The organism is Bradyrhizobium sp. B124 (assembly GCF_038967635.1).
Taxonomy (GTDB): Bacteria; Pseudomonadota; Alphaproteobacteria; order Rhizobiales; family Xanthobacteraceae; genus Bradyrhizobium.
In genome coordinates, this window is sequence record NZ_CP152413.1 from 7,648,182 (window position 1) to 7,878,867 (window position 230,686).

At 58.3% G+C, this 230,686-nt stretch carries 156 protein-coding genes, 23 pseudogenes and 1 riboswitch (2 of these 180 only partly in view); of the genes and pseudogenes, 120 read left to right on the plus strand and 59 right to left on the minus strand.

Features of this window, described 5'->3' with window-relative positions:
• From AAFG13_RS36285 to AAFG13_RS36305, 5 genes and pseudogenes are all read right to left on the minus strand, one after another.
• Positions 1–5,601, minus strand: partial view of an AAA domain-containing protein gene (locus AAFG13_RS36285; protein WP_342709838.1) — the 5' portion only. It extends 654 nt beyond the left edge of the window; only the first 5,601 of its 6,255 coding nucleotides appear in the window; the start codon lies at positions 5,599–5,601; its stop codon lies off the left edge, out of view.
• A gap of 11 nt (positions 5,602–5,612) precedes the next feature.
• Positions 5,613–6,266: a 4Fe-4S single cluster domain-containing protein gene (locus AAFG13_RS36290; protein WP_342709839.1), complete on the minus strand. Its 654-nt coding sequence runs from the start codon at positions 6,264–6,266 to the stop codon at positions 5,613–5,615.
• Positions 6,263–8,050, minus strand: a complete 1,788-nt coding sequence (locus AAFG13_RS36295) for an AAA family ATPase (RefSeq protein ID WP_342709840.1) — start codon at positions 8,048–8,050, stop codon at positions 6,263–6,265. Before AAFG13_RS36295 ends, AAFG13_RS36290 begins: the two co-directional genes overlap by 4 nt.
• Positions 8,051–8,584: 534 nt before the next feature.
• The gene (locus tag AAFG13_RS36300; protein ID WP_342709841.1) at positions 8,585–8,890 is read right to left on the minus strand and encodes a hypothetical protein; all 306 of its coding nucleotides are present in this window, start codon (positions 8,888–8,890) and stop codon (positions 8,585–8,587) included.
• 30 nt (positions 8,891–8,920) lie between these two features.
• Positions 8,921–9,189: pseudogene (locus AAFG13_RS36305) on the minus strand (IS3 family transposase); the annotation flags it as partial.
• A gap of 20 nt (positions 9,190–9,209) precedes the next feature.
• On the opposite strand from AAFG13_RS36305, the pseudogene AAFG13_RS36310 reads away from it, so the two are divergent.
• The 4 genes and pseudogenes from AAFG13_RS36310 to AAFG13_RS36325 all read left to right on the plus strand — a co-directional run.
• Positions 9,210–9,998 (plus strand): annotated as a pseudogene (locus AAFG13_RS36310) (ISNCY family transposase); the annotation flags it as partial.
• A gap of 1,219 nt (positions 9,999–11,217) precedes the next feature.
• On the plus strand, positions 11,218–12,750 hold the full coding sequence (locus tag AAFG13_RS36315) for a porin (protein ID WP_342709843.1): 1,533 nt from the start codon (positions 11,218–11,220) through the stop codon (positions 12,748–12,750).
• 493 nt (positions 12,751–13,243) lie between these two features.
• Positions 13,244–13,999: an SDR family oxidoreductase gene (locus tag AAFG13_RS36320; protein ID WP_342709844.1), complete on the plus strand. Its 756-nt coding sequence runs from the start codon at positions 13,244–13,246 to the stop codon at positions 13,997–13,999.
• Between the two features lie 186 nt (positions 14,000–14,185).
• The gene (locus tag AAFG13_RS36325; RefSeq protein WP_342709845.1) at positions 14,186–15,862 is read left to right on the plus strand and encodes an MFS transporter; all 1,677 of its coding nucleotides are present in this window, start codon (positions 14,186–14,188) and stop codon (positions 15,860–15,862) included.
• 127 nt (positions 15,863–15,989) lie between these two features.
• On the opposite strand, the gene AAFG13_RS36330 is transcribed toward AAFG13_RS36325, so the two are convergent.
• Positions 15,990–16,742, minus strand: coding sequence for a Crp/Fnr family transcriptional regulator (locus AAFG13_RS36330; RefSeq protein ID WP_342709846.1), 753 nt, complete (start codon positions 16,740–16,742; stop codon positions 15,990–15,992).
• Positions 16,743–17,091: 349 nt separating this feature from the next.
• Here AAFG13_RS36330 and AAFG13_RS36335 point away from each other — a divergent pair, with 349 nt between their 5' ends.
• The 13 genes from AAFG13_RS36335 to glyA all read left to right on the plus strand — a co-directional run bounded on the left by AAFG13_RS36335 (position 17,092) and on the right by glyA (position 29,988).
• Complete coding sequence (locus AAFG13_RS36335; RefSeq protein ID WP_342709847.1) at positions 17,092–17,838, plus strand: GntR family transcriptional regulator; 747 nt, start codon at positions 17,092–17,094, stop codon at positions 17,836–17,838.
• The gene (locus tag AAFG13_RS36340; protein WP_342709848.1) at positions 17,835–18,956 is read left to right on the plus strand and encodes an aromatic ring-hydroxylating dioxygenase subunit alpha; all 1,122 of its coding nucleotides are present in this window, start codon (positions 17,835–17,837) and stop codon (positions 18,954–18,956) included. The genes AAFG13_RS36335 and AAFG13_RS36340 overlap by 4 nt, the downstream gene beginning before the upstream one ends.
• A 98-nt stretch (positions 18,957–19,054) precedes the next feature.
• Positions 19,055–20,068 (plus strand): D-2-hydroxyacid dehydrogenase, encoded by a 1,014-nt coding sequence (locus AAFG13_RS36345; protein WP_342709849.1) that lies wholly within the window; start codon positions 19,055–19,057, stop codon positions 20,066–20,068.
• Between the two features lie 339 nt (positions 20,069–20,407).
• Entirely contained in the window at positions 20,408–21,505 is a 1,098-nt protein-coding gene (locus tag AAFG13_RS36350) for an L-2-amino-thiazoline-4-carboxylic acid hydrolase (protein ID WP_342709850.1), read from the plus strand.
• 35 nt (positions 21,506–21,540) lie between these two features.
• Positions 21,541–21,900: a hypothetical protein gene (locus AAFG13_RS36355; protein ID WP_342709851.1), complete on the plus strand. Its 360-nt coding sequence runs from the start codon at positions 21,541–21,543 to the stop codon at positions 21,898–21,900.
• Complete coding sequence (locus tag AAFG13_RS36360) at positions 21,897–22,856, plus strand: PDR/VanB family oxidoreductase (protein WP_342709852.1); 960 nt, start codon at positions 21,897–21,899, stop codon at positions 22,854–22,856. Before AAFG13_RS36355 ends, AAFG13_RS36360 begins: the two co-directional genes overlap by 4 nt.
• A gap of 51 nt (positions 22,857–22,907) precedes the next feature.
• Positions 22,908–23,762: a transporter substrate-binding domain-containing protein gene (locus tag AAFG13_RS36365; RefSeq protein ID WP_342709853.1), complete on the plus strand. Its 855-nt coding sequence runs from the start codon at positions 22,908–22,910 to the stop codon at positions 23,760–23,762.
• A gap of 12 nt (positions 23,763–23,774) precedes the next feature.
• The gene (locus AAFG13_RS36370) at positions 23,775–24,494 is read left to right on the plus strand and encodes an amino acid ABC transporter permease (RefSeq protein ID WP_342709854.1); all 720 of its coding nucleotides are present in this window, start codon (positions 23,775–23,777) and stop codon (positions 24,492–24,494) included.
• The gene (locus tag AAFG13_RS36375; RefSeq protein ID WP_342709855.1) at positions 24,491–25,138 is read left to right on the plus strand and encodes an ABC transporter permease subunit; all 648 of its coding nucleotides are present in this window, start codon (positions 24,491–24,493) and stop codon (positions 25,136–25,138) included. Before AAFG13_RS36370 ends, AAFG13_RS36375 begins: the two co-directional genes overlap by 4 nt.
• A 67-nt stretch (positions 25,139–25,205) precedes the next feature.
• Positions 25,206–26,012 (plus strand): amino acid ABC transporter ATP-binding protein, encoded by an 807-nt coding sequence (locus tag AAFG13_RS36380; protein WP_342709856.1) that lies wholly within the window; start codon positions 25,206–25,208, stop codon positions 26,010–26,012.
• Positions 26,013–26,104: 92 nt separating this feature from the next.
• The gene (locus AAFG13_RS36385) at positions 26,105–27,226 is read left to right on the plus strand and encodes a M20 family metallopeptidase (protein WP_342709857.1); all 1,122 of its coding nucleotides are present in this window, start codon (positions 26,105–26,107) and stop codon (positions 27,224–27,226) included.
• A gap of 70 nt (positions 27,227–27,296) precedes the next feature.
• The gene (locus AAFG13_RS36390) at positions 27,297–28,676 is read left to right on the plus strand and encodes an L-serine ammonia-lyase (protein ID WP_342709858.1); all 1,380 of its coding nucleotides are present in this window, start codon (positions 27,297–27,299) and stop codon (positions 28,674–28,676) included.
• Positions 28,677–28,689: 13 nt separating this feature from the next.
• Positions 28,690–29,988, plus strand: a complete 1,299-nt coding sequence (gene glyA, locus AAFG13_RS36395) for a serine hydroxymethyltransferase (RefSeq protein ID WP_342709859.1) — start codon at positions 28,690–28,692, stop codon at positions 29,986–29,988.
• 684 nt (positions 29,989–30,672) lie between these two features.
• Here glyA and AAFG13_RS36400 read toward each other — a convergent pair.
• Complete coding sequence (locus AAFG13_RS36400) at positions 30,673–31,095, minus strand: type II toxin-antitoxin system VapC family toxin (protein ID WP_342709860.1); 423 nt, start codon at positions 31,093–31,095, stop codon at positions 30,673–30,675.
• On the minus strand, positions 31,092–31,346 hold the full coding sequence (locus AAFG13_RS36405) for a plasmid stabilization protein (protein ID WP_342709861.1): 255 nt from the start codon (positions 31,344–31,346) through the stop codon (positions 31,092–31,094). Before AAFG13_RS36405 ends, AAFG13_RS36400 begins: the two co-directional genes overlap by 4 nt.
• A 360-nt stretch (positions 31,347–31,706) precedes the next feature.
• Here AAFG13_RS36405 and AAFG13_RS36410 point away from each other — a divergent pair, with 360 nt between their 5' ends.
• The 5 genes from AAFG13_RS36410 (at position 31,707) to glnT (ending at position 36,717) form a co-directional block, all read left to right on the plus strand.
• Positions 31,707–32,330: an XRE family transcriptional regulator gene (locus tag AAFG13_RS36410; RefSeq protein WP_342709863.1), complete on the plus strand. Its 624-nt coding sequence runs from the start codon at positions 31,707–31,709 to the stop codon at positions 32,328–32,330.
• A gap of 83 nt (positions 32,331–32,413) precedes the next feature.
• Entirely contained in the window at positions 32,414–33,310 is an 897-nt protein-coding gene (locus tag AAFG13_RS36415; protein WP_342713468.1) for a glutamine amidotransferase family protein, read from the plus strand.
• A gap of 5 nt (positions 33,311–33,315) precedes the next feature.
• Complete coding sequence (locus AAFG13_RS36420) at positions 33,316–34,014, plus strand: protein glxC (protein ID WP_342713469.1); 699 nt, start codon at positions 33,316–33,318, stop codon at positions 34,012–34,014.
• Positions 34,015–34,025: 11 nt separating this feature from the next.
• Positions 34,026–35,354: an FMN-binding glutamate synthase family protein gene (locus AAFG13_RS36425; RefSeq protein WP_342709864.1), complete on the plus strand. Its 1,329-nt coding sequence runs from the start codon at positions 34,026–34,028 to the stop codon at positions 35,352–35,354.
• Positions 35,355–35,388: 34 nt separating this feature from the next.
• Positions 35,389–36,717 (plus strand): type III glutamate--ammonia ligase, encoded by a 1,329-nt coding sequence (gene glnT, locus AAFG13_RS36430; protein ID WP_342713470.1) that lies wholly within the window; start codon positions 35,389–35,391, stop codon positions 36,715–36,717.
• Between the two features lie 290 nt (positions 36,718–37,007).
• Here the strand turns inward: glnT and AAFG13_RS36435 are convergent, their stop codons facing one another.
• Positions 37,008–37,520, minus strand: coding sequence for an Lrp/AsnC family transcriptional regulator (locus AAFG13_RS36435; protein ID WP_342713471.1), 513 nt, complete (start codon positions 37,518–37,520; stop codon positions 37,008–37,010).
• 137 nt (positions 37,521–37,657) lie between these two features.
• Here AAFG13_RS36435 and mdeB point away from each other — a divergent pair, with 137 nt between their 5' ends.
• From mdeB to AAFG13_RS36455, 4 genes are all read left to right on the plus strand, one after another.
• Positions 37,658–40,351, plus strand: coding sequence for an alpha-ketoglutarate dehydrogenase (mdeB, locus tag AAFG13_RS36440; RefSeq protein WP_342709865.1), 2,694 nt, complete (start codon positions 37,658–37,660; stop codon positions 40,349–40,351).
• Positions 40,352–40,364: 13 nt separating this feature from the next.
• Complete coding sequence (locus tag AAFG13_RS36445; protein ID WP_342709866.1) at positions 40,365–41,630, plus strand: 2-oxo acid dehydrogenase subunit E2; 1,266 nt, start codon at positions 40,365–40,367, stop codon at positions 41,628–41,630.
• Positions 41,631–41,639: 9 nt separating this feature from the next.
• On the plus strand, positions 41,640–43,367 hold the full coding sequence (gene lpdA / locus AAFG13_RS36450) for a dihydrolipoyl dehydrogenase (protein WP_342709867.1): 1,728 nt from the start codon (positions 41,640–41,642) through the stop codon (positions 43,365–43,367).
• A gap of 677 nt (positions 43,368–44,044) precedes the next feature.
• Positions 44,045–44,536 (plus strand): Lrp/AsnC family transcriptional regulator, encoded by a 492-nt coding sequence (locus AAFG13_RS36455; RefSeq protein ID WP_342713473.1) that lies wholly within the window; start codon positions 44,045–44,047, stop codon positions 44,534–44,536.
• 312 nt (positions 44,537–44,848) lie between these two features.
• Here the strand turns inward: AAFG13_RS36455 and AAFG13_RS36460 are convergent, their stop codons facing one another.
• Together AAFG13_RS36460 and AAFG13_RS36465 are read right to left on the minus strand one after the other, a co-directional pair.
• Positions 44,849–45,547: a Crp/Fnr family transcriptional regulator gene (locus tag AAFG13_RS36460; protein WP_342709868.1), complete on the minus strand. Its 699-nt coding sequence runs from the start codon at positions 45,545–45,547 to the stop codon at positions 44,849–44,851.
• A gap of 279 nt (positions 45,548–45,826) precedes the next feature.
• Positions 45,827–47,002 (minus strand): Xaa-Pro peptidase family protein, encoded by a 1,176-nt coding sequence (locus tag AAFG13_RS36465; protein WP_342709869.1) that lies wholly within the window; start codon positions 47,000–47,002, stop codon positions 45,827–45,829.
• Between the two features lie 126 nt (positions 47,003–47,128).
• Here AAFG13_RS36465 and ehuB (AAFG13_RS36470) point away from each other — a divergent pair, with 126 nt between their 5' ends.
• Positions 47,129–47,995, plus strand: a complete 867-nt coding sequence (gene ehuB, locus AAFG13_RS36470) for an ectoine/hydroxyectoine ABC transporter substrate-binding protein EhuB (RefSeq protein ID WP_342709870.1) — start codon at positions 47,129–47,131, stop codon at positions 47,993–47,995.
• A gap of 375 nt (positions 47,996–48,370) precedes the next feature.
• Here the strand turns inward: ehuB (AAFG13_RS36470) and AAFG13_RS36475 are convergent, their stop codons facing one another.
• Positions 48,371–49,321, minus strand: a complete 951-nt coding sequence (locus AAFG13_RS36475; protein ID WP_342709871.1) for a GlxA family transcriptional regulator — start codon at positions 49,319–49,321, stop codon at positions 48,371–48,373.
• 88 nt (positions 49,322–49,409) lie between these two features.
• On the opposite strand from AAFG13_RS36475, the gene AAFG13_RS36480 reads away from it, so the two are divergent.
• From AAFG13_RS36480 to AAFG13_RS36530, 11 genes are all read left to right on the plus strand, one after another.
• Positions 49,410–50,660, plus strand: a complete 1,251-nt coding sequence (locus AAFG13_RS36480; protein ID WP_342709872.1) for a sarcosine oxidase subunit beta family protein — start codon at positions 49,410–49,412, stop codon at positions 50,658–50,660.
• Between the two features lie 24 nt (positions 50,661–50,684).
• On the plus strand, positions 50,685–50,957 hold the full coding sequence (locus AAFG13_RS36485) for a sarcosine oxidase subunit delta (RefSeq protein ID WP_342709873.1): 273 nt from the start codon (positions 50,685–50,687) through the stop codon (positions 50,955–50,957).
• A complete protein-coding gene (locus tag AAFG13_RS36490) occupies positions 50,954–53,923 on the plus strand; it encodes a sarcosine oxidase subunit alpha family protein (RefSeq protein WP_342709874.1) in 2,970 nt (989 codons plus the stop codon). The genes AAFG13_RS36485 and AAFG13_RS36490 overlap by 4 nt, the downstream gene beginning before the upstream one ends.
• Before the next feature lie 4 nt (positions 53,924–53,927).
• A complete protein-coding gene (locus tag AAFG13_RS36495; RefSeq protein ID WP_342709875.1) occupies positions 53,928–54,461 on the plus strand; it encodes a sarcosine oxidase subunit gamma family protein in 534 nt (177 codons plus the stop codon).
• A gap of 66 nt (positions 54,462–54,527) precedes the next feature.
• Positions 54,528–55,415 carry a formyltetrahydrofolate deformylase gene (gene purU / locus AAFG13_RS36500; protein WP_342713474.1) on the plus strand — a complete coding sequence of 296 codons (888 nt, stop codon included), beginning with the start codon at positions 54,528–54,530 and terminating at the stop codon, positions 55,413–55,415.
• A gap of 331 nt (positions 55,416–55,746) precedes the next feature.
• Complete coding sequence (locus AAFG13_RS36505) at positions 55,747–56,928, plus strand: cytochrome P450 (protein ID WP_342709876.1); 1,182 nt, start codon at positions 55,747–55,749, stop codon at positions 56,926–56,928.
• Between the two features lie 12 nt (positions 56,929–56,940).
• A complete protein-coding gene (locus tag AAFG13_RS36510; protein WP_342709877.1) occupies positions 56,941–57,258 on the plus strand; it encodes a 2Fe-2S iron-sulfur cluster-binding protein in 318 nt (105 codons plus the stop codon).
• 107 nt (positions 57,259–57,365) lie between these two features.
• Positions 57,366–58,592: an FAD-dependent oxidoreductase gene (locus AAFG13_RS36515; RefSeq protein ID WP_342709878.1), complete on the plus strand. Its 1,227-nt coding sequence runs from the start codon at positions 57,366–57,368 to the stop codon at positions 58,590–58,592.
• Between the two features lie 235 nt (positions 58,593–58,827).
• Positions 58,828–59,859: a 2-hydroxyacid dehydrogenase gene (locus AAFG13_RS36520; protein ID WP_342709879.1), complete on the plus strand. Its 1,032-nt coding sequence runs from the start codon at positions 58,828–58,830 to the stop codon at positions 59,857–59,859.
• Between the two features lie 345 nt (positions 59,860–60,204).
• Positions 60,205–61,074, plus strand: coding sequence for an ectoine/hydroxyectoine ABC transporter substrate-binding protein EhuB (gene ehuB, locus AAFG13_RS36525; protein WP_342709880.1), 870 nt, complete (start codon positions 60,205–60,207; stop codon positions 61,072–61,074).
• A 37-nt stretch (positions 61,075–61,111) separates the two neighbouring features.
• Positions 61,112–62,344: a M20 family metallopeptidase gene (locus AAFG13_RS36530; protein WP_342709881.1), complete on the plus strand. Its 1,233-nt coding sequence runs from the start codon at positions 61,112–61,114 to the stop codon at positions 62,342–62,344.
• Positions 62,345–62,403: 59 nt separating this feature from the next.
• Here the strand turns inward: AAFG13_RS36530 and AAFG13_RS36535 are convergent, their stop codons facing one another.
• Positions 62,404–63,243 carry a GntR family transcriptional regulator gene (locus AAFG13_RS36535; protein WP_342709882.1) on the minus strand — a complete coding sequence of 280 codons (840 nt, stop codon included), beginning with the start codon at positions 63,241–63,243 and terminating at the stop codon, positions 62,404–62,406.
• A gap of 687 nt (positions 63,244–63,930) precedes the next feature.
• Between AAFG13_RS36535 and AAFG13_RS36540 the strand changes: the two genes are divergently transcribed.
• From AAFG13_RS36540 to AAFG13_RS36565, 6 genes are all read left to right on the plus strand, one after another.
• Positions 63,931–64,584, plus strand: coding sequence for an amino acid ABC transporter permease (locus AAFG13_RS36540; RefSeq protein WP_342709883.1), 654 nt, complete (start codon positions 63,931–63,933; stop codon positions 64,582–64,584).
• On the plus strand, positions 64,581–65,243 hold the full coding sequence (locus AAFG13_RS36545; RefSeq protein WP_342709884.1) for an amino acid ABC transporter permease: 663 nt from the start codon (positions 64,581–64,583) through the stop codon (positions 65,241–65,243). The genes AAFG13_RS36540 and AAFG13_RS36545 overlap by 4 nt, the downstream gene beginning before the upstream one ends.
• Positions 65,244–65,318: 75 nt before the next feature.
• Positions 65,319–66,062, plus strand: coding sequence for an amino acid ABC transporter ATP-binding protein (locus tag AAFG13_RS36550; protein WP_342709885.1), 744 nt, complete (start codon positions 65,319–65,321; stop codon positions 66,060–66,062).
• An 873-nt stretch (positions 66,063–66,935) separates the two neighbouring features.
• Positions 66,936–67,826: an ectoine/hydroxyectoine ABC transporter substrate-binding protein EhuB gene (gene ehuB, locus AAFG13_RS36555; protein WP_342709886.1), complete on the plus strand. Its 891-nt coding sequence runs from the start codon at positions 66,936–66,938 to the stop codon at positions 67,824–67,826.
• A 16-nt stretch (positions 67,827–67,842) separates the two neighbouring features.
• Positions 67,843–69,099 (plus strand): Xaa-Pro peptidase family protein, encoded by a 1,257-nt coding sequence (locus AAFG13_RS36560; protein ID WP_342713475.1) that lies wholly within the window; start codon positions 67,843–67,845, stop codon positions 69,097–69,099.
• A 255-nt stretch (positions 69,100–69,354) separates the two neighbouring features.
• Positions 69,355–70,071: a hypothetical protein gene (locus AAFG13_RS36565; RefSeq protein ID WP_342709887.1), complete on the plus strand. Its 717-nt coding sequence runs from the start codon at positions 69,355–69,357 to the stop codon at positions 70,069–70,071.
• Positions 70,072–70,705: 634 nt separating this feature from the next.
• On the opposite strand, the gene AAFG13_RS36570 is transcribed toward AAFG13_RS36565, so the two are convergent.
• Positions 70,706–71,482 (minus strand): amino acid ABC transporter ATP-binding protein, encoded by a 777-nt coding sequence (locus AAFG13_RS36570; protein WP_342709888.1) that lies wholly within the window; start codon positions 71,480–71,482, stop codon positions 70,706–70,708.
• A 12-nt stretch (positions 71,483–71,494) separates the two neighbouring features.
• Complete coding sequence (locus tag AAFG13_RS36575; RefSeq protein WP_342709889.1) at positions 71,495–72,736, minus strand: pyridoxal-phosphate dependent enzyme; 1,242 nt, start codon at positions 72,734–72,736, stop codon at positions 71,495–71,497.
• A gap of 389 nt (positions 72,737–73,125) precedes the next feature.
• Positions 73,126–73,225, plus strand: a riboswitch (glycine riboswitch).
• A 133-nt stretch (positions 73,226–73,358) separates the two neighbouring features.
• Between AAFG13_RS36575 and AAFG13_RS36580 the strand changes: the two genes are divergently transcribed.
• Positions 73,359–74,615, plus strand: a complete 1,257-nt coding sequence (locus AAFG13_RS36580) for a D-amino acid dehydrogenase (RefSeq protein ID WP_342709890.1) — start codon at positions 73,359–73,361, stop codon at positions 74,613–74,615.
• Positions 74,616–74,789: 174 nt separating this feature from the next.
• On the opposite strand, the gene AAFG13_RS36585 is transcribed toward AAFG13_RS36580, so the two are convergent.
• Positions 74,790–76,226, minus strand: a complete 1,437-nt coding sequence (locus AAFG13_RS36585; protein ID WP_342709891.1) for a short-chain fatty acyl-CoA regulator family protein — start codon at positions 76,224–76,226, stop codon at positions 74,790–74,792.
• Between the two features lie 115 nt (positions 76,227–76,341).
• Between AAFG13_RS36585 and AAFG13_RS36590 the strand changes: the two genes are divergently transcribed.
• The 3 genes from AAFG13_RS36590 to prpB are packed head-to-tail and all read left to right on the plus strand — an operon-like array spanning position 76,342 to position 80,007.
• On the plus strand, positions 76,342–77,904 hold the full coding sequence (locus AAFG13_RS36590) for an MmgE/PrpD family protein (protein ID WP_342709892.1): 1,563 nt from the start codon (positions 76,342–76,344) through the stop codon (positions 77,902–77,904).
• Positions 77,901–79,085: a 2-methylcitrate synthase gene (gene prpC / locus AAFG13_RS36595; RefSeq protein WP_342709893.1), complete on the plus strand. Its 1,185-nt coding sequence runs from the start codon at positions 77,901–77,903 to the stop codon at positions 79,083–79,085. The genes AAFG13_RS36590 and prpC overlap by 4 nt, the downstream gene beginning before the upstream one ends.
• A gap of 10 nt (positions 79,086–79,095) precedes the next feature.
• On the plus strand, positions 79,096–80,007 hold the full coding sequence (gene prpB, locus AAFG13_RS36600; RefSeq protein ID WP_342709894.1) for a methylisocitrate lyase: 912 nt from the start codon (positions 79,096–79,098) through the stop codon (positions 80,005–80,007).
• A 955-nt stretch (positions 80,008–80,962) separates the two neighbouring features.
• Here the strand turns inward: prpB and AAFG13_RS36605 are convergent.
• Positions 80,963–81,691, minus strand: a complete 729-nt coding sequence (locus AAFG13_RS36605) for a GntR family transcriptional regulator (RefSeq protein ID WP_342709895.1) — start codon at positions 81,689–81,691, stop codon at positions 80,963–80,965.
• Between the two features lie 701 nt (positions 81,692–82,392).
• On the opposite strand from AAFG13_RS36605, the pseudogene AAFG13_RS36610 reads away from it, so the two are divergent.
• Positions 82,393–82,831, plus strand: a pseudogene (locus AAFG13_RS36610) (ketosteroid isomerase).
• A gap of 224 nt (positions 82,832–83,055) precedes the next feature.
• Here AAFG13_RS36610 and AAFG13_RS36615 read toward each other — a convergent pair.
• Complete coding sequence (locus AAFG13_RS36615; RefSeq protein ID WP_342709896.1) at positions 83,056–83,661, minus strand: SH3 domain-containing protein; 606 nt, start codon at positions 83,659–83,661, stop codon at positions 83,056–83,058.
• Positions 83,662–83,749: 88 nt separating this feature from the next.
• On the minus strand, positions 83,750–84,709 hold the full coding sequence (locus AAFG13_RS36620; RefSeq protein WP_342709897.1) for a hypothetical protein: 960 nt from the start codon (positions 84,707–84,709) through the stop codon (positions 83,750–83,752).
• A gap of 1,264 nt (positions 84,710–85,973) precedes the next feature.
• Between AAFG13_RS36620 and AAFG13_RS36625 the strand changes: the two genes are divergently transcribed.
• Positions 85,974–86,870 (plus strand): S1/P1 nuclease, encoded by an 897-nt coding sequence (locus AAFG13_RS36625; protein WP_342709898.1) that lies wholly within the window; start codon positions 85,974–85,976, stop codon positions 86,868–86,870.
• Between the two features lie 642 nt (positions 86,871–87,512).
• Here the strand turns inward: AAFG13_RS36625 and AAFG13_RS36630 are convergent.
• From AAFG13_RS36630 to AAFG13_RS36665, 8 genes are all read right to left on the minus strand, one after another.
• On the minus strand, positions 87,513–89,870 hold the full coding sequence (locus AAFG13_RS36630) for a S8 family peptidase (protein WP_342709899.1): 2,358 nt from the start codon (positions 89,868–89,870) through the stop codon (positions 87,513–87,515).
• A 91-nt stretch (positions 89,871–89,961) separates the two neighbouring features.
• On the minus strand, positions 89,962–91,029 hold the full coding sequence (locus tag AAFG13_RS36635; protein ID WP_342709900.1) for an ATP-binding protein: 1,068 nt from the start codon (positions 91,027–91,029) through the stop codon (positions 89,962–89,964).
• Between the two features lie 922 nt (positions 91,030–91,951).
• Entirely contained in the window at positions 91,952–92,824 is an 873-nt protein-coding gene (locus AAFG13_RS36640) for a ThiF family adenylyltransferase (RefSeq protein WP_342709901.1), read from the minus strand.
• Positions 92,817–93,335, minus strand: coding sequence for a hypothetical protein (locus AAFG13_RS36645; protein ID WP_342709902.1), 519 nt, complete (start codon positions 93,333–93,335; stop codon positions 92,817–92,819). Before AAFG13_RS36645 ends, AAFG13_RS36640 begins: the two co-directional genes overlap by 8 nt.
• Positions 93,332–93,739 carry a hypothetical protein gene (locus AAFG13_RS36650; protein WP_342709903.1) on the minus strand — a complete coding sequence of 136 codons (408 nt, stop codon included), beginning with the start codon at positions 93,737–93,739 and terminating at the stop codon, positions 93,332–93,334. Before AAFG13_RS36650 ends, AAFG13_RS36645 begins: the two co-directional genes overlap by 4 nt.
• Positions 93,739–93,987, minus strand: coding sequence for a hypothetical protein (locus tag AAFG13_RS36655; RefSeq protein WP_342709904.1), 249 nt, complete (start codon positions 93,985–93,987; stop codon positions 93,739–93,741). Before AAFG13_RS36655 ends, AAFG13_RS36650 begins: the two co-directional genes overlap by 1 nt.
• A gap of 99 nt (positions 93,988–94,086) precedes the next feature.
• Positions 94,087–94,785, minus strand: coding sequence for a hypothetical protein (locus tag AAFG13_RS36660; RefSeq protein WP_342709906.1), 699 nt, complete (start codon positions 94,783–94,785; stop codon positions 94,087–94,089).
• The gene (locus AAFG13_RS36665) at positions 94,782–95,150 is read right to left on the minus strand and encodes a helix-turn-helix transcriptional regulator (protein WP_342709907.1); all 369 of its coding nucleotides are present in this window, start codon (positions 95,148–95,150) and stop codon (positions 94,782–94,784) included. Before AAFG13_RS36665 ends, AAFG13_RS36660 begins: the two co-directional genes overlap by 4 nt.
• Before the next feature lie 269 nt (positions 95,151–95,419).
• On the opposite strand from AAFG13_RS36665, the gene AAFG13_RS36670 reads away from it, so the two are divergent.
• Positions 95,420–95,662 (plus strand): ArdC-like ssDNA-binding domain-containing protein, encoded by a 243-nt coding sequence (locus AAFG13_RS36670; RefSeq protein ID WP_342709908.1) that lies wholly within the window; start codon positions 95,420–95,422, stop codon positions 95,660–95,662.
• Between the two features lie 950 nt (positions 95,663–96,612).
• Positions 96,613–96,816, plus strand: coding sequence for a hypothetical protein (locus tag AAFG13_RS36675; RefSeq protein ID WP_342709909.1), 204 nt, complete (start codon positions 96,613–96,615; stop codon positions 96,814–96,816).
• A 118-nt stretch (positions 96,817–96,934) separates the two neighbouring features.
• Here the strand turns inward: AAFG13_RS36675 and AAFG13_RS36680 are convergent, their stop codons facing one another.
• Entirely contained in the window at positions 96,935–97,354 is a 420-nt protein-coding gene (locus tag AAFG13_RS36680) for a hypothetical protein (protein ID WP_342709910.1), read from the minus strand.
• Positions 97,355–99,074: 1,720 nt separating this feature from the next.
• Here AAFG13_RS36680 and AAFG13_RS36685 point away from each other — a divergent pair.
• On the plus strand, positions 99,075–100,106 hold the full coding sequence (locus tag AAFG13_RS36685) for a DUF3800 domain-containing protein (protein WP_342709911.1): 1,032 nt from the start codon (positions 99,075–99,077) through the stop codon (positions 100,104–100,106).
• A 960-nt stretch (positions 100,107–101,066) separates the two neighbouring features.
• On the opposite strand, the pseudogene AAFG13_RS36690 reads toward AAFG13_RS36685, so the two are convergent.
• Positions 101,067–101,993, minus strand: a pseudogene (locus tag AAFG13_RS36690) (DUF2235 domain-containing protein); the annotation flags it as partial.
• A gap of 1,208 nt (positions 101,994–103,201) precedes the next feature.
• Between AAFG13_RS36690 and AAFG13_RS36695 the strand changes: the two are divergent.
• The 9 genes from AAFG13_RS36695 (at position 103,202) to AAFG13_RS36735 (ending at position 117,343) form a co-directional block, all read left to right on the plus strand.
• Positions 103,202–104,020, plus strand: coding sequence for a hypothetical protein (locus AAFG13_RS36695; RefSeq protein ID WP_342709912.1), 819 nt, complete (start codon positions 103,202–103,204; stop codon positions 104,018–104,020).
• 12 nt (positions 104,021–104,032) lie between these two features.
• The gene (locus AAFG13_RS36700) at positions 104,033–104,383 is read left to right on the plus strand and encodes a hypothetical protein (protein WP_342709913.1); all 351 of its coding nucleotides are present in this window, start codon (positions 104,033–104,035) and stop codon (positions 104,381–104,383) included.
• A gap of 1,267 nt (positions 104,384–105,650) precedes the next feature.
• Positions 105,651–107,678: a PQQ-dependent sugar dehydrogenase gene (locus AAFG13_RS36705; RefSeq protein ID WP_342713476.1), complete on the plus strand. Its 2,028-nt coding sequence runs from the start codon at positions 105,651–105,653 to the stop codon at positions 107,676–107,678.
• Positions 107,635–108,597, plus strand: a complete 963-nt coding sequence (locus tag AAFG13_RS36710; RefSeq protein WP_342709914.1) for an SMP-30/gluconolactonase/LRE family protein — start codon at positions 107,635–107,637, stop codon at positions 108,595–108,597. The genes AAFG13_RS36705 and AAFG13_RS36710 overlap by 44 nt, the downstream gene beginning before the upstream one ends.
• A 746-nt stretch (positions 108,598–109,343) precedes the next feature.
• Positions 109,344–111,728 carry a DUF2235 domain-containing protein gene (locus AAFG13_RS36715; RefSeq protein ID WP_342709915.1) on the plus strand — a complete coding sequence of 795 codons (2,385 nt, stop codon included), beginning with the start codon at positions 109,344–109,346 and terminating at the stop codon, positions 111,726–111,728.
• Between the two features lie 169 nt (positions 111,729–111,897).
• On the plus strand, positions 111,898–112,761 hold the full coding sequence (locus AAFG13_RS36720) for a hypothetical protein (protein WP_342709916.1): 864 nt from the start codon (positions 111,898–111,900) through the stop codon (positions 112,759–112,761).
• A gap of 34 nt (positions 112,762–112,795) precedes the next feature.
• The gene (locus AAFG13_RS36725; RefSeq protein WP_342709917.1) at positions 112,796–115,693 is read left to right on the plus strand and encodes a CHAT domain-containing protein; all 2,898 of its coding nucleotides are present in this window, start codon (positions 112,796–112,798) and stop codon (positions 115,691–115,693) included.
• A 310-nt stretch (positions 115,694–116,003) separates the two neighbouring features.
• Entirely contained in the window at positions 116,004–116,420 is a 417-nt protein-coding gene (locus AAFG13_RS36730) for a DUF6088 family protein (protein WP_342709918.1), read from the plus strand.
• A gap of 134 nt (positions 116,421–116,554) precedes the next feature.
• Positions 116,555–117,343, plus strand: coding sequence for a nucleotidyl transferase AbiEii/AbiGii toxin family protein (locus AAFG13_RS36735; RefSeq protein WP_342709919.1), 789 nt, complete (start codon positions 116,555–116,557; stop codon positions 117,341–117,343).
• 378 nt (positions 117,344–117,721) lie between these two features.
• Here the strand turns inward: AAFG13_RS36735 and AAFG13_RS36740 are convergent, their stop codons facing one another.
• The gene (locus AAFG13_RS36740; RefSeq protein ID WP_342709920.1) at positions 117,722–118,117 is read right to left on the minus strand and encodes a hypothetical protein; all 396 of its coding nucleotides are present in this window, start codon (positions 118,115–118,117) and stop codon (positions 117,722–117,724) included.
• A gap of 441 nt (positions 118,118–118,558) precedes the next feature.
• Positions 118,559–119,284, minus strand: a complete 726-nt coding sequence (locus AAFG13_RS36745) for a DUF3616 domain-containing protein (RefSeq protein WP_342709921.1) — start codon at positions 119,282–119,284, stop codon at positions 118,559–118,561.
• 214 nt (positions 119,285–119,498) lie between these two features.
• Here AAFG13_RS36745 and AAFG13_RS36750 point away from each other — a divergent pair, with 214 nt between their 5' ends.
• The 3 genes from AAFG13_RS36750 to AAFG13_RS36760 all read left to right on the plus strand — a co-directional run bounded on the left by AAFG13_RS36750 (position 119,499) and on the right by AAFG13_RS36760 (position 122,700).
• Positions 119,499–120,416, plus strand: a complete 918-nt coding sequence (locus AAFG13_RS36750; protein WP_342709922.1) for a S1/P1 nuclease — start codon at positions 119,499–119,501, stop codon at positions 120,414–120,416.
• Positions 120,417–120,681: 265 nt separating this feature from the next.
• Positions 120,682–121,329 (plus strand): hypothetical protein, encoded by a 648-nt coding sequence (locus AAFG13_RS36755; protein WP_342709923.1) that lies wholly within the window; start codon positions 120,682–120,684, stop codon positions 121,327–121,329.
• Between the two features lie 492 nt (positions 121,330–121,821).
• Positions 121,822–122,700, plus strand: coding sequence for a hypothetical protein (locus AAFG13_RS36760; protein WP_342709924.1), 879 nt, complete (start codon positions 121,822–121,824; stop codon positions 122,698–122,700).
• Positions 122,701–122,978: 278 nt separating this feature from the next.
• On the opposite strand, the gene AAFG13_RS36765 is transcribed toward AAFG13_RS36760, so the two are convergent.
• A complete protein-coding gene (locus AAFG13_RS36765; RefSeq protein ID WP_342709925.1) occupies positions 122,979–123,167 on the minus strand; it encodes a hypothetical protein in 189 nt (62 codons plus the stop codon).
• Positions 123,168–123,466: 299 nt separating this feature from the next.
• Here AAFG13_RS36765 and AAFG13_RS36770 point away from each other — a divergent pair, with 299 nt between their 5' ends.
• Complete coding sequence (locus AAFG13_RS36770) at positions 123,467–124,687, plus strand: cytochrome P450 (RefSeq protein WP_342709926.1); 1,221 nt, start codon at positions 123,467–123,469, stop codon at positions 124,685–124,687.
• Positions 124,688–124,853: 166 nt separating this feature from the next.
• On the opposite strand, the gene AAFG13_RS36775 is transcribed toward AAFG13_RS36770, so the two are convergent.
• From AAFG13_RS36775 to AAFG13_RS36790, 4 genes are all read right to left on the minus strand, one after another.
• Positions 124,854–125,600, minus strand: a complete 747-nt coding sequence (locus tag AAFG13_RS36775; RefSeq protein WP_342709927.1) for a GntR family transcriptional regulator — start codon at positions 125,598–125,600, stop codon at positions 124,854–124,856.
• Positions 125,601–126,043: 443 nt separating this feature from the next.
• Entirely contained in the window at positions 126,044–126,565 is a 522-nt protein-coding gene (locus tag AAFG13_RS36780) for a GNAT family N-acetyltransferase (protein WP_342709928.1), read from the minus strand.
• A 21-nt stretch (positions 126,566–126,586) separates the two neighbouring features.
• Positions 126,587–127,660, minus strand: a complete 1,074-nt coding sequence (locus AAFG13_RS36785) for a cysteine synthase family protein (protein WP_342709929.1) — start codon at positions 127,658–127,660, stop codon at positions 126,587–126,589.
• A 10-nt stretch (positions 127,661–127,670) separates the two neighbouring features.
• Positions 127,671–128,672: a GHMP kinase gene (locus tag AAFG13_RS36790; RefSeq protein ID WP_342709930.1), complete on the minus strand. Its 1,002-nt coding sequence runs from the start codon at positions 128,670–128,672 to the stop codon at positions 127,671–127,673.
• A 277-nt stretch (positions 128,673–128,949) separates the two neighbouring features.
• Here AAFG13_RS36790 and AAFG13_RS36795 point away from each other — a divergent pair, with 277 nt between their 5' ends.
• Positions 128,950–129,081 carry a hypothetical protein gene (locus AAFG13_RS36795; RefSeq protein WP_342709931.1) on the plus strand — a complete coding sequence of 44 codons (132 nt, stop codon included), beginning with the start codon at positions 128,950–128,952 and terminating at the stop codon, positions 129,079–129,081.
• 162 nt (positions 129,082–129,243) lie between these two features.
• On the opposite strand, the gene AAFG13_RS36800 is transcribed toward AAFG13_RS36795, so the two are convergent.
• On the minus strand, positions 129,244–130,338 hold the full coding sequence (locus AAFG13_RS36800) for a pyridoxal-phosphate dependent enzyme (protein ID WP_342709932.1): 1,095 nt from the start codon (positions 130,336–130,338) through the stop codon (positions 129,244–129,246).
• Positions 130,339–132,114: 1,776 nt separating this feature from the next.
• Between AAFG13_RS36800 and AAFG13_RS36805 the strand changes: the two genes are divergently transcribed.
• Together AAFG13_RS36805 and AAFG13_RS36810 are read left to right on the plus strand one after the other, a co-directional pair.
• Positions 132,115–132,897 carry a class I SAM-dependent methyltransferase gene (locus AAFG13_RS36805; protein ID WP_342709933.1) on the plus strand — a complete coding sequence of 261 codons (783 nt, stop codon included), beginning with the start codon at positions 132,115–132,117 and terminating at the stop codon, positions 132,895–132,897.
• A gap of 196 nt (positions 132,898–133,093) precedes the next feature.
• Positions 133,094–134,476 (plus strand): LLM class flavin-dependent oxidoreductase, encoded by a 1,383-nt coding sequence (locus tag AAFG13_RS36810; RefSeq protein WP_342709934.1) that lies wholly within the window; start codon positions 133,094–133,096, stop codon positions 134,474–134,476.
• Between the two features lie 372 nt (positions 134,477–134,848).
• On the opposite strand, the gene AAFG13_RS36815 is transcribed toward AAFG13_RS36810, so the two are convergent.
• Complete coding sequence (locus tag AAFG13_RS36815; RefSeq protein ID WP_342713478.1) at positions 134,849–135,412, minus strand: nitroreductase family protein; 564 nt, start codon at positions 135,410–135,412, stop codon at positions 134,849–134,851.
• A gap of 455 nt (positions 135,413–135,867) precedes the next feature.
• A pseudogene (locus tag AAFG13_RS36820) lies at positions 135,868–136,112 on the minus strand (IS110 family transposase); the annotation flags it as partial.
• 559 nt (positions 136,113–136,671) lie between these two features.
• Between AAFG13_RS36820 and AAFG13_RS36825 the strand changes: the two are divergent.
• The 6 genes from AAFG13_RS36825 (at position 136,672) to AAFG13_RS36850 (ending at position 149,178) form a co-directional block, all read left to right on the plus strand.
• Positions 136,672–137,499 carry a Crp/Fnr family transcriptional regulator gene (locus AAFG13_RS36825; protein WP_342709935.1) on the plus strand — a complete coding sequence of 276 codons (828 nt, stop codon included), beginning with the start codon at positions 136,672–136,674 and terminating at the stop codon, positions 137,497–137,499.
• 2,131 nt (positions 137,500–139,630) lie between these two features.
• Complete coding sequence (locus AAFG13_RS36830) at positions 139,631–142,696, plus strand: TrlF family AAA-like ATPase (protein ID WP_342713479.1); 3,066 nt, start codon at positions 139,631–139,633, stop codon at positions 142,694–142,696.
• Positions 142,697–143,360: 664 nt separating this feature from the next.
• Positions 143,361–144,683 (plus strand): metallophosphoesterase, encoded by a 1,323-nt coding sequence (locus tag AAFG13_RS36835; protein ID WP_342709936.1) that lies wholly within the window; start codon positions 143,361–143,363, stop codon positions 144,681–144,683.
• A gap of 339 nt (positions 144,684–145,022) precedes the next feature.
• Positions 145,023–146,690 (plus strand): hypothetical protein, encoded by a 1,668-nt coding sequence (locus tag AAFG13_RS36840; protein WP_342709937.1) that lies wholly within the window; start codon positions 145,023–145,025, stop codon positions 146,688–146,690.
• Between the two features lie 94 nt (positions 146,691–146,784).
• On the plus strand, positions 146,785–147,783 hold the full coding sequence (locus AAFG13_RS36845) for a hypothetical protein (RefSeq protein ID WP_342709938.1): 999 nt from the start codon (positions 146,785–146,787) through the stop codon (positions 147,781–147,783).
• A 534-nt stretch (positions 147,784–148,317) separates the two neighbouring features.
• The gene (locus AAFG13_RS36850) at positions 148,318–149,178 is read left to right on the plus strand and encodes a MaoC/PaaZ C-terminal domain-containing protein (protein ID WP_342709939.1); all 861 of its coding nucleotides are present in this window, start codon (positions 148,318–148,320) and stop codon (positions 149,176–149,178) included.
• Between the two features lie 83 nt (positions 149,179–149,261).
• Here AAFG13_RS36850 and AAFG13_RS36855 read toward each other — a convergent pair whose 3' ends face one another.
• Entirely contained in the window at positions 149,262–149,783 is a 522-nt protein-coding gene (locus AAFG13_RS36855) for an AraC family transcriptional regulator (protein ID WP_342709940.1), read from the minus strand.
• Positions 149,784–150,868: 1,085 nt separating this feature from the next.
• Positions 150,869–152,122: an aminotransferase class I/II-fold pyridoxal phosphate-dependent enzyme gene (locus AAFG13_RS36860; RefSeq protein ID WP_342709941.1), complete on the minus strand. Its 1,254-nt coding sequence runs from the start codon at positions 152,120–152,122 to the stop codon at positions 150,869–150,871.
• A gap of 1,268 nt (positions 152,123–153,390) precedes the next feature.
• On the opposite strand from AAFG13_RS36860, the gene AAFG13_RS36865 reads away from it, so the two are divergent.
• The 3 genes and pseudogenes from AAFG13_RS36865 to AAFG13_RS36875 all read left to right on the plus strand — a co-directional run bounded on the left by AAFG13_RS36865 (position 153,391) and on the right by AAFG13_RS36875 (position 156,007).
• The gene (locus AAFG13_RS36865; RefSeq protein WP_342709942.1) at positions 153,391–154,164 is read left to right on the plus strand and encodes an SDR family oxidoreductase; all 774 of its coding nucleotides are present in this window, start codon (positions 153,391–153,393) and stop codon (positions 154,162–154,164) included.
• 731 nt (positions 154,165–154,895) lie between these two features.
• Positions 154,896–155,671, plus strand: a pseudogene (locus AAFG13_RS36870) (IS5 family transposase).
• A 63-nt stretch (positions 155,672–155,734) separates the two neighbouring features.
• Positions 155,735–156,007, plus strand: coding sequence for a DUF3551 domain-containing protein (locus AAFG13_RS36875; RefSeq protein WP_342709943.1), 273 nt, complete (start codon positions 155,735–155,737; stop codon positions 156,005–156,007).
• Positions 156,008–156,522: 515 nt separating this feature from the next.
• Here the strand turns inward: AAFG13_RS36875 and AAFG13_RS36880 are convergent.
• Positions 156,523–156,657, minus strand: a pseudogene (locus tag AAFG13_RS36880) (IS701 family transposase); the annotation flags it as partial.
• A gap of 1,105 nt (positions 156,658–157,762) precedes the next feature.
• Between AAFG13_RS36880 and AAFG13_RS36885 the strand changes: the two are divergent.
• From AAFG13_RS36885 to AAFG13_RS36915, 7 genes are all read left to right on the plus strand, one after another.
• Complete coding sequence (locus AAFG13_RS36885) at positions 157,763–159,415, plus strand: class I adenylate-forming enzyme family protein (RefSeq protein ID WP_342709944.1); 1,653 nt, start codon at positions 157,763–157,765, stop codon at positions 159,413–159,415.
• A 668-nt stretch (positions 159,416–160,083) separates the two neighbouring features.
• Positions 160,084–160,965 carry a 3-keto-5-aminohexanoate cleavage protein gene (locus tag AAFG13_RS36890; RefSeq protein ID WP_342709945.1) on the plus strand — a complete coding sequence of 294 codons (882 nt, stop codon included), beginning with the start codon at positions 160,084–160,086 and terminating at the stop codon, positions 160,963–160,965.
• 1,675 nt (positions 160,966–162,640) lie between these two features.
• Positions 162,641–164,071: an aldehyde dehydrogenase family protein gene (locus AAFG13_RS36895; RefSeq protein ID WP_342709946.1), complete on the plus strand. Its 1,431-nt coding sequence runs from the start codon at positions 162,641–162,643 to the stop codon at positions 164,069–164,071.
• Positions 164,072–164,117: 46 nt separating this feature from the next.
• Positions 164,118–165,371, plus strand: coding sequence for a methylaspartate ammonia-lyase (locus tag AAFG13_RS36900; RefSeq protein ID WP_342709947.1), 1,254 nt, complete (start codon positions 164,118–164,120; stop codon positions 165,369–165,371).
• 1,475 nt (positions 165,372–166,846) lie between these two features.
• Positions 166,847–167,689, plus strand: a complete 843-nt coding sequence (locus AAFG13_RS36905; RefSeq protein WP_342709948.1) for a hypothetical protein — start codon at positions 166,847–166,849, stop codon at positions 167,687–167,689.
• A gap of 1,234 nt (positions 167,690–168,923) precedes the next feature.
• Positions 168,924–169,823, plus strand: coding sequence for a LysR family transcriptional regulator (locus AAFG13_RS36910; protein ID WP_342709949.1), 900 nt, complete (start codon positions 168,924–168,926; stop codon positions 169,821–169,823).
• A gap of 135 nt (positions 169,824–169,958) precedes the next feature.
• Positions 169,959–171,119: a Xaa-Pro peptidase family protein gene (locus AAFG13_RS36915; RefSeq protein WP_342709950.1), complete on the plus strand. Its 1,161-nt coding sequence runs from the start codon at positions 169,959–169,961 to the stop codon at positions 171,117–171,119.
• Positions 171,120–171,429: 310 nt separating this feature from the next.
• Here the strand turns inward: AAFG13_RS36915 and AAFG13_RS36920 are convergent, their stop codons facing one another.
• Positions 171,430–172,395: an IS481 family transposase gene (locus AAFG13_RS36920; RefSeq protein WP_342709951.1), complete on the minus strand. Its 966-nt coding sequence runs from the start codon at positions 172,393–172,395 to the stop codon at positions 171,430–171,432.
• 1,023 nt (positions 172,396–173,418) lie between these two features.
• Here AAFG13_RS36920 and AAFG13_RS36925 point away from each other — a divergent pair.
• Both AAFG13_RS36925 and AAFG13_RS36930 read left to right on the plus strand, forming a co-directional pair.
• On the plus strand, positions 173,419–174,450 hold the full coding sequence (locus tag AAFG13_RS36925) for an aspartate-semialdehyde dehydrogenase (protein WP_342709952.1): 1,032 nt from the start codon (positions 173,419–173,421) through the stop codon (positions 174,448–174,450).
• Entirely contained in the window at positions 174,447–175,586 is a 1,140-nt protein-coding gene (locus AAFG13_RS36930; RefSeq protein WP_342709953.1) for a uridylate kinase, read from the plus strand. Before AAFG13_RS36925 ends, AAFG13_RS36930 begins: the two co-directional genes overlap by 4 nt.
• A 471-nt stretch (positions 175,587–176,057) precedes the next feature.
• Here AAFG13_RS36930 and AAFG13_RS36935 read toward each other — a convergent pair.
• Positions 176,058–176,174: pseudogene (locus AAFG13_RS36935) on the minus strand (transposase domain-containing protein); the annotation flags it as partial.
• Positions 176,175–176,264: 90 nt separating this feature from the next.
• On the opposite strand from AAFG13_RS36935, the pseudogene AAFG13_RS36940 reads away from it, so the two are divergent.
• The 6 genes and pseudogenes from AAFG13_RS36940 to ectB all read left to right on the plus strand — a co-directional run.
• A pseudogene (locus AAFG13_RS36940) lies at positions 176,265–176,483 on the plus strand (transposase); the annotation flags it as partial.
• Positions 176,484–176,588: 105 nt separating this feature from the next.
• Positions 176,589–177,182 (plus strand): annotated as a pseudogene (locus AAFG13_RS36945) (IS110 family transposase); the annotation flags it as partial.
• A 110-nt stretch (positions 177,183–177,292) separates the two neighbouring features.
• Positions 177,293–177,640, plus strand: coding sequence for a transposase (locus AAFG13_RS36950; RefSeq protein WP_038388960.1), 348 nt, complete (start codon positions 177,293–177,295; stop codon positions 177,638–177,640).
• Entirely contained in the window at positions 177,637–177,981 is a 345-nt protein-coding gene (gene tnpB, locus AAFG13_RS36955; protein ID WP_342709954.1) for an IS66 family insertion sequence element accessory protein TnpB, read from the plus strand. The genes AAFG13_RS36950 and tnpB (AAFG13_RS36955) overlap by 4 nt, the downstream gene beginning before the upstream one ends.
• A gap of 74 nt (positions 177,982–178,055) precedes the next feature.
• A pseudogene (locus AAFG13_RS36960) lies at positions 178,056–178,699 on the plus strand (IS66 family transposase zinc-finger binding domain-containing protein); the annotation flags it as partial.
• Between the two features lie 1,391 nt (positions 178,700–180,090).
• Positions 180,091–181,359 carry a diaminobutyrate--2-oxoglutarate transaminase gene (gene ectB, locus AAFG13_RS36965; RefSeq protein WP_342713480.1) on the plus strand — a complete coding sequence of 423 codons (1,269 nt, stop codon included), beginning with the start codon at positions 180,091–180,093 and terminating at the stop codon, positions 181,357–181,359.
• Between the two features lie 180 nt (positions 181,360–181,539).
• Here ectB and AAFG13_RS36970 read toward each other — a convergent pair whose 3' ends face one another.
• Positions 181,540–181,740, minus strand: a complete 201-nt coding sequence (locus AAFG13_RS36970) for a transposase (RefSeq protein WP_342713581.1) — start codon at positions 181,738–181,740, stop codon at positions 181,540–181,542.
• A 74-nt stretch (positions 181,741–181,814) separates the two neighbouring features.
• Between AAFG13_RS36970 and AAFG13_RS36975 the strand changes: the two genes are divergently transcribed.
• The 4 genes from AAFG13_RS36975 to AAFG13_RS36990 are packed head-to-tail and all read left to right on the plus strand — an operon-like array spanning position 181,815 to position 184,859.
• The gene (locus tag AAFG13_RS36975; protein ID WP_141343522.1) at positions 181,815–182,276 is read left to right on the plus strand and encodes a transposase; all 462 of its coding nucleotides are present in this window, start codon (positions 181,815–181,817) and stop codon (positions 182,274–182,276) included.
• Positions 182,273–182,626: an IS66 family insertion sequence element accessory protein TnpB gene (tnpB, locus tag AAFG13_RS36980; RefSeq protein WP_069279868.1), complete on the plus strand. Its 354-nt coding sequence runs from the start codon at positions 182,273–182,275 to the stop codon at positions 182,624–182,626. The genes AAFG13_RS36975 and tnpB (AAFG13_RS36980) overlap by 4 nt, the downstream gene beginning before the upstream one ends.
• 50 nt (positions 182,627–182,676) lie before the next feature.
• Positions 182,677–184,239, plus strand: coding sequence for an IS66 family transposase (locus AAFG13_RS36985; RefSeq protein WP_342709955.1), 1,563 nt, complete (start codon positions 182,677–182,679; stop codon positions 184,237–184,239).
• Positions 184,240–184,268: 29 nt separating this feature from the next.
• Entirely contained in the window at positions 184,269–184,859 is a 591-nt protein-coding gene (locus AAFG13_RS36990) for a UPF0149 family protein (protein WP_342709956.1), read from the plus strand.
• A 68-nt stretch (positions 184,860–184,927) separates the two neighbouring features.
• Here AAFG13_RS36990 and AAFG13_RS36995 read toward each other — a convergent pair.
• The 3 genes and pseudogenes from AAFG13_RS36995 to AAFG13_RS37005 form a co-directional block, all read right to left on the minus strand.
• Positions 184,928–185,431 (minus strand): annotated as a pseudogene (locus tag AAFG13_RS36995) (transposase); the annotation flags it as partial.
• A gap of 288 nt (positions 185,432–185,719) precedes the next feature.
• Complete coding sequence (locus tag AAFG13_RS37000) at positions 185,720–186,088, minus strand: aminotransferase class I/II-fold pyridoxal phosphate-dependent enzyme (RefSeq protein WP_342709957.1); 369 nt, start codon at positions 186,086–186,088, stop codon at positions 185,720–185,722.
• Positions 186,089–186,997: 909 nt separating this feature from the next.
• Complete coding sequence (locus AAFG13_RS37005; protein WP_342709958.1) at positions 186,998–188,206, minus strand: aminotransferase class I/II-fold pyridoxal phosphate-dependent enzyme; 1,209 nt, start codon at positions 188,204–188,206, stop codon at positions 186,998–187,000.
• Between the two features lie 894 nt (positions 188,207–189,100).
• On the opposite strand from AAFG13_RS37005, the gene AAFG13_RS37010 reads away from it, so the two are divergent.
• Positions 189,101–191,515 carry a CoA transferase gene (locus AAFG13_RS37010; protein ID WP_342709959.1) on the plus strand — a complete coding sequence of 805 codons (2,415 nt, stop codon included), beginning with the start codon at positions 189,101–189,103 and terminating at the stop codon, positions 191,513–191,515.
• Positions 191,516–192,441: 926 nt separating this feature from the next.
• On the opposite strand, the pseudogene AAFG13_RS37015 reads toward AAFG13_RS37010, so the two are convergent.
• The 3 genes and pseudogenes from AAFG13_RS37015 to AAFG13_RS37025 form a co-directional block, all read right to left on the minus strand.
• Positions 192,442–193,928, minus strand: a pseudogene (locus AAFG13_RS37015) (MFS transporter); the annotation flags it as partial.
• Positions 193,925–194,890 (minus strand): IS481 family transposase, encoded by a 966-nt coding sequence (locus AAFG13_RS37020; protein ID WP_342709960.1) that lies wholly within the window; start codon positions 194,888–194,890, stop codon positions 193,925–193,927. The gene AAFG13_RS37020 and the pseudogene AAFG13_RS37015, both read right to left, overlap by 4 nt.
• A 161-nt stretch (positions 194,891–195,051) precedes the next feature.
• Positions 195,052–195,612, minus strand: a pseudogene (locus tag AAFG13_RS37025) (transposase); the annotation flags it as partial.
• A 519-nt stretch (positions 195,613–196,131) separates the two neighbouring features.
• Between AAFG13_RS37025 and AAFG13_RS37030 the strand changes: the two are divergent.
• The 7 genes from AAFG13_RS37030 (at position 196,132) to AAFG13_RS37060 (ending at position 204,437) form a co-directional block, all read left to right on the plus strand.
• A complete protein-coding gene (locus AAFG13_RS37030) occupies positions 196,132–197,214 on the plus strand; it encodes an extracellular solute-binding protein (protein WP_342709961.1) in 1,083 nt (360 codons plus the stop codon).
• Complete coding sequence (locus AAFG13_RS37035) at positions 197,172–198,116, plus strand: ABC transporter permease (protein WP_342709962.1); 945 nt, start codon at positions 197,172–197,174, stop codon at positions 198,114–198,116. Before AAFG13_RS37030 ends, AAFG13_RS37035 begins: the two co-directional genes overlap by 43 nt.
• Before the next feature lie 7 nt (positions 198,117–198,123).
• Positions 198,124–198,951 (plus strand): ABC transporter permease subunit, encoded by an 828-nt coding sequence (locus AAFG13_RS37040; protein ID WP_342709963.1) that lies wholly within the window; start codon positions 198,124–198,126, stop codon positions 198,949–198,951.
• A 4-nt stretch (positions 198,952–198,955) separates the two neighbouring features.
• Positions 198,956–200,059: an ABC transporter ATP-binding protein gene (locus AAFG13_RS37045; RefSeq protein ID WP_342709964.1), complete on the plus strand. Its 1,104-nt coding sequence runs from the start codon at positions 198,956–198,958 to the stop codon at positions 200,057–200,059.
• 1,014 nt (positions 200,060–201,073) lie between these two features.
• Positions 201,074–201,958, plus strand: coding sequence for a 3-keto-5-aminohexanoate cleavage protein (locus AAFG13_RS37050; protein ID WP_342709965.1), 885 nt, complete (start codon positions 201,074–201,076; stop codon positions 201,956–201,958).
• 12 nt (positions 201,959–201,970) lie between these two features.
• Complete coding sequence (locus AAFG13_RS37055) at positions 201,971–202,750, plus strand: SDR family oxidoreductase (RefSeq protein ID WP_342709966.1); 780 nt, start codon at positions 201,971–201,973, stop codon at positions 202,748–202,750.
• Between the two features lie 187 nt (positions 202,751–202,937).
• Complete coding sequence (locus AAFG13_RS37060) at positions 202,938–204,437, plus strand: 3-hydroxyacyl-CoA dehydrogenase NAD-binding domain-containing protein (RefSeq protein WP_342709967.1); 1,500 nt, start codon at positions 202,938–202,940, stop codon at positions 204,435–204,437.
• Between the two features lie 431 nt (positions 204,438–204,868).
• Here AAFG13_RS37060 and AAFG13_RS37065 read toward each other — a convergent pair.
• A pseudogene (locus AAFG13_RS37065) lies at positions 204,869–205,334 on the minus strand (Lrp/AsnC family transcriptional regulator).
• Between the two features lie 379 nt (positions 205,335–205,713).
• Here AAFG13_RS37065 and AAFG13_RS37070 point away from each other — a divergent pair.
• The 3 genes and pseudogenes from AAFG13_RS37070 (at position 205,714) to AAFG13_RS37080 (ending at position 209,921) form a co-directional block, all read left to right on the plus strand.
• Positions 205,714–206,823, plus strand: a complete 1,110-nt coding sequence (locus AAFG13_RS37070) for a DUF2817 domain-containing protein (protein WP_342709968.1) — start codon at positions 205,714–205,716, stop codon at positions 206,821–206,823.
• 171 nt (positions 206,824–206,994) lie between these two features.
• Positions 206,995–207,829, plus strand: a pseudogene (locus AAFG13_RS37075) (CaiB/BaiF CoA-transferase family protein).
• A 712-nt stretch (positions 207,830–208,541) separates the two neighbouring features.
• Positions 208,542–209,921, plus strand: coding sequence for an aminotransferase (locus AAFG13_RS37080; RefSeq protein ID WP_342709969.1), 1,380 nt, complete (start codon positions 208,542–208,544; stop codon positions 209,919–209,921).
• 238 nt (positions 209,922–210,159) lie between these two features.
• On the opposite strand, the gene AAFG13_RS37085 is transcribed toward AAFG13_RS37080, so the two are convergent.
• From AAFG13_RS37085 to AAFG13_RS37095, 3 genes are all read right to left on the minus strand, one after another.
• A complete protein-coding gene (locus AAFG13_RS37085; protein WP_342713481.1) occupies positions 210,160–210,636 on the minus strand; it encodes an Lrp/AsnC family transcriptional regulator in 477 nt (158 codons plus the stop codon).
• 162 nt (positions 210,637–210,798) lie between these two features.
• Complete coding sequence (locus AAFG13_RS37090; protein WP_342709970.1) at positions 210,799–212,043, minus strand: methylaspartate ammonia-lyase; 1,245 nt, start codon at positions 212,041–212,043, stop codon at positions 210,799–210,801.
• A gap of 50 nt (positions 212,044–212,093) precedes the next feature.
• The gene (locus AAFG13_RS37095; protein ID WP_342709971.1) at positions 212,094–213,533 is read right to left on the minus strand and encodes an aldehyde dehydrogenase family protein; all 1,440 of its coding nucleotides are present in this window, start codon (positions 213,531–213,533) and stop codon (positions 212,094–212,096) included.
• 302 nt (positions 213,534–213,835) lie between these two features.
• Between AAFG13_RS37095 and AAFG13_RS37100 the strand changes: the two genes are divergently transcribed.
• The 5 genes and pseudogenes from AAFG13_RS37100 to AAFG13_RS37120 all read left to right on the plus strand — a co-directional run bounded on the left by AAFG13_RS37100 (position 213,836) and on the right by AAFG13_RS37120 (position 219,689).
• Complete coding sequence (locus tag AAFG13_RS37100; RefSeq protein WP_342709972.1) at positions 213,836–214,741, plus strand: LysR family transcriptional regulator; 906 nt, start codon at positions 213,836–213,838, stop codon at positions 214,739–214,741.
• Between the two features lie 298 nt (positions 214,742–215,039).
• Positions 215,040–216,200, plus strand: a complete 1,161-nt coding sequence (locus AAFG13_RS37105) for a Xaa-Pro peptidase family protein (RefSeq protein WP_342709973.1) — start codon at positions 215,040–215,042, stop codon at positions 216,198–216,200.
• A gap of 505 nt (positions 216,201–216,705) precedes the next feature.
• Positions 216,706–218,140 (plus strand): annotated as a pseudogene (locus AAFG13_RS37110) (IS701 family transposase).
• Positions 218,141–218,222: 82 nt separating this feature from the next.
• Positions 218,223–219,314 (plus strand): annotated as a pseudogene (locus tag AAFG13_RS37115) (IS5 family transposase).
• Positions 219,314–219,689 (plus strand): annotated as a pseudogene (locus AAFG13_RS37120) (hypothetical protein). The pseudogenes AAFG13_RS37115 and AAFG13_RS37120 overlap by 1 nt, the downstream one beginning before the upstream one ends.
• 121 nt (positions 219,690–219,810) lie before the next feature.
• On the opposite strand, the gene AAFG13_RS37125 reads toward AAFG13_RS37120, so the two are convergent.
• The 3 genes and pseudogenes from AAFG13_RS37125 to AAFG13_RS37135 form a co-directional block, all read right to left on the minus strand.
• Positions 219,811–221,115: an IS701 family transposase gene (locus tag AAFG13_RS37125; protein WP_342709974.1), complete on the minus strand. Its 1,305-nt coding sequence runs from the start codon at positions 221,113–221,115 to the stop codon at positions 219,811–219,813.
• 84 nt (positions 221,116–221,199) lie between these two features.
• Positions 221,200–221,882: pseudogene (locus AAFG13_RS37130) on the minus strand (hypothetical protein).
• A 412-nt stretch (positions 221,883–222,294) separates the two neighbouring features.
• Positions 222,295–222,399 (minus strand): annotated as a pseudogene (locus AAFG13_RS37135) (IS630 family transposase); the annotation flags it as partial.
• Between the two features lie 888 nt (positions 222,400–223,287).
• Here AAFG13_RS37135 and AAFG13_RS37140 point away from each other — a divergent pair.
• The 4 genes from AAFG13_RS37140 to AAFG13_RS37155 all read left to right on the plus strand — a co-directional run bounded on the left by AAFG13_RS37140 (position 223,288) and on the right by AAFG13_RS37155 (position 227,735).
• Complete coding sequence (locus AAFG13_RS37140) at positions 223,288–224,379, plus strand: ABC transporter ATP-binding protein (protein WP_342713482.1); 1,092 nt, start codon at positions 223,288–223,290, stop codon at positions 224,377–224,379.
• Between the two features lie 128 nt (positions 224,380–224,507).
• Positions 224,508–225,575, plus strand: coding sequence for an ABC transporter substrate-binding protein (locus AAFG13_RS37145; RefSeq protein WP_342709975.1), 1,068 nt, complete (start codon positions 224,508–224,510; stop codon positions 225,573–225,575).
• Between the two features lie 73 nt (positions 225,576–225,648).
• On the plus strand, positions 225,649–226,899 hold the full coding sequence (locus AAFG13_RS37150) for an ABC transporter permease (protein WP_342709976.1): 1,251 nt from the start codon (positions 225,649–225,651) through the stop codon (positions 226,897–226,899).
• Between the two features lie 5 nt (positions 226,900–226,904).
• Positions 226,905–227,735 carry an ABC transporter permease gene (locus AAFG13_RS37155; protein WP_342709977.1) on the plus strand — a complete coding sequence of 277 codons (831 nt, stop codon included), beginning with the start codon at positions 226,905–226,907 and terminating at the stop codon, positions 227,733–227,735.
• A 221-nt stretch (positions 227,736–227,956) separates the two neighbouring features.
• On the opposite strand, the pseudogene AAFG13_RS37160 reads toward AAFG13_RS37155, so the two are convergent.
• A pseudogene (locus tag AAFG13_RS37160) lies at positions 227,957–228,328 on the minus strand (hypothetical protein); the annotation flags it as partial.
• Between AAFG13_RS37160 and AAFG13_RS37165 the strand changes: the two are divergent.
• The 3 genes and pseudogenes from AAFG13_RS37165 to AAFG13_RS37175 form a co-directional block, all read left to right on the plus strand.
• Positions 228,275–229,061: pseudogene (locus AAFG13_RS37165) on the plus strand (IS110 family transposase); the annotation flags it as partial. The pseudogenes AAFG13_RS37160 and AAFG13_RS37165 sit on opposite strands and share 54 nt — an antisense overlap.
• Before the next feature lie 440 nt (positions 229,062–229,501).
• Positions 229,502–229,732: a hypothetical protein gene (locus AAFG13_RS37170; protein ID WP_342709978.1), complete on the plus strand. Its 231-nt coding sequence runs from the start codon at positions 229,502–229,504 to the stop codon at positions 229,730–229,732.
• 612 nt (positions 229,733–230,344) lie between these two features.
• Positions 230,345–230,686, plus strand: the beginning of a protein-coding gene (locus tag AAFG13_RS37175) for a CmcJ/NvfI family oxidoreductase (protein ID WP_342709979.1). 522 nt of this gene lie beyond the right edge of the window; the window shows 342 of its 864 coding nt (coding positions 1–342); it begins with the start codon at positions 230,345–230,347; the stop codon falls past the right edge of the window.

Sequence of the window (230,686 nt, forward strand, 5' to 3'; positions counted from 1 at the left end):
AACGATGATGTCACGCTCATCGCCTTGCACGTTCTCCACGTTCTTGACGAAAAAGCCCATGTCCTCGCCATGCTCGATACGTTCGCGCTCGCGCATCAATGCCTCGCGGAATACTGCGTCGTTTTCGGCGCGGTCTTCCAAAGCATCTTCGATGGCGTCGGCCTGCTTGCGATTGAACGTGACGACACCGACCGACGGCGGCGATGAATCCTCCCAAAGCCCGGATAGGTATTCAACGACATCGCTGGCTTCCTTTTGGTTCGTCTGGCCCTTGTACGTGCCGTCTGAGCGCACCACTTCGATGGGCTTGAGCCGGCGGATTGTCTCTTCGGGATGACGAACGGGGACGCTAAGAGTGTTGGCGTAGAACGATGCGTTCGAGAACGAAATCAGTTCCCGATACTTCGAACGATAGTGCACCTGCAGAGTACGGGTACGAAGTACGGAGCGGGCGAGCTGGAGGAGGTCGGGACAGTCCTTGATCTCTCTCCGATTCCACGTCTCGGCAAAGGCCTCGCGTTCCTCCTCACTCGCTCCTTCTTCTGGTTCTTCACCGTCGAATATCGCCGCTTCATCGTTCTCGACCTTGCTTGCGAAGAAGGAGGTGGGCGGCATCTGCTTTTCGTCGCCGCTAACGACGACGAGAGAGCTTCGGAACAGCGAGGGCAAGGCGTATTCAACCGGCATCTGCGAGGCCTCGTCGAAGATGACGATATCGAAGAGGCCGGCGCGAGGTTGCAGCACACGGCTGGCGACGTCTGGTGTCATGAGCCAGACCGGGCGGAGCGCGAACAGACCGAGCGGAGCTGCGCGATCGATGAATTCGCGCAATCTTAGCGCTCTCGGGCCACGCAGCTTCGTGATCGCGTCCCACTCGGTCGTCGGGCGCACTTTTGCAGCGTCAATACCTTGGACGAGAAGATCCCTGTTGTACTGCCGGATCTGCGCGTCGGCTTCCGCGAGCGATTTGACCTTCGCCTCCAGCTCGTCGCCATCGAACAATACGTCAGGATTCGCGCCCTCCATACCGGCCTTCCATGAAAGACGGGCCTCGCGCCCTATGGAGGCGCGAATACAGGGATCGAGGTCTTCAGAAGCCAATTTCGACAGCTCGGACTCCCTGGACCTGAGAGTTGCGAAGATGGCTCGCTCCTTGGCCCCCAGGCGGGAAGATCGAAGCCGAAATTCCTGGTAGTTGCTCAGCATCGGCAGAGCCTGCACGATCTCGGCGACGGCGCTGGCGTTGGAACGCCCATTCTCGATCGCCGAGCGTCTTGATCCGAGCCACAGCTCGTCGAAGTAGGTCCTGAGCTGGTCCAAGGCGGCGCGGCTCTCGTCTCGCGTGTCATGCCTTCTGAGCGCCAGATCCGCCCGCTCAAAGAACAAGCCGAGTTCTTCGCTGGTTCCGGCCGAGAGCGCTCTATCGAGCTCGGGCCGGGTCGGGCACCGATCGATAAGCGAATTGTGGCCGCCTAGACCATTGAGGAACGAACCAAGCCTCTCGGCGAAATCGGCGAGCTTGCCGGGCGACAGATCCAGATTGGGGGCCCGGCCGAAGAGGATCATGAAATATTGCTCGAGTTCGCGCCTTGGCTGGCGCATGGCCAATTCGAGCTCGACCGCATAATACAACGCGCTGATGGCGCTGGCGTCTTGTGGGAGCTGCAACGACGCAAGGAGCTCGCGTACACGACGCGTTCGGAGCCAATGTAGCGGGTTGATCCATTGCAGGACACTTGCCGGCAAGCGAACCTGGCCCGCGAGCTCCCCGGCGGAGCAGAGCTCGTCCTCGTTGAAGGCGATGAGCCTCGAGCAAAAGTTCGGCTTGTAGGATGGGCCGTCAAGCGATGAAAGGATTTCCTTGATCTGTAAAAGGCTACCGAGAATGCGTGCCGCTTCCGATGCCCCACCCTCGACGTTTCGAAACAGCGGCCGCAATCGAGCGAGATTTGCGCACACCGAATCGCTGATCGAGCGGAGCTCGTCTGTTTCGGCGAGCCACGACTGGAATTCCGCCGCATCTGATATTTTCAGACAGTTCGATGTTTCGGCATCGGTCTCCTCCCGCCGGGTATCAGCGTGCAAGAATGCCTGCAGATGCGAGGCGATGGCCGTCGCGGTTCCTCGATCGGGATTGAATGGCTTCAGGGCGGATAGGGGATTGTCTTCGAATTTCGACGACAGCCAGAATTTAGCGAGCGGGCCGCAGTTCTCCTCGATCGTCGCCAGGTCCGCGGGATGTAGATCTGACAGCAAAGGGCGCAGTTCAGGAGCGTCGACGGGTTTTGGGCTGCCTTCTTCGATCTCGAGCAGTTCGCCGAGCAGCGTTCGATAGGACAACCCGGTCCGATCGTCCACCGAATGAAGCGCAATCTGGCGGCGGTCCAGCTCCGTCTCGAGCGTCTCGATGCGCGCCGCCAGGCGCTCGCGCTCTCGCTTCCAGGCCGGAGACCTTCCCGGGGACAAGCTGTGCAAGGCCTGCACCTGCGAACGGATCGCGCCGACGATCGGCTCGCGGTCGCGATTGGCGTCGGTGATCATGACGAAGCGATCCGTCAGGTGTTCCTTGTCCAGGCGCTTGCGCACCACCTCGAGAGCGGCTTGCTTCTGGCAGATCACGAGGAGCGATTTTCCCGTGCCAATCGCGTCCGCGACCATGTTGACGATGGTCTGGCTCTTGCCAGTTCCGGGAGGTCCTTCGATGACCAGCCCCGGGGCTTGGCGCGCTTCGAGGACGGCGGCCTCCTGCGAAGGGTCGCTGTCGGCGGTGAAATACCGGTCGGCCTCTTTCACCAGGGGCGATGCAGAAGGCGCCGCCTGCTGTTCGCTCAAGCGCAGGGCGGCCTCGAGTGCGGTGGCGGTCGGCGGTAAGCCGCGAAGCGTCTCGAGATCCTTCATGACGGCCTGGCCCATGAACGCCAGATGGAAGAGCACGGCGGCTGGCACCAGCTGACGTTCTTGGGCGCCGACGTTGACGTCCTTTCCGGGAAGGGCCGTCAATTCGTTGCCGGCCGGCGTGGCCAATCGGCTGAAGGCATCCATTACCGCCTGGACGGACAGGCTTGCATGGGTAAGGAGCTCGTTGGCAGCTTCTTGCCAACGCCTCGCCTCGGGGATGCCGACCATTCCTTCGAGAGCCGGATTGACGAGAACGTGCTCGATGTCGGTATCGGGATTTCTCTCGCGTCCATAGCCTAAAGTGACATGACCGCGGTTTCCGACCTCGGGATTGACGCGCACCGGCCACAGCAGCACCGGCGCGATCCGCGGTCTCGCGTTCGGCCGGTGATCGCGCATGATCAGGAACGGAAATCCCATAAACAGGCCATCGATGCCGGTATCGCGCTTGTAGAGCAGCGCGTGGGAGTGCAACGATCGCAACCTTCGCTCAAGGCCGTCATCATCGGCGAACGCGGCCGGATCGAGATTCACAGTCCGGTTCGTGCGACCAAGCAGTTGATCGAGAATATCAGTCGCCGGCACTCTGGACGTATCGAGCTCGGTGAGGTCGATCCTGGCCGATTTGCCGATCAGCATCCGCGTCAGCGGGCCGCGCAAGACGCCGCCCGAAATCCGCTTGGCGAAGAAGTCGAGGATCGTCGACACATAGCCCTGCTTTGGAAGTGGTCTCCAGGTGTCTTCGTCCACACAGAGAAGGGCGAGCGCGCGCCCAAGCGGCATCCGTCTATCCAGGCGAAACTGATCCGCCCACTCGTCAACTTGCTTGATGCCGCATCTGGCAAAGTTTTGAATGCGCTCGTCGATCGCCTGATAGATCTCGCGACGCGGCCGGCAAAGGAGTTCTGTCGCCTTCTCGGCCGAAAAGCTGCCGAGCCCCGCCGTGGACGCTTCCTTTTCTGCTTCTTCGATGACCTCCGAAGCAGAACGGAACTGGTTCGACGTCGCGCTGAGCAGGATAAGAAGATCTTCTTCGGCCGAGATGCGGCGCTCGGTGAGCGTGGCGACGCCGGCATGGTCGGTATCGGGGAAAAGCTTTCGCCGCTCTTCCCAAAGCGCCGCCAGGCGGGCCATAGAGGTCGACAGAAGGTGGACGCGCAGAGCGTCCTCGTCGACCGCGATTTCGAGTTGGGCCAGTCGCTTTCGAACCGTGTCCGAGCGGACCTTCAGACGCCAAAGCCAATCGTCCGGATCAATCTTCCGGAGCAGGTCGGGTGCCGGGCCGGTGATCAGACCGTAACCATCGCTCGGGTGGTCGAGTAGCCAACCCGGCGTGACGATGTTGCCCCTGACGATCAGGGGCATCGAAGGATTGAGCGTCTTCAAGGAGATGGAGAGCTTCAAATCCTCCTGAAGATCTTCGGTCCGCAGGATTTGCCGAAGAGTGGCCGCGACCGCCGCTTCGGAAGCCCAACTTGCAACGGCGCCCCTGAGGATGAGGGCCTTGGCCTGGTCCCAGTTCCCAGCTTCAGCCGCCGCCAATGCGAACATGTTCGCGGATCGGTATTGCTTTCCACCGAGCGAAATCGAGGTCCGCCCCTGTGTGTCGCCGGCTGGCTCGGCTGCTGGAGCCGATACACTCTCTCCGCGCAGCCACGCCTGAACGTCCTTCCACTGCCAGCGCTGACGCCGGTCACGCGCCAGCAGGCCGCGCAGCAAGGTGTTGATCCGGCCATCCAGATGTTCGGGGAGGTGTATGCCATTGGTGAGAATGTGGATCAGAAAGGCCTGCTCATTGGTGCCTTGGAAGCAGGCGCCTTGGGTGATCTTCTCCAGCAGGATCATCCCCATGCTCCACCAGTCGGAAGCCGGGGCGACGCCGCCGGCTATCGCCTCGGGCGCCATATAGCGGGTGGTTTCCAGCGGAGACACGATATCGAGGTCGAATTCGGACAGCCGCGCCGATCCGAAGCCCCCGATGACAAGGTCAAGTGGCTCTCTTGATCGCACGAAGATGACCGAAGGGCGCAGATCGCGGTGTCGCAATCCGGCTTCGGTGAGCGCGTGAACGGCCTGGGCGAGCTCGCCGACCAAGTTAGCTATCGCCGCCGGATCGGCAGGATCGAGGGCAAAATCCGCCAGAGTGCCGCCCTTAAATTCCTCCGCGACCTCATAGGCGCGGTCTTGCCAGCGGCCGGTTGCGAAGAATTCCGGGACGTGATCTCGAGGGAGCTTTAGGAGCAAATCGTAGATCGCTTGATCCGGCTCCGAGCCAACAGCGTAAAGCGTGAGTATTCCACGTTGTCCGTCGGAAGCGCGCATGGCGGCGAAGCGCTCGCGGACCGCGCTGGAGGAGGCGATCCGTTTCCGCAGATGCCAACCGTCCACGATCGTTTCGGTCTCTGGCGGAGGCTCCGGCTCCGGCGTTGGTTCGGCCGGTGAGGGCGGCTCATCGCGTTCGATGGTCGGCTCGCCGCAGATACCGCAGATCAGGTCGCCGGGAGAGCCCTGATGACCGTTTCGGCAAGTCGGGACGCTCGAAGGAGCATTGACATGTGGATTCGGCTTCGGTCTCGCCGCGCCGGGCGCCGTTATATCGACCGTCGACAGGTCCCAGCCGCAGGTTTGGCCATTCCAGGCGCCTTCGCAAAAGATCTCGGTGACGGGCCGTTCGGTATTGCAGTTCGGGCAAAGTCTGATCATCAGTCAAATTCTTAAAGAGATGGGAAACGGGTGTCTTCCGAAGTTCCAAGCGTCGATCCGCCGCCTTCGAGAATATGTCGCAGCCGTCTGAAGTCGCCGCGCGCGGGAATGCCGGCAAGCCAGACGTCTCCGTTGTCGTCGAACATGACGTCGAAGCTGCGGTCTCTTTCGTCCATCCGCCGCTCGAAGCTCGCGAACCGAGCGCGGCCCAAAGGCGTCATGAGGTGCAGTTCCTGGTTGTCGCTGCCACGAAGCGCGAGGGTTTGCGTCTCATCGATATCGAACGGCCCGCAGACGATCGCGTCGATTACAGATGGCGAAGTCGCGAGCGCTTCGCAGATGGCGGTCCATGGGTAGCCGGTAAACACGAGGATGTCCGCATCCGTTCGAGCTCGAAGCCGTACCAAAAGATCGAACAAGGCCTCGCGCTGGTCGAAAGGCTCTCCACCCGAAATCGTGATGCCGTCCGCCGTCGAAAGCCAAGGCGCAACCGTCTGGACGACTTCGTCTACGGCGGTCGTTCCGCGTCCCTGCACCCATGTATCCATGGAGATGCATCCTGGACAACGGATCGAACAGCCTTGAAACCAGATTCCGATCCTCCGGCCGGGTCCCAAGGTGGTGATCGGGAAATGGATGCGCGATAGATTGACCATCGTGCTCATGAAGGCTGCTCGCTCACGAGATCGATCGTGGTCGATGGCCCGGGTCGAACCTCTTCGATCCGGTATCTGCGTCCGGCTTGCGCTCCGCGATCGAACAGATCCCGTGATAGCGGGTTGATGAGGTGAGATTCGACCTGGTTGCGGATGCCTCGGCCGCCGTTGGAAAGATCATTTAGGCACAGGCCGCGAAGCACCTCGCGCGCAGCCGCGGTCAAACTCACGTCATAGCCCAGCGAGTTGACCTCCCTGAGCAGATTGTCGACCATTGAATCGAATATCTCGTTTGCGACCTCGGGGCGGATGAAGTCGAAAACGATCACGTTCTCTCCGATGCGGTTCAATATCTCGGGCCGGTTGAGGACTTGCTTGAAGTGCCTTTCGATCTCGCTTCGGACCTTGCTGCGTACGGCATCAAAAGTCTCTTCGGGCGTGACGTTGGCAATTCTCTCGCCGGACGGCCCCGGTACGTAGATGCCTAAATTCGACGTGAAGACAATGAAGGCTTCGGAGAAATAGACACGATCGCCTCGTCCGGAGGTGAGGACGCCGTCGTCGAGAACCTGCAGGAATTTGTCAAGAATCCTCGGATGAGCCTTCTCGATCTCATCGAACAGGACGACGCTGAACGGTTTCTCACGAATAGCGTTCGTCAGCTCGCCTCCGACGTCGTATCCGATATAGCCTGGAGGTGCGCCGATCAGCCGCTGATCGGAATGCTCCGCGCTGAACTCGGACATGTCGAAGCGGATATAGGCAGATTCATCGCCGAACAGCAGGCTCGTGATCGTTTTCGCAAGTTCCGTCTTGCCAACGCCGGTTGGGCCAGCCAGGAAAACCACGCCTCTTGGTCGGCCGCCCCGCGGCGATTGTCCGATCCCGGTCACCGCCCGCTTGACGATATCAAGCATATGCGTGACGGCGTGAGACTGTCCCTTGACGCGTCGTTTGACGAATTCTTCACCGGAGCTGATCTTGTCGCGGCTGATCTTGCGCCAGGGATCCTCGGTCACGCCGACTTTGAAGCGCCGGACGGCGTCGCCAATCCGATCGAACTGGACGCCTTCGCTGCGGGCAAGCTGCGCGACCGCGCTCACGTCCAGCAACAGAAGGCCTTCCGTCTCGTCCACGAACGCTTGCGTACACTTACCCAATGCCGATTGTTCCGCGTTCTGGGCACCCGGCAGACCCCGGACGAGGGAGCGGATCATGGTTCTTCTGGCAAGATGATCCGGTCGTCCGATCGGGATGTGTCTGACTTTCGGGTTTCCGATCAGGAACCAATCGGGCAGATCACCCTCCTTGTCGACGATCCAAACCACCGTATTGAAGAAGGGCAGCCGCTTGTCGCCCGCCGGACGGGCACGCGCCGCATGCGAGAGGATCAGCGCACGGGAGAAAAGCTGGTGCTCGGCAGGTGACAATGCCTCGTTTCGCGCGACCAGTCTGGAGGCGAAGTCGACGATGAGGACGGAGGGCTGCCCATCAGTTGCGACGTGACGTTCAAGCGTCGTCGACAGGAGGTCGATGCCGCCTGCCGCCGTGCCGCCCGTCGCTATCAGACCCAATCGCGTGAGGTAGCTTCCGTCCGCCGGCTCGATCTCCCGAAATCCATTCAGAAGATCGAACCATGCGATCTGCGCATAACCAGCTGCCTTTAAAACGTCCGGCAGGACCCTGGATAGCGGCGCTGCGGTCACCTCGCCTGGAACGACCTCATGCATCTGGAGGTCGCGGGTGTTGCCCGAGAGCACGAATTGGCTACGCAAAGGCAGAAAGCGCAGCAAATCGCGGAGCCATCTGGCTCTTTCCACCGAACTATCGTGCACCGAGAAGGCCCCCTTCGTACCCGCATCACGCGACTATAAGCTATCTCACTCGCCAACTTCGAGAGTATTTCCCAAGAGCTCATAGGGAAATGGGATAAGGCGACGGCAAGAACTGGAAGGGCGATCAATCGAGATCAGAAGGCGCATGCAGAACATCGGGGCACTATTCATCCCAGCGATCAGCGCGACCGAACGTTTCAACGTCGTATGGGATGCAATCGCAATCTCTCGAGACCGCCTTTCGGAGGCGGCGAATTCTGCACGCAATTCGCACCTGTTGAAAAAGAAAACTAGGTCCCGCTCTCCTCAACGTCCACGTCGGCAGGGACGAACAGAGGCGCCGCCCATTGTGCTGCGATGGGCTGTTCAACGACGAATTGTGCCCAGCGGTGCGCGTGCGCATCAAGTTCGAGACGGCGGGCCAACTCACACTGCTGCATCCCAAAACTGCAGATCTCCAGCTGGCGCCTTGGAGAGGCATCCATGCCAATATCAACTCTGACTTTCCGCGCTGCGATTCAGTTCACGATTTGTGCGATCCTTGACCCGAGCGGAGACCAGCAATTCGAACTCGGCCGCGTGCAGCGCGCCGACCAGCGCCGTCTGGCCATCGCCTCGGCGTGCTAGAGTTTGCTTTCCGGACCGTCCATCGGCCGCTGGTTCGAGCGCGGGCGGTGCCAACTTTTCGTCGACAAGGAAACCATAATTCCTCGCCGAAAGACCTGCGGCGAGAGCAATCTCCCGTGAGGTGAAAACATCGTCACCTCCGCAGATGCGCAGCCCGCTTTCGATAGGCAAAATAATGAGTCACGTAACCCGCGCCGTGCGCGAGAACCGTGGTCCCAGCGCCGGCGAGAAGCGGGAGAAGGTATCGACGATCGTAAGCACGCGAAGCTTGTGTCCGCTCGCCAACTGGTCATGGACGAAGTCCATCGACCAGGTCTCATTGGATCGTGTGGCCGGCCTGCGATCATCGCGCAGCTTGGCCTTGACCCGGCGCTTGGGCGTTTTGTTGCGTAATTGCAGACCCAACTCGCGAAGATGCGTCGCATCTTGTTCTGGCCATGGCGCCAGCCTTCACGACGAAGCAGGACGTGAGCGCTCCTGCGCACCGTGTGAACTTCGGCGACAGCTGCCGTTTTTGCTCTAGGGCATCGATACCGATAATGATTCCGTGTCCATAAACGAGACGCTGAAAGCGTATTGTGAGCTGGCGAACATTGTGTTCACGCGTTACCGACCCTACCGCAAGAACGACCAGGCGTTTGTCGAACAGAAGAACGGAGCCGTGGTCCGACGCATGGTTGGTTATCGGCGGTTTGAGGGGCTCGAGGCGGCTGCGTTGCTCGCAGAACTCTATCGCTCAGTGCGCCTGTTCGTGAACTTCTTCCAGCCGTCGTTCAAGGTGATCGGAAAACAGCGCGATGGCGCACCCGTCCGTAAATCTTATAGTGCGCCGACGACGCCGCATCAGCGGCTGGCAGCCGACCGACGCACCCCCGATGCGGTTCGGGACCGGCTGCAGGAAATCTGCGTCAGCTTGGACCCGGTCGCGTTGCTGCGCGACATCGGGGCCGCGCAGCAAGGTCTGGCCGACCTCGCCGATGTGAAGCCGGCGGGTGGTTCGATTGCTGCTGCGGCCCGACTTGGAAAGAGGGCGCATCTCGACCGACGGACCGGCCGATCCTCAAAGCGAAGCGAGATCGCCGTCGCCCTGATTCGCTCGTTCAGGCGCCCCCCGCAGCCGCAGGAGTGGTTCAAGGCCGAGCCGTGGCGAACCGGCGCCGAGTTCCTGACAAGGCTACAGGCGGAATATGCGGGCGCTTACCCGGATAAGCTGCTGCGAACGCTTCAGCGCCGCCTCAAATCCAGGCGTAGCGAGCAGGCAAGCGCGCTGCTATTTTGATCGGCGGATCATGCGGAGCGGTTCGACGAGGCACAGGTTGCGCGATGACAGCGGCCGCTCCCGGTACGGGGGGCCTGTCGTTGCGCAACCCCGGCCAGCTCTCCACGACTGGCCTCGCCGTACCGACCCTCCGTCTTCTCGGGAGCAAGATAGATGAGGCAACGATCGCGTCTTCGGGAACATTCCTCCATGAGGCAATACGGCTTCCCAGCCAGATTGTCGCGCTATAAACCGAGCACTTGAGACTGTCGAGAATGTTGAGCGCCCAAGACATAGCGGCGATCTGGCTGCTTGTCTTTTATGCCAAAAAAAGCCGTTTGGCTCTGCGTCTTCGTCGGATCGTCTTTTTAGTCGGCAGCAGGTCATCTCCGGGAGGACGCACATCATAGCTTCGCCCAAAACAGTCACTCAGTTGAAACTGCCAAAGCATATTGTCGACGCTAAGACGGAGCTGGTGACCGCCAGGACTGGTTCAGGCGGAATCCTGCAGCGCGGCCCATGCGGCGTCCGCTCGAAGGCGGCGTGAACTTGGATAGAGCTTTTGCGAGGAGCAGGAGAAATTGCTCTTTGGTCTGCTACTAGCATGCAGGTAGGCTTGCAACTGCCGATGCTCGGGATCACGCGCAACGTCGATTTTGGATTCGGTGGCTTCGCCTGCCTCGAGACTTCGATCACCGCACGGGCACCTAGACTCGTTGGCACGATGGGCGAAATCCGTCGACCGCCCCTCAAGGACCCGTCGAGCTTGCGTACTGTCAGCCGTAGTCCAACTCCCGCATCGCTTCCCGGCCGGACCTGAGAAACCGAAGCTCGCAACGTAAGGCGCTTCCTCTAGACTAGTCGCCAAGGACGCAATCAGTCGGCGCGAGGCGCCGCTCCGCCGGGCACTCCGGATAGCCTCTGAAAGAAGGCCCTTCTCGATCGGTTTGGCCAGATGCGTAATTTGGTACGAAACGTACCGTTGTGACGCTAATGTAACACTACGGTCGAGCGCCTTTGCGCGGTGGTCCGTTTCGCACCGAGTTTGTTCCACCTTTCTCGGGGCAATCTGGCAACCTACTTGCGCGAGCGGCGGAGTCGTCCGCGCTGCAACGTCGCTGGATCATATCAGTGATCTTTCTACGGGGCCCCGCAAGTCGAGAATGGTTGGGGGCGGGAGGTGTCTGGTCGCTCTGAGGAGTGATCAGCCACTTCGGGGGGAGCATTTTGGAGGACTATTATGAGGGTTATGAAGAGCCTTTTGCTCAGTTCGGCCGTGGGCCTGATCTCCTTTGCGGCGCAGGCCGCAGATCTGCCGATCAAAGCAAAGGCGATCGAGTACGTTAAGGTCTGTTCGCTGTATGGGCCGGGATTTTACTACATCCCGGGCACGGACACGTGCATCAAACTCGGTGGTTATACGCGTGCCTGGGCCGACTTCAACTCGAACAGTCTCGGTCTCAATCCCGATTCTGGTGCGGGTGGTGCCGCGAACCGCTTCACCAACTACTATACGTACCGTGCCCGCGAACTCGTCAACATTGATACGCGCACCGCATCGGAGTACGGCACCGTTCGTACCTTTTTCACTGGCGTGTTTCAATGGACGTCGGGGACTTATAGCGGGCTAGGAAATGGCTCGACTGTCTACCAATCGATCGGCGGTGTTACGGCGCCTAACAATGCTAACCCGGGAGCTGTTGCTGGTGGTACGGTGGGCGTCTGGAACGCCTTTATTCAGTTTGCTGGCTTTACCTTCGGTAAGGTGGCTTCGCAGTTCGCTACGCCTTGGATGGAATATCCAGGCAACTTCAGCGAATTGCCTGGCAGCACCGGCTTCGACCAAGTTAACCAGGTGGCCTACACTGCCAACTTCGGTCAGGGCGTCACGTTCTCTGTCTCGGCTGAAGATCAGGTCCAGCATAGCACAACCAATATCTGGAATGTGAGCGCGGCGAGCGCTGCCGGCCTCGCGACCGGTACTTACGGTGGCAACGACATCGCCGGTACCGTCGCTCCCGACTTCGTCGCGGCGCTTCGTGTCGACCAATCCTGGGGTCTTTTCCAGGCGTCGGTTGCGGCCCATGACAATCACGCCGCCTATTACGGGGCAACCGAGCTGACAGGTCATCCGGACGACAAATGGGGTTGGGCTGCTCAGCTCGGATTGTCCATCAAAAACATCCCGACCGGTCCTGGCGACTCGATCAACTTGACTGCGGTCTACGCCAACGGTGCAAGCCGTTATGTCTTCAACCCCTATATGTTCAGCACCTACGCAAGGTACAGCGGGACCAACGTGCCGGGCGCGTACCAGAGCCTCGGAATTGGCGGAATTTCTGACTCGGTGTTCATCGCGGGCTCGGGCCAGGAGTTGACGACGACGTTCGGCGGCAACGGCGCTTATAACCACAACTGGAACGCATATTGGGCCAGCAGTGTGTTCGGTGGCATTGGCGCGGTGCGTTATAATGGCAATGCGAAGAGCTACATCTGCGGTGCGTTCGTTGCGACTCTCTCGCTTTCGAGCGGGCTTGCCGGCTGTAATCCCGACTTCAACTATGCCGTTGTCGGTACAAAAACCACCTGGACGCCGGTCAAGAACCTGACCTTCGGAGCGGAAGTCACCTACGGCTTGCTGGACCAGAAGTACGCCGGCGGAAGCACGGTGGTCCTGCCGCTGCAATCGGGTATCGGCAAACCGGCGGGGGTGTATGAGCTGAAGGATCAGGGCAGCTTTGCGCTCCAGCTCTGGGCCCAGCATAACTTCTGAGACTTAGTCAAACCAGCAACCAGGAGGTGGGTCTCTCCTCAGTTGACCTCCTGTAGGGCCGCCGGCATGCCCGCCGGCGGCCTACGAGCTGTCGAGCTCCTCCACGCTGTCTTGCGGAGCTTTCGGACAGCATAGGACTGACATGTCGTTCGCCCATCTGTGCCACGAGCATTACGTGAACGTCGCGAGCATCAGAATTGAAACACCGAGCGCGGCAGGCGGAAGCAGCGACTCTGCCTCTTTGACAATGCTGCAGGAAATGCTTCGCCTTATGCAGATGAACCGGTCGCGCCTTCCCTCGATCGGCCGCACACGATCAGCCGTGTATGAAGCATGATCAGCGTTAGATCAAAGCAACCGGATCAAATCAGTGGTTCGAACCTGGTGGATCTGATTCCGTTGGTGTGCTTGTGCTGGGCGCACCTGGGAATGGTATGTTGCCGCAATTGTTTTCATCGAAAAACGAAGACAAAGACCAAAGCGGAGAGAAGCTATGACTGAAACAGTCAAGATCGCAGTGGTGACCGGCGCAGGGACCGGCGTTGGACGTGCGGCGTCGCTAGCTTTGATGGGCGCGGGCTTTACCGTCGTGCTCGTCGGTCGCCGCCCGGAGATGCTGGAGGAAACCCAAAAGCTCGGCCAGCATATTGGTAAAAGTCTGGTCGTGACGGCTGACATGGCCAGTCCGGACGCGATCGCGGCCCTGTTTGAGAGAGTGAAGCAAACCTATGGCCGGCTCGACATGCTGTTCAACAATGCCGGCGTGGGCGCGCCGCCGGTGAATCTTGAGGATCTGCCACTTTCGCAGTGGCAGGCCGCGGTCAATACCAATCTCACCGGTCCTTTCCTGTGCACCCAGCACGCCTTCCGCATCATGAAGGACCAGAAGCCCCGCGGGGGGCGCATCATCAATAACGGCTCGATCTCCGCGCACGCGCCGCGGCCGTTTTCCTCGGCCTATACTGCAACCAAGCACGCCATCACCGGTCTGACCAAGGCCTCCAACCTGGATGGCCGTATGTATGACATCGCGGTTGGGCAAATCGATATCGGCAATGCCGCAACCACGATGACCGATCCTATGCGCGATGGCATATTACAGCCCGACGGCCGCAAGGTCTCCGAGCCGCGCATGGATACGAAGCTGGTTGGAGACGCCGTGGCCTATATGGCGACGCTGCCTTTGGAAGCTAACGTGCTGTTCATGACGGTGATGGCAACGAAGATGCCGTTCGTGGGACGCGGTTAGTCGAGAGACCGGTATCGGCGAGAAGGTCGCTCGAGGGGCGACGAGGGGGCGCTCGGAGATTCGGCGACGAGATCGTCAAGGCATGTCGAGACGCAAAGCTGGTCATCCGCGACAAAACATCTGTTTGAATAGCATCGACTCTGTCCGAATATTAAGCAGGAGCAAGACGGCGAGGCAGGAGCCGATATGACTAAACCGCGGGCCTTTAGCGCTGAGGGGATCACCGCGCCGTTACGTTTTCCGGTCTTCCGGCGCATCTGGCTGGCAAGCCTGTTATCGAACCTCGGCACTCTGATTCAGGGGATTGGTGCCGCATGGGCCATGACCCAAATGACGTCGTCAGCCGGCATGGTCGCGCTGGTGCAGACTGCCCTGATGCTCCCCGTCATGCTGATTTCGATGCCGGCCGGTGCGATCGCCGACATGTACGACCGACGCGCCGTTGCGCTGATCGCACTCGGTGTAGCGCTTGCTGGGGCCACGACATTGACGACACTTGCCTGGGCGGGTCTCGTCACGCCAACCCTGTTGCTGGCATTATGCTTTGTCGTCGGTAGTGGTACGGCTCTAATGGGACCCGCTTGGCAGTCCTCGGTCGCGGAGCAGGCGCCATTGGAAACGTTGCCGGCGGCAATAGCGCTCAATGGCATCAGCTACAACATTGCGCGCAGCGTTGGACCCGCCGTCGGCGGTATTGTGGTTGCGTACGCCGGTGCCGCGGCGGCGTTTGCGCTGAATGCGCTCCTCTGTTTGCCGCTGATGGTCGCGCTGTTCCTGTGGAAACGCATCGCTCAACCATCGCGTCTGCCGCCCGAAAGGCTGGGGCGCGCCATCGTTTCCGGCGTGCGGTACATTGCCAATTCACCACCGATCAAGATCGTGCTGGCCCGTGCCATGGTGACCGGGGTCATCAGCAGCGCGGTCATCGCGCTGATGCCGCTGGTCGTGCGCGATCTCCTGCAGGGAGGAGCACAGACCTACGGCATGCTTCTTGGTGTCTTTGGGCTCGGAGCGATTCTCGGAGCGCTTGGTTTCGCGCAGATCCGCAAATGCATGACCGGTGAGGCGGCAATCCGTGCTTGCGGGCTCGCGATGGGCGGCGCGATTGCTGCGGTAGCGCTGAGCCGTCAGCCGGTGTTGACCGCCGTCGCGCTGGTCCTCGCGGGAGCCATGTGGACGATGGCGTGGACGCTCTTTAGCATTGGCGTACAACTCTCGGCACCTCGCTGGGTTGCCGGCCGTTCGATCGCAGCCTACCAGGCAGCGAGTTCAGGTGGAATCGCTATCGGCAGTTGGGGCTGGGGCAATCTGACCGATGTCGCCGGTGTAGAAATAACGCTGCTGGTTGCGGCGGCCTTGATGTTCGTCTCACCGCTTCTTGGGCTCTGGCTGCGTATGCCGCCCGTCGGAGCGCGAGGCGAGGAGTCCGAGATATTGGATGATCCCAAAATACGGCTGCCTCTGACCGGACGCAGCGGACCCTTGGTTGTCGAAGTCGAATATCGCGTGGCGCAGGAGCAGGCACGGGCTTTTCATAACATCATGCAAGATGTGCAGCTGTTCCGGAAACGCAACGGCGCTTACGGCTGGTCGATCGCGCGCGACATTGCCGATCCCGAGGTATGGATCGAGCGATATCATTGCCCGACCTGGCTCGACTATTTGCGCCAGCGCAACCGGTCCACGCAGTCGGAGCGCGCGATGGAGAAGCGGGCGATCGATTTCCACATCGGTTCCGATCCTGTGCGCGTCCGCCGCATGCTCGAGCGGCCATTTGGTTCGGTGCCTTGGGAAGGCGACACGCCCGGCCGTGCCACGGAAGACGTGGTGTCGATCGCCTCAAGCGCAGGCGGAGGCCAATAGGAGTTCCTCGGCGGATGTGAGCGAGATTAGCGATCAAGAAACACCTATCGCGAGCTGCGATCGCCAAAGCCCATATTATAGCTCTTGGAGGCTCGACTGATCGCCGCGGAAATGAGTGCAACCGGCATCACAAGGGCTGGGGATGTCGCTGACCTGCTGGCGCCACTGCCGGAATTGCCACATCCGTTGACGCATAAGCATTGGAAATAAGCTTGTAGCAACAACACGCCCACTGCTCGAGGTGCTTGCGTTCATCGATCTGCAGGATGCCGCGTGCCTTGCGAATCAAACCTTTGTCCTCGAAGCGGTTTAGCGTCTCCGTTACCCCCGCGCGGCGTAATCCCAGGAGTGAGGAAAGGTAGTCATGGGTGGTTGGCAGGAGATGAGAGGCGCTCGCATCACTTGCCAAACAGAGCCAGGATGCAATCCGTTTGTCGCGGTCGTGCCGAACGCCGCACAATGCCATCTGAGCACAATGCAGGCTCAGCGCTTGCACATAGCGGGAGAGCTGCTCGCGGATTTCGGCGCGTTCATTCATAAGCTTGCGCAAATCGTCGACATGAATTCTGTGCGCGCTTCCGGGAAATAGCACGACGGCTTGATGGGTCGAGCAATGACCTCCGAGCAAGAATGAAGCGCCAACCGCGCCGCGAAACCCGATCAGCGCAGTTTCAAGCATGCTCCCCTCTGCGACAATTCTCAGGGAGACAAGGCCCGACTCGATGAAATAGACGTATTCGAGGGGCTTCTTTGGCTCGTGCAGAACCTGACGTTCTCGCAACAGGATAGGCTCAAGAAACGGCCCCATAGCAGCGAGATCCTCAAGAGAGACGCTCGCCAAAATCGTGTTCTTGACAGATGTCCGCGTGTGGGGGCGCACGTTTCGTTCCTGATTGTTCTTCCCGACTGATGCAACTGAATGGTGGGGCTAGATCCCTCAGTTGTATCCGGTGCGAGATGCTGCTCCGCGCAGTGCTTCAATGGGCTTTGCGAACACGAATTTGGTTTTCAACGCGGACCCCGCCATCCCGGCTGCTGGCCTGATCGAGGCGCAGCCCAGTGGCGAGCGACGACTTGGTCCAGACTGGCCAATCCTCGCGAGTGGTTCCCCCTTGATTTGTGTCTACTTATTGGTATTGACAAATTAGTATCTACAGATTAGCACTTACATATAAGTATACACAAGAGCCTCGCCGGTCTCCGTCGAGGGTCGGGTTGGAAACACAAGCATGATGGCTCGGTATGTCGCTGTGGCCGACGAGTTGAGGGCCCAGATCGAGGGTCTGGGCTTCAATTCGCTGTTGCCCAGCGAGGATCAGCTTGCTCGGCGCTTCAATGTCAGCAGGGTCACCGTCCGACGCGCTCTTGCGGTGTTGGAGACCAGTGGGCTCGTGGACCGGCAGCGCGGCCGGGGGACCATCGTCAACCCACCCAGGGTGGTGCGTTCACTGATGCCCTTGTTGCCGATCGAGCAGGATTTTGCGCGGCGAGGGATCAAGATGCGCTCCGAGGTCTTGTCGGTGGAGCGCAGTGCCGATGCTCCCGGTCACGTCCTGGAAAAGCTGCGGCGCACGCGTTCGGATGCAATCTCGGTCGTCACCTTGCTTCGCAGTGTCGAGGACAGGGTGATCTCGTTTGATCGTCGCTACGTCCCGGATTCAATCATCGATGACGTTGACCTGAGCAAGATCGGTACTGTGCCGGCCGGAATATTGTTCGGCCGCTGCGCAAAGCTGCCAATCACCGAGCACAAGATGGAGCTGGAGTTTGCGCCGGCTTCGCTCGATGAAGCGAAGATCCTGGGGGTGACCCCCGGCACGATGATCGTGGTCAGCACCGGTACTGACTATTTGCAAAATGGTGAGTCGTGGGCCTTCACGGCGATGCATTACCGCATCGACCGCGTCAAATTCTCGTATGCCTCCCGCTACTCGCCCGGTGAGTTGGGTCCCCAGATGGAAAGGGAAGAGCCATGAATAGCACGCAGGCAACCTTGCTGGCCAACACGCAAGCCGATTTCGAACGGGCGTCAACGATGCCGGGCTTCTGCTACACGTCCCCCGAGTGGTACGAGCGGGAAGTCGAGAGCATTTTCACCAAGGAGTGGATTTGCGTCGGGCGCGAAGAGCAGATTCCTAATGCTGGTGATTATTTCCGCTTCGACATTGTCGGCGAGCCGCTCGTTATCGTGCGGGACGGCAAGGGTGTCGTCCGTGCGCATAGCGCAGTCTGCCGGCACCGTGGCGCCATTCTTGCGCAAGGCAAGGGTAAGTGCCGTGCTTTCATCTGCCCGTATCATAGCTGGACCTACGCTCTTTCCGGCGAGCTGGTTTCGGTGCCCGGCTCGCCTGATCCAATGGATCACGCAGCCGGTTTTGATCCGAAGAACTATGGCTTGGTTTCGCATCGCACAGAGCTTTGGGAAGGCTTCATCTTCGTCAACTTCGACCGTAACGCCAGGCCGTTGATCGAGTGGCTCGGCGACCTGCCGGATTTGGTCAAGAACTACAAGCTTGCGAGCATGCGGCTAACACACAGCCACGTGAAGACCATCGAGTGTAATTGGAAGGTCTATTTTGAGAACTCGATGGAGAATTATCATGTTGCCACCGTGCATACGAAACATCTCGCGGGCAAAACGACTGTATCGGAATTTCCAAAGACAACCGGGCCTTATTTCCCCCTCTTTGTCCCTGCGGGCATTACCGCCTTCTCGGACTTGCCCGTGATCGAGACCCTGTCGGAGCGCGAGGCAAGTGGCACCTTTCATTTGCTGGTTCAGCCCAATCTGCAATTGATCCTGACCTCGACCTATCTCTACTACCGCCAATATCTGCCTCAGGGGCCCAATAAGCTCGCGCTCGTGCACAATTGGTGTTTCCCGGAGACCACGACCAAGCGACCGGGTTTCGCGGAGGTGGCGGCAAGCTATTACGACCGGTATGAGGCCGTGCTGCAGGAAGACATGGATGTGGCGCCTCTTGTGCAGCAAGGGCAGCGATCTCGCTTTTGCGTGCCGGGCCGTTATGCCGATGAGGAAATCCTCATCCATCGCTTCGCCAACTACGTCATCGGCAAGGTCACGGCAAAGTAGCGAACGAGACCGAAGCGGTCCGCGAGATTTCAATCTCGATGCACGAACAGATCCCGGTCCAAGCGGCCGACGAACAGCATATCTGGGAGTAACCTTTGATGAATAACAACGCATCGCGTCGTCTGGTCGTGAACATCGCAAACATCACGGCTGTGCCGCAAATCTATTGCGTTACTCCGGACCGCTTGAGTGCCGCTCTGAAAAAGCACGAGGGCGTGACCGATCTGGCCGAATTTCGCATCGGCACAGACTATGACGATATCGATGACATCGTCGAGAGTGCCGACATTCTATTTACGTCGCTGATGGGGCTGACGTTCCCGCTCAAGCGCCTTTCGGCCGCCTCGAAGCTTAAATATGTCCATTACATCGGTTCGGGCATCGATCACTTGCTGCCGCTTGATTGGATGCCGGCCGGAGCGGTGATGACCAAGAGTCTGGGCGCCCATATGCCGGTGGCCGCTGAATACGGTCTCACGACGCTGCTCATGCTCAACAACAAGATGCCCTGGTACGTCACAAATCAGCGCAACCATAATTGGGAACGGAAATTCATTTCGACCGTGCAGGGCAAGACTGTTGCCGTCATCGGCGTCGGGGCCATCGGGGGCGCTGTCGCAGGTTTGGCCAAGAAGCTCGGCTTCAAGGTCCTCGGAGTTCGCCGCTCCGGCGAGCCGCACGAGAACGTGGACGAGATGTTCGGACCGGACGCGCTGCACAAGGTGCTGGCGCGCGCCGACTTCGTATTCCTCAGCGCAGCCCTGACCGATACGACCCATAAGCTGATCGGTCGGAAAGAGTTCGACATCATGAAGCCGGGCGCCGGATTTTCCTCTATTTCGCGCGGCCAGGTGCTCGACTGGGATGCGCTTCGTACCAAGCTGTCGGACGGCCATTTGAGCGGTGCGATCGTCAACGGATATGAGGCCGAGCCGGTCCCATCGGATTCCCCGCTCTGGGATACGCCCAACCTGCTGTTGACGCCGCATATCGGTACCCAGGACGACAATAATTACATCGTCCGGTGTCTCGATATTCTTTGCAACAATATCAAGCGATATGTCGCTGGACAGCCGCTGCTTCACCAGGTGCAGCCGGATCGTGGGTACTAAGGTGGCATGCCCTTGGGCAGCGCTCGCCTATTGTTCGCCGGGAGCGCTGATCTCTGTGTCCGTGTTGACGCTGCGCCGGAACGTGCTTGTCCACAGGCGACCATCTAGGCGTCTCGTGGGTCGTCTGCGCTAGCGCGGTTGAGAAGGAAGGCTGCGTGCCGGTGCTCTCTTGAGGAGTAGCCGGCCGAGGCTTCGAAGAACTGCAGGGCGCGATCAGCAAAGTTGTGCGCGAGCGCGCGAGGCGGGCGGTTCGCATAGTTGCGATCTGAGGACAGGAATCTTTACGGGCGCCACGGGTCTGCTGTGGCCATACGCACTTAGGCTTCAAGGACGAGCAAGATGGGACTCGAAGAAGATGTAACCAGCCGCGACGGACTTCTCGCGTCTCTTCGGGACGTGACCGAGAAGCAGTTCATGCTGGTGCGCAATTTGGTGGGGCCGGTGGAGGCCGCTCTCGGCCAAGCCGGCCTTGAGGTCATCGACCGTGGCTTTCGACAGTTCGGTGAGTGGCGGGCGGAGAACCTGCGCATAGCGCCCTCCGCGATCGCAGGAAATCAGAATGCCCGCGCACTGCTGCAGAACTGGGACAGCGGCGATCTTGTCTTGGGAACGCTGGATGCGTCGACCGAGATCGTGGGGGGGCCACTGAAGGCGAGCGTCACCATGCCGTCCATGCTCGGGTCAGAGCAGTTTACCGGTCTCGGCAAGGCAGACCTGCTGCGTCGCTACTGGGCTGAAACAATGTCCGGAATGGCGGCCGGATTTAGCGAAGGCTGTACGATCAGAAGTGATGCTCCGGATATCTTCGGTCCCTGGACGATCACGGTCGATTTCCTGGCATCACATGCGAAAGGACGGGTCCGGAGCGATATCGGGATCGACACGGAAATTCTGTCCGACCCCGAGCGTGCGCTGCCCTTGATCCGTCGCAGCTCGCGCAACGCGGGCGCACTCTACATGTTCGTTGCTCGCGAGGTCATCCGTGCCTACGACGCGGCCGGTGAACAGCTTGTTCGAGAGGGTGTCCGCGGCTTCGGGCGCGAACGCGGATTGGCGCTTCGCGAAAAGCACCTTCGGGAAGGCCGCGAACTCAATATGAAGACGCTGATGCTTGATTGGGACGGCCCGCTTGTCTCGACCTGGGTCTTCAAGGACGAGGGCTATCTGTCAGAGGGAACCTGGCACCAGGATTGCGTCTATTGTCCGTATGCCGACGTGTGGTCTCAGTTTGGAAACGAAGGTTTGGACTTGGGATATCTGTACGACGTTGAGCTGCACACGACGTTGTACCAAACCTATCACCCGCAGACTCTGGTCCGTTGGGAGTCGCTCAAGACGAGGGGCGATCATGTGTGCAGATTTCGCTTCTCAATTCCGGACCTTGTCGGCCCCGAGGATCCGCAATTCAGCATGAAAAAGCGCGCCGCAGGCGACTAGATCCTGCGATTTGCGTGGAGGAAAGGATTTCGTCGGTGGAGCTCACAGTCAGAGTAACGCAACGCAAGGCCCGCGGCGAAGCGGAGAAGAGATGGTCTGGCGTCCGAGAGGCTGGTCTCGCCGCCCGCGAACGGAACGGTGATCTCGCGTCGATGCTTCCTTTCGAGGATTCGCTGGCACGGCGCCTCAACGTCGACAGCATCGCGGTCCGCGGGCGCGCGGGCGACCGGAAAGTGGACGCCGAAATATCCTGCCGCGGGCGAGCCGCTGCTCATCAGGCCCGATTGACGGGCCGAGCATTCAGGATGACCGCCGTTCACATGGATTTGGTGAATGATTTGGATCGTTTCGACCTCGTTGAACAATTGGGCGGAACGGAAGGCATGCTGTCATGACGGCTGAACCCAATGGACTTTTGCAGGTTCGAGTTGCGGACGTGCGGACCGAGGCGGAGAGGGTTCGGTCCTATGTCCTGGAAGGCACGGAGGATGGGTTGCCGGGATTCTCGCCGGGCGCGCACATCGATGTTCATCTGCCTTCTGGATTGGTCAGACAATATTCCCTGATTGGCGGGGCTGAAGCACCCAACTCATATCACATCGCGGTGTTGCGCGAGCTCAATGGGCGCGGCGGATCCATCGAGTTTCACGACCAAATCGAATGCGGATCAGTACTTCAGATCTCGCAGCCCCGAAATAACTTTCCGCTCGCCGCGTCCGCCAGGAGACACGTGCTGATCGCCGGTGGGATCGGAATTACTCCGATCCTCTCGATGGTGCGTGCACTGATCGAGCAAGGCGCAGACTGGCACTTGCACTACTGCATCAAGGACGCAACGAGCGGAGCGTTCCTGGAACTGCTCGCCGATCCGTCTTTTGCGCCGCGCACGACCCTCCACCTCGACGGAGGAGATCCGAGCCGCGGAATGCCGGTCGAGCGCGTTGCAGAGATCGAGAAGAGCGATGGCGTGCACATTTATTGCTGTGGTCCCTCCGGGCTCATGAAGCGGGTGGAAGGCGCGGTTCAGAATTGGCCCAAGGAGTATGTTCATTTTGAGAGCTTCACCGCCGCTGTAACGACTGGCGACGACAAGCCCTTTGAGGTCGAGATCGCCAGCACGGGCGAGGTCATTGCCGTGGCGGCGAATGAGACGATTCTCGCTGCGTTGCGCCGGCACGGTCTGGATCCGCCGTTCCTGTGTACGCAGGGCGTGTGCGGCACCTGTGTCGTGGATCTGCTGGAGGGCGTTGCCGATCACCGCGACTCGGTCCTGTTCGAAACCGAGCAATCAACAAAAATCGTCACGTGCTGCTCTCGGGCGGTCACGGCACGGCTAAAGCTCGGACTGTAGGAACCGCCTGCAAAGAACTTTGAGGAAACGTTAACGAGGAAGGGGAATGTCATGTGTGAGATACAGAACCGTTTGCTGCTCGCCGCCGGGCTCGCGCTCACTTTCGTTTGGAGTCCCGCCTTCGCTGAAACCGATAACGCGCTGCTGGCGTCGATCCGCAAGGCTGGCGACGTCAAGGTCGCAATGGCCTCACAGCCCCCCTACATGTTGATTTCACCGAACGGCGAGGCGCAGGGCACCGTTTTGGAAGTCGAGAACATGATTCTCAAGGAGCTGGGCTTGCCGATGATCAAGCCTCAGCTCACCGCGTGGAGCGCCATGATTCCCGCGCTTCAGGGCCGTCAGGTGGACTTCGTTGCCGATCTTGCGCCAACCGAAGAACGCTGCAAAGCGGTCTTGTTCACCGCGCCCATCTATGTCTATCGCGTCGCGCTGTATGTGCGATCAGGCAACCCAAAGCGCCTGACCGGCATCGCTCATCTTGCTCAAAGTCCCGACATCAAGGTCGCGATGATCGATGGTTCAGCTCAAGGAGCCTACGCGCTCAAAAACGGTGTGAAGCCAGAGCAGGTCGTGCGTGTGCCTGACGTCCAGGCTGGCGTTGCAACAGTCCTCAATGGACGGGCGGACGCGTACGTAGAAAGCACGACCGCGGTCAATCACCCGGAGAAAATGGGCCTCGACCTGGTCGTGGACGAACAGGCGCCCGTATCCGGGGCTTCGGCAGCCTTCCGCAAGGAAGACGTAAGCTTCCGCGATGCGTTCGATGAGAAAAGGATGGCAATGGTCAAGAGCGGCGTCATTCAAAAGCTCTACGACAAGTACGGACTGTCAGGCGGCGATGCACAAGCTCAGATGCTCGCCAAGGTGAGTAAAGCCAGCGATCTCGTTCCAAGCTGCCAGTAGGCTGCGTCCGCCATGAGTGAGGTTTTGGAGTACTGGCCTGCATTCCTGCAGGGATTATGGGTGACCACGTGGATCGCGCTGATCACGATCCTGGGCGGCGCAGTCGGCGCTGTTCTCCTGGGTGCGTTGAGGCTGTCCAAAACGGCCGCGATCCGAGCAGCCGCGATGCTCTTTACAGAGCTCATTCGCGGACCTTCGGCGATCGTGCTGTTGTTTTGGGTCTTCTACGCGCTTCCGCTCATTCCAGGGATGCCGCGCTTTGGACCCCAAACAGCTGCGATACTGGTGTTGACGCTCGACGGAGCTGTGTACGGTGCCGAAATCGTACGCGCCGGCATCGAGACTGTGCATCGCGGGCAGTTCGATGCATGCCATGCGCTGGGCCTAAGCAAATTCAACAGTTTCACCAGGGTCGTCTTTCCGCAGGCCCTCTCGCAGATCGTGCCGGCGTTCGGTAGCCTGGCAAGGGACATGGTCAAATGGACTGCAATCGTCAGCTTTGTCGGCGTGCAAGATATCCTCTATGTGGCGAACTACGTCCGAGGCCAGACCTTCAAGACGGCAATCGTGTTTGCTTTGCTTGCCGCAACCTATTGGATCCTGTGCCTTATATGCGCTACCGCGTTTCGCTTGCTTGAGCGGGCGCTGCCGCTGAACCGCGCGTTGCGAGCCGCGCAAGCCCCAGCGCGAGTTGTGCCCGACCTGGACGCCCTCGAAGGAGCAGCCTCGTGACATGGGATTGGCACTACGTACAGCAGATCCTGCCGAACCTCATGATCGGCATCTGGTATACCATTCTGGTGACCATCGCGAGTTCGGCGATTGCACTGATCGGCGGTCTGTTGCTCGCAATTCTGGAGAGTGTGAGTACCACGCTCGGCAGGACATTCGTGCGCTTCTGGCTGGAGTTCTTCCGAGGCGTGCCAGTCCTGGTTCTGCTCTATTTCAGTTTCTATGTCCTGCCGGAAGTCGGGATCACGATGCCGGCGCTGCCCATCGGCATCGGCGTGTTAGGGATCGTCTACGCTGCGTTCTGCTCCGAGGTGTATCGAGGCAGCTTGATCACGATCCCGAGCGAACTGCGCGATGCGTGCGTGGCGCTGAATTTGAGCCGCTTTGCCATGTGGCAGCGCGTCCTGATCCCGTTGATGGTGCGGCGGTCAATTCCCGCTCTGCTCAATTACGTGCTCAGCCTGTTCCGGCTCACAGCCTGGCTGTTCGCAATAGGTGTTCCTGTCCTCATGTTTCAAGCTGATGTCGTGGCAGAACAAAGCTACCGATACCTTGAGCCCTACACCCTGACGGGACTCATCTATGTGGCCATGAATTTGCCGTTCCTCTACATCCTCTACCGATTCAAGGTCCGCCATGCATAATATAACCCAATTCAGCCCATCGGGACCGCTCGCAAGCCAGGACTCTGCCGCAGCGTCGAGCAAGACAATGGCTCAATCGAAGGCTCAATCATCAATGAGTAACGCGGAACAGTTCCCGTGGGCCATCGAGTTCGACAAGGTTTGCAAATCATTTGGGACTCACCGGGTGCTGGTGGATCTCGATTTGAAAGTGCGGCCAGGCGAGAAAGTCACACTGATTGGTCCGAGTGGATCAGGCAAGACCACTGTGCTTCGCCTCGCCATGACGCTCGGAAAGCCAACGAGCGGCGACATCAGGATTCTTGGAGAAAGCATACTCTTTGATAAGCATGGCAAAGCACTCTCAAGCGCCCAGGAAGCGCGTATCCGGCGTCGATGCGGGATGGTTTTCCAGCAGTTCAATCTTTTCCCACATCTGACTGTATTGCAGAATCTCATTCTGGCCCCAACGACCGTCCTCGGCCACTCCAAAGAACAGGCAGAGCAGAGTGCGCTCGAATATCTTCAGAAGGTGGGGTTGGCAGACAAGGTACGATCTTATCCCGCCCAACTTTCCGGAGGTCAGCAGCAACGCATCGCGATTGCACGAGCGCTGATCTTGAAACCCGAGATACTTCTTCTGGATGAAATTACCTCAGCGCTGGACCCGGAATTGGCCGGAGAAGTTCTCGACGTCGTGCGCGGCGTCGCCCATGAATCGAATGTTTCGATCCTCATCGTCACGCATGAGATGCGCTTCGCCCGCGAGGTCTCCGATCGCATTATAGTCTTCGATCGCGGTCGTATCATAGAGCAGGGGCCGCCCAACAAGATCTTCAGCAATCCCGAGTCCGACCGCACGCGCGCGTTCCTGCATTCCGTGCTGGATCACTGAACGGGAAGTACGCATAGGACCGCCGTGATCACGGCGCGCTCGGCGATCTCGCGGGCGTAACGATTGCGCCCAATTGGGCGAGGAGTTGAACCATGGCACTGTGTAGCGTCGCGCTCGCGAGGAAGCTGATCCAGTTCCGCTCGCAGAATCCGCCGGGTGAGGAAAAGGCTTGCATCGAGTTCCTGGTGGATATGCTGTCGCGCGCGGGTCTTGAGGTCGAGACTCACGACTTCGTCCCGGGGCGGCCGTCGATCGTCGCGCGATCACGCGGCGATGCCGGCCTCGCCCCGTTGGTGTTTACGGGACACGTCGACGTCGTTCCGCTCGGAGACAAGCCGTGGACAGTGCCGCCTTTCGAGGCAGAAATTCGCGAAGGCAAGCTCTTTGGACGCGGAGCGAGCGACATGAAGGGGGGTGTTGCGGCGTTCGTCGCCGCGACACTTGCCGAGACCGAAGGCAAATTGCCGCTCAAGCGTGGCATTACCCTGGTGATCACAGCCGGTGAGGAGACCGGCTGCGAGGGGGCATTCCACCTCGCGAAAAGCGGCGTCCTGGGGTCCGCGGAGCTCTTGATCGTCGCCGAACCGACGTCGAATTTGCCGATCATCGCCCACAAGGGTTCGCTGCGCGTGCGGATCACCGCCAAGGGCAAGACCGCTCATTCCTCGATGCCGGAACTGGGTGAGAACGCGATATACAAGATCGCTGAATGGATACGCCGCATCGAGACCCACAAACTTCCGATCGAACCGCACCCGCTGCTGGGCCGTGTCACGAATTCGGTGACCACTGCGTTCGGCGGCGAAAACATCAATTCCGTTCCCGACGCGGCCGGCTTCACGGTGGATTTTCGCACCATTCCCGCTTACGAGCACGCGACGCTGGTGGCTGACATTGTGCGCCTGTGCGGAGACGAGGCGACGATCGAGGTCATCACGGACTTCAAGGGGTTTGCAACCGATCCAGACGATCCCTCCATTCAGCCGCTGATGCAGATTCTCGAATCCCGATTGCAGACGGTGCCACAGCCCGCCGGTGCTCCCTATTTCACCGATGCCTCCGCGCTCGTGCCCGGCTTCAACAACGTCGCGACGGTTGTGATAGGGCCGGGCGAAGCCGCGCAATGTCATCAGACGGACGAGTTCTGCTACGTCCAGAAAATAGAGGATGCGTTCGAGATATACTCGTCATTGATCCGCCGATTGTGCAAGTGATTGGCGCGCCGGCGCTGGCGCGGCGTGCTTCATATGGAAATCGAAATATTTGCGCGTGTGAGGGGATCCTTTGATCAGCGTCTTTGACATCTTCAAGATCGGAATCGGTCCATCGTCGTCCCACACGGTCGGTCCGATGAGGGCTGCGCACGACTTCGTGCAGTCGCTCTCGCGCAGCCCATGCCTCGGCAGCGTTCGAAGATTGCAGGTCCGTCTCCTCGGGTCTCTAGCCTGGACCGGGAGAGGGCATGGAACGGACAAGGCCGTCGTGCTGGGACTGCTGGGTCAGCTGCCGAGTTCGGTCGATCCCGCACAGATCGATCGCATGCTTGCCGAAGTACGCAACAGCAAGTCGATCCCGATTTGCGAGGGGCACCGGGCGTCGTTCGATCCGGATCTCGATATCGTCTTTGACGTCGCTCTCGAGGCCAAACATCACCCCAACACCCTGCTGTTCTGCGCGCTCGACAGCGATGGCGAACAGGTCGTTGGGGAGGCCTGGTGTTCGATCGGCGGTGGGTTTGTCTGCAGGGAAGACGAGATCGCGCAAGCCTCGTCATCTCAGCCATCCGGACCCACCGCGCCATTCGACTTCAGAAGTGGCGAGGAACTGCTCAGATTCGGCCGCGAACGCGAGCTCAGCATTGCCGAGACGGTGATGGCGAACGAATGCCTTATTCGCTCCCGAGAGGAGATCGAGGATTATCTCGATCTGATCACCGCCGCGATGATGGGCTGTATCGACCGGGGATTGAGCATGGAAGGAGAGCTTCCAGGCGGGCTGAAGGTCAAGCGCCGGGCGAAATCGATCTTCGATCAGCTTGAGGCGTCAGCCAGATCGAACATGCGCAGTCCGCATGAAGTCATGGATTGGGTCAGCCTGTACGCGATCGCCGTCAACGAAGAGAACGCGGCCGGCGGACGCGTCGTCACTGCTCCGACCAACGGCGCGGCGGGAGTGGTACCTGCGACGCTCCGCTACTATCGCGACCACTGCCCGGGAAGTTCGGCGGACGGCATGCGGACGTTTCTGCTCACCGCGGCTGCGATTGGTGCTCTCTTCAAGATGAACGCCTCGATTTCGGGCGCGGAGGTCGGTTGCCAGGGGGAGGTCGGTGTTGCGTGTTCGATGGCCGCGGCTGGTCTCGCCGCGGTGCTCGGAGGAGACAACGCGCAAATCGAAAATGCGGCCGAGATCGGTATGGAACACCATCTAGGCATGACCTGCGATCCGGTGGGGGGATTGGTTCAGGTCCCCTGCATCGAACGCAATGCCTTCGGAGCGGTCAGTGCAGTCAACGCCGCATCCTTGGCTCTGAGAGGAGACGGAAAGCATATCGTGTCGCTCGACGTCGTGATCCGGACCATGCGCGATACAGGGCGCGATATGCAGTCAAAATACAAAGAGACGTCATTGGGCGGATTGGCGGTCAATCTTCCCGAGTGCTGAAGGAAAGCCATTCATGAATGCGATTGTTAACCGGAAGTTCTTTTCAAGTCCTCTCAGCGATACCGATCCTGAGGTTGCGTCGATCGTGCGCGGCGAGCTTGCCCGGCAGCAGCACGAAATTGAGCTGATCGCCTCTGAAAACATCGTCTCCCGCGCGGTGCTCGAAGCCCAGGGATCGGTGCTGACCAATAAGTACGCCGAAGGATATCCCGGGAAGCGATACTATGCCGGTTGCGCGCGCGTCGATGAAGCAGAGCAACTGGCGATCGATCGAGCAAAGAAACTGTTCGGCTGTGCTCACGCCAACGTGCAGCCCAACTCCGGCTCTCAGGCCAATCAGGGGGTCTTCTTCGCATTCATGAAGCCAGGCGACACATTCATGGGTCTGAATTTGGCCGCCGGCGGTCATCTGACGCACGGCTCCCCGGTCAACATGTCGGGAAAGTGGTTCAACGTCGTGCCATATTCCGTGAAAAGAGACGATCAAACAATCGACATGGACGAGGTCGAGGCCTTGGCCAACCAGCATCGTCCGAAGCTCATCGTTGCGGGCGGATCAGCCTATTCCAGGTTCTGGGATTTCGAACGGTTTCGCTCCATCGCTGACAGCGTCGGCGCTTATTTGATGGTGGATATGGCGCATTTTGCTGGATTGGTTGCAGGCGGTGTCCATCCTTCACCATTCCCGCACGCGCACGTGGTGACCACGACCACGCACAAGACTCTCCGGGGACCGCGCGGAGGCATGATCCTGACCAATGACGACGAGCTTGCCAAGAAGATCAACTCATCGATCTTCCCCGGGATCCAGGGTGGTCCCCTGATGCATGTCATCGTCGCAAAAGCGGTGGCGTTCGGGGAAGCGCTTCGACCGGAATTTAAGGAATATTCCCAATCGGTGGTCAGCAATGCGAAGACACTGGCCGAAACGCTTGCTTCCAGAGGGTTTGCGATCGTCTCCGGCCGAACCGACAATCATCTCTTGCTCGTCGACCTCCGCACCAAACGTCTAACCGGCAAAGCAGCTGAAGCAGCTCTCGTCGGCGCAAACATCATCTGCAACAAGAACGGCGTTCCCTTTGACACCGAGAAACCGTTCATTACGTCCGGAATCCGCTTGGGATCCCAGGCAGCGACAACCCGCGGCTTCGGACGGTTCGAATTCGAGGCGATCGGGGAAATGATTGCGGATCTGTTGGAGGCCTTCACGAAAGGAGATGAGCTCGCGTTTGAGAAGGCTCAATCCAGCGTCAAGCAACGGGTGCGCTCGCTGACCGCAGCATTTCCCATCTACGACAACGGACACCTCTAGCTGGCGGGTCGCGCTTCAGACCCTGGCGGTCTTATCGAACGATTGTGTGGGCGATCGACGGCGCCGGTATCAGCGGCGCCGCGACTCTCGCTCCGGTCAGTTCGGGGGGAAGGCGCTCCGCCATATATTTGGAGATCCTGATCGACCTTCCGGCGGAGGGCGTCGCGCGCGCTCTTACTTTTCGGTCCACATATCCGGCGCTTCCTTCAATGACTGCCTGAGCATCGCCTTGCGGAAAGCCAACCCGGCCGTATTCTTCTCACCCGAGACTAGGCCCCGCGCAATCGCGCAAGCACAATCGGAATAAAGGTGCACGGCGTGCCCTGGGTCCGCGATCGGCTTGTAACGGGCGGCCACATCGCCCTTTTGCCGATCTCCACGCAGGCCTGTTAAAGCTCGACAGCGATCCGCTTGTGTTCGTACCGAGGACCGGGCTCGCGAACGTCTCGCGCGGCTTGCCAAACTGCTCGGTGCCCAGCGATGCAGCGTGCTACCGAGCGGCAAAACCTAAGGCCGGATGTCCGCCTCTTCCGGTGAGGTGGCTCGCCCTACGCGTTCGAGGATTACTCGGGCGTACCGAACCGATCCTCATCAGAGGACGAACCGTGGCAGATGATAGGGAAGCATTTGTCGCAATTCCTCGCGGTTTCTGCCGTTACGGTGACGCGCCCGCTCGGCACCCTATCAGCTGGCCACGGTCCAAGGATCGATCATCGTCAGACCGGCGGCATTGAAGGCACTCGTGTCGCGCGATGCCACGGCAAACCCGTGCGCCGCGGCGATCGCGGCGATATAGCCATCGGGCGTGGGGAAAGCTCTTCCGGCCGCGCGCGCCTTGACGGCGAGATCAGCATAGCGCCGCGCCGCGGCGGTATCGAAGGGCAGAATGCGGGCCGCGAACAGGTCCAGCACGCCGTCGAGCGTAGCTGCCAGCCTGTCCTTGCGCTTGCCGCGCGGCAGCGCGCCGATGCCGAACAACAGTTCGGCGATGGTGACGCTGGAGAGAAACAGCGTCTCGGCCGCCTGGGCGTCGAGCCAGTCACGGAGCGATGGATGCGGTTCGGGCTTCATCGCCTCGGAGACCACATTGGTATCGAGTAGGATCATTCGAAGCGCATCGGCTCAGCGGCGCGCTCGTCGCGGCCATGTTCAAGTGCCTCGACATCGGCATTGGTGAGGCCGATCTTCCGGCTCATCTCCGAAAGGGCGGTGCCGAGCTGTAGCCGGCCCTCGGGACGCACGGCGGCCTCCAGAATGGCGCGCATTTCCGCTTCCGCGCTGCGATTGTGCTGCGCCGCGCGGACTTTCAGGGCGCGATGCGCCTCCTCGGAAAGGTTGCGGATGGTGACAGCGGCCATGATGGCGTCCTCCGGAGACTGACTGCAATGATATCAAATTAAAATATCTGATAGCAACCGTCAAGAGTGATTGCGGCGCTCACGCGCCGCCGAACTTCCGGACCAGATGCAGCACAGAGCATTCGAGCGAAGCCATCGAAGATCATCGCTCCGCAGGATTGAGCGAGCGACGGACTGCGCTGCGCTCGGATCAGCGGCGCCACCCCTGTCTGTCCGCCAAGGGGCCGGGGGAGTGCGAACGCGCAGAACCACTGTCGCAGCGACCGGAAGCTGAGCGTCTGACGAGCAATTCAGACAATTGAATCATGGACATGGCGAGGGCGCATGCCTATTTAGGCGTGAGCAATCGGCGGGTGCACTTTGTCTGAAGATGATTTTACAACCGGGTCCGGCGCGCCGGCCGCTTCGGAACGAAGACTGGAGCGCGCTCTGGGGCGCCAGATCAAGCAGATCCGCAGGTCTCAGGATCTGTCCGTTGCCGACCTTGCGAAGACGGCCGGCATTTCGGTTGGCATGCTCTCGAAAATCGAAAACGGTCAAATCTCGCCGTCGCTGGCGACGATTGCCTCTCTTGCCGGCGCAGTCAACGTGCCGATCAGTTCGTTGTTCGCCGCGTCCGAAGAGAGGGGGGACTGTTCGTACGTGGCCGCGAGAAAAGGCCTCATCATCGAACGACGCGGCAGCAAGTCGGGGCATGTCTACGAACTGCTCGGACATGCGTTGCGCGGCGACATCGTCATGGAGCCATACTTCATCACGCTGCGAGAAGGCGCGCAGACGTTCACCGGGTTCCAGCACGCAGGTATTGAGTTCATCTACATGCTGAGCGGTAAGGTCGGATACAGGCACGGAGATCAGGTTTACGAACTCAGCCCTGGCGACTCCCTGATGTTCGACTCCCGGACTGCTCACGGACCCGACCAACTCATTGAAGTTCCTATGACATATCTGTCGATCATCGTGTATACGCGGGAATCGGGTTAGTTTCCTGACACGAAAGTTTTTTTCTTGACAGAAAAGTGACCCGGCCCTATCACTTCGTTGGATTGACCAGCGAGGTGGTAATCATGTGCGGCATCGTCGGCTTGTTCTTAAAGGATAAGAAGCTCGAGCCGGATCTCGGAGCGCTATTGTCTGGAATGCTTGGGACCATGTGCGTCCGCGGGCCCGACAGCGCCGGATTTGCCGTCTACTCCACCGGCCCGCAGACCGGCATCAAGATCACCTTCAGCCACGTCAATCCGCAGAGCGCTCAATCCGCCATCAAGGACATCGAGGCGCATCTCGAATATGACCTGCGGCCGGTCCGCCGCTTCAATCACACCACCATCACGGTACGGACATCAGACGAGGGCTTCGCGCGCTCCACCCTGAGGAGCGCGGCCGGCCTGAGTGTCGTCAGCGCCGGCCGCAGGATGGAGGTGTTCAAGGACGTCGGCTGGCCTTCGGACGTTGCGAACTCCTTTGGTCTTCCCCGTATGACCGGCTCGCACGGCATCGGTCACACCCGCATGGCGACCGAGTCTGCGGTCACCACCCGAGGGGCTCACCCGTTCTCGACCGGGGTCGACGAATGTCTCGTGCACAACGGCTCACTGTCGAACCACGCGGGCCTTCGTCGCAGGCTTGAGCATGAAGGGCTGAAATTCGAAACGGATAATGATTCCGAGGTTGCCGCGGGTTACCTGACTTGGCGGATGAGCAAGGGAGAAACGTTGGGCCAAGCATTGAAGGCGGGTCTGTCAGATCTCGACGGCTTCTACACGTTTGTCGTCGGAACCGAATCCGGCTTCGGTGTCATCCGCGATCCAATTGCTTGCAAGCCGGCGATCCTGGCCGAGACCGACCAATACGTGGCTTTCGGATCGGAGTATCGCGCCTTGGCGGCGTTGCCCGGCATTGCGAACGCGAAGTTGTGGGAGCCCGAGCCCGCCACAGTTTACTTCTGGGAGCATGCGGCGTGAACCTGATGGTCAGCGACAACGTCTTCGATTTGGAGCGCATCAAGCTCCGTGATCTTAATTCGGCCCTGCATGGAGCATCTGAAGCAGATGCCGCCAAGCGCTGGGTCGTCAAGAATCCGAATGGAGCGCACGCGGTCGCCGCCGGGATCCGCGTTCCTATGACGGTCCAGATTGACGGCCATGTCGGCTACTATTGTGCCGGCATGAATCAGCAGGCGACCGTAATCGTCAACGGCAACGCCGGCGTCGGTGTCGCCGAGAACATGATGTCCGGAATGGTCCACGTCCATGGCGATGCAAGCCAAGCCGCGGGCGCCACCGGGCGGGGCGGTAAGCTCATCATCGATGGCAATGCTGCGGCGCGATGTGGCATTTCCATGAAGGGGATCGATATCCTCGTCAAGGGCAGCATCGGCCACATGAGCGCCTTCATGGGGCAGGCGGGAGACCTGATCGTCCTCGGTAACGCGGGAGAATATCTCGGAGATTCCCTGTATGAGGCGCGCCTGTTCGTCCAGGGATCGGTCGCCAGCCTCGGAGCGGATTGCATCGAGAAGCCGATGCAGGACGAGCACAAGTCGGCGCTGCACGAGAAGCTGAAGCAATTGGGCGTTGCCGGTGAGGTCGATGTTTCGAGCTTCAAGCGGTACGGCTCCGCGCGCCGGCTGTACAATTTCCACGTCGACAATGCCGGCGCGTATTGAGGGGCACCGATATGACCATGCATACCAAGGCGGCTCCGCAAACGCTCCCGCGGTTCTCGAGCACTTTCTCCCCTCATGTGCTCGCCGAGATCAGGCGAGCTGCCGCAACCGGCATCTACGACATTCGCGGCGGGGGCACCAAGCGAGCGCTGCCGCATTTTGACGATCTGCTTTTTCTCGGCGCGTCGATTTCGCGTTATCCCCTCGAAGGCTACCGGGAGAAGTGCGGGACCGACGTGACGTTGGGCTCGCGCTTCGCCAAGAAGCCCATTACCCTGAAGACGCCGGTGACGATTGCCGGGATGAGCTTCGGCGCTCTGTCAGGACCGGCCAAGGAGGCGTTGGGTCGAGGTGCCTCCGCGATCGGAACGTCGACCACGACCGGTGACGGAGGAATGACGGCGGAAGAGCGTGAACATTCGTCGCTCCTTGTGTACCAGTATCTTCCTTCACGTTACGGAATGAATCCCGACGATCTCCGCAAGGCGGATGCGATCGAAGTCGTCATCGGGCAGGGTGCCAAGCCGGGTGGCGGCGGCATGCTGCTAGGACAGAAAATCTCCGATCGCGTCGCTGCGATGAGAACCCTCCCAAAAGGAATCGATCAGCGCTCGGCGTGCCGTCACCCGGATTGGACCGGGCCCGACGATCTGGAGATCAAGATCGAGGAACTGCGCGAGATCACCGATTGGGAAAAGCCGATCTATGTGAAAGTCGGGGCATCCCGTCCCTACTATGACACGTCGCTCGCTGTGAAGGCCGGTGCAGACGTCGTGGTTCTCGATGGCATGCAGGGCGGCACGGCCGCCACCCAGGACGTATTCATCGAGAATGTCGGGCTTCCGATCCTGGGTTCCATTCGGCCGGCCGTGCAGGCGCTGCAGGATCTCGGCTTCCATCGCAAGGTTCAACTGATCGTCTCGGGTGGCGTCCGCACCGGAGCGGACGTCGCCAAGGCTCTCGCTCTTGGCGCCGATGCTGTCGCAATTGGCACCGCGGCACTGGTCGCTCTGGGCGACAACGATCCATCGCTCGAGAGCGAATATCAGGCGCTCGGCACCACCGCCGGCGCATATGACGATTGGCATGAAGGCAAGGATCCCGCCGGCATCACGACCCAGGATCCCGTTTTGACGGCCCGCCTCGACCCGGTGAAGGCGGGACGCCGATTGGCCAACTATCTCTCCGTGCTGACGCTCGAGGCGCAGACGATCGCGCGGGCCTGTGGCAAGAGCCATTTGCACAACCTCGAACCGGAAGATCTCGTCGCGCTAACCGTTGAGGCGGCGGCGATGGCCCGCGTGCCCCTTGCAGGGACGAACTGGATACCCGGCCTGTAACGCAACGGAGTCGAGGGGGAAACACATGAACAAGATGACATCGCCAGCATCTGGATCGTCGCGGGCAGCCGATCTGTCGGAAATCGCCAGGGAGCGAGGAATAAAGTATTTCCTCGTCTCCTACGTCGATCTGTTCGGGGGCCTTCGTGCCAAGCTGGTTCCTGCTCCGGCGATCTCGGGCATGGTGGCCGCCGGCGCCGGCTTCGCCGGATTTGCGACCTGGCTGGACATGTCACCCGCGGACGCCGACATGTTCGCAATTCCGGATCCCCACAGCTTGATCCAGCTTCCCTGGAATCCGGAGGTGGGCTGGCTTGCATCGGATCTCTATATGGGAGGCGAGCCAGTGGCTCAGGGCCCCCGCAATATCCTGAAATCCGTGATCCGCGCGGCGGCGAAGCAGGATTTCCAGGTCAAGACCGGAGTGGAATGCGAATATTTCCTGATCACGCCCTCGGGCGAAACCATCAGCGATCTTGCGGATAACGCGTCCAAGCCGTGCTACGACCAATCGGCGTTGATGCGGCAGTTTCCCGTGATCCGCGAAATATGCGACGCGATGCTGACCCTGGGGTGGGGCGCATACCAGAACGATCACGAGGACGCCAACGGTCAGTTCGAGATGAACTGGCATTACGATGACGCTCTCGTAACGGCAGATCGCCATGTGTTCTTCAAGTACATGGTTCGGACGCTGGCTGAAAAGCACGGCTTGCGCGCAACCTTCATGCCCAAGCCCTTTATCGATCTCACGGGCTCCGGTTGTCACATGCATGTCTCTCTCTGGAAGGGAGAAGACAACGTATTTGCCGATGGCGGCGACGAGCTTGGTCTGTCGAGTTTGGGCTACGCATTCATCGGTGGGGTCATCCACAATGCGGATGCGTTGTGCGCCATTACCAATCCGACGGTCAATTCGTACAAGAGGATCAATGCCCCGCGGACCGTCTCCGGCGCCACCTGGGCACCCAACACCATCACATATGCGGGAAACAACCGCACGCACATGATCCGCGTGCCCGATGCCGGGCGGTTCGAATTTCGTCTGGCGGACGGTGCCGCCAATCCATACCTTCTTCCCGCTTGCGTGATGGCGGCCGGACTGGACGGCATCGAGAACAAGCGCAATCCCGGCAAGCGTCTCGACATCAACATGTATACCGAGGGCGCGTCCGTGAAGGATGCAAAGCGCCTTCCGCTCAATCTTCTCGACGCGTTGCGGGCGCTCGAAGAATCGCAAGTCCTGCGCGATCGGCTCGGCAATTCCTTCGTCGACGCATTTTTAAAGCTCAAGCACGAAGAATGGTGCAGCTTCACGCGCCACCTGACCAAGTGGGAGCGCGATCACACCTTGGACATCTGATCATCGATTTCCGGTCCCTCCCGGAAAGCGCCTCGGACTATTACTTTGGCGCAAGCTCCGCCCGGCATCCTCAAGGTGCCGGGCTTTTTCATTTCGCGGGGGCGTTCCAGCCACAGAGCAATTCGGAACGTGTTACGAACTCGTCTTGTCGAGGGCCGTCGCTCGACACTGATGTCGCAGGATCCGACCGACGCCTTGAGCTCGCAGCGGGCATATTGAGTGCCGATCACGTGAAACGCAGACCCTCCATCTCTTCGCCTTGCGCGGAGTAAAAAGCGCACGGCTGGCGGTCATCGTGGCTTTCGCGCCCCTGATTTGCCAGGCTTGAGATTCACCAGCGTCTCGATCGGGAGTTCGGTGTTGTATTTGACCTGCTTGAGCGCGAAGCTCGATCGGATATTCGCGACGCCAGAGGTCTTGGCTAGCTTCTCGACGATGAATTGCTGCAGGGCAACCACGTCTCGCACCACAACGCGCACCAAATAGTCCGAGTCGCCGGACATCAGGTAGCATTCCATCACCTCCGGCAAGTTCGCCATGGATTTCTCGAAGGCCTGAAGTTTTGGCTCCGTTTGTTTCTCGAGCGCCACATGAATGAAGACACTGAGAGCGGAGCCGAAACGCACCGGATCGAGTAGCGCAACACGACGCAAGATGACGCCGGACGCCTCGAGTTGCTTGACACGCGCCAGGCAGGGAGACGGCGAAAGGCCGACCCGTGCCGCCAGCTCTACATTCGACAGGCTGGCGTCACGCTGCAAGTGCTTGAGTATTTTGAGGTCGATCGCGTCCAGTTCTTGAATCGGCATGACGTGCTGAATGGGTCTATGGAAGCAGCATAACTAGCTGTTTAAAGGCTGTTTCGCAAGGTCTTCGGTATGACCTGCTCTTGCATGGAGTGCTAGGAGAGCTTTCGTATTCACGAGAGTGGCAGACCTCCATGATTCACGATGTCGAGAAGATTCGCCAGGCCGTGGCGTCCGCGGCCGTCGACGCCGACCCTTCGGAAACGGCAGACTGGTTGGCCTCCCTGGCGACGCTGTACCGCAATGGCGGTGCCGAGCGGGCTCGCTTTGTCCTTTCGGCACTGGACACGCGGGCAAAGGAGCTCGGCGTCATCTCGGCGGCGCCACCCTTCTCTCCTTATCGCAATTCCATCCCGCTGGAATCGCAACCGCCATATCCAGGCGACATCGACATCGAAACGCGCATCACGGCCATCATACGCTGGAACGCGTTGGCCATGGTCGTCCGCGCCAACAAGGCCTATGGCGAGCTTGGCGGGCACATCGCGAGCTACGCCTCGGCGGCTGAAATCTTCGAGCTCGGCTTCAATCACTTTTTTCGTGCCTCAAACGGCGGATCAGGCGGAGACATCGTCTACTTTCAACCGCACTCATCGCCAGGCGTCTACGCGCGCGCGTTTCTGGAAGGTCGCCTGACGGAGCAGCACCTCAAGCATTATCGCCAGGAGCTGACCGGCAGTGGACTATCCTCCTATCCCCACCCATGGCTGATGCCAGATTTCTGGCAGGTGCCGACCGGCTCGATGGGCATCGGGCCGATCAGTGCCGTCTACCAGGCCCGCTTCATGAGGTATCTCCAGAACAGGGGCCTGGCTGAAACGGAGAACCGCCATGTCTGGGGCGTGTTCGGCGACGGAGAGATGGACGAGCCGGAATCGATCGCGGGGCTTTCGATTGCCGCGCGCGAGGGTCTGGACAACCTCACCTTCATCATCAACTGCAACCTTCAGCGCCTCGATGGGCCGGTTCGCGGCAACGGTCAGGTCATCCAGGAGCTGGAGATGCTGTTTCGCGGCGCCGGCTGGGGCGTGATCAAGGTCCTGTGGGGATCGGAATGGGATCATATCTTCGCCCGCGACACCGAACACGCGCTGCTTCGCCGCTTTGCCGCAACCGTCGATGGCAAGTATCAGACCCTGGGCGCAAAGGACGGCGCGTACAATCTGGCGAACTTCTTTGACGAAGATCCGGAAGTGCGAGCATTGGTCTCTCACATGTCGGACGGAGAGGTCGACGCGCTTCGGCGAGGCGGTCACGACTTCCGCAAACTGTTTTCTGCCTTTGCCGCTGCCAAGGCCACAAAAGGCAGGCCCACGGTCATTCTCGCGAAGACCAAAAAGGGCTTCGGCATGGGAGGTGCCGGCGAGTCGCGCATGACCTCCCACCAGGCGAAGAAACTGGATGTCGATGCACTCTATGCCTTCCGGGATCGGTTCTCTCTTCCATTGAGCGATGAACAGGTCGAGCGCCTTGAGTTCTATCGGCCGGAAGAGAACAGCGCCGAGCTGAAGTATCTGCGGCAACGCCGCGAGGCGCTCGGCGGATTTCTTCCGTCCAGGAAACGAACAGCACCGTCGGTCCGCGTCCCCGAACTCGAGAGCTACGCCGAGTTTGCTCTGAAAAGCGACGGCAAGGAAATGTCGACCACGATGGCCGTGGTGCGGCTGTTTTCCAATCTGCTCAAGGATAAGCAGGTCGGCCCGCGGGTCGTGCCCATTGTCGCGGACGAAGCGCGAACGTTCGGAATGGCAAACCTGTTCAGACAGGTTGGGATCTATTCGCCGGTCGGGCAGCTGTACGAACCGGAAGATGCCGGTTCGATGCTCTACTACAAGGAAGCAGTCGACGGCCAACTGCTCGAAGAGGGGATCACCGAAGCGGGGGCGATTTCGTCCTGGACCGCCGCGGCCACCTCGTACAGCGTGCACGGTTTGAAGCTGCTACCGTTCTATATCTACTATTCGATGTTCGGATTTCAGCGTGTTGGCGACCTCATTTGGGCCGCGGCTGATCAGCGTTCGCGGGGCTTTTTGATCGGCGCCACCGCGGGACGCACCACTCTCGGCGGCGAAGGGCTCCAGCATCAGGACGGATCCAGTCACGTCGTGGCGGCGACCGTTCCCAACTGTAGAGCGTACGATCCGGCGTTCTCCTACGAAGTCGCAGTGATCCTCGACCACGGCATGCGGGCCATGCTCGAGGAGGACCGTGATGAATTCTACTACTTGACGGTCATGAACGAGAACTATTCGCAGCCGTCGATGCCGCAGGGCATCGAGGCGGATATCGTCAAGGGCCTGTACCGTTTTGCGCACAGCGCGAAGAAGGCAGACCTGCCGAGCGTACGATTGGTGGGCTCTGGCGCGATCCTGCCTGAGGTGATCCAGGCCGGCAAGATGCTGGAGAGCGAGTGGGGCATTGCCTGCGAGTTCTGGTCCGCCACCAGTTTCTCCGAGCTTGCGCGCGATGCGCGCGAAGTCGAAAGACGAAATCGCCTCAATCCGTTGACGGAACCGGTTGCGAGCCACGTGGCCACGTGCCTGCCGGGCCAGGTGCCCGTCATCGCAGCATCCGACTATGTGCGCGCATATCCCCAGCTCATTGCGCCCTATATTGAAGCTCCCTTCACCGTTTTGGGCACCGACGGGTTTGGCCGCAGTGACACGCGCGCGGCGCTCAGAGCGTTTTTCGAGGTCGATCGCCATCAAGTGGTGGTTGCCGCCCTATCTGCTCTGGCGCGTTCCGGCGTGATCGACAGGCAGCAGGTCGCGGACGCGATTTCGCGTTATGGCGTAGCGGTTGGCGCTCCTTCGCCGTGGTCCGTCTGAGGAGGAGCTCACCATGACGAGACAGGTGGATGTCGTTCTGCCGGACATCGGCGACTATAAAGATGTGCCGGTCATCGAGATCAACGTAAAGGTCGGCGATTCCGTTTCGATCGACACGCCGTTGCTCTCAATCGAATCAGACAAGGCCACGATGGAAGTGCCATCTCCGTTCGCGGGCGTGATACGGGAGCTGAAGGTGGCGGTCGGCAGTCGGGTTTCGCAAGGCAGCCCACTCATGCTGCTCGACCAGCAGGCCTCCTCGGCCAATCCTCCCGCTGAGCCTGCCACGATCGAGCCAATTCCGGCCGCTGCTGCGCCAACCCCGGCTCCCAAACCCGCGGAGAAGAGCCGGCTTGAGCCGGCAGCGTCCAATGCGGACGCTATGGCGCATGCCACGCCGTCGGTCAGGGCGTTCGCGCGCGAGCTGGGTGTGGATCTCGGGAAGGTGACGCCGAGCGGCGCAAAAGGACGGATCCTGCGGCAGGACGTTGCCGCATATGTCAAGCGGGGGCTCGGTTCAGCTGCGTCTCCGCAGCTGATGGCAGGCGGTGGTGGGCTTGCCGAATGGCCCAAGGTGGACTTCGCAAAGTTCGGTCCGGTCGAGCGTGCTGCGCTATCGAGAATTCAGAAGATCGCCGGCGCGAACCTGTCGCGGAACTGGCATGTCATTCCTCATGTCACGAACTTCGACAAGGCCGACGTGACAGATGCTGAGGCATTCCGTCAGAGCGTGAACGACGGGGGAGGACAGGGTGCCAAGCTCACCATGGTCTCTCTTCTTATCAAGGCTTCCGCGCTCGCGCTCAAGGCATTCCCGCGATTCAATTCATCGCTGGACGGTGAAGAGCTCGTTCTGAAAAAGTATGTTCACATCGGATTCGCCGTCGACACGCCGAACGGCCTCATGGTGCCGGTTATCAGGGATTGCGACAGAAAGGGGCTCTTCGAGATCGCAGCGGAGATGCGCGCATTGGCCGACAAGGCAGTCTCGGGAACCCTTCCCATAGGAGACATGCAGGGCGGCTGTTTCTCGGTATCTTCGCTGGGCGGTGTCGGCGGCTGCGGATTTACACCGATTATCAATGCCCCTGAAGTGGCAATCCTTGGCGCGGGACGATCGGCGACCGAGGCAATCTGGGACGGGAACGCTTTCAAGCCGAGGCTGATCCTGCCCATCAGTCTGTCCTGGGATCATCGGGTCGTCGATGGTGTTGCAGCAGCGAAATTCTTAAGCTTCGTCGCCGCTGCCATCAGTGACCTGCGTCGGTTTGCGCTCTGAGGATCAGTCATGACCCAAATATCCGAGATTCGCGTGCCCGATATCGGTGACTTCAAGGATGTCGCGGTCATTGAAGTGCTGATCAAAACAGGTCAGATCATTGTCGAGGACGAGGCTCTCCTGACCGTCGAATCCGAGAAGGCGACCATGGAGATCCCGTCGCCCTCGGCCGGCAGGATCGAGTCTGTCACGGTCAAGGTTGGCGACAAAGTTTCGCAGGGAACTGTGATCGCCAAGATCGTGGGCTCAAAGCCTGCGTCTGCGGAGGATCGAGTGGCGGTGCAGTTGAAGTCGCACGACCCCCAGCTTGCTGCCGAGTTCGACCTCGTGGTGGTCGGGGCAGGGCCGGGCGGCTACTCAGCGGCGTTCCGTGCCGCTGATCTCGGAATGAAAGTTGCCCTGATTGAACGTTACGATGTCCTCGGCGGCGTTTGTCTGAACGTTGGCTGTATCCCTTCGAAGGCGCTGCTCCACGTTGCCGGCGTGAAAGAGGAGGCCCAGCGGATCGCTTCAAGCGGCATCCGATTTGATCCCCCCGTCATCGACCTTGATGCACTCAGATCCTTCAAAAGCGCTACGGTAAAACGTCTGACGGATGGGTTGAGCCAGATGGCGAAGGCACGAAAAGTCGAGATCGTGCACGGATCGGCCAAATTCGAATCGCCGATCCGCTTAAGCGTCACATCGGGCGGCGGCGAGACCCGGGCCGTTGGATTCAAGACATGTGTGATTGCGGCGGGATCCTCGGCCGTCCGATTACCCATGATGCCGAAGGATCCGCGCATCGTCGATTCCACGGGCGCTCTTCAGCTAAGAGAAGTGCCTCGCCGGATGCTGGTGATCGGCGGTGGGATCATCGGCCTTGAGATGGCCACGGTGTACAGCGCGCTCGGCGCTCGTGTCGATGTCGTCGAGCGTCTGCCCGAGCTGTTGTCCGGCGTCGATCCTGATGCGGTTGCGATCTGGCGCAAGAGAAATGCTCATCGCTTTGATCACGTCTGGCTGGGTGCCTCGGTGGAAAGCGCCGAGATCGTCAATGATGAAGTCGTCGTCACGATAAAAGGTGGGGTCCTGGAGAGGCATTCTTACGACCTCGTGCTTCAATCGGCAGGACGAACGCCCAACAGTGATGCACTTGGACTGTCTTCCATCGGACTTGAGCCTGATCAGCGCGGCTTCTTGGCGGTAGACAAGCAAATGCGAACATCCGTCCCAAACATCTTCGCGATAGGCGATATCGTGGGGGGACCGATGCTGGCTCACAAGGCTGTGCACGAGGGGCATGTTGCGGCCGAAGCCGCGGCCGGTCAGAAGAGCTATTTCGATGCCAGCGTTATCCCCAGCGTGGCCTATACCGATCCGGAAATTGCATGGGTGGGCCTGTCGGAAAAAGATGCCATGGCCGCGCAACGGAGCGTGAAATCCGTCAAGTTTCCCTGGGCCGCTTCAGGTCGCGCGATCGCGTCTGGCGTGCCGTACGGGATGACGAAGCTTGTCTTCGATACCGAGACTCATCGCGTGGTCGGGGGAGTAATCGTTGGGCCGCATGCCGGGGATATGATCGGGGAGATATGCCTGGCGATTGAGCTGGGAGCCGATGCGGTCGATATTGGCAGGACGATTCATCCGCATCCAACCTTGGGTGAGACGATAGGTATGGCCGCAGAACTGTTCGAAGGGGTATGTACCGATGTTCTTCCGATCGCCAGACCTGGGGGAAGAGCACTGACCGCCTGACGGAGGGCTCATGGCACCGTTTTCAACCCAATTCGCGTTCAGTCAGATCATCCGATATCTGGCTTGGGTCCTGTGCACCCGATGTGCCGACTTATCTCTTCCTCTGTTCAGCCGACCAGTCGTCCGGTTGAACTCGTCGGTCGTTCCGGTTCTTGGCGGATGACAAGATTTTGCGCATACAGCCTCGTGGAAAACGGTCGCAAGGTTGAAATCACACTGGCAGGAGACGTTGCTGGTTTACCTGCGACGCCGCGATCGACCGTTGCGCCATCGGCTCGTGTCGACGAGGCAGCCAGCCTTTGGCCGCAAGAGGGAAATCAGAACCCTACGTGAGTTTGCCAAAGCGCGATGAGCTGAAGTGGAATCGATCCAGGGTTGACGAAGAAATGGCAAGTGACGAATAGCGAGTTCGACGCTGCGATGGGCCGGGGCAGTTCGCCCAACCGGAATTTCCACCGGAGGAGCTCGATCAAAGCGCTGGCGCGCTTCGGTCAAAATGCACCATGAGAGGTGTTCCTCTGTCCAATGATTCCTTGGGCCTTCGAACAATTGCGAACATTGTCGGCCAAGCCGCGCATTCGTGTTCATGAGAGAGGAGGTGGGCAATGACAGGTGCTAACGGAATCACATCGTATGCCTGGACCAGGGAAGCACGCTCTGTTGGCCGCAGCGCAGCCATGGAACTCGACAAAATCGATGCTCGTCTTCTTGACCTCATGCAACGCAATAATCGCTTGAGCAGCGAAGAACTCGCCGCGAAGGTCGGCTTGTCTGCATCTGGAGTTCAGCGTCGATTGAAGCGCTTGCGATCGGAAGGCATCATAGAGGCAGATGTTTCGATCATCTCTCCAAAGGCGATCGGACGGAGCGTGACCGTATTGGTTCTCGTTTATCTTGAGCGCGCTCGGGCTGACATCGTCGATCGCTTCAAGAGAGCAATCTGCAGGATGCCAGAGGTGATGAGCGGATTCCATGTGACCGGCCGCGCCGACTTCGCCCTGCTTGTCACAGCAAATGATTTGGAAGAATATGAGATGTTTACCCGGCGTCTTGTACGCCAAAATCCGGACATCAAGCGCTTGGAAACGATGGTTGTCCTGGACCGAGCCAAAGCAGGATTCACGGTTCCACTGGCTTCAATCGCATGCTGGTCACCAATGTTGACGTGACACGTCGGACCCTGGTCTTGTACCAACTAAAGCGAGATGAGTTTGGATTGAACGGATTTGCCACAGTCCGCGGCCGTAATCGTTCGGACAGTATTTGAGGATTGCCCCGTTGGTTCCCTCCTTGACGTCGATCAGGATGGCGCGTTGCGACTTTTGCCTTTGGGTCGTTACCTGAGTCCAAACATCTTTGAAAGAGGCTCCCGAATTTGGGGCCTCTTTCGCCGTTTAAGGTCCCCATAACTTTGCCCTGCAGGCCCCTTCGATGAAGGGCTGTCTTGCAATCTGAGCAAATCGGAACCTTGCGCGAATTTGCTAATCCGCTGGTGCCGCTATCGGAATGCTGGCATCGGGCGAGGCATAAGCATTGGAGATGAGCTTATAGCAGCAACACGCCCTTTGCCCGAGGTGCTTGCGGTCGTCGATCTGCAGGACGCCGCGTGACTTGCGAATCAAGCCTTTATCCTCGAAGCGGTTTAGTGTCTCCGTTACCCCGGCGCGGCGCAATCCCAGGACTGACGAAAGGTAGTCATGGGTGGTTGGCAGGACATGAGAGTCGATCGCATCGCTCGCCAGGCAGAGCCAGGATGCAAGCCGCTTTTCCAGGTTATGCCGAACGCCGCACAAAGCCATCTGAGCACAATGCAAGCTCAGCGCTTGCACATAGCGAGAGAGATGCTCCTGGATTTCCGGGCGTTCATTCATCGCCTTGCGCAAATCGTCAACGCGAATTCTGTGCGCGATTCCGGGAAACAGCACGACCGATTGATGGGTCGAGCAATGCCCACCGAGCAAGAATGAAGCCCCGACCGCACCGCGGTATCCGATCAGTGCCGTTTCAAGCATGCTCCCCTCAGCAATAATTCTTAAGGAAACAAGGCCCGATTCAATGAAATAGACGTATTCGAGGGGCTTTTTCGGTTCGTGGAGAACCAGACGTTCTCGCAGCATGACCGGCTCAAGGAACGGCCCAACCGCGGCAAGATCCTGAAGAGAGATCCTCGCCAGAATCATGTTCTTGACGGATGTCCGTGTATTAGGGCGCACGTAGCGCGTAGTGTGTACCCGCTCCACCTTCCGCTCCAGACATTCGAGGTCTTGAACATCGGCACCGTCTTCGCCGAAACGTCTCCAGTTTATAATCGTCTTTGTCCACGAACATGTACCGTCCCAAGGACCGGCTGGCCGCAAGGTAGCCTTCGCTCGTCGGCGCGAAGGCTGCCTCTAGACATTCGTATCGGCGACAGAGCACCACCTCCAGTGTCCGCTCGTCCGCGATCCGGCTCTGCAGGTCTAGGGCACCAACTCGGTTTGCACGCTGCCCTTATGCACCTTCAGCGTCGGAAGCGTCTCGGGCGCAGCTAGGGTCAGCATTTCGACCCCCGACTCGCGTACCACAGCAACCTCCTCGAGCTGGAAGACGCCGAGCTGGGTCTCATATTTGGGCTCTATGTGAATGATCATCCCGGGTCTGATCACCTCCTTGGAGGCCGCCATGATTGAGGGCGGTTCAGTGAGATCGATACCCGAGCCGTGTCCAATCCGAGATGCCGCGGCTGCCGGGGCCCCAAATGGCGTTAAGGAGGCGAGCCTCTCGCAATTTCTATACACATCGCCTCCCGTCATCCCGGGCCGGATGGAATGCAGAATGTCGAGCGTGAGCTTTCGAATAGTCCTGTAGGCTTCCTGTTCTTCACCCGTGACCGTGCCGGCCTTGGCGATGCGATTGACGTCAGACATGTAGCCCTCGCGGACACATCCGATATCGACCCAGATGTAATCGTTTTCCGTCAGCTGTCTCGTCGTGGGTCTAAGGCTATAAGCCATGTCTGCTCGGCCGAAGCGGACCGGCAGCCACGGCACGCTCTCCGCGCCTTGAGCAAGCATCTCGCGCTTCAGGGACGTGGCGAACTGCTCCTCTGTGTCTCCAATCCGAAGCGTCTCAAGACACGTAAAGAACGCATCAGTGGCGACTTTCATTGCCCGCCGCTTCAGCTCGATTTCATATTCCGATTTGATCATGCGCACGGTCCAGATCGTGTCCGATCCGTCGATGATCTCGATGTCTTGCCGACGCGCGTGCCACATCTCGGGGAGTGTCAGCGATCCGCGCCCGAAATGGTCGTTGCCATAATCGAGGCCAATCACTCCCGAAACGGGAAGTCTGGGCGCGACACTGTCCATCAGCTTTGCGAGGCCCGCCTCGATGAACCCGGTGTAAAATTCGACGCGCAGGTTCGCCGGCATGCCGACAGACTGATTAAGTGTCCGCGCCTCGGCTGTGCTCGCAATGATGAGTGGTGCATTGTCGTCCGCAAAGATTACCGCAAAAAACGGACGCGATTTGGAGGCCCAGAACAACGACCTGTAGCCGGTGAAATATTCGAAGTTGGACTGATCCGTCAAAACGAAAGCGTCGATCGACAGGCGCGCCATTTCACCGCGCAGCTTTTCAATTCGCCGTCCCACTTCGTGCGCCTGTAAACTCGCTATCATTGCTGACCTTTCTGACCCGGTGCTCGAACACCTCGGCTGCGTTGACCAGACGGTATACCAGGTATAGCGTAGTCGTCAACAAAAGAGGCGGAGGCGGATATGGGCTTGTTGACATCATTTGGTTTGCGCTCCTGGGGCGCGGTCGCGCTTGGGGTGGTTACGGTGAGCTCGGTACATGCGGAAACCGCATACCAGCAGGCTCTCCGCACCGGTTCGGCGCGCGTGGCGGTCTATAACCAGGTGCCCTGGGGAGTAACCGACGAGAAGGGGGAGTTTCACGGGTTCGCCGTCGATGTGCTTCGGACAGCGCTCGGGCGGATGGGCATAGGGAAACTCGAGGCTGTCAGCACAGAGTTTTCTGCCCTGATCCCCGCACTCCAGGCACACCGGGCCGACGCCGTGACTGCCGGGCTGTTCGTCACCCCCGAGCGCTGCCGGCTTGTGGCATTCGGTGATCCCGACATCAAAATGACGGATGCTCTGCTGGTGAAGACCGGCAATCCCAAGAACTTGCACAGCTATGAGGATGTCGCCAAGAACTCGGCTGCGACAATTGCAACGGCTCGCGGCTTTAGTACGGCCGCGGATGCATTGGCTGCCGGGGTGCCCAAGGACCGGCAGATCCTGTTTCCCGATAATCAGGCCGCGATCTCGGCGCTGATCGCCGGCCGGGTTGATGCGGTGTCGGCGACGGCGGCCTCTATTGCGGCTCTCTATGATGATCTCAAAACCAGGGGCATTGAGCGCGCTGTCCCCTTTGTCGCCAAGCGGGACGCTTCGGGCCAACCGCATTTCAACTACGCAGCCGTCGCATTCCGCCAGGAGGATGCCGACTTTCGTGATGCCTATAATGTGCAGTTGAAGGCGATGAAGACAGACGGCGCACTCCTGAAGATACTGCAGAAATATGGATTCTCGGAAGCCGAGATGCCTGACGCGATGTCTTCGGACGTGTGCGGCAGATGATGGCAATCCTGATCCTTGCGGACCGTGAATTAACGGCATCTCCTGGCAACTTCCGTTTGGTTGCTCTGATGAGGTGATGCTCGCGATCGGTGCGGATCTTCATCGCGCCGATCGCAGATGCCGCCTGGACTGCCGAACGAGACGAACTTCCTTCGCAACCTCGACACATTCCGGTCCGGAGTCGAGAATATCATCGACATGCCGGAGCGAACGCTCAACATTCACTTCGGTTTCCTTTGGCAGAATAACGATTCGCTTTCAAAGCGGCGAGGGAGAATGAGTTTTCCGGGTTGACGACGAACGAAGTCACGCAAATCGAAGAATTTGTCGTAACTGCTTCGGCACTGCTGGGTAAGGCTTGATCGCGACGGCCAATTATCGGCGCTCTTTTTTTGGAGTCTTACCGAACAGGGTTGCATAGGTGCGTGAAAAGTGTGATGCGCTGGAGAAGCCAGTGGCGAATGCGATCTCGGACACGGACAGCGGGCTCTGCTGCAGCAATCGTCGGGCGTGTGCCAGCCGCAAGTTTCGATAGACCTCTAGGTATCCTGCATTGAGATGTTGGGAGAAAAGGCGGTCCAGGTGGCGCTGGCTGACGCCCGCATAGATGGCCATCTGCGAGCGATCGAGCGGCTGCTCGATCGCAGCCTCCATCTTCTCCAGTATGTTCAGCAGGACGGGATGATTGACCCCGAAACGCTCCGCGGCCGAGGCGCGTTGCGGTGCGGCCGGCTCGGCTACTTGGGTGTGAAGATACCAATCGCTGACGCGTCGGGCAAAATCTGCGCCCATCCGGTCGGCGATGAGGGCATGCATCATGTCCAATGGCGCCACGCCGCCCCCGCAGGTGATACGGTTTCCGTCGAGCACGAAGCGAGCCTGCCTTGGAGCAAGATGAGGGAAGGCCTCGATCAGCGCCGCCGCGTGCTCCCAGTGGATGGTAAAATCCCGCCCGTCGAGGAGTCCCGCTGCCGCCAGGATGTAAGGTCCGCCTGAAATTCCTCCTAGCCGGACGCCGCTTCGCGACAGCTGACGAAGAGCCGCGTAAAGCGCTGCGGATCCCAAGCTCGAGGGATTTCCACCTGCGCATACGAAAATCGTGTGCAGCAACGATTGATCGAGACGCTGGCAAGGGACGACGGCGCCCGATGAACTCGCGACCGCGGCTCCATCCAGGGATAGCGGCCTGACATCATAGAGAAACTGGCCGGCAAGCAGGTTGGCGGCGCGCAACGGCTCGGTTGCAGAAGCATAGGACATCAGCGCGAAGTCGGGCAGCAACAGGAAGCCCATGGTTTGCGTCAATCTGCCGGCTAGCTCGCTCATGGCTGCTGCGTGTCTTATTATGGCTCTCCTGTGAAATTTCTATGCAAAAATAGCCGCTATACAAGGCCGAATATCGTGGAACAGACCAATGCGCTATTCAGCTTTCTCCATTTTCCTGAACGGCCTTCGCGGCAATGCGGCATGGAGGCCTGCCTGGCGCGAGCCGACGCCCAAACCGCACTATGACGTGGTCATCGTCGGCGGTGGCGGGCATGGCCTTGCCACCGCCTATTATCTCGCCAAGGAATTCGGGATCCGCAACGTCGCTGTTTTGGAGAAGAGCTACATCGGTTCGGGCAATGTTGGTCGCAACACGACGATCATTCGCTCGAACTACCTGCTGCCCGGCAACAATCCGTTCTACGAGCTTTCCATGAAACTGTGGGAAGGGCTGGAGCAGGCCTTCAACTTCAACGCCATGGTCTCGCAGCGTGGCGTGCTGAATCTCTTCCATTCCGATGCCCAGCGCGACGCCTACACGCGGCGTGGCAATGCCATGCGGCTGCACGGGGTCGATGCCGACCTGCTGGACCGGACGCAGGTCAGGCAGATGCTTCCCTTCCTCAGCTTCGACGACGCTCGCTTCCCGATTCAGGGCGGCCTCATCCAGCGGCGCGGCGGCACGGTGCGCCATGACGGCGTGGCGTGGGGCTATGCCCGCGGCGCCGACTCCATGGGTGTCGACATCATCCAGCAATGCGAAGTGACTGCCATCCGTCGCGAAAGGGGCAGGGTGACCGGCGTCGAGACGACCAGGGGGGCGATCGGCTGCGGCAAACTGGCCGTCGCCGTGGCCGGCAATTCTTCTCAGGTGGCCGCGATGGCCGACATCAAGCTGCCGATCGAAAGTCACGTGCTGCAGGCCTTCGTCTCGGAAGGTCTGAAGCCGTTCATCGACTGCGTCGTCACTTTCGGCGCCGGCCATTTCTATGTCTCGCAATCCGACAAGGGCGGCCTCGTCTTCGGCGGCGACATCGACGGTTACAATTCATATGCGCAGCGCGGCAATCTCGCCAGCGTCGAACACGTCATCGAGGCCGGCAAGGCGATGATCCCGGCGCTGTCGCGGGTCCGCGTGCTGCGTTCATGGGGCGGCATCATGGACATGAGCATGGACGGCACGCCGATCATCGACCGTACCCATATCGACAATCTGTACCTCAATGCCGGCTGGTGCTACGGCGGCTTCAAGGCGACGCCCGCTTCCGGCTTCTGCTTCGCCCATCTCATCGCCAGGAACGAACCGCACGCCGTCACGCGCGACATGCGTCTCGACCGGTTCGAGCGGGGTTATCTGGTCGACGAGAAGGGCCAGGGCGCCCAACCGAATCTGCACTGATTTCGGGAAAGCAAGGACACCGAAATGGCAAGCCTCATCCCCTGCCCACATTGCGGACAAAGGCCAAGGGAAGAATTTACCGTGAAGGGGGCAGCGCTCGCCCGTCCTGCTGCGGACGCCGCTTGGGAGTTGTGGTTTGACTATGTCTATCTGCGTGACAATCCACGGGGCCGTTTCGACGAACATTGGCACCACACCTCCGGCTGCCGCCGCTGGCTGGTGGTGACGCGCGATACGGCAACCCATGAGATCGAAGGCGTGCGTGACGCCGCCGCTCGCACGGAGACGGCGAAATGACGTCCTATCGTCTCGAGAAGGGCGGCCTGATCGACCGCTCGAAGCCGCTTTCATTCACTTTCGACGGCAAGCGCATGACCGGCCTCGAAGGCGACAGCCTTGCCTCGGCCCTGCTTGCCAACGGCCAGATGCTGATGGGCCGTTCCTTCAAGTATCACCGGCCGCGCGGCGTGCTGTCGGCCGGCGCCTCCGAACCCAATGCGCTGATGACCATTGGCCAAGGCGGGCGCACTGAGCCCAATAGTCGCGCCACCATGCAGGAACTTTACGAGGGCCTTGTCGCGCGGAGTCAGAACCGCTGGCCCTCGCTTAACCTTGACATCGGTTCGCTAAATAGTCTGCTGTCGCCCTTCCTGTCCGCCGGCTTCTACTACAAGACCTTCATGTGGCCGGCAGGCCTTTGGGAAAAGCTCTACGAGCCCTTGATCCGCCGGGCTGCAGGGCTAGGCAAGGCAACTTACGAGGCCGATCCTGACCGCTACGAAAAGCGCTGGGCGCACTGCGACCTGCTGATCGTCGGCGGCGGCGCTACCGGCCTTGCCGCGGCACTGACTGCGGGCCGCGCCGGCGCTCGCGTCATTCTCGTCGACGAGAATGCGGTGATTGGCGGCGGCCTTTTGTCCGAAACCGCGACGGTCGGCGGCGTGTCCGCGGTCGGATTCGTCGGCCAGGCGGTTGCCGAACTCTCAAGCTTGCCCAATGTGCAGCTTTTTTCGCGCACGACAGCCTTCGGCTGGTACGACGGCAACGTCTTTGGCGCGATCGAGCGGGTCCAGAAGCACGTTCCCGAGCCGCGCGCTGAAGTACCAGTCGAGCGGCTGTGGCGCATTGTGGCAAAGCAGGCCATTCTCGCCACGGGCGCCGAGGAACGCCCGCTGGTGTTCGGCGGCAACGACATTCCCGGAGTGATGATGGCAGGCGCAATGCGCGCCTATCTCAACCGCTATGGCGTTGCACCGGGCAAATCGGTCGCGGTCGTCACCACCAACGACAGCGGTTACGCATTGGCCCGCGATCTCGAAAAGGCTGGCGTGCGGCTTGCCGCCATCATCGACAGCCGGCGCTGGGGCGCCGCAGCAGGCGTCTATGACGGTCCGGCCCGCATCATCAACGGCGGTTTCGTACCCGACGCCGACGGCGGCAGGGCGCTCTCCTGCATCACAATCGTCCAGAACGGCCGCAAGCAAAAGCTCGCCGTCGATGCGCTCGCGATGTCGGGCGGCTTCAGCCCGGTCATCCATCTCGCCTACCATCGTGGCAGCAGGCCAACATGGTCGGATACCGAAGCCGCTTTCGTGGCGGCCGAGGATCACAACGGGCTTTCGCTGGCCGGCGCCGCTGTCAAGTCAAGCGATCTCGGCGGCTGCCTTCAGGCCGGAGCCAGGAAGGCCGCAGCGCTGCTGGGCAAGCTCGACATCAAGGCAGAGCCTGCCGCCTTCGGCGCGGTCGAAGGCGACATTGTCGCAGCGCCCACAAAGCCGGTCTGGATCATTCCCGGCATCAAGGGCAAGGCCTTCGTCGATTTCCAGAACGACGTTCATCATAGGGATATCGGCCTTGCGGTCCGCGAAGGCTATGGTCACGTGGAGCTCGCCAAGCGCTACACGACCAACGGGATGGCGACCGACCAGGGCAAGCTCTCCAACGTCAATGCGATTGGCCTGCTCGCCGAGGCGCGCGGCGTATCTCCCGCCGAGGTCGGCACCACCACCTTCCGCCCGTTCTATAGCCCTGTCTCCTTCGGGGCGCTCGCCGGCACCTCCCACGGCAAGCATTTCCAGCCGGTGCGCAAGTCCCCGCTGCATGACTGGGCCGTCAAGAATGGGGCGAGTTTCGTGGAGACGGGTCTGTGGTACCGTTCCGCCTGGTTCCCGCTTGCCGGGGAAAAGACCTGGCGCGAAAGCGTGGACCGTGAAGCCAAGAACGTACGCAGCAATGCCGGCCTTTGCGACGTCTCCATGCTCGGCAAGATCGAGATCACCGGCAAGGATGCTGCGGAATTCCTCGATCGGGTCTATTGCAACGCCTTCAGGAAATTGCCCGTCGGCAAGGCCCGTTACGGCCTGATGCTGCGCGAAGATGGCTTCATCTACGACGACGGCACCACCAGCCGCCTTGAGGACGACCGCTTCTTCATGACGACCACGACCGCCTACGCGGCAGGCGTCATGAACCACCTCGAATTCTGCGCACAAGCGCTGTGGCCCGAGCTTGACGTGCGGCTTGCCTCGGCCACTGACCAGTGGGCGCAGATGGCTGTCGCGGGACCGAAATCGCGCCTCATCCTGCAGCAGATCGCTGACCAGGATATCTCTAACGAAGCATTTCCCTTTCTCGCCGCCAGGGAGGTCTCGCTGTTCGGCGGCAAGCTGTCTGGCCGGCTGTTCCGCATTTCCTTCTCCGGCGAGCTTGCCTACGAACTGGCCGTTCCCGCCGGCTACGGCGAGGCCGCGGCCGATGCCTTGATGGCCGCGGGCAAGGCGCACGGGATCTGCGCCTACGGGGTCGAGACGCTCTCGGTGCTGCGGATCGAGAAGGGCCACGTCACGCATAACGAGATCAACGGTACGGTCGTGCCGGCCGATCTCGGCTTCGGCAAGATGGTGTCGGCCACCAAGGTGGACTTCATCGGCAAACGGATGCTCGAACGCGAGGGGCTCAACGACCCGAACCGGCACCAACTGGTGGGCATCGTGCCGCTCGATTCCGGCAAATCCTTCCGCAGCGGCGCCCATATCCTCGAAAAGGGTGCGCCGGCGACGCTCGACAACGACCAGGGCTATATAAGTTCCAGCTGCTACTCACCGCATGTCGGATCGACCATTGGCCTCGCACTCGTCAAGCGCGGCTCCTCACGCCATGGTGAGGAGGTGCAGGTCTGGAACGCGCTTCAGAACGAATTCACTGCCGGACGTCTCTGCCAGCCGGTCTTCGTCGATCCCGCCAACGAAAAGCTGAAAGGCTGAGCAGATGTCCGCATTCGCGATTGAACACCGCGCAGCGCTCGCCGGCAAAACCGCCCTGATATCGACTGGCCTGACCCTCAAGGCGCTTCCCGAAGGCCATGTGCTGCATCTTTTCTCCGCGAGCGCAGCTGGCGATGTTTCGAGCACGATTTCCGCTGTGCTCCGATGCGATGCGCTTGGCAAAAGGAGCGTGTCGCCCGGCCAGTGGTTCGTCGTCGGCGACGTGGCGTTGTCGCCGAAAGCTCTTGCCGACATCGCGCAAAAGGTGGAGCCGCATGCCGAGGTCGTCGACCAGAGCCACGGCCGCGTTCGAATAGCCATCGCCGGCGCGAAAGCGATGTCGGTGTTGGCCAAGGGGACCGCCGTGGACCTCGCCTTGAACGTCTTTCCGGTTGGCCATGCGACGACGGCGCTGATCGGTCACATCGCCGCCCACATCACCCGCGTCTCGGACGATGGATTCGAGTTGATGGTGCTGCGGGGATTTGCGGAAAGCCTGTGGGATGAGCTCGTCGAGCTCAGTGCGGAATTTCGCTGATTTGGATTCGAAGCACAAGCAGTGTGCCGCTGGCGCGGCCAGCCTGCGTGGTTTTGTGGGGGGATTATGACGAGCAACCTTGTCCTGACGGTGAAGTGCAGGTCGGCGCGGGGAATAGTCGCCGCGATTTCGACCTACCTGGCGGAAAATGGTTGCAACATCGTCGATAGCTCGCAGTTCAACGATCGCGATACCGACATGTTCTTCATGCGGATCAGCTTCATCTCCGAACAAGGCGTTGAGCGCGCGGCGCTGGTGGAAGGTTTTAAGCCGATTTCCGACAGTTTCGGCATGGACTGGGAGATCTTCGATACGTCGAAGCGCATGAAGGTCCTCTTGATGGTTTCCCGCTTTGGCCACTGTCTCAATGATCTGCTCTACCGCTGGAAGATCGGTGCACTACCGATCGACATCGTCGGCGTCGTCTCGAACCACTTCGACTACCAGAAGCTCGTCGTCAACAACGACATCCCCTTCCACCACATCAAGGTGACGAAGGAAAACAAGCCGCAGGCGGAGGCACAGTTGTCGGAAATCGTCGAGAGCACTGACGCCGAGCTTGTCGTGCTGGCCCGCTACATGCAGGTGCTGTCGGACCAGCTGTGTGCAAGGATGTCAGGCAAGATCATCAACATCCACCATTCCTTCCTGCCGAGCTTCAAGGGTGCAAACCCGTACAAGCAGGCCTATGAGCGTGGCGTGAAGCTGATCGGTGCGACGGCGCATTACGTCACCGCCGACCTCGACGAAGGGCCAATCATCGAGCAGGATACCGCGCGCATCACTCACGCGCAGTCGGCGGAGGATTACGTTTCGATCGGCCGCGATGTGGAAAGCCAGGTTCTGGCCCGCGCCATCCATGCCCATATCGACCACCGCACTTTCGTCAACGGGGAGCGAACCGTCGTCTTTCCGGCAAGCCCCGGCAGCTATGCATCCGAAAGGATAGGCTGAGGACTGCGTCGACCTTGTCGTGAGCGTAGTCGAACCGGCCGCAATGGCTACCGAGGCACGAGTGGGTCCCTGGTGCTGGCGGGCACGCGAGGCCTGGTCGTTCGAGCCGCCGGGGATGTGCGAGTGGATTGATGTACCTGCACCGTCCATCGTGAGCGGCGGCGGGGTCCTCTCGCGATCCTTAGATCCTCTCATCGGCCAACCGTCGGCACAAGCGGCGGCCTCGTTGACATGAGGGTATACCGGGTATAATATGCCTGATTAATAGGCCGCCGTCCGAGGGAACCCCATGAGTGCTGCTCCGATTCCTCCGTCTTCTGCAGAGTGGTCCATGCTGTCGCTCGCAAACAGGGATCCATTTCCGAGTTACGAGGCGCTGCGCAAGAGAGGGGAAATCATCTGGGATCCGGGAATGAAGTGCTGGCTCGTGCTGAGCTATGACCTTTGCAAGGTCATTGAGTCGGACGAGAAGACTTTTCGGATCATGTATGCTGATGCGTCTCCTTTGACGCTCGAGATCAAGGGCGGTGAAGCGGGCCTGTCGGCTCTGGTCGGAGAGAGGCATCCCCGTATGCGTCGGGTTTACCTGAAGCTTCTCGGCGACAAGCTTATGCCGCAATACCGCGACCAGCACGTTCTTCCGGTGATCAACGACGCCATCGACCGCTTCATTGATAAGGGAAGTGCAGAGCTCGTCTCTCAATTTTCCGAAAAGATCCCGGAGCGGGTGATGGCATCGCTTTTCGGGCTGCCCTGGAGAGATGATACGCTCATTGCCAATATCTCCAGATGGCATAAGGACGTCACAGCCTGGATTGGCATGAAGAACTCCGGAGACGAGTTGACGCGCAAGGCGAAGCTTGCGTCCGATGAGCTCAATAAACTGCTCCTGCCTTGCATCCTCGAGCGAAAGGACAATCGTGGCGACGATTTTATCAGCTGGATCTGGTCGCGCGCCTCCGACGACTATGGCGAGGTCGGCGTGGCCGAGGTGTTGGCGATCGTGAGGGATGCGGCTATCGGGGCCGGTGAGACGACCACCGATGCCATCGCCAATTCAATCTATCTGTTCTTGTCCGATCCCGCCATGCGCGAAGCGGTGAAGAATGACCAGGTGGCAGCTCTGAATGCCTTTGTCGAGGAGGTCCTGCGGCTGTTGGGAGCGGTCCAGTGGCGCTACCGGATCGCCAATCAGGACATCTCGCTTGGCGGCGTGACGATCAAGAAGGATGATTCTGTCCTTCTGTTGCATGCGGCTGCCAATCGCGATCCGGCACATTATGCCTGCCCGCACATGATCGATCTGAAGCGAAGGCCGCTCACGGATCACTTGGCATTCGGTGTTGGTCCCCGCGTTTGCGCGGGAATGCATCTTGCGCGGCTTCTGGTGCGAGAGAGCTTGAAAGCGCTTATCGCGCGTCTTCCGGATCTGCGTCTCGATCCAGCAAAGGAGACTCCGCGGTTCGCGGACTTCTCTCATCGCTCATTTGCCCCCTTGCATGTGCTGTTTTAGGAACGTCTCACCATGAAGGTACTGGTCTACGACCAAAAGGGATCGTTGTTCGAGCTCGAGGCCCCGGCTGAAAAAACGCTTATGCAGGCGATCCGGGATGCGGGATTGAATATCACCGCTCAATGTGGCGGGTGCGCCTCCTGTGCGACTTGTCACGTCTATGTCGATGAAGCCTGGTGCACCAGGCTCAAGCCCGTCGGGGAAACCGAGGACGCCATGCTGGATGTAGCCGAAGCACGACAAGAGAACTCGCGGCTGTCTTGCCAAGTCGAGCTCTCGAAGGAGCTTGACGGCCTGATCGTAACACTCGCGCCTGGCGCCGAATTTTGACAGATGACGGTGCCAGGTCGGCCGGCGCCCGGAGGCATTATTGGACGGTCCGACGGGATCGGTGCTTCCTCAGCCGGAACATCATTGCGTAAATTTCGACGTCTCTGATGCGGCAAAGATTGCTCATAATCGGCGGATCGTACGCGGCGTGCGAGCTTGCAGCGCATGCGCGCGAAAATGGGTACGGCGAAGACATCCTCATAGTGAGTGAGGAGGCCGACCTCCCTTACCATCGCCCACCGCTCTCAAAGACCTACCTCAAAGATCAAACAGCTAGAGCGGAGCCGCTCAAGGCGGAAGCTTTCTATACCTCGAAGAAGATCGATTTGAAGTTCGGGGCGAAGGTCGTCGGCTTTGAGTCAAGGGCGAACGTGGCTGTCCTATCTGGTGGCAACCGCATCGCCTTCAACGCGCTCGCCCTCGCAGTCGGTGCGCGTGCGCGAGCGCTGTCATGCCAAGGGGCAGATCTTGGAAATGTGTTTTACCTGCGGTCGGTTGCTGATGCCAGTTTGCTTCGAGCTGCGGTGGCGGAGGCAGAGAACATTGTAATCGTCGGCGCCGGGTTTATCGGTCTGGAAGTGGCTTCAGCCTTGGTGCAGCAGCAAAAGCGTGTCACGGTCATAGAAGCCGGGAGCCGGGTGCTCGGCCGCGTCGTCGCGCCGGAACTGTCCCAGTTCTTTTCGTCGGCGCATACGGCTCGTGGCGTTAAACTGCAGACGTCCTGCACTGTTCAGTCGCTGATTGGCGACGACGGCGTCGTCCGGAAGGTGGTGCTCGACGACGGTGGATTGGTTGATGCGGACATTGTCATCGTCGGGATCGGATCGGTTCCGAGCGTTGAACTGGCAAGCCAGCTTGGGCTTCCGAGCGACAACGGTATTGTTGTCGACTCTCAGTCACGTACCAGCCGAGAGAACGTATTTGCAGCTGGCGACTGCGCGCTGTTTTGCGGGCCATTCAATTCAGGCGGGCTACGACTGGAATCCGTGCAAAACGCGATCGATCAGTCGCGGGTGGCGGGGGCCGTCATTGCGGGAATTCACAAGGCATACGCATCTTTGCCCTGGTTTTGGTCGGACCAATACGAGCTGAAGCTTCAGATCGCGGGACTTCCGTTTGGGGCCACCGAGCGCGTTGTGCGACCTGGGACGGCCTCCGACATTTCTGTGCTCCACTTCCGTGGCGACGTTTGCATCTGCGTGGAAAGTGTGAACCGGCCGCGCGAGCACATGTCCGCGCGCCGCCTCCTGGCCGGGGGTGAAATCATGAAGCGCGATTTGCTGGATGTTGATTTCGATATCGCCGCGCTCTTGAAGCGCCGCGGCCAGCGGTGACACGGCGATGGCAGCCAATCAACGCTGCGCGGCCATCGATGGGATGGGCGCCAAGTCATGATCGACGGCCCTATCAAGTCCGCTGTGGCGGGCCCGCATCGTTGCCAATGATCGAGCGAAAGCTGACGGACAGGATCCAAGCAGGCAAGATCACGACGATCCTCCGCAGGCGATGAACCAATCGCCCCTCTGATGCACGCGGATACTTGGACGATCCAATCAGGAGAAGTCACCGATGAAAATTCTCTGCTTGTGGCATGCGAGCGACGATGAGATCGAGAATATCAAACGGGCCATGCCGAAAGACACGAAAGTCGTGGCGCCGAAAGGTGAGTACTTTTCGCGTTACGAAAGCACATACGCAGAACTGGAGGCGGATGCTCGTGATGCTGACGTGCTTATCGGCTTTTCCGTGCCGGAGGGCGTGCTTGAGATTGCCGAAAAACTTAAGCTGCTCTGTTGGCTGCACGCCGGCGTTGACGATCTGGCCCAATTTGGCTTGCTCGCGCGACTAAAGCAGCGCGGTGTAAAGGTCACAAACATCGCTGGATCGAATGCTCTTGCCGTAGCAGAGCAGGCCATGATGTTTATCCTGGCTCTCGCAAAGCAGACCCTGCGCAAGCATCATGCAGGTCGCGAATGCCGCAGACTTTACCCGCTATGGGCAGACGATAATAGATCGGCCATGCTGAGCGGTCGTACGTTGGGTGTGATTGGCGCGGGAAGTATCGGGGGGCGTGTTGCCAGGTTCGCAAAGGGTTTCGATATGCGGGTCCTTGGGGTTCGCCGCAACAAGGCCGAACCGGCCGAATTCGTGGACTCGATGCATGGAATGGATGAGCTGCATTATGTGCTCGGTGAAAGCGATTACGTCGTCATTGCGGCTCCTCTTACCAAGGAGACCAATCAGTTGATCGGAAAGCGAGAGCTTGAGGCTATGAAGCCTTCTGCTTATCTGGTCAATGTATCTCGCGCCAACATCATTCAGGAAAAGCCGCTTTATGATGCGCTGACAACCGCCCGTCTGCGTGGCTATGCGGCAGACGTCTGGTGGATCTATGAATACGTCAGAGCTTACCCACGGTCCCTCTCGTATCCATCGCGCTTGGGCATCGAAAAGCTGCCGAACGTTCTCGTGTCCATGGCCGAAGCGCACAATGCGGACGACGTCCTGCAACGCTGTCTCGAGTGGGGCACTCAGAGCCTGGTGGAGTTTGCGAACGGAAAGTCTCTCACGCACGAGGTTCAGTTCGATTTGGGCTATTAGACTCCTCGTTACTCCCGATTGAAGGTCATCAATACGGCTCTGCAATCGACAGCCCCGTGATCGGTCATCGCGGGCCATAGCAGCTCAAAATGTCTACGCGCTCACGTGTTGGATGATGGCCGCGGCGGCTGGACCTACTGACATCTCATCGCAGCGCGCACACCCGGCTACCTGCTTTTATAGCGCAATTCGGCAGCCGGTCGGGTTCGATGGTCGTGCAAAGCAGGACCGGCCGGCGAAAAAACGTGCGGCGGCCCGTAAAAACCGCGCCGGGAGCCATTGCCGGAGGCGGTATACCGGGTATAATACCGTCGGTACTAGAATTCAATATGGGAGGAGGCGGACATGCGACCGGTCCAATTTTTCAAGTCGTCATCGGTATTTATCGCGCTCTTGTTCGGAATGCTCACGGTTCCTGCGGCGAATGCCGAGTCGATGTATCAGCAGGCTCTCCGCACCGGATCTGTCCGAGTCGCGGTTTATAATCAGGCTCCCTGGGGTGTAACCGACGAGAAGGGCGAATTTCACGGCTTGGCAGTCGATGTCGTTCGCACAGCGCTTGAGCGGCTTGGCATAAAAAAGCTCGACGCCGTGAGCACGGAATTCGCCGCCCTGATCCCTGGCCTCCAGGCGCACCGGATCGACGTCGTCAGTGCCGCGTTGGCCATCACTCCCGAGCGCTGCCAGCTGGTCGCGTTCGGCGATCCGGCCGCAAAGATGGCCGATGCCTTGCTGGTGAAGGCCGGCAATCCCAAGAACCTCCACAGCTACGAGGATGTCGCAAAGAACCCGGATGCAACGATTGGAACGGGACGCGGCTTTAACACTGCGACGGATGCCTTGGCGGCGGGCGTGCCGAAGGACCGCCAGGTCCTGTATCCAGACAATCAGGCTGCGATCTCGGCGCTGATCGCCGGACGAATTGATGCGGTTTCGGCGACGTTCGGCTCCATTGTTGCTCTGCTTGACGACCTCAAGAACAAGGGCGTGGAGCGTGCTGTCCCCTTCAATGGCAAGCGGGATGCCTCCGGTAATCCACATTTCAGCTACGTGGCTCCCGCGTTCCGAAAGGACGATGCCGATTTTCGCGACGCCTATAACGCGCAGCTGAAATCGATGCAGGCTGACGGCACGCTGCTCAAGATCCTGCAGAAGTACGGGTTTTCAGGAACCGAGCTGCCCGATGCCACTGCTTCTGCCGTGTGTGCCAGATGAGCGTGGTCCCGCCATTCGACGGCCAATGACTTTATTGATGCTGCACAGCATGGAGGCCCAGTTGTCCCTCGTCTCATACAGATCGTATCTGAATAAAGAAGCATTTATAACAGATGACGATTTCAATTGGGCTCTCAAATGCCGGCGCGCGTTGCACCGGATCCCTGAGCTTGGCTTCGATCTGCCGCGTACGCGCGCCTTCGTTGCGCAAGCTTTGGCCAGCCTCGAATGCACCATCGACGAACGCCCCTACGGCCAGTCGGGGCTGGTTGCATCGATTGAAGGAGCCAAGCCTGGTCCTACGATCATGCTTCGCGCCGACATGGATGCGCTTCCCATTGAGGAAATCGCGGGGCGGGAAGGGCGCTCAACCATTTCCGGCAACAGCCACGCCTGTGGGCATGACGGCCATATGGCCATCGCGCTCACCGTGGCCCGCATTCTTGCCCGGCACAAGGCGTCGATGGCCGGTCGACTTGTGCTTTGCTTCCAGCCCTCGGAAGAGCCTGGCGGAGGCGCTTTGGCAATGATTCGCGATGGGGTGCTTGAGCACTACCAGCCGACTCAATGCTACGGCCTGCACTTATGGAGCGAACTTCGGACCGGCCAGCTCGCAGTTACCTCAAAGGCGCTTTTTGCGTCTTGCGACAAACTATCCTGGACCATCAAGGGCACAGGTGGGCATGGTGCGATACCACATCTCGCGCATGATACGGTCGGCGCTCTCGCGCAATTGATCCAGGCAAACTACCATCTCGTGGCGCGCGAGGTTGACGCCCAGGAGGCTGCGGTCATCAGTATAGGCCAGCTGCGAGCCGGCTCCGCACACAATGTTATTCCGGAGGCGATCTCTGCGGGTGGGACGCTGCGGACCCAGTCCCCAGCAAGCCGTAGCTTCATACTGGAGCGACTGAACGAGATTGCGGAAGCAACCGGCCGGCAGTTCAAAGTCTCGATATCGATCGAGGCCACCGGCGCCATTCCGGCCTGCATCAGCGATCAGAATGCCGTTGCGAACGTGAGAAAGGCGGCGGCAGCCTCGCTCAGCCGCATCTGTGACCCGAACGTCCCCTACTGCACGTTGGCAGGCGAGGACATGGCCGAATTCTTGCTGCGGGTTCCAGGGTGCTATTTCCTTGTGGGGTGCGGTAACGCGGATCGCGGTATCACCGCGCCGCACCATACTGCGGAATTCAACATCGATGAGGATGCTCTTGCAATTGGCGCCAGTGTCCTTGCCTTAACTGTTCTCAACGCCATGAGAACATGAGCTCCGGTCGCCAATCACCGCTGCCGCTGCCGGAGTTTGAACCTGTTTCTCGTTTCAGGTCATGTGTGGATTGACTCCGACAGATCCAGCGAGCAGACGACACGATCGAAAGGCGACGTGGCGATCCCATAAACACGCATCGGTTTTGCGCCGGCCGCGAAGTGATAACACCTGCGCAGAGTGGGGTAACCGTCGGGGATGCCTAACGTGGCTTGAGCATCCGCGTTTGCCGGCGCGGCGTCGATCAAAATTCGGTTTGAGACAATGGGCATTTTGCGCTCACGTACGATCTCGTAAATGAACCGCGACCCAAGTGCTTCTACGAACTCTTCGTCGACCGGCTGGGAGATGAAGGCGCGATCGAAAATGAGAGGAATCTCATCGATAAACACCATCTTCTCGACACGCAGGTAGATCTGAGCCGGAGGTTTGAAGGGCAGAAGTGCCGGCTCGTGTATCTCGCTTTTTGAGACCGAAAGAAGCTTGATTCGCAAGGACCGGCTGGAGCGCAACGCATCTTCTTTGCTGCCAAACAGCTTCAGTGCAGCGCTCATGTCGTGCACAAAACGCTCCTGCTCACGCACGAAAGTGCCGAGCCCCGCAACTGAGCGGACCAGCCCGGCCATTTTCAGATCTCGCAGTGCTCGCTTGAGTGTAATTGCGCTGACGCCGAACTCTTCGGCCAGGGCGGGCACCGAAGGAAGCGCAAGATCCTTGCCGTAGAACCCGGAGCGAATGCGCTCTTGCAACGTGATGCGAACCATCTCGTGCAGTGGACGCGAGCTGTGCTGAAAGTTGGAAGGTTGCGAGACACTGGATACTGCCGCAAGGTTGCTTCTTTTTACCTGGGCCGACCTGGATCTGCGTAACTTTGCTTTCACGTTGGCTGTATTGACCAACTTTGATCTCCCTGGCTTGGTCACCTTGCAAGCAGTACTACATCTGCCGATTGTGCGTCGAACGGTTTTCCGCTTATGCGCACAGTAGCATTGAACGTCGAGACTTTGAAAGCTGGGCGCGCGGCCGGCCAGCGCCTCCTGCTTTGCCATCTTGCAGCGCTGACGGAGCGAGCAAGCCGGCGCTTTGAGCCTGCTGTCAAACCGGGATAGCGGGCCATCCCAACGAAAGTCGGGGTGGGGCGTGGCTCGCCTGGCATGTCTGAACTTGACGGTCACGCCAACTTGATATACTGGGTATATCTTAAGCGAAGTGCTAGGGAGGCAATGCGGTCGACGAAGGTGGAGCTTTGCGCCGCCGCGCACTAACATGTTCGAGGTGAGAGGCAGGCCGACGTCGGCTGCGATGGGTTCGTTCTGGAGGCCTGAGCCCAGGTCCGGGGCGCACCTCCCTTGGTGGCCAGTTCCGCGCGCCAATGCCGCTTTGGCGGATAGATTGCAGCTTAGCCGTTCGCCTTGCGACCGAAGGCGTCGAAATATGCAATTTGCCGCGTCGAACAGGAAGAAACCATCAATGAAGCGACGCGCTGAGCCAACACGGTGTTTGCAATTTCCAGGTGCAATCCTTCCGCCCCGCGGCTCAGGATTCCGAGCGCAGATCATTCACCGTCGGTTAAGTCGGTAAGGCCAATGAGCTTTCTTCATATCCTGTCAGAGATATCTTCCGGCTTCGGTATCACTGCGATCGTGACCTTGCTCGGCCTGCTGTATGCGATACCGTTTGCGCTCGTCGCCGGCGTGTTACAACACTTCTCGACGGGCATCTCTCGCTGGATCGTTACTGCCATTATAGAGTTCTGGCGCAGTTCGTCGGCGATTGTGCTGCTGTATGCCTTTTACTATTCACTCCCAGCCTTTGGAATCTATCTGTCCGGCATCGCAGTCGCCTCCTTGGTGCTTGGGTTGAATATCGGCGGCTATGGCAGCCAGTCGGTTCGCGCAGCGCTTCAGGCTCTCGACAAGGGGCAATGCGAAGCAGGACTGGCGCTGGGCCTCAGTCGCTCGGCAGTCCTAGGTCTGATTGAATTGCCACAGGCAATTACGGTGATGATGCCGACGTTCATCAACTTGGCTATCCAGCTGATCAAAGGTACCTCGCTCGTTTCGCTGCTCACGCTGACCGATATGACGTTCCGAGCAAAGGAAATCTCTCAGTTGAGCTATAATCCGGTGCCGATATACTCGGCTCTCCTCCTTGCGTATCTGATCGTCTGCTATCCGGTGACAGTCCTCGGGCGGCGTTTGGAAAAGTCGCTTGGCAAAGGACGTGCGGGGGGCTCATGAACTTCGATTTTGGCTTCGCGCTGAAAATTCTGCCACGCATTCTGGAGGGGCTGGGCAACACGCTCGTCGTTTCGGTACTTAGTTTTGTTTGCGCTGCAATGCTGGGTTTTTTATGGGAGATGCTTCGACGCTCTCACCCATTCGTGCGTCCGATCGTCCAGTTTGTTATCGATGCCATTCGATCCACACCCGTGCTGGCTCAACTTTACTTCGCATTTTACGTCCTTCCGTACTACGGCATCACGTTGCCGTCGATGTTCGTCGGCGTGTTCGGTCTCGGATTCTACTACTCCGGCTATATGTCGGAAGTGTTCAAAGCCGGAATAGACGCCGTGCCGCGAGGGCAAGGTGAGGCTGCCGAAAGCCTTGGTCTTAGTTGGCTCGATACCTTGGTATTCGTGATCGCGCCGCAGATGCTGCGCAACGTTGCCGCGCCCCTCGGCGCCTATTCCGTCTCGGTGCTCAAGGCAACGCCATACCTGGCCGTAATCGCCGTCCCTGAGCTGCTTAGCAGCGCGTTTGACGTGGCGTCGGACACATACCGCTATGCCGAACCGATGTTCGTCGTCGGAATCCTTTTCCTTGGCTTGGCATCGGTTGCGGTCGCTCTTGTCGGGCGACTGGAGCGGCGGCTCGGGGTCGTTGCTCCACCCCACTAAGCCTGTGACGAGTATCCAGAGGACCAAATGGCGCCTGACATAGCACGGTTGGACAGTACTGCTGATCAGCCTGGAATGGCAGTCCAGTCTCCAGCAGTTGTGACCGAGGGCGTCTGCAAGTGGTATGGCAATTTCCAGGCCCTAAGTGACGTCAGCCTTTCCGTTGCCGCGGGCGAGCGGATTGTGGTGTGCGGTCCATCAGGGTCGGGAAAATCCACGTTCATCCGATGTATCAATCAGCTTGAAAAACATCAGAAGGGCAGAATTGTCGTCAACGGCGTGGAGCTCGTGCCGGGCATGAGGGGGTTGGCCGAAGTGCGTCGCGAAATCGGGATGGTCTTCCAGCAGTTCAACCTTTTTCCGCATCTGACCGTGCTCGACAACTGCACCTTGGCTCTGATCCGCGTGCGGAGGATGTCGCGCGACGAAGCCGAGGCAGTCGCAATGGAAAACCTTCGGCGCGTATGCATACCACAGCACGCGAAGAAGTACCCGGCTCAACTATCAGGCGGACAGAAGCAGCGCGTCGCGATCGCACGAGCGCTTTGCATGAAGCCGAAAGTCATGCTGTTCGACGAGCCGACGTCAGCTCTCGATCCTGAGATGACCAAGGAGGTTCTCGACGTGATGACAGCGCTTGCCAATGAAGGCATGACGATGATCTGCGTCACACATGAGATGGGCTTCGCGCGCGAGGTTGCCGACCAGGTCGTCTTCATGGATGGAGGTAGAATTCTCGAGCAGGCTGCTCCGGCAAGGTTTTTTGCCAACCCGGCGCATGATCGGACGCGTAAGTTTCTCTGTGAACTATTGCGATAGTTCACGCTAGGAAGCATCTGGGCGCTATCGGAGTAGGAGAGAAGGCGGGTCGTCCGGGAGAGGTCTACCGGTTGGACCACAAGCACGCGCGCCCGGCAAGCAGCATCGCCGTCAGCGTGATCACACCGTCTCGGTAAGAATAATTCACCGGCCGTCGCTCACAGAGAATCACAAATGCAGGATCTGTCCGATCTGCCGATCGTGTGATCGATTTCAAAACCTTGCGATCAGGCCGCCTCCTGCGGCAGCCACGTGTATTGGGGCATCCGCCAATCAATTCCCTCCGGCGAGGCTTAGGGCGTTACAACAAGTGCGGCTACCAAAATAGGATGACGATGATGAGGTAGCCAGCGCTCCGAAGAACTGGAAATCGTGAGTCCTCCCGCTTTGTAGCCGAGCTAATCCGTCGCAGTCAGGTTGGCCGTATTCTGTTGACGGAACGCGTGGCGCCCGCCAGCTGCTCGGCCTTAACCGGGTCTCAGATGCCGCAGGCGTGAATGCTGCCGGTAGGAAGGCTGCTGTCGCTCGCCTCGTACACCGTGACCGGCAGCAGGGGACAGTCGCCGCCGTGGGGGCCGCAGGAAAGCAAAGCGTCGTCTTCATCACGTGTTGATCGCTCACGATCGGCGGTTACGCGCGGTCGTCGTACACGATGAACTCTCGATCGTGCGGCACAGTCGGTATGTGGCGCGGTCAGCATGTATGCCAAGGTCAGCGCCAACCGCCATTTCGCATTGACACTCAGATACGGCCTAGCCATACTAGGTATACATGCTCTTACAGCTTGCCGGAAATCCGAACGCTTGGGGAGCTTCGTTGCTCTCGAAACAAGAAGTGCCTTAGCGACAGCTACTGGAACGGAGGGCGTTACCAATGCAGAGGCTCATCGGACTGTTTCTGACCGCTTTCAGAAGAGGGGTATGCGCGGCTGTCGCGTTGTCTTGGGCTTTCGCGGCATCAGGAGCCTCCGCGGAGAGTTTGAAAGATCAGGTAGCCACCGAAGGGCGTATCACCATCGGCATCCATAATGTCTGGCCATGGGGCATCGTTAACGATCACGGAAGTGCCTCCGGCATACACCCCGACGTCCTCAAAGCAGTCACCGAACAGCTCGGCGTCAAAAAGGTCGAGTTCGTCGTGATGGATTTCGGCGCACTTATTCCGAGCCTGCAAGCGAGAAGAATCGATGCCGTGGCTTCAGGCATGAACATTACGCCGCCACGATGCCAGCAGGTGACATTCTCCGACCCCTTCATGATTTCTGGGGATGCTGTACTCGTAAGGAAAGGGAATCCACTCAATATACACAGCTATCAAGACATTGCGCAAAACTCGAGGATAAGAGTGGGGGACATGCGAGGTGCGTCGACTACTCCCAATGCACTCGCTGCGGGCGTATCCAAAGATCAGATTCAGCTGTTCCCAGACGCTTCAGCGGAAGTGGCGGCGCTACTTTCTGGCCGCCTGGACGCGCTCCTCTTCGCCACCGGATCCGCTCTTGGCATTTTGCGCGACCCCAACGTTAAAGGTATTGAACGCGCAATGCCCTTCCAAGGGCTGGTGCAAAACGGCAAAGAGCAGGTCGCCTACGCTGGCATCGCTTTTCGAAAGGAGGATTCGGATTTCGTGGCTCTATTCAATAAAGCGCTGGCACAGAAAAAGGCCGACGGTACCGTTGCAGGAATTCTCGCCCAATACGGTTTCTCAAGCCTGAAGGATAATGTCCCGAATGGGATCACCGCAATGACGGTATGTGGCGATTGATACGCTTGTCAGCGACATGGAAAAGGCTTCTCGCATGAAGAACGTATTCAAAGATGACCGCAAGCGGGCGTATCTAAATCCAGAAGGGGCGGACCGTGCGCTTGTAAGTCCCATCTCGGATGACGTGCTAGACCGCGCGAGACGCTATCGCATCGCAAGAACGCGGCAACACATGCAAGAGGATAACCTCGGAGCGGTTCTCCTCTACGATCCGGTCAATCTACGGTATGTGTTTGACTCGTCGAACATGGCCATCTGGTGTATGCATAATCCGACGCGCTATGGACTCGTTATTGCCGGCGGTCCGGCAATTCTATTCGACAGAGAGAAGCACCTTTTCAAAGGTCTCCCCGGTATCGACGAGGTGAGGCTCAATCAATCCTGGACGTATTTCGTCTCGGCGGAGCATCAAGCCGAACACGTCGAGGCTTGGGCAGATCAGATCGTCTCATTGCTTTCAGACCATAAGTCCAACATGCGCGTTGGCGTGGATCATCTTGATCCTCGTGGCACCTGGGCGCTTCAGAAACGTGGCGTTACGATTTCCGACGCGCAACGCACGATCGAGAGAGCTAGGTCGATCAAATCGAGCGACGAACTCACGCTAATGCGCTGGACGATTCGCGTCTGCGAGGCAGGGATGGCTCGCATGTATGAGGAGTCTATTCCGGGCAAAACGGAGCGAGAAATCTGGGCGCAGTTACATTTCGAGAACGCGCGATCGGGTGGAGAATGGCTAGAAACAAAACTTCTGAGCTCGGGGGCAAAAACTAACCCTTGGTGGACAGAATGCTCGGACCGTGTTGTCTCGGAGGGGGAAATGATCGCCTTCGATACAGACATGATCGGTCCATACGGCTACATAGCGGATTTATCGCGTTCCTGGACTTGCGGACATACGCGCATGAATCCTACACAGCGCCGCATATACTGCGCTGCTGTCGAGCAAATTGAACACAACATGGCCCTCATTCGGCCCGGCGTGGAGTTTAGGGAATTCAATGAGAAATCGTGGCACGTTCCCGAACGCTATCTGCCATACCGCTATTCAGTGGCGCTCCACGGATCGGGAATGGCGGATGAATGGCCGCTGGTACCGCTTCACGCTGACTGGGGGATTGGCCGGGAGGGCATGTTTGAAGAGAACATGGTCGTCAATGTGGAAAGTCTAATTGCGGAAGAAGGGTCTGAAAGCGTAAAGTTAGAGACGCAAGTAGTTGTGACAAAACACGGCGCAGAGCGGCTCGACTCATTCCCGTGGGAAATTATCTAGGCGCGGACCTTTAAAAGGGGCGTCTTTCAAACACGATTGAGGTTTTCTATTCCGACGGACTCCGGAGAGGCCGCGCTCTGCAAACGTTACCCCAGTTCGAGGACTTCACGCTGTCGATCAAGTCAGCTGATGTAGCCACCCGTAAGGATACCAGACTCCAGCATGTCCCAACAGCCAGCGCCGTCGGAAAGCAGGATTTGGAGCGATGTTCCGTACGATCTCGATCGAGGCTTTGGGTCGAGAGCGCACATCGGAATGGTTGTCATTTCAAATGACCAGTCGCTCTCGCACGAAGCGCGGGCGATGCTGAACATTCCAGGAGTGGCGCTATACGAAAGCCGCGTGCCAGCGTCGCGCGAGCGCAACCAGGCCGTGACTCTCGATGGAATGAAGAAGCAGGCTGAGAGCATCGACGAGTCACTTCGCCAGATCAACACAATGCGTTCGTCCGACGTCGTCGCGCTGGGATGCACTTCTGCTGCAATGGCGATTGGGCCCACGGAGCTGGAGCTTCGTATTCATAAGGTGCATCCGGGGGCATGTGTAACGAACCCTTTTACGGCCATCCTCTCGGCTCTTCGGGCACTTCGCTCGGTGCGCGTGGGCTATGTGTCGCCATATCCCCGCGAATTGGCTGAGCAGATGATCGGCGAGATCGAAGCCGCGGGCTTCCGCGTGCCAAAAGCCAGTACGTTTCACAATGCGGATGGCTTTATTGCCGATGACGCGCCCTTCATTTCCCCAGCCAGCATTTCCAATGCGGTTCGAAAAATCGCTGATGAAGCCGAGGTTGACACAATTGTGGTAGCCTGCACGCAGATGCGCGCTGCAGCCATTATCGATGAGCTCGAGCGTGTCACGGGAAAATCAATCATCTCGTCTAATCAGGCTCTGTGTTGGCATGCCCTGCGATTGGCGAAATGCCAAGATATTATACCCGGGTGGGGCCGCCTGCTTGAAACCGTGGCGTGATCGCACCGGATTTCGCAAGGGGCTGTCGGCCGGTGTCCGCACCGCAAAGAGCCGGGACAGAGCGCCGGGGGAAGAAGAAGCATTCGCGCGGGAGACCCAGGTGCTCTCCCGTTGCCCTGTTCACCGCATCAGGCATAAGCTTCCAAACAACTAGGTCGTGGGAGGAGCGCTTCTGGCCATCTGAACGTTTTGCCGAACTCTGGAACGCAAAAAGGCCTGTCGTTCGGTATAGAACGTGCAAAATTCCTTAGCCAACAACGTTCAAAGAACGGCTTGCGAGAGGAAAAAGCTGGCGACGCGGTTGAAAGTCCGCGCCGGAGGTTGCTGCTTTCCTGGATCATCTTCGATGGAATCCAAAAGGGCCGACACCGAGAAAACTGATCACGCGGCATCGTTTCTTGCGGAGATCTTCGAGGGAAGGCGGCCGCAAGTTTTCTCTGAGGAGCGGTCTACCGTTGAGATCGTGTTCGCCAGTTTGACGCACGAAGCGCGCGCCGGCAGCGGCGGACAAGTCCCCCAAGATTGCTTCGGCCTCTACCGCGTCGTGTGCGCCGATATGATCCGCCAAGATCGCGACGTGTTTAGCGGACACGAATACATCACTTGCACACGCCGCGCGGCCGAACCGATGTGCTCAGTGCAGGAGTTGGCCCAGGAAAAGCTTCGTGCGCTCCTGCTGGGGATTCCTGAAGAACTCGTCCGGGGCGTTCACTTCAACGATTTGACCGCCATCCATGAAGATCACACGATCGGCGACCTGGCGGGCGAAGCCCATCTCGTGGGTCACGCAGAGCATGGTCATTCCTTCGTTGGCAAGGCCGACCATGGTGTCGAGCACTTCCTTTACCATTTCGGGGTCGAGCGCAGAGGTCGGCTCGTCGAACAGCATGATCTTCGGGTTCATGCAGAGGGCGCGTGCGATGGCGACCCGCTGCTGTTGTCCGCCGGAGAGCTGGCCCGGATACTTGTGGGCTTGCTCCGGAATCTTCACGGTGCGCAAGTAGTTCATCGCGATCTCTTCCGCATCCTTCCTGGGAATCCGTTTCGCCCAGACCGGCGCGAGCGTGCAATTTTGCAGGATCGTAAGGTGTGGAAACAGATTGAAGTGTTGAAATACCATGCCGACCTCGCGGCGGATCTCATGGATCTTCTTGAGGTCGCCGGTAAGCTCCGTGCCGTTGACGATAATCTGCCCCTTCTGATGCACCTCGAGCCTGTTGATGCAACGGATCATAGTGGACTTGCCCGAGCCAGATGGCCCACAGATGACGATTTTCTCGCCTCGGCGAACGTCCAGGTTGATGTCGCGCAGCACGTGAAATTCGCCGTACCACTTGTTGACACCACTCAAATTGACAGCAGCCTGCGTCACAGGGGGCTCGCGAATATCATCTTTTGTCTGCGTCAGCATCGGCGGAGCCCGCTATTGTGCATTTGGACCAGGATCATAGGAGTAGACGTCCTTCAAATAGGAGCGGGCCTCATCCATCGTCGAGCAAACCCGCTGAACGGTCTGCCAGTCAATAGGGTCCTTCGTTCCGCTTGATGTGCCAATGACCACCACATCTTTGTTCCTGAAGCTCAGGGAGATGAAGTCGACAGCAGCCAGCGCGGCCGAGCTGGAAAGCTCCTGCCAAAGACCCATGCGGGCGTACTTGGCTTGGGCGTTCAATGCTTCCTCATCAGTGACCCGCAATGCTGCGCCCTTGGACTTCGAAATTGCCCAGACACCCCGGTAGCTGCTCACGGTGCAGGCAATCGAAGCCAACCTGCTGTCCGCAGCGGGGACGGCCGCCATCGGCAGCCCGTTTTCCAGCGCAGTTGCCAGCGGAGCCAGTCCCGCAGGCTCGGCCGAGAATGCTTGGGGCAAATCACCCGCAAGGCCGAGCTCGACCAGCTCTTGAAACCCCTTCACGATCCCGAACAGCAACTCGGCGTAACCTGTCGGAACGACTACGGCTGCCGGCGCTCGCCCGAGCTGATCAAACAGCTCATATGCGATCGTCTTGTACCCTTCGGGCCCGAAAGAATGACCGGTATGGTAGCGTGTCGAATTGCTGGTTGGATGAAAGCCAAGCTCGGATACAAACTTGCCGAGTATCTCGAATTTGCAGTCTGCCCTGACCGGAACTGCATATGCCCCGTAAGCATTCAACGCAGCGAAATAGCTCTTACTGAATCGCTCCGGGACGAGTATGATGCAGGAGAGACCTGCCTTGGCTGCATAAGCCGCGGTTGAGATGCCATGGTTGCCAGTCGATGCAGCAACGATGCCGCGCGCGCCACAAATTTTGGCGGCGCTCACCACACACAGGTTCAGCCTGTCCTTATGACTGAAGGTCGGATTTCTACTCTCGTCCTTAAGGTAAACGTTGGCCTGACCGGCCTGGCCCGGAATTTCGATCAGAGGCGTTCCTCCCTCGCCAAGACTTAGCTCGTCGAGAACGGGAGGCAGCAAACTACGCCAGCGAAGCATTCCTCGGCCGGGCTCCGCCGAAAGGAAGCTTCGGTCTAGGCGAAAGTATTCAAACCCGATCTCCAGCGGATACTGATAGGAGGCGTCTGCGCTCTCGACGCCCCGCACCTTGGGCGGGAATAGCGGAAACGTGCTCCGATCGGGTCCCATTGAGACCTGAGCATTAGCGAGAGATTTTTCCAGGGCCATTGCCTCAACGTCGCTCCCGTTCACTGGTCGCCCGAAACGAGCGATGTTTCTGTTGTAGACATACTAGGTATACCTTAGTGAGCAGCGAACGACAAGCTGACATGTTGCGCTGGTTGTGAGCACGCAGTGAGCGCGGGCACCGGTCTGGTGCTCGGGGGGCGCCTGGGAATGCCTCTTGCGCGAACAGCCGGAAGGCTGATTGTCTTCTCTTCAGCTCGCCACATACACGCAGTTTTGCCGGATCTATTCCAGCGCCGCGTGCCCGCTGGCATAACTCCGCCTTCCGCAAGAACGCCAACGGAGGGGTCAACGCCGATGGTGTAGTACCAGCGCACAGCGAACGGATCTTTGCAAACATATTGACATACCGGGTATACTTTAATAGTTTGAGGTCCAACGCGGGAGAGATCGCGGCCGGCTTCTGGCCGACGCGACGCCGACGGAGCAACGGCCCCGGAAACTCTCAGGCAAAAGAACCGCTAAAACTTCGACTCTGAAAAGCAGGGCAACAGTCCTGCGCCGATGGTGAAAGTCGCCGTACGGATAAACGGCTGCGATGAAGCTCTCAGGCCAATGACAGAGGGGGTGCCAGATGACCCGCGCATCGCGGGCAGGAGCACCTATGACCGATTCTCACTGTGGCCGTATTGCCGTCATCGGCGCGGGGGTCACCGGAGTAACCACAGCCTATAATTTGCTCAAGCGGGGGTGCAAGGTAACGATCTTCGACCGGCAGCCTTATGCGGCGATGGAAACGTCCTTCGCCAATGGTGGCCAGCTTTCAGCCTCGAACGCCGAGGTTTGGAATAGTTGGGCGACAGTGCTCAAGGGTATCAAGTGGATGTTCACGCCCGGCGCGCCGCTTCTGGTCAACCCAAAGCCGTCGTGGCACAAGCTCTCCTGGATGACCCAGTTCGTCGCCTCGATCCCAAAATACGAAGAGAATACTGTTACAACGGTGCGATTAGCGATCGAGTCGCGCGACCACCTGAGGCGGATGGCCCGAGACGAGGACATCGACTTCGATTGCGAGAACCGTGGCATCTTGCACCTCTATCACAGCAAGGCGGAATTCGAAGCCGCTGCACGGGTTTCGGCGTTACTCGCCAAGGGAGGGCTCGAGCGGCATGCAGTGACACCTGAAGAGATCCGTTCGATAGAGCCGGCTCTGCGGGGGACATTCTATGGCGGTTTCTACACCGCTTCCGATTTCACGGGCGACATCCACAAGTTTACAACTGGTCTGGCCCGTGCCTGTGCTCGCCTCGGCGCGACCTTGAACTTCTCCACCGATGTGCTGTCGGTCGTGTTGGACGAAGGCAAGGGCGTGCGAGTGAATTGGAGATCGACCGAAAGCCAGGACCCTGATACCCAGGTGACGCGGTTCGACAGCATCGTTGTTTGCGGCGGGGTCGGCTCTCGCCGTATCGCCGCCAATCTTGGTGATCGGGTAAATGTCTATCCCGTGAAGGGATATTCAATCACCGTGCACCTTCCCGAGGGCTCGGATCAGCGGGCTGCGCCGTGGACAAGTCTGCTGGATGACCGCGCAAAGATCGTGACCAGCCGCCTTGGCTCCGCGCGCTTCCGCGTCGCCGGCACCGCGGAGTTCAACGGCATCAACAAGGATATAAGGGCGGCGCGCATTGAGCCATTGATTGAATGGTGCCGCACGCACTTCCCTGGCATGAGCACCCGAAACGTTGTGCCTTGGGCAGGCCTGCGGCCGATGATGCCGGACATGCTCCCGCACGTCATGAGAGGCCGCGATCCGCGCGTGTTTTACAACACCGGCCATGGACATCTTGGCTGGACGCTTTCGGCCGTGACAGCTGTTGCTGTTGCTGCTCTGGTCACAGCGCGGGGCAACGCCGGTTAGGGCTGCCGGCATTGCTGACGCGGCCCCGCTGCAAGGCGCAGTCGGTCGCCAAGGAGACCCTGATGAGCCGCAATGGTCCCGAATGGTCGGGAGGCCGCTGCAATCTCAATGCCAAGCCTCGGCGCGCCAGCTCATCTCTAGTGCTGGCTCGCCAATGGGGTCGCCAGCCGAGGTTTAACGTTGACGCATCCTCGTCTCGATCCGATACGGCACCACCCCCCGCTCGGCCGTGCCGACGTCCAGAGGCCGGCCAATCGGTGGCAGAGCGCGATGGCGGCAATCGGTGCGCTCGCACGCGCGGCAGCCCGGCCCGATCGGATCGGCAGCCTCGATGTCTTCCAGGTCGAGCCCTTTCGAGTAGACGACCTGGTTGGCATACGCGATCTCACAACCCAATCCGACCGCGACCGCGCGCGGGCGGCTTAGATAAGAGCCGCCGGACAGGCTCACCGTGCGTGCGAGGCACAGGTAGGTTGTCGCATCGGCCGTGGCAGCGAGTTGAACCAGAATGCGGCCGGGTTGAGAGAATGACTGATGCACGTTCCACAATGGGCAGGGGCCACCGAAGCGGGCGAATTGAAAGCGAGTTGCGCTGCTTCGCTTCAACACATTGCCTGCGATATCGATTTTCAGGAAGTAGAACGGGATTCCCGGTGAAGTTCTGCGCTGCAATGTGCTCAGTCGATGACACACCTGCTCGAAACTGGTTCCGAAACGTCTTTGCAGCCGCTCAATGTCGTATCGCGCCTCGCGCGCGTTGCTGAGAAAGGTCTCGTACGGCATCACCAGTGCGCCAGCAAAGTAGTTGGCGAGGGCGACGCGAGCAAGTGCGGCTGCCTCTTCGTTGCTCAGGCCGGCCTGTCGAACCTGGCGATCGATCGTATCTCGCTGCTCCAGCAATCCGATTACGTGTGCGACCCAGAACAAGCGACTTTCTGATGGTGCGTCCTTGGACAGAAACAGCGTTCGTGCATTGCGATCCAGCCTCCAGATCATTCCGCTGTCGAGTGCTTCCGGTGCGTGCTCGATCCTGATCCGGTAGGCATCACGCAGATACTTGAGAAGATCGTCCCCGTGGTTCTCCGGTCGGAAATGCTTCGCAGCGGCCAGTCTTTCCGCGGCACGATCCAGCACATCGAAGTGATTCCGCTTCGACTGCACCCAGTCGCGGACTTCGTCGTAGGGAAACCGGCTCGCGGCGCCGCCTCCCTCCTGTGCAATACTCGTCTGAAGTGCACGGTGTTCCTCCTCCAAGGCGAGATACGATCGGTAGAGATGGAGAAACCGACGGGCGACCTCGGGGGCAACGCGAACGGCCGCGCTCGATTCGTCGGCGGAAACCGCTGTTCCGAACAACGGATCGCTTGCGCTTTCGCGCAGCTCGCCCGCCATGCGCAGATCCTCGTCATCCGCGAAGTAGCCCGTTTCGAGATTGAACAACTGGGTCAGCGCCAGCAGCAGTCGTCGCGTAATCGGCCTTTGGTCCGCTTCGATCTGGCTGAGATAACCCGGTGAGATGCTGATTGCCTGGGCCAAGGCCGCTTGCGTCATGCCACGCTGCTCCCGCAGGCGCCGCAGCCGGTCCCCCGCGAAGATCTTGAGCTGCTTCATGGGTTTGCAGAATTTACAAAATGAGCGCGATGATCAGCTAGAACGTGCATGTTTGCCACTCCTCGACAGAAGCGCCGTTTGCTAAATTTGCATAAATTCAGCCGAGGTGCAAAGTATGAAGCAGCACGACGTTCATGTTCACCCTTCGCGCGCCAGCCTGCCGAGGACCGGTCAACTGGCCTGGAAGATCGCCGAAGTGGCAGCCGATCACGTTGCGGTGGAGCGCGCGGTCGTGGAAATGATCGGAAACCGGATTATCGACAATGCTGCGGTCGCGGCTGCATCGTTAAAGCGACGGCCAGTCGTGAGCGCGCGAGCGCAAGCTGTGGCGCATCGCTACGCGCCCGGTGCGACATTGTATGGGTTCTCCCCCGAGCATCGCGTTTCACCGGAATGGGCTGCCTGGGCTAATGGTGTGGCGGTTCGGGAACTCGACTTCCATGACACGTTCCTGGCCGCAGACTATTCTCATCCGGGCGACAACATTCCGCCGATTCTTGCAGTTGCGCAGCACTGCGGTCGCTCCGGCGCCGATCTCATTCGAGGCATCGCTGCCGCTTACGAGATCCACGTGGATCTCGTGAAGGGTATCTGTCTCCACGAACACAAAATCGATCACATTGCCCATCTCGGACCATCCGCGGCAGCCGGCATTGGCGCATTGCTCAACCTTTCACCTGAGACGATCTATCAAGCTGTCCAGCAGGCGCTTCATGTCACGACGACGACGAGGCAGTCCCGCAAGGGGGAGATATCGAGCTGGAAGGCGTACGCGCCGGCCTTCGCTGGCAAAATGGCGGTGGAGGCGGTGGACCGGGCGCTGCGTGGAGAAGGCGCGCCGTCCCCTGCATGGGAGGGGGAGGATGGTTTCATCGCTTGGCTGCTTGGCGGTCCACAGGCGAATTATCGCGTTCCTTTGCCGGAGCGCGGCGAGCCAAAACGAGCAATTCTCGACACCTATACGAAGGAGCACTCGGCCGAATATCAGAGCCAGGCGCTCATAGACCTCGCGCGTCGAATGGCACCGGCGATCGGCGACTTGGATCGTGTGCGAGAAATTGTCATTCACACCAGTCATCACACGCACTACGTGATCGGGACGGGGGCCAACGATCCACAGAAGACGGACCCGCATGCAAGCCGCGAGACACTTGATCATTCGATCATGTACATCTTCGCAGTCGCCCTCGAAGACCGCGCCTGGCATCACGAGAAATCATATGCGTCCGAACGGGCGGGCCGTCCAGAGACCGTCGCTCTTTGGCACAAGATCAAGACGGTCGAAGATCCCGAATGGACCCGCCGCTACCACAGCCATGACCCGCGGGAGAAGGCGTTCGGTGGGCGGGTGGTCGTCACCTTGGACAACGGTCGGGTGATCGAGGACGAACTCGCCGTGGCTGATGCTCATCCGCTCGGCGCCCGCCCCTTCGGCCGCTCCGACTACATTGGCAAATTCCGTACGCTCGCCGACGGCATCGTAAGTCCAACCGAGCAGACACGCTTCCTCGAGGCCGTCGACCGTGTGGAACAGCTCAGGGCCGGTGAACTCGAGTCCCTCAACTTCGTGGTTGATGCGAGCTTCCTGGGTAAATCGGAGGCCGCCGGCGTGTTTGATTGGAAAAGTGGTGGTCGCCAGGGCGCAGTAGGGATGCCCGTCTCAAGGAGATCGATATGACAGAGCTTACCTCAACACCCGAGCCGCGCGCGCCCAAGAAATCTGTGACGCTGTCGGGCATCATCGCAGGGAATACCGCGTTGTGCACCGTCGGGCGCAAAGGAGACGATCTGCATTATCGCGGCTACAGTATCGTCGATATTGCCGAAAACTGCGAGTTTGAGGAGATCGCCTATCTCCTTGTCCATGGTGTGCTCCCCTCGGTCCAAGAGCTCGCTGCCTATAAGGCCAGATTGAAATCCTTGCGCGGGCTTCCAATGGCGGTCCGATTGACACTCGAAGCGCTGCCTGCCTCGGCTCATCCAATGGATGTGATGCGATGCGGTGTCTCGGCGCTTGGCTGCGTCCTGCCCGAAGCTGCCGATCACGGAGTGGCTGCCGCATGCGATGTCGCCGATCGGCTTCTGGCTTCGCTGGGTTCAATGTTACTGTATTGGTATCATTACGCACACAACGGTCGTCGCATCGAAGTGCAGACCGATGACGATACGATCGGAGGGCATTTCCTGCGTCTGCTTCACGGCGTTCCGGCGCGGGGCAGTCACATCCGTGCAATGCACACATCCCTCATCCTTTACGCCGAGCATGAGTTCAACGCGTCCACATTTACCGCGCGTTCCATCGCGGGCACCGGCGCGGACATGCACTCCGCTATTGCAGGTGCGATCGGCGCGCTGCGCGGTCCCAAGCATGGCGGGGCCAACGAGGTTTCGTTCGACATTCAGAAGCGATATGGCGATCCCGACGAGGCAGAGCGTGACATTCGGCGTCGGGTGGAAGCCAAGGAGGTTATCATCGGCTTCGGACATCCGGTTTATACGATTGCCGATCCTCGCAACGAAGTCATCAAGCGGGTTGCGCGCCAGCTCAGCGAACAGGCGGGCTCAAGCCGAATGTTCGATATTGCCGAAAGGATCGAGGGCGTATTGGCCCAACGCAAGAGAATGTTCGCCAATCTTGATTGGTACAGCGCGGTTTCCTACCACCTGCTTGGCGTGCCGACCGCAATGTTCACTCCGATTTTTGTCATCGCACGCACGTCAGGCTGGGCCGCTCATGTCATCGAGCAGCGCGCAGACAACAAGATCATAAGGCCCTCTGCCAACTATATTGGACCGGAAAATCGCGCCTTCGTACCGATCCAGCAGAGGGATAGGTCCTCTGCGCCATGCGCGGCGTGAGGAGAGTGTCATGCCCTATTTGATCGCTGCTGATGTACCGCAGTCCTCCGCCGGGCAGCGCTTCCGTTCGCTGGTGCAGAGCGGCGGGATAGTCCAGCTTCCAGGAACGCACAATGGAATGGCGGCCCTTCAGGCAAAAGCGGCAGGTTTCAAGGGCCTGTACCTTTCGGGGGCGGCGATGAGCGCGTCCATGGGGCTGCCGGACCTCGGCATTATCACCGTGGATGACGTCGCATTCTTCATTCGCCAAATTGCGCGCGCGAGCGGGCTGCCCGTCGTCGTGGATGGGGACACCGGCTATGGAGAGGTGCTGAATGTCATGCACATGGTGCGCTGCTTTGAAGATGCAGGTGCAGGCGCGGTGCACATCGAGGACCAGATCCTTCCCAAGAAGTGCGGTCATTTGAATGACAAGAGACTCGCAAACGCTCGTGATATGGCAGCAAAGGTCGCCGCCGCCGCACGCGCACGACGCGATCTTTATTTGATCGCGCGCACGGACGCCGCCGCGAGCGAGGGCCTGGATGGAGCTGTCGCGCGAGCCAAGTTATATGTCGAAGCCGGCGCCGATGCGATCTTCCCAGAGGCGCTAACCAGCGGCGAGATGTTCAGGGAATTCGCACGGCGCATGGGAGAGGTGCCGCTACTCGCGAATATGACCGAGTTCGGGCGAACGCCGTTCTTCACCGCCTCCGAGTTTCAGGACATGGGCTATCGCATGGTGATATGGCCGGTTTCGTCATTGCGTATTGCGAACAAGGCTCAGGCTAATTTGTTTGCCGCCCTGAAAAGAGACGGCGGCGCTCACAACCTCGTCTCAGAGATGCAGACACGCGCCGAACTGTATGAGCTGATCGGGTTGAAGGAGTACGAGTCGCTGGATGCATCAATCGTGCAAACCATTGTTCCGGAAGCAAGTTGATCATCTTGCATGGCTGGAGGGCAATGTCGACGCCGTCCCATCAAATGCGCACGCAATGAAGAAGAGCGCCTGTGCGTGCGATCCGCCAGAAGCCGCGTGCAGATTTGGTTGTCGTCGAGCATATTGTTGGCGCCATAAGACGCCGCAAAGCTAAACAGTGGAGCCTTAAGGCGCCATGCTTCCGCGTAGCGAACTCAGGACCGCGCCACCGGCCGCGGTCCGCGAAGCCATAAAGCGTCTGGAAAACAAACCTCCGGACCGCGCGCCTGCGTCGGAACCTGAGCCATGCTGACCTTGCGGCTAGGCTGGGTGTTGACTGTCGTGTGATGCCGATGCCGAGCGCGGGAAGCTGAGCACAAGCGCCGGCGTGTATGTCGGCCTGCTGTGGGCGATGAACCCTACTTTCGTCGCTTGCCGACGTTGCCAACCCGAAGAACGGTGAGGAGGGGCACTGGCAAGTGAAGTGCCTCCGAAGCTACGCTTGAACGTTCAGAGTCAAAAAGCGAGACTGCAGCCCTTAAATGCCCCGCGTGACCAGTCGCTACAGTCGCCGCGACAGCATTGGACTGAACAGACTGCGGGAAGTCGTAATTCAAAAAAAGAGCCGCCGGCATTGAAAGCCAGCGGCTCAAGGTCAGGGAGAACGCCGCTGATCGCCGGCTAGCAAGCTCAGCATAAAGCGGCCTCCGCCAGTATAACCAATCGTAAGGAACAGATCTTTGGCGATGCTATCCGCCCTGGAGGGAAACCTGGTTTTTCATCCACATCGTGTCGTCGGTACGTCAGTTTTGTACATAACGAACAAGCACAGTTGCCAGCCGAGCCTACAGTTGATCTTCTTCGCTCGCTTGCTACAACCAACGTATTGTTGCGCCAATGAAGCGTCAGAGCTCCGCAAGCTCATCCAAGTTCGACTTGTGAAATTGGCGCGTAGGCGAGACGTTGCATGCACCATTCACTCCGTCTTGGGACGGGTTCCCGACGGGATGTTTATGGAGCAGGCAAGTCGGTCGAATGGAGATTGCACCACACCGAAAACGGTGATGCTAGGTTTGGCTGTCTCGACTTTGTAGAAGCGGCGTAACATCGGATACCCGTTTGGAACCGAAAACAATTCCGCAGCTTGTCCGGCAGCGGGGGCCGCATCGACGAGATGAGACGTATTGACAATATCAATCCCGTGTCGCCGTAGCGCATCAGCTATCAGCCGTTCACCGAACTCATCTACAATGTCGCCTGAGACATCCGATGAAAGATAAGTCGCATCGTACATGACGGTCACTTCATCGGCGAAGAATATCATTTTCCTGACGCAGAGCATTGCCTTCGCCGGCGGATTGAAGATCTCCATCGTCGGCTCGGATATTTTTTCCCTTGTAATCGATAGCAGACGGATGCTGGCTTCACCCCAAGTCGATATCCCAGCGTCCAGCGCTAGAACGAATCTTCTTTTCCGCTTAACAAACGTGCCCTTGCCTGCGACCGCCACCAACTCTCCCGAGACACGCAAATCCCGCAATGCTCGCTTGATGGTAATCGGGCTGACGCCGAATTCCTCGCAAAGCGCGGCTGTTGATGGAATCGATTCTCCCGGCGGATAGGTGCCGATCGTAATGCGCTTGAGGAGTTCCTCACGGACGCGCTCGTGCAAGACTGATGAAGTCCCCAGTTGCAGATTGTTCAAAGCTCTTCTCTTCTGTTCGAACCAGAACTGAACCCCAGTCGACACCAGTTGCACGTTAATAGCGCACAAACTGCCCATTTTGCAGCCTGTTTGACTATACAGTATACCTGGTATATGTCCAAAGCATTGGTGTCCTGGATCCTTTCACCGCTCGCCGAGTGCAATCCGGATCAAACTTGGAATTTATGATCTGCACGCGCGAGCTGCGCTGTCGCGTCAGCTTGGTTCACGGCCTGGCCTTTGCTTCCCAAACCGGCAGATCAAAGGGTGATTCTGATGCGACGGTGACCTGCATACCGGCAAACCGCGCCTTGCCACACTTCAATCGGAAACTTGCGAACCATAGCTCAGCAGCAATTGCGCGTTTCGCACGCGACGCGAGCGCATTTGTTGAAACGCGCGGTCCCCCTCGGAAGCTTTTGATTGTTCGCGGGGGTGCTTTGCTCAGCTCCAAGCTAGGCGTTACCGGCGATTTGGTGATGACGTTAGAGATCGTGACGCGCTCGTTGACGCGGACTCGCTGGAGCCGTGCTGTTGTGAGGCGATCGTGGATCTAGGCAGCCCAGCTGGATAGATTTGTCCGAAGCGTACAAGATTCACCGAAAAGGATTGTGACCTGGCAGCGAGACTACAAGAGCCACAGAATGTTAGGGGCCTGTATAACGAACGAGTCTTGCACGCTGACCTCGGGAATGAGTCAAATGACGGAGCATTGCTACTGGCGTTTTTCGCGTACGTTGCTGCGCGCGATGAACGACCGACACGTTCAGGATGTTGAGGCTTTCATTGACGATAACGTCGATTGGGCAATTTATGGTCAGTCGATATGTTTCCGTTTCTCGGTACGCGTCATGGCAAGAAAGCCGTGCTCGATGTGATCCATGAATTCGCACCTCCGGGTCCGTCGCTTTGATCGCGAGATGACCACCTTCGGTGCGCCTTTGTCTGGCGCCGCGAAATGCCGATACGCCGATTGCGTGTCGCGCAGCGCAATTCACCTACTTCAAGGACGGTCGACTCGTTAAAATGCACGTCCTCCTCGACACCTTCGATCTGGTCGAGCAAGCGCTCGGGCGCCCAGTTCGTCTTCTCAGAAAAATTGGCGGATGGTCCGATCACCAATCGCCTGCAACCAGCTGAAACACGGCCAATGGGTAGCGGACTTGCAATTGTTCGGCGGCGTCACCGCCAATGTCGGTCGGAAGCGTCTTCAAAGAGCATTGTCGAGACGATAGAGGGCGTAAGTCATGAAATGGGTAAATCTCGACGAAGCGTCCTTTGTCTGCGGCGCAACCAAATCGCATTTGAGGTGCTAGTCGAGCACCCCCGAACGTTCCCCCGCTATTCCACGGGCCAAGAAGTGATTACCTGGCGGGGCGCACTCGAAGAAGGCTGCGGCTAATCCAACCGACGATTGGCATCTCGTTGCCATAGTCGTAGACCTCAACCCTCACCCAGTCGCGCTTCGTTTCTAGCACCCTTACCAACTGATCCGGATAAACGATCCTCATCGTGCGCTCGTTTCCGTTCGGGCCAGATCTGAGTAAGGTTCGGCCGTGGAGATATCGAATGGAGCGATCCGCTTCGACTTCCTTTTTTGTGCGCTCCTGGTGGACCCGCAAGAGGGCAGCGATATCCTCTGATGTAGCGCCTTCCCGAGCAGATTTCGCGCTCTCCCGTGAAACAGCCAAACTTTCCCTGGAGATTTCAAGACTCTTTAGTGCGATCGGTATTCCCACCAACGCAATTACGCAACTCAGCACGCCGATCAAGTTTGCAATGCCTTGGCCCTTCAAGGAGTTTAAGGCCCCGGAAGCGCGAACGCTTTCGTCCACGCGCGCAAGCACTTCCGCCACGAGTTCATCTGATGGTTCGTCTGCGTCGAACGCGCGTATGCCGTCCAAAACTGCACTGAATACCGGCGCGTCGTTTCTGCCGCCTTGGTCATATCGCGCGAGCACATCGGCCACCGCGCCTCGACCCGCCAACCCGTCGACGCCCGCTGTCGCTGTCGCGTAGAACCCGGGTCGCAAAAGATTTATCGCTTCTGTGGCATTCTCAAGCCCGCCTACTTGACCGGCGCCTATCGACGATGCAGCAGCGAGGGTTGCGGCCGAAAGGCCAAGGTCGAACAATCGGTTCAGGTTTCGAGGCCACGCAGCGAAGTCCGGCGGCAGACTGAGAGAGGGACCTCTCGCGAACTCTGAGAGTTGCCGAAGCTGATTGACGACTGAAGCGGGGTCTCGCATGCGCAGACAGTCCGTCGCGGATGCTGGAATATGCTTTATTAACGGCGGCGAACTCGCGTGCAAAATTTGAGAGGTCTACTCCGCGAATTTGCTCGAGGGCGGCTTGAACGGCCGAGCCATGATTCTTTAGCTGATGATACGCAGCCTGAATCGCCGGACCCTTGCGCTGCAACTCTTCCCACGCGCCCTGAATGGTTGAGCCGTGCTCCTTTAGCTGATCGAACGCAGCTTGAATCGCCGGTCCCTGGCGTTGCCATTCTTGCCAGGCGCTTGCCCCATGAAGCGGGTCAAGGTTACTGCTGATCGCGGAAACCGCGCTGCCTGGCGGCTGGAATCCGCTAGCTCGTATAGCGGCCTTTTCCACTGCGTTCTTTACTTGATCTCGTCGAGCCGCTCGGTTAGCGCCACGCAAGCGCAGGTAGTTGAGCAGTCGGTCACTGCCGCCATTGTCGAATTCGGGTGTCGTTTCGGCTTCAGCACTCGTTCCCGCGAGGTTCAGTATGGCGACCGCAATTGTGTCCAATTCGGTATCTGTCAGGCAGCCGACGGCCTCAGCGCTCGGCCCTTCACCAGTTGCCAATCTGGTGAAATCGGTCAAGAGCATCCGAACAAAAGCTCTTCCGTCGGCCCAAGGCCTGCTTTGGTCCTCGCTATCAAACCAATCGTAGAATGCGGCTGTTCGAGCACTGACGAGAATCGGTCCGAGAGATGGGGCATGTACCTGGTAGGGCGCGTCGAACTGACTGAGGTCCATCTGGTTCACTGCCAAGTTGGTCGATCAATAAAGTATTGTACGATAGCCTGAAGGTCGTGTTCCAAGTCCGTCTGGCGCAGGTGCTGTGGATCGCGTTATTTTCGGCGGCTAGGTGCCGCTTCGAAGCGGCACCACTTTCTATCGGAGGGTTTTAGCGAGAATTGCCGTGATCGCAGCTTCTACTTTATCGGCAGTCAGTTCGCTCAGCTTCATTTTTGCCACAGTTCCCGATCGTCCGCCTCGGTCAGGGCGTGACCGCCGGGCACGCCATTCCCACGGTGTGGATGCCGGGCCGACGGGCCGATTTCGACATGTCGGGAAGATAAGTATCCCGAGCCGGTTTGACGAATCGAACTGGCGATGCTTCGATTGAAGCTGCCTATTCGTGCTACCGCCGAATCAGGCGACGACGGCCCCGGTACCGGCCCCCCACGGCCTCCAGAGGTGCTGGGGCCTTCGTTTTCTTGCCCCATAGAGTGAAGTCACTTCCAGCTTGCGAGATCTTGTGCTGCGCGCATTGTCTCCGGCATCCTCTGGGTTGAAACCAAGTCGGGGATATCGCCGTAGAAAGCATCGCGTCGTGCTGATATGAAACGCTTACCGCCGCCAGCTGAGGGGCCCCTTTCCGGATGTCACAAAGCTGTAAAGTAGCTTTGCCATACGCTTTGGTGTAGCTGCCGCCTACTTCGGTTAAGAGGCATTTCAAGTGGCTAAGGGGCCGTCGATTGGTGCGACCGGCGGCCCCACTACTTCAGGACCCGCGAGAACTCCGGCTGCACCGTTAGGCGGTATGCAATGAACTTGTCGCCGCTGAAGCGTTCAAGTGGGGTATCGCAAACAGGGCAGCGATATTCACCCTTGGTCCCGGGCTTAGATATCAGTTCGATGCGCCGGAATCCGGCACCGCAGCTAGGGCACGTCACGTCGCTTTTCCGCATCAGATCACCCCGGCAGAACTCCTCGGAGGTGGTGCCGCGCGGAATGCACTGGCCCCGATGCGGCGCTCTTCCCCGAAGACCTTGAGTTTGAGATTCTACAACCGAATTGAAGATTTCAAATAGGAGTACGGCCCACCGAGATTGTTCGTTTCGTACATTATGCCTGGTTATCTGCGCTCGAAATGACCTGATCGACCAGCCCATCCGGCAGGGTGCTGATTGACATTCACGCAATCTCTGCGAGAGTTAGACTGCTTCATCAAAATCTGTGAGTGCCTCTTAGGGTCTGTGAGCATTTCCAATCTTCATTGGTTCTACCAACAATTTTGAGGGAGTTAGTTATGATGCGAGTGACGACGAGGTTGGCGATCCTCGCCTGGGGTGCAGTTTTCAGCTGTTCGAACATAAGCGGCGCGCTCGCTTGGGGCGACGAAGGCCATGAGGTGGTAGCTCTGGTGGCGCAGTCCTTTCTCGATGGGGATGTGCGCAAACGCGTGAATGCCCTTCTGGCCGCCGATACCGATCCGCTCACCGCCCATGACATTGCGTCGGCAGCAACATGGGCGGACAAGTACCGGGATGCGAATGTGAACAATTCACGCGAGCGGACGCGGCAGTGGCACTTTGTCGATATTGAGATCACCGCTCCGAATTTCGACGAAGCCTGTTTCAATCATCCGCCCGTGCCGAATAGCACGCCCGCTTCTGATGGAACGGAGACCGATTGCGTGGTCGACAAGATTCAGCAGTTTGCGGCGGAGCTCGCCAATCCCGCGACAGATATCGAGGAGCAGGTCGCCGCGCTCAAATTCTTGCTTCACTTCGTCGGCGACGTGCACCAGCCGCTGCACAGCTCTGACGACCACGATCGCGGCGGCAACGCCAAGCGGGTTTCGGCAACCGGACTTAGCGCCGGCAATCTTCACCATTTCTGGGACACCGAGTTTGTAGACCAGCTGGGCCCCGATTCTCGAACCATCGCCTCCGATCTCATCGGCCACATCACGAAGGAACAGCAAACGCTGTGGCAAGCGGGAAAACCTGATGACTGGGCCAAGGAAGCATCTGCTCTGTCAAAGGATGACGCGTATGGCCAGCTTCCGGCTCCTAACGCGCATGGAAGCTTTCGGTTGACAGAGGACTACGTGACGACGGCAACAAATGACGTTGCAATTCAGCTGAGCAGGGCGGGCGTACGGTTGGCGATGATCCTGAACCAGGCACTGCGAAAACCATAGAAGCGCCTACCGATGGGCGACCACTTGCGTGAACAGCCGACCTAAGTGATGACCTTGTCCAGGAAATCTTTCTAGCTTGTGCCCAGTGTCCTGAATCCCGCATCCCGATTGGGGTTTATCCAGAGCTGCGCTCCGCGCCCGATCGTACGAGGATGGGCGGTCGTCACTAAAATTGCCGGGCACGATTTCCGGGCGGGTCATGCGCATTGAGTTCTGCTGCATCGCAGTCAGTGACCTGCTGCTGCTACATCACCATGTCGTCGATGAGCCCGAAGCGGCGCGGACAAAGATTAGGCGAGCTAATCGCGTAGGCACTTCACCTCGAGGTCCGTAGTCGGTCGTTGATTGCATCGCCTAGGTCAGAGGATGGCTGCGCCGCCCCTTGGAACGCGAGTATGCGAGCGGTCCCTGCTTCACACGCAAGCCGATCGGTGGCCTTGTGCGCGTCCGCCGCACGCTCACGCCTTGGCCCGGACGCCTCCTTAGATGCTTTCTCGCGATCTGCTGCTCATGGCGTCATGAGCTTGGTGCGTGCCGGCTGGCAAAATCGTCAATTCGTTGAGGATTGAGTACGCAGCTGACTACCGTACCACCGGGTGTGCAGTTTCCGAACGTGTCATCGAAACATCCGCCCGTTGTGGCTCAGCGGGTTCGCGGACGAACGCGAACGGGCGGAGTAATTCTGGCTCGGGCTTGGCTGTAGACTTCAGCGACGCTCGCCATGGTCACGGTAATGGCGAGGCCGAATGGAACCAACTCGTCAATCGCGGCACCGCGATCAGGCTCACGCTGAACAACAAACTCGACTGCAGAATTTCCGACTAAGGCGGGCGCTTTGTTCCCCTCCCATCTTCGAGACATTATGGTGCCGCGACTTGCCTGATTGGTATCGGGCTGTGATTTCGCAGGTAATACCCGAAATTGGTTGATATCTTCGGACGTAGATAACGACAGCCTCACAGAACGATATGATTGCCTTCCGGGCTGTACAGGGGTGAACCAAGCAAGGGTCGCGCTTACAGAGTGCGGAAGAGCCTGTCCGCTCATGCAAGCTGGCAACGGAACGACGATGGAGCGCCGGGTCTCTGGGGCAAGCGATCCGACAGCCCAGAACGTCGCTCTATCGGAAGCGCAATAAATGGCATCGTCCGAGTTTACGATACCATAGCCTAAGAACCGGCGGATATTATCTCGCTGTCGAACATGCTGCTTAGGATTGGATGGGCCAAGCACGCTTTTTATGAGGTCTGCACTATCCATTGGCCAGGCTGCAGTATGAACGAGCAAGGCTTTGAGGATGACTGCCCGTTGATGATGAGATAGCGCAAGAAATTGTTCGCCGTATTCTGTTTCCAGTGCGTCATGAATTCGGTGTGCGGTTCGAGAAGCCAGCGCTGCGGCAGCACTTGTGCCGCTGGTATAATGCTCCATGCTAGCGGCCCCGGCTCGCGGCGGTGCTGCCACTTTGAGGCCATGTGGTCGAGCCGGTCCTGCCGGTCGGACACTTAGTCCTGCTCCACTAGCTACCATGGTCAAATGCTCACGAGAGCCCGGCATCAGAATGTCAGGCTTAACGCTGTTCGCGAACCCCGGACCTAAGCTGCTAGATGGATTGGCAGTTACCATCGGGTGGTACGGGTCGACGCGGCCTCGTGCGGCCCGGCGTTGCGCGTCGCTAACGGCATCGATGTTCGCTGCGCCAACGGTGATTCCATTGACCGTTTCGGAAGGTGAGAGTAGCCGCCGCGATGCAACGAACTGAGATAGCGCCTCAAGGGTGAGTTTTGCGCGATCGGGCTGTGACGTGGCTTCGTAATTGGCCATCGTGGCAATCGAAGCGATATCGAACTGCTGCGTATGGTTGCCGGCGCTCACGCAGAATAAAATCCCGTAGCTGTGCGACAGTCTGTCGATAAGTCGCGCCCATGGCGAAAGGCGGCCCTGAAATGGCTTTCGTACATTTCCGAGCGAGAGGTTCACTATCAGGACGGACGGAGCAGTTGGGTCGACGTCTCGACGCATTGCCGTTACGGCCTGATAGATCAAATCAACGACTAGCCGATCCTGAGGAAACTGATCGGCTTCACCGAGCACCGGCACGCAATGAACACGGCGTCCCAAGGGTGTTTCAACGACGTTCCGGTCGCCATGCACAACTAGCGAAGACATTGCTGTGCCATGAGTTCTTTCTTCCACGACCGCAAGCGGTTCAAGATTGAACTGGTCGTCGACACTCAGTCGGCCGCGAAGCAGCGGATGCTCTGAGACAGGAACCCCGTCCAAGATAGCTAGGATTGGCTCTCCGTTACCAGGTGGCGGCGGAATGCTGGCTGCTTGTTCGACAGCGTCATCTACTTGGACTGGCAGCGCGACGCTCTGTGGCCGAATATGCATCACCGCATCCAGGCCACTCATTCCGGTTGGAGAGCGCTCCGCAATCTGTCGGATCGCCGCCACTGGTAGACGCGCAAGAATCGCATGATAAGCGATGTCGGGGATGCGGCACCTTGAAACAAGGACACCGCCTGCCGCAGCAATCTCGCCGAGTACAGCCCGTTCAGTGCTTGCGGCCAACTCTTCTGACGCGCGGAAAACCAACTCAATCTCGATGACGAGAGATTGATCATCTCTCATCAATTCGATCTCATCGGCTAGAATTTCGCGATCGCCCTCTTGGACACGATCGCTCGGTCCCCAAACTCTGATTTCTCGAAGGGTTGCAAAAACATCGCGCCACGGAGCAAATCCGGTTCCAAGCTCCTGTCCAGTGGTCCATCGCTTCCAAAGAGAGAGGATGTTGTGTAACGCCGCTGTATCAGGCACGAGCAGATACGCTTCCGGAGACTTGTCTTTTTCGTCGCCCTCAAGCTCTTCTTCGTCAATCAGTTCGAGGCCAGGCACCCTTCGAATTGCGGTCGCAAAGTTTGCGATGGCGCCTCGAACCTCGAATACCAATAGTCGTTCCGGTGCTAACGCGGATGGATCGGTACGCAGTGTCAATCCAGATGGGTCTCTGGCTAATACCTGCTCCAGCCGCCGAAAATGGCGACCGAACGCAGCGTTCTGAGCGGTCGGAGAATAGTGGGCGGGCCTAGGGATGTTCTGTTGTCTGCCTGTCGGCCTTGCTTCCTGGTTGCCCGGCTGTAGCCGCAGCAGCGGCTTCGTTGGATCGCCCACCATAAATGTTCTCTGGCTTTACCCGTGATGACCAATTTTCGAATTCGGAAGAAAGCGCAGAGTTTATCGAGACCTCCCCCAAACCCAAGATTTGCCGGCGCCTGACATTCTGGAGGAAGTCCAGAACCTCGGCGTATGAGGTCGCTTCAATTTTTTGCGCGAGTTCGTTTGCTGTCAGCATTGGCTGCTCCGGCCAGCCGGCAACGACGCGTTCAATAAAGCGAGCGATTTCCGCTATTTGCGGCGCTGGGAATGAGAGTTTCAACTGAAAGCGACGCCAGACGGCCCGATCAAGCAATTCAGCATGATTGGTTGCCGCGATCGTAACGACGTAGCTTGGAAGCTTATCAATCTGCATCAACAAGAACGAAACGACGCGCTTGATTTCCCCGGTCTCATGATCATCCCCGCGTTCTTTGCCAATCGCATCGAACTCATCGAAAAATAGGACGCATGGTTGAGTGCGCGCGTAGTCGAAGAGCGCGCGAAGGCGCGCGTTCGTTTCGCCCAAATAGCTCCCGACCAGTGCGTCGTAGCGAACGACAAAGAACGGTAAGGCGAGGCCTTCAGCAATCGCTTCCGCAAAGGAGGTCTTGCCGTTTCCGGGGGGGCCAGATAGCAGAATTCGATGCCGCGGCTCGTATCCATTGGCTCGAAGTACGTCCGCACGAACGTGTTCTTCGATCAATTGAAGTCCTTCGGCTCTCGCCGGAAGCGGCAATACCAAGTCGCCAATGGTAATGCGCGCCGTGACTTCCAAAATCGTATCGCGGCCGCTTGCGTGAGCGGATCGCTGAGATGTGACCAAACTTGGTGGCGTGACCGCGACCGCCTGCAACGCCCGTTCGAGCCTGTCCGCGACCGCGTGATGGCTCTTGGCGCGTTCATCGGCCACAAGCGCTTCCACCGTTGAGCGCAGCATGGGCCTGTCACCGGCGGCGCCGGCTCGCACAAGTGAGATGAGAAGGTCGCTCTTGGCCATAATCGACAACCTATACGGATATTCTCGTGTCGCGACACTGCTACGAAAGGCGCTTCCCTGTGAACAACACGGCGCCGACCAGCGTTCCGATTAAGTTGGTTCGGCCGCAAAGCACCCCTGATCATCTTAAACCCGGATTAAGATATTGAAAATGGCCGGAAAAAATGCCCCCGACCACCCGTTTTCCGCTGTCTAGGATCAAAAGCTTGAGGCGGGCGGGGCGCCCGGCTACCCCGGCCCTCGGTTCGGAACCTCATTGTCAAAGCTAAGCGGCACTTCCTGCTTGATTTGAGGGGCGCAGCGGCAACGCAATTAGGGGTTCTGGTTTGGAATGAAGGACCGCCGCCGGTGGGCAGGCCGGGCCTCATTCGGAAGCCGAGGTTGAACAAATGCCAGGCCGGACAGGCGTCCTGGTCTTTCACGCTTGGGCTCTGGCGGCCCTGACAAAGGGACTAAAAAGGAAAAACAGTCGGTCCTTTAGGATCAGGGGTTGATCGACGGGCCCCATTTGACCAGCAGCCAGAAGCACCTGCCGGCGCCCTGGCTGACTTTCGGCAGTCAGGCTCAGGCAGCGATCCGGACAATCCGAAACCGGGGAGCCTTTTCCGGGGTGTAAGCTATCAAAACGGCCCAGCGCTACCAGTCCAGCGCAAGTCCTTGATTTCCCGGACCTGGCGAATCGAAGTTTCGACACGAGCCATGTCTTTAAGGGCGCTCAATCAATTGGGATCAACTGCGGCCGCCGTAAGGCGCAGAGGCTCTTTTTCGTATTCAGCGGACCCAAGGTCGCGCACGCGGTGCTCAGTAGCTGCAGCCGACATTGAGATGACCACCGCGGAGGTTGGATCCCGGAGCCGTCTCCGGCATTCCGAATCCGGTTACGATTTCGCGCAGGTTGCGGGCAATCGAGCCCTCGGTCTAACTAGTGTTTCCGTTGGCGCAGGTGCGGCATCCTCAGAAAGCGCTCGACGTCGGCATCGTCCGGCTTGCCCCGGATGCTATGGCAATAGTAGCAATCCGGCTTCGGCTTCCCGGTCGTCAGTTTGGGAACGTGGCCGTAATAGTTGATCAGTCGCTGCGGCGGCCTCATGCCCGTGACCGCGCACATGAACTCGCCAGCCGCCAGGGCCGCGACGACTCCGTTGATCGGGGAAACCGAAGGGCCCGCTTCCCGCAGAGCATCCTGAGGAATCCCGTAGATTGCGGCTCGACCCGCCTTCTCCGATTCAGTGCTTAGGTAATCCTGGACGTCCCGCGCCTCGAGGGCGTCAAGACAGTGCAGGCAGCCTCCGCCGTCCCAAGCGACGCATATGCGCCCGCCGTACACGCCGGGCTCCGGCACGTCCGAAGCGAGATCAACATAAGGTTTGGCATAGGCCGCGCACAGCTCGTTGAGAATCGAGCGGGGCCCGTCTTCATCGAAGCAGCCGAATACCCAATCTGCCTGCTTCACCGCCGCGAATGCTTCTTCGCTCACGAGGCTCGCTTGCACAGGCGTCACGGCGACCCTCGGGTCGATCTCGCGCACGAGGCGCGCTGCAATCGTTACCTTCGGGCTACCGGGGACTGGATCATCATGCTTTGCTCCCACAAAGCGGTTGCGATTCGTTTCGTCCAGCTCTTCGTCGTCGACGGGCGTCATGCTTCCGATGCCGAGCAGGGCAAGGTGCTGGACTAAGGGGCTGCCAAGCCCGCCAACGCCGATGATCGTCACATTCGTCTTACGGAGCTTGCGCTGACCTTCCTCGCCGAAGAGCCGGATATTGCGGTCGTAGCGCTTAGGCAGTTCACTCACCCCAGCCTCCCAACGAAAAATTAGTGGGCCGCAAGATGCGATCCCCCGCCAGAATTCCATCCAACGGGCGCGGGACATTTGGGCCATCGAGCCACAGCAGGGCATCGAATCCCGATGCGGCGACCACAACGGCGAGATAGGGCCGCTTCTTAAGACGCCACCACATGTGCGGGACGGTTTCCTTGAGGCCTAGACGATCGGCATAGGAAAAGCCTGCTGGCCAGGGACCGGGATGGGAATGAAGCTCAATAAGCGAAGCATCCAGATCATGCGCTCTCTTGATCAGGGCCGCGCGCGTCGCGTCGGTCATTTCCAGATAGTCGTCCTTCTGGACGACGAAATCGCCGGGACCGAGCTTTTTCATTTCCGCGACCTCGAAGACCATTTGCGCGTCGCCTTGGCGGGCGCGGGCAAACAGGAAGGCCGCCTGCTCCTGCTCGTTGTCCTGCGGGAGAAGATGGGCCAAGAGCTCATCGTGCATGCCGCCTTGTACCTCCAGGAATGCTTTCATGCCCCCTCCTTAAAACGCACCACGAAGCTGCGGACCCAGGCAAGCAGGTTCGATCCCTTGCCGACCTCACCGCTTGCGGCCCAATTGTCGACCGACCAGGAAAAATGCAGCCACTCCCCGGAGAAGGGCGGCGCGGCGGGCGGCGCTCCGGTGTTGTTCGGCGCGGTCCCGTCGAAGTTCAGTCCGGCGGGCGTGAGAAATCCATAGGGAGCGTCGCCGGGATAATTGCCTTTGACCAAGAAGCAAACGGGCAACTCGCCGATCGCCGTATCGCCGATACGCCACCCATCAGGCAGCGCATAATGGGGAATCCTGAACCAGTCTTCCCCATTTGCCTCGGCATGCTCGGCGCCGGAAAAGTGGCGAAGGAGCAATGCCAGTTCGTCCTTGATGCGGGCACGCATCAGCCGCGCTTCCAGCGGTGCTTTTTGCCGAAACCGTGACCCGGCTTGATCTCGATCACCTCGTTCGGCGCGAGCGTGCGCTCCACGTTGTGCTGATCGACTTCGATCACGCCCTGCGAGATGTCCCAGCCGCCCAGTTCGGCAATCTGCTCGGTCGTGATCGTGTCCTGGTCCCAGGGGAAGTCGTCCCCCTCGATGTTCAGGATGTATTTTGGCTTCTCGCCCGCCTTCGCTTCTGTCTGACTCATCGTTCCGTTCTCCATGTTCATTTCCGGCTGAGAGCTCGATAACGGATCGGGACTGTCCGCCAACGTTAGCTTATATAGCTAACACATTCGGCAAAAAAATCAAAGTGTCTGCTGGGCGCTTTTGCCACCCGGGAACATGTCGCTGAGCCGGATGCGAGCGACGGCCGGATTTACATCAAAAATTTCAGCCATTTCACGGGCGGCGCGCTCCCGTTGATCTTCCTTCAGCGCGGGGAGGCCGAGACCCCCGACCTGTTCGCAAAACGGGGCGGCGGCCTTCATCACGAGGCCGCCGGGCATCAGAAGCCCGCCGATCGCACGATTCGCCTGGAATTCCCACCAGCGCCCGTCATAGCGCGCTTTATGCGGCGTGCCGTGGACGTCGCGGCACAGAATCTCGGGCCTGTCATGGCCGTCATCGAACAGCTTGCCCGGCTTTTCCCCGAGAGCGAACAGATGGGTGTGGAGGAGGCCGTGTCCGGCTTCGTGGGCGAGGGTGGTGCGGATGCGCCGCTCTGAAACACTGCCGCCCTCGTCGTCCAGCGCCGTCGTGATGACGATCGCGGTGACGCCGGCGGCGCCAAACGCGGTGTAGCCAAGCACGCCGTCCGGAAGCGCTTCGTAATGCGGAGAGACCTTGAAGTGTTTTTCGACGAACCGGTCGATTCGGATCGCTTCAGGGGAGTCGGGCATCAACCCGGCGGCCTTCAGCGCATTGCCACAAATGCGGTCGATTTCGGACGGCTTGTAAAAAGGCTGGCTCGTAAAAGGGCCGCGATTTGTCCGGTAGGTCCTCACTTCTTCGATCCCCCCTTCGGAGCCGACTTGCCGTCTTTGACGAAGCGGAGAATTTCCTCAGGAGTCGGTTTCTTTTCAAGGAGGGTCCTAAACGCAAAGGCGTAGCTTGGGTCCCGCTCCGTCATGCGCTTAAGTTCATCGAGCGGAGCGCGCGGGTCGTGCTGCCTCAATTCGGCAGCGTCCAGCTTCAGTAGCTTCGCCATCTGCTCCAGCATCGGGTCGGACGGAAAGCGCCGCCCGTGCTCGACATCGGAGATGAACGGGGGCGAACAGTCGAGTTTTTTTGCGAATTCGCGAAGGGAGAGATCGAACTCTTCCCGACGCTCACGGATCTTTTGGCCAAGTGTTTTCACGGCTGTAAGCATACTCAGCGAACGCTCCAGCCGTCAAGGAATGTCGGGAATGCCCGGCCGCAAGCGACCTCCTCACGCAAGGCCGGCAGGACAACTTGCAGCTGTTTTCTTTTTCGTTTGTTTTTGGGGCCTACGGCCTCCCTGCCGTCAAGGCTAAGCCCCGCGGGCGGAAAAACGACGGCCGTGTCGTCGCTGCGCGCCAGCCCCCACTCGTTGGCGCGGGCCTCGTCCGGTTGCATCGCAACCGCTTTTGAGACTAGGAGAAAAGCGAATGAAAGTAGATGTTTAAGCGCATCGCCAGCCGCATCGTGGCTGAACTCGAGCAGGGTGTCAGGCCTTGGCCCAAGCCGTGGAATGCAGAGCACGCACAGGACGAATCACGCGGCCCCTGCGGTTTAACGGCCCCGCCGTGGCACATCGCCGCTATGCGCAATCGTGACCTTATCTCAGGCACCTTCTTGGCACTGACCGCGGTCGGCCTCGTTCTTCTCTGTTCGAGCTTGCTCGCCTTCGCCTTTACCTAAAGCGGGTACGCTGTGCTGTCTTTAGACCGATGTGGAAGGCATCTGCAGCTGCGCGCGTCAAGCCGCAATTGCGGATGCCTCACGCAGATAGCGCTTGCCGCAGTTGTTGCGTCCCTGGTCCGCCACCCTTGAGCCAACCTCCGGCCAAACTGGGTGCCACGGGGAAGGCAGCGCTTTGCTAGGCCGATGCGCAGGATAGGCCTGCGAAGTCACCCCTTGTAGCCCCCTTGAGGCTCGGGCTTGGCGGACGGAACGGAAAAAGCTCCGTTCATGAACGGCGTATTGTGTCCCGAGTACAGGCCAGGTGTAAGGAACATCCGGGCTTGCAGCTCCTGTGTCCCGAGACCGAATACGACGGGCCGACCCCCGCGGCCTTCGAACTATGTCGGCGGCAAGGTAACTTGCGCACCGGGACGATGCATCCGCGGACGAGCGGAGCGTTGTCCCTTTAGAAGAATTGCACCTACCGCAACCCGGCCCTCGTGCCGGGTTTTTTCATGTCCGGATGTAGGGGCCCGCTACAAGCCAGCGAGTCCCCCGAAGCCCTCAAATTCAGATCGAGGCCCCGGTCGCATGACCGGCGCGTCTTCGAACGTGCGCGTTTGCGTCTCTCCCTTCTCACCGATGAAAGGACTAAAACGCGTGAACGGTTACATCTGGATTGATGCCTACAATCGCATTCGGGACGGTAAATTCAGGAGGTGTGCGGGCATTGGTGACGCTTGCCGCGCTCCGCGGATCAACGGCAGCGAAAGCAGCCTGACCGATGGGCCGGCACGAACGAGAGGCCGCCGCTACCGGGTTGAGATCGGTGCGGCGGCTCTTTTACGTTCGGGCGTGATACGCAACCCGCGCCGACACTCTCGCGGCAACAGATGAACAAGCCGTTAGCCCGTAGGATCACGGAACGCTCTTCCATACATGCCGCGCGTTGGCTAGCATCCACAACCATGGCGACAGAGTTGGAACGGATAGCAGCACAGCCGGCGATCCTGCCGCGCCTTCGTCGCGTGCAGGCTTGGCGCCGGGCTCGGCTCCAGCGCCTACTAGCTGATCCTGAAATCGATCACAGCAAGCGCATCAAGGCCGCGCAGCACTACACCGCGGTCGCCATGCGCGCGGACGCCATTCTGCGAGGCCTGATCGAGCGCTAGCGTTTTCGGGTTGTGTCAGCTACCGATGTCACTGCTGCTGAGGGCGCCCGGTGACGCTATGAAGAAGTATCCTCGTGCCGAATAGCGAAAGCTTTTGAGCCGCTAATCTTGGAAGCGCCTACGCGTCTTCGTACTCGTTGGCACGTTGGCCGAAGCGCGGGATCTCCATGCCCGCCGTCCTGCACAGGCCGACCAAGGCTCTCATGTCACCTCTGACCGCTCGTGTCGCGTGTTCAATTTCCTTCAAGAAGCACTCGCTCTCATAGTCGAAGTCGGTGATATATCTCTGTGCTGCGCGAACAAGTTCTTGAACGCTGTATCCAGCCCAGCCTTCGAAGAAGGTGCGCGCGTACCCGATCCGGCGCACGGCCTCACGTTCGCTCTCGGTGAAGGTGTAACTCGCTTCTCGTTGCAACAGCTTGCGAAGCCAGCGGCGCTGGTCTTCATATCCGCGCCAACCATCCGCCTCAGCAAGTATTGTCTCAATTTCCTCGCGAAGCTGTGTAGCCTCACGCAGTGCTTTCGTTGTGTGCTTCATCTGCGCCTCTTGTGACAGGGGACGCGACGCAACTCGAACTATGGGAATGCCAGTGAATTTATGTGATTCTCAGAGAGCGGCGAAGCTCGCGCTCGTCGAAAACGTGTGCACCGAGAAGCAACTGGGGATGCAAGCGGTGTTTCGACTAATCGGCGAAGTTTTCCACAAAACTACGGTCTGGCATTTCCTGAAACAATTTCGGTTTTTCTATTTTTCGGAGTTCTGGGCTTTTGTCTCGGCGAGGGCGCAGACGCTAGGGCGCCAGACTTTTCGCCGAACCCCCTCGATCCGGGCCCTAACCCGTAAGTCATTTCCAACGACTAATTCAGTACGAAACGTACGGCAGTTCTTTTTGCGAGCCGACCTGGCAGAGCTGCGCAGGTTCAACAGGCGCAGTCCCCGTTGTAATCTCGTTACAGACTGCTCTCAACTAAGAGATGCTTTGACTGATAATACACTTTAAAAAAAGAGTGAGTCTTTGCGGACGCATTTCCGAAAACACTTTGGCACCGATGATTATTGTTGAGGTGGATTGAGGACAATTCAAAATGGTCGATCCCAAAACCGCTGCCCTCTTGCGGGTGGTTCTCGATGAGGTGTGCGAAACGGTGTCGCACTACGAAACCGCTGCCCGAACGCGCGTAGCTTCCAAGCTACTTGAGGCGGCGGCCAACGGAGAGACCTCGATCGATGTTCTGAGGGCAGTTGGTCGAGCGGCCTTGAGCGGTGCGCCTCGACAGGGCAGGAGCCCCGGTACGTAGGGAATGGGTAGAACCTTGGCACTTATCAAATCGCGCACGATCGCTGCGGACGAGGCGGCAACCTGAGACATCAGCGCTCACCGATTTACCAACGCGCGCGTCAAATTGCCGGCGGAGTCGCTCGACGCGAGTGGCGTGAACGACGGCGCCGCTCGGAATGAGTACGGGCGAACGGTGGGGGAATGCGCAAGGGCGCTCGGATCACTCTTGCCGAGTTTGCAGATCGCCGTCGTATTTTCTCGCCCGCTACGGGGGCGCCAAGATGCGGCTTCGTTGAGGAGCGATGTTGCGGCGCAATGCGGCTTCTAACGCGAAGAGAAAGCCGGCTCGATTCCAAGAGGAATTTCGCATCTTCACGTCTTTGTGATGCATTGCGGTGTAATATTACCTAGAACGGCGGGAAACGATGTGCAGATACCACCTGCACGGGTTGAAATTTTCCGCGGAGGAGTACTTAACACGAGTTGAGCGTTATCGCCCGACGCGGTTGGCAGGCTTAGGTCTGCAGCCAATTCAAAGCCCGCGCGTTGCGCGGGCTTTGTATTTTGGTACGCCGCCAGTCGGCAACCAGCAATTCAGCAAGTTTCCCAGAACTGATATAATCTATAGTTGTGTGTCCTTGACACCTGCACGCATGTAGCTACATTGCCGCGCGTTGGGCGTTACCGCCCGACCAGGCTGGCAGACTTCGGTCTGCGGCCAATTCAAAGCCCGCGCATTGCGCGGGCTTTGTATTTTCCAGGAAGTCTCTCTGGCATCTTTACCGCTTTCCACAAGCCTGACTAATCTAGGGTTGTGATGGCTTGACACCTGCACTTCTAAGAATAATTTGGAGTGGTTGAGCGTTATCGCCCGACGCGGCTGGCAGACTTCGGTCTGCGGCCAATTCGAAGCCCGCGCACTGCGCGGGCTTTGTACTATGTGCTGCTTGTTCTGATCCGCTTTGATTGAGATGCTAGATGTATTTTTGTTTCGTTGATGAGTTTGGAGACTTCTCTGCGTCGTTTGACGATAAGGGCAAGGAGCAGAGTTCTCATGAGAGTTGGCGCCCGGTTTGCGGTTATGGCGGGATTATTATCCCAGCTGGGCACTACCTGAAATTTTGCGAGCATTTTTCCCGACTGAGAATGATCGGAGTCAAGAATATTGCTTTCGCCAAGCACATCGCGACGGAAGGCTCGATCTCTTTCGAAGAGTTCAACCGAATTTTTTCCGAGGATCGTTTCCGTCTCTATTCCAAGGCGGACGAGGTTGGAGGTACCGATTTCTTCTCGGGCTCCTATCTGAATTCATCGCGGCGTTCCTCGCGACGGCGGCGGTCCGTATTGCGGCGTGCGTCGATATTTCTGTCATTGATTGAGCAATTTGACGGCGAGATTTTCTTTGCAGGTGTTGATAAGGCGGGTTATTTCGCGCGACCGCGCAACAGAAAACGTCCGCGGTCGCTGCATGTCAATCTGGTCCCGAACGTGCTTCAAATCGCGCATCAGGAAGCCTCGGCGCGAAGATCGCAGATCAAGCTCATCTTCGATCATCATCATGAAGACGACGACAACACCAACCGTGTGAGAGCTCGGAGCACTGGTCAACAGATCCACGCCATTGCTGCTTTGCAGACCAGGCAGGAATACTCACAAGAGGTTATCGTGAGGAACAGGTTCTATGACTATCTCAAGGAGCCAATGTTCTTCGTTCATAGCCATTGGTCACTGGGGATTCAGGCTGCGGATTGGGTCTGTTCACTGCTGGGTAAAGTGAAGAGTTTCGAAAAGGATCCCATGCGCTTCAGCTCCTACACAAAGATAGGAGAGAAGCTCGGGCCTCGAATTGAAGCTTTGAAGTCGCGGCACAGCATGATCGCGCACTCCAATGCGGTGATCACGAGACTGCCGCGGCAGCTACAGCTTGACCTTGGCGGGGCCCCCGAGATCAATGGACAGCCCCTTCCAACTCAAGGAAATCTTGAGGCGCCGCTTAACGACCAAAGATAAAGCAGCCAGAACGAACGCTCCGGCCAGAGCCATCATCGCCAATTCCATGATCCCCTCCATAGGTGCTTGAGCACAACGGGGATCAGAGCGGTCACGCACTCCTAGTGCAGCGATCTGCTGATGTCAATAGTTGACGAAAGAAGCGACTTGGAATCGAAGTGGCGACAGTCTAGCGGAATTCAGTGAGCGGTACGAGAACCCTCCGCGATCACAATCTGGCGTGGCTTCACGGTTGGTCCCGGGCTCAGAGCTCGCGCGACGCGGCGTTGATTTGGCCTACATCGGTGACGATGAGCCTCGAGACTCAGGTGAGCGACGGCTCGAGTGCGATCGGCGAGACGTTCAATGACGTTTGTGAGAACGACAACGGCACTGACGTCGCGAGCGCGATCTATATACGCATTGGAGGATCTGCGCCGGTTAGAGAGATCGCATTTTGAAGGTCGCTCACAGCTGCCTTGTGATAGCTACCGCGCAATCTCGATACTTCTTTTCCAAAGTTCGCAGATCATCAAGTGCGACGTTCAGGTGGTCTTTGGGCTTCGTCGACGCCACGAGTTTCCCGCCAATGTAGACTGCCGGGCTTAAGCCAACGATGTAAAGAATGGTATCGGGGAGGGTCGAGCGGCCGAGGACGGTGGAGCACTTTCAGTATCAGCAGGGAGGCAATCAAGATCGCTGTAATCATTCTCAGCACAACTTGTTCCCTAAGCGGGTTAGCGGGCAATAGCATCTTGGGCGGAAGACAGCCGAATTTGCGAGAGTCTCTGGCCGCAGCGGCCTAGTCGATGACCGGCAGGCCAGCAAATGCATTGTCATTGAAAAGCGGAGCCAGATTTTCGGGCCTGTACGGCTCCAAAGCGCAGGCGCCGTTTCGTCATCTGAGCAGAGTTGGGCGCCAGCGCCGCAATAGCGCAACAGCACGCTGCGATGGACGCCCTCATTGATTGTTGCGATCGGTCATCGATTTTCGTCGAGGGCCGCGTAGAGGCTCTCATTAATCCGTACCTTGCAGCTCTTCATCCCGATCTCGCGTATGGTCGGATGATAGCGGTCCAATGCGAACAATCCCGAAGAGGAATCATGGGCCGGCGAAGTGGGATCCAGCTGCGAGGGATCTGGAAGGCATGTCCAGTCGAGCGCGAGGCCGCAGGCCTCGGCTTGCTTGGCCATCCAAACCAGTCGGGTGTCGGCCAGGCGCCGTGTTCGGTAACCGCCACCAACGTCGGAATGGGCGCCGGCGAACCAGACCTGCTGGATCGCTACGCCCGGAGGCACGACACCTGTCCAGAAGGTCGGCGTAAAGTCATGCCGATGCTCGTCAATCGCCAGCGCATGACACGCGCGCTTCACGCGGGGCGAGGGGCTGGTGTCGTGAAACGCAAGCCGTGCCTTGTTTTTGGCTGCCAGAAGATTGCCGGGGATGCCCAGACTTCCAACAGTGTCCCATACCCCAAGAAACGTAATCGCCGGATCGACGTGACACGTTGCACCGCACGAGTTCGCGAAGGCGGCGGGAGAGTGAGGTTTGGGGCTCCTGTAATAGGTCCATGCGGCGGGGAGCGCGCCCAATGATTGGCGAAATAGAAGCCCGCACGCCGTGATCAAGCCGGCAAGGCTGCGTACCGTGAATGCACCACGAGAGAAGCCGAAGAGGTAGATTTCATCGCCGGGCAAATAGTTCTGCGAGATAAACTGGTAGGCAGAGCGGATGTTATCATCCACACCTACGCCCGTATCGCCCTCGATGTAGTTTTCAACTTGAAGGCCTGTCGTTCCTACCCCTCTCAGGTAGAGCGCAATCTGAAGCGTACCACCGGTCGACTGCGACCCGTGCACCGATCGCGCGAGCAGCGAAACGTTTGTATCGGTCGTCTGCGTATCATCGGCGTTCCAGGTCCATCACAGCAAACAACAATGCGCTTCATCGTAAAGCCCCTCATTGGGACGGCATCTTGATCCGCGGGTGCGATACCAAAAAATAGATAGCGACGGAACGATCAACTTTAAGTCGTCTGATATCCGCGCAATGAAAAACCAGAAAGAGACGACGGCGAGTGCGACCAGGTCGTGCGTCGCGGTCGTCGTATTGCTCTCAAGGATATTCAGAGTCCGGCCAGCAATGTGTTGCTGGCCGGACTGAACTGACAAGAAGCGGCGGCAAGACGCAAATACCTGGCGATCGGCAGGCGGCGTCTCTCGACGGTAGTGCAGTTGCGCGGCTCGCCGTCACAGAAGACCCCCTCGAGGTCAAAAGAATCGTACGAAAGGGACGGAGCGCCAGGGCAGGAGAAAGCACCACCTCCGCTTCCGAATATTGGCTGGTACGCTCGCGCCCCGCAATGACATCCGGAAGGAAAGTCCACAGACCTTCCGGGAGAGACCTGGGCGTAGTCATGCCGGGCGCGCCGGCCCGGGGAGAGCGCCGGCGCCGGTTTTCTCCAACGTGACCCCGCGCCGGTTGGAAGACCGTGCGACGTGGCGGCGGTCGCTCCTCAAACACGATGCCTACATGTTGGCGGCTATGCGCATGTGCGCGGTTCTTTGCCGAAAAACTGCGAGATGTTGGTGCACTTTCTGGTTGTCTGACCAGATGGATAGGTTAGGCTCACCCCGGGGTTGTGGGGCGTCGCATTTGAGTGATCCGTTCGATCTCTCCAAAGAGATGAGTTTTCTGAGGCTGTTGCCGAGTGGGACTGCTGGGGGCTGAACGCGGGACGTGACCTGAGGGCGAGCCGCGTCTGCAAACACATTGACGCGCTTCTCCAAGGTGTATTCATGCGGCGCCTTTCCTATCGAAGGGCTCGGTCAATCAGTGCGAGGTTGAGTTTTTTCGGCTCCAATTTGAGACCGAGCGTTTCAATAATTGCGGATTTTAGTAATGTATTATGGGGGATACGATGGGAATACGGACGAAGGGCGGTCGCCTATCTTTGTTTAGCGCATTATTTGTATTGGGCGGATGCGCTATTGCGCCGGTCACGGATGACGTTGCGCACATTTCGGCCTCCAATATTGCGAGGCAGGTCCGCTGTGAGGCACGGCAGGCCATAATAGACGCATTGCTCGGCTATCTCGCAAGCCCTGACAACAATATGAACAAGAAGAAACTGGACGACTACTCCTATGCCGTCGGAATCGAGCTGAAACGCGCGTACCAGGAGAATCCCGAATCGATTAGAGCCTTCGATCCTTCACAGGTAACCGGTTTCGCCCGTACGCTGACAAAGCTTCTCTACAGCACAGGCATCGCCTACTACTACGATCTGACAGGCCTGGAAACGAACAACATCGATCCGGCCGCGAACCTCATTCGGCCGACGCCCATTACGTCGCTTGTGACCCTCGGTCTCACTGGAACTTTCGACAGGCAAAGACAGAACGAATGGTCGTTTACGATCACTGATAACTTCGGAAACCTGGTTCAAAAAACGAGCGAAAGCTATTGCGCGCACCATCTGGTGAGAACTGAAGATTATGTCTATCCCATCGCGGGCAAGATTGGTCTCGCGAAGTTGATCAAGGAATTCACCTTGATGAGTCTGTTCGAGAATCTCGACGAGCTCAACAAGGACGTGGCGACGGTGAAGAAAGGGCCGCCGAGCATGGTTCAGCAGCTTCAGTTCACCACGACCATTGGTGGCGGGGCATCGCCCAAGATTGTCTTCGCGCCGACAGGGCCGCAGTTACAAGCCACTGATGTGAGCTTCCCCATTGCAGTATCGCGCAAGGATACGCATCAGCTAACGGTAGGGCTGTATCTGGACAAGGGCGAAGCAAAGATTCTCGATGCGGCCCGTGGCCCGATTTACGAAGGTTCGCTCATTACCGCATCGGGCGGAAGTGCCGAACGAGGCGCGGCGCGGGCAGTTCAGCAGTTTCTCGCATTAAAGATTTTCAGACCGGTTCTCTAAAGGGAGCAAGACATGGCAACAGTCAAGAAAGCAAAGAGGGGCAAACCAGCAGCAGGCCCAAAGGCGCGGAACGCGACAAAGAAAGCCGCCAAGCCCAAGCCGGCCCGCTCAGGAGCGACCCACGTCGATTTCGGTGTCCATGGCCTGGGAAAGATCATGACTGCCGTACACAACGCGGGTTTGGGTGACCAACTCAATGCACATCTCGAGTCTTCCGGACAGTTCGTCAAGGTAAGCCGGAAGAGCCTGACGGCCATCAAGGACTTTGTGAAGGACAGACCTCAACTCTCCAATTTGGCCGAGACGATCGGTGAATGCGACTGTCCTCCGGACGATCCCGGTTGCGTGTACATTCCAGGGTAGCTCGGCGAGGCGCCTGACAAGTAGAAGAAGAAACCGGGCCGCGAAGCGGCCCGGTCGTTTTGCTCCATTATGGCCGTCAGGCGGCTCGGATGTTGGCGACGCGGCTCTGCGGCGGCCGCAACACGTCCGCAGGCCAGCTCTTGGCGGCGAGGAGCCGTTTTTTCGCCTCGGCCATCGCGGGGCTTCTTCATATCGACGATAGTGTTTGCCGCCTGCGGTGGCCCCCTCGCACGCCGTCTCCATGATGACAGCGTTGGTGACCTGCCCGAGGTCGCTGGCCTTGGCTGGGTGCCGTGCTGCGCCATGTCCGGTGAGACCGTTCGGGCCAGCGCCTCCGGGTGGTTCAGGAGGGCGGATGACTTCACACCCATCCGAACGACGCTATCGATCGAGAGCGCCGCACATGCACCAAGCAGGTCCTCTATCCTCGGCGGCCATTCCTTTTGCCGTTACCGAGAAAAGCGTGGGCCTCATACTGATTGGCGGGATGTATGTCACACGCGATTGACGTCTCGGCGACGGCAGGATCCGCGTCCATTCTGTCGATGCGAGGCCCAAACCGTTCCGGACAGGCATCGCTCTGCAGGTTTTGGGGCTCAGCTTTCACTGTACAGCTCTCGCTTGCTTCGACCCGGCGTGAACGCATCGGTGGTTTTCCTCGCTGCGCCAGTGTGCCGTGCCACTGCGAAGGGAGAATGCACGGAGCGACTGAGACGCTTTGCTGAATCAATCGCGCGGCTAGTGTCCCGCCTCCTTGCGCCCGCGGATGGCGTCGGCTGCCACTGGGTACAGCGATCAGTTCGATACATTGAAGGCCTTGCCGCCATCGCGCGGCCAGATGCAGTCAACATTCGTCCAGAACGTACATTCGCCCTTTTTGGGTTACGACGAATTGTACTGGTCACGACGAATGCTTCGTGACTGGGCTTCTGCGCTCGGGAATTGGTTGCCATTGCTTTGTCCCAGCAGTGAGACCGAAGGCGGCAATCGGGGAAATAGAGACGTAATCTGCCGGACGTGCCAGCATGCGGTCATCGCGAGATCATCGATGTCCGGTTCTTTGCCAGCCACGACTAAGCAATCGCGCTCGCAGCGTCGTCCGCCAAGTACATTTGTCTGATAGAGCCACGGGACGAGACAAACCGTGCATTCACACGGTATGGTTGTTGGAGACTGAGTCGTATTGCCGTCAGTTATTTTGGGAGATTCGTCATTGAAAGTCTCGGGCCGTTGTCGTCCTCTCGCGCATGTCTTTCGTGCGTCGACTATTGCGCTTGCTGTTCTATTGACCGGCAATCCAGTCGCGTCATCGCAAACCCTCAAAAAGAGCGGTTACACGCTGGGATCCGAGCAATGCGGCAGCGGAAGGCTGTCGTTCCCCAAGATCAGAATCGATATGAAGCAGGGATTCTGCGCAGGGCTGGTCGCCGGCGAGGACGACGGTCTGATCTTTCCGCGCTCGATCGTTCAGATTCCTGGCCATGACCTTTTTGTTATTTCGGACATGGGAGGGTGGCAACGCACGGATGGTCGCTTACTGATCCTGGATCCTCATGCCGCGGATGGAAAGCGGATCAGGGAAGCGATTACCGGGCTCGAGTATCCTTTCGGATTAGCGATCGGCCCGGACAGCAAGGTCTATGCCTCAACGGCAGAGATGATCTTTCGCTTCGATCCGCTCGCCTCCAATCCGCGCAGTACAATGGAGACGATCATCCAGGGCCTGCCGGGCCGCAGAACAACTCTTTCCGACGGCACGAAGGTAGCGGAGAGCAGCCATTCGCTGAAGCAGTTCGTATTCGACAAGACGGGGAGGATCTTCGTAAACGTCGGCTCGGACAGCGACGATTGCATCCCAAATCCCGGAAAACCTGTGACCAAGGTGTGCCCCACGGGAGAGGGAACATCGCCGCTCGCATCGATCTGGATGTTCACGCCGCCGAATGGTGGCGTCTTCCTCGCGCTCAAGCCCGCCGATCCCAACCCGCCGCGCGAGATCTACGCACGGGGACTACGCAACTCGATGGCGCTGGCGCTGCACTCGCGGTTTCCGGAGCCGGGCTTTGCTTTTCTGCAGGGTGAAAACGGCAGGGACTTGAAGGATTTCTTCAAACCCAACGAAGAGATCAACGCGATCGAAAAAGGAAAACATTACGGCTGGCCGTATTGCTACGATCTGGCAACACCGAGCCCAGAGTTTAGGTCCGTGTTGCAGAACGGACCGTACAGGAACTTCTGCAACGACACGGCAATCTACAAACCGCCGCATTCGCTGCTGCCGCCCCACGGCGCGCCGCTCGGGATGCTGTATTATCATGGCAGCAAATTTCCGGAGCTCGAGGGCAAGTTGCTGGTCGCTCTGCACGGTTATCGACCTGCGGGCAGCCGGGTCTTGATCTACGACGTCGACGATCACGGCTTTCCAAAGGTCATCGCTCCGCCAGTCAGCTATAAGGTCAGCTGCGAGGCCGTACCCTCGCGTGCGTTTGAGACCGATGCGGGCAGGGCCCCGGCAGCGCCTTTCGATGAGCTGATTTCAGGATGGCATAGGGTCAATGGCGCACGACCGCGAGGGGCACCGGTCGGGTTGACTGTCGCGGCCGACGGGGCGATCTGGCTGGTGGAGGACAAGAACAAGACCGTCATCCGCATTGATCGCGCGCCTGGCGATGCGCCGGATCCGTTGCCGTGCGATATGCGAACCCAAGCACAGATCGACGAGTTGGTTGGCTTCGTCGCAAGCGATCCTAAGAACCGCGCCCGGCTTACCGCGGTTCGCAGCGGGATTATCGAGAAACATTGCGTTGGCTGCCATTCGGATTTCGCCTTGAAGCATGGCCAATCAGACGCGGACAAAGATCAGGCCGCATTGAAATTCATGCTGTCGCAGGACGGCTGGATCTATCCGGGGGATCCCGATTCCGGTAAATTGCGCGCGCGTCTACGTGGCTTTGGCGCCGAGAGGCTGATGCCGCCCGGAGGAGAGGCCTTGCCGAAGACGGAACCGGGTTATGCGCGCCTTCTCGACTTGGCGGACTACCTGGCCGGCACGATGGTTCCCGGTACGCGGATGAAGGTCAAGCAGGGGCCGGCCGAGAGGGATTTCTTCAGCAAGACCGGTAAGATCTGCGGCCAAATTCCGACAACCAAGGTCGTTATCGTGACACAAGCGGAGGCCGTAGGTAAGCCGGGTTTTAGCCGAATTTACCGGCCGGCCGATGCTTTCTTGAGCGGAGAGTGCACTGACGCCGATGGCTATTACATTCCTCAAAAGGCTCTTGTGCCCTTGCGGTAGCGCATTGCTAGTCACGCTCGTGGCGAGCGCTGCGTGCGCAGGTCCAAAATTGTTCGAGAGCCAGGAGGTGACGCCACCTGGCGAATACACGTTCGGCATCGAAGGACCCGCCGTCGATCGCGATGGGAGTCTGTTTGTCGTCAATTTCGGGAAGCAGGGCACGATCGGCAAGCTCGCCCCGGGAAGCGCCAGCTCGGAAAAATACCTGGACTTGCCGGAAGGCAGTGTCGGCAACTCCATCCGCTTTGCTCGCGATGGGACGATGTTCGTCGCCGATTACAAGAAGCACAACATTTTCCAGATCAAGCGAGGCAGCCTGGAACCAGAAGTCTATTTTCATGCCGACGACATGAGTCAGCCAAATGATATGACTATCGCCCGAGACGGTACGATCTACGCCAGTGACCCGAATTGGAAGGCGCGTAGCGGCCGGATCTGGCGGATTGCAAAAGCCGCTGACGGGTCGGTGCAGGGCCAGGTGATGACTGCGGCACGATCAATGGGCACAACGAACGGCATCGATTTGAGCCCCGATGAGAAGACCCTCTATGTCAGCGAGTCGAACAGCGGCCAGATCTGGGCTTATGAGGTTCGCGGCAACGAACTGACGTCGGCCCGCGCTCTCAAGACCTTCCACGCGGATACGGTGGATGGCCTGCGTACCGACACTGCGGGACGATTGCTGATCGCACGAATCCAGAAAGGTAAGATTGCGGTTATGCAAGCCGATGGCGCGCTGCAGAGAGAGGTCGATCTGCAAGGTCGCGAACCCACCAACCTTGCATTCGGTGGTGCTGATGGAAAGACGGTATTCGTGACGCAGCGTCGAGGCGGCTTCATCGAAGCTTTTCGCACGGATCACGAGGGACGCGAGCACTGTTTACAAAGGCCCGGTTGCCAGGGGCAAGCGACGCCGTAGCCAACGATCATAAACGACACTCATTTTCCCGATCCTCCCCGTTTTCCCGCTCCTCCCCGTTGCGCCGTGCGTGATTTCGTAATTCGAAGCCTTGAGTCCGGTGAATCGTTCGTGCGTGCGGAACTGTAACCGGAACCCCGCTTGCGGATATTGGACGTAAAAAGGGTTGTTACAGGGATCGAGTCCAATAAAGATAACTTAGGCCCAAACTCCTCGCCAAATCCGCATTTGCGTCCGCTGGCGCGCTGAGATTAAGAGCACATCGTCCACGAAAAATCGCCAAGCCTGAATCCATGGATGGGAACAGCTCAGGTGCTAGTTGTCGAGTGATTGGGTTAGCTCAGAGCTGGGAATTTGTCTGGGTCCGGACGGATGGCGATCGCAATGGGTTTTGGGTTCCGACTGAATACCATCTGAAGGAGATTGGCGGCTACTGCCTGCTCGCGCGAAGGTGGGCGGGTAGGAGCATTATCGGAGCCGCCCACCTCCAGTTTATGTTGCGATCAGTGTAGGCCAGTCATCTATTGAAATCCTGCGAGATGATGCAGAAAGTCGCTGAACTTCTGCATCGATTTCCTGCATGTTGGCAGCGCAGCAAGTCTCTTCGATTTAAGGAAATATCCCTTGAGAAGCAGACTGCAAATGGTCTTGACTTGCGCCTCCGGAGCGTTCAACTAAAGGATATTGCAACCTTATATTGTTCTGCGGCGGCGGCTTGCTGATTTCAGTTTTGATTGAGGAAGAAAATGCCACGACGCATCGTGCTCCTCTCCGATGGCACCGGCAATTCATCGGCAAAGGTTTGGCGGACAAACGTTTGGCGCATGTTCAGCGCGCTGGATCTTACCAACGACGATCAAGTCGCTTGCTATGATGACGGCGTTGGGACCTCGTCGTTCAAGCCGCTGGCGGTCCTGGGTGGCGCCTTCGGGATTGGTCTGCGTCGCAATGTCATCACGCTCTACAAGTTCGCCTGTCGCAACTACCGCAACGAGGGCGACGAGATATTCGCATTCGGCTTCAGCCGTGGCGCTTTCACTATCCGCGTGACGATGGGCTTGATCCTCGACCAGGGCTTGATTCCGGCGCAGGGCATCTCCGATAGCGAATTGGACCGGCAGGCGAAAAAGGCCTACCGGGCGTATCACAGAAGTCATTTCCATACGAACTGGTACCTGCTGGTCCTTGGCCTGAAGAAATTGTTTGGAGGAGAAGTGTCTTCCAAGCCATCGACCGTCCCCGCCGGAAGGCAAACGCCGGTCATCCGCTTTCTGGGGCTGTGGGATACAGTTGCGGCTTACGGTCTTCCGATCGACGAGATGACCCAAGGCGTGAGCCAATGGATCTGGCCGCTGGAATTGCCCGGCCACACGCTTCATCCGAGTGTCAAGCGCGCGTGCCATGCGCTTTCCCTCGATGACGAGCGCACCACATTTCATCCTGTTCTTTGGAATGAGAGACAGGAGAAGCAACTGGCAAGCGGAACTCCTCGTTACACCTCCGCGGAGAGAATTAGCCAGGTCTGGTTCGTCGGCGTACATGCGAACGTTGGTGGCGGATACCCGGACGATTCCCTCGCTCAGATCCCGCTATACTGGATGATGGAGGAGGCGAGAGCCCAAGGTCTCTGCTTCAAATTATCGGATCCTGCGGCACTCGCGGAAACCAGGCAGGCGCAGGATAAAGACGGCCGGCTGTATGATTCCCGCGCTGGCGCGGCGAGCTACTACCGCTATGGGCCACGGCGCATATCCCGCCTGACCGGGCAGCGCTTCTCCTGGACGACGGGCGATGAGGTATATGTCGAGAAGCCTAAGATCCACGAGACGGTATTAAGGCGCATAAGGAACAACGCCCATGTCTATGCGCCGATTGGAATTCCACATAACTATGATGTTGTCTCGCCAGAGATAGCGCAAGACGGCAGCGTCCGGTTCAGAATCGATAGCCTGCCGGACGGTGCATCGGGGCCGACGATCAACACGCCGGAAACTTCGGAGCAGGCTCAGGCCCGCGTCCTCGCCGAGCGCCAGGACGTCTGGCCGCTGGTCTACACCCGCGCGGCGCTGTATTTTTTCACATTGGCGGCAACCACAGTGTTCGTCATATTTCCCTTCGCCGGGCGGAGCGATCCGCTTGGTGAAAGGGTCAATGCGCTCAAATGGGTTTCAGACATTATCCGGACGTTGAGCGGGTTCTTGCCGTCATGGATATCGCAATGGCTCGCCTCCTATGCACAATATCCCGGGACGTTCCTGATCCTGGTGGGTATCATTGGAGCATTGATCATCGGCGGTGAGCGCGTCGCTTCCGCGATCGACGACCGAATGACCGCGCTTTGGCGCAAAGCATTCGCCGGAAAGCTCTCTGCGCCGATGACGGCTCCCAACTCCATGCCGGGCGGTCGTGAACGTATCCTCATGGGAGTCCGGTCAGGATGGCGCTACTATCTGGGCCCGGCGCTTTCCGCCGTTATCATTGCATACTTGGCACTCACGGTCGGGGACCGACTTCTATTCACGGCTGTGGATCAGGCGGGACTGATTTGCAAGCCAACGGGCAAGCTGGACTACATCCCAGATGCCGGAGCGCTGGTCTCCTTTGAAACGTCCGACCCGTGCTTTGCCACGGGCTACAAGGTCGGCCGCCTCGAGCGATACTACGTTTGGACCAACCCGGACCCGGCTACGCTTGCCCGTCAGTATGGGAACTATTCGACCAGCAAGGACACATGCAAAGTGGCCGCGGGCGCAGGCGAAGCGATGTTGATGAATGGCGGCGTTGAGACGGACGCGCGCGGATATTCGACCTTCCGCAATCCGGAGGACGGCACCCAGCTGTCCTGGACCGAGACCATCGTCCATATTCTCGCATTACCGCTGCGGCGCTACTACTTTCAGCCCTGGTTCCAGCCGATGGCACGTTATGGCTCGCTTGGCAGCGAAGTGGACTTCCTCGAACCTGACCCCGACCGGCGCGTGAAGAAGATTTCTGAGTACGTGACGCCCAAGGTGACCGACGAACTGTTCTTTTACGTAAACGACGCGGTCCTCATCCTTCCGCGCACCTATCAATGGCTCTACGAAGACAATAGAGGCTGTATCTCATTCTTCATCAAGCCGTCGAAGTAGCCAACTGGCTCTCCTTCGTAGGAGCTTGTCTGGCCGCTGCCGATTATGTCAACTTGGTCCCGTCCTTGAAACAGCCGTACGAGGACATTGGACGGCAGCCGGCTACGCATTATGTTGGTACGACCCGGGCACTGCGTTTCCGGGAAATGGGCCAGACTCGGGGGCAGGGATGAGATTGAGCATCAGATCAGCAATGGTATTGGCGTCAGCCGTGCTAACGAGCGCCGCGTTATGGCCCGGACATGCGCTCGCCGATGCCGGAATCCAGGAATACGGATCGGCGCTGGTCCAATATTTCAATAGCCTCCGGGGCGGCTACGAGCCGTTCATCATATCCGAGGGCCAGCAAGTCGGTGACCTGATAGACGTGAGGACGCGATCCGTGCTGAAGCGCCGAGCCGCGTGTTTTCCCAATCTCGTCCCGCCTCAGCCCCAAAAATTCGATCTTCCGAAGTTCGTGGGGATGTCCCAGACGGCGGCTTCCTTCCTTTTCGAGGTCAAGCAGTGGTTCGGCCTCACGGCCAACGACAAGCTCGTGGACAGCGTCTCGCTGGTGTTCAGCGAGGGCGCCATTGAGGACGTGACGCTCGACGATCTGCAGTCCAATCTGTCCAAGGAGTGCGAATTCCTCAAACCGCTGATCATGGAGGGTAAGGTCATCACGTTGTTCGGACGAACCGCGACCCTCATCCGAACCGTGATCAGGGCCAAGACCAACACCGTCATGTCCTTCGGTACCGACGCCAGCGCGGAGGCAAAGATTGAGCAATTGAAGAACCTACTGCCGGGAGGTGCGGCAAGCGTTCTGCCGGTCGATGCATCGATCGGGGCCAAGATAGACCTCAAGGGGCAGAAGGCGGTGACGCTCCAGACCGAGGGGCCCTCGTCCGTCGCGTTCCGGCCGACCCACATCCCGCGCAAGCTGCTCGGCGGGGAGCCTGCAGACGGCTTGATCCCCTTCGATGTGACGAATGGCGTCCAGATCGAAATCCAGGAGCGCGCTGCTAATGCTTGGATCAAGACACTCAAATAGACGTCCGCTTCAGCAACGCTTTTCCCAACGCTTTTTGAGATCACTGATCGTCGCCGCGTTCACTGCCATGCTCGCGGAGCATGCCGCAGCCCAGGGCGGCGGCCTGACCATATGCCCGAGAATCGACCAGCATCTAGCGCCATCGCCTTCCGTCGCATCTCTTCTCGCCCGACTGACGTTGGGCAACGATCCAAGGACCCTTGATACGTTAAAGCGCGACCTTATCGCAGAAGGAAATGAGCTCTCGAGCCGCGCTGACCACAACGATCCTGGCGTGGCCGCTCAAGCCGCGAAAGACATTTCGTACCTCGACGCCGCCCTTTCGCGCCGGCAGGACACTGCCTGGTCCGACTTCCTGCCCGACCAGCGAATCCGACTCCGCTTGACGCTGTCGAAGCTTTATCTGCACTTCGGCTGCAGAAGAGAAGCGACGGCAACGCTCGAGGACGCTATCACGCTCGTGCCAAGCGGTTCGGTACAGCGTGCGCAATTGCTTACGAACCTCGGTGCTCTCTATGCCGACCTGGATCGGTTGGACGAGGCGACCCCGAAGCTGCGCGAGGCACTCGAGATCGTGCCCTCGTCGAAGGACTACGCTTCAGCCAAGACCAGATTGGGAGCGTTGTCGGCTGCGGCTCGCTTGGCTCGTAAACGCGGCAGTCGTCAAGAAGCCTTCGAATTCAACAGGTTGCTGATCGCCGAACTCGACGATCCGAAGGTCGTCGACTATTTCCGCGCGGCCGACGCCTCGGACGAACATCAGCGTATTTTGGCGGTCACGCTCATAAACAACGCCATTCTTCTGGGCTACGAAGAGAGAATGGACGAAGCCGGTCCGCTGTTCGAGCGTGCGTACAAGATGGTGGTCGACCGTCCGGACGCCATCACGTTGGGACTACCCGATCTTCTCATAGCGTGGTCCGACAACCTGCTCGACTCAGGCAACCAGGAAGGCGCGATCCGCCGCTTGGACGAAGCGATTGCTCTTCTCAGGGCGAAGGGAGGCCGCCCGGAAGTTCTCGCGAGAGCGCTTCAGAAACGATCGTCGATGGCGATCAATTCGGGCGAAGCCAGGAAGGCGGTCGAGCTGATCCGAGAGCTCGACGGCATTCCGCAATCTTCTCTCACTCCGCTGGAACAAGCCAACATAGCGGCCACGAAGGGCGCACTGCTCGAAGCAACGGGCCAGTTCAAGCAATCGCTACCCTTCTACGAACAAGCGCTCGCCGGAACGAGGCGAGCGGTGCCCGAGGGAACATTCGAGGTTGCGAAGGCGCTGATCGATCTCGCATTCGCAAAAGGCGGGTCGGGCGACCTCGATGCTGCGCTGGAAGGAGCGCGGGCAGCCGACCGCGCGCTGGGCGCCTGGCTGACCGAGGAATCGTCGGGTTGCCGCGCCGGCGTCACGCCGAACCGTCAATTGGTAGCCAAGGTCCGCGAAAGCCGCGGCATGTTCGCCATCCTCAAACGGCAGGCGCTGCGCAAGCAGGGAGGCGCAAGCGAAGAGGAGTTCAGAAAGATAGACCGCGACATCTTCGATCTCGTCCAAGAGAGAGAACTCGACCGGGTCGGAGTTGCCATCGAGCGTGGCATGATTCGTCGAACAAACGAAGAAACAATAGGACGTCTCCAGCGATCTCTCGCCGAACTCTGCGCAGCGCGGTCCGCTTTCGACGAGGCAGTCAAATCAATGTGGACGAACCTGGATTTGTCCGTGGAGCGCCTGAACAGGGCACGAGCTGCAATGGCTGAAAGCGAACGTACGATCCAATCGGACGTCAGGCTGAAGTTCGCGACCGGAAGGCTCAAAGTGTCGATGGAGGACCTGCCGGATATTCTGCGTGATCGCGAAGCAATGATCGCCTTCCGGGTAGGTAGCGATTTCTCGGTCGTATTCATCGCAGCCCGCCGCGGTGCGAACGTCGTCACGGCCTCGGCTCTATCAAGGACCGCAACCCGGGACGATATCGCCGCGGCCGTCACGTCGGTGATCGATGCGCGGAGGCAGGGGGATTTTCGCGCAGCGACAGATCGGCTCGGGACCGTACTTGGGCTCAAAGATCTAAAGGGACTCTTCGATGGAACCGACCACGTATTCCTGGTAGCCGACGGAGATCTGCAACGCCTTCCGGCCCACCTGCTACCGATCGGAAGCACACTGCTAGGCGACTTGTCCGCAACGTCGACGCTCTCCTCCCTGTCGATGCTGGCCGCATTGCGCAACCCCGCCGTCGCGGACAAGCAACCCTCGCGTTCGTCGTCCGGATTCGGCGATCCGATGCTTGACGATAGCGGGTGTCCGAAGCCAGACGTGAGCGAACCACGGCAACTCGTGAACTGTCTGGGCAAAGCCTATGGATCGGAGGCCCTTCTCCAGGCAACATTCGCAATGTTCGGCGGCGCCGTTCCTCAAACCGGCACCAACGCGACGGTCAAGACCTTTCGCAAAGCCGATTTGAGCAGGGCGGGGATACTGGTGTTGGCCACCCATGGATTAGTCGGCGGCGACAAGATCTCCAAGCTGCCGGCCATTGTATTGACGCCAGATCCATCCGATCCGAAAGACAGTGGCCTTTTCACGACCGCAGACATCGCGGGCATGGATCTAGACGGCGTGTCGCTGGCGATAATCGCTGCCTGTCACACCGCTGGAGCCGCTCCCGGCTCTCTCGAAGAGGGACTCTCCGGCCTCGGACTAGCGTTCGCCACCGCTGGAGCCAAGGCTCTCATACTGTCCTATTGGGATGCCGAACCGAGCGCGACTGAGAAACTTCTCGAACACGCATTGATGCTGATGAACCGCGATCATCTGTCCGTAGCGGCCGCCTTGACCGCTTCTATGAGCGAGCTCCGCAAGAACAGATACACGCCCGAACAATGGGCTCCATTCGTCGTGATCGGAGACGGGGCTGTCAAGATTCCCGAACAGTAGGGCGGGCCTCGACGATGAAGCAAAAAGCGAGCTATTTCTTCGCCCGCTTCAGAAACATCCTTGATCGCTTTCTCGGCCAGCACATGGGTGGGTTTCGAGGCATCGATCGGCTGAGGCGGACACGGCTGGGGTTTTCCGCGACGGACTTGAGCTAGCCTCAAGCCGGGAACCCGGACATGCCGTAAAGCGCTGGGTGGCTGTTCAGCGCATTGAAATACCGTAACTTTATGATTTAATTGTATTTTTCGTTGAAAATCGTCGGGTTTCTGTGTACATTGAATGTCGGGTTTTTGCTGGAATGGAGGCGGTGATGCCGAAGCACCAGACCTTGCTTAAAAAAATCGAACAGAAGATTGCGCGGAAGAAGGACGAGGCTGTCTTCCTGCCGCGTGAATTCACCAAGCTCGGCGGCGAAGACCAGGTCTTGCGCGCGCTGCGCACCCTCGTCAGCAAGGGCCGTCTCGTGCGGCTCGGCTACGGCGTTTATGGCCGGGCCATGCCGTCGCGCCTGACGGGCCGACCCGTGCTGATGAGCGCGGATGGCTTCGCTGGCGTGGCGCGTCAGGCGCTCGACAAGCTCGGCGTGGAATGGGAACCTACCGAAGCCGAACGGGCCTATAATGAGGGTCGCTCGACCCAGATCCCCGTCAACCCGGTCGTTCGGGTCAAAGGCCGTTTCTCGCGCCATCTGCGTTACGGCGACACGGAGCTTGTCCTTGAACGGTAAGCCGACCCTCGAAGAGCTGCTGGAAGTGCAGGAATACTTCAAGCTCCCGAGTCCGGGGCTGGTTGAGTAGGATTGGTACGTCGCCCAGGCGTGGGCCCGCGATTGCGGGCATCGACACGGGCGAGTTTCGCCTCGTGTTCGGCGGCGGCACGGCCTTGAGCCGCGCCTACAAGCTCACCAAGCGGATGTCGGAGGATGTCGATCTCAAGATCGTTCATCCTGGTAATCCCTCGCGCGGGGCCTTGCGCAAGCTACGTGGCGATATCACCGCCGCGCTGCTTGCAGCGGGTTTCGAGTTTGCCCCCAAGGACGAGAAGTATTTGGTGTCGATATATAAGGGAACGTACACCAAGTACATGTTGCCCTATAAGCTCTTGGCGCAAGCCAAAGTCTTGCGCGCCGATGTGCGGATCGAGGCCGCACTCAATCCGCTGCGGCGTGATACGGTGGACAAGCCGATCAGTTCTTTCGTGGCCGAAACCTATGGCCGCGCGCCCGAAGTCGCAAAATTTGCCTGCTCCTCTGTGCTCGAAACGGCCGCCGAAAAGCTTGTCGCGCTGACGTGGCGGGCGGGCTCGGAGCTTGCGGGTCTGCGCACGGCGCGCGACCCGACCTTGGTGCGGCACATCGACGACATTCATCAAATTCGCGGTGAATACGACGCGGCGGAAGTCGCCGGTTTGCCGCTTGAGGTCATGAAGGCCGATGCCGCGGAGCGTGGCAACCGCTTCCCCGCCTGGGCCAAAGACCGGCTTGGCGAAACCTTGCGCGCGATCGACGGCATTCCCAAGGACGAAGTCTTCGTGGATGGCTTCGCGCAATTCCAGCGCGATATGGTCTATGGCGACAAGCCAGACTTCAACACCGCGATGGGCTCCCTGAATGTCTTGCGCGACGAACTCAAGAAGCTCGCGAACGCCTGAGCCAGTCGATCCGTCATTCGCGCCCCGTGTCGGGCTTGTCAGTCTTCGCCTTGGAGGTTCGGGTGTTGTCCACCGGCTGGACAAAGCCGCGCTCGATGCGAAGCGTCCCGTCACGGTTCGGTCACGACCTCGCCCGCGCGCGCGATCACGTCCGGAGAAGACATCGTCGCCGCGCAAGACAGCGATGTGGGCTTTGAGCCGCTCGGCCTCGGCCACCGCTTCCTCGGAATCGTTGTCGATTTTAAGGGATTGATAGTGTCTTCGAGAGCGGCAAGCTGTGTTTCCTCTTCCTCGGCCATGAGACGCAGGGCAGGATACGCACGGCGGAACGCGGCCACAGCGCCGTGGTCAAAGCGCGGCCATGCCGTGCGGCTCGGTTTACCTGAGACTATGCAGATGGTGGAGTGTATTGCATTGATGAATTGTCCAAAACGGACCAAGAACGTTGATGCTTTCGATTCGACGACCGTCACAGTGTAGTGAGGTTACGAGACTTGAAGGCATTATTTCGAGCTTTGGAAAATTCAGATATGAGTTGCGGTCACCCCAAATGACCGAGCCGCTATCATCGACCAGGCGCGAGCCCAGGATACCTGGGACAAAGACAAGGGGCCTTTGTGGTTGTGCAACTGCGTCATGAGCCGCTGCGAAGGACAGCATCATTGCGAGAGCAATAATCAATGTTGCCATCGTACGCGGAGGCAAGTGCGAGCGGTCGCGCCGCGGCTGAGCGCCCTGTTCCTTCATAGAGTCTGTCCAGTTGGTGTCGGTCATTCGCTCCTCCGTCTTCCGGAATAAGGTGGGTCGGTTGCGATTGTCGAGGCTGGCGCAATTCCTCACCGGTTCGTGCCGCGGGATCCTTCGCGGTAAAAGGTCAGGGTCGCGGGATCGTCAGGGCGACCGGTGCCCCTTCCTTTTCGCCATCGAACAGGATGAGGACGCGCAGACCGGACGGGCTCTCATCCAGTGGCAGAATGGCTTCGGCTTTGCGCGTTCCTCGGTTTTCCCACGACGCCGGCAAGATCTTTGAGAAACTTTGCGTGTTCGCTCTCCCCATCCCACCAATAGATCGCATACCGCCCGGGATCGCTTGTGGTCGGCCCTGCGAGCACCAGGACGCCATCGCCGAAGGCGGCGAGGTCACGGACTCCCTGGCCTTCTCCCAAAGGCAAGCGGTAAAGACGGGCGCTGGCGGTCGCATTGCCGAATATGGCGTCAACGGCTACTGACAGGACGGCGGCGCGGCCATTTGCCAATGAAGGCCCGCGGAACCCCACGAGGATTTGTCCGTTCGCTGACTGCGACGCCTTCGATGGTCAGCCCATTGTCCTCCAGCCTGCGATCGAGATAGTTCGACAGGGCCGGCTCCTGATCGATGATTGCGCGAAGTTTTCCCTGCCTTTCGACGACAGACAAATCGTGGCTGCCCTCCGGGCGGAAGCGTACGATCTGGCTGCTTGCTGCGATCCGCGCCGCAGTTTCTTTCTTGCCGAGCTTGTGTTCACTGTCGCGGGGACGGCCGTGCCAACCGATCACGTAAAAGAACCCGTCGGTGTAGGCGACGCCCTCGCCGTCGAGCTCGAGTGCCTTACCTTTGAAGCGGTTGTCGATGAGCGGAATCATCTCGCCAGCCTGAATCTCGCCATCCTCCACTCTCACGAGCTGCGCCGCCTGCGCATTGTCGTCGATGACGAGGCAGGTGCGCGGAAAACCAAGAGGACTGGCGCAGGCGATACCGCTCACGTCTTTTGATTTCTTGCCGTTCTTGGCTTGTACTGCGCCGTGAACCGGCCGGGTGTCGTCGGCGATGGCCGTGTTTGGCGCAAACAGACCGAGGAGGAGGGCAGCCGCCGAAGCGAGCAACGTGCCAGCTGGTCTATGTACGTAACGTACTAAGCAAAAACTGCGCACGGCAATAATCGATGTCGAGGCGTGGGGCATATCGGCCTCATGAAAAAATCCGTGGTTGTAATTTTTTGGTGCTGGGCGAATATAGCGCCTTATACAACCTTTGGCTGGACGGCGCTATCTCAAGGCGCGGGTCTTATGCATTCGCATTCGGCCGCGTGGCCGAAGCCGGGAGTGCGTGTGCCTACCATCCAGCGACCGATTATCAGCTAATTTTGCAAAACCGATCACTTTTTTGGAGAGTGCGATGAAGGCCATTGCGATGATCCCATTTGCAATATGTTTGTTATTTTCCGGTGACGCCTCCGCGTGGAATCTCCGGGGCCATATGGAGATAGCGGCGATCGCCTGGGATCAGCTGACGCCCGCAACCAAGGCTAGGGCCAGTCAGCTTCTGAGACTGAACCCGGATTATGATCGCTGGGTTGAGGGCTTCTCGGGCCGCGAGAAAAGCAAGGCCGCCTTCGCCCGGGCCGCCGGATGGGCCGACGACATCAAGAAAAAGAACGACTACACAGATGACGGCGAGAAGCCGTCAGGTCCGGATTCTGCGCGTAACATTGGATACCGCGACAAATTGATGCATCGCTACTGGCACTACAAGGATATTCCGTTCTCGCCGGACAACACCCAGACGCATGACGGGCCCAAGCCTAATGCCGAGACTCAGATTATTGTCTTTCGTGATGCGCTAGCCTCGGAGGCTTCCGATGACGTGAGATCGTATGACCTCGTCTGGCTGCTTCACCTGGTCGGCGACGTGCACCAGCCCCTACACGCGACCTCGCGCTTCACCCGGGACTTGCCGGATGGTGATCGTGGCGGCAACGACGTGAAATTGTGTGAAAGGCCATGCAGGAACGAACTGCACGCCTTCTGGGACAATCTTTTTGGCGCGGGAACGAGCACGCGCGCGGCGATCAATGCAGCGCGAAAGATCGACGATGCGCCGGCCGGGAGCGCCGCCAATGAGGACGTCCACGCCTGGATCGTGGAAAGTTTTGAGTTGGCCAAGAGCGACGTTTACAAGCCGCCGATCGGTGTTGGCGGTGGGCCGTTCACCATGACCGACACGTACAAGCGAAAGGCGAAGGCGGTTGCGAATGAACGGGCGGCTATCGCGGGAGCACGTCTTGCGAAACTCCTGAACAACGCATTGCAGTAGCGGGGCGCGATATGCGCCGGCAGCGACGATTGTGGGGGCGGATACGGTCCGTTTGCTTTCAGCTCATTGGCGCAGGCCGCTCCGGTGTTCGCTTGCGCCGCCGGAGTTACGATCGAGGGGCCCTTCGAACAGCATCGGCCTTGTTGCGCGACATTACAATTGGAGCGTCACGCTCTTGCCGCTCCGGGAGGCAAGGCTTTTTCACCTTGGTGTCACACGACGTTCCCTGGCGATCAGGACTGAAGTAGAGGTAGGGGGCGATCACGTGGATTTCATCTATCAGCTTATCCAAGATGCGCGGGTTTGGTCGAAGTATATATTGCACGGCTTGAGCGCCGCCGCTCCCCTCGGAGCGGTCGTGGTCTTTGCGATCGCGCTGGGTCAATATGTGCGGTCCGAGAACTGGAAAAAGACCGAATTTGTAGCGAAGCTCTTTAAGGAATTCTCGGAGAACGAGGATTGCAGGAATGCGCGCTGGATGCTCGAGGGCGATCCACGCGAGATAACTTACAAGTGCGGCGAAAAATATGAACGCTATTCGTACAATTTCGACGAGCTGGGCAACGCGATTGACAGTGCACTGGGGAAGGCGCCGCTTAGCGCTCAGCAGCTCCACATGCTCGATAGCCTCGATGGCTTCTTCGTATACATTGAACAGTTTGAACGCGCCATCCAGCGCAAACTGGTCGAGCAGGATGACGTCTATCCATACCTTGGTTATTGGATCGGAGTTCTGTCCGGTGAGGCAGGCTGGGCCCCGCCAAAGCCAATCTTGCCAAAAATTCACGCCTACATCGAACATGGCGGTTTCGATGACGTGGAGAACTTCCTGAATCGCAAATGGGATGATACAGATCCTAACCAGGCGAACCAACCCACAGGGAAACACCCCGAAAACCCCGCTTCGCCTTAAACAGATTAATTGCCACGGCCCTCGTTCGGCGGCACAAGCTCCTTGACCCGGATTAAGGATCCAGATGTTGCCAGGCCAGAAATCGCTGTTCGATGCGCCTGCTCCGCAATTGTGCTGCGGATGTTGTCCGATCCCTCGTCGATCGCGCCCCTGAAGATCGTGAAGAAGGAAATACAACTGCATCGATTGGACCGATACCGCCGACCTTGCCAAGTCGCCGCGCGCGCGATGGCGACCCCACCCGGAGGCTGGTTACGGATCGACTGCGACACACATCAGATTGTAGCCCTCGATATCATGCGTCGAACGAGACGACACCAATCCATGAGCTCGAGCGCGACTTGGGTTGCAAGGACCACTCAAAGGTGCTGCTGGGCTATCCTACGAGCGCAGCCATCTGGTTGCACTGAGGCCAGCGAGGATTTCGACATGCGGTCCACCGTCGTATTGATGGCCGGGCGAACAATAGAAGAAACGTAGGACTTCAGACCAATGCAAATGACTCTGCCGGACTATGCTACTCGTTTTGACTCTCTTTCGCTCTCGGCGTGCTTCTTGGATTTGAAAGGCGTAGGCGATGCGCCGCGACAGGCAACCGGATTTTTTTGGCGGCGTTCAGAGAAGGTGTTTCTAATCACGAATTGGCATGTGGTGACCGGCCTCAACTTGATGGATGGAAAAGCTATAGGCAATCATTGGGTACCGGAGCGCATCGTATTGCGGTACTTCGTAAAGGGAGCGTCCCAACCAGATGGTTGGCGAAGTATGACCGTGCCGGACATCAATCTTTCGCTCTTTGAAGATTTTCACAAGCCATATTGGGTTCAGCACCCGATGGCTTACGAGTGGAATGTCGACGTGGTGGCGCTCGACGTGACAGAGAAATTGGGCGGAGGAGACGTGTTTTGCGTCAACGACTATACCTACCCAAGGCTATATCACTTTGCCGGAAGCGAGATTTTTGTGCTGGGCCACGCACTGCCCGAAACCACGAACGCCTATCCTGTGCCATTTCCCATTTGGAAGCGGGGAAGTATCGCAAGTGAGATTATCGTCCCATGGAACATGCGACCGGCGTTCCTGATCGATAGTCGGACCTCAAAGGGTATGTCAGGTTCTCCAGTTTTCGCGCGGGTCTTTGGACCTGCAGCACACGGGGATGGCTCCATTCACGCCGACAACATCTTAGTCTCGGAGTTCATGGGCATTTATTCTGGAAGACTGTTCGACGATGAAAACAATGCCAGCGTTGGACTGGTGTGGCACCGCAACTTGATCGACCAACTCTTGGCCGAGCCAGTCTCCGGCTCAAGAGATTGGAAAAAGAGTGAGTCAATTCAAATGTTTACTTCAGTGCGCGGCAAAGAATAGCTGCGCGGGGAGAGTATTGGACGTCATTCGCCGGATCGGCTGCCGCACTGGGCGCATTCTTCACGGGCAATCTCCATTCCATCACTACCAACCAGGCCGCGATCTCGGGCCCGATTGGGCCTGAGACCACCTGCATCCGACCGGTTTCAGCAGTACGCCACGCGCCGACAACGATTTTCATCATGCCGCTTCGCCCCGGTAGGGAAAGAGCGCTGCGTGCCAGACATGGAGACGCTTGGCTGTGAGATCGGCAGCGTAGTGTTCAGTGACATCGAGGATCATTTCCACCGCGCCTTCCACATGGAGGTCCGCCGGCGGCCGGGCCCCAATATCCATGCAAAGTCGGCGGGCAATGGATGATCTGGGATTTGGTCGCGATTCAGAACCTCGCCGCCGCCCTCACTGGACTTCACGACTTCTTCAGTGAGGATCTGGAGAGTCGCTTGGCTTTGAGCGGGACGCTCCATCCGCCCGAGCAGGCGGCCCTGCTATTGGCGTAGAGTAGCTAAGCGGTCTGCAATCCGTTGCACGTTCCAATAGAAGGCCGGCCACTACCAACCTATAAATACTGTCCATAATCTTGTCATTGCTTGCAAATACTGCGGCCTATTCGCGCCATCGACAAGTCTATTATTGTCAAATTTGCAGTGAAAGGAGAGGGTAATCTCTACCGACACCAAGATCTGGAAAACTGAATGACGTTGATATTGTCGGTATGCCGGGTATAACTTGAATGTTGATTTGATGCTCCGAAGAGGGAATTGATATGGGCGTTGCCACCGTTCCTCAGTCTTCTGCAGAGTGGTCCATGCTGTCACTTGCCGATAAGGATCCTTTTCCGACTTATGATCTGCTTCGGGAGAGGGGGCGGGTCGTTTGGGATCCCGGTATGAACTGTTGGCTGATCCTGACTTATGACCTCTGCAAGGAGGTTGAATCGGACGAGAGTGCATATCGAATTACTTACGCCGACGCGCCTCCATTGGTGTTCGAGATCAGAGGAGGTGAGGGGCTTTCGGCGCTTATGGGAGAGAGGCACGCCCGTATGCGTCGGGTCTACCTCAAGCTTCTCGCACCGTCTGCCATGCCGAAATATCGTGACCAGCACATCGTCCCGATCATCAACGAAACCATTGATCGCTTTGCCGACAATGGAAGTGCCGAACTCGTCTCTCAATTTTGTGAACCGATAACCGGTAAGGTCATGGCAAGCCTTTTCGGACTTCCTTGGAACGACGATGCGCTTCTCCACGATATGGCTGGGTGGCACAGGGACATTGTGGCCTGGATCGGTATGAAGTATTCGGGCGAGGATCTAACTAGGAAGGCCCAGCTGGCATGTAAGGAATTGAATGGAATTCTTTTGCCTCGTATCCTTGAGCGAAAGAACAATCGCGGCAGCGATTTCGTGAGCTTGGTTTGGTCTCAAGCCGAGCAAGATTGCGGCGAGGTCGCGGTAGATGATGTGCTGGGAGTTGTGAGGGAGTTGGCGCTCGGCGCCGGCGAGAACACGGCAAATGCGACTGCCAACGCCATTTATCTCTTCTTGACCAATTCCGCGGTGCGAGCCGCAGTGACAGGCGATCTGGAAGGTTCTCTCAATGCGTTTGTCGAAGAGACGTTCCGGCTCTTTGGGTCGGTTCAATTTCGCTACCGAGTTGCCAATCGTGACGTGTCGCTCGGCGGCGTGACGATCAAAAAGGACGATACGATTTGCCTTCTCCACGCAGCCGCAAATCGAGATTCCGAACACTATGCATGTCCGCATATCGTCGATTTGGGACGTCCGCGTTTGACCGATCACCTGGCATTTAACGTAGGCCCGAGGGTCTGCGTGGGCATGCATCTGGCGAGGCTCGAAGTAAGGGAGAGCCTCAAGGCGCTTATCACACGTTGTCCAAATCTACGCCTCGATCCCTCCAGGGAAGCTCCGCGGTTCCTGGATTTTTATCATCGGTATTTTGGTCCGTTGCATTCGCGATTTTAGGACCAAAGAACGTGGTGCTTTACGACGAGGTGCTTTACGACGAGGCTTATGCACCGGCAGGGCCTGGCTAACGGCCGCTGTCCGTCTTGCATCGGCCGGCGCGACAGGTCCGCATAGGCGGCGGGACCTTGCCAGCTCTGTTCCTGCTGAAGACTTGGCGCAGCTTTCAAGACCTCTGCGTTGGCGCGTGGATTTCGTCTATTTTGTTCAGATGTACCGAGCATGCCAGCCGGTCAAATGGCGATTCGGAAATTCCAAATACCGTGAAGGCAGGCTCTATGGTCGTAAGTTCATAAAGCCGTCGCAGGGTGGGATATCCATTAGGAATCCCGAATGCCTGCTGTGCTTCTTCCGACGCTGGTGCGGCATCGATAAGCAGGCTTATCTTTCCATGGTTCGCGCCGCACCCGTGCAGTGCCTCGCAGGCAAGCTCGTCTCCGAATTCATCGAACACTCGGTCGAAGGAAAGTGGAAAGTACGAAGTATCGAATATTAATGGTATGCCATCGGCCGATATTACCTTTCGTAGGCACAGCATTGTTCCAGTAGGTGCGCCAAACTCGCTAAACGACGGATGGCAGATCGCCTCTCTTGATACTGATCTCAACTGAATGCGCGGCTTGCACTCAACGTCCTGCTCATCCTTGGGTGATGTGAAGCCGAAATTGACGTCGCGAATGAACCTGTGCCTTTCCCGTATAAAGGTTCCAAGCCCAGAGACGGTACGCAGGACGCCGGTGGATTGAAGGTCGCGCAGCGCACGTTTGATCGTTATTGCGCTTACGCCAAACTCCTCCGCCAATGCCGCGACCGATGGCAGAGGCTCCCCTGTCTTGTATTCGTTTTTCATCACTCGCCGCGCGATCTCTTGTCTGACCGTTTCATGCAGCAAACCGGTAACCGTCTTCTGCATTGGGAGACTCCCAGAAATTGACCAAACGAACCTGAGATGCTTCTCTGGCTCATGTACTCCCCGCCGTACAGCAGCTCAGCTCAAGACGAATCGGACAGATTCGTGACGGGCGTCGATGCGAGCGTCATCGGGACGCGCTCGTCGCGGTGGAACTAAGGAAGTGTTCGGAAGCTGGTCCGTGTTCCTGCTGAACCAGACAAGGCCCCGGAAAGCACCAAATCCAAAAAGGAAACATTGTAGTCGACGCACCAGCTCGCATTGCTTTCGAATGTCCGCGCAGCCATAGAAATAATGGCGCAGCGGACGGTCGCGATGCACCATAGCAAAGCTTCTTAAATCGCTATGCTTCAAGCAAGCTTGTGCCTCATCAACTATGATGGCCATCCGATATCTCTGCTCTGCCTTTTGTCGAAAGCCGAAAAGACAGCGATGCTCCTCATTTTCTAGCGCATTTCATATTCAAGAATGTTCTGGATGCCGACCGGGCCGAGGTAGGTAGCGCCCGTGTCACGAAAGCCAGACTTCAAATAAAGGTTCCTAGCTGTCCCATTGCGGGCATTCACTGCGAGCATGAGGTGATCGACGCATGGTCGGTTTGTCAGGATCCATTGAACCGCAAGTCTCATTGCTGCCATACCGTACCCATTGCTTTGGTATGCTGGGCCGACACGGAGGCCGTGCAAAGTAATCACGTCTGGTGGTGCCCACTCCGGTACAGCCGTCCTTTCACGCAGCACAAAAAAGCCGACGACCTTGTTGCCAGCAACGATCGAGAACGGGTGCTTTAGTTCGGGACAAGAGTTGCTTCGAAGTTCGGAGAACACTAACTCTATCGGATCTACAAACTGCTCCTGCTCGGGGCAAAGGGTTAAATGCGTGACTGTCGCCTCATCAAAGTGAGACAATGCTTTCAGGGCTGCAACGCAGGTGTCCTGGATAGCTTTGGTCGATTTACGGTGTGCCATGTCGATACGATCCACCGGGCCTTAGATCGCCGAACCGAGGAGAGACTGGACTATGCGTCTTGGAGCATGGTTTGGAGCATGGTCGACCAGTCTGGAAAGCACTTCGTCAAGTGCCCGCCTGCCCCAGGTATAAGAGGACCAGCCCTTCAGGTTTTCGGTGGGGGCTGTGACAGCCAGTGGCTCTTCGCGTGCTGACGTCGGCCACTCAGGAATGGCGGACAGCCATTCTTCGTTATAGGCGGTTTCAGTGTAACGATGGCCCTCATCCGGGAAGATGGCAACAACCCTCTTGCCCGGATTCAGTTTTGACCACCAGTTCGCAACCTTAAACGCAGCCCCGCTGGTGGGGCCCATGAATAATCCATGGTCCCGGTGTAACCGATGAGTTGCGTGAACTGCCTCTGCCGCCGTCAGCCAATGCACCTCATCAAACTGTCTGTGGTCGAGATTGGAGGGTAGGGTGTCACCTCCCAGCCCGCTGAAGTATCGTCGGCCACTGGGCTGCCCAAACAGAACGGATCCTGGAGCATCAACGCCGATGGCATGCAGTTCGGGGAATAGTACCCTTAGGGCCTTGGACGTGCCGCACGTCGAACCGCCTGACCCGACGGCGCCAACCAGGCAGTCAATCTTTCCGATCCTGTCGATGAGCGTGGCTGCGAATTTCGCGTAAGCAAGCGGACAGTCCGGGTTGGTATGCTGTGAGGGCCAATAGCTGTCAGGTGTTTCTTTCAGGTATGCGGCAAGTCTGTCCAACCGCGCGCGCTGAAATCCGCCACTGGGTGCTGGATTTGGGGCGATGTCTAGGTGCACCCCAAGATCGCTGAGGCGCTTATGAAGGTGCCGATCGAGGGTGGGGTCGCTCACCAGAGTGAGTTTGTATCCATGCTGCACGGCAAGCATGGCCAGGGCCAACCCAAAATTGCCCGAAGAGGACGCGCAAATGCGCCCACCCGGTTTGAGAAAACCCTGCTCCGCGGCCCGCTCAAGGATGAAGCGGGCAGGGAGAAGCTTCAGAAGAAAGAAACTGGCAGCATACAGGCCATCTCTCAACTGGATGATTCTCGGATTCTCGAAATCCTCGAGCTTGCGCATGAGAGCTCGGCTAGCCAATCGTTGCTCCAAATGTCATTCGGTTCCGGAAGATCGATGGCTCGAAGCCTGACTTTCGCAGGTCATGCATCGCTAGATCCATGTGCTTGGTGGTTCTGGCGCTTGCTGGATCGAACAGCAAACCGACAACAGTCCCACTGTGCGCAACCTGCACGCCAACAGCGCCATGGCGAGTGCCGATTGCCTGGATTTCGTCCAGGCGCGGCTTTGGGAGGAATCTCTGGTTGATCAGCGCACTTGCGGTAGCAACGCGGCCAAGTAGTCCAAGGTCGGCGTCCCTGATCGCCCGACGCATAAGACTCCGGAGCGGACGAAAAAGCTCGACCTCGAAAGAATCGTACCGTGCCGGCTCAAACACCAGCGTATCGACGCTTTGGTCGGGAGCTGCATCGACGCTGATGAAATCGAACGCTGGAAGCGAGGTTCGAAAAGACTCTATCACGATCCCTTCACGATGTGCAAAGAGCACTGCCTGCTGCGAAAACAACGTGGAGTCGCATGCCGTCTCCGCTCTCACCGCGATTTCCATGACCCGGTCAGGCGTTGCTTCGACGTGCAGATAATCGAGAACGGCCGAGATGCTGGCCAGGACGTCGGCTGTCGATGAGCCCATGCCGCGCGCAACAGGGATATTGCTTGCTATTGTCAGATGCCCGCCAACTCTGATCCTTGCGAACCTCGCAAGCGCGAGCTCGGCGGCGCGTTTCGACTTTTCACAACACACTGGAGTGACGGTCACCCCGTCTTCGTTGCTCGCCTTGAACGTTGCTGTAGATTTAAGATCGCGGCAGGGCAGCGATGTCAGACCACGGTGCAGACGAGCATTTTCGTCCTCGAATATGCCCTGAAGCAGCTCTCCATGGTGACCGATAGCCTCACCGTAGCCTAGTGATGCAGGAACAGTTGATCTCATGGATCCGAGCGAAAGTTGAGTGTACAGCCGATGATCAAGATTCGGTGCCTGAGTTGATTGCGGGTTGTTCGAGATTGGCAAGTTGCGGATGCGCCGTTGCGACGCCTTGCGGCCACAACTTCAAAAATCGTGCCAATGTGGAGGAAGGATCTTGGAACTGGCCGCTGAAAGCTTACCAACAGCTTAGATGGGCAGCCCTTAAAAGAGCGTCCGAGCACGATTGTGCTGAACACGACAGAACGGTCGTTCATTGAACATCCTGGCGGTCCTTCACGCTCATTCATGTCGCTATTCCTGGAATGAGGATATCCCGATCGACGGAGATACCAGATGGGTTTTGGAGGTCCGGAGGCGGCGCATGACCATTTCCAACGGCGAGCGCACGAGCTTGCAGACTGGCCTCCGAGCAACGAACGTGCTGGCGCGCGAACGTGGATTGCGCAACGCCGTGGCGAGGAGGGCCCTGTGGGCCTATGCGACGGGAGGATGATCCGATGAGCCATGGCAAATCGCATTGGTGAGGTCGACGCGGCTTGGTAACCGACCAGGGAGACGCCGCAGCAATCAGTTCGGATGATCCATCGTGTTGCCTTGAAACCTCGCGGTGGCTAGTTCACGCACCGAACACCGAGATAGTCAGGTAGAAAGGGCGTTACGGATTATACCCAGCAGGTCGGGGCGCCGGATCGACCCCGGCGACATCCCGGTATTTGCGTCGGCCCCACATGAATCGGCACCATCCTTCCGATACCTCCTGTAGTGAAGCGATGTCTCTTGGCCCTGCCCAATCACGACTAAGGTCCTCGTTCCAGTTGTTCAACCATCCAGGGTTAAACATTGTTTCCACATAACGGACGCCGTGGTCCGGTAGAATAGTCAGAACGGTACGCGAGGGGTCCTGAGCTGCAAACCACTCCGCAACCGTAAGAGCGGCACCACTCGACGGTCCGACAAGCATTCCGCTACGTCGATGAAAATCGTGTACCTTTTGCACCATCTTCGGCACTGGGACCCAGTGGACCTCGTCGCAACGTTCAAAATCTACGTTGCCCATGGGAATTCCGGCTCCCATTGCCAGAATTTGCTCGAACGTTTCCCTGCACATCTTGCTGATCCGCCGAGCTTGGGCACCAAAAATAACGCTTCTATTGTGATCGACAGCGACGACCTTCAAATCGGGATTCGCGTGTTGCAAGACTGACGCAACTCCAAACAGGGATCCACCGCTGCCCACCGTACCAACGATCACATCAATTTTTGGCTGTGTCAGCAGAACACGCTCGGCGATCGGCCTGTAAGAAAAAGAGTTCAGATAATTTGTGTACTGTTGTGGCCAAAAGCTCTTGGGAATCGATGAGCGCAACCCGGCCAGCACCTCAAGGCGGGCTTGCTGGATTCCGCCTTCGCAGTTCTTGCTGGCGTGAACTGTATGTAGGACTGCGCCCAGATTCTCTAGGCGCCAGCGGACCACGTCAGATGTTGGACCGGTAACCAGCGTGAGGCGGAGGTCATATAAAGAGCACAGGATAGCCAGCGCCAAGGCAAACGTGCCAGAACTGCTTTCAATCACATGTCCGTCAGCCCGCAGTCGTCCAGTTGCCAGTGCGATATCAAGTATACATTTCGCCGGCGTGAACTTCATAAGATCGAATTTCGCGGCAATCAAATTGTGCGTGACTTGTACGAACGTTGGGAAGGAAAGCATTTCGACAACATCGGCGGTGAACGGCTTTGTAGGTGCATTCATGCTGCGATTGTTCCTGAGTGTCGGACGAGTGGCCAACGGCTAGGCGCCGTTTGGCGTCTCATCCTGGGCGGTGCTTACGGTGCTTTAGTTGCGGAGTAAGAAAGCCGGCGCGAAACGCGAATGCGCGTCGTAGATGTGACATTATGCTCGTCTTGCTTCCCTCAATAGGTCGGGTCTCGCGAAGCGATAGTGATGACCATCTATGGCGGCCAGGCAAAAGATTCAAAAATCGTACCAATTTGGATGAGGAGACGAGAATTGCCGATGTTGCTTCAGCTGCATCTCCGAGCGATGTCGGGTCGTGGTGGGTGCTATCGCGGGCGCGGGATTGGATTGGCGAGCTGTGAAGTAATGGGCGAGCCATGGTCCGATGTTGGCGCCTGAGCGTCGCTGCATCCGCAGTGCAGCGGAAAATTGCCGGTCTTAACGTCTATCGGCCAAGGTTCGGTATGGTTCGAGCGGCCAATATGCGGGTAGGTTTCGACGCGATCCGGCAAATGTCCCGTCCAGGCCACACGTCGCGAACATCGCCAGGCGGACTTGAAGCAGGAATGGCGGCAGGCTGCGGTCCGCAATGAGCTGTTGTAGTCGCTCAGCCGATACAGAGCTACGCGGGCACGCGAGGGCGATTGCAGCTAGTGCCGTTCGCGGCCAGAGTTCTCGCCCTCTTCGAGCTTGATAACAACTGGTTGCGGAAATTGCCGGAATCCCGTCATCGCAACCGATCGAGGATGGGCGTCTGGCTTGCACATTCGAACGTCTTGTGAATCTGCAGCGCTGGGCCGCAGGGCCCGTGAGCTTCAGAGAGAGCTTATGATTGGCAGCTTGTGGGTTGTCAGCCGCCAAAGCTAGTAGTTGATCCAGCGTGCCGCGGCATGCGACCTCTCGGGTAAGGAGGGTTGGCCGGTCATCGACAAAGCGCTGGTTAGCTCAGTGTTCACTCGCAAAAAGAAGTGCAGCATGCGGCATCGATTGCAATCTGTTGACGCCGCCTGGTGTCGGTCGATGTGCTGGCTGATGGCGTGGAGAGATGTTGTGTTGCTCTGCCTCGGCATCCTTGTTCTTGCTGAGGTGATGGACCGTCTCGCTGACGTGCATCGCGGTCGTGCCCACGCGATGATCGAGGCCGCCCGCTCACATGTTGAGCTAGGAGGCTGGCTTCGACAAGTAAGCGCTTCGCCAACTGAACGCAGTCGAGGTAGTGGTCTGACAAGCGAGAGTTGGCATGCTGGGCAATGACGAAATGAAGCGCGGCCTCTCGCTTGTCGGGACAGGCCTCCACGTCAGGGCTCCGCGATCTGAGCCCGCTGGTGATCGGGGCTATATTGTCGACGATAATGCTCGCAGCGCGTGCCGGCCTACGGCATCTCGTTGCGTATTTATCGTCGGTTACTCATACGCAACGGAACGCGGTCACGCGGACAGCGCTCGTCTAATTGGAAGCAGTGAGTGCAAGCATATCAGGCTGCTGTTGGATGGTTCCATCAAGAACGCAGAACATCGATCTGGCAACTCCTGTGCGCGGGGTGGCGCCGAGCGATTTGGGAACGGAGGCCTGCGCGAGATAGGGAGATCGATGAGCTGGTCTTGATCGCTAAGAGCCCCTTGGGAATGGTGCGAACTCGAGGGGATCATCGGCGGTGACGTGCTGACAGGATCGTTCGTACGAGTGCATCTGCAGGTCAGGAGCGATGGCGTAATGCCCAAGCGGCAATTTGGGCATTGCGAGTTGCCGCGGCCATTGCACTCTAACAATCAATGGCTGTGGAGACAAAGATGCAAGGTGTTAAGAGACCGTCTTTTGGAAGCTTTTCCGAAATTGCAGAGTTTTATCCTGCGTTCCCACCCTACTCACGGCGGCTGCTTCAGGTCCTTGTCGACCAGGTCAAGCACCTAACCGGGAGCCCGGTGTTCGGTGATATCGGCGCAGGTACGGGCGCAATCGCCTATACGTTAGCTGACATGGGTCTTGCCGGCTACGCGATCGAACCCGAGAGTCAAATGGTTGCAGTGGGGCAGAGGCGCAGCCCAACGTATCCTGCCATATCCTGGATTAATGCGCCGGGAGAAAACACCACCCTTGCCGACGAGTCGCTAGATTGGGTTTGCTACAGCCTGTCATTCCATTTGACGAACGCGGCGGAAGCACTTCGGGAAAGCATGCGAATCCTACGGCCTCGCGGTTTCTTCACAATAACGCACGTCCTCGCGGATCTTGAGACTGATCCCTTTCAGCTCGAAATCGAAAATCTTATACGCGACATGGCACCGGCTCTACGACGGTCGCGGACCGCCCTCATCGGCCAGATGGGCACCTACGAGGCGCTCCTCAACCAGTATCCTGGCCTCGGGAACTGTATTTTTCTCGCGACCAGCCAAGCGATACCGATGAGCGAGGAGCGGTATGTCAACTACTGGCGTGGGCGGCATGATATTCCCAGTCAGGTCTCCTCGGAATTGTGGAATTCCATACTGCAAATGATCGGGGAGACCTTCCGAAGGCGGCAGCCGGTCAACCTGAGATTCCGCTCTGCAGCTTGGCATGCGCAAAGGGTGTGATGTGCTCGCCATGTCTCAAGATGATCAAGAAGGCTGAGCCAGCGGTGGTTCGCCACTGTGACTTCGCTCGAAATGGACGAGGCAGAGCCGGCAGCCGTTGCGGCATAGCAAGGGTGATGCTGGCTGGTAGGGCAACGTGCAGGACCTGCCAGCTGAGCACGGTTCGCAAGGATGTCAAATTCAGCAGGAGGACAGTATGGGACGCAATGGTGAAATGAAGCTGGGGGTGTACCTCGCACAAGCGGGAGTTCACGAAGGAGCGTGGCGCGATCCGAGCGTGCCGGCAAACGGTGGCGTCGATATCGGTTATTATGCTGATCTGGCAACTCTCGCCGAAAGCGCAGCATTGCATTTCGTATTCCTCCCCGATAGCCCAAGCGTCTTGGAACGGGATGAGGCCACGATCGCTCGGTCGAGCCGAAACGATGCGTTCGAGCCGATCACGCTGTTGTCGGCACTCTCGATGAAAACAGACAGGATCGGTCTCATCGGGACAGCTACAACGACCTACAATCAGCCCTATCATCTTGCGCGCTTGTTCGCCTCGCTCGACCACCTCTCGCGTGGACGCGCGGGCTGGAACATTGTTACGTCGGGGTACAAGTTCGAAGCACAGAATTTCGGTGAAAGCGAACTTCCGGATCATGACACGCGCTATGCTCGAGCCAAGGAATTCGTGCAAGTTGTCACGGGCCTTTGGGACACATGGGAAGATGACGCTTTCGTCCGCGACAAGCAAAGTGGTATTTTCGTAGACACCAAGAAGCTGCATTTGCTTAACCACCGAGGGGAGCACTTGTCAGTTCGCGGCCCCCTTAATATTGCAAGGCCGCCGCAAGGATATCCCGTATTGGTTCAAGCTGGCGCATCTGATACCGGAACAGCATTCGCCGCCAAATTCGGCGAGATCGTGTTCGGCGCCGCCCCCTACGTAGAGGATGGAAAACGACAGTATGCAACCCTCAAAGAGAAAGCGCGCGCATTCGGGCGCGAGGACGATCAGGTGCAAGTCATGCCTGGCATTGTACCGGTCGTTGGGAGGACAAAGCAGGAGGCCTCCGACAAGCTTGAAAGGCTGCACTCAGCTGTGCACATCGACGTTCTGACCGGACTAGCCGATCGGTTACTGGGCTTTGTCACCGAGCTGCGTTCAACGGACCTCGACTCGCTGGTTCCCGAGACGCTACCGCAGACAAATTTCATCCAGAGCCGTCAAAAGCTGCTCCTCGAGATGGCCGCTCGCGAGAAATTCAGCTGGAGACAACTGATCCGCTATATATCGGATAGCAAAGGCCAGCTCTTGGTTGTTGGTACGCCGGACGAAATTGCAGACGTCATGGTGGATAGGTTTGATCAACGCGCGGCCGATGGATTTAACATTATACCGGAAACCTTTCCCGGCGGACTGAAGGATTTTGTTGAGCTCGTCGTGCCCGAGTTGCGTCGACGAGGCAAATTCAGATCCAAATACTCCGGACAAACACTAAGAGACAACCTGGGCCTCAAGCGGCCGGTTAATCGGTTCACGAGCGCAGGTGTAAGCGACGTCCGTGCAGAAGTGCCGCAGCCCTCGCACTAAACCTGTTTTGGCAGGGAGATCGCAAGCTCTCGGCCATTGCGAGGATCGAAAGCTTGCATTCAATTGGGAATGAGCAAGCTGCGTGCGGTTTTCAAGAGGAGCCTGGTTGGTGGTCCTGTCGTCAAGCGGGGACAGTGTCGACCCCAGTAGATAGGACAGTTTGCTAGCAGGTTCATGGCCTTCGCAGTCGTCTCTTCGCCGGGAGCGCCGCATAGCTATATTCACGGGGGCGTCAGCCCGATGTTGTCCTGAGGGCCTTAAGTCCCGCTTGATGCGTTGCCGCAGAATACAGGGTCCCACCTAACTGGAAGTTGAAGGCGATCGTTAAGTCGGGTGCCCCGGGGGGCTTCAACAAGCGATGTCGATTATGCGTCAGCTCTTGAAGCGATCGGGAAACAAGCCGCTGGCTACAAAGTCCCCGACAGGGGAACGCGCGCTCGGCTGTTCACGTTGCGCGAGAGTCGGCGCCAGGTGTGCACCGTCGCCCTTGCGCCCAACGGCAATCGCGATCTCGACGGCAAAGGTCTTGGGCACCTTGAGCACGGCGCGAGCCCTGTCCACGTCAAATCCGCTCATGCCATGCGCGGCCCAACCTGCGGCCATCGCTTGGTTGGCAAAATTGGCCCAGGCGGCGCCGCTGTCAAAGGAATGCGTACGTGAAAATTGCGCGTTGGTCTTTCCGTGTGGTGTGAAGTCCTTGCGGGACAACAGATAGACCAGCGCTGCCGCGTGTCGTGCCCAACCCTGGTTAAATTCGATCAAGGGAGCAAGAAAGGCCTGGAATTCCGACTGGCTGCGCAAGGCATAGAGGAAGCGCCACGGCTGGGAGTTAAACGCCGACGGCGCCCATCGAGCAGCCTCGAAGAAGGTGTTCAGAATTGGCTCCGAAATCGGGTCCTGGGAGAAGCCACGCGGCGACCAGCGATCGACGAACATACGGTCAGCAGGATGTTCGGGGACGCGAATTCTGGAGGCTTGGTCTTGAGTGGTCACTCTCGTCTCCTTCATCTTTTTTGTTTGAATGGTTGATTGTTATCGGAACCTGCCATGTGCAGCCTCGATCGGGATGCCGGTCTTGAATGTGGTGCCCTCCGTCCCGTGTAAGCGTAATATCGCTCGTGATCTCGAACGACCATCGCTTTCCGGGTACCTGCCACTTACAACTCGCAGCGCGCTAGTCGCGACAGTCTCGTTCTTGAGGGTAAAGGATACAGGCAAGAGTTTGGGTAGTCGTCCTACCAACTCTGAAGGGGAGAATTGCAGCGCATCCAATATCGTTGCTGGCACTTGCCGCGCCTGACGGCGCGGCCGGCTTCCGATAGCGGTCTATCGTGCGGCTCTGTGTCTTCATGCACCACCGTCCGTACCTGCTCGAGCCAGCATAGCTCCCGTTCGGGCGGGTGCCTATAGGTTGAGGCGCACTTGATGAGCATGTGGCGGACAGGGCCGTTACCGGTTTTGCTGATGCCACCGCGCCTGACACTCGCTCCAGTCGATAGCTCGCTCGGCACCAGGCCAGATAGCCCACCAGTTGAAGCGAGCTTTCAAAACGAATTGCGTCACCAACCTCGCTGGCGAATGTCTCTGCGAGGATCAGATCGATTCCTCTCGACGCCTGCAGCACCCTCATGAGCGGCGGTCGACACAATCGGCCTCTAACAGAATTGCACACGATCGAGCGCCTGACGATCCATTCAGTGATTGGCCAACGCTGTTCAACCATCATTTTGACGTCACTGAAGAGACGAACCTTCTCTTCCGGCCTGGATTTCGCGACTGCGACGGTGTTTGTCAGCTTGGCGGGGCCCGATTCGCACAAATGCATCTCTGTCGTCGACCACCACTCGTCTTCCGGTGATCAGGATTGACTCGAACCGCCTGAGCAAACCTCGGTCCCGTAGGGTAGGACGATCCACCTCACCGGCAGAGGCGGTTATTACCGTCTTTCGGGCGCGGCTTTTGCTTGACTCAGGTCTGGTTGCCACGACGTAAGGGTAGGTCGTTGGCGCTGCTCCGAGCAACGTTTTTGCAACCGCGGCAACCAGCCCTCAAGCAGTTGGAATCCGGCGAAAAGAGATGCTCGACAGCGGGATTTGAGCGCCAAGCCGGGATTCATTGCATTAATGAAGAACGAAACATCGCTACATTCAGCGCGATAGCCGCAGAAATCGAGATGCCAGGAGACGGACGGCATTATGACCGACCACGTGCCCGCGTGCTTGGAGACGCTTGACAGCACGGAACAGGCAGCTCTGAAGCAGAGCGCCGGCACACCGCAAGTCCTTCGTCAGCTTGGCAAGATGCTTCCTAATACGCGGTCTTTCGTCCAAAATGAGATCCTGGGGAGAGTTTCTCCTCAAGCTTTCGCAGCCATTGAGGAGTTCCTTGAGCCGATCGCCCTGAAAGAGCGCATGGTGCTGCTAGAGCCGAAGAGGCACCTTGGCCATGTCTATTTCATCGATTCTGGCCTCGTCTCGCTCAGGATTGTCGCGGCGGGAGGCGTCCTTGAAACGGCGGTACTGGGACATCGGGCCGCGGCCGGCGCTTCGCTCCTGGTCGGAGGGCATCTCTCGACACACCAATACGTGGTGCTCTTTGCCGGAGCTGCGCGCAGAATCCGCGTCGAGGATTTGCGTCGGGTGACGAATGAGCACCTTGAAGTCCGAGAATATCTTTCTCGGTATAATCAAGCGCTCGCCTTGCATTGCGCTCAGACAGGACTATGCGGGGTTCGGCACGGTAGCGAAAAACGGATCGCGAGCTGGCTGTGCCTGGCGAGTGACGCTGTTGGTGATCATGTGCTTCCCGTTACCCACGAATACCTTTCGTCCGTCTTGGGATTGCGCCGGCCTGGGGTGACGGAGACCCTGATCCGCTTCGAAGCACAAAAATTGATTCGCAAGAGGCGCGGCGTCTTGGAGATTGATGAACGCAAGAACCTCGAGCAAAGGGCATGTGGCTGTTACAAGCTGATCTCAGATGCTTATGCCGGTTCGGAAACCGGAAGCACAACGGGCGACTAGCTAAGCGGTCGCTCCAGGCGATCCGCTCACCTCATCTGTTCTGCCTGGAAGCGAACCTTCGCCTCTCGTTGGAAGGGCGGCGCACGATCTGGCCAAAAGAGTGGACAGAGCTAAGCCGCTTTCCGCTACATCTCGATCGAGGCGATGTATCCCCGATGGCAGAAGGGGAATCGGATTCGATTACAGAATCTTTCAATGTAATTAAGGCGAAAAGATATCGAGCTGTGTCTCGGCTCGGGTGATGCCCGTTTTGCATTCGGCCAGAAACGAATCCCCTCAGCTAACTCGGAATGATTGTCCAAGCCCCCACCAAATGCTCTGTAAAAGCAGCGGTAGCCTCCGCCGAGCCACACTGTCAAAAGATGAAAGTCCGACTCTCGTCGGACTTTTTATCTTGAACAATCATTTCGGTTGATGGTCTGCGTACACGAGCAATCGCCATCGGATTGATCCTTGGGCCGTCGTGTGCGCATGATGTCCTTGCGGGGGCAAGACGTGTCCTGACGCAATGCCGATTTCACGGTGACAACCCATGCATCGATAGATGCCGGCATTGGGAGCCTTAGCTCCTGGTCCGTGATCCTGATCAAAAGCCTCGCTGTTAGATTGCTCCAGATAGCTTCCGTACTTATAGCTGGCCATTCTAGTCTTTCTCAAATGATTGGCTTGGGTCGCCAGATGGGCCTCCGCCGTTGGCGCGCTAGCTCCGGACGAAACTGGAATGCCCACCACCGGCGCGCGCAAAATTGCGGCTCGAACCCCTCCGTCGCGGCGGTGAAATTAGACGTGTGATTGCGTTCGCTGCGTGCGTTTTTTTGATTGCGATGCAGCATTTGTGCTTTGCGTCGCCATTGGCGCGGAAAAGCATCCATGAGAAAAGCGGCTGGCAAAGGAACGCCGCTCTCCAAGGCCTCCTCACGAGTCACGAGATGATCTCCACGAAGCCTAGCGAGGTGCACAACGCCGCGATCGGGTCTTCTGTTTTGGAGGCGGCCAAGGTGATGGTCTGGTCGCTTCAAGTTTCGCGATCGCGATAAGAACGATGCTCGTTTCGACCCTTTTTCGGACCATTCTCTGAGCGCCGCGATGGCGGGCCGATGCCACGGAAAAGCGCGCGGGCGGCGGGAGGAACCATCCGCGCGAGTTTAGGCCAAGCTGGGCTGTCTCATGGGGGTACGCGAAAGTACGAGCAGCCGAGCCACACATGTCTCAGCAACTAGCGTGCCAGAAAGTCAGGGAGTGCAAGAGGGATAAAAATGATGCGCCCTCACACCTCATGCGGCGAACCCTTCGCTTCGGTAGCCACTGCCGGACATACATGTCGTCAACCGGACACGCGAAAAGCGATCTTGCCAGTTCCGAGTTCCGATCAACGGTTGGTAGTGATGTACTCATGCAGTTTCGTAGACCACCAACGCCAGCGTGGCGCCTGATAGAACAGCTTGCTAAACTCGGTGAAGGGCTCCTCGGCAGTGCCGACATAGTTGCCATTGTCACAGTGTGCTTGAGCTGGCCGTCTCGACAACGCCAGTTCAATCGGCCCGTCTGCCCAAACTTACCAAGCTTGCACTCGACCCAACCCTGCACTCCTAGGTGGAGTCGGAACCTGGCCGGCGTCGTCGTGACATCGAGCAGCGCCCCCGCTCCAAGCCCCGCGTTCTGTGAAGGCTGATGGTGCGGCCCGAGAACGGATCGAGAATCGCGAGAGCTTAAAGCCCGGATTAGATTGCTGAACGCTTGCCGATTGACTTCGCGGACGACAAGCCGATGCGCATCGGTCACCAAGCCATCAATCAGGCCTATTTGCTCAGAGCCGGGGCGCGTTTCGCCGTGAACTCACGACCTGCTCGCGAACCGGACGCCGTTGCGAGCGCCGAAAGCGCGCGCAGGTGCGTGCATTTGACAGCGACCATTCAGACGAGCGGTCGATCGTGCCCGATGCGTCGAAGTCGCAACGAGAGTCCAAATTTGCGGGATTTCTTCAATCCATGGCCGATTTTCGCGGCCATTATGCGTCGCCAGCGGCTTACCGACGCACGAACGCAGAGCGGGCTCTATGATGATTCAACGGCGTCTGGACGCCGGCGACCGCTCCGATTTCTAGATGCCTAAGCTGGCAGTTGGAGAAGGTATGTACGCGCGGGGGTCTGAATGGCGGGAGTGGGATTTGCACATCCACTCGCCGGCGTCTTTTCACTGGAATGGCGAGCAGTTCGGAATCATCACAGAGCGAAATGAACAGCTGGTCGACGAGATGATCAGTGGCCTCAATGACGCCGCGCCGGTAGCATTTGGGCTTATGGACTATTGGACCTTTGATGGTTGGTTCGCCCTGAAAGCGCGGCTGGCGCAAGCCAATGCACCTGCACTCACCAAGACGGTCTTCCCGGGCATTGAACTGCGCTTGGCCGCGCCAATGGAAGGGAGACTCAATGCCCACGTGCTATTCTCAAATGAGATCAGCGACCAACATCTCCGCGATTTTCTCTCTCGGTTGAAGCTCGAGCTCATTGATCAACCTCTGTCTCGCGATGCACTCATCGAGTACGCGCGATATGCAGGCGCAGACAAATTGGCGAAACACGGCATTGAAAAAAGCAAAATTGCTTCGGACGATGGCGCGGCGTTCGTCGCTGGCTGCAAGATCGCTGAAGTGAACGTTGATTCGTATAAGAAGGCAATTCGCCTCGTGCCTGGTGGTCGAGCGGTTGGCTTTATGCCGTTTTCCACCAACGACGGACTTAATTCAGTCGACTGGACTGAGCACTACGCTTATGCGCTCGCCTTGTTCGAATCGTCCCCGATATTTGAAACAAGAAATCCCGATCTCTGGGCAGCCTTCTGCGGGGTCGAGACGACAAATAACAAGAAATGGCTCGGCAACTTTCAAGCTGCATTGAAAGGTATTCCTCGGCTCGCCGTCTCCGGCAGCGATGCTCACTGCTATCGCGGCAACGGCACGAACGATAAGCGTGGCTATGGAGAGTTTCCGTCCGGCAAGCGCACCTGGATTAAGGCTGATCCAACTTGGAGAGGATTGTTGCAGGCTCTGAAAGAGCCGGCCAAACGTTCATTCCTTGGTGAACGCCCACCGAAGCTCGAGCGGATTAATCGACACAAGACGTTCTACATAGATCGAATACGCGTGAACAAAGTTCCCGATAGCGAGCTAGCCGATATTTGGCTCGACGGAACCGAAATTCCTCTGAATTTCGACCTCATTGCAATCATCGGCAACAAGGGGAGCGGCAAGAGCGCGCTCGCTGACATCATGGCGTTACTGGGCAACTCCCAGCAGAGCGCTCACTTCTCGTTTCTGAAGCGGGATCGCTTCCGCGGAAAGGCGGGGGAGCCGGCACGCCAGTTCGTTGGCGAGCTATCCTGGCTTGCTGGCGATCCCTGCGAGATGAGTCTGGCCGACGACCCATCCGTCGAACGCGTCGAACTCGTTCGCTACATCCCCCAAGGACGGTTCGAAGCCCTATGTAATGACCATGTATCGGGAAAGACGGACGAGTTCGAGAAGGAACTCCGCGACGTCATCTTCTCGCATGTCCCGACCGACGTGCGTCTTGATGCTCTGAGCTTCGATCAGCTCATTGACAAGCAAGAGAACGTTTTTCGCGCTCGGGCGAGCGAGCTTCGCAAATCGCTGCGATCGGTCAATGAGGAGATCGTCGATATCGAAGATCAGCTTCATCCCAATATGCAGAAGAATGTCGAGGAGCAGATCCGACTTAAGCTGAAGCAGATAGAGGAGCACGCGGCGATTAAGCCGACGGTGGTCGAACAACCAGCAGCCGAACTCGACGCCGATCAGCAACAGGCTAGCGCCAGGCTTGCAGAAATCGGCGTGGCGCTGCAGCAACTTAAGGACGAGAGTAGAAAAGCGGCCGATGACAGACAAGTCAACGGTAGAAGGCAGCGATCGATCCGCAGTATCGGCGAGCGCATCGACCTCTTTCAAAAGCAGTTTGACAATTTCGTGAGCGAGATCGCTGACGATCTCGCCACTGCCGGATTGAAGGTAGATGAACTGATTACTTTGGCCGTTAGGCGCAATGTCCTGATTCTCCAGCAGCGGGCGCTAGCCACGAGTGACGAGGAGATTGGGCGAAAGATCGCAAGCGGTGTAGCAGCAGAAGCCGCGCTGGTGGGGGAACAAAAGCAGCTTTCGGAGACACTGAACGAGCCGCAGCAGAAATATCAAAAGTACACGCAAGCGCTAACGGAATGGCAAACCGCCTTGGAGGACATTGAAGGTTCGGAGACAGAGCCCGAAACTCTTAAGGGGTTGCAGCGGAGGCTCGCCCAAATAAAGGAGCTGCCGACGGTGCTCACACAAAAGCGAGCATCACGGTTGGATATTACAGCCCAGATATTTGCGGTACTGGAGGAGCAGCGCGCTGCACGGGAAAAGCTATTTGCGCCGCTGCAGCACCTGATTCAGACTAATTCTCTGGTCCGATATGAATACAAACTTCAATTCCAAGCTAAACTCCTCGGCTCTCCCGACGCGATCGCAACAAACCTATTTGGCGCGATCAAGCAGAATATTGGCGAGCTCAGAGGCGAGGACGAGAGTTTCGCTGCGGTTCGTAGCCGATTTGAGAAATATGGATTTGAGATTGCCGACGACGCGACTGGATTTGCCGAGGAGATGGCGTTCCTGTTGGCGGAGAGCGCCGATAAGGCAGCCAGCAAGGTCCCAGGCATCAGAGTCCTCATGCGAAAGGACAAGAATCCGGTAGAGGTCTACAATTATCTTTTTGGCCTTCAGTACCTTGAGCCGAAGTATACGTTGCTCTTTCAGGATACCCAGATCGAACAGCTGTCACCTGGGCAGCGCGGCGCTCTTCTATTGATCTTTTACCTTCTGGTCGACAAGGGCCGTAATCCGATTGTGCTCGATCAGCCTGAGGAGAATCTGGATAATGAGACGGTCGTAAGTCTGCTGGTGCCGGTCCTCAATGAGGCCAAGAAGTCTCGGCAGATCATTATGGTCACTCACAATCCAAATTTGGCGGTGGTTTGCGACGCCGAGCAGATCATCCACGCAACCTTCGATAGGAAAAGCGGCGCGCGTATTTGCTATCGGTCAGGCTCGATCGAAGACGGCCTGATGAACAGGGCCGTCGTCGACGTCCTTGAAGGAACGAAGATCGCATTTGATAACAGGGGACAAAAATATCATTAAGTGGAGAGAAGAATATAGACGGCGGCTCTGACGCGATGCCACCGTTCTGAAATGAATCCGGTCAGCGTTCCGACCCGTCGACGGCATCGGCGTCTGGTTCGGCGCCGCGCTGTTCGGCAACGATCGCCATCCAGAGCGGGGCCAACCAATTTGAGTGACCTACGGCCAACGAGCATCAAATCGTAGTCGGAAGCAGAGTTTCAAATTTGAACCAGGCCCGCATCAGATCGAACGTTGGCCGAAGCGCGCCTCTCGCGGTTGGCTCAGTTGCTTCCACGCCAGCGTTTTTGCATCAACTAAACATAGGGACGGATATCAAAAGTGCGTTGAAGTTGCATTCGTTGAATGATTGATGTTTAATCATAGAGCTGTGTGTGGCGAGGCGCGATCGAAAATGGATCGAACCGTTGCGAGCTGGATAACGTCCACGGTCCGCTTTGGCATGCGAGTCTTACATTCGTGTTGTTGTCGACATGTGATCAAGAAGACATGCGCGAGTTTGAGTAACCGTTGTTGCGCTCCCAGGGTCGCTCTTGCCTGCCTATCACTCCGGATGACATTCGGCCGATAGGGCAATTGCGAGCTCGCTCAGTTCGCTATCAACGCCAAAGGCTGCATGCTGTCCGCATCTGAATCGTAACAAGCCGGCTGGTTGGGGAATGTAGTGACAAGTACAACTACGGTCCGAATTCTGCAGATCGGCGACATTCACTATCCGAGCGCGACGACCAGCCGGCCCTCCGCCGATCTAAAGCGCGACGCATTTGATATCTCGGGCGAGATCGCTCCGGAAGGGGCGCGCTTCCAGAAGATCACGCAGACGCTCTCACAGTATACCTCGGGATACTTTCATGGCATCGTCTTCATGGGTGATTACACCACTGGCAGCCCGAACGTTTCCAGTCAGCTCGCGGGCCTCACTTCGTGTCTTGATTATGTGCAGAGGAATATTTTGAGCCCGCTTCTGGGAAAAGACTCGCGTGTCAAAGCCTTATTTGTCCCTGGAAACCATGATGTCGACCGCACGAGGTGTCCGACCACCCCAGACACAAGAAGCTCAAAATTCGAGCACTACGTTAATACACTCGGTGCGCTAGGCCACAAGAATATTTCGGGAGATACCGTCAGCCGGGTGTCTCTCACAGTCGACGATTCCGAAGTGATTCTATACGGTTTGAATAGTTGCCTCGGCTGCGGTGAGTATATGTCGTTTCCTGAGAAGACAAAGGCTGACCTGGCCGCGCAACTCGCCGACCTGTTTAAGCGCGGCGTATCGGAGGTTGCCGAGAATATCATCACCGACTTCTTCGATCTCACCGAGCAATTAGATGCGCCGGTGATTGATGGGGCCACACTTCATGAGCTTGATCTGCAGCTGGAGAAATGCTCCCGGAGACCGGATGCTGTCCAAATCGTCGTTGGCTATCACAGTCTGTTGCCGCAACCTATACCGCGCGTGGCACCATTCAGTGAACTCGTCAATTCTGGTGAGCTTCGTGCCTTTCTTTCAACTAAGGAAACTCCAATAGTCTACTTGCATGGCCACATTCATCAGAATCCGATTGAAATCGTGTACTCTCAAGAAAGGCCAGATAGCTGCGTTATATCGATATCAGCTCCCGAATTCTCTAGCGGGTACAACATCCTCGAGGTCGAATTCGACGAGAATGGTGTTCCACTCGGGATAGTTGTTATTCCAATTCGTCAAGACGGTCTCGGCAAGATCTCGAAACCATCGCCTCGGAAGATTCCTTTTCGCCAAGGCAAGCATCGCATTGCCGCCATAACCGAGCTGGCTCGGGAAATTTTTTACAAGACCTTCTCCGCGAACAGCCAGTTCCACTTCAACGAGTTATGCAAGGCATATTCAAGTGCTCAAGCTGAAGCGGTCGAACGTGCCGTGGTCGAACTGGAGTGGCTAGGCTTGGTTGAGATCGCAAACCGCCACCGGAAACCCGAACAGTGGAACATCAGGTCTGCAGTATGAGAAGCTGGACCAAATCCGACAATCCTTTCGCGCAGCACCGGTGGGAGACCGAGATCTCGCACAACATTTGGGTGCCTCCAAGTGTATCGATTGCTGCCTCCACAAAGGCGTGTCTAATAAGCGGTCTTCGCGGCACAGGAAAAACGGCGCTTCTGAACTGTCTGGATCCCCTTGCGCCATTTAAGAAAACGTACAAATTTCTCAATCCCGATGCGCTGCCGACGTCGTGCATTGGCGTATATATCAACATCTTGCACGAATTTACTGATTATCTGCCGCTACTGGCGCCGGTTACTACGTTGCCACCTGAGGCAGTCCTCCACCACGGCTCACGCATACATGCGCAGGCCTTCCCTCACCTATCTCATCTTTACCGCTATTGCGCGTTCCCTCCAGGCGATCGATGAATGTCGACGTAAGGACATACTTTCCTATGACGCCAAGCAAGAAATGGAGTTTGTCGAGACGTTTTGGCAGCAGCTCTGGCTAAATGCTTTCGAGCTTGGCGCCAACTCAAGCAAGCCTGATAGCCTACTTGCGTGCGCGTCACTGCTTCTCAAGATGTGCATGGCCGTGCGCATCAACAGCCTGCGACTCTATACCGACAGAGTCGTTGCGCTGGTTCAGGGCGTGCAGCCGGTGCAATTCTACCGGACCGCTTGCCGGATCTTGGCCGACAGCCAGTTGCTACACAGCCGCGGTCACAGATTCCATGTCAAGGTTTCGCTCGATGATGTTCATCGATTTCGACGAGATGATCAAGCTCTCCTAAATGGTCTGATCGAACTTAACACAGCCCCAATCTCATGGAATTTGTCGTTCGTCTCAAATCACTATGATGCTGGATTGTCGAGCGACAGAGATGCGCCTCTTTCGGGCCATGATGTCGAACGTATCGATCTGAATTACGCTAAGGAGCCCAAGGCGTTCCGCCGGCTTTGTCTGCGGTTGTATGAAATGCGAGTTGGTTTGCCGCCAGCCAGCGACGACCAAGAGGAGCTTCGCTCGCCCGGCTATGATAAGGTATTGGGCAATCCTAACGTGAGCGTGTTGTTCGATCATCTTCTCGAGACAACGTCCAGCGAAGGATTTCGCGAGCGGATATACGAACACCTTGACTACATTGCAGCACTGCTGAACTCAGCGGAGAGGACGGGCAGTCGCCCAAGTCGACCGGCCGATCCACGCAAGTACCTTTACCACACCTATATATTCATCTCGCTGTTTGAAGCTGACCGCAACAAATTTGTAAGCTTCCTGAGCTCTCGTACACCCAAACAGGTCGACAATTATTTCCGACAGAAAAACGTAGCGGCGTTGGTCTGCGCATCCAATGAGCTCGGGCGCGCTGTGCCGTACGCTGGTACTAACGCGCTTGCCGCAATGTCGGACGGCTGCGTGCGGGATTTCTTGAGAATTCTCGCTTGCCTCTATGAGAGCGCTCGCACGGGTATTCACCAGCGTCAGTCGCGGCGCCCTCCGTTTGACTATTTCTCAGCAGCTTCAGCGACTAGGCAGATCCCGGTTGGAGAGCAGAGCCGCGGCTTTTTCGAAGCGAGCCGTGACTATATCGAGCAATTTGATGTGCCTACGGTACGTGCCGAACGCGTGCTCGCCGATGTCGTTAACGGCGTAGGCGAGTTCATACGCCTGCTGCAGTCAAGAGATCGCGCACGTGCGCTGTCATTGCCTGAGCGAGGTATAATACGGCTCGATTTGACCGAAGTAACACTACTAGGCGTCAAACGAGCCAGGTTGAGTTGCTTCGACGGGCGCTCGATATCGGTCAGTACAAGGGAATTATCCGGCTGCACGAAGGTAAGTTCATGTCAAGCGCGGGCGCGAGTGGTACGGACGTTGATTGCATTTCGCCTGCATCGACTTGCTGCGCCTGCGTTCAATATATCCAGTCGCGGACCTCAGAGGGTGGTGGATGTACCGCTCCATTTTTTCTTGAATTTGTCGAGTCTCGTCGGGTTTCCCAAAAAAATTGGGCGCAACGAGTAATGGGCGGATTCAGCGACATAGACGAGGATTCGTCGAACAGCGCTGCCGTTCAATCTGACCTTCTCTGATCATAGCATCACAGTGGATGGGCTTGATGAAACGAGTTGGTTGGTTTGAAATCGCAGTTGCTGAAGTCGCCGATAGGCCACCCGAGGACGGGTACACCGTCGCCCTTGTCGGCCAAGACACGCTCGACCGAATTGGATCCCCCGCTTGGCGTGATGCAATCGGCGTCAGCCCAGTGCTTTTCAACACCAGGGGGATGCTGATCGAAACATCGGAGGTGCGGAGACAATTATTGCAGTTCACTACGGTATGTTGGCACGACGTGGCCTCCGTGGCGGGTGTGGCGCGCCTGCTTATGGAGGCGCGGGACGAAATCACGAAAGTATTGAACGGCGCGAACGGAGAGGTGCGCGTCGTTATCGACGCTAACTCCATGCCGAAGGCGCTCTTCGCCGCATTGCTCGGCATGCTCATCAGAACACGAATTGCTGCGAAAATTGACGTCCTGTACCAGTCTTTCGAGTACCTGTATCGAGCCTTCCCGCTCAATGAAGTCTTCGCGGGATCCGATTTTCAACAGGACATCAACGACGTGGAGTTTTTGTTCTCTGCCGTTCCATATGCTGAGGGAAAATATAAGTCAGCGCTTGGTCGCCACATAATAATGCTTTGCGGCCTTGACTACCAGCGGACCATGGCGAAGCTTCTCGAACTTGAGCCTGCACGCGTCGACATCGTGCTCGAATCAGAAGCGATTGCGCTTCCAACGGCGTTACCTGTCTTCCAGAAATGTTGTAGACACATAGACGTTGATCCCGATAGGGTACCGATCGTTGGGCGAACAGATCTAGATACCAACTTTCGAGCGATCGAGAGCGCCTTGATGAATGGACGGGACGAGGGGCTTCATTCGATCATTATCGCCTCGTCCGGTAAGCCAGCAACTCTGGCCGCGACTCTCTTTAGTGTCTTGCAATCTGAGACCCCGCTCTTGGTCACGATCCCTGATCGCGTAGTCGAACTGGAGGCGCGCGCAAACGGGCCAATGCTGTTGTATCGTCTCACAGATCGCACAGCGATCGCCTAGACGATCGGCGGGTGTAGGAACCGCTACCTGTTGCCTGCGGCGTCCTTCGGTTCGGATTGACCGTCATCTTATGAGGAGGAGCGGGGGAACCGTCTGTGCGCGCCGTTGCCGCGACCTAGCGTGGCGCCTCCTACTCCAGGGCGATCCTGAGCGCATCATCCGGTTACTCCTGATTGGCGAGGATCGAAGGGATCGGCTGGACCTGGTCGCGGCGCAGTTCCGAATGCTCGTACCCGCTGTGCCAAACGCGCCTGCCGTGCTTGCGATGACAATATCCTGCCAGTGCCGGCCTCAGCCCCGCTCGAGGGCGGATAGCCGACCGAAATGCGACGAAATTGCACCCCTTGTCGTTCTCAGACAAACAACCAGTCGAGCAGCCGCTATACTGGCAGGATACAGAACTGGAACCACCCGGCGAAACCATTCATTGGCGTCAAACCTCGCGATTGAATTGCCTTCGGTACGGGTGATGGGAAAAGGGGTGCAAGCTCTCGTTGCCGTCCTTGTGCGGCAACGTCAACAAAGGGAGTGCCGATGCCAATCGACTACCCAGCCGTACTCAATCTCAAAACCGATTCCGCTCCCTATTCGTGGGGCGATCGTGAGGTCATGCTTTATGCGCTTGGCATCGGCATGGGCTCAGATCCTCTAAACGAAAAGGAGCTGCAATTTGTTAACGAGACATTTGCAGTGCCCAAGCCACTGAAGGTCGTTCCGACCTTTGCTTCGGTCTGCGTTTGGGGGGCACGACCGGGAGTCATCGACCTCAACCGCGTCTTGCTTGTTGACGGTGAACGGGACATCACCTTTCACAAGCCGATCCCTGTCATAGCCAGGGTTACCGCAGATGCTCGCGTGCGCGGCGTGTACGACAAGGGCAAAGGAAAAGGTGCGATCATTCAGAACGAAATCATCGTCAGGGATTGCGATGGTGAGAAGATCGTCACGATCACTTCTTCGACCTTTGCGAGGGGCGACGGTGGCTTTGGCGGACCTTCGAAGGGGGAGGGCGAACCGCATCAGGTACCCCGCCGAGCTCCGGACAGGTCAATCGATATCCCGATCCGCGCCGACCAATCTCTGATCTATCGTCTGTCCGGTGATCGGAATCCCTTGCACAGCGATCCAGAATTCGCCCGTCGGGGTGGTTTTCCCCGGCCGATTCTCCATGGTATGTGCACCTATGGCCTGACCTGCAGGGCCGTGTTGCAGACCTATGCCGACTACGATCCCTGTGCTTTCCGCCGTCATCGCGCGCGCTTTTCGGCCCCGGTGTTCCCTGGTGAGACGATCACGATCAATCTATGGAAGGACGGCAACTCGATTTCGTTCGAAGGTCATGTTCGAGAGCGCCAAGTTACCGTCGTCAAGAACGGGCAGACGGTGTTAGGCTGAAAGCTTTCGAGCTCGCTCCGACCGAACTGGGACGCGCGGTATCATCTCGGATGCGCTACGATCCGAACCATTGAGCTGCGAGTTCACGTCTGCCTTGCAGATCGCCTTCGGTAGTCGCTTGGGGCGAGGCCAAAGCGGGCTTTGAACAGTCGAGAGAAGTGAGCCAAGCTTGCGAATCCAGATGAATAAGCGACCTCGGAGATGCATTCCTCTTCTATGGACAATCGATAGGCGGCAACAGACAGGCGGATCTCCGTAAGCACGTTTCGGAAAGTCGTTCCATTGTCAGCGCAGGTTCTGTGGATCGTGCGCGAGGAGCACTTGAACTCCTTCGCTGCATGCAGAGGACGGAGTCCCTCTCTAGCAAGGTTACAGCAAATGAACTGAATAATCCGGGTCATCCGACCCTCAGCTGTTGAGATGCTCCGTTGTCCAGTTACCAAGACCTCGAGCGACCGCCGCAGGCGACTAGCAAGCACCCCCGCTTCACAGGCCTGGGGCAGATCTTGAGCGTACAATTGCCGCGTCAGACGGGCATTTATGAGAGCTGCTGAAAAGGTCTTGGGGATGTGCAGTTCCGGACAGGCCGTTTTTGCCGTTATCATCTTCTTTGCGCCTTACCAACCTGGGAAATCGATCGCCAGAATCTGAGGCCCGTCGAAGACCGACAGAGCTGCCCGCTGCTGAGCGAACGACACAGCAACGCGCGCGACAGACGCGGCCAAGGTTCAATTGGCGGGTCCGCACTCAACAGTGCAGCGTCCATTGCATTGATCCGGATCAATCGAGCAAGTCTCATCTGATCTCCTGGGCGGTGATTGCGGAGCGGCCATGGCCGTAACGGATACTTAGCCAGCGCTAGCAATCGGCATGCCGCAAAAGAGACGTGCGTGCTTTGTTTGAAAAGGACGAGACTATGTGTTTCGTCCCGCGCAGGCGGAACGCTCGTGCCAGTTCGCCGCGAATCGATCGCTCAAGGAACTTGTTGCCCTCTCGATGCTACCGAGCGCGGAAAGCGATCGCGCGACGCGATAGCCGGTGAACACCAGAGGGAGATAACAGAACGCCGATCCTTGCTGATTTCAACCGGCGTTCGCCAGCGTCGAGGAGCAACGCTTTCGTGGCGCCCGTGAGGCCCTCTACAGAGTAGGTCTGAGCTTAGATTCGTCTGCTGCGTCTTTGCAATAGCCACCGCCGAAGCAGGTCGCTCGCGAGGGTCGTGACTTAATAACAATCTTGGGCCACATTACGTAACACACATGACCAGACTTTGAAGGAACATCTACAATCCGATTGAAAGCACACAATTTCAGCCCGTGGTCCTTCTTGAACATCAAAAATAGACTTGTCGATCCTGTTGCAACGCGGGTCTGGTCCATCGTTCCAGGTCTCGGTTACCACCACATCGGCACAGCGTCGCGCGCAAGGCTCTCCAATGATCATCGTGAGTGCAGAGGGATTAGCGAGCTCTAAGACCCGAGTGCCAACGGTTGCGCCAATGTCCCGAATGTGGAGCATTCCCCTTGCGGAAAACTGAACTGAGATGTTCAGCGCGTATTTCAATTGGACATAGACCCTCCGCAGCGACGGCCCGAGGATTGAAGGCTTCCACGTTGCGTTGCCTTCCCCAGTAACCGATACGCCTTAGTTTTACCAAGTAACTCCACGAATTGGTCCGCAAAGTGTCACATCACCTCAAAGGGTAGGGCTTCCCGGTCGTTTCTGCCACTCTTTCCAAGATGCAATTGCATAGTCGCTCTATGTCGCGGGCCGCGTGCTCGGCTGTAATCCATACCCAAACTCCCGCTTTCCGCTGCCCGACCGTTGGTAAGAACGTCCCCAAGGTATAGAAACCGCCGTCAAGAAGCCCTCTTGCGATTGCGATCGCATTGGCCTCCGATCCGACGGCGATCGTTCTGATCGGCAATGAATTGCCTTGCCCAACGGTTGCGACACGACGGTCAAAGAGCTCGATGCGTTGCGCCAGTCGCGCTTGCCGCTGCCCGAGTTCTGCCGAGCGGTGAATCTTGCACGACCCAAGCGCCGCACCGATCGCCGCTAGAGTGGGTGCCGCCGAGCAGACACCGGGAATGGAGTAACGTCGAAACAGCGACTCGTGGTCGGCGGTTCCAAACATCAATATTCCGCCCGATGCACCGAAGCCCTTGGCGAGCGAGGCTGCTATGATCGTCCGTTCACTGAGCTCTTGCGGAAAATGAGAGCGCGCGAACCCTTCGCCATGGCATCCGAAGATCGATAAGCCGTGAGTATCATCAATATAGAGAAAGAGCCCATAACGTTCCTGGAGCTGACGGAGTTCCTTGATGGGCGAATACTCTCCCATAGAATAAACACCCTCGCATACATAGGCGACCACGAGATTTTCACGGCACAAGCGTTCGAGAGCGTCAATGTCGTTGTGGGCGATCGTTTTCACCCACGTTTTATCTGCCATCGGCTGACAGGCGAGGGAGTTATGCGCAAAGCTATCAAACACTAAGACGGGCTTCCTTCCGCCGGTCAATTGGCCCGAAGCAAGGATGGGCATCGCAGCTAGATTGGCGAGCATGACATCGGAAAAGGCGAGCACACGCGCGCAGAACATTTCGGAAAGACGTTCTTCAAGTTCTCGCAGCAAATCGAAATTGAGTTGGGCTCGGGCCCAGGACCAGTGCAATGACCGCTGCGCCTCGATCGCCTCGATCGCCCCAGCGACGATCACCGGATGATTGTCGAGGCCCAGATAAGAGCTTCCTATGAAGTCAATTACCTGTGGGCAACTGTCAAGCGGCCTGTCGCCCCAAGCACCCGTACGTCCACGTCCATAGCCAGCCATGACACCGCCCATTCTAGCTGCATCAAAATACGGCGCGTTCATCCGAGCGTGTTCAATCGGGTGACCACCATCGAAGCGAGCGATCCGCTGTTGCATTTCATGCGCCATACTAACCTCTAAAGGATATGCAGCCGACCGCTCAGCAGCACCTCGCTCGACAGCAGGCTTGGCGAAATTGAGCCGAACCGGAGATTCTGTAAGAATCGTACGGGAAGTTCGATTGGTTTCCCATCGAGCTAAACCATTGGCTACGCGCCAGGGCAGCTACCAAGTCAAATAGGTCTGCCTAGAGCGCGTGAGGGGCGTTGCTGTAGCAGCGCCAGTAGCCACGGAGTAGATGGCCGGCGCTTCCTTTTGGGCTGTATCGATAGGACATGCATGCCAGCTTCAGCAGCTGTTAGCACGGCAGGTTGGGGCATCCGACGACGATCAATCAACATACGTGAAGCAGACCCCGATGTGAGGATCCCGAACTGCGCCGGCTTGAGCTCGGGCCGGGCGACCAAACTCGAACCGTTCGGCCTGACCGAACCCACAGAGCCGGCGTCCAGGACGTTGATGCCGGGGCCGGATCCGCCCCTTCGCCAACTCGGTATGCGCGGCGATATCGTCAAAACCGTGCATTAGACGATGCGTGCCAGCTCGAAATATCTCCAACGTTCTCTGCGAAAGAGAGCGCTTGGCCGTCTGCCGGCATCTGGCTAAAGGTCGCGTCGATCACTTTGTTGACAAGACCTGCAGGAAGCAACGCGAGCCATCGCTCTCGCTGCCGCATACCCGCTTCTCCAATTGTTCCTCACTAGAGTCGGTAGTTGTCTCGACCCTTGTTTGTGATGTACCAAGAATTGGGCTCTAAGTATCGCATAGTGATAGGAGACAAGGTGCAAAAATGGTGAAGACTTGATCCATTTTAATGTCTCTGGTCTGCGACGAACGTCGCCAATAAACCTTCGAACAAGACCCCCCGAGAATGTGCACCGCGTCGTGCTGTGTGCGCACCTCCATTCGAAGCTCGTCGCGAATGAGAAGCTGCGCGCTGCGACGTTCGAGCTCCCTTGTCATGACATGCGTGATCAACAGTTGTCTCCGTCAGGCGGGGGCCAGATGGAGCAGGTCAAGGTCTGTGAAATCCGGCCCCGGCTCCATCGGGTCGCCTTTTCTACATGGCGGAGTTGGCGCAGCGCGAACTCACCGGCGTCATGGCGAACGCCGCAAACATGGCCGGGAAAAGGGATGCTTAAGTCTGCAGACTTCAGAACGGACAGTTGCGGGCTGCCGCCACGCAGGCCGGTTCGGCCAGCAGGGCCGGCTTAGAAAGAAAAACTTCAAGCTGCGGCTATAAACTCCTTTATGGCACCTGATTTGGAGCACGGTTCATGGCTCTTTCTCTCTCTCTCTCCGGCCGACGAGCCATCGTCTCCGCGGCGACATCCGGTATCGGGCGCGTTATTGCCGAAACTCTGTCGGAAGCGGGAGCCCGGGTGGAAGTGTGCGGCATGGATCAGGCGAAGGTTGCGGAGATAGAACGACATTCTCCTGCCGTTGGCGCATTCTCTTGTAATCTTGCCGATGCGGCTGCTACCGAGCGCTTCTTCGCCGGTGCGGTCGAGCGGCTCGGCGGGCTCGACATTCTCATTAACAATGCAGGCATAGCCGGTCCCATCGAGCCCGCCGAAATGATCGCGCTCGAGGCATGGAACCGTACGCTGGCGATCAACCTGACGAGCCATTTTCTGCTCGCCCGGCTCGCGGCGCCTTTCATGCGCAAGGCGGGCGGCGGCGCGATCGTCAATATCTCGTCGACGGCAGGGCTCGAAGGCCACGCGCGGCGTTCGCCCTACAACGCGTCGAAATGGGGTGTCATCGGTCTGACCAAAAGCCTCGCGAAGGAGTTGGGCCCCTCACGAATCCGTGTCAACGTCATCTGCCCAGGCTTCGTCGACGGGGACCGTATGGAGCGCGTCATCGCCGAGACTGCGGCGCAGAAGGCAGTCGAGCCCGAGGAGGTCCGCGCCCGCTTGCTCGCCGCTTCGTCTATGGGCACGCCGGTGCGACCCGATGATGTCGCCGCCATGCTCCTCTTTCTGGTGTCGGATCTGGGTGCGCGGATGTCAGGTCACGTCTTCGTGGTGGATGCCGACGCGATGTGAGGTACCGCCGAGTAGCTGAGCCTTGACGCCGAAAGCACGGTGCCAGCGACATCGATATCTAGTTGAAATTTGCTCCTCGACGAGGGCGACGTTCGCCGCGGCCACACGCTATTGAGAAGATTCGTCAGGTTAACCCCCGACAAGGAATACGACGGCGCCTAGGACTGAGGACATCATATAGTTATCTTGGGAGCGGACCCCCCACGGCTAGCGGCCGCAAAACGCTTCGCGATACAACATGGTTATTTGACAGCAGGCGTCACGGTCGTTGAAACGCTCCTCAGCCAGTTCGAGGTAAGGCCACGATCGCAGCATATCTGCACTTCCAGTGCACAAGGGTGCAAAAAAATGCATTATATCCCTTATGACTGCAGGATTAATGCGCCGACAGTCTAAGATTCAATCTGCCAAACAGCTCGATCAAACGATTGATGCTCTCTCCTCTGCCGTTCCATGGTGTTGTTTGTTCGCCGCAGCTTCCTGGCGCTGATTGCGGCTGCTTTCGAGTTGGTCTGCTGGAGCTTGGTCGTCTTTGCCTTCACTGAAGCGAACGCGCTCGTAGCGTTCGATCGTGGAAGCTAGCCCCGTGCCTAACCTTCCCGTGATCTGCCGCCGCCTAACCGCAGTCGGTCAATGAAAGACATGCAATTTGGATCCTTTAGGTGGTGTGGACTCTAAGGATTCCCTTTTAGGAGCAAATCAGATTCAAGGCTGCTTTTGGGGAGGCCGCCTTGGGTGTGATGGACCGTTTGGTATTGAGCGACGCGGCGTGGGAGCGGATAGCGCCGCTGATCATAGGGCGCCCCGATCAGAAGGGCTCCACCGGGCGCGACAACCGGATGTTCGTGGAAGGTGTGCTGTGGATCGTGCGTACGGGGTCTCCCTGGCGCGATCTTCCGGAGGTGTTTGGGGACTGGAACAGCGTGTTCCGGCGCTTCAGTCGATGGAGCATCAAGGGTGTTTGGTGGCGGATCTTCGAGGCGATGTCCGATGATCCGGACTTCGAATATCTGATCGTCGATTCCACCATTGTTCGGGCGCATCAGCACGCCGCCGGCGCCAAAAAGGGGGGTCTGAAGATCAAGCGGAAGATCAAGCGATCGGCCGCTCGCGCGGCGGCCTGAGCACCAAGATACATATGGCCGTTCGAGGCTTGGGATGTCCGGTGCGGTTCACGCTTACCGCAGGTCAGAAGGGCGATGCACCGCAAGCCGCCGCATTGATCGAAGGCTTATCCGCCGAGGTCGTCATGGCCGATACGGCCTATGACGCCGATCACTTGCGCCAAGCCATCGCCGCCAAAGGCGCGCTCGCCGTGATCCCCAACAACCCGTCACGCGCGCTCAAATATCCACTCGACAAGCATTTCTATGCCCAGCGTCATCTCGTCGAATGCTGCTTCTCAAAGCTCAAGCAGTTCCGCCGCGTCGCAACCCGCTTCGAAAAAACGGCCCGGAACTACCGGGCCGTCGTCACTCTCGCAGCCATCGTTCTATGGATGCGCTAGTGTCCACACCACCTAGCCTTCAACAAAGTTATACACAATTAGAATTATGGTATGGAGGGTGTCATGGGCTACCTTCTGCTCATCGTTGCAATCGCAGTTTCCGTCCTGGTTGACTTTGGGTCGCATTCGAGCGCCGCTGCACGAAATCGAGCGGGATACGCGCTTCCGGCTCGACAGGATATTTATTGTTTGCAAGGACGTGCCTGGGGCGGATATCCGGGCACTTGCCAGTTCTCGACTCATAACCAGTGCAAGGCCACCGCGTCCGGCGCAGGTGGCTATTGCGGTATCAATCCGGTTTACGCATTCGCGCAACACCGGTGGCAATCGCGATAGTGGGACCGGGTACTGAAACCGGCAAACCGAGGGCTAGGCGCAGGTAACGGCGACTGATAGCGCCATGTCGCGCAATGAGGCCGCCGAATAGTTCGGGATCAGCAGAGCAAGAGACTGGATGGATCTGGCCGAAGAGACCCCGCAGCGTTGCTCTGGACGACTAACTTGCGGGGATGGGTGCCATGCGGCCCAGGCCTCCGCCAAGGTTCCTCGCGGCCGCTGGAAGACCATGACCGATCTGGCGGTCCTGCGCCATGACCGGATCAATGTGCCATGGTTGATCTAGGGACGGGTGGATGGCGACAGCATTCAGACTAATGCCGAGAAGGGTTTCCTGCCGACCGCTCCGTCCGACGATATCGTGGTCAAAGGACAATCTCGGCAGCACAACGGCAAGGTCGTTCGTCAGCCTATCCGCCCGGGCGGAGCCAAGCTATTTTTCCCAAATACTCACTCGACCATGAATCATAGAGGAACGAGGGCCTGAGGGGAATCGTCTCCTGGTCGGTGATCGGGAATCCGTAGGCCGCGATGCAGAGCACGCCGTGATGCTGGAAGCCGCGGCAACCGCGCCCCTCAAAGTGGTCAAGGTCGGTCTCCTGCTTGAGCTCCTGGTAGTCGCGCTCGATGCGCTAGCGTAACTCGGCGAGGCCCGTCACGGAAAAAACCGATATCGGGCGGGGAGGCTCGACAGCCAGGACTTGTCGGTTCTTCTTGCCGTTTAAAGGTCGCTTCATTGTCGATTCTTTGGCTCGCGCGCAAAGAGCGCTTGGAGTCGGCTGCACGCAATGCATAGGCGCGGTTCCGTTCTCGGAATGGCTGCACTCCTGCACCGCGTGTGAAAGGTGTCCGCACATTCTCTTGCGCAATCGATATTCGATCTCCACCAGAAGCGGCCAACCCTGCCGGTGAGTTCAAGCCGCATCTCGGCGATCGCCAGCATCTCGTGGGCTCGGGCGAGGGCGCTAATGCGCGGGATGCGCATCCAGACCTCAAGTCGTGGGAGCAGAGCAAACGAGCATTGCGACATTGAGCTAACGGCATCGGCGAGGCGGCCCGGTCCCGTCTACGGATAGCGAGGCGGCCGAAGACTTACGCCCGTTAGGCCGCAACCGACCGCGATCGCAATGCGATCCGGAGAGCTACATGCCGACACTGGATAGCGTAACCGCGATCATTCACGCAGCTCCCGCTGCATTGCCGCCCTTGAATTCTGATACGTGCCAATACCGCTTCTTCAAACGGCCAAAACAGTATCCCTCACCAGAGTAGGTAGTGTCTGGATCATCGTTGACGATGTACCAAGGACTACTAACGCCCCGTATAGGCGCCGTGGCGCCGTATAGGCTATGACCCCGGCGCATCAACATAGGACAAGGTGATCCAATGGCAAGGGTAGTTAATCCGCGGCGTCATCTTATGCTTGTTCGCGTACAGGATAAAACGCCGTTATAAAAAAGGATCACCAAACTCTCGATGGATGTCTTGGTCATGCGAGCCTGTATCGACTGCGTTAGCGTCGTCCGACATAGATGCGAGTGAGGGCTGCGCGTTGCCACGCTCAAGCCCCCGCTCAAGGGGGCAATGATTAATGGCCGAGTCTCTGTCGCGCACGCTGAACGGCAGGCAGTGGTCTGGGAAATCCACGTGGCTTGGCGCTAGCTCTGGTGATCGGCAACCTTCAGCTCTCAGATCGAGCGGTTGTGTTCGTTTTCAGGCCTGCCTACGTCCCACCAATTCCAAGGTTTTCCAAGGATGATCGCTACAAAATTGACAAAATCTGAACTGCAAGAGCGCGTCGCAAATGTGCTGCGCAGAACCGAGGCGCTGGAATCCGCATATGAGACGATCACGATCGGAGAACTGGTTTCAAGGCGGGCGAGAACGCACGGTTCAAAGACGGCAATTGACGTCTTCGACCGCGGCGAGCGCGCGACGTACTCCGAAATGGATCGATCGTCGAACAAATATGCACGTGCGCTGCAAGCATTCGGCGTACGCAAGGGTGATCACATTGGGGTGATGCTGCCCAATCGCATCGAATTTCCGATCCTATGGTTCGCGATCGCCAAGCTCGGTGCGGTGATGATCCCGATCAACATGCGCTACACACCGAGGGAGATCGAATACGTTCTGAGCGATACGCGGGCCGAGTTCGCCGTCGTCGACGAATCCGCGTGGTCAGCGTTTTCGGGGATGGACCCTTGGCCTCAAGACCTCGGCAAAGAGCGAGTAATCTCCGTTGGACAGCTCTCGGGTAGGACGGCCACTAATCTCAATCAATTGCTCAACGGTATCGACGGCTCTCCGGTAGAGGAGGATATCCAACCCGATGACCTGTTGAACATTCAATATACCTCGGGGACAACGGGCTTTCCGAAGGGATGCATGTTGACGCACGACTACTTTGGCGTGTTTTCGTTCCAGGGGGCGTGTTGGGACGAGCAGCCTTACCAGAGATATTTGTCCGTGCAGCCGTTCTTCTATATCGATCCGCCAATTCATCTTCTAAATTCGTACCGGCAGGGCGGGACACTCTACCTCGGCCCGCAACTCAGTTCGACGCGCTTCCTTGGTTGGCTCAAGCAGCACCGCATCGAGTGGTGCCAGGTTCCCCAGCTAGTAGCACGCCAAGCGGAGGCGGCCAACGAAGACGGGGCAACATGCCTGAAGCAGACCCTTAATTGGGGTTGGAGTCCTGATACGGTGCGTCAATTTCGGAAGCGGTTTCGGGTGGGTACCCAGGAGGCTTACGGGATGACGGAGATCGGCTTCGGCACACGAATGGCGAACGATTTCGACGAGCTTGCCGACTCGGGTTCGGTGGGGATTTGCGCACCTTTTCGGGCGCTGCGGCTGATGAACGAGGATGGCAGCCCCACGCGGGTTGGCGACGTCGGCGAGCTGTGGGTCAGGGGGCGCGGAATCTTCAAGGGATATTGGGACAAGCCGGACGCAAATGCCGCATTGTTTGAAGGCGACTGGTTCAAGACCGGTGATCTCATGCATCGCGATGAGTTCGGCTTTCATTGGCTGGTGGGGCGTACAAAGGACATGATCCGACGCTCAAGTGAGAACATTGCTGCACGCGAGGTGGAGACTGTCATCCGCGAAATTCCCGAGATTGTGGATGTGGCCGCTGTGCCCGTTCGCGATGTGAAGCGCGGCGAGGAGGTGAAGATTCACGTCGAATTGAGTGAAGGCGTCACGCCAGACAATCAGGTGGTTGAGCGCATTCTCGAGCATGCTCGTGCGCACCTTGCATCGTTCAAGGTGCCGCGTTACATTGCCTTTACTCCGTCGCTTCCTAGAACCGCCACCAGCAATAAAGTGCTCAAACGTGAGCTGATGGCCGTGAGCGATCCGTTTGCCGGAACCTACGACACTGAGGAGAGGCGTTGGCGCTGAAGTGACTTTTCACACACCGTTAGCGTACACGCGCAGTTGCCGCTTCAATCCTTCAAGCAATCAAAGGGCCTGCACCGCCGGCGTTCCGCTATTTGGGAATCTCGAACCACCTGTTTATGATTCGCTTCTTTGGCTACGTCAGAGGCCAATACGGACGGGAAAATCTTGTTCTCGGAAGGTTCGAAAGCGTCTTGTGCCTGGTGCGTGCCTTAACGCGGGTTGGCGCTTATGCGATCCACTCAGCTGTCAGAAAACTCAACACATCTTCCCAAGCGAGAAATACGGCGACCTACGCACCAAGTTCGGCGGTGGCTACAATACGCTGAAGCCCAAATGACGTGTTGCTCCGCCGCGGCAGCCGTTGCCTGGAAGCTGGAGGCGCGAGTACTTCCCTGGCTGAGGAGAGAGTCTGAATGGGTATTTGCGCGCCGGACACAGGCACCTGCATAGGTGACGTGGTAGAGACGTGATCCATAACGCCAACGTGCGCTGGGGCAATCAGATGACGCGATCGTGTTCGAACGTCTTCATTGGCCACATGCCATAGCCGTGCAATCAACACCATAGGGCGCGAGCCTAAACAAAATGGGGCGCTGACAGGAAAAATCGAGAAAAATACCGATCTGGCTTTGACCAGAGCAAGCTATCATCGAAAGGAGAGGCTGAGCATGATTTCGGAGGTGTTCATCACCTGTGCAGTCACGGGGGGCGCGGCCGCCAGGCAGCCGAACGTGCCGATAACCCCAGAGCAGATCGCGGAGGCGGCGATCGAGGCAACGAGGGCGGGGGCGGCGGTCGTGCATATCCATGTCCGGGATCCCAAAACCGGAAAAAGTTCGCGGGATCTGGCGCTTTTTCGGGAGGTGGTGCAGCGGATCCGCAAGTCGGACGTAAACCCAGTCCTCAACCTGACCGCCGGTACGGGCAGTGACCTCGTGTTGGGCGGGCCGGACTCTCCTCTGCCACCGGCGCCGCGGACGGATATGCCAGGCGCGATTGAGCGACTGGTGCATGTGGAAGAGCTGCGCCCCGAGATTTGCACTGTGGATTGCGGTTCTATGAACTTCGGGCCTGGCGAATTCATCATGGCCAACACGCCGGGAATGCTGAGCGCGTTAAGTAAGCGCGTGCAAGAGCTTGGAGTACGTCCTGAGCTCGAAGTGTTCGATACGGGTCATCTGGTCCAGGTGCACGATTTGATCAAAGAGGGGGTCGTGAACAATCCGCCGCTCATCCAGCTTTGCATGGGGATCCGCTATGGAGCCCCAGACGATCTCGGCACTCTGATGGCGCTGGTGCATCAACTTCCGCCTGGCGCTATCTACTCGGCCTTCTCGATCGGTCGGAGGCAGCTCCCATACGTTGCACTGGCGCCCCTGGTTGGCGCTAATGTGCGGGTAGGATTGGAGGACAACCTCTATCTCTCGTTCGGTAGGCTGGCGACCAACGCCGAGCTCGTGGAGAGGGCAGTCGAGATTCTTGAGCGGATCGGGGTGCGGGTGCTGAGTCCGGACGAGGTGCGCGAAAAGCTCGTGCTCAAAGTTTCCTGAAAGATCAGTTCGCTTCCACGTTCGCATCTGACAGGCGGCCGTGAGTAGTCGGACTTTTGGGAACGAGACTATTGGTGTGTCAGCTGACGACATACCGCCAAGCGTTGGTCAGCATCTTCTGCATACGCACCTATGCGAGGCGGCGCGTGGGCTGCACAGTTTATCCTAAGCGGAGCTCAAAGGCGCGTCCGATGGTGCCGTTACGGGCCGAGGGAGCGTTGACGGTGGTAGAGCCGGTGGCGGACACGGTGCCCGAGATGAATCGCAGGCAGGGGACAAATCGTCTTGAGTTTAAGCAACGGCTGCGGGCGGCGGCGTCGGAGGCCCCGATCTGTTCGTCGACCTCGGGCTTCGGCGGTCACTGCTACACTCGGAGATCGACCACACCAACCAGTTCAGGCGTTCGCAAAGAGGTGAACAGGCTCATCTCAAATCGGCTGCAGGAGGCGGTGTAGCGCGAGGCGCTGAGGCTGGTGCACGACGATGTTGTCACCGCGATCGTTAATCGTCTGCTGCACCACAGCCACGCATCTCGATCCGCCGCTACAGGTAGCGGTTGAAGGAGAATCGTCGCAGCGGATTTCTGCTGAAGCCCGCCGCGCCACATGCCAAATCAGAGAAGAAGCCTTAACGCAAGCCGCTCGCTCGCTAAGGCGCTATGAGGGGCGTGCTTTGCGGTCGGCTTGCTTCATTTCCAGCAAAACGAGGTCAATTCGTCGTCGCGAGGTTAAATCAGGAGGTAGCTTGACGGGGCGATGGAAATTTCTTTGCGACGGCGATGCCGGTAGCGCGTGGGTTGGTCCTTCCAAAGCCTATTCTACATGTCATGCGCATCTATGCACCGTCGCAGACTTATGCCGATTAGGAACCCCACTGTCATCATGTTCTCTTTTCTACCCGGTATCGCCGGGGAGAGATACCGAGCATGCGGTTGTTCACCGTGAGCAGAGCGACAGGCGGCAGTTCCGATGTTTCGGACCGGTGATCTGTTAGTGCAGCAGTGACTCATCAACGCGATCTGGGGCACGGAATATGAGCCGGGCACCCGAAGTGTCCATCGCATGTCGCGGTGCTTGGCCTATGCCTGGAACCGCGATGCCTCGCCAGACCAGCTCCCCCGAATTTGCGCGGTCAATACCAGGATTAGACGAGGACGCTGGGGAGTGCCTCGGGCTTGAGATCGGTATGGGGACATTGTGCTGGCGCCACCGTCACCATTCGACGTTCCCTCTTGTCGTGTTCGGTATGTCTTGAAGATGTCTATGTCAGGCACCGGACATCGAGCCGCAAATGTCGCACGGGCGCGGCTCGAAGCATGCGCTTTCGCCCTCTCCCGGCAAGTCTGTTAACCAGGTCGGTCGGCACGCCGCTTGCTTGGACGCGGTGACGGATTAGCAACGACCATGGCGGTCTCGGAGCAGCGGGCCTTGGGAGTTGACCAATGGCGAAGCAGGTCATCGAGGCAGGGTTACCGGCTCTGCGGGGCGTATTGGATGGGCTCCCGCTCGGAGGCCATCCATCGCGATTCAAACAGCACGTTGCAGGCGAGGGCGTTTGCACGTGATGAAGAAAGTTTAACGCTTGCGCGACTCTCCGGCTCTACGCACTAACTGCCCGGTCTGGTCCGATGCTTTAGTAGATGTCTGAATCCCGTCGCAACGGCTAGTGGCCCAAGATGAACATCGATGCACATCTTCTTATTGACGGTCAATGGGAGGTAGGTAAGTCCGGTTTGCAACCGAACATTGATCCGGGAACTGGTGAAGCGGTCGGTGTCGTGACATTGGCAGATACGGCCCAGGTTCAGGCCGCCTTGGAGTCCGCGCATCGGGCTTCCTCGACGTGGGGGATGCAGCCGGGCCAAGCACGAGGTGCAATATTGAAGAAAGCATCAGCCCTGCTGGCAGACCGGATCCAAGAGGTCGCGAAGGGTCTTGTCCAGGAGTCTGGCAAGACGCAGGCCGATGCCATCAGTGAGCTTCGACGCACGATCGAAACGCTGGCGTGGAATGGCGAGGAGGCGAGCCGAATTAGTGGAAAGGTTCACCAGGGCCTCGTCGTCGGCAGCGCCCGGTTGTCTGTGCCCACACCTTTGGGGGTAGTCATCGCGATCACGCCCTGGAACTTCCCAGCCGTGGTGATCGGCCGCAAGTTGGGCGCTGCCTTGGCCGCGGGTTGCACGGTAGTTCTGAAGGCTTCTGAATTCACACCCTATACCGCACGAGCGATCGTTCAAGCGTTGGTGGACGCTGGCATGCCAGATGGCGTGGTCAATCTGATCTTCGGTGAGCCAGCGGCCGTCAGCAGGCAGCTGATGGCGTCTTCGCTGGTTAAGGCGGTTTCTTTCACCGGCTCCACGAGTGTTGGCAAGCAGCTCGCGGCACTGGCAGCGCCAAACCTTATTCGCCCGATTTTTGAACTGGGCGGGCACGCCCCAGTTATCGTGTGGAAGGGTGCAGACATTGAGAACGTCGTGCGAGTCACAGCTCCCGCGAAATTTGGGTCAGCGGGCCAGTCGTGCGTGGCACCCACGCGCTTCCTTGCGCATCATTCGATCCACGATGCACTGGTTGATGCGCTCGTGGCGAAAGCAAGGACCTATAAGCTTGGGCATGGCGGTGAGCATACCACTACGCTGGGACCCGTAGCTCACGCCGGACGCGTGGCCTCCTTTTTGCATCTCGTTGAAGATGCCGTCGCCAAAGGCGCCGTAATCAACACTGGTGGCAAGAGGCTCGAGCGTTCTGGCTTCTATGTTGAGCCAACGGTGCTTTCGTCCGTGTCGCGGGACGCCGAGATCCTGCTCGAAGAACCATTCGGCCCGGTCGCGACGGTCCAGTCCGTTGGGACGATCGATCACGCTATTGAATTGGCAAACGCCGGAGAATATTCCTTCGCCGCCTACGTCTTCACGGATTCGATCAGTGTACGGGACGAGCTGGTGCATCGTCTGAATGCATCGAACATTGGCGTCAATCAGACTGCGTTTTCCCAACCCGATGTTCCCTTGGGGGGGCTTGGCAACAGCGGTTACGGATACGAAGGCGGAACGGAAGGCGTGCTCGCTTATATGCATCTTCGATTGATCAGCCAGTCACCGGCCTGACCTTCCTGCCGATGTGAAAAATCTAGCAAAACGTTTCAACCCTCATATGTCGATCTTGATAACAATCCGAGAAGTGCTCGCGAGTCCAGGCCTTGGCTCATTCTTCTTTGACGACCAGGCAGCAATCAAGGCCGGCGCACGCCGCGAGGGTGCCGCCTACATTGGTCAAGCGCAAACGCCTGGCTTCAAAGCAATCCGTGAGCCCTCCGAGTCAGTCTCCGTCATGCTCGTGTTGAGCGACGGATATGTAGCGAAGGGTGATTGCGCAAGCGTGCAATACACGGGCGTTGGCGGCCGCGAGCCGCGTTTCCACGCAGCTCATTTGGCAGCCCAAATAGAAGAACAATTGGCGCCACGCTTGAGGGGGTTGGAAGTGCGGTCTTTTCGTCAGATGGCGATACTTGCCGAGAAGATCATTGATGAATCTTTGCAATCCCCACGCGCAGCGGCATATGGAATGTCACAGGCGCTGCTCGATGCCGCCGCTCACGTGGCGGGTCATCATCTGATGGCGCAAGTCATCAAGGACGAATGGCAGATCAAGAGGCCGTTTGCGATCGTCCCGATTTACGGCCAGTGTGGCGACGCGCGTTACAGGAATGTCGACAAGATGATTCCCAAGAACGTGCCGGTCTTGCCTCACGGCTTGATCAACACGCCAGACCTAGTTGGTGTCGATGGCAAAAAGCTTGAAGAATACATTCGTTGGGTAAATGCGCGCATTGCGCAATTGCGCGTTTCGCATGACTATCATCCAGTCATCCACATTGACGTATACGGTTTGATCGGCACATGCGCCGCCGGTTCGATAGACTCGACCGCGAACATCATCCAACGGCTCGAATCCGCGGCCTGTCCGCATCAGCTGCGCATCGAACATCCATTGGACGCTGGTGGCCGGGACGCGCAGATCGAAGCATTAGGTACTCTGCGCCATACCCTCAGGAGTCGCGGCTGTAAGGTGGCCATCGTCGCGGACGAATGGGCAAACACGGCCGATGACGTGCATCTGTTTGCAGAGGCTGGAGCGGCCGATATGGTGCACATTAAGACGCCTGATCTCGGTTCCCTGCACAACACCATCAACGCCATACTTGATTGTCATGAACACGGCGTAGGTTCGTTTTTGGGCGGTAGCTGCACAGAAACTGATTTGTCCGCGCGCGCTACCGCCAACGTCGGTATTGCCACTGGGGTTACGCAGGTGCTGGCCAAGCCGGGCATGGGTTTCGATGAAGGCTTCAGTATTGTCCTCAATGAAATGAACCGCGCACTGCGCATCGCGCAGATACTTAGTTGACGGATCTGAGCGGGGTGACGATTAAATCCGGTCGCATAGTGAGCAGCGTCAGTAGATGTGGGTTTGACGTCCGCCCGTGACGACCTCGCGGATTGGCCCTATTGTTGTTTGGCGGCGTAGAGGTGGAAGCTTGGAGTTGCCTGCATTGCTCGGCGCCAGCCAGCGATTGCGTCAGAATTCTGCGAATGTTAGCCAGTCTTGGCGCCGCTGGTTGATCGGGGAAGCCAGTCGCGCTGTTGTCGAGCTCAATCGACGGCGTATCGCGACTGTTCGCGTTCTCCGCTTGGTCGCTTCGCTGGCGTGCTCACGAGGCCGATTCGCTATGGTATTACCCATGTGCGATTGCAAAGCTCTTGGCTAGTCTGACCAACACCAGCGCAATCGTCGCTCATCAAATCGCAGCTCCCAGTCTCGCAATCTGGCCTACATCCGTTTGGCATCAGCATAGCGGGGCCCGTGCGTGTGATGACCGTGAGCTCGGCCGCAAAGTAGGGCCCGGGTGTTAAGCGGGGTCTATTCGCGATACTGCTGGTATGCTGGTCGCGGCTGATGACCCGCAGTGGTCGCCGCGCGTCTTCGCCGAATATTTTTGGACGAATCGCCGGGCGGTGCCGACGCGATGAGTCAACTGACTGCAAAACGTCTCGAGGCAGGATTCTTCACTAATGCCCGGCAGAGCACGGTGACGGGAAGCCTGTGCAGGACTGAGAGCCGAGCGGGGTACCACCTCTGTTGCTTGTTGGTTAACCAGCGTTTCCATCGACAATGTGTTAGCGTGAAGTTCAGCCTAGATGCCTGGGGATCTGAATGGTTGATCAGTGAAACGCTTCTCAATCTGAACGAAGCCTCAATATGATAAAGAGTTGAGTCGTTCTTCGCGAACGACGCCGCCAGAAATGCGCGGTACCTGTACGGCTCTCGGGGTTGAGCAAAAGAGCTGCTAATCGCCTCCCGATCCACGATCGGCTGACAACTTAAGTCAGCTATTAACCCATGGTTGCGGCTCTCGATTGCACTCAACTACGCGAAACACTCAAGGAACTCAGTGTCCCGAACTCGACGACGCGCACCTACACATCGGAAACGCAGACTTAGCGCTGGATCACAGAAGAACTACCAGCCTTAGTAGGTTCGTTGTTCGCGTTTCTTAGGTAAGTGAAGGGAACCATTCTGGGATACGTGCGTCAAGCAAATGTGGTCTGACAGGCAAGTTGCTGCAAGAGGCGAGAGAACGGCGATCAAACGGCAAGGCCACCATGATTGCCCCGTTGCAACAGGTCTTGATTGCCTAGCAACGAAAACTACGAGATGCATCGATCAAAGGCACAGCTTGCGTGCACAATGACGTAATCCGAGGCGATCTCAATCGAATCGTGAGCGTAATTGCGACGTCACACAGACGATCCCCCGATGACCATTACCGAACCTCAATCATTGCATCCTCATCCTCAATCACGCACGACAGGATCACGCCAATGGCAACTGCCCGGGTATCTCAACCGCCGTCAATCTCACCACTTTCGATCAGAGAGCGGACCGGTTCGATCAGCACCGCGGAGATCGTCTCAATGCTGAAAGGGGAGATCACCGGCCTGCACATCAAGAAAGCCTTTAGTATCGAGGTGGCCGAAGAGATCTCCGCGAATTTTTTTCGCAATCCTGGTCGCAAGGAGCGCAAAGATGGCGTTCCGGGACAATATATCGGCGCATCTCACTACAGCAAGGACGCGGCCACCTATTTCGGAGAGTCGGAGACTGCGCGGCCGTTCGTCCACGCCCTTTTCGGCGATTTAGTTGATCCGGTCCGCGGACTATTCAGTGCATTGAAACGAGACCTTCGTGATCACGGCATTGAGTTGCGGCTGGCCCGTTCGGAGCACGGTCAAGCCAATGTTTGCCGTGCTCTTTGGTGGTCTGGAACGGGCACGTATGCCTTGGAACCTCACGACGATGTCGCTCAGGTTCTGTGTGCTGGGAACGATTACGAGCTTGCTGCGGTGGCGAACAACACCGTCGTTGCACTCAACTTCTATCCCAGTATGCCCGAAGAAGGTGGAAACTTGCGAATCTGGAGCCATAAGCCGACGGTCGCGGACCGAAAGTCGCAGAATGTTGAAACCACGGGCTATCCCTATTCGACGGATTATCTCAAGGCTGTTCCGTCCCACGATTTTGAGCTCAAGGTCGGGGATGTCGCGTTGATCGACGGCGGTTTTGTTCATGGTGTTACCCGACAATTGGGCAACGAAAATCGTCGCCTTCTGCTGAACAGCTTCTTTGGGTTTGCGCGGCCGGATCTCGTTCTGTGGTGGACCTAAGTCGGACATCGTCGCAACTGGCGGCCTTTGCGCGGCTAAGGCATTTACCCGCCCTGTCAGAGCGAGCGCTGTACACCTTCGTGAGTTGCGCAGGACTTGTCGGTCGCACAACACTTGGAGACGCGATGTCGATTTTTCCCTACATCTTCTGCGTAGCTAGGGGGGCTGGCTTGGTGCTGGGCCCGGCATTTGGCCTTGCGCGGTACTACGGCATTTCTAACGCATGTCAGCTTCGGAACTCGGGCCCCTCGGCGAAGTACCGATGCGGCAACCAGCTACGGCTGAGAGAGGGAGTTCGCCGATGCAGAGCGGTCCGAATTCGCACGAACCATTGTTAAGTGACAGCTCCAGCCCCCGTGGATCGAACGCGCGACAGGCGAAGTGGAGGTCGATATCAATGTCATCGGCGGCGGACACACGCGGCTTCCCCGACGCTCCAGGTTGCGGAGACGGTCGACGCGTCGCCGCCGGTGTCGTCCGAAATCCAGTTTAATGCGCCGGTCACAATGTCGGCCGGTCAATGCGGGTATGTGGGTGATGCTAGCCATTCTCACGACGACGCTTGAACAGGCGTTTTGGTCAGCGCCTGATCGAGCTGCTCGGTCGCGGACGACCATGGCCTCGATCCAGTAGAGAGGCACAGCATTGAATGTTGGCCGGAGCGTGTGGAGTCGTTTCACGTAAGGCTTCAGGGATTGGAGAGCGAGTGCTCGGGCCGAACGGTGGTAGCGGCGTGCTGTCCCCGTCGAGGTCCTCAGCGCCAGAGATGCGTACCGGAAAGATTGACCCTAGCGATCATGTCGGTGCGCTCCTGGATACGCGTGCTGCCGGGACTCTCGGGCATATGGTCTTGCACGTGTCGCGCCCGCGGCATGTGTATGGGCATTGCCCCCAAGCTGCTGTTCCAGCCTCCAGCGACAGCGGTTCGCGTTGGAAGATAAGGCAAGCGGACCGGTGTTGCAGAGTAGTCATCGTTGCTGCCGCTGCCTATCCGCGTGTCTTAATTCAACGTCACGACCAGCTACTGTCAGAGAGCTTGACAGCGGTCGATCCTGTGCAAGCTGCGGGGACCTCGGCCACGAAGCAGATGCTCAGCCCATTTCGCTTAGACAGCGAATCAGCGCGTCATGTCCGTCGCGCTACTTAATCCTAAGACGATTGGTTCGAGCGCTTCAGGGCGCGTAGATGTTACGAGCCTTAAAATGCAAATTATTCATACCAGCAGCGCGGTGTCATGTCGCTGAATGCTTACCAGGTGTTTGTTGCGATCGCGGAGCGCGGTAGCTTTGCCTCGGCTGCGCATCAACTGAATCTGTCGCCGTCAGCGGTTAGCCATGCATTGGCTTCGTTTGAGAAAGAACTGGGGTTTACACTTTTTGGCAGAACTCGCAGTGGCGCTCGTCTAACTGCTGGTGGTGAAGCACTGCTACCGACCGTGAGAGAAGTGCTTCAATGTAATGATAAGTTGAGACAGCAGGCAGCGGAGCTTCTCGGGTTTGAGTCGGGGACTGTGCGTATCGGCGCGTTCACTTGCGTCAGCGTCGCGTGGCTGCCGAAGATCATTCGCTCGTTCGCCACCCGCTATCCGCAAATAGAGGTGTCCATTGAACAAGGGGCGCACGACGATGTGGCTAAATGGGTCATGAACAGCCGGGTTGATCTGGGCTTTACCATATTTCCTGCGCCGCCTGGGTTAGAATCAACGCCCCTATATGCGGACCCACTCATGTGTATCGCGCCGCTCGGCTTTGCGCCAAAAGGCAAAGCATGTATCACGGTTCCTGAGCTGACCGACCACAATGTCGTGCTACAAGAAGAAAACCAAGGAAAAGAAACGGAGAAGGTTCTAGCGAACCACAAAATCTCGATTAGATCCGGCGCGCGGGCGATCGACGATGCGGCCATCCTTGCAATGGTCGAGAGCGGGCTTGGATTAAGCGTCATGCCTCAACTGGCACTGCTTGGCCATAAGAGTGCGGTGCAGGTGCTTCCATTGTATCCACTCGAAAGCCGGGTCATTGTGCTGGCCTCGCTAGGCCAACAAAGCTTGGCGCCTGCGACCAAGGCGATGCACCAACATATCGAAAAGTTTGTTGCCGGGTGGTCCACCGGTGAGGACTGCAGTCAAAGCTGACCCCGACACGGAAGCAGGCGAGCCGCATAGATAGCAGTGCGTACTCAAAACATTCAGAGGCCCTTCCGTAACCAAAATCCGCAAAGCGCGGATACAAGTGTAGAGTTTATTTCGCCCAGACCAGTGGAGGTGATTATGGCTACGACATTTTCGGCGAGTTCCTCAGCCGGTAGCCCATTTCCGAGATCAGAGTACGAGCGCCGACACAGGGAGGTGTTTGAGGCAATGGCGCGCGCCAGCCTCGACGCGCTTCTGGTCACCGCTCACGGCCATCTCCGGTATCTCACCGGATACGATGGACTAGGCGGATACTTCATGCCGTTTCCATTGGTCCTCGCCCCGGGCCGGAAGCCGACATATGTCGTCCGAGAGTACGAGGTAAATGGCGTTCGCGTGGAAAGCTGTATCGACGAGATCGTGGCCTATGTCCAGCAGCAGGACTTTGCCAAAGTATGCGCGGATGTCCTACGCAACTATGGGCTGGAGAACCGTAGGGTGGGATTTGAACTCGGCTGCTGGAATCTTGCGCCGGCCGACGTAATTGCGCTTCAGGCGCAACTTCCTAATATGAAGGTCGCCGATGCCACTCGTGTGGTTCCGTCAGTATCGGTGGTAAAAAGCGAACTGGAGATCAAGGCGATGCGCGATGCGATGGCCATAACCGATGTGGCGGTACGCACGTTTCTGGCTGCGCTGCGAGATGGTGTGACCGAAGTGGAAGTGGCCGCAGCCATTCATGGCGAGGTACGAATTGCTGATGGCGACGACGTCAGGCTGTTTTCCTTGGGTTTCGGCGAGCGGAATAAGCTGCCCCACGCTAAGCCCACGTGCCATCCGATCAGAAACAACGAGCCGGCCATGATCGAAGTCGGTGGAATAAAGCGTGCGTACGCTGCGGGACTGGTTCGCAGCGCCGTGCTTGGTCGACATCCGGAGACCGAGTCTCTGTATGCTTTAGCGGAGGAGACCCTCGAAGCCGCGCTTGCAGCAATCAAGCCGGGCGTGACGGCCGGTGAGGTGGATGCCGTGGGGCGCAAGGTGATCGGGCGATCCGGGCGTCCGGAGGTCTTTCGCCATCGGACCGGATATCAAATTGGCATCAACTGGGGAGAGCGTGGCAACCTGAGTTTGGAGCCAGGTGCGCCCGACCTTCTCCTGGCCGGTATGACGTTGCACATGCCGATCATTCTCTTCAGCGAAAGTGGCTACTTATTTGGCTGTAGCGAGACCGTTCTGGTGACGGAGAGCGGTGCGGAAATACTCAGCCGTACACCACACACGCTCTATCGTGCCTGACTCATAAGTAAGAGGTCGAATATATGTATGGCGTTTAAAGGTCGCACCCAAGCCTGATCTCGGAAATCGGTTTTTCGTGGGACGATCTCAGCACTGCATGCGGTCCGGTATTCAAAACCCGGAGCGACTTTCAAGCGAGCTTTCTCTAGGCAGTTCCTGTGTAGTGAGCCGGCTAAACCGTCAAACTCGTGAATGCCGAACTTATCAAAAGAAGGTCATTGAGTGCCTCCACCGTGTCGTGACACTCGCAAAGTGCGTGTCTACCGTTTCCGTCAGCGACATCTAAACGATCCGGCACCATCCTTGTCCCTTAGGTGTTTAGTCCCGGCATTTGCTGGAGCGGATTGAGGGTGAATCGTTCGGGCTCTTTTGTCCAGGCTTTGCAGATGTATTCGTAGGGCGTGAGGCCCTTCAGGGTCTTCAGCCGCCGAGCGTAGTTGTAAGCGTTAATGAAGTCGGCAAGGTGTGCTTCGAGCTGATTGTGTCGGTCGTAATGATAGCGTTGGACGGTCGCTTCCTTGATCGTGCGGTTCATGCGCTCGACCTGCCCATTGGTCCAGGGATGCTTGATCTTGGTCAGCCGATGTTCGATGCCATTCTCTTGGCAGCGCATATCGAACATATGCGTCACGTATCTTGCCGTCGGGCCGTCCGCGTAGCGCGGCAAGAAGGTGAACTGGATCCCATTGTCGGTGAGAACCGTATGGATCTTGTAGGGCACAGCCGCGATCAGAGCTTCGAGGAAGGCGGAGGCGGAGGTCCTTCCCGTCTTCCTGACCAGTTGCACGAAGGCGAACTTGCTGGTGCGATCAATGGCGACGTAGAGATAGAGCTTGCCTTCAGCGGTCTGGAGCTCAACAATGTCGATGTGGAAATAGCCGATCGGATAAGCCTTGAACTTTTTCTTCGGAGGCTTACTGCCTTCGACCTCCGGCAATCGACTGATGCCGTGGCGCTGGAGACAGCGATGCAGGGATGATCGCGTCAGATGTGGGATGGTCGGCTGAAGCGCATAGAGGCAATCGTCGAGCGGCAATAGCGTATGCCGCCGGAAAGCAACAATGATCGCCTTCTCCTCGATGGAAAGCACGGTCGATTTGGCTTCCGTTGGGCCTGTCGGGAGATCGGCGACTGCCTCGCGACCCTTCCACTTCGCGACGGTCTTTTGGTTGATCCCGTAGCGCCTGGCGAGCGCTCTCAGGCTCTCTTGACTATTTTGTATTGCTCGACGGATTGCCTCCGTCGTGGTGGCGCAGCCGTGTAAAACCTGTCCCATAGCGCATCCTTCGAATCGTGCGATAAGAATGCACCATCAAAGCTTGGGACTAAACACCTAGGGCAAGTAAATAGTTCGAGTAACCTCGGGGAAACCGATGAAGCACAAACAAGCGTGATCAGCTATGAATAGAGCTACGTAACTAGAGAGCCGCTCCTCTAGGGTACAGACCTAGTCTCCTTATCGTTCGCCGACTCAGTAAACGTTTGCAGTGGCCGCTTGTGCGTTGAGCTGGTCGGAGATCGGCAATCCACGAGCCAGGCGAATGCGTTCTAAGCGAGCGCTTTTGAAAGATAATCCTCGAGCGTCCGTATCGGCGCGTCGTGCTTCTCGTTTGGGGCGTTCTCGGTTAGAGCCGGATCGGTCGGGAGAGCTCTCGGCCAGGCCTTCTTCGGCCCGGGTAATTGTGGCAGGTTGAATTGTCCGTGCGATGATCTCGTTTCGACTCTTTGAGCAAGTGATGTCGCTCCGGACAACGATATTCAACTATCCATTTCGGTAGTTTGAAAGCGCGGACTTCCAGATAGTCTTCGGACGAACTATGCGCATCCATGAGAAGAGTTTCGATGATTCGCAGTGTCCAAGAACGTCAAACAATGGACTTGTTATGCTTGGTATCACTGAACGTGATGACCATACTGTGGCCAAAGCGTAGCTCGTATGAACTGCGTTTCATTCGCCGCAAGGTCAAATGTCCGAGGGGCCAACAAGCCGATCGAGGAATTCGTCTATGTATGTCCCGCAAATCCTGATGCGGACGCGATCGTCATCGGAAGTTTAAACGGCGATGCATAAGAGGATTTGAATAGGCTGCAAGAGGTCAGAAGATATCTTATTATGTGTTCGATCATCGGGGGGCGGCAACTTGGGGATCACCAGTGAACACGCTGCTCGCACCAAGCAAACCGTGCCATCAATGGACGGGGACCATGTTCTCGACCACGCGTACGACTCGCTTGCGACCCTTGCTGGCCTGGCAAGACGAGGGTCTTTCGTGGTGCCGCCGGGGTGGAGGATCGCATCATGAACCCACTTAAGATTGCCATTGTAGGAGCAACAGGCGCCGTTGGCGCTGAACTGATCAAGCTGTTGGAAAAGTCTCACATCCCGGTTTCGCAGCTAGGGCTGATTGCGTCATCGCGCTCAGCCGGGCGTCAAATAGCGTTTCGGGGCGGGGCGTGGCCTGTGGATGTTATCGAGAGCGCGGGTAATACGACTTTCGACATGGCCTTCTTCTCGGCGGGCGGAGCCATCAGCCTAGAATGGGCACCGCGGTTCGCAGCAAGCGGCGCATTGGTGATAGACAACTCAAACGCGTTTAGAATGAACCCCGATGTGCCGCTCCTTGTCCCACAAGTGAACCCCTGCGTGCTGACCTCGCGGCCAGATTGTGGGATAGTGGCAAATCCAAACTGTTCCACAATCCAGCTGGTGCGAGCCATTCGCCCGCTGGTCCAAGTACTTGCCATTCGCCAGATAGTGTTGACTACGTACCAAGCAGCCTCTGGTGGAGGCTTGAGGGGCATCAACGAACTCCTAACCGGTTCAAAAGGCGTGCTGGATGGAACCGATGAGCCATCCAGTGAGCGGTTCCCGGTCGCGCTTGCTTTCAATGTGATACCTCAGGTAGGCGAGTTTTCCGCTGACGGGGCGACGCTCGAGGAGCGAAAGCTGATCCAGGAATCGCGCAAGATATTTAGTTTGTCGGAACTGAAGCTGACCGCAACCTGCGTACGCGTTCCGGTAACAAATGGGCACTCGGAAGCCGTTTACATCGAGTTTAGGGAGCACGTTTCGCTGAATAACGTGCGTGAACTTCTAGCGCGCGAGCGAGGTATCCAGCTTTATGATAACGCAAGTTGCCGACCTTATCCCACACCACGTCTGCTGCAAAACCATGGTGACGTCCATGTCGGCCGGATCCGAGTAAATCCCGATGATGGCCGAGGGCTTTGGATGTGGGTGGTTGCTAACAATCTGCATGTAGGAGCCGCACTCAACGCAGTGCAAATTGCAGAACTTGCGGTCAGTAACCGGCTTGTAGGTGCAATATGAACTTAACGATCCTGAAGTTCGGCGGGGCTTCATTCCTAAAGCCCGATCACTATTGCCGAGTTGCTTCGCAGATAGCAAGACGACGAGAAGGTGCCGGCAAAATCATCACGGTAGTCAGTGCAATGTCCGGCACGACGGGCAATCTAAAAACAGCGATGCTTGACGTCAACAATCGCGCACCGCCATCAGCTTTGGATGCAGCGCTTGCCACGGGAGAGATGCTAAGCGCCTGTTTGTTGCAGGCTGCTATTAGTCGGCTTGACATCCCCGTCACGTCACTGTGCGGCTATACATTGGGAATACGCACAAACTCTGATTTTGGTCGTGCTTCAATCGAAGAAGTCGATACAGCGCCTGTTCTCAAGGCGCTTGAAAACCACGATATTGTCATCGTCACGGGCGGTCAAGCAATTGATCGGTCGGGAAGGCTGACCATGTTGGGAAGAAATAGTTCTGATCTGACAGCAGTGGTCATTGCTGCATCATTGAATTGTTCATTTTGTGAAATCTACTCAGATGTATGCGGCGTATACACTGCAGATCCCTATATCATTCCAAGTGCGCGGTTGATCCCCGAACTTACTTTTCGGGCTATTGCTCAGATGTCTCAACATGGCGCAAAGGTGCTGCACCACCGCGCAGTGGGGTACGCGGAACGACATGGCGTCTCGATCATTTGCAAGTCGTTGCAAGGCGATGGGGAGATCGTTGGCACGCGCGTGGGGCCTGCGGGAGAGGCCAACTCGGTTGTGCTGGCTCGTGATGCGACGTTGCTCTCCTTCAATAAGGTTAGCGACCGTGATCTAGCTTGCTCGAACCTAGATCAAATTGAAGTTGGCGCAATCCCGCTTGCGACTCAAGGCGGTGGCGCTTGTATGTGCCTCACCGGCGACGCCGACTTCGCAATCCAAAGGCTTGAACTTACCGGCCCACTTCCGAGTTCAATTGAATCGGCCACTTTAGTAAGCGAGATTGGATCTGGAGAGCCACGTCACCATCTTGAGTATGAATTTGAAAGGGCGGTCGACTTGGCCCGGCGTATTCACGAGACACTATATCCAGAAGGTGACACAAAGTTCCCGGCTGAATCGAATAAGCAGCGTTCGGCCTATAGTTCTCTGCTTCTCGGTTCCTGATGTTTTGGGTTGTGTACCGTTGTCCAGGGATCTCTGTGGCCAAGGCCAAATGTGCGTTTCTGTCGGGCGGAGCTTCGCGGAGCACCGCATGTCCGCCTCTGCCGGTGAGGTGGCTCGGCTTGCACGGCGCGTCCGAGGGTTAGTCGGGCGTGCCGAGCCGATCCTCATCACAGGAGGACGAGCCGTGACAGACTACAAGGAAGCATTCGTCGGAAACGACGTCGCGAAGTTGAGAAACGCCGTCGGGGTTGCGATTGACGTAAGCGGTGTTCCGGCAGCACCTTCCGAATGATGTCGTTATCTGAGAACCTGCGGGCTGGTTTGAGCCGCTAGGTTTAGAATGATCACAGATGACGATGCTATCACCAGGCCAGCGCAGCGGGTTTGAGGTGTTCACGGGAGCGGGTCGCCGCCGCGCGTGGCTTCATGAAGCGAAGGCGCGGATCGTCGGGAAGCGGCGAGCTGCGGCCGTCAGGCGGCGTGGTTCCATGGCATAAGCGCGTCGATTTCGTTGCTCGGCCAGCCGTTGGCGATACGCTGAAGTGTTAGGCGGGGCCAGGCGAATGGATCGACGTTGTTTATTTTCGCACGTAAGCGTAGCGCCGAGGCCCTTGAGATTGTTTGTGCTTAGATTTGGGAGGATCGCTAGAAGAGTCACCTTCGGCAAGGGTGCTCACAATGGACGACCATTCGGACGACATAAGACGACCGTTGTCGCCGCGTATCGAAGTGTATGCTGGCGTAGGTCGAAAGCGCTGGCCGGATGATTTGAAGGCACAGATTGCGGCGGAAAGCCTCGAGCCGGGTGCGATTGTCACAGATGTCGCCCGCCGCCATGGCTGCCGGCCCCAGCAGGTGCATGACTGGCGCCGTCGAGCGCGTTTGGGCCAGTTGGTGCTGCCGGCTTCGGCGGATACCTTATCGTTTGTGCCTTTGGTACCGGAAACGACGCTACCGGCGGCTGCGGAGCCCTCCGTGTCGCCGGTAGCAGCCGTCGTTAGCATCGTTGGTTTGGATTTGGCTAAGAACGTGTTTCAGGTCCACGGCGCGGGGCAGGATGGAAGGATGGTCCTGCGTAAAGAGCTCAACCGCAGCAGATTGCTCGAGTTTTTCGCCAAGTTGCCAAGGTGTGTGGTTGCGATGGAGGCCTGCGCCAGCGCTCACTATTGGGGACGGGAGATCGGTAAATTGGGGCACGAGGTCCGGCTGATCCATCCCTCCTACGTGAAGCCCTTCGTTAAGCGTCAGAAGAACGATGCAGCGGATGCGGAAGCGATCGCCGAAGCCGCGTCTCGACCAACGATGCGCTTTGTCGGCGTCAAGAGCGCCGAGAAGCAAGCCTCTTCCATGGCATTCAAGGTTCGTGATCTCTTGGTTCGACAGCGTACACAGGCGATTAATGCTTTGCGCGGACATCTTGCGGAATACGGCTTGATCGTTGCTCAGGGCGTGAGACATATCCCCCGCCTGGATGAGCTCTTGGCAGCATATCCGGACCTGCCCGATCTTGCTCGTGGCCTTTGCCAGAATCTCTTGAGGCATGTGGAAGCCCTGTCGCAGCAGATAGCAGAGCTGGAGAAGGGGCGTAAGCGGCAAAGAGACCCCCGTCTGGCGGAGTGGGTGAGCGATCGGCTATCGGCTGCTGAGTTTGTGAGCCGATGTGAGCTTCTATGTCTGCGCCTAGTTCTGGAACTAGAACCTTCCATATGATCGAAGCGGTCGCCGACCGTCTTGAGGGAGCGCCGCGTCAGCTTCGCCGACGCTGGTCGGACGAGTTCAAGGCGCAAGTTGTGACAGAGGCGCTGGAGCCTGGCGCGAGCGTCTCGGCGATCGCCCGCCGGATCGGCATTCACCCGTCGCAGCTGTTCGCCTGGCGCCGTGATGCTCGGGCCGAGCGGCATTATCGCTCGCGGCCCTCGAGTTGCGAGGGTGTGGTGGCTTCTGTGGCAGGCGCGGTGATCGAAATTGCGATTGGCGAGGTGGTCGTGCGCGCCGGCGTGGATGTTGACGAGGCGCACTTGCAGCGGGTGATCCGGGCGGTCCGTTCGGCATGATCCCCTCTGGTGTGAAGGTGTTCCTGGCCAGCCATCCAGTCGACTTCCGCAAGGGTATCGATGGCCTTGTTGCGCTGGTGCGCGATGCGGGCTCAGATCCGTTCGACGGTGCGCTTTATGTCTTCCGGGCCAAAAGAGCCGACAGAATAAAGATCGTATGGTGGAATGGCTCCGGCGTGTGCCTCTATTTAAAACTGCTTGAAAAGGCGAAGTTCTGCTGGCCGCGGATCGGGCATCATCGGGTGCAGATGAATCCTGCGCAGTTGATGGCACTGGTGGATGGAATGGACTGGAAGCGGGTCCGGACCGTGGCGGTCAAGCCGTCGGAGATTGTTGGGTAAAAGCGCTGCGGCGAAGTGAATCAGTGAGCTGAAAAGGCAAGAGAACCGGGGCAAAATGTGCTCGGGTCGGGCCAATGACGCCGCCGCCCGATCTCAGCCTCCCGAATGACATAGAGACGCTGAAGGCCATGGTACTTGCCATGGCCGAGAAGGCGGCCCGCGCCGATGCTCTGGAGAGCGAAGTCGCCGATCTCAGGGCGCGCAACGCCGATGCCGATGCGCGCATCGCGCGGCTGACGCAGATCCTGAAGGCCTTCGACCGCGCCCGGTTCGGCCGACGATCGGAAAAGCTCGGCTCTGCGAACGGTGACGATGAACAGCAGAGCTTTGTCTTCGAGGAAATCGAGACCGGCATCGCTGCGATCAAGGCCCAGGTCAGCAAGGGCCGTGAGCAGGCGGACGGCAAGCGTGCACCGCGTCGGCGCAAGGGCTTTGCGCCCCATCTGGAACGGATCGAAACGGTCATTGAGCCGGAAGAGCTGGCTGAGCATGCCGGCAAGCAGAAGGTGCTGATCGGCGAGGACGTGTCGGAGCGTCTGGATGTGGTGCCGGTGAAGTTCCGTGTGATCGTCACGCGCCGTGCCATACCAAACCCGTTCGGCATAGTTCGGCGGGCGGCATAAACCTGCAAGATCAACGACGTTGATCCGCTGGGCTACCTCACCGACGTCACGATCAGCTTGCTTTGGGCTTACCGAAGGCAAGAACTCAAGCCGTGGCCTGAAGACGACGGTTACCGCTTGACTGTCTCACTGACGTCCTGACCAGGATCGTCTGCGGTCATCCCAACCGCGACATCGACGAGCTGCCGACCTGGGCAAAGCAACTAAATCCCTCTAAGCCGTGGCCTAAGAGCGACGCGGAAGCGGCTGACGCATATGTGTGTTTTTAGTGACCGGCCACCGAGGGCTCATGCCGTCTTAAGCCCGCGAACTGGACTTCTTTGACAGCGAAACAACCGCTCTTAATGCGCGAGTATTCACCATCCTCGGCCACTAACTCGGAACCATGCTGGCACCAGGTCGCGGTCATGCATCGCGAATTCTTCGGCAACCGTCGACAGTTTCGGTAGGGCCAGAGCTTGCCGCGATCGATCGCCAGAGTACATCAATGATTTCCAGCACGCGTTCTCTTGCCGACAAGACTCGCCCTTGATGTGATTGATGACGAAGTATGCCCTCATCAGGCGAAGTCCCGGGTTGCGAAGCGGACGAGTTTCCGGTGAACGAAGAGCGCGTGATCACCGGCGGCCCGCTGGAGCTGTGGGCTCGTTTAGGTTGCGATGCGGCCGGATCGGGCCGCTTCATGTCACGCTCTTTGCCGGCAGCTGGTCCTGCCGCCGGAACGCCGCCCACAAAGACCGGATTTTGTCGGCGATGAGCGGATGCCTTCCGGCGTTACTCATGCCGAGGGTCCTGCCGACGCTGTCCATTTGCTCATACGAAGCCCGTCACTCCAGCAACACCACCGTTCTACAGGGCATTTGTAAGGCTTGCAGCAGTGCGCATTTCCTGGCGAACGGTTCATTCCACCTTGAGCGCTCGTGGCAAGCACCCAAGGATCAGTAACAGTATCACAGCTGATGACAAGGCCGACCATTGATCTCCTCAAGATTAAGAAACGCGTGCCGAAAATGGTCTCCTCGCCGATGGTTGCGCTATCTTGTCCCCTGTTTTCGGCGGTAATGGACGGTAGCGCGCGGCTCGAAGCCATGCTGGGAGCACGATTGACGAGTGCGTGTAGCCCATCGGCAACCCTCGCCGAAAACAGTGGTGTTCATCCAGAGCCGCGCCATCACGGCGAAGGATTCTTTTAGATCTTGATCGACAACTAAGTGGGTCGAAATCAGCGATAGTAGCCGAGCACCAGGACTCACTCGGATACTGTGAATGACAGAAGACTATGGGCATTAGTAGGTTCTTCGCTTCCGGTTCTTAGGTAAGTGAGTGGAGTATCTCGGGAAGACTGGTTAGCGCAACGCCGAAAAGTGGCGCACGCTTCGGTCACTGTATCCAGAGCCAGCAAGATCTGTGAGTAGCATGCTTGCTTGGAATAACTTACCAGCGAAGGAAGGCGACTATGAATGAAACGACTGGTGAGCCACTTGGTATGCAGTCTTTGGAAAAGCTGGAATCAAATGTTCGCTCATACTCACGTTCATTTCCGGCAATTTTCAGTCGAGCGCGCGGCTCAATTATAAAGACGGAGGCTGGTCAAGAGGCCATTGACTTTCTCTCCGGTGCCGGAGCGCTGAACTACGGCCACAACAATCACCGAATCAAAACTGCTCTTACGGAGTATCTAGCGTCGGATGCCGTAATCCATGGACTAGACATGGTAACTCCCGCAAAAATTGAGTTCATGGAGACGTTCAGCTCTGTCATACTTCGCGAACGAGGGCTGCACTACCGTTTCCAATTCACTGGGCCAACTGGTGCCAATGCTATTGAAGCGGCATTGAAGCTCTCACGGAGAGTCACCGGACGCCAAAATATCATTTCATTCACGCATGGATACCACGGCGCCAGCTTAGGGGCGCTTGCTGTGAGCGGTAATCGATTTTATCGCGCGGCCAGCGGTGCTTTTTTGTTTGGCGCAACTTTCATGCCCTACGATGGCTATCTTGGGCCAAGTGTTGATACGGTGGGCTATCTACGAAAAGTATTGACGGACGAGAGTAGCGGCATCGATCGTCCCGCTGCCATTCTCGTCGAAACTGTGCAGGGAGAAGGGGGCATAAATGTTGCTCGCAAGGAATGGTTGCAGGCAGTTCAGGCCACGGCAAAAGATATTGACGCCCTTTTCATTGTTGATGATATCCAGATGGGTTGTGGTCGGACAGGTGAATTCTTCAGCTTCGAGTTTGCAGCGTTGTCCCCAGATATTGTCGTGCTGTCGAAATCACTCAGTGGGTATGGTCTGCCACTATCAATGTTGTTGATCAAAGAGGAGTACGACGCATGGCGGCCAGGGGAACACCCCGGCACGTTTCGAGGAAACAACTTTGCGCTTGTGTCTGCCACCGCCGCTGTAGACATTTATTGGCGCAGCCAAACTTTGTCGCAGGAAGTGCTACGCAAGGGGGAACTTATGCGGCGTCGACTGGAGGGCATTGCATCCAGTCACTGCAACAATTTTGCCGTTCGAGGGCGCGGCATGGTGCTCGGGTTTGATTGCCGAACGGCAGAGATTGCAGAGTCTACGGTGCGCAAGGCCTTTGAGAAGGGGTTGATTATCGAACGATGTGGGCCCATTGATCAGGTTATAAAGTTTTTGCCAGCACTCACGATCGATCCTGAAACATTGACTCAAGGAATTGATATTTTCGAGGAGTCTTTGGCGGAAACCCTGAAACAAGCTGGGTCGGTAGTGGATTGAATCGTGGTGTTCGTCCGGATGACCAATAGGGCGTGGCCGCGTGACGGGTCGCGGGCACCGAAGGTGCAGCACAGGCGGAGTCCGTGGAGATATCCAGCGCCGCTGGCCAGGGCCTGCCAGTGATCGATGGTCCAGGTGAATCGTCGTTTTATGAGCTGCAGCGCAGTTCGTCGATGCCTGTCAAGGAGGCGGTGAACCGTTCCAGCGCGTGAGCAAGTAGTCCATCGGCTTGGCGAGGTCGTTGCGACGCGAGAGGTTGACGCGCCACTCGCGCATCCAGGTTTCAAAATCGGCGACCAACGGTGCGCTCAGCTCCCGGCAGGTCGTCCGGCGCCGTTCGGGGCTTTGGCCGTTGATGCCTCGTTCAACCGTAACCGGCATGAGGGCCTCACCTCGCAGTGACGAAGCTTGTCTGCGATACAGGCTGGCAAGAGCTGATCGGTGGAGGTGGCGCGATGGCAAATGCCATGCTTGATGCCAGGCAGGAAGGTGACTCTTATCGCCGCGTTGAGGTGATCACTGGGGAGCGCCGGCGGCGACGGTGGACGAGCGAGGAGAAGGCCCGGATCGCGGCAGAGAGCTTTGAGGAGGGGGCGAACATCTCCGAGGTGGCGCGGCGCAATGGCGTCTCTCGCGGACTGCTCACGGTGTGGCGCCGCCAGGTAGCGGCGGCGCTGGCCGGCAAAGCCCAGAACTTCGTGCCTATCCAAATTGGCGCCGAGAGCGATGGCGGGAGGGTTGGCAAGTCCGAGTGTATTTCGCCGGTACAGACGAAGCCCGTGGAGATTGCCACGCCGCCGGCCAAGGTCTGTGGAGTGGTCGAGATCGAGGTGAACGGGGCGCGCATCCGGGTCGAGCCGGGGGTGGAACTGGCGACGCTTTCGGTGGTGCTATCGGCGCTTCGAGGGATCCGGTGATTGCTCTACGGTCAGACCTCAAGGTGGTGCTGGCGGCCCAGCCGGTCGACTTTCGTAAGTCGGTGCATACGCTGTCGGCGCTGGTGAGCGAAGCACTGCGCGCGAACCCATATTGCGGCGACGTCTTCGTGTTCCGCAGCAAGCGCATGGACAGAGTGAAGCTTCTGGCGTGGGACGGCAGCGGCATGGTGTTGGTAACGAAGTGGTTGCACCAGGGGCGTTTCACCTGGCCGCCGATCCGCGACGGCGTTGTGCATCTCAGTGCGACGCAGCTTGCGATGCTACTCGACGGGCTCGAGTGGACGCGTGTGTCGCCCAAGCCTGTGAAGCAGCCGGCCATTGTCGGCTGAGAAGTGAGGATTTCACTGGAGCATGGGTCGCACGGATGTATCGTCTGGTCATGGCGATTCGCCCCGACACTCTCCCGACCGATCCGGCAGCTCTGACCGAGATGGTGCTCGCGCTTGACGCTGAGAACGAGACGCTGCGCGTAGCAATGCAAACGTTCAAGGACATGATCTTCGGGAAGCGCTCGGAGCGGCTTGCCGCGCTCGTGGCCGAGCAGCTCGCGCTTGAGCTTGGCGATCTTGAGACCGACGTCACGCCGCCTGCAGCTGCCAACGACGATGCAGCTGCGGCAAAGCCGCCCGGCAAGCCACTGCGGAAGAAGGCGCGCCGCAACATCGGCGCGCTTCCAAAGCACCTGCCGCGCTGTGAGCATGTGCTGGAGCCGGAGGCGACCGCATGCCCGTGTTGCCAGGGCCAGCTTCACAAGATCGGCGAGGACGTCAGCGAGGTGCTGGACATCATCCCGGCGATCCTGCGGGTGCTGCGGACGGTCCGTCCCAAGTACGGCTGCCGCCGCTGCACCGATGGTGTGATCCAGGCGAAGGTGCTGCCGCGCCTGATCGAGAGCGGCATGGCTTCGACCGCACTCGTGAGCCACGTGGTAGTCTCGAAGTTCGCCTGGTATCTGCCGCTGTACCGACAGGTGCAAATTCTGGCCGGCCAGGGTGTCCATCTCGACCGGGCGACGCTTGCCGGCTGGGTGAAGCGTGCGGCCTGGTGGCTCAGGAGCCTCTATGCGCTTCAGCTGCGCACGATCCAGACCGCGCCGCGCCTGTTCTGCGACGAGACGCCGATGCCGGTGCTCGATCCCGGACGACATCGCCCGCGCATCTGCCAGTTCTGGGCGCATGCCATGGATGACCGGCCATGGGGCGGTCCCTCGCCGCCGGCGGTGGCCTACGTGTTCGCCGACGGCCGCGGCACGGCGGAGATCGCCAGACAGTTGATGGGCTTTTCCGGCATTCTGCAGGTCGACGGTTATGCCGCCTACAAAGCGCTCGCCCGCGATCATGGCGGCGCGATCCAACTCGCCTTTTGTCTCGCCCACGCCCGCCGCAAATTCGTCGAGGTGTATAAGACGACCCAGTCGCCGTTCGCGCGCGAAGTGATCGAGCGCCTGCAGGCGGTCTATGCCATCGAAGCAGAGATCCGTGGCAGCAGTGCCGAGCAGCGGCTGGCCACCCGCGGCACCAGGTCCGCTCCATTGATGGAGGCGCTCAGGACGTGCCTGACCGCAATGGTCGGCCAGCTCTTCTCCCAATCGAAGCTGGCGGAGGCCATCAACTACGCACTCAATCACTGGGACGGGTTGACGCTGTTTCTCCGCGACGGCCGTGTCGAAGTTGACAGCAACACAGTCGAGCGTTCCATGCGCCCGATTGCGATGGGAAGACGCAACTCATTGTTCAGCGGCAGCGAAGGCGGCGCCGAGAGCTGGGCGATCCTGGCGTCGCTCGTGAACACGGCAAAACTCCATGAGCTCGACCCGCAGGCCTACCTGACCGATGTGCTGGAGCGCATCGTGTCTGGGCGAACCAAGAGCCATCAGCTGCACGAGCTGCTCGCCTGGAACTGGAAGGCGGCGCGCCGGCACACACCGCAGGCAGCGGCATGAGCCCACGTCGCCATAAGGCAGCATCGTCGATGGCGTCAGCCGCGATGTCGCTTGCGGAGCTCGAGCGATGGCTCCACGATCGCGTCGATCGCCATCCTGCCGCCACCAGCATTCCCATGCTCGACGGCTATACCGCCGCGATCGTGGCCGGACCGGTGTCGATGAGCCCGCTCGATTGGATCTGCCCGCTGCTCGCGATCGATGCCGACGCTTTCAACCATGGCGGCACGCCGGAGTTCGCCGCGATCTCCGCCGTCGCGCTGCGCCACAACGACATCAGCAACACCCTCTCGACTGCCCCCGATCGGTTCGAGCCGATGCACCGGCGCGACCCCAGCGGCAACATCGATGCGCATCCCTGGTGCCAGGGTTTCTATGCTGCGATGCGGCTCAGACTGTCGGCGTGGGCGCCGTTGCTCGACGTCAACAACGTCAATCACGGCCTGCTGCTGCCCATCCTGCTGCATTGTCGCGACGATCAGGCCCGTCCGCTGCTCGGACCGCCACGAAGCGGTCGCAAAACCGAGGATTTCCTCCGTAACGCCTACCTCGATATCCCAGCCGTCGTCGAGGCGCTGCGCCAGCACTGGATGCCCATCCGCTACGCCCGCGACCGCTAATCATCGCGGACGTGGGAGCTCATACCGGTTACGTTCAACCTCGAACAGGGCGTCGTCAGGCGGCCTCCTTCCAGCGCCAGGGGCGAGATCACCGCGGGCTTTTTGCCTGCACCTTGCGGCGTGCATTCTTTGCCTGATCAGCCGTCACGAAGAACAGCCTTCGTGCATGGACCCAGCACGCAGCTTCCAGGATCCTGCGTTGCAGCCTGGGTCGTAAAGCCTGCCGAGCACCACAGGCATCGGCCTGGAAGATTCCGCCATAGCTGGCCAGATGCGCCTGAGGATGTTCACCGGCACGATCGCGTGAGTAATAAAACACCGCTTTGGAGCTGGCCCGCCGAACGGCTTGTCGTCGCGGACATAAACGCTGATCCGGCGGTTGAGGTCTTGCCCTTGGCCAGAACAGGCACCGTGGTGTCGTTGCCGTGCAGTCGCTCGGCGCTGCGCGCACGGGCTTCGAGGCGCTGGAACAAGGGCGTCAGCGCGACCGTTCAGCCGCCGACCTGATCAGCCAGGGTCAACAGGCTAATCGGCGCACCTTCCTTCGCATAGCGTTCAGCTTGCCGGTTTAGGGACCAGTGCGGGCCCTGTTTACGTATTCAGAGTCACAGTAAGACGCCGTAACGTTTTGTTGAGCAATTCGAGATCGATAGCGTAGGAGAGGCGGGTTTCCGGCCGGGTCGCCAAAGGGCGTGCCCGAATGTGAGCCGACACCAGCGTCCATCCGCAACAGGTAACGAAGTCGGCGTTAAATTCGCGGCCGTGGCCCTTAGCGCACTGCTGCCAGTTGCTGAGATCAAGATAGAGGTAGAATCCGCCTTGGGCAGGAAGTTGGGATATTGACCTCAGCGACGAAAGAATTAAAAGCCCGAGCGCTCTCGCTTTGCCAAGCCGCAGTTCCAGTTGGAAGGTGTATCGCCGGAGTCCAGGTGGTGAAGCAGTGCATGGTGTGTACGATTGGAGGTTGCATAGGCTTTTAACGCGTTAACCGCCTTGATGACCGGCTCAGGGCCGGCGAGATAGCCAATCCCCCAGCCGGTCAGAACCAGCGACTTGGAAAATGATTGGCTATCAGAGTGCGAGCACGCGCCAGCGGGTTTACGGAGACCATGGGATTGGGTATGCGGGGCATGGACAAAAGCAGCATAACGTTCATCGAAGATGATCCAAAGATCCCGGTCGATGGCGAGTTGGGCAATGTCGGCAAGGACGTCGCGGTCGTAGACCATGCCGGTTGGATCGTTCAGTGTGCTGACAACGATCGCCTTAGTTTTTCATATAACGGCGCCCTCGCGAGGTCCGTGAGCATCGGTACATGGTTGTTGTGCCGGGTCTCGATGAAGACCGGCTTGCCGCCGGGGGGACCAGAACTTTGTCCCCAGGATCTAACAAAACCATGGCCGAATTGAATAGAGCCTGTGGCGCCGCTCGTCACCGCGATCTCGTCTGGCGACCAGTATTGGGCGGTTTCGGCAAAATCTTGCGAGCGAGCGCATAGCGCAATTTCGTCAGGTTGTCCGTGTCGCAGCATCGCCCAAAGTCGCGATTAATCGCAACGATCTGGCTCGCGTACCGTTGGCGCAAGGTCACTCCAGATCTTTCCGGCGGTCAAATCGATGATTTAGTCGCTGTTCGCAGCAGCGTTAGCGGCGGTTCATTGCGGAGCGGTGCCCGATGCTTCGAGCACGACCGCCCGTTGCGCCAACATGAGAGCTCTCACCTGTGATCCGAAATTTCGCTTCCGTTGTTATTGTGAACCCGGCTGCAATTTTATATGAATGTCACATTCATTAACCATTAGTTATGTGTCGACAGGCCGATCAATTGCGAAGGTTGATAGTTGACCAGGATGGAAAGCGCGCGCGTATAGGCGTGGTCCGGCTGCGGAAAACTATTCGGCTACTCGTGGACCTGCCTTGCCATCGATCTCGAACCACCTGAGGCCACTCCAAAGCGAGTCATTATGGTTCCGTTCAAGGTGACCGATAAGCAGGTAAAGACCTGTTCGGGGCGGCGGCCATCGACGCCCCGCGGGGGCCTTAGCTGCGCCCGGTAAGAAGCCACACACGCGAGCCGAATCCCACGGCAAGGAATGACGGCTTAGCTTGGAACTGCGGGCCCCATGATAACCCGCATAATTACAGGTGTCTTGCAAAGCAAAACGTCAGTTCGTTTAGAGTTGCTGTCAGCCGCCGCAAGCCTTTGTCGAGTAGTTCGAGATCGATGCCGAAGGAAAGGCGAATTCCAGCGGGGTCGCCAAAGGCTGTGCCGGAGACAGTTGCAACCCCAGCATCCATCAGCGCACTAACGACGTCATCGGCGTCGAGTTTGCGGCCATTGGCCTTGGTGCGCATCTGCAAATCGCTGAGATCGAGATAGAAATAGAATCCGCCTTGCGCTGCCGGTTGGGGTACCAATGTCAGTGCCGAAAGGATCGACAGCCCGAGCGCTCGCGCATTAGCAATGTGACGTTGCAATCGCAATTGGAAAGTTGGATTCTTGGTCCCCAGATGATGAAGCAGCGCATGCTGTGCGATAACATTGGGATTGGAGGTTGTATGGCTTTGTAGCGCCTTAACGGCATCGATGACGGCGTTCGGGCCGGCGAGATAGCCAATCCGCCAGCCGGCCAAGGCCAATGATTTTGAAAACGAATTGACGATCAAGGTGCGCTCGCGCGCCCGGGGCGCCACAGAGATGATCGGATCATGGCTATGTGGGGCATGGACGAAAGACCCGTAGCATTCATCGAAAATGATCCAGAGATCCCGCTCAACGGCGAGCGTGGCGATGCCAGCGAGGATGTCCCGGTCGTAGACCGTGCCGGTCGGATTGTTGGGCGTGTTGACAACTATCGCCTTAGTCCTCGGCGTAATGGCTGCCGCGAGATCCGTGAGTCTTGGCACATAGTTATTGCGTCGGGTATCGACAAAGATCGGCGTGCCGCCGGCAATGACGATCTGGGCTGGGAAAGTAGTCCAGTAGGGAGAGGGGATCAGCACTTCATCACCAGGGTTCAGAAGAACCATGGTTGCATTGAAGAGTGCCTGTTTGGCGCCGCTCGTCACCGCGATTTCGTCTGCCGACCAGGGTTGGGCGGTTTCCGCGGAAATCTTGCGAGCAAGAGCGTGGCGCAGTTCCATCAGACCAAGCGTTTCGGTGTAGCGATTGACGTTGCAATTAATTGCGTCGATCGCGCCCTCACGGACCGATGACGCGAGATCGCTCCAAATCTCTCCGGCCGTCAGATCTATGATTTCCTTGCCCCTCGCGGCAGCTGCTTTGGCGGCGCTCCTCGCCGCGGCGGTCGCCGACGATTTGAGCATAACGGTCCGTTGGGCCAACACGTGCGCTCCTCGTCAATCCAAAAATTTCAGTTATGGTTTCCGCTGTGGCATGAGGTCCCGCACTCAACCCCACGTTGGCGGAGCTTGCGCGTCACCGCCGCGGGGAGGCCGTCGTGTGCTTGCATGAGAAAAGCGAGTTCGCTAGCGGGCAGCGCTTCCACAAGTGCTGAATCAGCGTATGGGTCACAGCTGTAAACGAAAATAGATCGTGATTGGTCTTGCATGTTGATCCTCACCGGTGCGCTTGACCGACCATCGTTGATCAGCGATGTGTGACGCACTTCTGTCCTCTAGCTCAATTGCAAGGATTGGTAGTTGACTGTGGCGCGCAGAGTATTGCATCTCGCTACAATGAGCGCAGTCGCGGCGGCCGCTCGCAACCGTTGAGGTGTATGGCGCCTCAGATCAAAGATCCAGAACGTCGGCATTTGCCGTGCTGCAAAAGTACTTGCGAGCCTTGCCTGGAGACGGGGCACGCCCATTGGCTTCGCGCCGCACGAAAGTAAAGCGGCGCCTTCGTACCGGACGCGAGCATGACCGCAGTCTATCTAATTTGGTAGCTGTCCAACGATGTAGACAGTAGTTTAGTTCAGCCGTCGATGGAGCTGCTCGCAAGATGTCAATGGTAGGTCCAGGGCAGGCCGTCGTCGCCATGCGGCGCTGGCGCCCGCCGAATTACCGAACGCTCGGGTGCGTATTCTCAGGAGATCAGCATTCAAATGAGTGCAACAGCAGATCGGAGTCGGCCAGACATTCTCGCAACACTGAAGCCGACCTTAACTGCGTCTGAATCTTACGGAGCTGATCGGACAGGGACCGATACACTTGACGAGAACCGGCCGGGACCGGGCGCGCAGCGGCGCAAGGCCATCCACGGATAAAACGGAGTCATCGATGGGCGTGTTGTCGCATCTGCGGGTCGTCGAGATCGGTAGCTCAGCCGCAACCAGCTATTGCGCGCGGCTTTTCGCGGATTTTGGCGCCGATGTTCAGAAAGTCGAGCCACCAGCAGGAGATCCTCTTCGGCGTAGCGCGCCACTTACGCCGGGCGGCCAGAGCGCTTGGTTCGCGTTCCTGAACTTCAACAAGTCAAGCGTCATCATAGATGGCGCTGACGCCGACGCAATCCTACGGCTGACGGCACTGATCGAGGGGGGCGACATTCTGGTCGACGGGCGGAACGTTGATCCCGCGGATTGCCCGTCCGTTGATATCACAGCGATCCGGCAGCGGCGCCCCGGATTGATCTACCTTGCAGCGAGTTGGTTTGGCCGCGAGGGACCCTATGCAGGATTCGCTGCAACCGATTCAACCGTCCGCGCGCTTGCCGGCCTCGTTAAGCTGGTTGGACCGGCCGATGGCCCGCCATCGCACTCGCCGGATTTTCAGACGGGTATTCTTGCCGGCTTGTGGGGCTTTATCGCCGCGGTTTCATCGGCAGTTGCGCGAACGCTTAGCGGGACAGGACGGTCGTGGTCGCTCAGCATATTCGAATCCTGTCTCTCCCTCAGCGAGTATCTCATGTTCGAAGCGTTTGAGCACGGCGACGTGATGCGCCGAATCGGTGTTAACCGCTTCTGGCCGAACTTCCCCACCGGCATTTACGAAACCAAGAAGGGTTGGCTCGGTGTTACGACTGTCGCGCCGGCACAATGGCGCGCGTTCTGCGACATGCTAGGCTTGCCCGCATTGCGCGATGATCCAACTTTGGTCCTCAACGATAATCGCTTGCAACAAATGGAGCAGATCGAACGACAGTTCATCCCGAGACTGAAGACGCGAACAGCGCAGGAGTGGTTTGCGGAAGGGCTAAAGCGCAAGATTCCGATCGTCCCGGTACCCGAAATATCCGATCTGCTCCAGGACGCCGAGAAGAAGGAGCGCGGCGCAGTCGTGCCCGTCCAGCTTGGCGAGGAAGAGGGCCTGACGGTTGGCTCCATGCAGCTGTTGACATTGACGCCGCCGCGGCAGGGCGGAAGAGTTCCGGCTCCTGGCGAGCAGCAGGCTTTCGCGGATAACCCAAGACGCCAGACTGGCACTGCGTCGGCGTCGTCCGGCCGCATCGATGCGGGCGGGTTACCGTTGCAAGGAATTCGCGTCATCGACTTTTCGATGGGATGGGCGGGGCCACTATGTACTCGTACACTCGCTGATCTCGGTGCCGAGGTCATCAAGGTCGAGGCCATCCAGTATCCAGATTGGTGGCGCGGCCTTAACCGGCCTGCTGGTTTCGTAGCCGGCCAGATGTACGAAAAGGCGGCACGCTTCTGCATGATGAATCGAAACAAGCGTGGCATCACGCTCGACTTGAAGCGCACGCAAGGCCTAGACCTTGCCAAGCGGCTTTTGGCGGTAGCCGATATTGTTGTCGACAACTATTCGGCCGATGTGCTGCCAAAGCTCGGGCTCGGCTACGATGTGCTCAGAACACTCAACCCTTCGCTCGTCATGATGTCGATGTCAGCCTTTGGCACGAACAGCGCCCATCGCAACTGCCGGGCGTACGGCTCTACCCTCGAACAGGCCTCCGGGTTGCCGAGCGCAATCGGAAGCCCCGGCCAGACACCTGTGATGAGCCATGTCGCATTCGGGGATGCCGTGGGCGGGTTGAATGGCTGCGCAGCAGTTCTGGTCGCGTTGATTCACGCCCGCACCACCGGGCAAGGACAGTTCATTGACCTGGCCCAGATCGAATGCATGATGCCCTTTGTTGCGCCATGGATCACCGTCAATTCGATCTGCGGTACGCCGCCAATAAGATACGGTAATCGACATCCGCAGTTCGTGCCGCACGGCTGCTTCCGTTGTGCGGGTGAGGACAACTGGCTCCTGGTAGCCGCGACGGATGCGGACATGTGGCAAAGGCTTGCCGTCCTTATCGGTCGGCCAGACTGGGCTGCGGACGCATCGCTTAAATTTGCTGAGGGGCGCCGCGACGTCGAGGATGAGATTGAGAGAGGCATCGAAGTCTGGACGCTCACCCGCGATGCGGATCAGGCTATGTCCGAGTTGCAGGCCGCAGGGGTCGCAGCTGGCGTGGCCCGCTTGCCGATTGACCTGCTCAGTGATCGCCATCTCAGGTCGCGCGCGTTTCTGCAGGAAATCGACCGCGCTTTCGTTGGCTTGCATCCGCAAGCCTCACTGCCAATCCGCGAGGGCGCCGGATATTACGAACTCCGCGCAGCGGCGCCGACGTTGGGACAACATAACAGGGAGATCCTTTCAGGGATTCTCGGGCTCTCTGATGCCGAGATTGCGCATTTGGTAAGGGAGGACATCATCGGAACGGCAATGCTCTCGGAAGCCTGAACTCACAAAAGTAAGAAGTCTTCGTCAGACCGAAAAATCGGCCCTAGCGGACGAAACTCCGTTTAGAGCCTATCTGAATCTGCTGCCTGCCCAATTATTTTGCACAGTCTACTGAGCTTGTGAGCCAATGTGAACTTCTATGTCCGCGCCTAGTTCTGGCTCATCTCCGCCCTGCTTTTGTGGGATGATGTTCGCCTCGCCATCGTCCGCGGCTATGTCGCCGTCGGCCAGAGCGTTCTGGCCGAGCCCAATGTCGGTGTCAGCATTGGTGCTACGGACGACAATTATCGCTAGGCCGGTGCAAAGATTCTAAGCTCCGGGTAGCGAGCTGTGAGTCCAGCCGGCCTGTCGTCGTGATCGGTGGTGGCATGCGGCATAGATAGCGGCCGGGGCTGGGCGCTGAATACAATCCTTGAACGCTCTCAACTGACAGGATGGAATTCATTGTGTCCATAATGAACCCCGATAAACCGTGCGGTGCAGCCGCGGCTTAGAGGAGGTATTGCTATTCATCGAGTTTGTAGCCCGCCTTTCCAGATGCCGCATGGACGCGCACTCGCTGTTTCGCGCAGCAAGAAACTCGAGGTTCGCAACGTCATGTCCTCGTTCTCAATAGGCCCGCCGCCGATGCCGTGAGAGAAGTAGCGGCTGATCACGCTTTTGAAACTTCGCATTCGGTCGAGGTTCAGCATTGATCGTGGCCGCTATGGCCCTGAGCCTACTCGATTTCGATCCGAAAGACCCGTCGGCAGAGTTCCACCCCCCCCAAGGGCTCGGTTAATACAATTAACTAGAACGTCGCGGCGTCCTGCTCTGAAGGAAAAGCCCGGTTGACTGTCGTCAGACGTGGCTTCCAGATCGCCTCCTACGCATTTTTGTAGATCGATCATTGAGCAACTACGCCAGTGACCGGCGACGCGCTGCAATCAAAGCGGATGAACCTCGTTCGCATCACGGTCGGGCACGTCCTCCTTCCAGCGTACTGATCCGAACGGACGCTCCAGCATGCGGCGAATGCGGACCGAGTCGGGTCCAATGTGGAAAGCTGCTGCGCGGGGATCCAGCGCGCGATCCGATTGGGTCCAGCGGTTGCGCTGGCGCAAATAATCCAACCAGGTAGGGCAGTGATAGCGCTCTGTCCACAACTCGGGATCGACGATGTTGCGCGCAACCGACCAGCCATAAGCGCCGTTTCGTTGGCGGGACAACTGTACGTCTTGGATCAGTTTGTGAAAGGCGCGCGCATTTTCCGCCGCGACGCGATATTCGATCTCCACGACAAGCGGTCCGCCACGGTGGGTGAGTGGCAATCTTACTTCAGGACGCGCCACTACCGCTGACTCGATGTCCTCGTCGCGGCCACTAATGCGCGGCATGCGTAACCAAAGCCCAAGCAGCGGCGAGAGCAGCATCAACCCCGCCGAGACAAGCAGCGGCAGTTTGAACTCCAGCTGCATCTGTCAGATGACCCCAGCCCCAACTGCCAAGGGCGATGCCCCCGGAGTACGCAGCCTGGTAGGCCGCTAGCGATTGGCCGGCCACCCAGCGCGGGGCGGAGAGCTGCGCGCCGATATCGAGCAACGTGAACGCCACTGTGAACACCGCGCCGGCGAGAATCAGTGAGGCTGCGGTTAGCACCGGCTCGCGGCTAAGGGCCGCGGCCACAGTCGCGCCGCCCATGGACAGCATGCAGGCACGCATAGCAGCTTCGCCAGTCACGCGCTTGCGCACCTCGCCGATGTTGACGCACCGATGACGGCGCCAAAACCGAAGGCGCCGAGCATGATGCCGTAGGTCTGCGCACCCTCACTCAAGAGATCGCGCGCGACCAGCGGCATGAGCGCCGAGATCGAGCTGCCGACCGCGCCGGTTACCACGGCGCGCGCCAGCACAATCTTGTTTGACGGAAAACTTGTGATGTAACGCACACCCGAGACAATGGCGCGGCTCAGCCGTTCGCGCGGCAGCCGCGATGGCTGCGCCTCCCGTTTCCAGAGGAGAAGCGCGATCATCAGCGGCAGATAGAGCACCGTGTTCAGTGCAAGGCCGCGACTGCGTCCGCGGTGCTAACCACGCCCCCCCAATGGCGGGCCCGAAACTGCGCGCGATGTTGAAGCTGATTCCGTTGAGCGTAACGGCCGCCGGCAGCGTCTCGGGCGATACCTGCTCAGAGACGGAGGAGTACCAGGCCGGGTACATCAATGCCACGCCGCTGCCGACTACAAAGCAAAAGAAGCAACAACAAGTTCGCCGTGTTAAGCTGCAGCCATTGGAGGCCAATTAGCGCGGTCACGCCGCAGAGCGCGATCGAGAGCGCAACCAACGCCACATGGCGGCGATCATACATGTCGGCAATGGCGCCGGCGGGCAGTGCGAGCAGCATCACCGGCAGCGCCGTCGCTGTCTGCACTAGGTGTTTAGTCCCGGCATTTGCTGGAGCGGATTGAGGGTGAATCGTTCGGGCTCCTTTGTCCAGGCTTTGCAGATATATTCGTAGGGCGTGAGGCCCTTCAGGGTCTTCAGCCGCCGAGCGTAGTTGTATGCGTTAATGAAGTCAGCAAGGTGTGCTTCGAGCTGATCGTGTCGATCGTAATGATAGCGTTGGACGGTCGCTTCCTTGATCGTGCGGTTCATGCGCTCGACCTGCCCATTGGTCCAGGGATGCTTGATCTTGGTCAGCCGATGTTCGATGCCATTCTCTTGGCAGCGCATATCGAACATATGTGTCACGTATCTTGCCGTCGGGCCGTCCGCGTAGCGCGGCAAGAAGGTGAACTGGATCCCATTGTCGGTGAGAACCGTATGGATCTTGTAGGGCACAGCCGCGATCAGAGCTTCGAGGAAGGCGGAGGCGGAGGTCCTTCCCGTCTTCCTGACCAGTTGCACGAAGGCGAACTTGCTGGTGCGATCGATGGCGACGTAGAGATAGAGCTTGCCTTCAGCGGTCTGGAGCTCAGCAATGTCGATGTGGAAATAGCCGATCGGATAAGCCTTGAACTTTTTCTTCGGAGGCTTACTGCCTTCGACCTCCGGCAATCGACTGATGCCGTGGCGCTGGAGACAGCGATGCAGGGATGATCGCGTCAGATGTGGGATGGTCGGCTGAAGCGCATAGAGGCAATCGTCGAGCGGCAATAGCGTATGCCGCCGGAAAGCAACAATGATCGTCTCCTCCTCGATGGAAAGCACGGTCGATTTGGCTTCCGTTGGGCCTGTCGGGAGATCGGCGACTGTCTCGCGCCCCTTCCACTTCGCGACGGTCTTTTGGTTGATCCCGTAGCGCCTGGCGAGCGCTCTCAGGCTCTCTTGACTATCTTGTATTGCTCGACGGATTGCCTCCGTCGTGGTGGCGCAGCCGTGTAAAACCTGTCCCATAGCGCATCCTTCGAATCGTGCGATAAGAATGCACCATCAAAGCTTGGGACTAAACACCTAGCGCGACCTTGTCGGCCGCCGACGACGTCATCTCGGTCATCGCCCACGCCGCACCGACGCCCCGGATTAGGATACCTAGATTGGACAACACGCCGTTAGTCTTACTGCGTCACAAACGATGATCTGTGTAGTGGTCGAACTTGATCGCACAACAAGGACGTCTCGACAGCGCTCGGACGAGCCCATGTTCGAGCCGCCGTCGCATCGTCGCGATTGAATTTGGAATGTGACGTTGGGTCCGCAGCGGCAGATCCGCGGGGTCTGTAATCTGCGGGGACGCGATCGAGCGGGATCGGCCGGGCGCGCCGAGCGCCTGAGTGGGGAATCGTCTCCCGCTCGGAGATCAGGAACCCGTAGGCTGCAATACACATCGTTGCGTGATGATGAAAGCCGCGCCAGCCGCGTCCCTCGAAGTGACCGAGCCCGACCTCCTGCTTGAGTTCCTGATAGTCGCGTTCGATGCGCCGGCGCAATTTAGCCGTCTCAACGAGAGTCCGGAATGCCACATCCTCCGGCAGTGTCGAGAGCCAGTATTTGGTAGGCTGGTCCTCGCCTTTTGGCCATTCGATCAGCAGCCATTCCTCCAATCGCGGGGTGGTTTGCCAATAATCACGATGCGCGGCACGGACCCGCACGCGTGCAAAGCGCGAGGTCAGCTTGCTCCACAGAGTTGTCGGTCTCCGAACGACCGCGCCGAAGCCCCAGAATGCGACAAGATTGATGTTCTCAAAACGCAGCGACCGCCCGTGGGTTGCTAAATTCCTCAGGGTAGCCTGCGCGAAATCTTCGCATTCTGCCAACCAAACGCAGGATTGCGTGCATGAAGCCTCGCTAAGTGGGGAATTTATGCCCAGAAGCTTCGCAATACTGTCGCCTGTCACCGGCTGTGCTTTGGTTCAATCTCTCGGGGGGCGAGTGATAGTAGGGCGGCGATTAGGGCAAGACAATCGGTCAGGTGAATCGAACCCAGGCGAGGCCTGTAAGGGTCAATTCGATTGCCAATGGCGTCAGCTTGGCAAGTCCGCTGCCTCCGGTACAGGTGATCTCTCTCCAAAATTGTGGGACGCAAGCTATCCTTTCAGTTTGGTACCGATTTCACGGGGGCGAATAGTACAGAGTTCGATCGAGTCCACTTAGCTGGAACCGAACTCCGGATGAGCAACACAAAACGGGGAATTATCATGTATGCGATCTCACGCCGCGAACTTCTGAAAAGGGCAGCGTCTGCTGTCGCCGCTACTTCTGTTACCTCGCTTGCCGGAGGCTCCGGCGCTTGCGCTGCTCAATCAATCGTAGCTGTTGAATGGGGTGGCAATAATATCAAAACGATGAGGACAATCGCTTCCAAGCAATCGGAGGTCAATGTCAACTGGCAGGTACATGCTCCAAGTTCTTCAGCAACCTTCTCCAAGATCAAGGCCACCTGGCCGCATCCTGGCGTTGATTTGCTTGCGGGGTGGGACCTCAACTGGCCCATGATGGGTGCGGAGGGGTGGGCGGAGCCTGTTACTGTGGAAAAGGTTCCTAACCTTGCAAATATCCCGCAGAAGTTGTTGGCTAAGGACGGGGGCGATTTGATTAATATACCCCGCACAATGTCCGCTATTCTTTGGTTTTACAGGAAGGATACGACTCCTTTCGAAATAGCGAAGTTGGATGATCTCCTGGACCCCCGTCTTAAAGGGAAGATCTGCTTCCCGGCTCCTACGATCACTTCGAATCTTCAGATGGTGACGATGGCACTCGCTAAAGGCGGGGATGAGAAAAACATGGAGCCGGCTTGGGACTTCATTAAAAGACTCGCACAGAGCGGAAACATTGGACGCGTCGCTACCTCTGACGCTGATGTTTCGAGCTCCATTAGCTCCGGCGAAACCTCCGTGACCTTTGAAACAAGTACCTCCGCAATAAGATTAGCGCGCAACTTTCAAATACATTTCTTGGCTAAGCTTGATCCAAAGGCAACGGGATTCCGGACCTTCTTCAATCAAGAAGGGTGGAGTGTTCTCAAAGGAGGGAACGCAGCCGCAGCGTTCAAGTTTGCGAACTTTACCATCGATCCGGAAATCAATGCGGAGCTCAACAGCATGATCGGCGGCATCCCCGTAAACACAAAGTCGAAGGTGCAGGAGGAGGTGAAGACGTTTGCGTACAACAGCGACGAGATGGAGCGATATGCGTACGTCCCGGACTGGTCCTATGTGTCTACGCAGGGCGATCTGTGGATGAAGCGCTGGGAAAAGGAAATTCAACCGCTGCTGTAGCCCGTGAAGTCGAACTCGAGCTTCGGACGAAAGCGATTCAGCAAGAGGTGAGAATGAAGAGCGCGAAATCATCGTTGCTGCTGCTCATTCCGGCGACAGCGCTAATGGTCGTCTTCTTGGCAGTGCCGATGTTGATGGTGCTCGATGAGAGTTTTCGAACATATTCGCCCGGGCGAATCGGTGCGGTTGCGGGCGCTCCTCGAACCACGGAGAACTACTCGGATCTCCTTCTCCCCGTCTATGCTAGATATTTCTTGCAAACGTATGTTTTGGCTTTTTGTGCATCGCTCATCGCGGTCGCAACTGCCTTCCCGATTGCGTACTACATCGCAAGAAACGCCTCTCCACGGGTACGAAAAACGTGGATCTCCGCGCTTATTGGATTGATGTTTCTGAATGCCTTGGTTCGAATCTACGCGATCCAGCTGACCTTCGGATCCATAGGAGTGGTGGCTCCACTGATGTCTTTCATCGGAGTCAACACAAATGGGACATTGTATATCAACTGGGTCGTCATTGCCGGATTGCTGCAATATGCAATCCCTATTTCAATCCTGATCCTGATCGGGGCGATACAAAGCCTCAATCCCCGCTTGATCGAAGCAGCTCTGTCTTTGGGGGCCTCGGCTTTCGAGGCTCATTCAACGATCACGATGCCGCTGTGCATGCGCGGCCTGATCTCGTCATTCCTTGTTTCGATGACACTCGGCGTGAGTGCTTTCGCTATACCGTGGATACTGGGGAGAGGGCGCGTACTATTCATTTCGAATCTTATTTACAGCCGGTTTAGTGAAAACGCCAACTTTCCGAGTGGAGCGGCGATATCGATCGTCATGATCGTACTTTCGATGCTCCTGATTTTCGTCTTATCAAGACTGGCGACCAAGTTCGACCGGACGTGAGGAGCTCATGTTTAGCAAACGAACTAAAGATGCAATGCTTAGCTTCGGAGTGGGAGCTGCCGTAGCAGTTACAGCGGTGTTCTTGGTCGTGCCTGTGATCACGACTGTCACCATGGCCTTCGATGCGCGCGACTATCTCGGTCCATTTCCCCCGCCGGCATTGTCAACGCAATGGTTCAAGCAATTCTTCAACAACGGTTACCTGTGGTCGGGATTTGGCACCAGCCTGATCTTGGCGACGACGACCACTATCATCGCAACGGTTATTGGCACGGCGGCGGCCTTGTCCATCAGCCGCATGTCGTCTCACCTACGAGACCTTCTTACAACGGCATTCTTGTCGCCTCTCGTGCTGCCCGGGGTGATTATCGGGTTCGCCTTACTTATGCTCTTTTCGCTGTTGGACGTCCTCTCGCCGTTCACAAAGCTAATTGCCGGACACCTAATTATCACTGTCCCATATTCGTTGCGAATGGCCTTGATCGGACTAAGCGGCGTCAGTCCAGCGTTACGCGAGGCGGCACTATCTCTCGGCGCAAATGAACGGCAAGCATTGTTCACAGTAATTGTTCCGCTCGCGAAGAACAGCATAGCTGCAGGTGCGATCTTCGCATTTGCATTTTCAATGGACGACCTGACGGTCAGCTTGTTCCTCAGCGACTTTAAGACTTACACACTTCCAGTAGCTCTCGTCAGCCTCATGAGATCGGATTTCGATCTCACGCTTGCGGCGGCCGCTGTATTCTTAATGGGGCTGACTGTTGTTTTGCTAGTCGTTCTCGACCGCGTGGTTGGGTTGGAGCGTGTGATCGGCCACGGAATCTACAAGGCGTAATCCGATGAATGTGCTCGAGCTGAGCGATGTAACAAAAAAGTACGGTGAATTCGTAGCTGTCGACAATTTATCTCTGCAGATCGAAAAGGGTAAGGTGGTATCCCTTCTAGGCCCAAGCGGCTGCGGTAAAACAACGACACTGCGCATAATTGCCGGCTTTACTTCGCCCAATAGTGGCATTGTGAAAATTTCGGGTCGGGATGTCGGGCATCTAAGGCCTTATGAGCGCAGCGTTGGGTTGTTGTTTCAGGATTATGCGCTTTTTCCCCATATGACGGTGGGCGAAAATGTCGCGTATGGGATGCGTTATCGCGGCACGGCGCGATCGGTAATACCCTCTCGCGTAAAGCAGATGCTGTCGCTTGTGCAGTTGGTCGGCATGGAAGACAGGTACCCCCGCCACATGAGCGGTGGCCAACAACAGCGTGTCGCGCTGGCGCGGGCGCTAGCAATCGATCCTCAGATTGTGCTCCTAGACGAGCCATTGTCAGCTCTTGATGCGAAGCTGCGCCTTGAATTGAGAGTCGAGCTGAAGGAAATACTTAGATCTGTCGGGGCAACGACCATCGTCGTGACCCATGATCAGGACGAAGCGCTTAGCTTGGGCGACGAAGTCGTAGTTATGGGGGGTGGCAGGATCGTACAGCGTGGAACGCCAACACAAGTTTACGAGGCACCTGCAGATAAGTTTGTTGCGGAATTCGTGGGAAGGTCAAACTGGTTCCGCGGAGCGAGCTGTGCTCAATCGAGCAACGATAAAACTGTGTTCCTTACCAGAGAAGGCATTGAGATTCGCGTAAAATCAGCGCCGGTACGCCAGCGTGACACGGCAGATCTATGTGTGAGACCGGAAAACGTGGAGTTGGTGGACCTGGCTGCGTCTGAAATTGCCAAGATCAAGGACGCAAATATCCTATCGTGCACGGTACTCGACGTGGCGCCTCTTGGAGCGGACGTGCATGTAGTCGTCGAGCTTCCCGGGAAGAGCCGTTTATTGGCGATTCGCAAGAATGACGGGAGAACTGCTGGTCTCGTCCCCGGGCAACCGGTCCGGGCCGTCTTTACTGCGTCGAGTGTGCTTGCATTTGAGCCCCCTAACGTTAAGTGACTGGGCTAAGCTTCTGCCGACGATTCCGCGGTCTTGGATACGTCTGTGTCTCGGAATCCAAGATGGTCAATCCAATCCTTCTTTCGGACCCGTTGAGCAAGCATTCAACTCCCAGGGATGCCGGACAGCCTCAAGAGTCTGAAATCGGCCGCGCTGCAAAGATGAGAACGCCTCGCGATACCAACGCTGCAGCGGGGCGTTGCGAAAAAATGGCGATGTAAAGGGAGCGCATTGTGGAAACCATCATCCTAGTCCAAGACCGTGTTGGCCATCTCTCCCTCGGTCAGCGATGTGCAAATCCGGCGCTTTCCAACGGGTGCAAGTTCCACCCGGCCTGCCCTCCAGGCGAGTGAGGTGAGGAACTGGATAAAGCCTTCGATTATCCGTCAAGAGCGTGTGCAAACGTCAACGCGAGTGAATCCAGAGCGGGCTGCAAATCGGATCATGTGCGGGCTGACCCAACACTGTTCCGGATTGTAGCTGGAAGAATGAGCGAAGTAGTACGTCCGGACGCTGCGCGGCGCAATGGCGACAGCATTGCAGGAAGGAAAGCGTATGCAGCAGACGCCCGCAGCGGGCAGGCAAGCCATGGGGTTGCTGAGAATTGCAGTGCTGCTAGAGCTAAAATGCCGGATCTCCGTTTCAAGGCGAGCGCGTGACGTAGTAATACTGGCATTGGTGACCCCGCTCAAATTCTCTGGAGCAGACCGTCTTCGTCGTCAGGTCGGTAAGTTGTAAGTGCGCATCCATCGCCCTCGAATCTCGCGTGGGCCAATAAGGACGACGCACATAGAGCGTTTTCGACATCCGTGTTCATCGCCGGGGGCTTGACCTCGTTGATTGCAGAGGCGAACCCGGCAGAGCGCGAGTAAAGGAGTAAAAGCTTCGCGTTATGACGATCAGACGCGGAATTTCTGCCTTCGGCCGGCTCAGATTGGTCAACTTCAGAATCGGGGGCGAAGTACTATTTGCTCGAGATGAAGCGTATCGCCGGTTCGGCGGAGAGGACAAAGCATGATTTCGGAGGTGTTCATCACCTGTGCGGTCACGGGGGGCGCGGCCGCCAGGCAGCCGAACGTGCCGATAACCCCAGAGCAGATCGCGGAGGCGGCGATCGAAGCGACGCGGGCGGGGGCGGCAGCCGTGCATATCCACGTCCGGGATCCCAAGACAGGAAAGAGTTCGCGGGATCCAGCGCTTTTTCGGGATGTGGTACAACGGATCCGCAAGTCGGACGTAAACCCGGTCCTCAACCTAACTGCCGGTACGGGCAGTGACCTCGTATTGGGCGGGCCGGACTCTCCACTGCCGCCGGCGCCGCGGACGGACATGCCTGGCGCGATTGAGCGACTGGTGCATGTGGAAGAGTTGCGCCCTGAGATTTGCACTGTGGATTGTGGCTCTATGAACTTCGGGTCTGGCGAGTTCATCATGGCCAACACGCCGGGAATGCTGAGCGCGCTAAGTAAGCGCGTGCAAGAGCTTGGAGTGCATCCTGAGCTCGAGGTGTTCGATACGGGGCATCTGGTGCAGGTGCACGATTTGATCAAAGGGGGGGTCATCGACAATCCGCCACTCATCCAGCTTTGCATGGGGATCCGCTACGGAGCTCCGGACGATCTCGGCACTCTAATGGCGTTGGTGCATCAACTTCCGCCGGGCGCTGTCTACTCGGCCTTCTCGATCGGTCGGAAGCAGCTTCCGTACGTGGCCTTGGCGCCCTTAGCTGGCGCAAACGTGAGGGTGGGATTGGAGGACAATCTGTATCTCTCCCGCGGTCGGCTGGCGACCAATGCCGAGCTCGTGGAGCGGGCGGTGCAGATTCTGGAACGGATCGGGGTGCGGGTCATGAGCCCGGATGAGATGCGCGAAAAGCTTGCACTCAAAGCTTATCGCTAAAGGAGACATTTCATGACTAGCGGATCACTCAACGAACAGCAATCCTATGCGAACGGTTGGTCGCTGAAGGGGCGAGTCGCGCTGGTGACGGGAGCGGCGGGCGGGCTTGGGAAGGCCATCGTGACCGACCTGCGCGAACGCGGCGCGGACGTGTATGGCATCGACATCGCTGGCCAGGACGTCTTTCGCGCCGATCTCTCCACCGCGGCTGGGAACCGGGACATGGTCGCCCATGTACTTGCAGCTGCAGGACGCCTCGACATCCTTGTGTTGAATGCTGGATTCCAGGTCGTCTCGCCGCTCGACGAATTTCCAGATAGCGAATGGGAGCGTCAGCGTGCTGTGATGCTGGATGGTCCTTTCTTTGCCCTGAAGGCGGCGTGGTCGGCGTTGACGAAGGCGCCCGGCGGTCGCGTCATCGTTACGGCGTCATCCTGCAGCTGGGGAGGCGCCCGCCAAAAGGCGGGATACTGTGCCTCGAAACACGGCGTTCTTGGCCTGGTCCGAGTTGCCGCTTTGGAAGGCGCTGCGCATGGCCTTACTGCCAACGCCGTCTCGCCGGGCTGGATGGACACCGGCATGATGCGCGGTCAGCTGGAGGCTCACGCTGCAACTCGAGGCATTAGTGTCGATGAAGTCATTGAAGGGTTTCGCGCGGCACAGCCGGCCAATCGCTTCGTCGACGTTCGAGAGGTTGCTGCGGCCGTCGGGTTCCTCGCAAGCCCTTGCGCTTCCGCAATAAACGGCACGTGCATCCCCATCGATCTCGGCGCCAGCGCCAGAGCCTCGTGATGATCAGCGTGGATATCTGCGGCGATCACCGGCGCTCGTCCGGCAGTCGGAGTGAACATTGGCCGACCAACGGCGGGTTCGTATAGACGCGCGGTGGAGTTCTTAAGAGAATCGGGGCGCGGGTGATGAATCCGGACGAGCTCCGCGAAAAGGGCGCACTCAAAGTTCATGCTTGAGGTCAAAATTGATGTCTGAAGCGGAGGACTTCGATGCGAATAGGCTGCCTCGCGCAGTCGGTCTGTTGGGGGGCGGCATCATCGGCGGCGGATGGGCTGCCCGGTTTCTCCTCAACGGAGTGGATGTGCGGCTCTATGACCCGGCGCCTGGTGCGCTTGAGAGTGTCCGCAACATTCTCGCCAATGCGCGCCGGGCGTTTGGGCAGCTGACGACGGTTCCGCTGCCTGCCGAGGGCGCGCTGACGGTCGTGGAGTCGGTTGCGGATGCGGTGGATAGCGTCGAGCTTGTGCAGGAGTCCGCTCCGGAACGTCTTGAGCTCAAGCAGAAGCTCCTCGCAGAGGCCAGCCGGGCGACGGCACCGGAGACGCTGATCTGCTCCTCGACTTCGGCGCTTCTGCCGTCGTTGCTTCAGGCGGGGATGGACCACCCTGAGCGCTTCCTCGTCGCTCACCCATTCAACCCAGTCTACCTGGTGCCACTAGCTGAATTGTGCGCCGGACAGCGCACGGCGCCCGAGACGTCGGCGCGAGTGGCCGAGATCTACCGTTCAGTGGGAATGCACTCGATCTTGGTCCGCAAGGAGATCGATGGTTTCATCACGAGCCGGGTGCAGGAAGCGGCGTGGCGCGAGGCGATATGGCTGGTGCATGACGATGTTGCCAGCGCGCAGGAGGTCGATGATGCGGTCCGTTACTCGTTCGGGCTGCGCTGGCCGATCATGGGTCCCCTCCAGACGTACCGCATTGCCGTCAACGAAGCCAGTGGGCGACGCGCCATGGAACGGATGGGTCCCGAGCTGAAGAAACTTTGGACGAAGCTCACCGAAGTGCCCGAGCTCACCGACGCCTATCTGGACAAGCTCAGCAAGCAATTAGACGCGCAGATGGAGGACGAGAAACTCACCTTTTCCGAGCTCGAGCAAAAGCGCGACGACTGTCTTGTGGCAGTGCTGCGGGGGCTGGGTTCACAAAAGCATGGCGCGGGCGATGTGCTCGCTCGCTGGGAGCGAGCGCTGCGCAATCGCCTTGCCCAGCCTACCAAGGCTTCTGCGCCGTTGCGAATGCCGGTCCTGGAGATCCCATCCAGCTGGCTCGACTACAATGGCCACGTCACAGAAAGATGCTATCAGCAGCTCTGCGGCGACGCCACAGAGAACGTCCTCAACTATATCGGTATCGACAGCGAGTACCGGGCAAACAGCGGCAGCTACTTCTCCGTTGAAACGCATCTGTCTCATCTCCGCGAACTGCGCGCGAGGGATCGCGTCCAGGTGATCACGCAGGTTCTTCACGTCGACGACAAGCGATTTCATCTATTCCATGCGGTCATGCGCGAAGGAGATGACGGCCCGGCGGCGACGAGCGAACAGATGCTGATACACGTGAGCGCGGGGAGTGGACGCAGTGGACCTGTGCGCGGGCAAGTGCGAGATCGCGTTCTCGAGCTGGCGCGGTTGCATGCTCAGTTGCCTCGTCCGGAGCGCGCGGGCGCGAGCATCCGGACGCGCTGAACGCGAACGTCACACCCGGTGATCTCCCTAGTATCCCTGGTGAAAAGGCTTGTGGTGCGTTTCCCAGGTCAATGGCGAGTAGCTCGCCCGCTTAGAGATGGCCTTGATCTCTGTGTCGCGGCGTCAGACCGCGAGCGGCCGATCGTTCGCTTCGATGAAGGCCGACGCACCCCACGGTGAGGCGCATCAGCCCATCGCGGTCGAGCGTGGCCGCCTCGAACGTCACGACTACGGCTAACGTCGGATTGGCGCGGTCAATCCTTTCGTCCCCTTCAACGCGCATTGTCCCTGGCGAGGTCAAAGTCACCTGGCGGCGAGCGGCAAAGCCATGCCCAATGCATGCGAGATCTCGTCCATAGCTCCTTTACCTCCGTGCGAAGACCAGGCGGTCCAGGCTATTTGGTTGACTCGTCCCACTTAGGCGGCATCAACTAGTCCTCAGCGGAAGCCTGAATTGGAATGGCGAAGCCTGATTTTACCCGATCCATTATCACCATCGTCTTAAATCCCTCGATATCAGGATTCTCGCAACAAAATCGTCGGGTGGACTGCTCAAAATCGTCCATGGTGCGCGCGGTAAGGTAAAGTACAAACTCCGCGTCGCCCGTGACATAGAATCCATTTACGACCTCAACTGACGATTTGATCGCCTGCTTGAGCCGATCGATGATGTCCAATTGCTCCCGCTCCAGACTCACTAGCACCAGCATTTTGAATAGGCCTCCCAACCGCCTTCGGCGAAACGATTGAGCCATCAGCCTCGATGAGGCCTTCCGAACGAAGTCTCTTAAGTCGTCGTTGACAGGCCGTGGCCGACAACCCAACCAGTTCGCCCATTTCCTCAGAAGTTGTACAATTATTCTCTGCCGCCGCGTTGCTGAAGGCACGCGATATGATCGTAGAAGGGAATATTATTTGGGTGCTTGATATGAGACCATACCCATCCGACGAGGCCAGCAGCTCTATCTGCAACGAAGGAATTGTGTCTCCGCCGCAGCCTGGCCGCTTCAACGCACGCACGGGTGAGCGAAAATTGTGCGGCAGCGGAGGACGTTACGCATATTTTCAACGTCGAGAGCCCGAACTAAGCTTTGAAAGGATCCTTTGGATCTGAAAAACTCCCGTGAACGTCAGCTCGCGTCCGAGTCGGGTTGCGGCGATAAGGTCACAAAATTGGCCTTATAGGACCAAGATTTCTGGTGTTCGCTGCCGATATCCTGGCGACGAGATCACGATGGCTATAGATGCCCGAGTTAACCGCGGGAGGCGGAGCAAAGTGAACCTTGATAGCGCACAGCAACTTGCGTCGATCGTCTTTTCTGACAGTTATGCGGAAGCTAGGCAGAAATTTCTGACGGCAGTGCCGAGCTCGAAACCATACCGGTGCAGTACAGGCGGGCCATCTGGTGAGGCTCTCTTCACGGACGTGGCTTATTTCGGCCGCCCTGATGCAAAGAGGCTCCTGGTTTTGGTTTCCGGCACGCACGGTCCAGAAGGTTACTGCGGGTCGGCAGCTCAACTTGCATTTTTGCGAGCAAGATTCCATGAGGAGCTTCCGCCCTCCACGGCAGTGCTCTGTGTGCATGCATTGAACTGCTACGGTTTCGCTTGGGATCGGCGAGTGACTGCGGAGGGATGCGACCTGAATCGAAATTTTGTCGATTTCTCTGAACCACTGCCCGCGAATCCTGGATATGAGGAACTGGCCGAGCATTTTGTGCCCGCGGATATTACACCAGACGGAATTCGGCGCGCTGAGGCCGCGGTTGCGGCGTATCGTTCGGCGCGCGGCGAATTGAGCGTTCGGGTGGCGAGGTCTTCAGGGCAGTATAACAGACCGGGAGGGCTGTTCTACGGGGGAGCCGAGCCTACCGAAGCTAGGCGAACTCTCGAGCGAGTAGCGACTGAATTTGGCGTCGCGGATCGAGATCAAGTGGTCATTGTCGATTATCACACCGGATTGGGCCGTTACGGCTACGGCGAGCTCCAATGCGAGCAGCCATCCGGATTGACCGGGTACGACCGGGCAGTCCGCGTCTTTGGTCCGTCAGTCACATCGCCGGATCTGGGGACCTCTACTTCCGTCGTCATCTCTGGCTCGCAAGATGAGTTTTGGCAGCGTACTTTGGGTGATCGGCACGTCTATGTTGCCCTCGAGTTCGGAACCTACGATTCAAAACCGGAGTTGCTGCGTAACGACCACTGGTTGTTCATGCATCGAGCAGGAGAGGCCGATTCTGGTCTGGGCCGCGAGATTCGGCGCGCGACCAAGCTGCATTATTATCCGCAGGGGGCGGATTGGAAGGAAATGGTTGTTTGGAGATCCCACCAAGTGCACCGGCAGGCGATTGAGGCGCTTACGTCAAAGGGGAGCCAATCCTGGTAACGTGTTCTCAACTCGGAGACACTCATCGGGAAAGGTCATGCTCTCCACCAGCCGCGCGGTGCGTTAGATCAACGCAGAACACGCTGAGGCGCTGTCGTAGATGAGTATTGCGGAACGACCAAACGGTTTTGGGATTGGGTTCGGTAAGCGAAATGGAGTGAATGCCCGCCTCTGGACGGTATTCTCGTCGTTTCGCTCGAACATGCGATCGCTGCGCCGTTTTGCACTCGACAACTCGCTGATCTCGGCGCGCGCATGATCAAGGTCGAGCGCCAGGCAGCGGCGATTTCGCCAGAGCGTATGACTCACGGGTGAAGGGTCTGTCGTCCCATTTCGTCTGGACAAATCGCAGCGAGGAAGGCCTGGCACTCGACCTAAAAGACCCGACGCAGCTCGACTCCCTCAATACGATTGCCGCGAAAGCGGACGTACGAGTGCAAAACTTGGCGCTGGGGGCCGCGTCACGCATGGGATTGTCGTTCGACGCGCGGCACGCCAATTGCCCAAAGTTGATCGTGTGCGACATCTTCGGCTACGGCAGCGACGGTCTATGTCGTGACAAGAAGGCATATGATCTCTTGATACAAGCGGAAGCAGGTTTGCTGTGGGTTAGTGGCACATCCGAGGCCCCTGCAAGGCCGGCAACTCGATGGCCGACAATTGCAGCAGGAGTGTACGCATACAGCTCGATCCTCGCCGCGCTCTTCCAGCGCCATCGCACGGGCAAAGCGGCCATATCCACGTATCGATGAAGCAGTCGAAGTCAGATTGGACGAAGCCCAGATCGCCAACGGCAGCATGAACAACGTGGCCGGTCTGTGGTCGCATCCGCAGCTGGGTGCGCGCGATCGCTGGCGCAGCATCGCGTCCACCCGCAGGTGATATTCCCACGCTGCTTCCGCCGGGCGCCAAAGCAGCTTTGACTACCGCATGGACCCTATCCCCGCTCCGGGTGGCCATACGGCGCGCCATTCTAAGCGAGTTCGGCATTGATGAGATGGCATGAAGTTCGAGGCGGCTCGCGGGGGCCCCGTCCTCGTCCCGACCCATTGGCCAAGACGCGCAGACCCGTCTGCATAAGATGCTTACGGCGCGACCCCGACGCTCATTACCCCCTTAGCTTGTCGGGTAACTACTGACTGCGTCAGCTGGTTCGGGCCCGCTTGATGGAGGGCTAATAGGGGGGTGGCTGGAGCACTTCGCTAGCAGCAGGGATGCTGACTGCGACGCGAGCTCCCACGCAGCCGGCCGTCGGCTCGCCTAGGAAGAGCTTCGGGGGACAAAAATCATCTCCTCTGCGCAGGCCCCCTCAGATTGCGGTGACGAAGAGCTCATTCCATTTGCCCCGGCGAGATAGACCCAAGGCCGACCGCACATCATCGCGGTTTTGCAAAGAACGCAGCATTCGGACGGATCAATCGCTTCGAAAGCGGATTTTCGTCAGATCATCGCCGATACGATCTCGGCATCGGGTTGTTTTCAAGGAGCACCATCTGCGCTGAACGAAGCCCAGACGTCAGGCGGTGGCTCCAGGAGCGGCCGGGAATGTGCGAACGCGAGCATCTCTTCTCATACAAGGCGATTACCCGCTAGTTGCGCCGGCTCCTGCCGTCTCCGACTGGCCGCGGTCAGGGGCGTCCAGGGAAAGGTGCCGCACTTGGCTGAGGAAATAGAGCAGCTCTTCAAGAGCTTCAGCAATGCGGACAAAGGATCCTGGTATGGACATCAAAAAAATCTCGGAAATGGACCGCAAGTCGGTGCTCCATCCGTTCACTCAACTTCACGATCACGCGGCCAAAAAATATGGCGAAGTCACCATCGTTGACGGGGCAAAGGGAATCCGTATTCGCGATGCCAATGGTCGGGAATATATCGATGCATTGGCCGGGCTGTACTGTGTCAATATCGGCTACGGTCGTACCGAAGTCGCAGAGGCGATTTCTCGTCAAGCCCACAAACTCGCTTATTATCACACCTACGCGGGCCACACGACAGACGAGCTGGCGAAACTATCGGACAGGCTCATCAAGATCGCACCTAGCGGGATGAGCAAGGTCTTCTATGGACTTTCTGGCTCCGATGCAAATGAAACCCAGGTAAAGCTTGTTTGGTACTATAACAACCTGCGCGGTCAGCCGAAGAAGAAGAAGATCGTTGCCCGTGAGCGAGGATATCATGGTTCGACCATCGTATCAGGCTCGATGACAGGCATGAGCTTCTACCACGACAATATGGATTTACCTGTCTCCGGAATTCTCCGAACTGGTGCACCGACTTACTATTGGGGAGCGCATCCGGGAGAGACCGAACTGCAGTTCTCCGAACGTCGAGCGAAGGAACTCGAAGAGTTGATTGTTCGGGAAGGTCCCGAAACAGTTGGTGCCTTCATTGCCGAGCCTGTTCTCGGATCGGGTGGCCTTACTCCTCCCCCGGAGGGCTACTGGGCTGCTGTTCAAGCTGTGCTCAGGAAGTACGATGTGCTGCTTATTGCCGACGAGGTGGTGACCGGGTTTGGCCGTACCGGTGAGATGTTCGGGTCTCACAAGTACAACATCAATCCGGATCTAATCACGGTCGCAAAGGGGCTGACATCAGCATATGCGCCTCTATCGGCTTGCATCGTTGGGCAGAGGGTCTTTGAAGTATTGGAAGCAGGAGCGCAGAAGGTCGGCGTATTCTCGCATGGCTACACATATTCGGGTCACCCCATTGGTGTTGCTGCGGCAAATGCCACCTTGGACATTCTCGAGCGCGAGGACTTGGCCGGGAATGCCGCGCGGGTTGGAGAGTATTTTCAGAAGAGGTTGTTCGAGGCGTTGGGGCAGTCTCCCATCGTTGGCCAGATTCGCGGTGTAGGACTGATGGCAGCGGTCGAGTTTGTCGCCGATCCAGAGAAGAAGGAGCGCTTTGATCCTAGCCTGAAGGTAGCCGCTCGCGTGTCCAATGCTGCCCGGGAACGCGGCCTGATTGCTCGCGCACTGCCGCACGGCGACATCATTGGCTTTACGCCACCGCTCACGATGACTAACGCCGAGGCCGACGAGATCGTAGGAATCGCTCGAGAAGCTGTTTCACAGATCACGAAGGAGCTGGGCTAAGACAACTTTCGGATGCCCGATCTCTTCCTATCAGCGCGATTGCGCCTAAGGATCATCTTATCGCGGATTGAGTACAGAGAACCCGCGGACTCATCGTCTCCGGGCCGTTCGAGGAACGATCTCGGTCAGACCCACCGCTGAGACTGCGGTTTCTCTTTTACGGGGCGAGCCTACTCTAGCTCCTGTACGGTAGGAGATTCCGGTTAGAACATAAGGTCCTTAATGTCATGCCAGCCTTTCACCAGCATGCGATAGGCTCCATTGGTACAGTGAACCCGGACTTGGCCCGATCGAGAACGACCATCGTTTCAAAGCGCTTGATATCTGAACCCTCGTGTACGAGACGTCGCGTAAAGTACTCGTAATCCTCCATATCGCTCGCCGTAACCAGCAGAACGAAATCGGCCTGCCCAGTAACGTAGAATCCGCTCATCACCTCTGGCATCTTAGAGATCGTCCGTTTGAAGCGATCGATGATGTCGGCTCGATCGCGCTCAAAAGAGATGAGAACCAAAGCGGTCACATTTCTCCCAACCGCTTTTGGAGAAATGATCGAAACGTCCGATTCTATTACGCCATCCGATCGTAGGCGCTTCAGACGACGCTGGACGCCGGATGCAGATAAGCCGACCTTCGCGCCAAGTTCTTCACTGCTCAAGCGATTATTGCGTTGCACCAGATCAAGAAGACGAGCGTCAATTCTGTCGAGTTCCATGGCTGCGCCGCGCTCGGCAGAATGCGCCTGCTTGGACCATGCATATGCCGTGATTCCGTTAAGTTGATTTGTCATTTCCAGTCCTCCTCCCTACTATTATTAAGAAACATTGGCCGTAACCGATAGTGCGCGCACTTTCCGCGAAAACGCGCGCCCGTAGCTTTAGCGAAGCGCCTCTGCGAGACGCACCGCCCGGTTCATCTCGTTGCATACGATGCTAAAGCCTTCGTCGAAACCCATGCCCGGCTTAGCGAGCATCTGCGTAACACCTGTCGCAACGCCGATGTTAGCCGTGGCTCGCGCCGACAAATCAGTCTCTGCACAGGTGCCACCAAGGACCGGTCCGACACCATGTTGGTGGCAATCGAGGATGGCGTCGATCGTGTGATGCAGAGACCCGAGATCCGGAGTCTTGATCTGCACCATGTCGACTGCTCCAGCTTCTGCAAACAGGTGCACATCATCGGCGGTGTTCGCCCATTCATCGGCAATGATCGCCACTTTGCTGTCCCGAGACTTGAGAGCTTGACGCAGCTTACCTAGTGCGTCGATCTGGGCGTCACGACTTCCGGCGTCCAAAGGATGTTCTATTCGCAGACTATGCGAACCTGCCGCGGATTCCAGCCGCTCGATTATATCTGCCGTTGCTTCGATCGAGCCACCAGCGGACGCTCCGATCAGGCCATAGACATCGAGATGGATAATTGGATGGTAATCATCTGATGTCCGAAGTTGCGCGATGCGAGTGCGAACCCACTTTACGTATTCCTCGAGCATCTCGCCGTTGGATCCGACCAAGTCTGGACTGTTGATCAAGCCATGCGGTAAGATCGGAACGTTCTTGAGGATCATTTTATCTACATTGCTGTATCGTTCGTCGCCGCACTGGCCATAGATGGGCACTGCTTTAATCGGTCTCCTGATCTGCCATTCATCTTTGATGACTTGCGCCATTGAATGATGGCCGGCAACATGGGAGGCGGCATCCAGCAGCGCCTGCGATAGTCCGTAGGCCGCTGCGCGTTTGGCCGCAAATGCGTCTTCGATGAGCTTCTCGACCCATGGAGCCGCTATACGGAACGACTGGACGTCCATGCCTCTCAAACGTGGTGCCAGTTGCTGCTCAATCTGTGCCGCCAGCTGATCGGCTTGAAAACGCGCCTCGCGGCCCCCGACACCAGTGTATTGCACGCTAGCGCAATCCCCCTTTGCAACGTATCCATCACTCAACACGAGCATGACAGACACTGATTCAGATGGCTCGCGGACTGCCTTGAAGCCGGGCGTTTCCGGCTTGCCCGTATAGGCAACGCCGTCACGCACGGCGCCGGCCTTAATCGCGGTTTGGTCGTCAAAGAAGAACGAGCCAACCCCAGGGCTGGCGAGCAGTTTCTGAATCGTTGTCAATTGGATATCTCAAGTTTCGCGCAGGCAATGGACATAGTGGCTGATTGAGATCAGCCGTGGGTTTGGCTGATCAGACGTAGGTGCATATAGGCGAGCACGCCCTCCGTTCCTCCTTCGTAGCCGTAGCCGCTATTGCCAAGGCCCCCGAGGGCGACATCGGGAAGTGAAGGTGCTGTCTGATTGACCCCAATGTTCGAAGCATTCAAACGATGCACCAACGCGTCTCGGACATGGATTGAATCCGTGAAGACATAGGCAGCGAGGGAGTATTCTGCACCGTTTGCCAATTCGATGGCCTCGTCGATATCTTCAGCAGACTGAACCGTGGCGACGGGGCCGAACGGCTCTTCAGCCAGAATCTCTGCATCACGTGACACTGATGACAGCACCGTCGGCTCAACGTAGAACCCCGGACGATCGAGTTTTTTGCCACCTATGTTGATCACAGCGCCCTTGGCAACAGCATCCTCGATGAGGCGCAAAAACGAGGCCACGCGGCCGCCGTGCGCCACAGGCCCGAGTGTCGTGCTATCCTCCGAGCCATGTCCAAGCTTATAAGTCTTTGCTTTCGTAACGAGCGCATCGACCAGCGCATCGTGCACGGAATGATGGGCGATGTAGCGGGTCGGTGCGACACACGATTGGCCCGCCGACCCAAATTTGGCTGGCGCAGTAACCTGCACGACATTCTCGACGTCTACATCCTTCCACGCGATTACTGGCGCGTGCCCGCCCAACTCGAAAATGGGGCGAATGAGATTGGGCGCTGCGAGCGCCGCCAGCTGCTTGCCCACACTCGTTGACCCCGTGAATGACACCGCCTTAACCAGTGAGGACGCCATCAATTGGCTGCTAACAGCCCCCGGGTTACCAAAGATCAGATTGATAACTCCATCGGGCACCCCGGCATCGACCAGGGTTTGGACAATTGCCCGCGCTGTGTACGGCGTAAACTCTGAAGCTTTGAGAACGACGGTGCAGCCGGCGGCCAATGCCGCTCCTAGCTTGCGCCCGATCAATAAAGCAGGAAAATTCCAGGGGGTAATCGCTACGACGACGCCCAGAGCGGTGGGCACGGATAAGCGAGTACTGCCAGCGACCACGCCCTGATGGACCCTGCCGCAAATACGGCTTGCCTCCTCGCCATTCCATGCCAGCGTTTCGATAGTGCGTCGCAGTTCGCCGATAGCGTCCGCTCGCGTTTTGCCCGACTCTAATAGAAGTCCGTCTGCAAGCTCGTGCATCCTGTCGATCAGCAGAGACGACGCCTTCTTCAATACGGCGCCTCGAGATTGACCCGTTAGCTCGCTCCACGCGGGAAAAGAACGGCGGGCCGCATTCAACGCGGCTTGAATCTGGCCGTTATCAGCCAACGTGACGACGCCAACTGGTTCACCGGTCCCCGGGTCAATATTCGGCTGGGAACCTGCCTTACCTTCTACCCACTGACCATCGATGAAAAGATTTGCATCGAGCTTCATCTGAGCCATGATCGTTTCCAAGTCCCTACAAACTTTTGGATAAAACCCGGCAGCGAGCTAACCAGCGCGGCTCCCCGATGGCCGCGCCGCATCGTATTGATGACATTTAGATAAAAAAAGCGAATCGTTTGCATCCATAGATGCAAAGACTTCAACTTGTGGCGCGGGCGATCAGCACGTTCGAAATTGCTCTCACATTGGCAGGTTATTGTAAGTACGGATATATCCTTTTAGCGCTGGCCAAGGCTCGCCCAGTCGCGCATGATTTTAACAGAGCAAGAGATTTAAGATATTCATCTAAATGAGGTTTCATGTCGCTAAATGCCTACGAAGTATTCGTCGCTATAGCGGAGCGCGGAAGCCTTGCGGCAGCTGCACATCAACTGAATCTATCCGCGTCGGCGGTCAGTCACGCGCTTGCGTCATTCGAGCAAGAGCTGGGATTCTCGCTCCTTGTCAGAAATCGAAGCGGCATTCGTTTGACTGTTGGAGGGGAAGCTCTGCTGCCGACTGTGAGAGAGCTGCTTCAATGCAATGACAAATTGAGGCAACAGGCAGCGAAGCTACTCGGGCTGGAGGCTGGGACCGTGCGGATCGGTGCGTTCACCAGCGTCGGCGTCGCATGGCTGCCAAAGATCATTCGCTCGTTTGCCGACCTCCATCCGAAAATAGACGTGACAATTGAACAAGGAGGTTACGATGATGTCGCTGAGTGGATCATCAAGAGCCAGGTCGATCTAGGCTTTATCATTTTGCCGGAACCGCCTGGCCTGGACGTTACGCCCCTGTATGCGGATCCGCTCGTCTGTATTGCGCCGCTCGGCTTCGCACCCAAAACCAAAGCATATATCACGGCTCCGGAGTTGGCCGACCACAATGTTGTACTCCAAGGGAAAGACTACGGAAGGGAGACCGAGCAGATACTGGCGAAACATAAAATCTCGGTTAGATCGAGTGCGCGTGCGATCGACGATGCCGCCATCATTGCAATTGTCGAGAGCGGGCTTGGTATTAGCGTTATGCCGCAATTGGCGCTGCTCAACTACAGGGGGGCAGTGCAGGTTTTTCCATTCTACCCCGCAGAAAGCCGGGTTATTGTGTTGGCCTCGCTGAGCCAAGAAAGCTTGGCGCCGGCGGCAAAGGCGATGCATCAGCATATCGTAAAGTTCGTTGCCGGGTGGTCCAACGGCAACGATAAGGGCGGTGATCAAAGTTGACGCCGCGAGGAAGTGGACAAATTGTAAGTCGTTAGCAGCGCTAGGATCGCCATGAGGCTTGAATGCTTCCTACGTATTCGTATGAAGCCTGTCGCAGTTTCGCTCGACTGAATAGATGAGCAGCCTTCCGCATTGACCAGAAACATGCGGTCTGTGAAAGGGCATAACCGATTAAGGTGCTGTGGGATTTCCGGCGCCTTGTTGGGCGGAGTGCAGTATTGCTGCAGATTTATACCAAAATACGCACAACACGAACGCAAGCGAATGTCTAATCTGATTGAGACCAATGGAGATGATTATGGCTACGACGTTCTCAGCGATTCCCTTTGCTGGTGCTCCATTTCCACGATCGGAGTATGAGCGCCGGCAGAAGAAGGTGCTTGAGGCGATGGAGCTCGCCAACCTTGATGCGCTTTTGGTCACCGCCCACGGGCACCTGCGATATCTCACCGGATACGATGGGCAGGGTGGATATTTCATGCCGTTTCCATTGGTCCTCGCGCCGGGCCGGAAGCCGACATATGTCGTCCGAGAGTACGAGGTAAATGGCGTTCGCGCGGAAAGCTGTATCGACGAGATCGTGGGGTATGTCCAGCAACAGGACTTTGCCAAAGTGTGCGCGGATGTCCTGCGCCGCTATGGACTGGAAAACCGCAGGGTCGGCTTTGAGCTCGGCTGCTGGAATCTGGCACCGGCCGATGTGAGTGCGCTTCGGGCGCAACTTCCAAATATGAAGATCGCTGATGCCACTTGTCTGATAGCATCCGTATCGGTCGTGAAAGGCGAGCTGGAGATCAATGCCATGCGCGATGCCATGGCCATGACCGATGTAGCGGTGCGTACGTTTCTGGGGGCGCTGCGGGATGGCGCGACAGAAGCGGAAGTGGCTGCGGCCATTCACGGTGAGGTAAGAAAAGGTGGCGGCGACGATCTCAGGCTGGTTTCTTTAGGCTTCGGTGAGCGCAATAAGCTGCCGCATGGCAAGCCTATGCGCCATCCGATCAGAAACAACGAGCCAGCCATGATCGAAGTCGGTGGGATAAAGCACGCGTACTGTGCGGGGCTCGTTCGCAGCGCCGTGCTTGGTCGGCACCCTGAGACCGAATCCTTGTATGCTCTGGCGGAGCAGGCCCTCGAAGCTGCGCTTGCGGCAACGAAGCCGGGCGTGACCGCTGGCGAAGTGGACGCCGCCGGGCGGAAGGTGATTGAGAAGTCCGGTCGCTCTGAGGTCTTTCGCCACCGAACCGGGTACCAGATAGGTATCAATTGGGGTGAGCGTGGTAACCTGAGTTTGGAGCCAGGTGCGACCGATCTGCTCGCGCCGGGTATGACGTTGCACATGCCATTCATTCTGTTCAGTGAAAGCGGCTACCTGTTTGGATGCAGTGAGAATGTTTTGGTGACGGAGCGTGGGGCGGAAATCCTCAGTCGTACGCCGCACACGCTCTACCGTGCCTGATACACAAGTTGTGTGGTTGGACAATGCATAGCTTTGAAACGTTCTGCGATCTGCAACGCGTGGCCATTATCTCCATGAAAATCCCAAAATCGACTATCGGCTACACAACACCGTGAGCTTCGTGACGGAGAAATTGGGCTCGTTCAGTATCAATCACATCGAAACGGGTATCGCCGAAACCGGTATCATCGCGGTGATCCAGGGTGCAGGTGGAGAAGGGCCGACGATTAGGTTGAGACCGGATGTGGATCTTGCCCATCGTTGAAGCGTCAGGCAAGCGTTGGTCATCCAAGACGCTTGGCAAAATGTAACGCATGCGGACATGATGTCACACTGCCATGCTCAAGGGGGGCGCGAAATACCTTACCAGTATGTACCAATTCAAAGGGTCCGTTGCATCAATCTTTCAGCCGGCCGAGGAGGGGCACTAGTTTGACTGAGTCACAAAACCGCCGGCCAGAATCAGCGATGGTTGAAGCGTGGACCATCAGCCGATGAGGCCAACATGAGCGGGCGTGGCACCAAGACGAGCGAGAAGCGATTTGCGGCGTATTTGGAAGGGCTTGCCAGTGTCATCGGTCATGCTGATCGGAAGGCGCCGCTGCGCGACTATTGCGTCGGCCTGATTGCTTGTGGCGGTCGCAAGAGCGTGGAGCCGATGGCGGCGGTGACAGCTCCGGAACGGACGGCCGCCCAGCATCAATCGCCTACATTTCGTCGGCAGCGGCGCCTGGTCGGATGAGAAGGTGCTGGCCAAGGTACGTGAGATGGTCTTGCCGGCGATTGAACGCGAGGGCCCCATCGAAGCCTGGATCATCGACGATACCGGATTTCCCAAGCAAGGGCGACATTCAGTCGGAGTTGCACGGCAATATTGCGAGCAGCTCGGCAAGCAGGATAATTGTCAGGTGGCGGTGTCACTGTCGATTGCCAACCACCACGCCAGCCTGCCTGTCGCCTATCGCCTTTATCTTCCGAAGGAATGGACTGAGGACCGCGATCGGCGGCGCAAGGTGGGCATTCCTGCCGAAGTCGGCTTCCGGACCAAGCCGGAGATCGCGCTGGAGCAGTTGCGGTGGGCCTGTGCGAGCGGCCTTCCGCGCGGTGTCGTGCTGATGGACGCGGGCTATGGCAACAACAGCGACCTGCGCACCGAGATCACGGCGCTGGGATTGACCTATGTAGCGGGTCTTCTGTCGAGCACAACGGTATGGGCGCCCGGCACCGGTCCCTTGCCGCCGAAGCCATGGTCGGGCCGCGGCCGTCCACCGAAACTGATGCGCCGCAACCGTCAGCATCAGCCGGCCACCGTCAAGGCGCTCGCGATCGGCCTGCCGGCCAAAGCTTGGCGCACCATCACGTGGCGGCAAGGAACGAACGAAAAGCTGACCTCGCGCTTTGCACGCGTGCGGGTCCGTGCCGCGCATCGTGATTATTGGCAAACCACCCCGCGATTGGAGGAATGGCTGCTGATCGAATGGCCAAAAGGCGAGGACCAGCCTACCAAATACTGGCTCTCGACACTGCCGGAGGATGTGGCATTCCGGACTCTCGTTGAGACGGCTAAATTGCGCTGGCGCATCGAACGCGACTATCAGGAACTCAAGCAGGAGGTCGGGCTCGGTCACTTCGAGGGACGCGGCTGGCGCGGCTTTCATCATCACGCAACGATGTGTATTGCAGCCTACGGGTTCCTGATCTCCGAGCGGGAGACGATTCCCCACTCAGGCGCTCGGCGCGCCCGGCCGATCCCGCTCGATCGCGTCCCCGCAGATTACAGACCCCGCGGATCTGCCGCTGCGGACCCAACGTCACATTCCAAATTCAATCGCGACGATGCGACGGCGGCTCGAACATGGGCTCGTCCGAGCGCTGTCGAGACGTCCTTGTTGTGCGATCAAGTTCGACCACTACACAGATCATCGTTTGTGACGCAGTAAGACTAGCAGGCTGTTGAAAAAGGTGCTCGCCGCCGACCAGCGACCGTGATTCATTGGCTCCGACGAGATTCGGAGATGGTGCGTGCGCGGCGGCGACAATCGAACGGGCGAGCTGTTCAGCTACGTCGATCTGGAGGCGCGGGTGCGGCGTGACCATCCGCTGCGAGCGATCCGGACGATCGTGAACGAGGCGCTGTCGACGCTGGAGCGCGAGTTTGCCGCGCTCTATTCGCCGATTGGGCGGCCGTCGATCCCGCCGGAGAAGCTGCTGCGGGCGATGCTGTTGCAAGCGTTTTATTCGATCCGCTCGGATTGGCTTTTGATGGAACGGCTGGAATACGACCTGCTGTTCCGCTGGTTCGTCGGAATTGGCGTCGACGACGAAGCCTGGGACCATTCGGTGTTCTCGAAGAACCGCGACCGGTTGCTGGAAGGCGACATTGCGGCCAAGTTCCCGGCGGCGGTGCTGGCGTAGCCCAAGGTAAAGAAGCTGCTGTCGAGCGATCACTTCTCGGTCGATGGCACGCTGATTGAGGCCTGGGCCTCGATGAAGAGCGTGAAGCCGAAGGATGGCGCTGACGAGCCGCCGGCGCATGGCGGCGGGCGCAATGCCGAAGCGGACTTCCATGGCCAGAAACGCTCAAACGACACCCATGCTTCGACCACCGATCGGGATGCCAGGCTCTACCGCAAGGGAAAGGGTAAGGAGACGAAGCTGTGCTTCATCGGACATGGGCTGATGGAGAACCGCCACGGCCTGCTGGTCGACGCCTGCCTGACGCGGGCTGACGGGCATGCCGAACTGGTGGCCGCGCAGCACATGATCGAACCGCGTGCCGACCGACCGACAGCGATCACGCTTGGTGCCGACAAAGCCTACGACGCCGATGACTTCGTCAACGAGCTGCGCTCGATGAACGTGACGCCGCGTGTTGCGCAGAACACCAGCGGCCGCAGCTCTGCGATCGACGGGCGAACGACCCGGCACGGCCGCTATGCCGTCAGCCAGCGCATCCGCAAGCGGATCGAGGAAGCATTCGGCTGGATCAAGACGGTCGCCGGGCAAGAGAAGACCCGCTTCCGTGGCCGTGAACGCGTCGGATGGGCCTTTACCTTCGCTGCCGCCACCTACAATCTGGTGTGGCTGCCCAAGCTGATCGCGGAGGCCGGCTGATGGTCAAGGTGCCCGGCTTCGCCAAGGCCTTTGCTGGCCGCTGGCGCATCGTCGAAATGGACAACTGGGACGGCGACTTCCTCGACGTCGTCGAACATCTCACCTTCAAGGGCAAGTCCGACGGTGAAATTGCCTTCGGTGCGCTGAAGGGCTTCCTCGATGTCCGCTACGGCGCGCGAGACAGTTCGGCCTGCGCGGAGTTCTCATGGGGAAGGGCACGACGAGAATGACCCCGCCTGCGGTCGCGGATGGGCTATGATCGGCACTGCGGGCAGGCTCGTCGGTCACTTCTACAAACACAATGGCGACGATTCAGCCTTCGTTTGCGAACGCGGCCGAGTTCTTCAACAGCCTGCTAGTCTTACTGCGTCATAAATTTCGATAGCCATTTTGACTTGAGATTGCCCTGATGCAACAAGGGCATCGCGATAGTGTGGCGACGAGAGCAGCGCTTAATCTTCTTCGGACGGTTGCAATCGAATTTGGAACGTGCCGTTCAGGCCGCAATGGCGGATCCCCTCGGCCGATAATTTTCGGGAATAGTAGCTTCCTTGAAGATTTTGGCGGCGGCTGTTGCTGAGGGGGGAATCGTTTCTCGCTCCGAGACCAGGAATCCGTAAGCGGCGATGCACAGCGTTGCGTGATGGTGGAAGCCGCGCCAACCCCGCCCCTCGAAGTGGCCAAGCCCGACCTCCTGTTTGAGTTCGTGGTAGTCGCGCTCAATGCGCCAGCGCAGCTTGGTGATATCGACCAGCTGACGAAACCCGATGTTGGCCGGAAGCGTAGAAAACCAATATTTGGTCGGTGCTGCCTCGCCCTCTGGCCATTCGATCAGCAGCCATTCCTCCGGCCGGCTTTCGGCGAGCCAGTAATCTCGATGTGCTGGACGGACGCGCACACGAGCAAAGCGCGAAGACAAGCGTTCTGCCGTACCCTCACGCCACGTGATCTTGTACCAAGCATGCGCTGGCAGACCGATCGCAAGCTTCTTGACCGAAATCGGTCGGTGTTTGCTATCACGCCGTAGCAGTTTTGGAGGTCGTCCGTTCCCCGACCACTTCTTCGGCGGCCGTGGTCCGATTCCGGGCGCCCATACCGAGGTTTGTGGCAAGATGCCGGCCACATAGCTCAGGCCCAGTTCGGTAATACTTCCACGCAGAGCGGTGTCGGTGCCATAGCCGGCGTCCATCAGAACCACGCCGCGCGGCAAGCCCACCTCACAGGCCCAGCGCAATTGCTCAAGCGCGATGGCCGGCTTGGTCTTGAAGGTGATCTCCTTGGGCACACCGGCTTTGCGCCGACGTGCACGGTCGGTCGCCCACTCCTTTGGTAGATAGAGCCGATAGGCCACCGGCAAGCTCGCATGATGATTCGCGAGCGAAAGCGTCACGGCAACCTGACAATTGTCTTGCTTGCCCAACTGACCGCAATATTGCCGTGCAACCCCGACCGAATGCCGCCCCTTCTTGGGAAAGCCCGTATCATCGATGATCCAAGCTTCGATCTCTCCATGGCGTTCGATGCCCGGCAGCACTAACTCACGGACCTTGGCCAACACCTGCTGATCCGACCAGTCGCCTTGACCGACAAGATGCAGCAAGGCCTGATGTTGCGCTGCTGTCCGCTCAGGAGCCGTCATCGCCGCCATCGGCTCGACACTCTTGCGATCGCACGGCATTACCAGCCCTGTACAGTAATCGCGAAGCGGCTTGGCTCGTCCCGCATGTCCGATCACGCTCGCAAGGCCCTCAATATATGCCGAAAACCGCGACGCTACGTCCCCCGATCTTATCAGACCCATCTCAGCCTCCCCACGCTGAAAAGTGAGTCTTCTCAAATATATGATTCCTGTCGACAAGGGCCGCGACACTCTGACTCAGTAAGACTAGGTGTTTAGTTCCGGCATTCGCTGGAGCGGGTTGAGTGTGAATCGTTCTGGCTGGGAAGTCCAGCATTTGCAGATGTATTCGTAGGGGGTTTTCAGCCGCCGAGCGTAGTTGTAGGCGGTGATGAAGTCGGCAAGGTGAGCTTCGGGACAGCCGCGATCGGCTGAGGTCCTTCCCGTCTTCTTGACCAGTTGCACGAAGGCGAACTTGCTGGTGCGATCGATTGCGACATAGAGGTAGAGCTTGCCTTCGGCAGTCTGGAGTTCAGCGATGTCGATGTGGAAATAGCCGATCGGATAAGCCTTGAACGTTTTCTTCGAAGGCTAACCGCAACCTCCGGCAATCGGCTGATTCCGTGGCGCTGGAGGCAGCGATGCAGGGACGACCGCGTCAAATGCGGGATGGTCGGCTGCAGGGCATAGAGGCAATCGTCGAGCGGCAGCAGTGTATGCCGCCGGAAAGCGACGATGATCGCCTCCTCCTCGATCGCAAGGACTGTCGAGTTGGCTTCCTTGGGGCCTGTCGAACGATCGGCGACGGTGTCGCGCTGCTTCCACTTAGCGACAGTCTTCTGATTGATCCCGTAGCGCTTGGCGAGTGCTCTCAGGCTCTCTTGGCTATTTTGTATTGCTCGACGGACTGCCTCCGTCGTGGTGGCGCAGCCGTGTAAAACCTGTCCTATAGCGCATCCTTCGAATCGTGCGACAAGAATGCACCATCAAAGCCTGGGACTAAACGCCTTAGCACCTCGTGACGATCAACGTGGATATTTGGCGATCGCCTGCGCTCGTCCGGCAGTCGCTGTGAGCGTTGGTCGCAGCGATTATCTCCTTGAGCTCTTGCCACTGGTGGGCGTCGGCTACGGGCCAGCACCGCTCTTGATAACGCTTCGCCATTTTGGGTTGCAGGGAGAACGATACCCCGCCTACGTTAGTGAACGCTGCGCTGAGACAGACTTGTAGCCAACGTAAGTATCGATGCCGCACACGCTGACATGATGCTCGCAAGGCTCGGCAAAGATATCGATGAAGGTACTTCCATCGTCGCGTTGCCCTCTGCGAACGATATTGGAGCCAATCTTGCGCGGCTGCCTATTTTTTAAAGCTCAAACCTTCGCAGCGAACAAAAATCCACACCACGCGAGGATCCGTTTTGATCCCGCGCGCAGCCGGCTCTGCCGCCAGGTTCCGCAAAGTGAACGGACCGGAGCGGATACGCTGCCACGGCCAGCCGGCAGTGTGCCGGAAAGGGGCAGCTTCTTTTGACACCGTTCATCAGGCTCCCGGTTCGCGTCGCAACTTCTTCCGCTTGGAATGCGGGACGTGCCGACTTCGGGCGAACCGTTTCTGCATCAACGCGCCAGCGTACGCCCCCGAAGGCCTTCCGACTAGGGGTTATTCATGCTGCCTCTCTTCCGAACATGAATATTGAATCAAAACCAACCCTTGGGAGGCCCGCTTCTGTCAAAAGGTGCGCGATCATGAAGATTGGTGTTGAAGGTGGATCTTCTCATTCGTCAGACCAGCAGCGTGATCGTCTTGGGACACGAGGAATAACGCCATGAAAAACGCCATCGACCAGAACCCCGCGCGTCCGGCTGTGTGGTGGGGATCTTTTGTCACTTCGCTCAGGTTCACCGTCCGGTCCTAGCCGGAGTTAAAGAAGATCGCCACGAGCGCACAGCGCCGTTAGGCGCGTCTTCTCGGTGGGACACGTGGCCCCTACGTTCGTTTATCATCTATCAGCGTTCTTCGGCCGAAAGTGTTACTGACAAAAACCCTCGCATTCTCCTGATGCAGCGCACGAATTCGGCTGCGCGAGGTGCTAAATCAATGAAATTGAGCTCTGATAGCCCGGTAATAATTCCGTGAAGACAGAACCTCTGCCGACCCCAAGTCGCAGAATCAAACGCAGGTAGGGAAGGAATGCACCATTTGGTCAACCGCATGCGCCTTATGCAGGCCTATCCCCGCGATCTCGACCGCGCGCGCGAGAAGCTGCAATCCATCAAGAAAGAACATCGTAGTCTGGTCGTCGGCCGCGCCGCAGTCGCGGGAGATGCGCCCGGACAGGAGGGGGGGCGGTCGATGCCAGGTACGAACACCGCCTTTGTGAGGTTTTCCGACGTTCAGAAGACCTACGACGGCGAAACGCTGGTCGTCAAGAACCTCAACCTAGACATCGCCCGGGGTGAGTTCCTGACGATGCTGGGGCCCTCCGGTTCCGGTAAGACGACGACCCTCATGATGCTTGCCGGCTTCGAGGTGCCCACCCGAGGCTCGATCTTGCTGGAGGGGCGCTCGATCGACGCCATGCCACCGCATAAGCGCGACATTGGGATGGTGTTCCAGAACTACGCGCTTTTTCCGCATATGACCGTGGAGGAGAACCTTGCCTTCCCGCTCAAGGTACGCAAGCTCGGCAAGGCCGAGATCGAGCCCAGGATCAAGCGGGCGCTCGACATGGTCCGGCTTGCTGCCTATGGCGGGCGCCGTCCCGGTCAGCTTTCCGGCGGCCAGCAGCAGCGCGTCGCGCTGGCCCGCGCCCTCGTCTTCGATCCCAAGCTCGTGCTGATGGACGAGCCGCTCGGCGCGCTGGACAAGCAGCTACGCGAGCAGATGCAGCTCGAGATTAAGCATATTCACGAGGATCTCGGCGTCACCTTGGTCTATGTGACGCATGACCAGGGTGAGGCGCTAACCATGTCGGACCGCATAGCAGTGTTCAATGACGGAGTGATCCAGCAGCTCGCCGCGCCCGCCGAGCTGTATGAGCATCCGCAGAGCGCGTTCGTCGCCCAGTTCATCGGTGAGAGCAATCAACTACACGGCAAGGTCGTGGCGATCAACGGCACGACCTGCAAGGTGGAGATTCCGGGCGCTGGAAACGTGCAGGCGCTAGCTATCAATGTCGAGGCGGTCGGTCGGCCGACCGTGTTGTCGTTGCGGCCGGAGCGGGTGAAGCTGAACCCGGCGCCCGGCGCGCTGCCCAACATCTTCAGTGCGCGGGTAGCGGAGGTGATCTATCTGGGCGACCACGTGCGTGCCTGCGTCTCGGTCTGCGGCCATGATGACTTTGTGATTAAGCTGCCGAACTCGGAAGGTGTGGTGCAGCTCGAGCCGGGCACGGCGATCTCCATCGGCTGGAAAACAGAGGATTGTCGGGCGCTCGACACGTGATGAGGGGATGGCCCGAGGCTGGGCTGCAAAGGCGGCTGGTCGCGATTTCGGCAGGGCTGTACTGATCCTGAGATGGCATAACATACCAGAGGGAGGGAGAGCACACGATGAGGGCTACGTTAAGGACGATGAGGAAGACGCTATTGATGATCGCGGGCACGATCGGCTTGGCGCTGGGGGGGCTTGCACCGGCGCAACTCGCCTTTGCGGCCGGTCAGTTGACGATCGTCTCCTATGGAGGGTCTTATCAGAAGGCCCTGCATAGCGCTGTTCTCGAGCCGTTCGCGACGTCGACTGGGATTAAGGTCACTGAAGACGAGTTCAACGGCGAGATCGCCAAGATCCGAGCCATGGTCAAGTCCAAGAGCGTGAGCTGGGACGTGGTCGACCTCGCCGCGGGCCAGGCCGTACAGCTCTGCGCAGAAGGCACCGTTGAGACGATCGACTGGAAGAAGCTAGGCCAGCTAGGCTTGGACCGGTCCAAGTTGATGAACAGCGACAAGTATGACTGCGGTATGCCTTACGTCATCTCTACTTCAGTCATCGCCTACGACAAGGACAAGTTGCCGAACGGCCCAAAGACTATCGCCGACTTTTTCGACACGCAGAAATTCCCCGGCAAGCGCGGACTGCGAAAGCTTCCCCGAGGTAGTCTCGAACGGGCGCTGATCGCCGACGGCGTGCCCGTCAGCGACGTTTACAAGGTCCTGAGCACGCCCGAGGGCGTCGACCGCGCCTTCAAGAAGCTCGACACGATTAAGAAGGACATCGTCTGGTGGACGGCCGGCGCCCAGCCGCCGCAGCTTCTTGCTGATGGTCAGGTCATCATGACCACGATCTATAACAGCCCCGTCTATGATGCAAACAAGAACTCCGGCAAGCACTTCGAGATCATGTGGGACGCCCAGCTATTGGAGACCGGCATCTGGGCGATTCCCGAGGGCAGCCCGCATAGGGACGACGCCTACAGATTCCTCGCCTTTGCCGGTTCGCCCCAGCCGCAGGCCGACATGACGCGCTACGTACCCTACGGGCCCACCCATAGGGACGCGATCCCGCTCGTCGATCCGGCGATGCTGTCCTACCTCCCGACTGCGCCCAACCATATGAGCAATGCCTTTGAGACTGACTCCGCCTTCTGGGCTGACAAGGAAGACGAGCTGGGCCAGCGCTTTACTGCCTGGCTCGCGAAGTAGACCAAGGAACAGCGGAGGGCTTCCGCTTTCCCCGTCGCCTCGGATGGACGAACTGAGAGAAAGAGAGAAATCGATGGCGATGATGACCGTCCAAATCGCCGGCAGTCCCGACGGCATGCCGCTGCGGATCAGGCTGCAGCGGATCGAGCGCCGGCGCAAGCTGAGGGCTTTCACCCTTGTCCTGCCGCTTCTGCTGTTTGTCCTGATCGCTTTCGTCTTGCCGATCGGCCGAATGCTATTCAACGCGGTCCGTGATGATACGTTCTTGATGCTCATGCCCCGAACCACGGCAGCGCTAAGCAGTTGGGACGGCAAGGACCTACCCGACGAGAGCGCCTATGCCGCTCTCGCCGAAGACCTCAAGCAGGCTTGGGCGCAGAAGACCACGAGCGCGATTGGCAAACGAATGAACTATGAGCTGCCCGGCGTGGGCAGCCAAGTCACGTCGAGCGCCCGAAAGGCGAGCACGCTTTCCGAGGGCCCCTACAAGGGGGCGCTGATCGAGATCAATCCGCTCTGGGGTCATCACGACGTCTGGAGCCTGCTCAAGCGCGAAAGCTCGGCTTATACAACCTATTACTTGCTGCGTTCGGTCGATTACCAATATGGCCCGGACTACCAGATCGTCCGCTCGCCGCCGGAGAACGCGATTTTCCAAGATATTTTCCTGCGCACGATTGGCATTAGCATCGGCGTGACCGTCACGACCCTACTGCTGGGCTTCCCGGTAGCCTATCTCCTGGCGACACTGCCGTCCAGGTCCAGCAATCTGCTGATGATCTTGGTCGTGCTGCCGTTCTGGACCTCGCTGCTGGTGCGCACCACGGCTTGGGTCGTGCTCCTGCAGCAGCACGGCGTTGTCAACGACGTGCTAATGGCGCTGCACATTATATCGGAGCCGGCTCAGCTCATCTTCAACCGAGTCGGCACAGTGGTAGCAATGACCCATATCCAGTTGCCCTTCACATTGCTGCCGATCTACAGCGTGATGAAGACGATCTCCCCGAGCCATGTCCGCGCCGCCCGCTCGCTCGGCGCTGGCCCATTCTACGCCTTCTGGAAGGTCTACTTTCCCCAGACCCTGCCGGGAATCGCCGCCGGCTGCCTACTAACCTTCATCCTGTGCCTGGGCTACTACATCACCCCCGCGCTCGTCGGCGGGCCGAACGACCAGATGGTCAGCTATTTCGTCGCCCACTATACGAACGAGGAGCTCAACTGGGGCATGGCCTCGGCACTTGGCGCCATCCTGTTTACCGCAACCCTGCTGCTTTACTATGTCTTCAACAAGCTGGTCGGCGTCGACCGGATCAAGATGGGGTGAGAACAATGACCACCTCCGCATATGCCTCTCCGATGGAGAAGGGCTGGTTTTTAATGCACCGGCTCATCTGCGGGGCAGTGCTTCTGTTTCTGATCGCGCCGATCCTTGTGATCATCCCACTGTCGTTCAATTCCGTGCCTTTTTTCACCTATCCGATGCCAGGGCTGTCGTTGCGTTGGTATGAGGAGTTCTTCTTGACCAGCCGGTGGCAGGGCGCGCTGCACAATTCGCTCTTCGTCGCCGTATCGGTCACATTGCTGTCGACCGCGCTGGGCACGCTTGCCGCACTCGGGCTCAGTCGCCCGAACTTCCCCTGGCGCACGGCGGTGATGAGTCTGTTGATTTCGCCCATGATTGTCCCGCTCATAATCACCGCGGTGGCCCTGTATTTCTTTTATGCCGATGCCGGGCTGCTCAACACCTATACGGGACTTATCCTGGCACACACGACGCTGGCCACGCCCTTTGTCGTCATCACTGTGACCGCAACCCTAACGGGTTTCGACCACTCGCTGACCCGTGCAGCCGCCGGACTCGGCGGGCCGCCGATCACCGTCTTCTTCAAGATCATCTTGCCGCTCATTCTGCCGGGCATGATCTCCGGCGCGCTCTTCGCCTTCGGCACGTCCTTCGATGAAGTGGTGCTCGCCCTCTTCGTCGCCGGCGTCCAGCAACGGACCTTGCCCAGGGTTATGTTTTCCGGCATTCGTGAGGAGATCAGTCCGACCATTCTTGCCGCCGCCACCGTGCTGATCCTGTTCTCCATTACCATGTTGACTACGGTCGAGCTGCTGCGGCGCCGCTCGGAGCGCCTGCGTGGCATCCGTAACACCTGATGCTTCCCGTCGCATGCAGAGTGCCTTATGCTATCAGACTGTTCAAAATGGTAGCCCGGACAGTTCATGTAGCCTGTGTCGGTATGAAGCGGTCCGGGCGCGGAAATTACAATTAGTGTCCTGAACCAGAAGCTCGCAGCATCGCGTCGTGTTTTGCTGCGCCTGATCTTCTTGTCGGTGAGGAGCGCGAGGAAGCGCTCGACCTGATTGAGCCATGACGAGCTGGTCGGGGTCAGGTGCACGTGCCAACGCGGGGCTTTTAGCCAGCCATCTGCGGATCCGTGGGGTCTTGTGATGACGTAATAGTCCATGACGAGATGGACGTCGAGGTCGGGCGGCACGGCGGGCTCGATCTCATCGAGGAACTTGCGGATTTCGGCGGCGCGGCGGCGTCCATAGCGCTTGCCGATGACCCGTCCGGTCGCAATGTCGAGGGCCGCAAACAGCGATACGCTGGGATCGGCGGTCCGCCCTTTCGTGCAAAGATTGCGAGGGTTGCTCGGAGGACCGTGCCGAGCCTCATGCACGGAGGACGGACCATGCGGAAGTATAGCGAAGTATTCGTCGGATTTGATGCATCTAAGAAGAGGCATGCGCTGGCGGTAGCGGAGGGCAGCCGAGAAGGAGAGGTTCGGTACCTCGGCGAGATCGATATTTCGCCGGCGACTGGCGAGAAGGTAATCGGCAAACTCGCGGCATGCTTTATGAAGCTCCACGTCTGCTACGAAGCCGGCCCCACGGGATATGGGCTGCACCGCCAGATCAAAGGCCTCGGACACGATTGTGCGGTCGTTGCGCCATCGCTTACGCCAAAGAAGCCTGGCGACCGCGTTAAGACTAATCGACGTGATGCCGTCACGTTGGCGCGGTTGCATCGAGCGGGCGAACTGACCTCGGTATAGGTGCCAGATGCGGTCCATGAAGCTGTTCGTGACCTGAAGCGAGCGCGCGAGTCAGCGGCGGACGATCTGCGCAAAAAGCGGCAGCAATTGGTGGCTTTCCTGCTCCGTCATGGTCGGATCTTTACTGAACTTAAACATTGGACACGCGTTCATTCGCCTTGGCTTGCGCAGCAAAGCTTCGAGCATCCGGCGAAGCAAATCGTCTTTCAAGATGCTATCAACGCGATCGAGGACGCGTCGGGCGATTACACGGTCTCGACCAGCGGTCGTCCCCAGCTGGTCAATGGCGCCTGTCGTCGCGGCATATCAGGCAATGCGTGGCGTGTCCTTTCTCGTGGCCATCACATTCGTGGCGGAGATTGGCGACGTGCGTCGGTTCGACGACCCTCGCCAACTCATGTCATTCCTCGGCCTCGTGCCGTCAGCCGCCTTTCTTTGGGCCATCGGCCAGGAGGTGTATCCGCTTACCGGAGGCGGCGGGCAATCATCCAACTGCACAGCGCCGGGGATGGGGCCGCGGAAGGGAACCCCTGGCTAGACTACGTGGCCGAGCTCCGCTCGACGCCCGCCACAATATGCCGGGTCAGCCCTGAGCCGAAACACGGAAGGCGGCAACCAATCCGCGAATAAGAGTCTGATCGACCGTCGTCTTGAGCGCCCCATCTCTGCTCTGTGCAGCTTCACTTACACAAAGCCGGGCGTCACCCCTACGTCCGAACTTTGCTCATGCTTCAATAGCATTGACTATGGACATAAGAGTCTAGCGCTTTGCGGCCTGGTTCGCGCCGAAGAATGAATTAGGAGCGGCGGGGGGAGGGCTTGGGTTCCTCGCCGCCTCGAACGGACGATTGAGCAGAGGATTCGATGGTGACGATGGCCGTCCAATCGCTGGCAGTCCGACGGCATGCCGCTGCTGATCCGCTGCAGCGTATCGAGCGCCGGCGCAAGATGAAGGCTTTCACAGTTTTTCTGCCGCTCCTGCTGTTCATCCTGATCGCCTTCGTCCTGCCGATCGGCCGGATGCTGTTCAACGCGATGCATGACGATACGCTGCTCATGCTAATGCCGCAAACTACGGCAGCAGCAAGCGTTTAGGACGACGAGACCTGCCCGCCTAAAATCAGAGGTGTTCCCCCTCGAGGACAAGCCCGCCAGACTGGTGACCGGGTGGGTGGTGATCAGCGTTGATGGCGCGTGAATGACCCTTGGAACTTTGAAGCACTTCTCTCACAGCGGGCAGCAAAGCTTGCCGCCGCGCGAGGCCCATGTCCAAACACCTCGTTGTACTCAACATCACATGCCTCGTTCGTGGCGAGGTTGGATGTTTTTAGGAGGATAGATGAAATCCTCTGAGCCTTTAGGCCCCTGCCTCCGCTGTTCGACGGTTTTGATTTTCTTCTCTCCCACAAACTGCAATCGGCTCAGACATTTGGCTGCTATGTCGGGTGGCACGACAGATGAACATTGTGCATCTTAGATACCAAAAATATCTCTTTTCTTTCTTTTCCGCCGCCCTTATCGCTTCGCATACAGCCCTCGAACTGCAGTTCTGTAGGTCCGAAATCGCTGTGCAATTTTGATCGAAGCTAGAACGAGCCTGAGGGGAAATGCACCAGGGCGACGACGCCGCGAAAGTAGAAACCGGAGCTATGTCTCCTACGAGTGACATCCCAATAAGGAAAAGGAAACAGCGCTATGGGAGATTCAATGCGAGCCCGGACGCCGGTCGACCGTGACAAGCTTGACAGCGTACAGGGCCGGATGGGATTCGCCCGGCGCTCGCCCGACGAGAAGGCCTTGGCGGTGGTCGCTCCGTCACCTGGATATGACTTTCCCAAAGTCGTCTATGACGTTACTATTCGTAACATGCGGCCGGTGGTGGACGAACTTTCCTTTGAGAAGGAAGGCTTCATTATCCTGCGGCACGAGCTGTCCTGTCTGAATGAACGCGACCCGGATCTCCTGAGCAAGAAGTACCTGGAGGAGATGGTTCCATTGCTTAAGGATTACTTCAAGGCGTCATGGGTGCAGACCGCGGACCTCGGCGGA

Coding starts and splice junctions, on each gene's coding strand:
- AAFG13_RS36290 (WP_342709839.1), bottom strand. CDS start 6,266: ATGAGCACGATGGTCAATCTATCGCGCATCCATTTCCCGATCACCACC.
- AAFG13_RS36315 (WP_342709843.1), top strand. CDS start 11,218: ATGAGGGTTATGAAGAGCCTTTTGCTCAGTTCGGCCGTGGGCCTGATC.
- AAFG13_RS36320 (WP_342709844.1), top strand. CDS start 13,244: ATGACTGAAACAGTCAAGATCGCAGTGGTGACCGGCGCAGGGACCGGC.
- AAFG13_RS36325 (WP_342709845.1), top strand. CDS start 14,186: ATGACTAAACCGCGGGCCTTTAGCGCTGAGGGGATCACCGCGCCGTTA.
- AAFG13_RS36335 (WP_342709847.1), top strand. CDS start 17,092: ATGATGGCTCGGTATGTCGCTGTGGCCGACGAGTTGAGGGCCCAGATC.
- AAFG13_RS36340 (WP_342709848.1), top strand. CDS start 17,835: ATGAATAGCACGCAGGCAACCTTGCTGGCCAACACGCAAGCCGATTTC.
- AAFG13_RS36345 (WP_342709849.1), top strand. CDS start 19,055: ATGAATAACAACGCATCGCGTCGTCTGGTCGTGAACATCGCAAACATC.
- AAFG13_RS36350 (WP_342709850.1), top strand. CDS start 20,408: ATGGGACTCGAAGAAGATGTAACCAGCCGCGACGGACTTCTCGCGTCT.
- AAFG13_RS36360 (WP_342709852.1), top strand. CDS start 21,897: ATGACGGCTGAACCCAATGGACTTTTGCAGGTTCGAGTTGCGGACGTG.
- AAFG13_RS36365 (WP_342709853.1), top strand. CDS start 22,908: ATGTGTGAGATACAGAACCGTTTGCTGCTCGCCGCCGGGCTCGCGCTC.
- AAFG13_RS36370 (WP_342709854.1), top strand. CDS start 23,775: ATGAGTGAGGTTTTGGAGTACTGGCCTGCATTCCTGCAGGGATTATGG.
- AAFG13_RS36380 (WP_342709856.1), top strand. CDS start 25,206: ATGGCTCAATCGAAGGCTCAATCATCAATGAGTAACGCGGAACAGTTC.
- AAFG13_RS36385 (WP_342709857.1), top strand. CDS start 26,105: ATGGCACTGTGTAGCGTCGCGCTCGCGAGGAAGCTGATCCAGTTCCGC.
- glyA (WP_342709859.1), top strand. CDS start 28,690: ATGAATGCGATTGTTAACCGGAAGTTCTTTTCAAGTCCTCTCAGCGAT.
- AAFG13_RS36400 (WP_342709860.1), bottom strand. CDS start 31,095: ATGATCCTACTCGATACCAATGTGGTCTCCGAGGCGATGAAGCCCGAA.
- AAFG13_RS36405 (WP_342709861.1), bottom strand. CDS start 31,346: ATGGCCGCTGTCACCATCCGCAACCTTTCCGAGGAGGCGCATCGCGCC.
- AAFG13_RS36415 (WP_342713468.1), top strand. CDS start 32,414: ATGTGCGGCATCGTCGGCTTGTTCTTAAAGGATAAGAAGCTCGAGCCG.
- AAFG13_RS36420 (WP_342713469.1), top strand. CDS start 33,316: ATGGTCAGCGACAACGTCTTCGATTTGGAGCGCATCAAGCTCCGTGAT.
- AAFG13_RS36425 (WP_342709864.1), top strand. CDS start 34,026: ATGACCATGCATACCAAGGCGGCTCCGCAAACGCTCCCGCGGTTCTCG.
- glnT (WP_342713470.1), top strand. CDS start 35,389: ATGACATCGCCAGCATCTGGATCGTCGCGGGCAGCCGATCTGTCGGAA.
- mdeB (WP_342709865.1), top strand. CDS start 37,658: ATGATTCACGATGTCGAGAAGATTCGCCAGGCCGTGGCGTCCGCGGCC.
- AAFG13_RS36445 (WP_342709866.1), top strand. CDS start 40,365: ATGACGAGACAGGTGGATGTCGTTCTGCCGGACATCGGCGACTATAAA.
- lpdA (WP_342709867.1), top strand. CDS start 41,640: ATGACCCAAATATCCGAGATTCGCGTGCCCGATATCGGTGACTTCAAG.
- AAFG13_RS36455 (WP_342713473.1), top strand. CDS start 44,045: ATGGAACTCGACAAAATCGATGCTCGTCTTCTTGACCTCATGCAACGC.
- AAFG13_RS36460 (WP_342709868.1), bottom strand. CDS start 45,547: ATGATTCTGGCGAGGATCTCTCTTCAGGATCTTGCCGCGGTTGGGCCG.
- ehuB (WP_342709870.1), top strand. CDS start 47,129: ATGGGCTTGTTGACATCATTTGGTTTGCGCTCCTGGGGCGCGGTCGCG.
- AAFG13_RS36475 (WP_342709871.1), bottom strand. CDS start 49,321: ATGAGCGAGCTAGCCGGCAGATTGACGCAAACCATGGGCTTCCTGTTG.
- AAFG13_RS36480 (WP_342709872.1), top strand. CDS start 49,410: ATGCGCTATTCAGCTTTCTCCATTTTCCTGAACGGCCTTCGCGGCAAT.
- AAFG13_RS36485 (WP_342709873.1), top strand. CDS start 50,685: ATGGCAAGCCTCATCCCCTGCCCACATTGCGGACAAAGGCCAAGGGAA.
- AAFG13_RS36490 (WP_342709874.1), top strand. CDS start 50,954: ATGACGTCCTATCGTCTCGAGAAGGGCGGCCTGATCGACCGCTCGAAG.
- AAFG13_RS36495 (WP_342709875.1), top strand. CDS start 53,928: ATGTCCGCATTCGCGATTGAACACCGCGCAGCGCTCGCCGGCAAAACC.
- purU (WP_342713474.1), top strand. CDS start 54,528: ATGACGAGCAACCTTGTCCTGACGGTGAAGTGCAGGTCGGCGCGGGGA.
- AAFG13_RS36505 (WP_342709876.1), top strand. CDS start 55,747: ATGCTGTCGCTCGCAAACAGGGATCCATTTCCGAGTTACGAGGCGCTG.
- AAFG13_RS36510 (WP_342709877.1), top strand. CDS start 56,941: ATGAAGGTACTGGTCTACGACCAAAAGGGATCGTTGTTCGAGCTCGAG.
- AAFG13_RS36515 (WP_342709878.1), top strand. CDS start 57,366: ATGCGGCAAAGATTGCTCATAATCGGCGGATCGTACGCGGCGTGCGAG.
- AAFG13_RS36520 (WP_342709879.1), top strand. CDS start 58,828: ATGAAAATTCTCTGCTTGTGGCATGCGAGCGACGATGAGATCGAGAAT.
- ehuB (WP_342709880.1), top strand. CDS start 60,205: ATGCGACCGGTCCAATTTTTCAAGTCGTCATCGGTATTTATCGCGCTC.
- AAFG13_RS36530 (WP_342709881.1), top strand. CDS start 61,112: ATGCTGCACAGCATGGAGGCCCAGTTGTCCCTCGTCTCATACAGATCG.
- AAFG13_RS36540 (WP_342709883.1), top strand. CDS start 63,931: ATGAGCTTTCTTCATATCCTGTCAGAGATATCTTCCGGCTTCGGTATC.
- AAFG13_RS36545 (WP_342709884.1), top strand. CDS start 64,581: ATGAACTTCGATTTTGGCTTCGCGCTGAAAATTCTGCCACGCATTCTG.
- AAFG13_RS36550 (WP_342709885.1), top strand. CDS start 65,319: ATGGCAGTCCAGTCTCCAGCAGTTGTGACCGAGGGCGTCTGCAAGTGG.
- ehuB (WP_342709886.1), top strand. CDS start 66,936: ATGCAGAGGCTCATCGGACTGTTTCTGACCGCTTTCAGAAGAGGGGTA.
- AAFG13_RS36560 (WP_342713475.1), top strand. CDS start 67,843: ATGGAAAAGGCTTCTCGCATGAAGAACGTATTCAAAGATGACCGCAAG.
- AAFG13_RS36565 (WP_342709887.1), top strand. CDS start 69,355: ATGGTTGTCATTTCAAATGACCAGTCGCTCTCGCACGAAGCGCGGGCG.
- AAFG13_RS36570 (WP_342709888.1), bottom strand. CDS start 71,482: ATGCTGACGCAGACAAAAGATGATATTCGCGAGCCCCCTGTGACGCAG.
- AAFG13_RS36575 (WP_342709889.1), bottom strand. CDS start 72,736: ATGGCCCTGGAAAAATCTCTCGCTAATGCTCAGGTCTCAATGGGACCC.
- AAFG13_RS36580 (WP_342709890.1), top strand. CDS start 73,359: ATGACCGATTCTCACTGTGGCCGTATTGCCGTCATCGGCGCGGGGGTC.
- AAFG13_RS36585 (WP_342709891.1), bottom strand. CDS start 76,226: ATGAAGCAGCTCAAGATCTTCGCGGGGGACCGGCTGCGGCGCCTGCGG.
- AAFG13_RS36590 (WP_342709892.1), top strand. CDS start 76,342: ATGAAGCAGCACGACGTTCATGTTCACCCTTCGCGCGCCAGCCTGCCG.
- prpC (WP_342709893.1), top strand. CDS start 77,901: ATGACAGAGCTTACCTCAACACCCGAGCCGCGCGCGCCCAAGAAATCT.
- prpB (WP_342709894.1), top strand. CDS start 79,096: ATGCCCTATTTGATCGCTGCTGATGTACCGCAGTCCTCCGCCGGGCAG.
- AAFG13_RS36625 (WP_342709898.1), top strand. CDS start 85,974: ATGATGCGAGTGACGACGAGGTTGGCGATCCTCGCCTGGGGTGCAGTT.
- AAFG13_RS36635 (WP_342709900.1), bottom strand. CDS start 91,029: ATGGCCAAGAGCGACCTTCTCATCTCACTTGTGCGAGCCGGCGCCGCC.
- AAFG13_RS36645 (WP_342709902.1), bottom strand. CDS start 93,335: ATGAAAGCATTCCTGGAGGTACAAGGCGGCATGCACGATGAGCTCTTG.
- AAFG13_RS36650 (WP_342709903.1), bottom strand. CDS start 93,739: ATGCGTGCCCGCATCAAGGACGAACTGGCATTGCTCCTTCGCCACTTT.
- AAFG13_RS36655 (WP_342709904.1), bottom strand. CDS start 93,987: ATGAGTCAGACAGAAGCGAAGGCGGGCGAGAAGCCAAAATACATCCTG.
- AAFG13_RS36665 (WP_342709907.1), bottom strand. CDS start 95,150: ATGCTTACAGCCGTGAAAACACTTGGCCAAAAGATCCGTGAGCGTCGG.
- AAFG13_RS36670 (WP_342709908.1), top strand. CDS start 95,420: ATGTTTAAGCGCATCGCCAGCCGCATCGTGGCTGAACTCGAGCAGGGT.
- AAFG13_RS36675 (WP_342709909.1), top strand. CDS start 96,613: ATGGCGACAGAGTTGGAACGGATAGCAGCACAGCCGGCGATCCTGCCG.
- AAFG13_RS36680 (WP_342709910.1), bottom strand. CDS start 97,354: ATGAAGCACACAACGAAAGCACTGCGTGAGGCTACACAGCTTCGCGAG.
- AAFG13_RS36685 (WP_342709911.1), top strand. CDS start 99,075: ATGTATTTTTGTTTCGTTGATGAGTTTGGAGACTTCTCTGCGTCGTTT.
- AAFG13_RS36695 (WP_342709912.1), top strand. CDS start 103,202: ATGAACAAGAAGAAACTGGACGACTACTCCTATGCCGTCGGAATCGAG.
- AAFG13_RS36700 (WP_342709913.1), top strand. CDS start 104,033: ATGGCAACAGTCAAGAAAGCAAAGAGGGGCAAACCAGCAGCAGGCCCA.
- AAFG13_RS36710 (WP_342709914.1), top strand. CDS start 107,635: ATGGCTATTACATTCCTCAAAAGGCTCTTGTGCCCTTGCGGTAGCGCA.
- AAFG13_RS36715 (WP_342709915.1), top strand. CDS start 109,344: ATGCCACGACGCATCGTGCTCCTCTCCGATGGCACCGGCAATTCATCG.
- AAFG13_RS36720 (WP_342709916.1), top strand. CDS start 111,898: ATGAGATTGAGCATCAGATCAGCAATGGTATTGGCGTCAGCCGTGCTA.
- AAFG13_RS36730 (WP_342709918.1), top strand. CDS start 116,004: ATGCCGAAGCACCAGACCTTGCTTAAAAAAATCGAACAGAAGATTGCG.
- AAFG13_RS36740 (WP_342709920.1), bottom strand. CDS start 118,117: ATGACCGACACCAACTGGACAGACTCTATGAAGGAACAGGGCGCTCAG.
- AAFG13_RS36745 (WP_342709921.1), bottom strand. CDS start 119,284: ATGCCCCACGCCTCGACATCGATTATTGCCGTGCGCAGTTTTTGCTTA.
- AAFG13_RS36750 (WP_342709922.1), top strand. CDS start 119,499: ATGAAGGCCATTGCGATGATCCCATTTGCAATATGTTTGTTATTTTCC.
- AAFG13_RS36760 (WP_342709924.1), top strand. CDS start 121,822: ATGCAAATGACTCTGCCGGACTATGCTACTCGTTTTGACTCTCTTTCG.
- AAFG13_RS36765 (WP_342709925.1), bottom strand. CDS start 123,167: ATGGAGCGTCCCGCTCAAAGCCAAGCGACTCTCCAGATCCTCACTGAA.
- AAFG13_RS36770 (WP_342709926.1), top strand. CDS start 123,467: ATGGGCGTTGCCACCGTTCCTCAGTCTTCTGCAGAGTGGTCCATGCTG.
- AAFG13_RS36775 (WP_342709927.1), bottom strand. CDS start 125,600: ATGCAGAAGACGGTTACCGGTTTGCTGCATGAAACGGTCAGACAAGAG.
- AAFG13_RS36780 (WP_342709928.1), bottom strand. CDS start 126,565: ATGGCACACCGTAAATCGACCAAAGCTATCCAGGACACCTGCGTTGCA.
- AAFG13_RS36785 (WP_342709929.1), bottom strand. CDS start 127,660: ATGCGCAAGCTCGAGGATTTCGAGAATCCGAGAATCATCCAGTTGAGA.
- AAFG13_RS36795 (WP_342709931.1), top strand. CDS start 128,950: ATGACCATTTCCAACGGCGAGCGCACGAGCTTGCAGACTGGCCTCCGA.
- AAFG13_RS36800 (WP_342709932.1), bottom strand. CDS start 130,338: ATGAATGCACCTACAAAGCCGTTCACCGCCGATGTTGTCGAAATGCTT.
- AAFG13_RS36805 (WP_342709933.1), top strand. CDS start 132,115: ATGCAAGGTGTTAAGAGACCGTCTTTTGGAAGCTTTTCCGAAATTGCA.
- AAFG13_RS36810 (WP_342709934.1), top strand. CDS start 133,094: ATGGGACGCAATGGTGAAATGAAGCTGGGGGTGTACCTCGCACAAGCG.
- AAFG13_RS36815 (WP_342713478.1), bottom strand. CDS start 135,412: ATGTTCGTCGATCGCTGGTCGCCGCGTGGCTTCTCCCAGGACCCGATT.
- AAFG13_RS36825 (WP_342709935.1), top strand. CDS start 136,672: ATGACCGACCACGTGCCCGCGTGCTTGGAGACGCTTGACAGCACGGAA.
- AAFG13_RS36830 (WP_342713479.1), top strand. CDS start 139,631: ATGTACGCGCGGGGGTCTGAATGGCGGGAGTGGGATTTGCACATCCAC.
- AAFG13_RS36840 (WP_342709937.1), top strand. CDS start 145,023: ATGCGCAGGCCTTCCCTCACCTATCTCATCTTTACCGCTATTGCGCGT.
- AAFG13_RS36845 (WP_342709938.1), top strand. CDS start 146,785: ATGAAACGAGTTGGTTGGTTTGAAATCGCAGTTGCTGAAGTCGCCGAT.
- AAFG13_RS36850 (WP_342709939.1), top strand. CDS start 148,318: ATGCCAATCGACTACCCAGCCGTACTCAATCTCAAAACCGATTCCGCT.
- AAFG13_RS36855 (WP_342709940.1), bottom strand. CDS start 149,783: ATGATAACGGCAAAAACGGCCTGTCCGGAACTGCACATCCCCAAGACC.
- AAFG13_RS36860 (WP_342709941.1), bottom strand. CDS start 152,122: ATGGCGCATGAAATGCAACAGCGGATCGCTCGCTTCGATGGTGGTCAC.
- AAFG13_RS36865 (WP_342709942.1), top strand. CDS start 153,391: ATGGCTCTTTCTCTCTCTCTCTCCGGCCGACGAGCCATCGTCTCCGCG.
- AAFG13_RS36875 (WP_342709943.1), top strand. CDS start 155,735: ATGGGCTACCTTCTGCTCATCGTTGCAATCGCAGTTTCCGTCCTGGTT.
- AAFG13_RS36885 (WP_342709944.1), top strand. CDS start 157,763: ATGATCGCTACAAAATTGACAAAATCTGAACTGCAAGAGCGCGTCGCA.
- AAFG13_RS36890 (WP_342709945.1), top strand. CDS start 160,084: ATGATTTCGGAGGTGTTCATCACCTGTGCAGTCACGGGGGGCGCGGCC.
- AAFG13_RS36895 (WP_342709946.1), top strand. CDS start 162,641: ATGAACATCGATGCACATCTTCTTATTGACGGTCAATGGGAGGTAGGT.
- AAFG13_RS36900 (WP_342709947.1), top strand. CDS start 164,118: ATGTCGATCTTGATAACAATCCGAGAAGTGCTCGCGAGTCCAGGCCTT.
- AAFG13_RS36905 (WP_342709948.1), top strand. CDS start 166,847: ATGGCAACTGCCCGGGTATCTCAACCGCCGTCAATCTCACCACTTTCG.
- AAFG13_RS36910 (WP_342709949.1), top strand. CDS start 168,924: ATGTCGCTGAATGCTTACCAGGTGTTTGTTGCGATCGCGGAGCGCGGT.
- AAFG13_RS36915 (WP_342709950.1), top strand. CDS start 169,959: ATGGCTACGACATTTTCGGCGAGTTCCTCAGCCGGTAGCCCATTTCCG.
- AAFG13_RS36920 (WP_342709951.1), bottom strand. CDS start 172,395: ATGGGACAGGTTTTACACGGCTGCGCCACCACGACGGAGGCAATCCGT.
- AAFG13_RS36925 (WP_342709952.1), top strand. CDS start 173,419: ATGAACCCACTTAAGATTGCCATTGTAGGAGCAACAGGCGCCGTTGGC.
- AAFG13_RS36930 (WP_342709953.1), top strand. CDS start 174,447: ATGAACTTAACGATCCTGAAGTTCGGCGGGGCTTCATTCCTAAAGCCC.
- AAFG13_RS36950 (WP_038388960.1), top strand. CDS start 177,293: ATGATCGAAGCGGTCGCCGACCGTCTTGAGGGAGCGCCGCGTCAGCTT.
- tnpB (WP_342709954.1), top strand. CDS start 177,637: ATGATCCCCTCTGGTGTGAAGGTGTTCCTGGCCAGCCATCCAGTCGAC.
- ectB (WP_342713480.1), top strand. CDS start 180,091: ATGCAGTCTTTGGAAAAGCTGGAATCAAATGTTCGCTCATACTCACGT.
- AAFG13_RS36970 (WP_342713581.1), bottom strand. CDS start 181,740: ATGCCGGTTACGGTTGAACGAGGCATCAACGGCCAAAGCCCCGAACGG.
- AAFG13_RS36975 (WP_141343522.1), top strand. CDS start 181,815: ATGGCAAATGCCATGCTTGATGCCAGGCAGGAAGGTGACTCTTATCGC.
- AAFG13_RS36985 (WP_342709955.1), top strand. CDS start 182,677: ATGGCGATTCGCCCCGACACTCTCCCGACCGATCCGGCAGCTCTGACC.
- AAFG13_RS36990 (WP_342709956.1), top strand. CDS start 184,269: ATGGCGTCAGCCGCGATGTCGCTTGCGGAGCTCGAGCGATGGCTCCAC.
- AAFG13_RS37000 (WP_342709957.1), bottom strand. CDS start 186,088: ATGGTCTACGACCGCGACGTCCTTGCCGACATTGCCCAACTCGCCATC.
- AAFG13_RS37010 (WP_342709959.1), top strand. CDS start 189,101: ATGGGCGTGTTGTCGCATCTGCGGGTCGTCGAGATCGGTAGCTCAGCC.
- AAFG13_RS37020 (WP_342709960.1), bottom strand. CDS start 194,890: ATGGGACAGGTTTTACACGGCTGCGCCACCACGACGGAGGCAATCCGT.
- AAFG13_RS37030 (WP_342709961.1), top strand. CDS start 196,132: ATGTATGCGATCTCACGCCGCGAACTTCTGAAAAGGGCAGCGTCTGCT.
- AAFG13_RS37040 (WP_342709963.1), top strand. CDS start 198,124: ATGTTTAGCAAACGAACTAAAGATGCAATGCTTAGCTTCGGAGTGGGA.
- AAFG13_RS37045 (WP_342709964.1), top strand. CDS start 198,956: ATGAATGTGCTCGAGCTGAGCGATGTAACAAAAAAGTACGGTGAATTC.
- AAFG13_RS37050 (WP_342709965.1), top strand. CDS start 201,074: ATGATTTCGGAGGTGTTCATCACCTGTGCGGTCACGGGGGGCGCGGCC.
- AAFG13_RS37055 (WP_342709966.1), top strand. CDS start 201,971: ATGACTAGCGGATCACTCAACGAACAGCAATCCTATGCGAACGGTTGG.
- AAFG13_RS37060 (WP_342709967.1), top strand. CDS start 202,938: ATGTCTGAAGCGGAGGACTTCGATGCGAATAGGCTGCCTCGCGCAGTC.
- AAFG13_RS37080 (WP_342709969.1), top strand. CDS start 208,542: ATGGACATCAAAAAAATCTCGGAAATGGACCGCAAGTCGGTGCTCCAT.
- AAFG13_RS37085 (WP_342713481.1), bottom strand. CDS start 210,636: ATGGAACTCGACAGAATTGACGCTCGTCTTCTTGATCTGGTGCAACGC.
- AAFG13_RS37095 (WP_342709971.1), bottom strand. CDS start 213,533: ATGGCTCAGATGAAGCTCGATGCAAATCTTTTCATCGATGGTCAGTGG.
- AAFG13_RS37100 (WP_342709972.1), top strand. CDS start 213,836: ATGTCGCTAAATGCCTACGAAGTATTCGTCGCTATAGCGGAGCGCGGA.
- AAFG13_RS37105 (WP_342709973.1), top strand. CDS start 215,040: ATGGCTACGACGTTCTCAGCGATTCCCTTTGCTGGTGCTCCATTTCCA.
- AAFG13_RS37125 (WP_342709974.1), bottom strand. CDS start 221,115: ATGGGTCTGATAAGATCGGGGGACGTAGCGTCGCGGTTTTCGGCATAT.
- AAFG13_RS37140 (WP_342713482.1), top strand. CDS start 223,288: ATGCCAGGTACGAACACCGCCTTTGTGAGGTTTTCCGACGTTCAGAAG.
- AAFG13_RS37145 (WP_342709975.1), top strand. CDS start 224,508: ATGAGGAAGACGCTATTGATGATCGCGGGCACGATCGGCTTGGCGCTG.
- AAFG13_RS37150 (WP_342709976.1), top strand. CDS start 225,649: ATGGCGATGATGACCGTCCAAATCGCCGGCAGTCCCGACGGCATGCCG.
- AAFG13_RS37155 (WP_342709977.1), top strand. CDS start 226,905: ATGACCACCTCCGCATATGCCTCTCCGATGGAGAAGGGCTGGTTTTTA.
- AAFG13_RS37170 (WP_342709978.1), top strand. CDS start 229,502: ATGGTGACGATGGCCGTCCAATCGCTGGCAGTCCGACGGCATGCCGCT.